The following is a 230,686-nucleotide window of genomic DNA, read 5'->3' as shown; positions in this document are numbered from 1 at the left end:
GTATTCACCAACAACTGTGCATCGATGGAGCGTCCGCCGCGAACTTGCGTCTGTACCCGGGGAGCATACAACGTACATGAATCTTTCAACCAGCGGTTCAAATAAGGAGTCACCTCCTTTCCCTCTACATTCCGTTCCAGCATCCACCCCTCGAACGACTCGGCGAGAATCACCACGCAATGCTTCCTGTGTTCCACCCCGGAAACCGGATACGATCTCGATGTGGCCGAGAGCCACCGTTCTATCTCACTGTGAATCTCCGGCGTAATAGACATGCTCTCCTTGACGAACTCATAGCACAAAGTCCCGAACACCGTGAACGTCGGTGTGGCACAAGTATTCCGTTTCTCATACGATCGTTGGAATCCTCCTCGGGCAAACGTCAATCCCACCGTCGCTACGACACAAATCAAGAAGCCCGCTGCAAACCATACGGCCCGACGTTTCGTTTCCGACCGACTCGACCGCAAATCCCCGTATCGGGAAGTATAAAACAACAATCCCAAAGTCATCGCAAAGAACAACCCGTCGCACCATCGAACCGATGCATACACGCTACCCATGAAATCAGCCAAATTACCCGCAAGGAAATAACTGTTCCACGGTATCGCCGTATAATATGTCCGCCAATACATCAAATTGGCAACCAACAAAATATCCAATAAAAAACACACGATACCGGCATACCACCTCGATCGAAAAAACACCGTGGGGAAAGCGAGCAACAAGGCGATAGCACCCTTAATCAGATAAGACTCCGGCTGGCTGAACGACTGAAAAGTCGTGTCCGAACTCCATATAACATCAAACAAAATAAATTTCAAGAAAATACAAACGGCCAGTGCGACCGGCAAACTCCACCTTTTCATAAATATTCTTTACATTTTGGTCGATACATCGGCATCCCTTTTTGAATGGGATGCCGACTAAAAATATAAATTCGCAATACATTTCATCTCCTACGGATACACATAACCCGCATTTCCTTCATATACATAATCTCCCTTTTTATTTCCTTGCCACACGATCGTTACATAATGATCGCATCGGCGCCCATTATAATACATATACAAGGGAACGGTTCCCGGCTCCTGTTTCTCATAAATATATGCCGTGATGCCTTCGAGCACATAGTCGCCCTTCTTCTCCCCTTGGTAAACCGGAGTACAATAATGATTTACACACTTTTTATTATAATACAGATATAATGGTATCGTTCCCGGTTCCGGGCCTAAATATACATAACCGATTACACCTTGGTATTCCCAAAGACCATTTGCTAAACCTTGCCATACCGAAGTCGCATAATGATCCATTTTGTTAGCACGAAAATACTCATACAACGGGAACAGCTGTTTGAGTCGTTTGGACTCGATATAATTCGCTACCGCTTCTTTAAGTGCAGCTTTCACAGTCGGGTCTGCCGCCAATTCATAAATGGGAATTAATCGGGGCAATTCCACGTCGATAAGCCCGGCATTATCGGCATTGACCGTTCTCTGCCAGTCCGCAACAGAGCCAAATCGAGGTTGCTCCTTTATAGGGTCGAAAGTTTCCAGCAGCGCATCTGTGCCACCGGTGACATTGATCGTAGCGAGCTGCCGGGAATTATTCACCGCCAAACTGGTATTGACTTGATATTCGTTCCCGATGGAAAACAAATTGAGAACATCGACCTTGAATCCCGCTTTCGTAATCGCCTCGACATTCTCCTTGCCGGCATACGTCTTATACAAGAAACTCACGCGTCCGCCCATACGAATATCGGCCAGCACATGAGTGCCGTAAAAATCTACAATATCTTCGGCAGGCAGTTCGGCGAGATCTTCTCGGAACGTATCGCTCAGATAGTTTTGTAGCCGCTCGACCGCCGCCCTTATATAACATCTTTTCAAAGAATAATAATGGTCGCATCCGGCAAAAGAATATTCCGACGAATACGATGTATTTTTTTGATAATTACCGGTTATTGTCAAACTGAATAAAGCCTTTTTCGCATCGACTCCGGTGTCCACATTGTCTCCCACACGTTTCAAATACTCCTCGGCAGTAGTGCCATAATAATATTCTGTCTCTTGCGATGTCGAAGAATCGAGAACTATGCGGTCGAAATTTTCCGCCTCGAACCGGTCTATATCAATAACAGGCAGGGTAACCCCTTTCCCATGACTCATATAATTGCCGGTAACATCATATCCCCACCCCAACACACCATATTTAGGATGAGCCGCCACACGTGTGACAAGAGGCGCAGTCCCTTCTGTATTAAACTCTTCCGGCAAAGTTTCCAGTTCAGAATTACAGGAAAAAAGAAGTGAGCACACTCCGATTGCGTAAATAAAATTTCTCATAGTTTATGATATTTTGGTTAATTAATACTACAAAGATATAATTACATCGGATAGAAATACAAATTTTTCTATAAATATTTTACAACCCAATAAAAAAAATACCTGTTAAAGAAAAACAGGTATTTTACTTGCCCACAAAAATTATATTTATTTAAAACTCGACCTCTTCAAATGGAATATTATTTAATTTCGCCGCTCTTTTGGCAAAACCACTTTTGTACATTTTACCGGTTATCAACAAATATATTTTCTTGGCGTGAGAAAGAACGAAAAAATCGAGAAAAGTCTTCATATGTACTTGAATATCTTGTTGAGAAGTACTATCCATGTGACCGACTTTTCCCGGTAACAAATATACAAAATCCAATTTTGATACTTCTTTTAAAAAACTGCCACTATCGGCAGTAACGAGAATCTTTTTCGAATCGGGATTAGTTTTTCTTAAAAGTTCTATCTGACAAATACAGCTATTTATCAGTTCTCGTTGTTCTTCTGGCGAATAAACAATCTTACCATCAACAGAGTCTCCGAGAAGGTTTTGAAATCGAAAACTTAATGCAATAAAATTCTGACCTAAAATCTGTAAATTTTCATCAATCCAAGACTGTAATATAGGGGCAGGCTTAAACAACTTATTAAACAACAAGCCAAAACGATCGTCGGCATAATACATATTGGTATATATATGAATCTGCCGAAAATCTCGACCTAAATATTTCTCTGCCATTTTACGTTGAAATCGACAATCAGCCTCTGGATAACGGCTGTTGGAATCAATATAAACCGGAGTAGAAAATGTTGGATTATACGAAATTTCACCAGCTCCTATCCTCCAATCGTATTCATTAGGAAGTAATAAATCTTCTAGATTGAATGGGCTTGTAAAATGAATACGAAAATCGACTCTATGATTTAAGCAATATTCATACGTCGAAACGATTCCCCGTAGCCTATCGGCCAATCCTCCATGACTTTTCCTTCCATCGGCCATAAAAACAATCATTTTATTCGTATTTTTCCCGACAGGAAACGCCTCCTTGTAATATGGCAATAAATGTCTGCGTACTTTACGACGAAGACGATATTCTCTATAAAATAAATTATTCAAATTACATTTGACAAAATCTTTTATTCTCATGCGGTTCCAAAAATTACATGTCCTGACAAATAAATCTTAACAAAAACTCATTAAGACTGTAAAAATATAAATAGTTTCTCGGAATCCAACACAAAAGCAACATTTAATAAAACACAATAAATCAATCTGAAAAGAAAATTTTATGGATTTCAAGAAGATACAACAGATATTCACAGCGCATTCACAGTAATGAATACAGAGTTGAGCTTAACCCTCCTCCCTGCCGTGTCCCGTAGCATTGCGGGGTGTTTCCACAAAGAAATATAGTGAGGAGAAAGACAAACACGATACATCGTAAGGTATTAACCTCCTCCCTGCCGTGTCCCGTAGTATTACGGGGTGTTTTGCATAGCAAAATATAGGGGAGGTGTCACAAGTGACGGAGGGGTTAAAAAATACCCGCAGCAAAGGAAACAGATTAAGGCATTACCCTCTCTCCCCGCCATGTCCCGTAGCATTGCGGGGTGTTTCCACAAGGAAATATAGTGGGGAGAAAGACAAACACGATACATCGTAAGGTATTAACCTCCTCCCTGCCGTGTCCCGTAGTATTACGGGGTGTTTTGCATAGCAAAATATAGGGGAGGTGTCACAAGTGACGGAGGGGTTAAAAAATATCCGCAGTAAAGAAAACGGATTAAGGCATTACCCTCTCCCCCTGCCGTGCCCCGTAGCATTACGGGGTGTGGCCGTAAGGAAATATAGTGGGGAGAAAGACAAACACGATACATCGTAAGGTATTAACCTCCTCCTCTGTGTTTTGCATAGCAAAATATAGGGGAGGTGTCACAAGTGACGGAGGGGTTAAAAAATATCCGCAGTAAAGAAAACGGATTAAGGCATTACCCTCTCCCCCTGCCGTGCCCCGTAGCATTACGGGGTGTGGCCGTAAGGAAATATAGTGGGGAGAAAGACAAACACGATACATCGTAAGGTATTAACCTCCTCCTCTGTGTTTTGCATAGCAAAATATAGGGGAGGTGTCCGCAAGTGACGGAGGGGTTAAAAAATATCCGCAGTAAAGAAAACGGATTAAGGCATTACCCTCTCCCCCTGCCCTGTCCCGTAGCATTGCGGGGTGTTGCCGTAAGGGAATATAGGAGGAGTGTCCGCAGGACGAGGGGGTTGAATATACGAAAAGGAAATACAAAGACTTTTTCATAAAATAATATTAAAATATTTATCTTTGTCTCCAACACACATAAGAAATACAATGGATAACATTTTTTATAGCATACGCAACGGCAAGAATCCCAAATACAGCTATTATTTGAAATCCTATTTTCTCAGGCTACTACCTTTGAAAGCGATTTGTCGAAAAAGGCTGAATAAGATTCTCGCACAAGTCGATACCCGATCCGATAAAAATTACATAAACGACCGGGTGAACTATTACAATCGGCTCATTGAACCGGTAAAACTACCCGAAGGCTCTCCCCACCTGAACGAACTCAAATTGCAAAAGAAAGGGAAAGTCTATTACTTCGATTCATTCGAATACCTCCGGTACTTCCCCGAAAACCTGCAATGGAACTACTGTTTCGGCGATATCAATTTCATGCCCGATACCCCTTCCATTGTTAAGAGCAGGCCCATTCACAATCAATCGGCAAATGCCATACTATTGAATTTGAACAAAGTGAGACATTTCATCTTCGTCAAGGACAAAATACCGTTCGAAAAGAAAATGGACAAAGTCATTTTCCGAGGAAAAGTCAACGAAGGGAAAACCAAACGCATTGCCTTTTTTAATAAATACTTCGGCAATCCCCTCTACGACTTGGGCGACACCAGTCGCAACGGCAATCCCGCTTGGCGTACCGGTAAGAAAACCATCGCCGAACATCTGCGGTACAAATTTATCCTCGCCCTCGAAGGGAACGATGTCGCCAGCAACCTCAAATGGGTCATGTCCTCCAACTCCGTAGCCGTCATGCCCCGACCCGAATTCGAAACTTGGTTCATGGAGGGACGACTTATTCCCAACTACCACTATATCGAAATCAAACCCGATTTCTCGGACCTCGAAGAGCGTATCGCCTACTATACCGCCCACCCCGACGAAGCCATCGAAATATCCCGCCACGCCAACGAATACGTCAGCCAATTCTTCGACAAGAAACGAGAAAAACTCATTTCGCTTCTCGTCCTGCAAAAATACTTCCGCAAGACCGGACAGTTGGAACAATGAAAGCCATGATTCACAAATGATAATCGGCACTTTTTGTATCTTTACATTCGATAGTTTATAAACGACAATTACCCAAAAAATGGAAATAGAAAAATTACAATCCTTATCAGACGAAATTTTAGACGAACTGTTGATCGTATGGGAAAAGTCGGTACGCAGTTCCCATCATTTTTTAAAAGAAGAAGATATAGAATACTTCAAACCTTTAATAAGAAACCAATATTTCCCGGCTGTCAAACTGTTTGTAATACGCAATGAGAACGGGCGGATTGCCGCATTTATGGGATTAAGCGACGACATGCTGGAAATGTTGTTCGTACTGCCCGAAGAACAAGGACACGGTTACGGCAAAGCATTCGTGGATTATGCCATCGACAAATGCAATATCTACAAAGTAGATGTAAACGAAGATAACGAACAGGCTTACAAATTTTATTTGCACATGGGTTACGAGGTTATAGGACGAGATGAATTGGATCCTTCTGGCAAACCGTTCCCTATCCTGCATTTACAACAACCGTCAAGTCATTGAAAATAAATCCTCCACAGGGCTAAAATTCATGATTCTGTGGCTTTGAGGAATCAAAGTATACCACAAGCCTTTAAAAACCTCACGCTTAAAAATCTACACTCAATAATTGTTGTTTGCAGAAACGAATCTTTTCAAGCCGAACTAAAAAAGCCCCGATACTTCGTTCGGTATCGGGGCCACAATTTTTATCAAGATTCCAAGTTATTTCACTTCCGAACCGGGAGCGATTTCATCGGTCGCCGGGGAGATGACAATCAAACGCCCGTCGGCATCCTCGGCCGAAAGAATCATACCCTGCGACTCGATACCCTTCAATTTGCGAGGTTCGAGATTAGCCACGAAGCACACATTCTTACCCACCAAATCTTCGGGAGCATAATGCTTGGCGATACCCGATACGATCGTACGTCCGCCCAAACCATCGTCGATACGGAATTGCAGCAACTTGTCGGCTTTGGGCACTTTCTGACATTCCAGCACTTTACCCACCCGAATATCCAATTTCATGAAATCGTCGAAAGCGATATTCTCCCGTATCGGCGCAGCCTTGTGATTCTTCAATTCATTGGCTTTCTTCGTCTCCAACAACTTGTTCACCTGCGCCTCGATCACGCTGTCTTCTATCTTCTCGAACAGCAACTCGGCCTTACCCAACTCGGCTCCGGCAGGCAAAATATCGGTACGTCCCAGCATATTCCAGTCACAATGTCCCAAATGCAACATTCCCCGCAGCTTCTCGGCAGAGAAAGGTAGGAATGGTTCGAAAGCGATAGCCAGATTGGCCGTAATCTGCAACGAAAGGTTCAATATCGTCGCCACCCTGTCCATATCGGTTTTCGCCAGCTTCCACGGTTCGGTATCGGCAAGATACTTGTTCCCGATACGAGCCAGATTCATCGCCTCCTTCAAGGCATCGCGAAAACGGTAATGGTCGAGGTAATTCTCCACCTCGGCTTTCACATCGGCAAACTCCTTCAATGTTTCCCGGTCATAGTCGGTCAATTCACCCGCAGCCGGTACTTTCCCGTCGAAATATTTATGAGTCAGCACCAAAGCTCGATTCACGAAATTGCCGAGAATAGCCACCAATTCATTATTATTACGCGCTTGGAAATCTTTCCAAGTGAAATCGTTGTCCTTCGTCTCGGGAGCGTTGGCCGTGAGCACATAACGCAGCACGTCCTGTTTGCCGGGGAACTCTTCGAGATACTCGTGTAACCACACCGCCCAGTTTCTCGAAGTGGAAATCTTATCACCCTCCAAATTCAAGAACTCGTTGGCCGGCACATTATCCGGCAAAATATAACTCCCCTCGGCTTTCAGCATCGCAGGGAAAACAATGCAGTGGAATACGATGTTGTCCTTGCCGATAAAGTGGACCATTTTCGTATCCTTGTCTTTCCAATACAGTTCCCATTTGTCGGGAAGCAACTCTTTGGTATTCGAGATATACCCGATAGGAGCATCGAACCACACATACAACACCTTACCTTCGGCGCCTTCCACCGGTACGGGAACCCCCCAATCGAGGTCACGGCTCACCGCGCGAGGTTGTAACCCCATGTCGAGCCACGATTTGCATTGTCCATACACATTCGGTTTCCATTCCTTATGCTCTTCCAAAATCCATTGGCGCAAGAACGGCTCCCACTTGTCGAGAGGCAGATACCAGTGCTTTGTCTCCCGCAAAACAGGCTGATTTCCCGTAATGGCCGATTTGGGATTAATCAAATCGGTCGCATTCAACGATGTGCCGCAAGCCTCGCATTGGTCGCCATAGGCATGTTCGTTGCCACAGTGCGGACAAGTCCCGGTAATATACCGGTCTGCGAGGAACTGGTTAGCCTCCTCGTCGTAATATTGCATCGAGGTTTTCTCGATAAATTCGCCTTTATCGTACAACTTCCGAAAGAAATCGGAAGCCATTTCACTATGAATCTTGGAAGTCGTGCGAGAGTAAATATCGAAAGAGATTCCGAACTCCTCGAACGACTTTTTAATAATATGGTGATAACGGTCCACGATATCCTGCGGGGTCACTCCTTCGACCTTCGCCTTAATCGTGATAGGCACGCCATGCTCGTCGCTACCGCCGATCATGATCACATCTTCGCCTTTCAACCGCAGATACCGGGTATAAATATCTGCCGGGACATATACTCCCGCCAAATGGCCTATATGCACAGGGCCGTTGGCATAAGGCAAAGCGGTGGTAACCAATGTACGTTTGAAATTCTTCTCCATATATCGTATTATTTTCTATCGAATCATTTGAATTAAAGAGGCTCTGCATCGATCGAGACCGGTCTACCGTAACCTCTGGAATACAACTCATTTTTTTGCAGAGTGCAAAGATAGTGCAAGCCGAGAGTAGAAACAAATTTACTTGGTTATACCGAGGTGCAATCTATATTCGCATACTGCAAAGATACAAATTTCCCACCGAACGAAATACCTCGAATTATACTTTTTACGGCATAGACTCATGAAACCTGCCCACAAGACAACTTCTTAGGATAGTTTAAAGACCCATTCATTCAACCCCTCCGCCACTACGTGCCACCTCCCCTATGGCTGCGCCACACCCCGCAATGCCACTGGACACGGCAGGGGAGAAGTTTAAATATGTTCGAAATGCATTTTAGCCCTCTCCCCCTGTGTTGCCGTAAGAGAATATAGGGGGAGTGTCCGCAGGACGAGGGGGTTAAATGTAGGCAAAGAAGATTACAGATTTTAAACATACCGTCTACTCCCGTCCCGAAAAACGAGCGAAAGCGAACCGCACGGCAAACCACAAATGACGCAAGAACGTCGGTAAAGTCCCGTAATATCGGCACATAATCTCGTATCTCTCCCGCAACGAAGCCTTTCGGTTGGCGGTAGTGACCCCCTCGTTCAAATAATCGATAAGCACCTCGTGTGTATGAGTTATCGTTTTCGCCATTTGCATGCACCGGATACACCAATCGAAGTCGGCGGAAAAACGATACCGCAAATCATATTCCGGCGCAATCTCCCGGCGAACGATAAACGCCTGATGGCACACCAGCATCCCCATGCGAAAACTCTTCACCGATAACCTTTCGGGAGCCTGTAACCTTCGCATAGATATAAAACGTCTTTCCGAATCGACCAACGCCGTCTCTCCATAGACAATATCGGGGTCGGTTTTTTCGATGGAATCGGCGATTTTCTGCAACGTATCGGGTTCGTGAAACGCATCGCCGGCATTCAGAAAAACGAGATAACACCCTCGTGCTTTACGCAAGCCCTTGTTCATCGCATCGTATAAACCCTTGTCCGGTTCGCTCGTCACCGACGAGACCGCTGCCGAGTGCTGCGCAATCGCAATCGTACCGTCGGTCGACGCACCGTCCACGATCAAATACTCATAGTCGGTAAACGTCTGTCGTTCCACGCTTCTCAACGTAGCCGGCAAAGTCCCAGCAGCGTTAAACGTAATCGTAATAATCGAAAAAAGCGGCCGTCCCATTACAATCCGTTTTTCATGAACAATCCGATATCCGAGAAACTGTCCGCCTCTTTCCGAAGTTCATCGAACGGACGTTCCCACCATCGCGAAGCCAACAGATAAGCAATCTGCTCATCATCGAACCGTTTCCTGATTTCCCGGGCAGGTACACCACCCACAATCGCATAAGGCGCCACATCGCTCACCACCACGGCTCCGGTAGCGATCACCGCCCCCGTACCGATTCGGGTCCCCGACATCAACGACACGTTGTTCCCAATCCACACATCGGCTCCCACCTCTACGCTCACTCGTCGTTCCCGATCGAGATACCGACAGTCCTCATACCGTTTTTCCCGGACAAACGAAAACCCCGGTTGCCCGTTGGGAGAGAAAAAAGCCGGGTGAGTAGATACGAAGGTGCGGGTCGGATGCTGTCCGTTGACGATACGGACATTCCGACCGATCGAACAAAACGCACCGACCTCTGCATCGGTGAAATTGCTCCCTCGGCAAATATAAGTGCCCCGGCCGATACGGGCGCCGGCCAACAAAACATTGTCCTGTATGGTATTATATCCGGCCAATCGGGTACGACCGTCGATATAAGCCTTGTACGAAACCCTCGAATGACGAGCCAGTCGATAATAAAACTGCATGAAAAACATAACGATACGACTGGCTAAACGAGTCAAATCCCTCATAATATCATCTCTTTTTACGATTGAATACACGAATCCACAGATTCCCGATGAATACTTTCAATTTATGCCTGTACGAATAATTATAACGATAGGTTCGAGAATATACTTTTCGGGCGAGTAAGTTCTCTTTTACCGGAGAAATGGGAACTACCGCTATCGGATTCATCGACAAAGTCTGCGTGCAAAGCTGCATAGTATTGCAATGCGTTCCACTTCCGTCGAATCCCGCATTATCGACCAACGAACGGCCCGTGCCCAACATCAACTTGTCACGCAGAAACAGCGATGCATACCACCGTATGAACCACGAGTTATTCCGACCCTCGATTTGGTCGCGCAACATCTGGGTAAAGTGGAAACCTCCGTCCAAATCGAATTGCCTACACAAATCCCGTCGTTCGATTTCCCGCAACGATTTTCTACCGTCCGACTCGAAATATTGCCATGCACGGCTCCAAGTTCCCCACCCCCAACTGTTACACCAGCGTATCAAAAACGTATCGGGCAACTCTCCTTTATGGTCGAGCATGTGGCAAGTCACATGGCAAACCTCCTCCGTATCTTTATAAACTTCAAGTGCCTCGTTCATAAAACGCAGAAAATAAGGAGAAACAATCAAATCATCTTCCAAGACGATCACCCGGTCGTGCGTCTCCAAAACCGAAGTCACCCCCGCAATCACATTGGCTGCCAGCCCCTTGTTCTCCGGTCGCTCCACGACATTCAACCGTTTGAATTTCCACGGTTCAGCAATCACCCGACGCACGGCGGCCACCGCCTCCTCGCTGCCCGACTTCGCGCCGTCGGCGAAAACATACAATTCGCTTTCCGCCGCCAGCTCGTTCCGCTCCAAATATTCCAGACAAGCGCGCGTATGTTCAGGACGATTATAAACGAATAAAACAATCGGGGCTAACTCCATATCGGTTTAATTTTTGAATGAACATTTTCCAAAAACACAGGCCTTCCATGTTTGCAAAATCGCTTGATTTCTGCAATAGAAGGGTATCGACACAAAAGCCGGACACTTGTGCCTGTATAAAAACAAAATTCTTTGAATCTTCCCCGCAATAAAGCGAGCACGCCCGGTTTCAAAGGAGCTAATACACCACCCCACAGACACTTAGCCATTCCCGAATTTAAATCCGAAACAACCGACAAATAATAAACCCTGTCCAATTTCATTTGTGTCTGGCGGGTAATCGGTCGATTCTGCCGGTCATGACACCCCGAAGTCAACGGAGTGTATCCCACCCGATAACCATAGAATCGCATTCGGTGAATATAGTCCACATCTTCGCCGTAATGAAAAAACAACGGCGAAAAACCTCCCACCTTTTTCAACGCCGACACCGGGATAAACCAGAAAGCCGCATTAACGAAAGCTGCTTCGACGATATCCGATTTTTTCGATGAAACCGCCGATGCTCCCCCCACATACTTGGCGAACGAACCGTCGAGGTGCTCCCCCTTCCCATCAAGATGCACCGGCGAAAACACTCCGTAATCGGGATATTTTTCTGCCAACCCCACCAAAGTCCCCACCGTATTCGCCTCTATCCACGCATCCTGATTCACGAGAAACACATAATCGTAATCCTCCTCCAACGCCATTCTCATGCCGATGTTATTCGCTTGTCCGAATCCGAGATTTTTCCTACTCCGCACAAGACGAATCCATCGATACCTCTCGGCGATGATCGACACCGTCCGGTCGGTCGAAGCATTATCGATTACCACAAGGTCCGAGGGGTAATCCGAATCCCGAATACTACTCAGACATCGTTCGATCCACGGCTCGAAATTATACGAAACGATCACCGTCAAGACCCTCGGTCGAGCAACTGCTACCTCGTTCACGCTTCACCTCCTCTCTTCACACGACTCTTCAACATCGACAGCATCTCCTGCAACATCTCCAATTTCAACATGTATGCTCCGCCCAAATACAAAACGACATAAACGACCGAGACAAGACACAACCGCCACAAATCGCTCGGCAAAAGCAGATAAACACCGCACGAAAGTATCGCCGACGCCAACGCCAAGATAAAATACGGAAAAATATCTTTCACATACTCCCCGAAACCATATCCAAGAAAGCGACGGGCAAAAAAGATCGAAGCCGCCAGAGACAACACCGAATAAGAAATCCACCACCCTATCAGCCACAAAATGCCCGAAGAATAAAACAAAGCGATACCCGCAAACAAATAAATCTTTTTCCCGATTTCCAGTTGTAAATTCAGCCGGGAATAGCCCAGACTATTGAACAAATCGAAAAACAAAATAATAAACGGAGAGCATATTCCCGAAAAACAAAGCAAGCGGAAATACGGCACGGACGGAACCCATTGCTCTTTCAACATGATCGATATGAGCGGATATGAAACGACGACCATCAACAGCATGATAGGAAAAATGAAAAACGCAATGGCCCGCACATTCTTCCGGCAAATCCGTTTCAACCGTTGCAAATCGTCTTGCACCTTTGAGAAAACAGGGAAAGCGACCGAACGGAATATATTGCTGATAAGCGAAGAAGCTATATCCTGATACTTGTCGGCCTGAGTATAGTAGCCGGTCTGCGTCATGCCATAAAACTTACCGATGATAATGGGATATATCTTGTTAAACACATTGTTGATAATACCCGAAACGACCAAGTTGGAACTATATCCGAAAAACTCACGCAACGAAGCCATGCGAAATATCCATCGGGGACGCCAGTCGTTAAACACCCAGAAAAAAACAGCCCTGAAAAACGAGAGACCGAGCGTCTGAGCCACCAACGACCAGACTCCCATACCGCCGTAAGCCATCGCAATGGCGACGACCGAAGCGATACCCAACGACCACAAATTGACACGAGCGCTCACAGAGAGCTTGAAATGCTTCAACAACAAAGTCTGCTGTATGAGGGAAAGCGCATTCAACGGAATCACGAGAAACAAAATCCGGCAGATATATATCAAATCAGGGACCTTAAAAAACACCGCTATATAAGGTGCTGCTGCATACAACAATCCATACAGCACGCAACTGATCGCCACATTCACATAAAACACCGTGCTGTAATCGGCCTGAGTAGCCTCCTTTTTCCGAATCAAAGCCGAAGAGAAACCGCTGTCGATCAATATCCCCGACAAGGCGATAAATATCGTGAGAACCCCCACCTTGCCATAATCCTCAGGAGAAAGTTGACGAGCGAGAATAATACCGGTGACAAGATAGAACAACTGCTGTCCCAACTTGTCGGCCGTGCTCCACACGAGCGCCTTCGTCGTCTTTCTCTTCAAATTCTCCTCCATCAGCTAAGTGAAAGTCGATAACCTTCTGCTCCACAAAGATAGCGAAAGGTGAGTGTAGTGGCAAATGAAAACGTAGTTTTCAATTTGACAATACCGAACCGCAGCCTATCTTATCCAAAGATAATGAAAGTCGAAAGCAAAAAACTCGATCGAGCTTATCTTTTTGTGAACAAGATAAGCTCTGCGGGACGGGTCTCGCATTTTTCGGAGCGAAAAAGCACTCATATATTTTCTCTTTTCGTAATTTCGCATCCGAAAACAGTTGTGTCAAACAATTTTAAAGGCTATTTTCAGTTATTATAAATATCCGGACTTCGGTGTGTACCCCCGAAAAGTCTGGAAAAGAGAGTATGCAGATTGTAAGAATCGTTATTCTAACCCTGTGTTGTTTGGTCTTTGCCACAGCAAAGGCTCAGATTGATACGCAGTTCAGCCAATACTGGGCTCTGCCCGGCTATTACAATCCGGCAGCTGCGGGAAGTTCCGACAAGCTCAACATACTCACCTCCACCCGGCAACAATGGATAGGTATGCCGGGAGCCCCTCAAACCTATTTCGTGACAGGCGACATGCCTTTCAAATTCTTGAAACAGAACCACGGAGTAGGACTGGTCGTCACTTCCGAAACCGAAGGGCTATACTCCCATCTGATTTTAGGAGCGCAATATGCCTTCAAAATCAAATTATGGAAAGGAGTACTCAGCCTCGGCATACAACTGGGAATGCTCGACGAACGTTTCGACGGCACACAAGTCAGCATACCCACGAGCGATTACCATCAAGCCACCGACGACGGAATCCCCACTACCGAGTTGCAAGGCATGTCGTTCGATATGTCTTTCGGGGCATGGTACACCCACCCGTGGTTCTATGCGGGAATTTCGGTCTCACACCTCAACGAGCCATCGATCACCTTTGAAGACAAATACGAAACATACATCGGCAGATCCTATTATTTTATCGCCGGGAGCAATATTCCCATTAAAAACACGTTATATGAAGTGCAGCCCTCCATGATGGTGAAAAGCAACCTCAACATCACGCAGTACGAGTTATCCTGCCGTGTAAAATACAACAAACTGTTCTGGGGAGGCCTTTCATATCGCTGGAAAGACGCATGTATATTTATGATAGGTGCGGAATATAAAAACTTTATAGCGGGATATGCCTACGACTACCCGGTATCGGCCATTGTAAAAGCCAGTAGCGGAAGCCACGAAGTATTTCTCGGATACAGTTTGAAACTCGACCTGTCCGATAAAAATAAAAATAAACACAAAAGCATACGCATAATGTAGCCTATGAAAAAGATAATCGTGTATATCACCCTTGCCATTCTCGTCGCAGCATGCGCACCTTCGTCGCGCCATAGCGGTGAAGTTACAGGTGTCGGAGGTACGGCATGGAATGAGCCTACACCCTACGGTATGGTTCTCATTTCTCGTGGATCCTATAAAATGGGACCGGCCGAGAAGGACAGTATTTGGGGAACACAACAAGAACCGAGGGCTGTCTCTATCGATGCCTTCTGGATGGACGAAACAGAAATCACCAACTCAAAATACAAACAATTTGTATTCTGGGTACGCGACTCTATCATTCGGGAACGCCTCGCCGATCCCGCCTATGGAGGCAACGAAGTGTTCAAAATCGAAGAAGACCGGGAGGGAAACCCCATCAAGCCTCGGTTGAATTGGGATAAAGCCATTCCGTGGAGAAATCCCAATGAAGACGAAGCGCGAGCCATCGAAAGCGTGTACAGAATTAACCCCATTACGGGAGAACGCCAACTCGATGCCACCCAAATGAACTACCGCTACGAGATCTTCGACCACACCGAGGCATCCAAACGGAAGAATCGTCTCGACCCGGCACGCCGTGACCTCAACACCGACCATACCCCCGACTACGATGAAATCGTAATGATATCCAAAGATACCGCATATATCGACGAAGACGGGCGTATCATTCGCGAGACCATCACACGGCCGTTAGGCAGCGAGTTTGACTTCCTCAATACCTACATCGTCAATATCTACCCCGATACCACCGTGTGGGTAAACGACTTCGAGAATGCCTACAACGAGCCATACGTGAGACTTTATTTCTCCCATGCCGGCTATAACGACTATCCGGTCGTAGGGGTTTCGTGGGAACAAGCAAACGCATTCTGCGCTTGGCGCACCGCGCTCTTGAAAGGTTCGGTGGGACGTAACGCCGTTGTTATCGAACCTTACAGACTTCCCACCGAAGCCGAATGGGAATATGCGGCAAGAGCCGGGAAAAATGAGAACAAATTCCCGTGGACAGGTAACCTGCCTATGGCCGAAAAAGGGTGTTTCTATGCCAACTTCAAGCCCGATGACGGGAATTACGTGAAAGACGGAAACCTCATCACTTCGCCGGTAGGCTCCTATTCCCCGAACGAGTTCGGATTATACGACATGGCCGGTAACGTATCGGAATGGACTTCGACAGCCTATACCGAAGCCGTATCGCAAAACACCAGCGACCTTAACCCCGAATACAAATATAATGCGGCCAAAGAAGACCCCTACCGCATGAAACGCAAAGTAGTCCGGGGCGGTTCGTGGAAAGACGTTTCCAACTTCATTCGTTCCGATATCCGCATGTGGGAATACCAAAACGAACAACGATCCTATATCGGATTCCGTTGCGTTCGCTCTCAAATCGGATTCGCAAAAGCAAAAAGATAATATCAAAACCCGATAAAACCAAGCCAAGGATCATGGGAAAATACAAAAGATATAAAAACAGTATTGAAAAGTTCTTATCCAGCGATAAAGGACAACGATTTTTCAATTTCGCATACAGTATAGGCGCTGCGATTGTAATCTGGGGTGCTCTGTTCAAAATCCTGCACCTCCCCGGAGGCAGTCTCTTGCTTTCTATCGGTATGGGAACAGAAGTGCTCATGTTCATTCTATCCGCCTTCGACACTCCCCCGAAAACATATCATTGGGAAGAAGTTTTTCCCGTACTAAATAGTAAAAACCCCGAAGACCGGCCCGAATTTTCAGGAGGGAAAGGAACCGTCATTATCGGTGGAAACGGCAAAGGCGGAGGTAGTAACGGAGGGAACTACTCCGATGTCACCCCGTCCGATGCCAAAAGAGCTGTGGGAATACCCGAAGGCCTCAATTTAAGCGATGCCGACACGCAAAGCCTCACCGATAGTATTCAAAAAATGTCGGCTGCCGCCGATCAACTTTCGCGTATGGCAGAACTGACAGATGCAACCCAACAATACCTCACCCAACTCTCCGGTATAGCCGAACAGATGGAACAATTAAGGAGTGCGACCGAGAGCCTCACCGCCGTATCGAACACCCTCTTGCAATCTTACCGCAACATCACGGAAAACTCCGAAGGAATATCCGACACCTCGCAAGGATATGTTTCGGGTATGGAAACGCTCAACCGTAACATCAGTGGGTTGAATACCATCTATGAGATACAGTTGAAGAGCATCAGTTCGCAACTCGATAATATAGACCGTGTAAACAACGGGCTGAAAAACATTCGCGACATGTACGAACGCTCCGCTTCCGATAGCTCCCGTTATTGCGAAGCAACCGAAAAAATGACACAATATATACAGCAACTCAATTCGGTTTACGAAAAGATGATCACGGCAATGACCATCAACATGTACAGACCTATGGGAGGAGCTCCCGTGGAAATGCCCGAAAAACCGAAAGACGACACCGAACAAAAATAACACATGGCATCGAATAACAACAGACTTACACCCCGGCAGAAGATGATAAACCTCATGTATATCGTCCTCACTGCCATGCTGGCCCTCAACGTGTCGTCCGATGTACTCAACGGATTCAAGCAAGTTGAAGACGGATTGGAAAGGTCTACCTCGAATGCTTCGCTGCAAAACGATGTCCTCTACCAAAAACTGGCCGACTTCAATAGTCAGAATCCCGAAAAAGGAGGACCGTGGTACAAAAAATCGCTGGAAGTAAAAAAACAGACCGCCCTCTTATACGACTACATCGACTCCCTGAAAAACGTAATCGTCAAGAAAGCCGACGGTAAAGACGGCGATGTAAATAATATCGAACATCAGGACGACCTCGAAGCAGCGTCATACATCATGTTGTCCCCCGCCCAAAAGCAAGGAATGAAATTGAGAAAGGAGATAGACGACTACCGCAATCTCATCGGCAGTCTCATGACCGACTCCATCAAAAGAGCAGCGATCGAAAACTACCTTTCGACCACCATTCACTCGGGCAACAGAACCCAAGCCCCCTCCATGTGGGAAACGACGCTGTTCGAAAATATGCCGGTAATCGCCGCCGTAACCATTCTGACAAAAATACAGAGCGACGTGCGGTATGCCGAAAGCGAAGCGCTGCACACCCTCATCAATAACATCGACGAAGGAGACGTACGTGTCAACCAGTTGAACGCGTTCGTTATTCCCAATTCGAAAAACATTATGAGAGGCGGGAAATATAGTGCCAACATCGTTCTGGCAGCCATCGATACGACCCAGCGACCGGCCATATACATCAACGGGAAACAACTCCCTCCCGAAAACAACGGCCTATATGAATTCGTCTGTGGAAGCACCGGAATATTCGATTTTCAAGGCTATCTCGAAGTTCCGCGCGGTGACGGTTCCATGACCCGTCACGAATTCTCTTCGTCCTACACCGTGGTAGAGCCGAGTGCGACCATATCGGCAACCTTGATGAACGTTCTGTATGCAGGTATCGGTAACCCTATCAGCATATCGGTTCCCGGCATCCCCAATCACGCCATTCAAGCTACGATGACGAACGGCACTCTCACCCGTCAAGGAGACAACTGGATAGCCAAACCGGCGAAAGTAGGACAAGACGCGGTAATAACCGTAACCGCCACAATGGACGGGCGGGCGCAAACAGTCGCCAACACTCAGTTCCGGGTACGGCAACTCCCCGACCCTATGCCATTCATCGCCTATAAAGATGCAAACGGTTACGAACAAAAATACAAAGGAGGGAAACCTTTCCCCAAAACACGACTGCTTTCTGCGCCCGGTATTCAAGCCGCAATCGACGACGACCTGTTAAACGTCACCTATCGGGTACTGCGATTTGAAACGGTCTTTTTCGACTCTATGGGAAATGCGATTCCCGAGGTTTCCGACGGAGCCAATTTCTCTCAACGACAGAAAGATTCGTTCCGCAGACTATCGAGAGGAAAACGGTTCTATATATCGAGAGTCCGCGCCGTCGGCCCCGATGGTATAGAACGCGATCTGTCACCTATCGAAGTAATTGTAAACTAAGGCCAATATGAAATATAATTCAGCAAATATGAATACCCTGATAAAAAGCTGTTTGACCCTCTGCCTGCTATGGTCGGCAATAGGGAGTCATGCACAAGTAATCAAAAAAAGCGATACCGATGACTCGAAAAAGACAAGCAACCAACTCAGCGTCCGGGCTCAATCGCTTTATGACACTCAGGATGCATCGGATGCCGACATTCCGTGGATGAGGGTAATCTATCGGCAAATCGACTTGAACAAAGAAAAAAACATGCCGCTCTATTATCCCGAAGAGTCCACCGAAAATCAGGAGAATCTTTTCAGAATTGTCATGAAACTTTTGGCGAACAACCAGATACCGGCATACGAATACCTCGACGGACGAGAAATATTCACCGACGAATATCGCATCAAAGTAAAAGAAATGTTCGACCGCTTCCATATTCTGTATGCCCCGGCAAAAGGATACTCCGAGAAGAATCCCCGCTTCACGGTAGAAGAAAGCGATATACCCTCCAACGAGGTACTCTCCTACTATATCTTGGAAAAATGGATATTCGACCGCCGCACCTCGCAGGTAAAACCGTCCATCGAGGCCATCTGCCCGGTACTTCACCGTACGGGCGACTTCGGAGGCGAAGCAGTCAAATACCCCATGTTCTGGGTTAAATACAACGACATACGCCCCTACATCGCACGCCAATACATCTTGGCGAGCAACGAAAACAACGTACAGCAATACAACTACGACGATTACTTCCAAATGCGAATGTACGAAGGGGAAATCTACAAAACCCAAAACCTGCGGAACCAGTCGCTCATGCAAATGTATCCCAATGACTCCATTCGGAAACAAGCACAAGACAGCATAGAAAAACAACTGAAAAACTTTAATGAAAATCTATGGGTTCCCTCCCCCGAAGAAATAGCGAAAGCCAAAGAAGAGCAAGCGGCCAAAGAAGCAAAAGAAAACGGAGAAACGCTCGACAATGACAAACAAAAGAAAGAGAAAAGCCGCACCGCTCGTTCTTCACGGGCAAAAAAACAAAAAGAGGCAAAAGTAAAAAAGCAAAAACAGCCGAAACAGCAAAAATCATCTGCTGCCCCCGTACGCTCCGTTCGCCGAACCCGTTAAACGACACTAAACTATAACCGAATTGAGTTGCTGTATATAAAGAAAGAGTTTCCTGAAATTCAGGAAACTCTTTCTTTTATGTCTCTCAAATTCTTAATATTAATTTAAGCGAATCGCCCATATCGGGTTGTCCGATTCAGATAAAATTTTTATCTTTGTCCGTATTGACTTTATGAAGGATACCATATGCAAATGCCTCCAAAATCTACGGATACGAATCTAAATCCGCAAACGCAGGAACATTTTCTACTTTCTTTTGAAAGGCCCGCTTCCTCTTCCGAGGATAATACATTACTCACATCTTCCGACAAACTTACGATCGTATTATGTACCCGAGGTTGTAAAACCGTGCAACTGAACTTTACAGAATATGTACTCGAACCCGGTAGTATCGCGTTCCTCTACCCCAACACGATTTGGAAACCGATAAAAACGAGCAGCGACTTTCAGGCACGTTATCTCTCGATGAGAGAACATTCGCCCAAAGAAAGAAATGCTTTTTTGGACTTGGAAACCATTTTCTCGTTAAGTACCTATATCGCCAGACACCCGCATACGTCCCTTTCAGCGAATGAGTCGATAGTGGTCGAAGGCTATTTTCGTCTGATACAAAACAGATACGAGGCCCACGTAAACTATGCGATCATACGTTCTCTTATTTCTGCTTTCATCTTGGAGTTAAACCAAATGTTTGCCATACGGGTAGAACGCAAGAAATTGAAAATATCCCGTAAAGAAGATATTCTATGGAGGTTTCTCTCCTTGCTTACCCAGCATTATAAAGAAAATCGCAGCGTCGATTTTTATGCCGATAAACTCTGTATATCGCCCAAGCATTTATCCTCGGTCATCAAGCAATTAAGTCACAAGACCGCTCACGAGATCATTTCCGACGTCGTTATTATGGCCGCCAAGCAACTCCTAAAAACCACGACGCTAAGTATCCAAGAAATTTCGGAAGAACTGAACTTTGCCAATCAATCTTTCTTCGGCAAATTTTTTAAACAAAATACCGGACAATCTCCGTCCTCATATCGAGGTGAATGACCGTCTATAATAAATAACACACTATTCACAAATAAAAACGATAAACGACATGAAGAACATTGTGCTATTTCTATCGGCCGCTTGCCTGTTATCCGCACCTATCTTCGGACAACAGCAAGAAAATCGATTTGCCGAAATTACCGACCCGCAATTACTCAATATCAACAAGCTGCCGCCTCACGCCAGTTTCACCTCTTACATCGACGAGACATCGGCTTTGAACAAGGACAAGGCGAACGGAAGTTTCTACCTACCTTTGAACGGGACATGGAAATTCCATTATACCGAAAAATTCAAAGAAAGACCCATGAATTTCATGGAGCCCGATTTTAACACCGCCGATTGGAAAGAGATAAAAGTCCCCGGAAACTGGGAGCTGCAAGGATTCGGCGACCCTATCTATGTAAATGTAGGGTATGAATTCGTATCTCCGGGATTCGACAAATATCTCCAAGAGCCCAATCCTCCTATGGTTCCCGAAGCGTGGAACCCGACCGGTACATACCGCCGGGATTTCGCCCTCCCCGCAAACTGGAAAGGAAAAAGAATCTTTCTAAGCGCCGATGCGGTAAAAGGTGCTGCTTACTTCTATCTGAACGGTGAATTCATAGGTATGTCGAAAGCAGGGAAAGTTCCGGTACAATTCGATATAACTCCTGTCGTAAAACCCGGGGAAAATACCTTAGCCGTACAAATGCACAGATTCTCCGATGCCAATTATTTCGAGGGACAGGACTTTTGGAGGCTAACCGGATTTGAAAGAGACGTATATCTCTATGCCCAGCCGCAAACCCGAATCGCTGATTTCGAAGCACAAACACCTCTCGACTCATCATTCAAGAACGGGGTATTCAAACTCGATGTAAAAGTACAAAACGACGAGGTTAAGGCGCGTTCCATTTCCGTTTCGTATCGACTCATCGACCACGCCGAACAAACCGTAGCCCACGGGGAAAAAGCGATAAAACTCGACAAGAACAGTTCACAATCCGTCTCTTTTGCAGAAACGATAAACGACGTAAAAGCATGGACCGCCGAGACTCCGAATCTATACACACTACTTATTTCGACTGCCGATGAAACAGGGAAAATCGAAGAATGCATTCCTTCCCGTATAGGGTTCCGCACCGTCGAAATCAAGAACAAACAACTGTTAGTCAACGGGCAACCTATCCTTGTAAAGGGGGTTAACGTACACGAGCACGACCCGCTTACCGGTCATTACATAACCGAAGAAACCATGCTCAAAGATTTCGAGCTTTGGAAAAAATACAATGTAAATACGGTTCGTACTTGTCACTATCCTCAACAAAAAAGATTTTATGAACTATGCGACGAATACGGATTCTATGTCATCGACGAAGCCAACATAGAGTCTCATGGTATGGGATATAGCTTACAAACCGGAGGAAGTCTCGGTAACAATCCTCTCTATTTACCAGCTCATTTAGACCGTCTTAAAGACATGGTAGAACGGGATAAAAACCACCCGTCTATCATCACATGGTCTCTGGGGAACGAGGCGGGGAACGGTTACTGTTTTTATGAAACTTATTTGTGGCTGAAACAACGGGATCCGTCTCGTCCGGTTCAATACGAACGTGCCGAACATGAATGGAATACGGATATCGTTTGCCCCATGTATATTTCCCCGAAAGGAATCGAAGCATATGCTCTTAACCCCAAATCGCATCGGCCTCTTATCCTCTGTGAATATGCCCACGCTATGGGGAACAGTTTGGGAAACTTCCAAGATTATTGGGATATCATCGAAAAATACGATCTTCTTCAAGGCGGCTGTATATGGGACTGGGTAGATCAAGGACTCGAAAAGACAAATGAAAAAGGCGAAAAATTCTGGGCTTACGGCGGTGATTACGGAGATACCGGAACTCCCTCCGATGGAGATTTCTGCATCAATGGTATCGTATATCCCGACCGGAAAATAAAACCACAGACCATTGAAATGGGCAAGGTTTATCAAAATATCAAATTCAAAAACTTCGACCGAACGAAAGGAACGATCGAAGTTCAAAACGAATTTTTCTTCACAGACCTCGACAAATACGATTTCGCTTATGCGGTAAAAGGGAATGGGAAAGTATTGAAAACCGGGAAATTCACCGTCTCGTTGCGTCCGCGTCAGAAATGTACGGTTACATTGAACGGGCTGCCGAATATGGATAAAGAAACCGTAGACTATCAAATCGAATTCGAGGCCAGACAGAAAAAAGCGGAACCTTTCCTTCCGCAAGGTTATGTCGTAGCACGCGAACAAATCTCGGTCAAACCGGCCGTCAAGCCAGTTGCAAAACCCAATCAAGGAGTCGTCTCACAAACCGATAATGGTGACGAGACGATTTTCTCCGGCAAGAATTTCAGCGTTACATTCGACAAAAACAGCGGCTTGATCACCTCGTACCGGTATAAAGGAACCGAATATATCCTCGACGGATTCGGACTCCGCCCCGCTTTTTGGAGAGCTCCGTTAGACAACGACTACGGCTATAACTCACCCAAGCTATTGGGTAAATGGAAAGAAGCCTCCCAACAGCCCCCTGTCGCCCGTTCATTCTCCATCGATAAAAAAGAGAACGATAACGTTCGTGTCGTTTGCCGATACCTTTACCCGCAAACCCGGTCGGAATGGGAAATCTCCTATACGATATTCGGTAACGGGGTTATCAAAGTAGACAACACGTTCGAGGTATCCGATCCCCAAGCGCCCATGATTCCCCGCGTAGGATTGCGTATGCAGTTACCCGACTCATTCACCCGGTTGGAATACTATGGCCGAGGACCGTGGGAAAACTACATAGACCGCCGTACCAGTTGTTTTATCGGGCGATACGAAGCCAACATAGCCGACCTTTACGAGCCGTATGTACGTCCGCAAGAAAATAACCATCGCACCGATGTGAGCTGGTTTGCTCTTACAGGCAAAAAGAACGCTTTGCTAATCGTCGCCGACAGCTTGTTGGAATTCAATGTTTCGAACTATCCCCTCGAATCGTTCGATAGCGGAGACCATCGTGACGACGGTCGTCAGCGTCCCGAAAATCCCGGGCAACGTCACAACTGCGATCCCAAGCCGGCCGAACTGGTCGACCTGTTCATCGATTACCGTATGATGGGACTCGGCGGAGACGATTCTTGGGGCGCTCAGCCTCATGAGGAATACCAAATCAATTTAGCTCCCGGAAAAATTTCTTACGGATTCAGCTTAATTCCTTTGGATAAAAACGCTAACTTTGAGAAAGCCATCAAACAATACTAAAATTGCCGAATATATCCCGGAATGACTTCCGGGATATATTTATAAATAAACATTTTATGAGTCGATTACCCAAACTGTCTTTACTCGTTTCGCTCCTGTTTCTCTCCTCTTGCAGTTTATTCAAAGAACTATCTTCCGACGATGTTACCCGAATTACATCGGAATATTTCGACGAAAACCACGACATGGTATTTTATTCGACCTTATCGCTTCTACAAGCCGAGCAGTTCACTATCGTGCAAGCCGACAAAGAGAGCGGAATCATACGAGGTACACGACACACCGAGCGGGACGATGTAGAAAGGAATTTAAAAACCTTCGGTACAGCTACCGAAAGGGAATCGACCGAAGCCGTATTCCTCATTCTACCGCTTTCCGACAAACGTACGGAAGTAAAGCTCTCTCTTTACCGGAACGAACTGACCGTTACCCGCAAAAACGAAGTCAATCAAAAGCAAACCTCCCATACCATGCTCTTGAAGGAATCGACCTACGACAAATGGCTGAACAAATTAAAAGCCGAAGTGAAAAGAAGAAAAAAGCTCGTTTAATCGCCACCGAGAGTCTCTTGTTTTTCAAACGGCATTCTATATGCCTATCGATGTCTTTGGTGGCTATCTCTTTCGACGAACTTTTTTAGAAGATTGTTTTTTCAGCTTGACAATGGGATCGACCGCCCGATGCGAAACATGATTTATCGTCGAAAGGTCTGGACGCTCCTGATTGTTTCGCAAAAGAGAAGCAGGTGCGACAAGCGGGACTTGCGACTGCTCACAGCTTTCTATATCCGGCAATTCGCACCCCTCCTTGTCCATACCGATGTCCGTCACCCGATTCGCCTCTTTCGGAGAGTCCGACTCCGATACAACAGCTTCGGTCATAGCCTCTTTTTGATTCGCGAACAACTCCTCGAATTTCTTTTCATATTTGCGGGCATAGCGTTCGAGTGTGTTGATACAAGTCATGATACTCTTCACTTCGTCACGATCGTTTATCACATCTAAACCGAGCAACCGTTCGTAGTACCGGGACAATACTTCACACCTCAACATCTCTATCTCCATACGGCGCATCGACAGCCGTTCCACCATTTTTTGTTCTTGTGTTTCCATTGTTTTTTTCGACAAAGTAAAAACAAGTCACACACTCATTTATGGCATGATGATACAAAAACAAGATAGAAAAACCGGTTAAAATATTGCAAAATTTATTTTTTTATTTATCTTGCAAACGTTAATCTATAAATCATAAAACCATGAAAACAAACAGCCGAAATCATTCAATATATTATAAGAAGCTGTTTTAAATTTATTCCGAGACAGATTGAGACCTATGTTGAAGCAGATTGGAGTCCGAGATATGCAGTCAATAGCGGGCTATTGACAAAAATCAAGGGATTCAAGATGCGAGACAGGGGCTCAATATGGCCGGAACATACCTGCTTGAAATGATAATATTATTTCTCAATAAATTTAAAACAACTTCTAAGATATATCGGAGGATATTTATCCTTAGCATGGGCTGTTTAGGATTAACCAAATAGACACTAAGGCCATTCATAAGCTATCGACTAAAATTACTATTAACAAGAGTTCATATCAGCAACATATGTTCGAATTAAATAAATACGAAAAACAAGTGGAAACTAATATCTCTATTTGTTTCATCTTGATGCTCATGAGCGATTTGGGTACAGCAGTAGCGTGGATAGGACTGACAGCCTGTGCGATACTGTTCGGCCAATTGGTCTATTATCCCTTTCGGTGCAAGAAAAAAGACGAATATTTATTTGTGCCGTGGTGGATTCTTTATCTGCTTTATTGGTGTATATTTACTTATTGGACTGTTCATAATTTAGTTGCCGCATCATGAAAAAGAAAAGCAAATCGGTTATCCGCTTGAAATACATCGAGCTAATCGCGTTCGTGGAAACATGGCTTGCGGGGCTTTGTTTCGTCGTAGGCATCAAGAGGCTCATCGGGCTGTCGATAGCCTTGTTTGCCATACCGCTGTGGGGGCTAATCTCCCATCGACGTTGGTGCAGAGCCCACAACGAACCGTATGCCAACTGGGAGTTGTTCTACACCGTTATCGCTTGGATCGTATATATATTTATAACGCTTGTCATCTATTTCCATTTCTTTACGTGAAGTTACACAGAGTACCCCGTAATGCTACGGTACACGATAGGGGGAGAAAAGATATGTCCGATATAAACAGACTGATGTGATGGAGTTTTCAACCCCTCCGTCACTTCGTGACACCTCCCCTATATTTTGCATGGCAAAACACCCCGCAATGCTACGGGACACGGCAAGGGAGTAAGGGAATAGTTCTGGCTTGCTGCATAACCGGTACTTTAATCGACAGAAAAGAAATAAAAAAGAGAGGGTACATCGAAGCGATGTACCCTCTCTTTATAGAGCGGAAGACGAGGCTCAAACTCGCGACCCTCAGCTTGGAAGGCTGATGCTCTATCAACTGAGCTACTTCCGCAATTTTTTTTGTGGGCAAAGATGGATTCGAACCACCGAAGGCGTAAGCCAGCAGATTTACAGTCTGCCCCATTTGGCCACTCTGGTATTTGCCCTTAAAGCGAGTGCAAAGATAGCACTCTTATTTTAATTTACAAACGAAATCGTGCATTTTTATTGCCGTCACTGCCGCTTCGTCGCCTTTATTGCCCAATTTTCCTCCGGCCCGATCCTTTGCCTGTTGCATGGTATCGGTCGTCAACACCCCGAAGATGAAGGGTATCCCGAACAGGGTATTGAGATGTGTAATACCTTGTGTGACACTTTGACAAACATAGTCGAAATGAGGCGTATCTCCCCGCACGACACAACCGATGGCAATCACGGCATCGGGCTGGTAAAACTCGGCCATCTGCTGCGAGGCAAAAGTCAGCTCGACAGTTCCCGGCACACGGGCCACATAGATATTCTCCTCCTTCACCCCGTTACGGAGCAGGGTATCGACAGCTCCTTTCAATAGAGCATCGGTAATCTCGGCATTCCATTCGGCGGCGGCGATAGCCACTTTCATGCCCGAAGCATCGGGCATAGTATCGGCGTCATAAGACGATAAATTGTGATAAGCAGTTGCCATATATTCGGTTTCTCTTTTTGAAATAAGGCCGCCTTTCGAAATGAGAGACGGCCTTACCGATATGATTGAATTTCTTAATTACTTGTTTTGGGCACGCTCGATGTAACGTTCTATTCCACGAGCATCGTTGGAGGTAGGATATTTGTCCTTAATCTCCTGATAGAGTTTCACGGCAGCTTCGTTGTTACCCACTTTCTCATAAGCCGCGGCAGCCTTTTTCAAATAGATGGGACTGAAAACCGCATTGTCGGATACCTTAGCGGCTTTCTCGAAATACTTGGCACTCTCGGCATATTTTTCCATATCTACCAGACAGTTCCCGATAGCGGCAGTCACGGCAGGAGACAACACGGTCTCGTCCGCACTGAATGCAGAAAGATATTTCTGTGCCGTTTCGTATTCCCCTTTTTCATAATAAGCCAATCCCAAATAGGCATTCGCCAAATTACCGGCAGCCGTCGAACCGTATTGGTCGACAATCGTCAACAAACCGTCGAATTTTTCATTACCGTTAATCGCCAAATCGATAGAATCGTTTTCAAAAGCCATAACAGCCTGATACATCGCAGCCTGAGCTTTATCCTCACGGGGCAACAGATAGAAATGACGTACCCCCAATATAGCTCCGACAATCACCACTACGACCAGCAATCCGAGCAAGAGGGGTTTCTGATACTTTTCAACAAACTGTTCCGACATAGAGAGAGCTTCATTCATTTTTTCAAGCTCGTCTTTTTCTTTTTCTGCCATATTTTTCTTGTCTTTTAATTATTTTTTATCCTCTACACAATTCCTATTATACAGAATCGAGTGACAAAAGTAATTTATTTCTTTTTATAAATAAAATTTCATCTTCATTTTTTTGTACGAGAAGCTCTAATAGACCCAATTATGCGCATGATTTCCCCCACTCCCACGACTTTTTCATTCCATTTCCATCGAACATTATTCGCAAAAAATAAAAAAGTTTGCGTATGTTTGTAGAAATAAAAGATAACCCGACATGATTCTTTCCCGGCTATCCATAGTCAATTTCAAAAACATTGCCCAAGCGGATCTGAGTTTTTCGCCCAACATCAATTGTTTTTTAGGCAATAACGGCATGGGGAAAAGCAATCTGTTGGATGCTATCTATTACCTTTCGTTTTGTAAGAGTTATACCCGCAATCCCGATTCGCAGAACATCAGGCACGGAGAAGACTTTTTCGTCGTACAAGGTTATTACGAGCGTAACGGAAACGAAGAAGAACTGTATTGCGGTATCAAACGCCGACAGAAAAAAGCGTTCAAACGGAACAAAAAAGAATATGACCGGTTGTCGGATCATATCGGGTTTGCCCCCTTAGTCATGGCCGCTCCGTCGGACAACGAATTGATTTTAGGCGGAAGCGAAGAGCGAAGAAAGTTCATAGACTTGGTTATCAGCCAATTCGACAAACAATATTTAAGTACGCTCATACGGTACAACAAAGCGTTGGAACAACGCAATGCTCTGTTGAGACAGGAGTGTTCCGAAGAGATGCTATATGACATTTGGGAAGAGCAAATGGACTCGACAGCTGCACAAATTCACAACAGCCGCGACCGTTTTCTGCAATCGTTTATTCCCGTATTCCGGCGGTTTTACAACGAAATTTCATCGCAAAACGAATCGGCCGATCTCATTTACAAATCCCATCTTTCCGAGGGCGCACTGCTGCCGCAACTGAAAGCCAACCGCCACAGAGACCTGATACTGGGATATACCTCCCGAGGCATACATCGGGACGACATGGACATGATGCTGGGTGAGTATCCCATGAAACGCATAGGCTCGCAAGGACAATGCAAGACTTATCTGATCGCCTTGAAACTGGCTCAATACGATTTTTTGCGGGAACAAGGCGATACCGCGCCTATCTTGTTGCTCGACGATATTTTCGACAAGCTCGATGCCGAGCGCGTAAAACAAATCGTGAAATTGGTTTCGTCAGATCATTTCGGGCAAATATTCATTACCGACACAAACCGGAAGTATTTGGACGAAATCATACATTTCATCGGGTCGCAATACAACATTTTCTCCGTCGATCGGGGAGAAGTTAAAATCTTGGAGGGAAAAACGCCATGAAAAAACAAGATGCACTTCCTATCGGCGACATTATCTCCCAATTCATCTCGGAAAAAAATTTCGGGCAGAAACTCGACGAAACGCAAGTCATGCGCTTGTGGCCCCGAATTGCCGGAGAGACGGTAAACTCTTATACGCAATCGATGTATGTACACAACCGAACGCTCTATGTGCGTCTATCATCTGCTGTTCTTCGCAACGAGCTGACGATGTTGCGAAACGAACTTCTAACCCGTATCAACGCAGAATTCGAACATCGGGTTATCGACAACATTATTTTCAGATAAAGATAAAAAAACAGACAATGGAAACAACATCTCCTGCATTTCGACACACGCTTCCGCTTCAACTCCGCTTCAACGACATAGACCTGCTGGGGCATGTAAACAACTCGGTATATTTCTCTTTCTACGACTTGGGGAAAGCCCGTTATTTCGAGACCGTGAAAGCCCAGAATATCGACTGGAAGAAAGCCGATGTCGTTGTCGCCAACGTCAATGCCGATTTCCTATCGCCCATCTACCCGGGTGAACCCATCGCTGTGCAAACCTGCACGGTCGAAATAGGGAACCGCAGTTTCAAATTGTTACAGCAAATTGTCAATACCGAAACCGGGCAAATAAAGGGTGTTTGCCATACAGTCATGGTGGGATTCGATATAACGGCCGGTCGTGCCGCCCCTATCAGCGACGAATGGAAAGAGGCGCTTTGCCGGTTCGAAGGAAAAGAACTTCGGAAAAAGTAACGAAATATAGCACGTAGTCCGAGCTTTTTCATCGCGTTTTATTACTTTTGTACAAGATAAAGCCTAAAACAAATATGAATTTTACCGAAAAAATAGAGGAAATCCTACGAAAAGAGGCTCAGGCCATTCTGGATATACCGGTCACAGACCAGTTTGAAAAAGCCGTCGAACTTATCGTCGAGCAGGTACATCGAAGGGGAGGGAAACTCGTTACCAGCGGAATGGGAAAAGCCGGGCAAATAGCCATGAATATCGCTACCACATTTTGCTCGACCGGGACTCCTGCCGTATTTCTTCACCCCAGCGAAGCTCAACACGGAGACTTGGGCATATTGCAAAAAAACGATTTGATGCTGGTCATCTCCAACTCGGGGAAAACTCGCGAAATACTCGAACTTCTTCAACTGGCTTCGAACCTAATGCCCGAATTGAAATTCATCGTCATTACCGGGAACAACCGAAGCGAACTCGCCCAACGTGCCGACGTATGCCTTTTTACCGGAGCCCCGGGAGAAGTATGCCCACTTGGGCTAACACCGACGACCTCGACCACGCTTATGACGGTTATCGGCGATATTCTGGTCGTAGGCGCTATGGAGGCGACTCATTTCGACGCCCATCAATATGCCTTGCGCCACCACGGAGGATACTTGGGAACCCGTTCCAGAGAACAAAGTCAGAATAAATAAACCACGAGGACATGCGTAAAATCATAGGCATAGGAGAAACTATTCTCGACATTATTTTCAGGAACAACCAACCCTCTCACGCCGTTCCAGGAGGTTCCACGTTCAATACGCTCATTTCGCTAGGGAGATTAGGTGTACCGGCCACATTCATCAGCGAAATCGGGAAAGACACGGTCGGTGACATCATCATCGACTTCATGAAAAAAAATGGCGTTTGTACCGAGAATCTGGATATTTTTTGCGAAGGGAAAACACCCATCTCGCTGGCTTTCCTCGACGAGAATAACGAAGCCCGATACATGTTCTACAACCAGTTTCCCGAAGAAAGACTCAACTTCGTGTGGCCGCGCATTGAAAAAGACGACATTATCATATTCGGGTCTTATTTCGCCTTGAATCCGGCACTTCGGAAAAAGGTATGCGAGCTGGTGGAATTTGCCAAAGAGAGAAAAGCAATCATCTATTACGATCCTAACTTTCGCGATGCCCATGCCCATGAAGCTGTGAAACTCATGCCATCGGTACTCGAAAACCTCGAATATGCCGACTTGGTGAAAGGTTCGGCAGATGACTTCAACAATCTGTTCCACGTCACAGATCCTCAAAAAATATATACGGATCATATCAAATTCTACTGCCCGAACTTTATCTGTACGTTAGGTAGTAAAGGAGTGAAGCTATTTTGTGAAAAAGGCGACAAACATTTTGCGACAACCCCTGTAACACCTGTCAGTACGATCGGCGCAGGCGATTCTTTTAATGCAGGAGTTCTGTTCGGACTGCTCAAACACGACATTACGCTCGATAAGCTATACAGTCTTACTCCCGAAGAATGGGAACCGATCGTACGATACGGAATGGAGTTCGCCGCAACCGTCTGTTGCAGTATGGACAACTACATAACACCGGAGTTCGCTGCGAATTATATTACCCCGGAGTAATCCAAACGCCCTATAAATATTCTAAAATAAAACAAACCTCGGTACGGCTAACTATCGCATTGTCTTATATTTGCAATAAAATTTCATCACCGAACGATATGCGTTACCTACAACTTTGTTCTTTGCTCCTCGCATTGAGCGCTTGCTCTACGCACAGCCCAGACATTGATGTGGCGTGTGAAATCGACTTGCAAAACAACTACTTGTTAAAATGGGAAACCACGCCGAGGATCGAAGGAGAAGTTCAAGTTTACCGATCGACCGACCCCGAGCATTTCGATACAGCAAAAGAACCTGTCGCAACAGCAAGCATTCAGACAGGTTACACCGTTGTCCCGGATAGTCTGCAAACATATCGTTATTACTTTCTTCTTCGGTTTAACGACCGATACGACCGTATCGTAGGGCCACGTGCCGAACGATTGAAATATATCGAAAACTTCCGGGACTTAGGCGGATATGAAACCAAAAACGGCAAACAAATACGATGGGGGAAAATTTTCCGGTCGGGCGAATTTAACTCTTTGACGGCAAACAGCATCAACCGGATAAAAAACATGGGGATAAAAACATTAATCGATTTTCGGGATAGCGAAGACATCATCAAAACGAGTCCCGAACTAGGCTTCGATAATGTAATCAATCTGCCGGGCTCCCTTCATTACAGACAAAATTTATTACCCCGACTCGAAAAAGAGGAACTGAGACGAGGAGATGCCAACCTGTTCATGCAAGATCTATACGTCGCGATGGTTTCCGGTTCGAAAAGAGCCTTCAAATCAATGTTCAACCAGTTGCTGGTAGAAGATAATTACCCCATCGTTCTCAGCTGTATAAACGGAAAAGACTATACCGGATTCGCCGTATCGCTTTTACTCAGCGCTTTGGATATACCCGAAGACGTTATCATGAACGACTATCTGCTCTCCAACCGTTATTTCGACAAACGAAGAACCTCGTTCGATCCTAAAAACTGTTGCGACGAAACACAAGAAGCTCTATCGTTGATACAATCGGCCGACAGCCGATTCCTATCCTATGCCCGCGATTATATCCGTCAACAGCACGGGTCTATCAATAACTACTTGGAAGAAGAATTAGGACTTACACCCGAAAAGAAAAGGCAATTAAAACATCTGCTGCTACACTGATCTTCGAACGGTCTTTAAGAACAATTCCAAGAAACATATGAATATAAGTCACAATATGAAACCGGGCCGATTCGAAAAATCGCCCCGGTTTGTGTTATACTCTTTCATCAAAGAACTATCAGAAAGCATGGTTCCGTAGAAAATCAGGGGTATTAAACCTGAATGTTAGCGATGAATCTCTTGTTGATAAATACATTTCTGTCTTCTTGGTGAATGATTAAAGCCACCGAATAGATTCTTGAAAAATTTAATTTCTCCGTCACTGCGTGCCCCGTAGCTTTACGGGGTATTTCAATTTTCTCTATCGAAGATATTTTAAAACTCCTCCTCTGTGTTTTGCTATGCAAAACATAGGGGAGGTGGCACGAAGTGACGGAGGGGTTAAGGTATTAGTTAGGTGATTCCAAAAGACGATATTATACATTTAACCTCTTCTCCCCTGCCATACCCTAGTATTACGGGGAATTGTGTAAATAGTATAGAGGAGAGGAGTTAGAGGTATGAAAGGAGAAAAATTACTAAATATCGACCAATCCGAAATTATTCTGTTTTTTCAAGCAGTATATTGTACTCAAATCGAATATATTCCGATTTTTATCGTACCTTTGCCGGCACAAACAAAACTTTAACGTACGACAAGTTTTTATTCACCCTCTCCCCTTAGCCCCATTGAGGACGAAAAAAGGCCTTGTGCCCATGCGATAAAGCAAAAAATTACGACATTATAAATGAAAACATTTCAAGAATTAGGTATCTGCGACGAGATACTGAAAGCGATCACCGAGTTGGGATACGAGAATCCTATGCCCGTGCAGGAGCAGGTAATCCCTCATCTACTTAACGAAGAAACCGACTTAGTAGCACTGGCCCAAACCGGCACAGGAAAAACTGCCGCGTTCGGGCTGCCCGTTATCCAGCGCATCGATTTATCTCTGTGTAAACCGCAAGCGCTCATCTTATCGCCCACACGGGAACTTTGTTTGCAAATAGCCAGTGACCTGACCGATTATTCGCAATATGTCAGCGGATTGCGTATATTGCCCGTATATGGAGGTTCGAGTATCGAGAGTCAAATAAAAACACTGAAAAAAGGCGTACACATCATAGTCGCCACACCGGGACGACTCGTCGACCTGATCGAACGGCGCACGGTACAACTCGACCATGTTTCGACCGTAATCATGGACGAAGCCGACGAAATGCTCAACATGGGTTTCCTCGACAGCATCAACGCAATTCTTTCCAAAGTACCCCAAGAGCGTAAAATGCTGCTCTTTTCGGCCACCATGCCCAAAGAAATCGAGCAGATCGCGCGTACCTATATGCACGAACCGAAAGAGGTAGTCGTGGGAAGCCGAAACGAAGGAGCCGAAAACGTACGACACGTGTACTACATGGTACATGCCAAAGACAAATATCCGGCACTCAAAAGAATCGCCGACTATTACCCAAATATATACGGAATCATATTCTGCCGTACCCGTCGGGAAACACAAGAAATCGCCGACCAACTTATCGCCGACGGATACAATGCCGACTCCCTCCACGGAGAGTTGTCACAAGCCCAGAGGGATGCGGTCATGCAAAAATTCAGATTGAGAAACCTGCAATTGCTCGTCGCCACCGACGTTGCCGCCCGCGGACTCGACGTTACCGACTTGACCCACGTCATCAACTACGGATTGCCCGATGACATAGAGACTTACACGCACCGCAGCGGACGTACCGGCAGAGCTGGGAAATCGGGTGTTTCGGTCGCCATCGTGCACAGTCGTGAAAAAGGGAAAATGCGTGCCATTGAAAAGATTATCGGCAAAAAATTCGAGCGGGGAATGGTTCCCACCGGAGAACAAATCTGCGAGAAACAGCTCTTCAACCTCGCCGACCGTATCGAAAAAGTAAAGGTAAACGAAGAAGAGATCGCCAAATACCTGCCGAACATCTCCCGAAAACTGGGGTGGCTCACCGAACAAGACCTCATCAAGCGAATCGTATCGCTCGAATTTAACCGGCTCATAGATTATTACCGCGATACCCCCGATTTGGATATCCCCGACGAAAACACTCGCAAACCCAAAGAGGGTAATTTTGCGAAGGAAGGACGTAACGGACGTAAAAAAGACATTCGCACGGCCGAAGCCGGATTCGAACGTATATATATCAACTTGGGAAAGGCTCACGGATTTTTCCCGCCCAACCTCATCGAAATGGTCAACTCCCTCGTACCGGGGCGTGTAAACATAGGACGTATAGACCTGCTGTCTTCCTACTCGCTTTTCGATGTGGAAAAAAGCAGCGCTCAAAAAGTCGTCGGAGCACTGAAAGGCAACGAATTCTACGGACATCGCATATATGCCGAGTTGGCGACCGATAAAGATTACAGCGCACCGAAAGGAAAAAGAAAAGGCAAAGAAGAAGGAGGACGCAGAACGAACGAAAAACGTTACGGGAATTCCCGAAGGGACCATTCGGAAAGCCGGTCCAGACGAGACCGTTCTTCCTCCAAGACAAAGAGAAGCTCATACTCGTCCAAGAAGAGAAAAGGATAAATGCGCTGTGACGCAAACTTCCGACTACTTGAATATTCAGATGTAGACTCTATCACCATACGAAAAGCCGGCCAATCGTTGGTCGGCTTTTCTTTTATATTGCAGAAACGAAATTTTCATCTGGGTTCGATTCAGTAAAAATCCGTGAGGGATAAACCTGAATTTAGCGATGAACTTCTTATCGGTAACCACATTCCAAATCTCTTCGGAGAGGTTGAAAAGATTTCATAAGATTCTTAACTGTAAGGGTTAACGCTTTCACCCAAATGGCACTTTCTCTCTATTCCCTTGTGTCTTCACCACCCGATAAAGATAGGGTATTTGGGAATGATGTTTTTGTTTGGATTAACTCTCTCGCCCTGTGGGCACTCCCCCTATATTCCCTTACGGGAACACCCAGTAATGCTACGGGGAGCTGCGTTAGCTATATAGAGAAGAGGGGTAAAATAGCCCCTCCCTCTGCTCATCGCAAATGAATAGAGTGTTACTTTAAACTCCTCCTCTGTGTGGCGAAGCCATATAGGGGAGGTGGCACGCAGTGACGGAGGGGTTAAACAATACAATCGAACAACCTTTCTAACCCCTCTCCTCAGAAACTACCGTTCCTTCGGTCTCTCCCCTATATTTTGCGGAGCAAAACACAGGGGAGAAAGAGCAATACCAACAGCAGGAACAAAATTGAGTACTCCCCTCTCTCCCTGCCGCTTCCCGTAGCATTACGGGGTATCGCACTGTAATAGGGAAAGTGCCCACAGGGCGAGGGGATTGAAAAGATTATATAATTTTTGATGGAGGGGGTAAAGGCATAAAAGGACAATCCCCACTAATTATCGACTGAGTCTTGTTTTCTCCTCTCGATCCTACTATATTTGCATAAAATATAGATATATTATGAATATCATTCAAAAAATCAAGTTGAATAATCCAGAAAAAGAAAACCTGCAAAAAACTCTATATGAAATAGATACTCTATCAAAAAGATGGACGGGGATTCAAAAATCGGGAGAATCGGACTCCGAAGCGATACAAAAGAATATCGAAACGACTATTTCGGCTTCGCTCTCCCTCGAAAACATACCTTACACGGCTTTGCAAATCCAAAAGATAATAGCGAGACAAAAAGCTACCAATGACAAAAAACAGAGCCTTATTATAGGATACGATACCGTACTGAGGGCACTTTATACCCACCCTCACAACTATCCGCTTCTCGAAGACACTATCGTCACGATACATGCGGCCCTGTTTCCCAACGGGAAAATACATTCGAACGATGAACCGGCCGGTAAACCCAGCGTCGTCAATTTCCTCGACTACAAAGCGCCTACCCTATTCAGCCGTAACCAAGCGGTATCGGTCAATAACGAAATACGGGATTTGGTCGAATGGACCAACGACGAATTAAGTAAACACGAACATCACGCACTCGTTGTCATCGCAGCTTTTGCCTACGAATTCATTTCCATACACCCGTTCCGGGAAGGCAAAGGAGAACTATCGCGCATTCTTTCCACCTTGCTGTTGCTGCAAAACGGATACGAATGGGCCAAATTCGAATCTATCGATAATCTCATCGAGAAACGTCGGACAGAATATTATGGAACCTTGAAAGAGGGTCAGCAAAATCGCTACTCATCTCGCGAGGATATCTCGGCATGGATTCTATTCTTGTGCGATATATGGCTTCAATCCATACGAAACCTCGTCCCCACCCCATTAACCGAGACGACCCCCACACTCGATTCGACGGATATTCCCCTACGAAACAAGAATATAACGTCACACTCTGCCGAACCGGGCAACCCGCCTGTCTATCTGAACGCCCGGCAAAAACGGATATTGTCTTTCATGGAAGACGAAGGCCCGGTAAAAGTAGGCGACATCGCACAAGCCCTCAAACCCGTGTCCATCAACACGATAAAAAAAGATTTGCTCTATCTGCGGCAACAGAATTTCGTCGAAATTCACGGAGTACTGAAAGGTTCCATATATACGTTGAAAAAATAGAACTTTAAAAAGGTGAAAAATTAAACCGTTTCTCCATAACAATCGGGGCAAAAAATATATATATTTGCACAGTATGTGAAGGGGCGGTCGTAGTAGAGCTCAATCGCAAGATTTTGTTCACTATATATAGCTTTCCCCGAAACAAAAACAACCTTAACGATCCATTAACACACATCAACCCGATTATCTAAAAAGGAAACAAAAAGACAATGAAAAAAATTCTTGTAATCGGAGCGACCGGGCAAATCGGTTCGGCATTAATGACAAAACTCCGCAAAGAGTATGGCAACGACAACGTCGTAGCGGGATATATCGAGGGCGTGCCTCTAAGCGATGAGTTGAAAAACGGCGGCCCTTTGGAAATTGCCGATGTAACCAATGCCCAACAAATCGCAGCCATCATCGACAAATATAAAATCGACTCGATATACAACTTAGCAGCCATATTGTCGGCACAAGCCGAAAAGCGTCCATTATTGGCATGGAATATCCAGATAGGAGGAGTACTCAACCTTCTCGAAATATCGAGAGAAAAAGGTTGCTCGCTCTTTACCCCCAGTTCCATAGGCGCATTCGGCGACTCGTCGCCCAAAATGAAGACTCCGCAAGAAACCATACAACGGCCGCGTACCATCTACGGAGTGAGCAAGGTATCGTGCGAATTGCTGAGTGATTATTATTTCTATCGCTACGGGGTAGATACCCGGTCGGTAAGGTTTCCGGGACTCATTTCGTACGAGACATTGCCGGGAGGCGGTACGACCGACTATGCCGTAGAAATATACTACGCCGCCGTCAAGGGCGAGAAGTTCGAGATTCCGGTCAAGGCGGGGACATTCATGGATATGATGTACATGCCCGATGCCCTGAAAGCGATGGTGATGCTGATGGAAGCCGACCCGTCCAGACTGAAACACCGCAACTCGTTCAACATCGCATCGATGAGCTTCGATCCCGAAATTATCTACAACGAAATCAAGAAATTCTATCCCGATTTCGTAGCCGAATACCGTATCGACCCCGTGCGGCAACAAATAGCCGATTCGTGGCCCGATATGCTCGATGATTCGTGCGCCCGTGCCGAATGGGACTGGAAACCCGACTACGACCTCGAATCGATGTCGATAGACATGATCGACCACTTGAAAAAGAAACTCCTTAAATAAACGCCTATGTTCACACAAATGAAAGATCATCTGGCAAAGCAGCTTGCCGAGATAAAAGCAAACGGACTGTATAAAGTAGAGCGTACGATTATCACGCCGCAAAGTTCTGCCATACGAATTACCGAACATAGCGGAAAAGTGTTGAATTTCTGTGCCAACAATTACCTGGGACTATCCGACAATCCCCGGCTCATCTCCGCCGCGAAAAAGGCGATGGATTCCCACGGATTCGGCATGTCGTCGGTACGGTTCATTTGCGGGGCGCAAGACCTGCACCGCGAACTCGAAAAAGCGATTGCCCGCTATTTCCATACCGAGGACACGATTCTCTATGCAGCTTGTTTCGATGCCAACGGAGGCGTATTCGAACCCTTGTTCACCGAAGAGGATGCCATCATCTCGGATGCGCTCAACCATGCATCGATCATAGACGGCGTGCGCCTTTGCAAAGCCAAACGCTATCGCTATGCCAATGCCGACATGGAAGAACTCGAACGGTGCTTGCAGGAAGCACAGGCTCAACGATTCCGTATCATCGTCACCGACGGAGTATTCTCGATGGACGGTAATGTGGCTCCAATGGACAAGATTTGCGACTTGGCCGAAAAATACAATGCTTTGGTCATGGTCGACGAATGTCACTCGGCAGGAGTCGTAGGCTCCAAAGGAAGAGGAGTAAGCGAACTGTACAACCTGTACGGGCGTATCGACATTCACACCGGGACATTGGGAAAGGCTTTCGGAGGCGCTATCGGCGGATTCACCACCGGACGCAAAGAGATTATCGACATGCTGCGTCAGCGGTCGAGACCCTACCTTTTCTCCAACTCGCTCCCTCCCGCCGTAGTAGGAGCAGGAATAGAAGTATTCAAAATGCTCGACGAAAGCGACGAACTCCATACCCGCTTAATGGAGAACGTCACCTATTTCCGAGACAAGATGCTCGCAGCAGGCTTCGACATCAAGCCTACCCAATCGGCCATTTGTGCAGTCATGCTGTATGATGCCAAGCTATCGCAATCGTTCGCCGCACAAATGCTCGACGAAGGCATTTATGTAACGGGGTTCTATTATCCTGTCGTTCCGCAGGGCCAAGCCCGCATACGGGTACAACTTTCGGCCGCTCACAAGAAGGAAGAACTCGACGCTTGTATCAAGGCATTCATTAAAGTCGGAAAAAATCTGGGAGTCCTCAAATAAAATTACGATTCCTCATACAGAGACAAAGGTCGTTTCCAACATTGGAAACGACCTTTGTCATTCGTAAATCGAGCCGACGGTCAATCTAATGATTCTGTAGAAAATTCATGGGGTGGAAATGAATTTCAGCGATGTATTTCTTGTCGACAAACACATTCCTATCTCCTCGGTGAACGGTAAAAAAGTAGCTGAATAGCTTTTGATAAAAATCAACCCCTCCGCCACTTCGTGTCACTTCCCCTATATTCCCTCGGGAACACCCCGCAATGCTACGGGACACGGCAAGGAAAGAGGTTAAAAAATACACCGATAGTGTCATACCAATCCCCCGCTGTTCTAAGTTAAAATACAAGGGAAGAGTGTAAAATATCTCACAATGTCGCAGAGCACGACAGGGAGAGGATTAAAAGTGCTGCTCCGAACCTTATTCCCTCCGGCGCTTTGTGGGTATCTCCCTTCTCTCCTATTGCTTCGCAACATAGGAGAGACACAGAAGAAACAATCGTTTCTGAGAAAAGGGATTAGAGGTATGAAAAGACAGTCCCCTCCGATTTCTTATTGATCCGATATCCTCACTAATTATCGACTGAGCAAATTAATCGCATAACGCCTTGTTTTTTAATAAAATTCAGCTACATTTGTAAATACGAACTACATACGGGACTGAACATACACAAGCGATCGAACGCTTATCGACTGTATCAAGATAAATCGAACCATGAAAACAAACCGAGTCATCAAAATTTTTCTCGCCTCCTCCGAGGAGTTAGAGGCCGATCGTTATCGTTTCGGGAACCTCATTAGAAAACTGGACAATATTTATGAGAAACGAGGCATACGCATCGAATTATTCGAATGGGAAGACTATGATGCCGCCTACAACGGCATGCGCAAGCAAGACGAATACAACGAACGAGTGAGAGCGAGCGACATGTTTCTGGCACTATTTCATAAAAAAGCGGGAAAATTTACCATCGAGGAGTTCAACATCGCCCGAAAAGCGTTCGACGAGCAGGCTTCTCCCAAGATATACACCTATATAAAAGACCTCGAAGCAGGCGAAAGCGAAAGTAGGGAACTGGCAGAGTTCAAACGACTCATGCTCGAAGAGCTGGGGCACTATTGGTGTCGATACAGCAACTTCGACACCATGCAGCTGCATTTTGTCCTACAATTGCAAATGGTAGAGGCCACCACCCCGATAAAGGTGGAGGTAAAAGAGTCGCAGGTGAAAATAGGAGACAGTACGATCGCCGACTTGAACAATGTGCCTTTTACCTCGGAGAATGCCACGCACAGAGAACTGCAATCACGGAAGGAACAACTCGATCGGGAAATCGGTAATGCCGAGTCAGGCGGCCGGAGAGGATTCTTCGGGCAACGTTCCCGTATGACCGACGAGGAACTCGCTAATCTGAGGGAAGAACGCGAGAGTGTAACCGAACAGATAGAGCGACAAGAAAAGGCACTCGTAGACACAGCAATGTCTATCGCCCGCATGCAGGGCGGTGAATGCAGCCCCCGTATGAGAACAGCCGCCGAACTGTTTGAAAAAGGAGAGATCGACAAAGCGGAAGCCGTTCTCAAAGAAGACGATATGGAAGCCGATGCCACGAACGCAAAATTGAAATTCGATACAGCAGCGCAGCCAACCGCCGAACTCACCCGAAACATAGAACGATGTGCGGGAGAATACATGCTTAAAGCTCGTATCGTCGTCAGTGGAATAGCCGACGAATCGAGATACCGACAAGCGGTAAAACTCATGTCAACGGCGATAGACCTTGTTTCGGGACGACTGCCCGAAGAAACATTGGCAGAATACCTGTTCGACTATGCCGTACTGCTTACAGATACAGGTCAACAAACAAAAGCCCTCGAAACGTGGGAACGACTATCGGGCATATACGAACGTTTATATCGCAAAGCTCCTCAGAAGTATGCCTACGGTTACGCCGGCGTATTAAACAATATGGCCGTACTTTACAGCGATAAGGGCGATTTCGACCACTGCCTATCCAAATACTTGAAAGCCATAGACATTTATGATTGGCTCGACCGGGAAGAACCGGGCATATATGACGACGATATAGCCCGTCTCAAAAATAACCTCGGAACACTTTACTCCGACCGGGACGAATATAACAAAGCCTTATCGGAGTTCAACGAGGCTGCACGCATACGATTTGAGCTCCTCGCCAAAGACAACGACCCCGATTCCCGATCGGCTTTGGCCGACATTTATTGTAATATGGCTACGGCATTGCAATTTTCGGACCACCCCCAAGAAGCTCTGCGATACATAGCCCAAGCGCACGCCATACTCGACGAGCTGGACAAGGAGTTTCCGAGAATATACGAGTACAAACTGTACTCGATTTTAAATCGGGAAGGCTCGATTTATACACGGCTCGACCAACTCGACAAGGCGGAAGAATCCTTGCAAAAATCCCTACAATTGGCTACGAATCTCGCCTCCCGCATGCCATTGGCTCATAGTGCCGACTTGGCCACGGCAAAAATGGAAATGAGCGGGCTGAACTATGTGCTCGGCAAAAACGAAGAGGCAAGGAAAGGTTTCTGCCAAGCATTGGATATATTCAGACGGTTGCAAACGAAAGAACCGGTTTACGACCACCCAATCGCCACCGTTCTCCAAAATTTGGGTGTCATCTGCCGCCACGAGGAGAAATACGAAGACGCGGAAAAGTTCCTCAAAGAGGCACTGGATATTCGCGAAAGACAGCACGCCCAAGTCCCATACTCCTTCACCGCCGACCATGCCAAAGTCTGCCGGGACTTCGGAGATTTGCTGGTCGATATGGGAGAAAACGACCGGGCCGGCGAGATGTTCGAGAAAGCGGTAACGCTATATACAAATGCCGCCGAAAAAAGCGGACATCTAAAAGTATCCATCGCCGATTCGATTTATGCATGGGCAGATACTCGCCTCGACTCCGAGGAATACGACCGGGCCGAATCCCTGTTCAAACAAGCATTGAGCATATACAGCAGGCTCACCGACGACAAAACGAGCTACGACATGGCACGAACATGGAGCCGCATGGGCGATCTCTATATGCTTTGGGAAAAGCCCCAAGCCGTGCCTTCTTATGAAAAAGCACTATCGATGTTCAAGGAACTGCACGCCCCAGACTCCGACTATCGAGAAGAGACGGCTCACATAACCAACTGTATGGCACTAATTTCCAGCGCAAACGAAGAATATGACCGAGCGAGTGAGCTATACGAAGAGTGTATATCGATTTACGAATCTCTCTGTAACGACGGGCACGACAATCGAGCCGACTTAGCGGAAGCCTATTGCAGTCTGGGCGAAACCCATTGCAATCTGGAAGCAGCCGAACCTGCCCGCGAATGTTTCGAAAAATCGTTGAAACTTTATCGAGAAATAAATGCCTGCCCGGTTCCCCTGCATATCGACAAAATGGCAGTCGTATTGAAGAAACTCGGTATCGTACTTTATGTATGCGAAGAATACGACACAGCCATTACGCTCTATCTCGAAGCCTACGAATTACTAAACGCCATCTACCGGAAAACAGGAGAATGCGGCGAAGAATTAGGTTCGGTAGCGCTATGCCTTTCGGAAACATTCGCAGATACCGGAAAAGCCCGAAAGGCGAGAAAGTACTACGACATCGCTTTGAAATTCGGAGCTATCGAAGAAGATGATGAGGAGGATTACAACGATGACAAAGATGAGGAAGACGAAATCGATGAGGACATGGAGGAAGATGACGAAGACGGCGAGTGTAAAGAAGGCAATGAGACAGACGAAGCTCGAACGATAGAAGACATAAGAATCGCCAAGAAAAACGCCCATCGCTTTAAAACGGCATCGGACTATCTGGAAGCCGCAAAATGCTATACTGACAAGGGAGACTTGCAGAAAGCGAAAGAGTTATATATCGATGCAATAGACATCTGCGAAAAATACCTCGTCGGAGGATTTACCGAAGACACCTATCGGGTAAAAGCAGAATGTTGCAGGAATTTCGCCGATATAATCAAGGAAGAAGGACACCTTGAAAATGCTATGGCTTTCTATCAAGAAGCTCTGCGTATCTATAAAATACTGAAATTCTATTCACCGGACTATGAACAAGCCCTATCCGAAGTAGAAAGGCGCATAAAAATTTTCACATAAAAGAGACTACCTATCATATAAAAAGTTAAAAAATGATATATATTTCAACCTTGACTATCCTTTTAACAAACCTTTCTGTCTCTTTATCATAAACTTTTAACACATTAAAATTTATGATGAATACCATGAAAAAAGGATTGGGGTTACTCATGCCTCTTTTCCTAATGGCTTGCAGCCAACAAGCTACGATCAGCAAAGACACTCTGAAAGACAAAATCGCCGGTGGGTGGGCAGGTAAAATGATAGGGGTATCTTACGGACTCCCTACCGAATTCAAAGCATTGGGCAAGATGTATGAAGATTCTATCCATTGGACTCCCGTCCGAGTAAAAGATGCTTTGTGGGAAGACGACTTGTATGTACAGCTAACCTTGATGGACGTAATGGACAAACACGGTATGCAAGCCGAACAAAAAAAATACCAAGAGGCTTTGGCAATAGCCGAGTTCAGACTATGGCACGCCAATGTACAGACCCGCAAAAATTATTTCGACAGCATATTTCCGCCCCAATCGGGACAGCCCGAATTCAACCTCCATGCCGATGACATAGACTTTCAAATTGAAGCCGACTATATCGGGTTCATGTGTCCCGGTATGCCGCAGACAGCCAACAAAATGGCCGATTATATGGGTCATATCATGAACTACGGCGACGGTGTGTATGGCGGTGCATTCGTAGCCTCGCTGTATAGCGAAGCCTATTTGCAGAACGATATCCGGTCTGTCATCGAAAAAGCATTGCTCTCTTTACCGGCCGAAAGCGGCTATCGCAGAATCATTGAAGATGTCATCGCTTTTCACCAAGAAAATCCCGATGACTGGACTAAGTGCTGGCAAATGTTAGAAAACAAGTGGGCTCGCGCGAACATTTGCAACCCCGGTACGAAATACAATATCGATGCCAAACTGAACGGAGCCTACATCGTTATAGGATTGCTCTATGGAGAAGGAGATATAAACAAGACATTGGAAATATCCACCCGCTGTGGACAAGACTCCGACTGCAACCCGTCCAACGCTTTGGCTGTTTTGGGTATCATCAAAGGATTCAGCGCATTCCCCCAAGAGTATAGAGAAGCTATCGAAAAAATCGGAGACAAACCGTTCGTTCACACCAACTACTCTTTCAACAAAGCGGTGGAACGCACTGCGGATTATGCCGAAAAACTCATTGTGGAAAATGGCGGTAAAGTAACCGAAGACAGTTACTCCATCGTACTGCAAGAACCGGTTGCCCTTCCTATGGAAGATGCGTTCCCCAACTTGGTATACAGCAAACGCGCAGCCATCGTCGATGCCGACAAAGACAGTTGCTGGACTTTGAAAGGGAATTGGCAGGATGCCGAAAACGGTTATGTGAAATATAGCGAACAAGCCGGCGATGAAATAATGTTCACTTTCGAAGGAACAGGAGCTTCTATCGAAGGCTGGTGGGTTAAAAACGGAGGCAAAGCCGACGTATATGTCGATGGTATATTCAAACGCACGATAGACTGCTTTTACTACTATGCCAAACAAGAACACCGCAACATAAACATCTTCCACATCTTGAACTTGGAAGAAGGGAAACACACCATTAACATAGTAGTCAAAGGAGAAAAGAGAGAGGAATCGGAAGGCTGTGCAATAGGTGTTCGTGGCGCCATCGTTTTCAAAAACGGCACAAAGTCATACGATGCCATATAGAAAGCCCTACATTCATTCTTATCGGCAGTAAATCTCAATAAATGTATTCCCCTATATTTTGCTGTGCAAAGCACCCGTAATACTACGGGGCACAGCAAAGGAGGAGGGTAAAATATTCAAAGTAACATTTCACGACACCTTTCGAAGCCCCTGTATTACATGGGGCAATGAAATAGAGAGTGATGCCCCGAAGGACAAAACGGGCGGGACATCGTGAAAAAATGACAAAGGTCGGCGGGGAGTTTCCCCGCCGACCTTTGTTTATGAGGGCATCGTTCCCTGTGTCTTATTTCTTAATGAATTTCACGGTTTTCTCGGCTTCTGCGGTCGTTATCTTGACGAGATAGCAACCTTTTGCCAAGTCGGCCACGTCGACCACCGTCTCTGTCGCCGTTCTCACCGGTTTTCCCGTGAGGTTGTATATGCAGAGTTCAAACTCGCCTTCCGTCACGCCCTCCACATGGAGAACACCGTTCGCATAGCGGGCAGATATAGCCTCTCGGTCGTTCTCTGCTATGCCGGTTCCCGGATCGTACGTGAAATAGGCCTCGAACGTGTAGTCGCCCACGAACTGTTCGACCGGCATCGTGTAACTGTTGTTTTCGTCCAAAGTCAACTCCATGATCGCACCAAAACTTGTGGGACCATACATCACCTTTTCCACAATGTAGTCTTCGGCAGGTGAGAAGGTGATCTTGAATGACTTGTCCGCTCTCAGAGATGCTCCGCTCTGGTAAGTTTCGGTTCCTTCGAGGTTGGATAAGGTGATAGTTCCTTCGCCTTGCTTAACCGAATAGGTGATGATATGCGTCACAACGGGAATCTCGGCAAATGAAACGGCTATCTCCGTATTTCCCGTCACCGTATAGGTATCTCCGCTCGTGAAGGCGCTGCCGTTGACGGTGAGCGATTCCAGCCGGTATCCTTGGGCCGGTTCGGCGGTGATGGTCAATTCCGAATTTTCTTCCACCGTGTTTGCTCCGGGCACAAGGGCCACACTGCCGTTCATCACGGTCAGCGTACCGTTCTCTACCGTCTCCGGCAAGGTCACCGTATAGGTGGCCGGCCGCTCCACGATCCGCAAAGTGAAATCGACGATGTTGCCGCCGTTGCCGGTAAGGGTATTGGGGATTTCGTCGGGATGCCCACAAGGATCCAAGTGACACCAGTCTATTTTCAAACGCACGCGGTATTCGCCGGGAGCAAGACTCTCGGGCAATGTGAAGGAGGGAACATCGTCCAGTCTGCTGTTATTCTCCGTAGTTTCGCCCTTGCTGTTCTTACCCCACTGAGAGTCACTCGGGCTATAAAACGTATAGGAGACCAGCTCGCCGTCGGCCGTGGGATAGTCGTCACTCCCCAAAGTATAAGAGAACGTGTAGTCCTTGTCGTAGTCGATGTATAGGTAGCCGTGCATCCATTCTCCTGCCCAATTAACGACAGGCTGTATCTCCTCTCCGGCATATGCTTCGAACACATGGTCGGTCTTGTCTACATAAACCGCTTGTCTTGTCGTGGAATATACCGATACCGAGAAAGGAGAAGTTCCTCCGTTCATAGTGATACTGCGGACATACCGCTGGTCATGTGACGAGTTCCCTTCGTACGTGCAGTATTCCGGTACGGCCTCTTCGAATTCGGCGGTAACCGTGGTCTCTTGCGTCAGCGTAAAAATGTTCACGTTTCTTTCCAATGCCACATCGTTCACCCGAATTTCTTTCAGCTGGTATCCGTCGGCAGGTTCTGCCACGACAGTCAACCTCGTATTTTCGGGTATTCCGGTTCCGCTAACCACTTCGGTGGAACCATTCATCACTTTCAATGTCCCTTGTTCGGGGTCGGGAGCAGCGATTGTCACGGTATAAAGCGTACTGTAATTGGGGAAATTCACCAATGTACCCGTATGTCCGTGACCTGAGATATCGGGAACTTCTACCCCCGAAATATCGGTAAAGTCATAAGCAGCCACCAAACCATCGGTCGTTCCGTCTACGGTAGCGTCCATATCGGCTTTAATTTCGTCCAAAGTCAACGCTTTATTATAGAAACGCAGGTCGTCCATCTCGCCATTCATAAAAAAGGAGGGAACAGATGCCGAACCGTCGCTGTTCGAATATCCGGCTCCGACCAAAACATCGAAGTTATTTTCCAGAGACTTAGATTGAAAATCGGCGTGTAGAGATTTCGATTCACCCAATACACCATCTACATAAATATTCGTCGTATTTTCGTTCCAGTCGAAAACCCAAGTCAAGTGCACCCATTGATTTTCAGTGAACGTGACACCTGTACCGTTACCTTTACCGCCCCACGGCGAACCGGCAGGGGAAAGGTTGGTAGAGAATCGTGTACTGGCATTCATATCGCCCCACATTTCCCAACCGACAGTACCGCTATTGGCCGTTCCCGTATAAGAACGTTTCGACACAAAACGGCAAGAACTACCCGAGAAAGGCATTTTCACCTTGCAAGTAACCGTGTAGGATTCACCGATAGCAATATTGAAATCATCGGCAGAGGGAATACGCATATAGCGATCCGTACCGTTCAGTTGCAATGTACCTTCCGAAACCACAGGAGGCTCGGTAACATCGGAAGTGAGCCAATCCATCGTGAATCGATAGAACACGAGTTGGAACCCGTCTTCACCCGGAAGATTACTATCCCATTTACCCTCTTCGACCAAAGCGCCTATTGTCCCATCGGGCAAAACCGTTAAAGAAGAATAGGCAGAATAACCGTCTACCAAACGTTTCTTTATCGGCCAAGTCTCGCCATCGTCTTCGCTCAGATAAACTGTGACATTCTCACGGGTTGTCGTACTTTCCGGAAGAGAGTGCAACAAACGGCTCTTTCCTTCCGATCCTTCGTCGGTAGAATAGGAGTAACGAATGATATCGCCGTTACAAGCCGGGTCTTTCAATTCCGTCTCGAAATAGGCTTTGCCCCAAGTCTGCCCCCGGTCGGTGGATTTACAAAAAATGCGGTTGCCCTTACTTGGATTGCGGATGCTCATTAAAATATCCCCGTCTTCAAGTTCCACCACTTTGGCCTCGTCTCCCACAGTCGTAGCTGCATTGGTCGATAAAGTCCAATTATCGCCTCCGTCATCGGAATAGATAGCATAATTATGAAGAGGGACTCCGGTAGCAGAAGTGGCACGAATCGCCAAAACAAACATCAAACGGCCATCTTTCAAGCATAAACCGTGACCCGATCCGGCAAAACCGGCATACCAACCGCTGTGGTTAGCATACACCTGATCGGTAATAGCTACCGGCTCGCTCCAAGAAACACCGTTATCGGTACTCTTAGAGACATAGATTCCTTGTCGGTTATATGGCGTTGCATTCCATAGACCTTGATCCCCCACGAACATACAAATCAAATTTCCCGTCTTTTTATCGAGTACCACAGCCGGATCGCCATATGTTTTACCGTTACCGCCCTGAGCAACGACAACCGGCTCCGACCAATTTTTACCGTTATCGGTACTTCTTCTCGACATAATGGAAATCGTATTGGGCAGGTCTCCCAAACTGCTGCCTCGTTTGTCCACCACAGCGACCAACGAATTGTCGGCAGCAGTCACCAAAGCCGGAATACGCCAATATTGGGAATCATAGTCTCCCATATTAAACAAGACGGTCCGCTCGGGAGCGTCCGACGCCCACGTCCAAGAAGCGCTTATGCACATCAAGAACAGCAACAAAAACTGTACACTTTTTTTCATGATAATTTTTAATTGTTTTGTTAATTATTGACTCACCGGCAAAATCCATTCGATATCGACACGATTCTACCGGAGAACCTTTTATTTTTAATCATTCAGTTTCACCGAATAAAGAAGAGATAATAACTCACGAAATTCTCAGAGACCCCAGAAGACACCATACAATACAAAAATTTATAGAAACGAACCCCTTACTTTCATACATACTGTGCCTCTCGCGGTATTTGAATTTTTCAGAAATCAATAGCCCCTTCTTAATAATATTAAGAAACAGTCAAATTTATATCCATAGGCTACACATATTTTTAATATTAAAAAATCAAAATGATTTCGGGAAATAAAAAGAATAACGTTTCGCGCCTCAGGTACACCCATCTCCTAAGCAACGCTCTCCCCTTCAATAGTTTAATAAGAATTATAATTTGTGATCGATCTTCTTCGTTGAAACAGGTTCTTCATAGTTTCCATTTCGTTTTTCATGATATAAAAATGCATTTTTATATAACTCCTTTTATATAAAACCCCAAATAGCACTTTATCCCTAGTGAAAAAATCTATTTTTTTCACTTAAAAAAAAGAAAGAAGAAGACATGAACCAAGCTCATCTATCCCAAGCCGTTATCAAACCTCTGTAACATAAAATCTTACACATAAAAAGCCGGACACATTATCACAATGTGCCCGGCTCGTCATCGCTTATCTATCTTTTGAAAACTCAATTTGCACCTTAAAATTCACATATCACATTTTTTTAACGGTCCGTTACTCATGCCTACATATCGATTCTCTTTTTCAGCACCCGGCTCTTTTCGGCCAAGAAGCCCATCACATGACTTTCAATGGAAAGGTCGATGGTACTGGTCAAATAGGAAGTATCTCTATGAGCGACGGCCAGCACAAAGTCTTTCACGATTCCAAAATCGCCGCCGGCATGACCTTCATATCCCGGCAAAGAAGATATATCTTTATTCCAAACCAATTTCTTATTTGTCAGAAAATCGGTTACGGTAAATTTTTTCATATCTCCCTCGATCCAGCCTTTCGTTCCCATAACACGGGTAAGACGGCCACCGGTAGCCGTAAAGGCTTCCATCGAGAAGGCTCCGGTAATATTGTTATCGAATTCGAGCGATGCCACGAAATGGTCGCATTGATCGTTATCGCATCGATAAACACATCGGCCATAATCGGAGGTTCTGAGCTTATCGAGAATCAAACTGTCGTACTTGTGGTTTTTACAATCGTTATCGGGAATATCGAACACATACAGGAATTGCCTCCTCTGCAAATATATCTTCTTGGCAGAATAAGGACACTGCGATTCTACCGGACAATCGAGACAACGCTCGGTAGAGCCGTCGGGCGCATTCTCCCTCTTGAACAGTTTCAAACCTCCATAAGCCGATACCGATTTGCAGGGTTTGTTCACAAGCCACCGCATCATATCCATATCGTGGCACGATTTCGCGATAATGATGGGAGTCGTGTCCTTCGAGCTTTTCCAGTTTCCTCGTACATAGGAATGGGCCATGTGGTGATAACGAATACATTCCATATGTTGTATGCTGACCAACTCGCCGATTTTACCCGAATCCAATACCTTTTTAAGCGCAATGAAATAAGGGGCATACCGCAAGACGTGGCAAATGCCCACAATACGGTCATAGCGCTTGGCGTATTTCAAAATATCCGTACACTCTTTTATCGACTGGGCGACAGGTTTCTCCAACAACAAATCGTATCCGGCAGCCATAGCCTTTAAAGCCGGCGCATAATGCAAGTTATCGGGTGTGGCGATGATAACTGCATCGGCAAATTTAGGGACATTGAATACTTCTTTCCAATCGCTGAAACAGTGCTCATCGGGGATACGATACAGATTTTTCATATACTCCTTACGCTCTGTATTGATGTCGGCTACACCTACAATTTTCAAAGAGTTAGGATAATGTTCCGAGTAACTGGCATACGTTCTTCCACGGGCTCCGGCTCCAATCACAATCGCTGTAACCGGTTTATCAACCACAGCCTCTTGACTTTCCAGATCGGACGAGAGTTCGTCGGCTAAATTGTCTGCCCCGACCGTTCCCCCCTTCAACGTTCCGACGGTCTGCGATATCGCCTGAAAATCGGAAAGAGCGGCTGCAACCGTAGTGGCTCCCATCAACCTTAAAAATTCACTTCTTTTCATTTCTATCAATTATATGAATACAAGATAACTCCGGCCCCCGGTTCAAAGGAACCGGAGTCATCTCGAAAAAAGTCTTCGATTACTTATCTCTTTACAATAAAAGGCTTGGTCGATTTACCCTCTTCCGTCGACAATACCAGATAATAAACTCCCGGTTGCATATCGGCAGTAGAAATTACCTCATCGAGTTGTACACCGTAATATGTTTTTTCCCATACACAAGTTCCGAGTGGAGTCACGACAGCTACCCGAGCCTTCATATCCTTACCGAAGTCGGCTTTCAACGTAATTTCTCCATAAGAAACCGTAGGATAGACTTGGAACGAATCGAGACTTACACGGTTTATTCCACTGGGAGTTTCGTCGGAAAGTATCATCGACAATTCCAATTCATCGTCACAACCCGATGCTCCGGTAGCTTTCACCGTAAAGCTGTAAATTCCCGGTTCGTTGGATTCTGCCGGGGTCCCTGAAATCAATCCTTCGGGCGTCAAAGAAAGGCCGACCGGCAACGAGCCTCCGGTAAGAGCGCAGGTAATACCTTCACCTTCTATTTCGAGTTGGAGCGAATAGGGATAACCTATGTATGCATCGGGACACTGATCGGTAACGATGAATACATCGCAACCTTCTCCCGATTTAATAACCAACGTGTATTCTTTTTGAATAGAAGAAACGTCATCGGAAATTTTGACGGTGAACGTATAAGAACCGTTCTTCGTCGGTGTACCGGCAAAAGCACCGTCTTTACTTAACGTAATACCGTCGGGAAGCGCGCCAGAAACGATTTCGAACTTCACTGCACCCTCTACATTATCCACAACGATATTGCTGTAATAAGGCTCATTGGCTACACCCGGCTCCAACGTTTTGGTCTTTACCATTAAGGTATAGGAATATAGAACCGTATAAATATCATAATCCCGTACAAACGGAAGAGTGAGCGAAGCCCCGTCAAAAACGGTGGCGCCATTATTAAAATATCCGGTTACATACACCTTATTGTAATCGGGAGACATCGTTACACACCAAGCGACTTCGTGCTGATTGGCATTATCGGGCGTAACCGTTTTTTCCAGTTGCATAAGTTCCCATGTAGAACCGTTATATTTAGCGACATAACCGTCATGACCTTTGAACGTATAATCTTTGGATTCTCCCCGAGGATTCATATTCACGGCAGTTCCTCCTTTCGAGCCGTCGCCGTTCACATTACCGGCGACATAAATATTGTCGTCTGCATCGACAAATAGAGATTTAGCTTCATCACGACCGCTCCCACCGAGATTCATACCGTCCAAATAGGCTCCGGCAGACGAGTATTTAATCAAAAACGAATCGAAATTCCCGTTAAATCCAAGAGGAGACTGTCCTTCGGGAGTAACCGCCGACTGACAATGTCCCCAAATATAAACATTTCCTTGTGAGTCGGAGTCTATCGAACGGGTATCGATACGATTGGAATTCGTTACATACGTAATCCATTGTCCCACACCTTCGTGAGACAATTTAGCCACATAGGTGTCTTGCGAAGATTCCGAGCCCACGGCAGTCGTCAGCGCTTCCCCGTCGGTCCCGGTGATTGTGAACGTCGTTCCGAAACGTCCGGTAAGCAGTATATTCTCTTCTTTATCGAAATTCACGGCCCAGCCATAGGATTGAACGGGGCTTGAACCGGCAATAGCCCACTGGCAGACCAAAGAATTATTATAGCAAGCCAAGAATGTTCCCGGATTACTTCCCTCGATTGTCACGGTTTTTTCATTTCCGAAATCGGTCGCTCCGACAGTCGATCCCGTCACAAAAATATTGTCGCTCTTGTCCACAGCCACCGAATAGCACAAAGATGCTCCCGCCGCTTTTATCTGAGCCGACGATTTATAATTACCGTCCTTATCATAAACGACGATACACCCGTCGGTAGATTGCGTACCGCTCAACGTCTGGTCCGTACCGTCGATAGTAACATCACCCGATATTTTACCGACAGCGACAATATCGCCCGCAGAGGTAACTGCAATGCGTTCGAAGGTATCGTCTTTACTGCCACCCACGGCTCTTGCCCACAAAAAATTAAGTTCGGCATCATATTTCACGATAACGGCATCCATACCGCCACGACCTTTAATCGTAGCTCCACCGGCAAATTCCACATCTCCACGGCACATACCCGAAATATAATAATTTCCGTCTTTATCCGTCAGAGAGCTGTAAGGCTCATCGGCTCCTGTACTACCGAAAGAAACACCTGTTTCAAACTTAGCATCTTTCGCTACCGCATCTCCAATACAAAATAAAGAGAGCAGCAAGATTCCTGCACTTGTGTAAATTTTTCTTAGTTTCATAGCTTAATGTTTTTAATAGAAATTAATTAGACGACGATTAAAATTAATTTTTGAATATTATAACATGATACACTTTTATCTACATCGTTATTTGACAAATTCGAGGATAACCATAATGGGATAATGGTCGGACAACTGGTTATCGGAAAAGACTTTCGTTTCTTTTACCACCCACCCATTGGCCGGATAGTAACCGATATGATCGAACTCCCGACTGAGAGCCAACGTCCATACGCTGGACAATTCGTTAATCTCGGCAGTTCCTACCCGACGATTCATGTCCCCGGCTACAATATAATGTTTCCCCAACTGCGGAATACGGTTAACTTCTTTAATTTGCGACATGCCGTTGTCCAATTTAGACATATCGATGTGAGTGTCGACAATCGAAAACTCGGTCCCGTCGGGGAGCTTTATATCGGCAATGGCAGCATTACGTTGCTCTGTACCGGCCGCACATGGCAACATAATTCTACGAGTCTCGTCAAAACTGTGTTTACTCAAAATAGCGTTACCGAATTTACCGCCGTAGCATTTTTCGAGAGTTACATAAAACATTCCATGCATGCCTGTTAAATAGGCCAACTCATTCAACATATTGATATTGTTATTGATCGGCCTCGGCGTATTCGCCCCTGTTCGATTCGTATAGTATTCTACTTCCTGCAAAGCCACGATATCGGGATCTTGTTCCTTAATGAAAGCAGCGATGTCGGCGATAGGGGCATCATAACCTGCATGGATATTAAACGAGATTATTTTCAGTTGAGTCTGGGCAAACACGCCTCCACACAAACATATTCCTAATAGTATCGATATAATTTTTTTCATGATTCATTCTATTTGTTATTTATTCAAAGAATATTCTTTTGCCAACACATCGTAAATGATGGTCGCTATTACTCTGTTTCCTTCCAATCCGGGGTGGACTCCATCAAGAAACAAATCTCCATACCCCCGCAAAGCCGTATGCAAATCTATGACCGTGAGATTCTGAGCTGCGGCAACCCGCTGAATAGCCGGAATAATTTCGCTCGTTATGATACCGTCGTCTATTCCGAACGAGTTGCTATACGCTATGGCCGGCGTACACAAAAAGACCCTCGGACGAGTTGACAGACTCCGTAAGGAAAGAACCAAATCCGTGAGATCGGACTCAAACTCGGAGCCATGACTAGACCAATTGCCCGACTTTGAATCATTCGAGCCCAATTTTACAATGACAATATTGGGTAAGAATGCTTTGGCATTGGTATATTCTTTGGTATTCCAATATGGAGAATTGCCATTCTTCAAAAGGGTTGTGCCACTACACCCGAAGTTGGCGACCTCGAAACCCTCTCCCAACATATTACCCAACAAAGCCGGGTAGCACTCTTTTTCCCTATCGTTTAAAAACTGTCTCGCCCCATAGGTTATACTGTTCCCTATGCAAGCTACCTTTCTAACCGACTCAATGCCAGCAGGTCTTTGTCCCTTCGGATAGACCTCTTCGTTTTCGGAACAACCGGCAAAGAGCCCTGTGAGGAGAAATAACATACATATTCCCCAGCCGGATACTCTGCTGAAATAATTATACTTTTTCATCTGTTCTTTATTTTAATCCTATACGCAAAAATAGAGCCTTATGATCCGAAACGGTTTGATCTCCCTTAACCTGAACCGCCTGTGTTCCCCAATTCTGGGACAAAGGAGTCAACACATAATCGAATCTCGATTCGGGTTGAACGGCAGGATATGTATTTTCCGAAGAGAACTTGCAGGAACGGCGATACTTCTTCTTCAAAATATTGAATACATTCCCCGATTCATTTTCATAGACAGAAGCACAAATAACGATGTTTTGCTTTACTTGGTCGGCATAAGCGGCAAGAGCTTCGGCCTGACGCACCCGTTTATTGGCATCCTCCTTATCGAACTGGCATGTAGCGATAAGAACCGTCTCGCCCGAACCCAATTCATAAGGAGCAGTAAGCAATACCAATTCATCGTTCAAATTCACTTTATTCGTACCATAAAAACATTCCCGGACAAACAAAGCCACTCCTGTTTCTCCGCCATCTTCCCGACCGGTAGAGGCGAATATCCCCTGCCGGCGTTGACCGTCCTTGCTGCAACGGTTAGCGACCTCGCCAACCAGATTCTTTTTTCCCGTGCGGGCAGTCCCGAAATCCACATCTTGCAATGCTACGACATCGGTATTATTTTCCTGAATAAATGCCGCTAACGGCTGGATATTATACGTCCCAGAGGCTAACCCTTTACCGGCACTCAACGACAGAAGAGAAAACGAACGGTCGCCAGCCAACGTGACCAGAGTTTCATCGTCACCGCCGGTCCCGCCCGAACCCGGCAAATCCGGGTCGGACGAACCGCAAGCAGTTATCGATAAAATTCCAACGAAGCACAAAATGAATTTAAAATGAGTTTTCATATATAGATAACATTAATTGTGTAAGCTATCCTTATTCCCAACCGGGATTATTAGGGAGCAAATTGGGATTACGTTGCGTTTGTGTGAACGGAATCGGCCATAAATAATTTTTCATATCAGAGAAAGTACGCCCCGTCATCAAAATCAAATTCCCTTTATCATCGGTAGGAATATCTTCGACATAAACATATTCACTGGGCGGAACAGTACTCTTACGCATACCGGTCACATCTTTCGCCAACAAATCTCCTTGTTTCCAACGTAACAAATCGAAATAGCGCTCCCCTTCGAGAGCCAGTTCGACCCGGCGTTCCCGACGAATCTCGTCTCTCAGATTCAGCCCGTAAGCATTCAATTTGGTCAATACCATCTTGTCTGCTCCAACCCGGTCTCTAAGAAGGTTTATCGACTTATCTATATCCGGTTGAGTAATTGCATCGCCCCTCATCTCCTTTGCTTCGATCCAGTTCAATAAGACCTCGGCATAACGCATCAACGGAATGGCGTTCTGGTCTTTGTTATAACGAGAGATTGCGGAGAGTTCGACAAATTTCGTAAAATACCAACCTGTCGTCGTGCGGCAACTGGTAGCCGAATTCGAGAACTTAGGCTGTTCATAGGTAGTCTTACCGGGATATCCGCCCCACTTCGCTCCGGGTTTCAAAATCGTCTGCGCCATACGTGGATCCCGATTATTGAAGATAGCTTCGTGGGTATTCTCGCGGTAACGGCTCGCCGGCAAAGTTATGGGAAGCCCATTACACAAATAGGCATCCATGAGCGAACGAGTGGGCGCAGAACGAGCCTCCTCGTTGGGAACTTGCAATTCCCGGCTGAGGTTATGAGTTTGATTGGCTTCCTCACTATACAGACGAGTAACGATAAACTCCCGGTTGTTCTTATTAGTCACCGGATTGGCAGCCAAAGTAAACAACTCGTTATAAGTCGTTTCGGGATTCCCGTTATCGTACAATTTATGAAAACCGGCAGTCATCACCTCTTCTGCCGAAGAAACAGCCTTGTCCCAACGCTCGTGGTACAACGCAAACCGAGAACTAAACGCCCAAGCAGCCTCTTTTGTGGGACGACCGAGTTCGCTATCTTTCAAATCCTTAGCATAAGGCAATACCGCAGCTGCCCGGTCAAACTCATCAAGAATCCACTCGATCATGGTTTCCTTATCGGTACGGGAGCCATAAAGCTCGTCGTCTCCCACATCTATCGTATTGGTTACACGGGGTACATCGCCAAAGCAATTCACCAGATAACTGTACAAATAGGCTCTTATGAAAATGGCTTCTCCGGCATATCTTTCTCTTACAGATGCAGAAACCTTTTGAGCACGTTCGTAATTTTCAAGAAAGTGATTACAACGTCTGATACCGTCATAATCGGTCGTCCACTCCGAATTGATAACCGACAAATCACTCGTAAAATTTCCACTCCCGAGAGTCTTGTATTCCGACGAACGTTCACGAAAAACATTATCTCCCAAAAATTCCATATCGACACTCCTGCTTTTTCCTCTCAAATAATTGATGCAGGCATTAGATGCCAATATCAAATGTTCCTCGGTTTCCCAATATGTTTCATCGGTAAGTTCGTCCAACGGGATTCTGTCAAGGAACGAATCGTTGCAGCCGGGTAAAACAAACGCCGCACACAGCAGAATTGCTAAATATTTTGTTTTCATATATTCTGACATTTATATCGATAATTATTTGAATGTAATGCTCAAACCCAAAGAATACGAGGCCGTGATAGGATAGTAACCTCCACTGCTTACAGGAATCTCAGGGTCATACGACGAGAAGAAGTCGGTGAACGTCCACAAATTTTCGCCCGAAAAATATATTCTCAAATTCTCAATATGCATCTTGGAAATGATCCCTTTACGGGGAACCGTGTAACCCACTTGCAAATTTTTTACCCGCAGGTATGAAGCGTCTTCGAGCCAGAAAGAAGAAAATTCGTCCCGATTGTATGTTTCATCATACGTAAAACGCGGATAGGATGCATGAGGATTTTGGTTTTCCCAAGTCCAACGATCGAGATGTGCCTTCTGCGGATAGTTGGCAAGCTCGGTAAACGCATGTCGTCCCATGCCTCCGATATATCCGTCACATTTACCCACACCTTGTAAAAAGAGGCTGAAATCGATTCCTCGCCAAGCGGCGTTGAGTCCGATCGTATAATTATATCGAGGAATAGCACTGCCTATATAGCAACGATCCTCGGTAGGCGTAATCTTCCCGTCGCCATCTATATCCACATATTTTATATCTCCCGGTTGTACCTTCGTGCGATATTCCTCGATAATAGGGGTCGTCGCTTTCGGCGTATAAGTGTTCGTGGCAATGTCATAATCAAAATCATCGACCGTATAAAGCCCGTCGGATTTGTATCCCCAAAATGCATCAATAGGATAGCCCACCGCACGAATGCGATCGCCGCTGAAATCGTCGGCCGTATTTCCCACGCTAACCACTTTATTTTTCACATCGGAAAAAGTGACATTCACCCCGTAGGTAAAATCTTTCCCTATTTTATCTTGCCAAGCCAAAGCGATTTCCCAACCTTTGTTTTGAACCTTACCGGCATTCTGGTAGGGTTCACTCACACCCAGCACATCGGGAAGTTTCACTTTCAGCAAAATATCGTCGGTATTCTTAATGAAGTAATCGGCCGTCAACGACAAACGATTATTCAACAAATTAACGTCCAATCCGATATTAGTCATCTTTATGGACTCCCAAGAGAGAATATTGTTCGATGCCTCGCTTTGCTGCATGGAAGAGGTTATCTCTCCGCCGATAGGCATGTTGGAGGTAGAAGGTTGAATCAAAGCCATATAAGGATATAACGAAGAGGTATATTGGTTACCCAGAGTACCGTATGAGGCCCTAATTTTCAAATTATCCAACCAGCTGCGGGTCGATTCCATAAACGACTCTTCGGTCAAACGCCAAGCCACCGATGCCGAAGGGAAATAGCCTCCCCGGTGATCTTTATGAAAACGCGACGACAAGTCGTAACGCAAATTGGCCTCTACCAAATAGCGATCGTTGAAATTATAATTGACCCGCCCGAACCCGGAACGAATCGCCCAATGATTGTCATAGCCGCTATTGGTTTGCAAATCGGTTCCGGCATTCAGCACATGGAGATCGTTGGAGACCAAATCCTGACGACTGGCATCCATTTGTTGGTACAACTGCCACTCCTGAGAAAAGCCGGCAAGAATATGGAAAGAATGTTTCCCTATCGTCTTATCATAATCGACCTGTGCCATCACATTCTGGTATCGTTGGGCAATATCGCGTTGACTGAACTTACTCGTATTCGACGTATAAGCCAATGGCGTTTCGGTATCGGGATAAAAGTGCTGTATGATGTTCTGTTGTTGTTTCCGCAACACATCGACCAACCGGGTAGCATATTGAACCTTTGCCGTCAACCCGTCGATAATTCTCAATCCGGCACTGAAATTCAACGAGGTCTCACGTTTATGGTAATTGATAAAACCACCGTCGTAGGCTTGTGCTATCGGGTTTGCCGAGCTACCGCCATATCCCCATTGCCCGTCGGTGAATTTCACGGGAGTCAAAGGAGAAGAACGGAGAGCTTGATAGAAAAGTCCCGAATTTTCGCTATCGCTCGATGCAGGAGTCCAATTATCCACATCGGTATAACTCACATTTCCCTCGATGGTCAATCGATCGAAAAGCTCGGTGTTTAATTTCATTCTCACATTATTACGGGTAGCATGATAACCGTTGCCTACCATAAGTCCCGAAGTGGTTAAGTTTCCATAGGACAAATAATACCCCATGTTCTTATTCCCACCGTTGATATTTACATTGTGACCGTGTTGAGGAGCATAATCTCTCGTGATTTCTTTTATCCAGTTCGTATTCGCCCGGAAATTCGGATCGGTTCCGTTAATGACGGCATCGATATCCTCCTGTGTATACCCCCAACTTTTATTTACATTCGAAGTCGCTTCTTTCAGTAAAGTAAGATATTCGACGGCATCGAGCATTTCGGGAAGGGCCGTCGGTTTTTGCATGGCAAAATATCCGGTATAAGTGACCGTAGGTTTTACCTCGCGGTCGGCCTTACGCGTCGTAATAAGAATAACTCCGTTGGCCGCTCTCGAACCATAGATAGAAGAGGAAGCGGCATCCTTCAATACCGATACAGACTCTATATCGTCGGGGTTCAACGTGTTCATGTCGCCTTCCACGCCGTCGATAAGAATCAAAGGGTCGGAGTTATTCAATGTCCCGATACCCCTCACCCGTATAGAAGAGTTATTATCACCGGGACGGCTCGTCGTATTAACGATAGAGACACCCGGCAACATGCCTTGCAAACCGGTCGTCACATTAGCGATAGGACGATTGGCTAAAACATCATGGTCTACCGAAACGACCGATCCCGTTAAATTTATTTTCTTTTGAACACCGTAGCCTACCACCACTACCTCGTCCATCAAATTGGAATCTTCGTTCAATCGAATTTCAATGGGATTTTCATTCGTGACAGGAACCTCTGTCTTTTTATAGCCGATAGAAGACACGACCAGCAGAGCGTTATCCGAAATATTATTGATAGTAAAATTTCCATCTACATCGGTCGAAGTTCCTATCGAAGAACCTTTTACGATAATACTGGCCCCGATAATGGCCTCGCCTTTTTCATCGACTACCTTACCGGAAACAGAACGGGACCGTTTAGCCGCTTGCTGCTGTTTGGAAAGCAAAACAACTACATTATCGACTTTCCTTTGGAATGTGATATTCGTTCCCTTCAATAACTGTTTCATGGTCTCTTCCAAAGATGCATTGTCGGTTTTCACCGTCACGAGTTTATCAAGCCCCTCTAACTCCACATTATAAAAGAAGCTATAATTGCTCGACCGTTCGATTGTTTTTATGGCTTCTTTCAACGGCTTATTTTTAATATCTACCGTAATCTGCGCCTGAATATTGAGCGTAAAAAGCGCAAACAACAAGCATAGCCACCTCATCTTAAAATGGTTTGATTTCATACGTTTTTCATTTTTATTTCTTTGATTAAAAAGATATTAGTATAAAAGGTATCTGCAATAATGTGTTACTTTTAATTTCCATCGTCTATTGGGTATACAAGTAGCGACCCAGATTTATCCAAGCCTATTTTACAATTAACATTTATTAAATTATCTAATTCTTAAATGATTCGACATGTGCCATTTTCATAAGCAAAAAGGGGAGCCGGCTCGACGCAAACACCAAGCATTCTTATCCCCATAGGGAAATATTCAAAAGAGGAGCTGTTATATTATTTTTTATGAAGCATGATGACAGAATCGCGCACTTCATAATGTAATGACGATGTCATCGACAAGATATCGAGAGCATTTGTAATGCCTCCGCTTCCTATCGAACCGGTGAAAAAATATTGTCCTTCGGGAAACGCCGAGTCGAAAACGATTTTTACGTTATATACACGAGATAAAACCTTAACGATGTTTTCCAGCGATTCATTTTCGAAACGTAAATTTCCATCGGTCCATTCGACATATTCCTTCGAATAAACCTTACCGACCTGCATGGTTCCCGTGTTTCTGTCATACACCAGTTTCTCGTCGGGCTGCATGACATAGCGATCGCTCTCCGACGCCACATCGACTTTCCCTGTCAACAAAACGACCGACACCTCGCTATCGTCTTTATAAGCACACACGTCGAAAGCCGTACCCAATACTGTAATTTCAAGACCGGCAGCCTTTACGACAAACGGGCGCTCCTTATCGGGAGTCACCTCGAAATAGGCTTCCCCATCGAGCTCGACGATTCTTCTTTCCCCATTAAAATCATGCGGATAACTAATTTGAGAGGCTGAATTTATATTTACTTTCGTACCATCGGGCAATTGGACTTTGGCTCGTTCCCCACTCTCGGCAGTTACTACCAACGGGAGAGTATCCACCTTTGAATCGAGTCCCAACTCATATACGGCCAACGCAGCGATAATCGGTAAACAGACAACGGCGGCCCACCGCAACATCGGAACAAAGGAGAATCGTCTATGCGACTTTTTCTCCCGGGATTCTATGTCCTCTTTAATGCGGGTATACAGACGTTCATAGACTTCCTCATCGAGATGAGAATCGCTTCTTTCAATAGCTTGCATAATCCATCGGTCGAGCGAATCGTTATTTTTTATCCACTCGCACAATTCCTTGACTTCTGCCGTCGAAGCGTTTCCGTCGAGGTACTTCTCGATGAGTATTTTGAAATATTCCTTATCCATTTGTTCCTTTACCTAGTATAAAAGCAAATCGGCTCGCACGTCTAATCGTTTATAGTTAAACTATCTTAATTAAAGCGGCATAAATCACTAAGGGTAACAACTCATCGTAATGGGCCATCAATTTATCCCTCATAAATTTAAGCGCCAACGACAATTGCGTCGCGACGGTACTCTCCGAAATATTCAGCTCGACCGCTATTTCTTTATTCGTAAAATGCTTACGTTTACTCAAAACAAATATTTTCTTACGCGACGGCGGCAGTTCCTCGGCAAGTCGGTCGATATATTCTTCCAGCAACTTACCGTCCAGCTCTCCATCGGCATTATCGCTATATTCTTCCGAAGATTCAAGAACATATTCCGCATAAATATATTCGACAGTCTGCCGCTGATACACGTTCATCAACAGATTCTTAGCTATGGTACAAAGATAAGAAATCAACGATTTATCGGGACTCACCTGATCGTGTATCTCCCACAACCGGACAAACGTACGTTGTACGATTTCCTCCGCCCAATAACTGTCTCCGCCAGATATTCTCATGACAAAGTTGTATAATTTACCACTATACAACTTGTATACCTTTTCAAAGGCATCGAAAGAACCCGATTTGAGGCCTACGATAATATTGTCACATTCACTTTTCAACTCTGGCAATAATAATATAATATGCAAATGTAAACCATCTGCCTAAAAATATTATTATTTACATGTTATTTTTCCAATAAATATCTATTTCGCCAATGGAAATAATAATATTATTCTTTATTTAATCTGAAATTAATAGCCCCAAAGACGCCTAAGCGCATTTTCCGCCTCATACGACGCCTTAAAATTGGGTTGAATGACTATTCTGTTGTTTCTATCGATCGCGCCCCAGCGGTTTCTCCCGACCTCCACAACGGCAAAGCCCTCGTCGTTGAATCCTCGTGCATTGTAATATTGCGGTTTAATGAACCAATTCCCATAATAATCAAGATAACCGTACAATCCACTCTTGGAATCGCGGGTCTCCCATAAATCGATTCCGCGCAATCTCCCCTTCTCCATCGAAGTAATAGCGTTATCCACATCGTAGCTGTGCTCGAACACCGGATTTATCACCACTTTCCCAGCCATATTTATGGCTCCGTACCGCACACCAATTTGCACTCGCGCCAGTCCGTTGTTACGGAAACGTTGTGCAGATCTGAATTTAGGCTGTATTACCCACATACCCAAGTCATTGACATAGCCATATAATCCGGTAGCCGGATTTTCGACCGGAGTCAAACGACTAGCCGCCTGCGAACCATAACTTCCCGAATACAGAGGAAACCCTCCTAAACCGGCACAAGAACAAACAAAAAACATGAAAATAAACAAGAATATCGAGATCGGGTATTTCATGAGATTTGAATTTTAAGGTTTTATCATACAAACTCTTTTCTAACATAAAAGCGTATATCTTCGCCCCTTTTTTACAACATCACAAATATAAACAAATTTTTAAAAACCAAACCTTTGGAACAGAGAGAAAGGGATAAAACAAGATTCCTATTCAAAAAAGAAAGGCGGAATTAACATTCCGCCCAACGTCTTATCCATTATTCTTTCACAATAGACAGTTTCCCACCGGGAGCACCCAGCACATCGCCTATAATCTTATTATCCTTGATTTTCGCACGGCGGCATTTTACCAATGTTACGGCGGCCTTTCGTTTGTGGAACGGTTTATAGGTTGTATTCCTTTGAATCACATTCCCTGTAAACGAAATACCGTCTACGCTTTTTGCATACAAAATAGGATAGTCGAACGGATTGAATGTATTGTTCTCAATCCTGATATTGCTATGGAACGGATACTTCGTATCGGGCTGGGGAATTTCCGGCTCGATAGATATGATGGCTTCACAAAACTGATACATGGAAGACATACAGGGATAACGGAAGTCGTTTCCTTTAATAAGCACATCTTTTACCGCACCCGATTCGTACCAATAATTCGCATCGCCCGCAATCAATATAGCCGACCCGCTCGACTCGAACACATTGTTTTCAATCACTACTTTTCCCGGTGTGGAAACCAGTAATCCCCGCGCCCGGCAAGAACCGAAAAACGAGTTGCGAATATCGACATCGGGAGTCCACGTGAGATTCTCCAATGCAGCGCCTACCCCGATTTCTTCCGGCAAATCCGATGTCAATTCCAATTCGAACTCATACTCGTCTATCGCCTTGAACGAGCGTATATTTGCAGTAGCAACCGTGCGCATGGTGTTGTTTTCGATCATACCGACTTTATCTCCCGGAAATCCCCACTCCATACCTTTGCTCATGTCGTGCATAAACCGGCAGACAACCTTATCGGAAGAAAGGACTTTCACCACCCGGACACAGGTTCCATGTACGTTTATGGGATCGTCCATCAAACCAGCCCAACGACAACTGTCGACCGTAATTTTACCTTTACACCCCATCAAATGGAAACCGTCGTCGTGACCGCTCAATATGCGTCCCTTCGCCGCATTGGGCTCTACACTCACTTTTTTGAACGCAATATCAGAAGAATATTGTGCCAAGATACCCAAGCCGGCGGTATGATATACCTGCACATCGGACAACCGCACATCGTGGCTGCCACAGATAAAAATTCCGGCATGGTCTCTCGTGCTATGCCTCAGCACCAACCAGTTACCCTCGGCCGGGTATCGTTCGAATCCTCCCTTCCGACTCAACCGCACAATACCATACCGAGGTGAAACGGCCGTATAGTCTCTCCAATTCCTCCCCAGCACCAAATCACCCGTACCGGGAACCACGAAATGCGTATCAGACTCAAATTCTATCATACTGCCTAATGCACTTTTCCAGCCTTCACCCACGAATACCAGCTTGCCGTCTTCAATGATATAGGGAGATTCGAGGACATTGATTTCGATCTCGAAAAAATCGCTACCCACCTTTGTCACACGAGCCTGAGCCGTAAGCGGTATATCCCAATCGATAGAGAAATTTTTCAAGGTAACGCCATCGCAATTCTCAACGGTTATCGGTTGTATTCGATCGTGCATGACGAACTGCGAGCCGTTCCCGTCGACAGTGATATTGTGAAGCCCCTCGAAAAGCATTGCCAATCGCTTCGGAAAAACATCGTAGGTATTGGTCTCATAATAATTTTTCTCATGAGCATATTGAGGCCAAAAATCATAACGTCCTTCGGGAAAGACAAGGGTTACCGGCTCTTTTCCCCTACAAGCCTCTATCGCTTTTTGAACATATGCTACGGCATTCTCCCTCGTATCGGGTTTCAACCCAAAGTCGGCTACCGAAATCACAGTATCCGCATATCCTTTACTGCCCAAAAAAATCGATGCTATGCCGACTACACTTACCCATACGCGTGTCGAAAATTTCGTTCCCATTCTTAATCTTGTTAAATATTTCAATGTTGCAAATTTATAACTATTTTGCAAACTCCAAACTTTTTAATTTCTCCCATGCTCCTCGTGTGAAATCGGGAATACGTACAGGAACAGATCCATTTCTTACTGAATATTCAGTCAATTCGACCAAGCAAGACCATTCGGCAGCATCATAAACATCTTGATCCAAAGGCAATCCATTCCTTAAACAATAAATCAAGCGATAGTCCATAATAAAGTCCATACCTCCATGCCCACCTACTTTTCGAGCTAAATTTCCAATTTCTTTCACAAACTGATGTTCATAAGCCTTCAAGAGAGAATCCAATTTCTCTTCCGGTAAGAAACAATGTGCATTCGGTTCTAAGGCAATCCCTTCCACCGGATATTTCTGTGCAAAACCCTTTGTTCCGCCGATTACATGATGCCGGTCATAAGGTCGAGGACTTGTCACATCGTGTTGAATCAAAATCGTTTTCCCTTTTTCAGTCTTAATAAGAGTAGTGTTCATATCTCCTAAATCATATTTTTTAGAAGCAAACGCATGTTCTTCCCCCAAACGACTCCGAGAATATTCCGTCAATCCGAACTGGTCACTCGACATCGACACCAAATAATTCATTTTATCTCCCCGATGAATGTTCATTATTTGACAAATCGGGCCTAAGCCATGCGTCGGATATGGATTCCCCGTATGATCCGTATTATATTTCAATCTCCACATATCCCAATATCCCGATACCGATGCAGTGTCAAAATTATATTCTCTTAAATCGTGAATATAAGCCCCTTCTCCATGAACAATTTCTCCGAAAACGCCCTGTTGAGCCATATTCAAAGTAGCCAACTCAAAAAAATCGTAGCAACAGTTTTCCAGCATCATACAATGTTTCCGAGTTTTTTCGGCGGTATTCACCAATTGCCAACACTCATCAACCGTAAGGGCAGCCGGAACTTCCACCGCGACATGTTTCCCCTGCTCCATAGCATAGACCGCAATAGGAGTATGCAACTGCCAATGGGTACAATTATAAATCAAATCTACATCGCTTCGTTCACAAACCTTCTTCCAACTATCGGGGCCACAATATTCCACGGCCGGTCCTCGTCCCTTCGCAGCCAGAATCCTCTGCGCTTTGGCAACCTTGAAAGAATCTACATCGCACAACGCAACCACCCTCACACCTTCTATATTCATAAAACGTTTCACGGCTGCCATGCCCCGAGCACCTACCCCTATAAAAGCAACCCGTACTGTATCCAAAGGTTCAGCTCTTAATGCAAGGACATCGGTTTGTCCCGATTCTCTTTCCGGTTCGGGAAACGGGTCGGCTTTATAAACAGACTTGCAAGCAAACAAAAGCAACAATGCTCCTGTTATAATAATTCTTAGAATCAGATTCATAACTAATACTTTATTTAATCAAAGATTTTGAATATTTACGGTCGTCGAAAACATATCCCCAAACCGGGAAGTCACCCTTATTTTAAGTTGATTATACGGAATAGAAGGCCTACAATAGAACATATGATCAGATTCAGAGGCTTGTATCCAAGTACGCCCGACAGGGAAAGTATTATCTCCCTTCGCCCCGAAAGCATTGTATGCAGTAATATCATACATATTCAGACTACGGAACATCGAACGATAGTTTTGTCCGTTATCTTCGGAATATTCGACTTTCCACGAAGGATCCCAATCCCAAACATTCAGAACGACATTTTTCGGACGTAATATGTTGATTCTTTCTCCCAAAGGATATACTCTCATCTGGTATTGTTCGGGTTGTCCCACACATTTATATTTCCATTTAAATGAGGTTCCGTCCACATCAAATATTTTATACCCGATAGGTGTACCCTCACTACAAATCAGTTCGGGTTGCCACCAATTACCGCACATTGCCGCTACAATGTGTTCTGTCATACCACTACCATCATCTGTCACAACAGAGTTCCAATGCGTATGACCGCTAAGAATCTGAACATCGGCATATCCACGGAGAAGAGCATACAACTGTTCTCTGTTGCCGAAAGACCGAGTCTCGGTTCTGCGCTTAGTAGGTGCATGTAAACAAAGGACAATCGCCTTATCTTTATCAACATACATCAAATCTTTTTGCAACCAAGCAATTTGTTCATCGGAAACGGCATCGACATACTTAGGCCCCGATCCGCCCCAATATTCCACATCATCAAGGACTACGTAATGGACCTTACCCCGATTATATGAATAATAAGTAGGCCCGTAATGTCGTTTATATACCGTATCGGCCTTCAAATCATTGGACTTCACAGCAAGTTCATTTTTGTCGAACACATGATCATGATTGCCGATAACATTATACACAGGAGCATTCAACATCGAAAAAATCTCTTTACTCGATTCATGATACTCTGGTTTGTCAAACACCAAATCTCCCAACACAATATAATGTACACATTCTCCTTTACGGCTCTGCGTTACCCAGCTGTTAAGGTCATTTACAGCTTCTTTCAAATAACTCAACTCAAAATCACGATATAACTGTGGATCACCGATTGCAATAAATGTATGTTTCGTATCATCTTTTTCAAGACGAACAAGCTCAAAATCTTTATGGACAATATCTGTTCGCTGATTGATTTCGGCATAAAACTGGGGTACGCTATTTTTCACGCATACGGTATAACCGCTCGGTGAAGATATATATACATGAGAAGCCGTCGTATTTCGTTTCATTCTATATATACCTTTCTCATCGGTAACAGTGACGTTAGTTCCATCGGTCACTACAACCCCCGGCATTCCTACCCGATTGCAATGCACCCAACCTTTAAGCGTAATACCCGGCATATCCAAGATAATTCCATTTTCAGGATCGTCCTTCTGCTCTACAATAGTATCGGGCTCTTCGGGATCGACGATATCCGTGGAATCGGCAGGTTCTTCCTCTCTTGGTTTTTCGGGTTCGGGCATATCGTTTTTTTCACAACCCAACAAGAAAATACCGGCAAAAGCCAGACATACGAAATAGATAAGATTCTTCATGCTAATTTCTCCTCTTTTGTTTCAAAACTATGGGGCTATCCAGATCAATTGGATAGCCCCATAGAAACTTTATTGAACCATAAATCTCTGCGAATAGGATACACCCATTCCCCGAACGGTAACTACATACCATTGAGAAGGCATATTATTTACAGAAATACTTTTTACCATGTTTTCTTCTACCCTAACTTCCTCTTTATAGACTTGTTTTCCTGATAGGTCTGCAATTTCTATCACATAATTTCCCGAAACAAGGTCTTTCAAAGAAACTTTAAGCATTCCATCGGTTACCGGATTGGGATATACGACAAAGCCTTCGGAAACAAGGGTTTCTACCCCGCTTTCGCCTGTAACATTGAGATATACCAATTGAGTGACACGACAGCCCGCTTCGTCCTCGGCGACAATCGTAAACGAATATTCCTTCGCCGGAGCATTAGGAGTTCCACTAATTAATCCGACACCATCTTCCAACGAGCTTATAGACAAGCCATAAGGGAGAGAACTACCTTCTTCAATAGACCATGTTACTGCTCCGGTAGCATTATCGGCATATATTCTCGCAGAAAAAGGTTTTCCATTTTCTGCATCTTCCGAAATAATCGCCTCTACTGTCATCTGACAATCTGCTCCGGTAACAGAAATGCTGAACTCTTTACTAGCATTGACAAAACCGTCGGTAGCCAAGACTGTAAATTTAAATATTCCAGCTTCATTCAATACTCCACTAATTTCTCCCGTATTCGTATCCAAAGACAATCCATCGGGGAGGTTATCTCCAACTTTAAGACTATAAGCAACTTGTAAGGGCTTTTGGAAACCAGAAATATTTAATTGAGCCGAATAGCTCTCCCCTTTTATTCCCTGAGGAAAAATGCCGAACAAAGCAGCATCTTGGCTATAACGTGCCAACATAAAACGTCCGCCTCCAAAAGCATTGGAACTACCGCTAACACCATAGGGATATATCGTTCCGTAAGTAGGCCCGGTCAATATAATGTCGTTCGTAGTCTTATCTATCGAAATGGCCAAACCAGTCGGTTTCACGGCATCGGTAATAATAGCTCCTGTCGAGAAAGCATATAAATACTCTCCTTCATCGGAATATTTGGCGACAAAGGCCGTTCGATTATTTCCATTGCGCTGTAATTTTATACTCTCATATACAGGCAACTCTGCCTCATAATATCCCACGGCATAGACATTATTACTTTCATCAACCGCAAGAGAGGTCACTCCGTCATCGGCAACCGATGCAAACATGCGATGCCATACATATTGTCCATCGGAATTAAATTTAATAATTGCTCCATCGGTTTTCGAAGCATCGGCCTCAATCGTTTCCGTTGTTCCCGATATGGAAGAAGACCCTTTACAAATTGCAGCAAAATACAAATTTCCATTTTTATCTCGAACAAGAGATGTTCCCCGTCCATTGATAAGCGAACCATTGCTTCCCAACGAAGTTACCCATTGGCAAACTCCGGCCTCGTCATACTTGGCAATAAACGAAGTAATTCCGGTAGCTGTCACCACCTTACCATTACCAAAAGGTACTGTACCGTTATTCACCATACCCGATACATATACATTGCAAGCGTCATCGGTCACAAGGCCATATATTTCCTCACCTTTATTTACCGTACCTAAACGCTTCGCCCAAAGGCCTTCTCCATCTCCATTCAGTTTAATAATCACCACATCTACCGAGGTTCCCGCTAATGTTTCGGAAGAGCCATCGGCCATAGGTATCACTATATCTCCATCGTTGGTATAACCGATCACATAAATATTTCCTTTCTTATCAAAAGTCGTATTGATTCCGGCTTCCCAATCTTTGGCCGAGCCAAATACTTTATGCCAAATTTTGTTACCATCTTTATCAAAACGAATAACTCCTATATCCCGTCCCCCATTTGTAGGAAAGCTATCTGTTTCATTTAGGGTTCCTATACGAGCATCGGGCGTAATTATTCCGGTAAATACTCCATCGCCTGTCACTACATCTGTTACAATCGCCTGTCCTTGCTCATTTCTGCCGGATACAGGAGAGCCCCCGATCGTACGAGCCCACATGAAACTACCATCGATTCCATTATATTTAGCGACCAATGCATCGGTATTCCCAATGTTCGGGAATGAAACTTCATCGGAGAAAGTTGCCGAAAAATAACTTGCTGCTACCCAAACATTTCCATCTTTATCGATAGAATTCACTTTGGCATGGTCAAACGCTTCACTTCCATAAATTTGATTAATCCATTTCAGATTCGGAGCCAAAGAATAATTAAATTCTTCGGCATTAATCGTATAGCTTCGGGAAGTCTCACAACCACTCTCTTCTCTCGCTTTAATCGTGAACGAAAGTTCCCCTGTTTGTTGTAAAATACCGTTCAATAATCCTTTATCAGGATCCAAAGACAGACCTTTGGGCAAATTTTCGGCAGTCCAAACAATTTTTCCCTCTCCATTTTCCAACGTGAATTGTTGATAGAAAGCTCCGGTCACAGCCCGTGAAGGTAGACTCTCGGGTTGTATAGACAAGATATCGCAGGGTTTAGGTACAATAGAATAGGTATAGGTTTTCTCTACACTTTCACCGTCTGTGGCATTAGAAATCATCACACTGAATGAACCGCTCGCTTCTTCGGTAGCTTTTCCCGAAATAATACCCGTAGCAGGATCCAATATCCAGCCAGAGGGTAAATTGCCAGCCAAAGAGTATTCAAACACTGCCGGCATTTCGAAGAAAGCCGGAACAATTTGATACGAGAAAGGAACGAATCTCTTTCCGTTCAACGTCGAGATTCCCGAAACAGAAGGTTTCATCGTATAGGATGCCGCAAACCATTTATAATTACGATCTCCGACAGTATATCGAGCGACGCCAGTTTCAGAGTCGCCATAAGGCAACGTGACATCTGTCGTTCTATCCCCGGCAACAGCCAGCTTATCTCCGTTTACCGCTATAAGATTGATACTCTCCGCACCTGTTCCTTTGACCGTTTCGGCATACAGACATTTACCGGAACCATTTAATTTAGCGAAGAAGCCCTCTTTTTCATTAGACCCGGTCTTTTGAAGAACGATATTGTCACCCCAATTTAACGAACCGTTGAAATATCCGCTTACATAAATATTCCCCAAATCATCACTCGAAATCTCTTTACCTTCGCTCGATGTATCTCCCGAAGCCGATTTGCTCCACAGGAGCTTTCCATCAACGTCAAAAGAGATAACAAATAAATGATCTGCTCCCGATACATGCGTGACGGTTTCGGTAGACAATCCGGCAGATCCTTCCACGATTATCTGATTATTCGCTTTCCCCGTTACGGCCACAGCATTCGAGCCCGAAACGGCCTGTACCTTCAACACTTCTTGATTTCCAGTACCGGTAAAATAACGGGACCACATCACAGAACCATCGGTCGAATTGAGTTTTACCAATGCCGACTCTTTGGACTGCTCGGGATAAAGCAGATATTTCTGTTCTCCAATATAAAACTCTCGTTTTTCCTCCGACTCATTCATTAGATTTCCATTCGCAGCATTGAAAACACCACAAATGACAGGATTCCCATCTTCTCCTACGGTTACATCAGGAGTTCCATTTTCACGAAATTTAGAACCGATACTGGTCGCCCATAAAATTTCACCGTCTTTATTGAACTTCACAAGTAGATAATCTTCGCCCCAATTGTTTGTAACGGCCAAAGAAGTAGAAGAACCGTCTTTGAGAGGCATTTCCAAAGGTGCACTCGATACATTGCCAAAAGTAGCCACGGCATACAAGTTCCCGGCCTCATCGGCAACCACCGAATTGAACATCTCCCAATTACGAACGCCACCGAATGTCTTTGCCCACACAGCCTCACCGGTAGCAGCATTCAGTTTAGCGATATAATAATCCATTTCCCCCTGTGAGACCAATGGAATTCCAAACACGGATACCGGGTGTTCCCCCTTTACATTGGTTCTGACACCTCCGACTACATAGAGATAATCACCGACTTCACAAACCGATGTCACCTGACTATTATTGGCAGACTCCTGCACACACACCATATTGCTCCAAAGGAGTTTTCCATCAGCCGATATTTTCGTCAAAATACCAGCACGGGTAGTAGACTCTTGATAGGGATTTTTAATTTCATCGAAAGTTCCGTCATCTTTCATTATCTGAAAAGAATTGGCATTGATCGATATATACATATCCCCATTCTTCGTTACGGCCAAAGCCTTTTGTTCATCGGCCGTATGATCGGCTCCCAAACTTTTTCCAACAATAAGTTGTCCAAATACAGCCATAGGGGACAACAATAATGCACAGCAGACCCCAAAAAGCTGTTTCTTACTAAAAATAGCATTTGTTTTCATAGTTTATCATTTTTATTTTTTACTGAAAAAAGAAAGTGTTTCGCATAATTAACATTCAATGAATCAAGCCTCTTCGATTGAATAGTCAAACGGTAGATAAAATCTGTAAAATCTTTTTGTTCTTGCCGACTCCACCCAACTTCGGCCAACGCTATGGCCCTCGGATAAGCCATATATTCGGCATGCTCGGGAGTAGCAATGTATTCCGTCCAAAGATTTCCCTGAATGCCTAAAATATATCGACCCTGTTCCGATGTTAATTTTTCGGTAGGATTATAGGAATAAACCGAATCTAACGGTAGGTAACCATAAATAGCCAAAGGCTCATTATCCCGGTCTTCCGATTGATAATAATCGAGATAGCAAAAATCCCGAGGAGTCATGATAACAGAATGGTTCATTTTTGCCGCTTTTATACCTCCTGCTTCTCCCCTCCAAGACATGACAACGGCATTAGGCGCGATGCCACCTTCTAAAATTTCGTCCCAGCCAATAATTTGCCGGTCATGTGCATTGACAAACTCCTCCATTCGTTTTATAAAATAGCTTTGGAGTTCATGCTCATCTTTCAATCCCAATCGTTTTATATTTCGTTGACAAACCGGACATTCGGACCAACGGTCTTTCGGACATTCATCTCCTCCTATATGTATATATTTCGAAGGAAAAATTTCAAAAACTTCGGATAGCACATCTTCCAGAAGTTTAAAACTGCCTTCCTTTGTACATAGGACTTCTTTATGAACGCCCCAATCGCACGAGACTTCGTAGTTTTTATGGAAACAGGCCAACTGAGGATATGCGGCCAAAATCGATTGAGTATGTCCCGGCATTTCGATTTCAGGAATAACCTCAATAAATCTCTCGTGGGCATATTCGACAATTTCCCGCAATTCATCTTGGGTATAATATCCGCCATGAGGTTTTCCATCGTATTTACGAGGTACATCATTTTTATGTCCGGCAATACTTTGTTTGCGCCAAGCCCCCACAGAAGTAAGCCGCGGATGCGATTTTATCTCGATGCGCCACCCCTGATCATCGGTTAAATGCAGATGCAATACATTCAATTTATACAATGTCATTATATCGATGTTTTTCTTGATAAAATCCAACGGGAAATAATGACGTGCCACATCAAGCATAAACCCTCGATGTTTGAAACGAGGTTCATCGTAGATATTCACGCAGGGCACTTGCAGTATCACATTTTCGTCACATATTTTTTTCTCGCATTCGGCCGGAAGCAATTGACGCAATGTTTGCACTGCATAAAAAGCACCAGCACCACCCTTCGAGGCGATAGTTACCGTACGAGGGGACACATCGAGTCTATAAGCCTCATCATGAGCGATCGTATCGCAAACGGTAAAAACGATTTTGTTCCGGGCTTCTTCACCGGTTCCTATCTGAGCTTTGCAACTTCCTGTCTGTTCCACAAAGGTTTTAAGAAAGTTTGCCGCTCTTTTTATTTCTTCATCATCTGTTTTCAATTCAATTACCACACTGTCTCCAAACGTAAATTCGCCCGGTTGCATGTCTACCGATAATGGTTTGGGTATAAGGGGGCAATTATCATTTAATTTATCGGTTTGGCCTTTACAAGAGACTAAAACGGATAAAAACAAGATAAAACAATATCGTATTGTTCGTATATTTTGCATAATTCCTATCGTTATTTACTGAATTCTTTCTCTAATAATACTTTTCCATCAATTTGCTTAACTTGAACTTTCAGCAGATCTTTCGAACCAAACATTGTCAACACAGAGTTATTGGAGTTCACTATTATAGGGAAAGCTGTAACTTTCCCCTTATCCATAAATCCGAATGCGTGATTATGCCCACTTAACATCAAATCGATACGAACACTCTCCAATAGGGGGAGCAACTGTTTGCGTAGTCGTTCAGAGCCATACCAACTGCCTTTCCCAAAAGGAATATGAGACAAGACTACCCGAAAAGAGGCAGCTCTAAACTCCGGACTTTCCAATTCACGGGCCAACCACTCCTTTTGTTCAAGTATATAATTATCAAAATCTACCAAACCCGAATATTCCACATCTGTATCGGGTTTATCTTCACCGCTATCTAACACGATGAACCGAATGGGGCCATAGGTGAAAGCGTAATAGAACTTCCCTTCGGGACCGGCAAGGTATCGGAAGAAATTACGGGCATATGCTCCACGAGTTTCATGATTACCCCTTACATATACAAATGGTTTTCTAGATGCGAACAGGCCGACCGATGTATCTAAAAAACCGGTGAAAATATCACTTTGCTTGTTAATATAGTTACACATATCCCCACAAAACACTACCATATCGACATTTTGCGGTGGAGCCATTTCCAACAATTTTTTCTGCAAATCGTTCTTCCCATGTATATCGTTTATCATAACTATCGACAATGTTTCCTGTCTGCCATCGAGTGTTGTAAAAGTCAACGGTTTTTCCCAGATATCGGTAGAAACGATGTTACCCAAAACAGGACGATAGGGCAGCAACTCTTTTACCTCTTGTGACAATACTCGGTAAAAATAGGTCGTGTTTTTTTCAAGCCCCGTAATCGTTACGCGATGCAATGTGTCGACACAACACAACCCGTCTTGTGAGGCATAGGCTTTTCGCGGCAGTTGGGAGTAGAAGTTCTTACCGTCTTCCTTTTTGCTGAATTCCACCCACGATTTACAAGGCTTATCGGTTGTCCACACGACTGTCACTTCGTTCTCCGACAAGTTTTGTAAATAGGGACCGTGGGTAATTTTTACCGAAGGTTGCCCGGCTATGGCATAGAGCGGGAATACTATTCCTACAATCCAAACTCTTATTAGTTTCCTGAGCATATTTATTTGTTTAATGCATGAATTCTACTTATAAGGCCCGATCTCTCGGTCTCTCAACACATCGAGACCGGGCCTTTCCAAATCTATCTAAAAAGTGTGTCTGTATATTCGACCGCCTACCACCCCGGATTTTGGACTAAATTCGGATTGATATTTATATCTCTGGAATCCAGCGGATAGAGATAGTGTTGTGGCACATTAAAAGTTTTCGTCGGCTCATTACTGTTTCGCAATGTCAGATAATTTTCTGCTGACTGCGGAGATTGAGTCGTAAATCCTGCCGGAAAACAATTCCATCTTTTCTGAACCTTATTGAAAGTCAGATGCGCAATTTTCCAACGACGAGCATCGAAGAATCGATGGCCTTCATACATGAGTTCAATCGTTCTTTCTTGTCGTATAATCTCGCGATAGTCTTTCCCTGCAATTCCCTGCCAAGAAGTCTCGACATTGGGGATACCGGCATGGGAACGAATATCATTCAAATAAATGAGAGCCTGCCCATCAAGTCTTCCATAATATTCATAATAAGCCTCCACATAATTGAGATAGAGCTCTGTCAAACGAACCAACGGAAAAGCCGTAGCCCTCACTGCCACCTGATTATTAGCGAAACTCGTATTCGGATGTAAATATTTTTTCCACAAATAACCATTAGGAGTGATATTATCTTTCAAGGGATCATTCCCGTTCGTCTGATTGGTTTCAGGATTAATTTCGCCCATTCTCAAATACAACGTATAACCTTTTCCTCCTTTTATTCCATCTCTGCCGTCCAATTCGAAATTGGTTGCCCGGTCGTATGCAATATCGGCATAGAAACGAGGTTCCCGATTCAAATGTAATCTCACGGTCTTTTCTCCCGTCTCAGGATCGGTCGTTACTCCAAATCTTCTATCATATTGGAAAGACGGGTCTTTATCAATGGGCAATCCATTCTTTGTTAAATAGGTTTCCACCATTTGCATTGAAGGAGCCAAGCCCCCATAAGGAACAGTGGTAGATCCTTGTGACAATCCGCGAGGTGCTATCATTTGTTGAATATTCATTCGGGATCCTGTGTAAGCCCAAATAATATCTGTATTTCCCGCACTCGGCATAGTCACCAACGACCAACGATGATTAAAATATCCTTTTTCAGCATCGCTTATTCCAACCGGAGCCTGCAAATGGGTATACAAATCATGTCCAGCTGCATGCGCTTCATTGATAGCGTCCTCGGCTGCATCTAAGGCTTTTTTCCATTTTTCCTTATCATACTGCAAACTGATTAATTGTTCTCCATCTTTATTCTTAAAGTCGCTGTAATATTCACTATTCCCATTAAACAAAGGACTTGCGGCATACAATAACATACGCGATTTTATTCCTTTTGCCGCAGCCCGCGTGGGAGCTCCATATTTATCGGAAGTTTGGATAGGCGGCAGTAAAGGAGCCACTTCGTCTAAACGATCGGCGATCCATTCTACACACTCATCGTAAGGACGACGTTTCGGGAAGGCCAACTCACCGGTAGCATCCAATGGAATTTCCCTGTCTATCAACACAATCGGACCATACAATCTTAACAACAGATAATGATAATAAGCTATCAGAAATTTGGCTTGCGATGAAAAATCGGTTATTTCTGCTGCGGATATTCCCGGTACACTTTCTACTCGATTCAAAAATGTATAGCATTGACGAATAGCGCCATAAAGATTGTACGCTTTACAACGGCTCGATTGTGTAGGACTTTTGAAATAAGACCAATAATTATATATGGGATCGGCTGCCGTTTGAGACCCAATATTCGCGACTTTGGAGTAATGCCATGTCGTAGCCCACTGAGAAGTTATGCACACTTCATCACTGGCTCCATTAAATTGCGGCTCCCCGTTATGATCACTCGACTCGGGCATAAAAGAATAACAAGCGTACAAAAAATTCCTTGCCGAATTTACGCTGGCAAAAGCCTCTTCCAAAGTTCCTTTCTTCTCAGGTTCAGAATCCAGATAATCACAACCGGAAACAGTAACGAGTATCCCTAATACTAAGAATATATTTTTAATTGCTTTCATAATCGTTTTAGAAATTAAATTGAACACCCAGATTGAAAACTCTCTGTAAAGGATATACCAATCCATTGCCACTGTTAGATCCGCCTCCGATCTCAGGATCCCAATACTTAAAGCCCGTAAATGTCAATAAATTACTACCGGCAATATAGGCTCTCATAAATTTGTAGGAATATCCTATCTCGGCATTTTTCAATCTCAGGAAAGAACCATCTCTCAACCAGAACGTCGACTTCTGGTATGTATTCGTATTATCTACATTGTGCGCCAATCTCGGATACTTCGCATTAGGATTGGGATTAGATGCCGACCAATAGTCATCTGCCACAAATTTCAAAACATTCTTATGATAGATATCGAACGGATGTATATCGTCCAAATAAATAGAGACTTTTCCCGCACCCTGGAAGAATACAGAGAAGTCCCAATTCTTATATTGGAAAGAGGCTCCGAAACCATATACAATCTGTGGGATATAAGGATTTCCGATATAGGTACGGTCATATTCGTTAACCACCCCATCTTCATTCAAATCTTGATATTTTATATCCCCCGGTTTTATATTAGGCATGATAGCCTCTTGACTGGGACTATTTTTAATATCTTCCTCATCTTTAAATAACCCCAGCGCTATATAAGCCGGACCGACACGATTCAAGGCTCCGCCTCTCTCGTATTGATAACTAAACGGATAATGGGGTTCATCTTTCTCCAATATTTTATTTACAGCATAAGTAAAGTTCCCTTTAACCGAAAGAACAATATCTTTGGAAAACGCATGATTATATTCCAAAGACATATCAACTCCTCTATTCGTCACTTTTCCCACATTGGCTACCGGATTAGCATCACCAATTCCTATCGTAGGCGAAATAGTTTGCCGAGTCATTAAAATTTTGTCCCTATTTTCATGAAAGTAATCGGCAATCAACAAGAATTTTTGATCGAACAAACCCAATTCTATACCCACATTTGCTTTTTTAGCAACCTCCCAAGTTGCATTTTCATTACCATATGTCGTTATGATAGCTCCGGCCTCGGTAGCTTTGAAATCCTCACCGAAAGCATATCCGGCTCCATTCATATTGACATTGGTATATCCGGGAAAACGAACAGAAGAATTAGAATTTCCAACCGTTCCATACGATCCTCTTAATTTCAGCAGACTAATCGTCTTATTCAAAGGGGCAAAAAAGTCCTCGTTCGAAATAATATAACCGAGTGCATAGGAAGGGAAGAACCCGAACCGCTTACCTTTGGCGAAATTGTCACTCCCATTATATCCGAAATTAAACTCAAAGAAATAACGTTTATCAAAGTCATACGTAAATCTTCCGGCCATACCTTGATTCAACTCTCCGAGAGAAGAGTTATAATTGGCCGGATTACTACTATAAACCCCTCGTTGCAAATAAATCAGTTGCGCTGAAATATCATGAAGATCGGCAAACTTTCTTTGATAATCTAACGAAACATTAAAATTGAATAACCTATCACCCGAATAGGCTTTGGTAAAAGAAAACGCATCGGTTCCATCGTTATTGACATTTCTCAACTTCCAAGATTGATTTCCCGTAATAGGATCGGTAACAATCGTGTTCGGGTCGATTTCGAAATAATAGGGAGTATAAGTACGATTCAAAGTCGTAGAAGAGAAATGCTTCATAGAGAATAAACCTTTAACAGACAACCCCTTAGTAATAAACTTCAAATCTTGGTCTATATTAAACGTCGCCATCGTCGTAATGCGGAACATTTCCTTTATACCGGAAGCCAGTTCGGCATACGGATTCGGATAACGGTTGAGTTGGGCGCCACCCGATTTATTACCCCATGCGATATAATTCGTACCCTCGATTTGAGGAAATTTCACCGGGAAATAGGTAGGCTGTGCCCACATTACCCGATTAAAGATCGTATTGATACTATTATAAGGGCCCTTGTAATCTTGTATTTGAACATTTAATTTCACCCCCATTTTGGTAGTGGACGAAATATGAGTATTTACATTGGCTTGAAACGAATACCGCAAATTCTGAATATTATTCTTTAACGGATTTTCTTTTGCTTCTTGTACCAACCCCATATCGTTATTAAATGTCGCACTGACAAAATAATCCATGTTTTTCGACCCACCGGAAACGTTTATGTTCGCAGCCTGATTAAACGTGACATCTTTAAAAATAATATCATACCAATCGTTATTTGGATAAAGGTAAGGATTGCGGTTCTCAATAGTTCCTTGAATCTGATCGTCGGTAAACTGAGGATTCGCTCCGGGAGTACGAGCTTCGATCGCTTCATTAAACATTTTCATATAAGTGACACCATCGGCCAGTTCAGGAATCTGTGTAGGCATGGACATTCGCCCTTCGACACGAACATTTATCGTAGGTTTTTGATTCATTCGACCCGACTTGGTCGTAACCAAAAGAACGCCGTTCGCCCCACGCGAACCATAAAGAGCCGTTGCCGTAGCATCTTTCAAGACAGAAAAACTCTCGATTGTTTCCGGTGCTAAGGCATTCAAATCATACGTGCTGGATTCTGTTCCATCAATTAATATCAAGGCATTCTGAGCTGAACCCGAAGCGAATGTACTGACTCCTCGTATCCAAAAATTCGCACCGTCGGCTCCCGGCTCCCCGGTTTTCTGAACCGATATTACGCCGGCAATACGACCGGCAAACGTGTTAGTAAGGTTGGTAGTGGGCACACGAAGTTCACTGGCTTTTACCGATTGAATAGCACCGATCACACTCTCTTTTTTCTGTTTACCGAAACCCACGACAACGACTTCGTCAAGAGATGTATTATTTTCCTGTAAAACCACAGTCACATTTTTTTTCGTGCCATAACTCACCTCCTGCGGTTGAAACCCAATATAAGACACCAACAGAACACCTTTGTCGGGGACTTCGATGGAAAAATTTCCTTCTATATCGGTCGCCTTTCCCGATTTCTCGCCTTTTACAATCACATTAGCTCCGATAACGGCTTCTCCCTTACTATCGATAACCGTACCCGTAAGCAGGCGCTTATCGACCTTCGAAGAAGCATTTGACCGGCTTTTACTGAGAACTATCTGCTTTCCGTTTATAGAATACGTAATATCGCTCCCTTTAAACAAAATATCCAGAATTACGGAGATAGGTTGATCTTTCTGCGATATATCGATCCTCTGACCGACATCTACTTGCTGTTTATTGTACAAAAAAGAGTAACTGGTTGTTTCCTCTATATAATTCAAAACGCTTTCGAGAGTAGCATTTTTCATATTGACGCTTACTAATGGATCGCGTGTATGATTATCTGCACCGAAAGCCATAACATTACAGCAAACCAACAAAAGCGAGCAAATTTTTATAATTAGAAGATTCTTAGGCAGAAATTGTTGCTTCCTACCTTTCAAAATAGAAATAAAGTTCATACATTTGTGTTAGTTTAGTTGGTATTTAAGGATAATAAACTCTAAGTGTTATCTTTCCGCTAACTTATGAAGGGTGGATATGGAGGAAGGTTCCACCCTTCTTTATATGGCGGATAATTCTTTCTATTCTATCTAATCCGTCTTTCTCTTCATAATATAAAATTTTTAAGGTTATTCATAATTATTTTCTATAATCTCACTACTTCGATATATCTCTTGGAATAAACGCCATTAGGCATAGCTTTCTCGGAAGTTTTTTCTATGTATTTCATGGGAACAGTCAATTTCATTAACCGTAGAATCTCATCGAGCGTTTCTCCCTGAAAGGTCGCACGATACATATGTTTCGCCAAATCTTTGTCCATCACCACAATATCGGCATTGTAAACTTGTCCTATCTTTCGGAATACATCGTCCAAAGGTTCATCTCTAAAAATTAATTTGCCATCTTTCCATGCACACCATTTATAAGTATCGACCTCTTCTACACGATAATTTTGCCGTTTCGTATTATAATTTATTCTTTGTCCCGGTTTCAAATTCAACCGTTCTTTACTCCTATCCAACTCAACCTCTACAACGCCATTAACCATGGTCACAGCATTTATCGTATCATTGCTATAACCTTCTACATTAAAAGCCGTACCTGTGGCTTTAACTTCCATGTCCTCGGTATATACAATGAAAGGATTTTTCTTATCGGAACGGACTTCGAAAAAGGCTTCTCCATTCAAGTAAACGCTACGCTCTCCGGCCTTAAATTTCGTAGGATATTTCAATTCACCACCAGAATTCAACCATACGATAGAACCATCAGGCAAATTCATTTGTATACGGGTTCCATAAGGAGCCGATATTTTCTGATAACTTATTTTAGAATAATCTTGTTCTACAAACCTATCGGCAACCATATATATCAACGCAAACAAAATAGGAATAATTAAAACTGCGGCAACTCTACTCCAATAACGATATATGCGTATCACACGTTTTTCTCGTAAACCCATCTTCAACTTTATCCGACTTAAAGCCTTAGTCGTCGAAATAGACCGTACATCAAAAGCAGGATGCGTCACCTCCCACAAATTTTTCATTTTTAAGAAGTAATCATAATTATCTTGGTTATTCGAAATCCACGTTTCAAGCACACGCTTATCCTGTAATTCCAAATTTCCAGATAGATATCTTACAATAAGACGGTCAATATTCTCGTTCGATAATTCCATTTTTATCCCTTTCTATTAATAAGACGTTTATCCCCAAAAAATCCACAATGAAAACAGAATTTTTTTTATCTATCGTACAAATAAAACAGCAATCAATAAGAAAAAATCTTTCAAAAGAGTCCGCAATGTTTTTAATGACTGGCTTATACGAACTTCAACCGTACGTTCCGAGACATTCAGTTTTTTAGCGATTTCTTTATATTTTATACCTTTTATCCGGCTCAATACGAAAACCTCTTTTTGAGCTTTCGGCAATTTATTTATCGCTTTTTTTATATGATCTTGTAATTCGGAATATAAAATATATTCCTCGGTATTGGAGCTCGATAATACCGAGTTTTCATTTACGTAATCAAAATAATCGTTCCTGACATTTTGATGCCTCATGTAATCGAAACAACGATTCCGAACGGAAATTAACAGATAAGATTTTAACGATCTCCCCACAGACAGTGTTTTCCGGTCATACCATAAATGCATGAATAAGGATTGAACTATATCCTCACAAACTTGTCTTTCGCGAAGATAGCTCCCCGCATAAAGAAGAAGGTCCTTATAATACAATTTAAAAATAGAATCAAAAGATCTTTCATCGTCCAAAGCTAATCTCCGCATCAAATCATCGTCACATGCTTGTTGAAAAGTTTCGTCATTCGAGATCAATGATTCCGATAAAATATTTAAATCATATATTTCTTTGTGATTCATAGTCTTATAACTTAACTTCTAAAAATGAATATTCAAAACCGATAATACCAAAAGTTATTCAGATACAACTTTTTATTTTAAATTAGGTGATGAATTTCTTTCCTCAAAGATATAATAATATTATAAAACTAATCACCAATTAAAAAAATCTTAATGAAAAATTCTTATAAAAAATTACAGTTATCCCCACAATTACAGTTAATTATAATAAATTAAATTGGAGAAATATCACAATTATTTAATATTATAATTAGACCATTTAAGAATATAAGGGTTCAGTAGAAAATTCATGGGGATAGCCCTGAATGTTAGCGAATGAGAGGGGATTGTATCTACTCTTCTCCTCTGCCGTGTACCGTAGCCTTACAGGACGTTGTGACGCAATATAGAGAAGAGATACCGAAGAAACAATAGTTTCTGAGGAGAAGGGTTGAAAAGATTTCATAAGATTTTTAGCTGTAAGGGTTAATCCCCTCGTCTCATAGGCATTCTCCCTATATTCCCTTATGAAAACGGAAACACCTCGTAATGCTACGGAGCACGGCAGAGGAGGAGGAGAAACTTGATTATTTTCACTGCGGGTATTTTCTAACCCCTCCGTCACTTCGTGACACCTCCCCTATATTTTGCATTGCAAAACACAGAGGAGGAGGTTTAATGCCCTTCTATCACACTATTTATCAATGAGATGGATCGTGTTTGGCCTCCTCCTCTGCCGTGCTCCGTAGTGTGGCGTTAGCCATATAGGGGAGGTGTCACGAAGTGACGGAGGAGTTGAGAAGATATTATATAATCTTTGATTGAGGAGTTAGAAGTATAAAACGGGCAATCCCCATTAATTATCGACAGAGCCTAAAAATCTACTGGCTCAATATAAGATTTTTTCTATCGAGACAAACAAAAAAGCAGATTGCGATTTTCTCGCAACCTGCTTTATGTGGTCCCACTTGGGCTTGAACCAAGGACCCCCTGATTATGAGTCAGATGCTCTAACCAACTGAGCTATAGGACCGGCACGGATATTTCCGTAAGCGTGTGCAAAGATAGATGTTTTCAAAGAAACCCCAAAATATTTTTTTATTTTTCTTCAAAGGGAATATAAAAGACGGTTGAAATCACCCCTTCTCTATCGTACCCCAATATACCTCGCCTTTCCATGAAACAGCATAAACAAAAATTGTACAAGCATTTCTCCTCTGCTCAATACGGTTGTACCATCGACCGTCATGCTTCCGTCAACTAAGAAGCTGTTTTAAATTTATTGAGAAATAATATTATCATTGCAGGCAGGTATGTTCCGGCCCTATTGAGCCCCTGTCTCGCATCTTGAATCCCTTGATTTTTGTCAATAGCCCGCTATTGACTGCGTATCTCGGACTCCAATCTGCTTCAACATAGGTCTTAATCTGTCTCGGAATAAATTTAAAACAGCTTCTAAAAATTTTTCTATGCAGCCAGAATACCGCACAAAATTCACTACTTTTGCATAAAATGCGAGAATAGGTAACACCCGAATGTAATCAAGCAAATTTATTTTACCCTCGGTTCGCCCTATTTTCGCTGCACTTAAAACTGTATTTATGAATACGTCTTTGGCGGGTATCCGGAATTTATTATTCGATTTAGGTGGAGTTATTATAAATCTCGACCGGCAACGTTGCGTCGATGCTTTAACGGCATTAGGCGATGAAAAAGCCGATGAAATGCTGGACCTATCCGTCCAACGGGGAACACTCATGGATTTGGAAGAGGGAAAAATATCCCCAAGCGACTTTTTCAAGTGCATGCGCCAAAAGATAGGGAAAGCCGTTTCGGACGAGGAAATCGTCCATGCCCTTAACGAACTTTTAATCGGGATTCCCCTCGACCGTTTGACTCTATTACGGAAATTGAGACAGCGATTCAACGTTATGATGTTGAGCAACACGAATCCTATCATGTTCGATACCAAAATAGCCGAGTGCTTTGCACAAGAGGGATTATCGATAACCGATTATTTCGATGACGTTTATTTATCCTACCGATTAAAATCTTGTAAACCAGACATCGCTATTTTCAAAAAAGTGATCGAACTATCCCGTATTGTTCCGCAAGAGACTTTATTTTTCGATGATTCTCAAAAGAATTTAGATGCTGCGGCCAGCCTCGGATTCAAGACTTTTCTCGTAACACCCGACAGGGATATAGTAACATTTTTCAATACCCAATCGATAGATGACTTCTGAATATAAAGGTATCACAAACGATCAAGCCGCTTTTGCAGCACTCGGTGTATTCGACGGTGTACATACGGGGCATCGAGCCGTTATCGAAAAAGTAAAAGAAGAAGCGGCTATGAGAAACTTATCGTCGGCAGTCATCTCATTTCGCACACACCCGCAGCAGGTACTTCACCCCGAAATACCTTTTCGCATGTTGACATCGCCCGAAGAACGAGCCGAGCTGTTGCGAAAAACCGGGATAGATCGAACTATTTTTCTTGACTTCACACCCGAAATGTCCTTATTATCGGCATACGATTTCTTGAAAATCCTGTCAAACCGATACTGTATAAAAGGGCTTATCATCGGCTATGACCATCGTTTCGGGCATAACCGGGCCGAGGGTTTCGAAGAGTACGTCAAATATGGCAAGGACTTAGGGATAGAAATAATCCATGCCCCTGAATTTGTGACCGACCTCGGGCCGGTAAGCTCTTCGATTATCCGAAAATATCTTTTGCAGGACGATGTTTGCACCGCCAACCGATTACTTTCATATCCTTATACGTTGCACGGGAATGTGGTAAAGGGTTTTCAGGTCGGAAGGAAAATAGGATTTCCCACGGCTAATTTAAATATCGACTACCCGGACAAACTGATTCCTGCAAATGGAGTTTATGCCGTACGAATCGGGATACCAGACGGCAAACATTACGGAGGCATGCTTAATATAGGACATCGGCCGACTCTAAACCGACCGAACGATTATAGCATAGAGGTGAATATTTTTGATTTCTCGGAAGATTTATACGGCAAGACCTTATCTGTCGAACTTATCGAATATGTACGCACGGAGAAAACATTCGCCGATATAAAGGCCTTACAGTCACAATTAGTTAAAGATAAAGAAACTATCCGCAAAATCTTATCCGAGTAATTTCCTCACTCACTTCCAGCGATTCGCGACGCAGAGAATAAATTCAAATTTATTCCAACTTCTATCTATTTTATCTTGAAACCCGAAATCGCTATAACGAGACTTGATAATCTTGTTTATTCAGTTTAGGATCACAACACACTAAACCGACATTCTTCATATCGACAGTTACCCTCACACGCTCGTCTTTAACGAGCTTTTCCCACCACGATTTCACTTCGCTATTACTGCGGATACCATCTATTATCAACAACGCATGCATATCCAAAACAGGGGCAAGCAAATCGGGCAATGCCCGATAATACGGCTTGGGCAAACGATTCACGACAATATACAGACGCTCGGGTGTTTGTCGAAAATAGTCCAAGAGAAACGTAGCATATTCTTCCCGAACGAAATCGGCCTTCTCTCCAACCTCGGCAAAAAGGCTCTCGGCAAAATCATGAATCTCGGGCAACGGTTCTACAACCGTAATCTCAGATTGTCTTCCCGCCAATCTCAAATAGAGAGTCGAAATTCCCCATGAAGTTCCTATTTCGAGAATGTTATCCGGACGAAAGAAGTTGGTCAATCGAAAAAAAAGCCTTCCTCGGCTTGTCGAAATCCGCTTCCGCAAATGTTTCTGTCGATGCGAAAGACTATCGTCCACATGCTCGTGACAAATCGCCTCTATGTCATCATAGGCATAGTACCTCGCTTTCTCCCGTATGACCTTCGTAATAAGTCTAAACGCAAAAGGAGAATGGATACCGAATCCCCATGCTTGACGCATGCGACTCATCGGCGACGTATAATCCTTCCAGAACTTTTTTTGCATGACGGTATTCCTAATCTTCCACAGACAAATCGTTACGCCTTTTCCACGCTCCAAGCCCCACCACTACAAATGCTCCCAAGATAAGGAACAAAGAAACATAGGCAACCGCTTCGGTCGTATGAACCGATTGTGGGTCGAAACGGAAAATGACTTCGTGGTCTCCGGCGGGAAGATTTACCGCCCGCAGCACATAATTCACCCTCGCCATATCGACCGGTTTCCCATCGACTGTCACTTGCCAGCCCCACGGGAAATATATCTCTGAGAAAACAGCCAATCCACCATTTCGGGATTGGTAACGATAAGTCAACTCGTCTGGTTTGTATGCCGTCTCATAAATCGTGTCACCGGCAACCGGAGGAATGATTTTCTCACCGATTTCATTCTTGAATTTACGATCGGCCACCGCCGTAAACGACGGATCGAAATCGGTAATCGCCTCCATCTCGGCATCGGCATTATCAACCCATTTCACTTCCGAGACGAACCATGCGTTCCCCAAAGCTCCGGGATTGCGTACCACCGTCTCTTTTCCGTTTTCGAGAGGTTGGATAATATAACGGGTGTTCAACATATTCAATACCGCAGGATTGGCATTCTCCAACTGATGCTTTATCAAGTCTTGATAACGACGCAACTTGGCGGCATGGTATCCTCCCACCGATTTATGATAATACGAAGTACGAGGCTCGTTGAAACTTGCCTCCAAAGTTGGTCCCGCAGCAGCATTCAATACTCTGTAATTCATATCTTTGTCTTGCAAGATATAACGATCGGCCTCGGTCATGGGGAAAGGATTGGTTTTCCGGGCAGCAGTCACGAAGTTACCGCTATTGAGATAACGTTTATTGACCGGATACATATCGCCGATAAGAATTACAACCAACGCAACCATTACCACAGTCGAACCTAACTTCTTCTCCCTCAAAAGCCACAAAGCGACAAAGCCCAATGCAACAATAACGAACGAACGCCATGCATCGGCCGTGAATATAGCTCGTCGAGCCTCGGCTATCCCGGCGAATAACTCTCCATAACCGGGTTGCTGTATAGCCTCCAATTCATAATCTTTCAAGAAATCATCGAACAAACCGGGGAACAAGGCCGCCAATAAGGCAATCCCCCCCACTATACCGCCGCTCAAATAGAACGACCATTTTTCTCTTTTAAGAATCGAGGGATCGTCGAATATCTTTTTCAATGCCAACACAGCGAGCAGAGGCATACAAAACTCGGCAACGACCAAAATACTCGAAACGGTACGGAACCGGTTATACATGGGGAAATAATCGATAAACCAGTCGGTAAACCACATCATATTCTTCCCCCATGACAGCATAACGGTCAATATAGTTACTACAAGCAATGCCCATTTCAATGGAGTACGAACGATAAAACACCCCAATACGAACAAAAAGAAAATCAACGCACCCACGTAAACGGGCCCAGACGTGAAAGGCTGGTCACCCCAGTATCGATCGACCTGAGACAAATAAGGACGGATTTGAGGATCGGCAGCCTTCGTCGCATGCTCGTTCTCGGAGAGCAGTCCACTGGCTCCTCCCTTACTGTCGGGAATAAGCAGGGTAAGCGTCTCCATCTTGCCATAACTCCATTTAGTAATATAATCCTTATCCAATCCGCTGCCCGTATTTTCTTGGGAATTGTCTTGCGATGTCAGCTCGGTATGTCCACCTCGCATGGATTCCTTCGAATACTTATAGGTATGATACAGATTCGAGGCATTCGCTCCGACAGCCAATAAAGCGGCGACAACCAATACTCCGGTGGCTTTGAAAAAGCGAGGCAACGTATGCGAACGATAATGTTCTACCGCATAGGCAATTACTACGGCAAAGATAACAAACAAAAAATAATAGGACATTTGCACATGGTTCGACATGATTTGCAATGCCCCGAACAGAGCAGCCAATGCTCCACCCAACAGATATTTACCCCGATAGGCCAACACGATACCGGCGATCGTCGGCGGGATATAAGCCAAAGTAATAAACTTCCAAATGTGCCCCGCCGCGATAATAATGAAAAAATAGGAAGAAAACGCATAAGCTATCGCCCCAAAGGCTGCCAGATACCAACGGACATTCAGCGACAACATAAGGATATAAAAGCCCAACATCATGATAAACAGCAAAGACACCGGCGAAACCAGCCACAAGTTGTAGATCTTTTGCAATCCTTTCAACGGTTCATTGCTCGCATAGCTCGGAGCGATTTGGAACGTGGGCATACCAGAAAATACCGTACCCGTCCAACGAGGCATTTCTCCGGTCTCTTCGGCATACGTTTTCGCCTCATGCCCGATAGCTAAACCTTGTTGGGTGTCATGTTGAAACAATATTTTCCCTTCGATTACATCGGGACAAAAATAAACGAACGATAATAATACAAACACCAATACCGGCAACAATGCCCAAAAATTCCTATGGTTTTTCATTTCTCCAAATCTGTATATTCTGTGCAAATGTACGAGTTTAACCGAAATAATCCCACTTCAAGAAGAACAATCTGAAACAAAAACGTTTATCTTCTATTCCTTTATACAAAAAAGCCGGAGCTGCACTGGGCAACTCCGGCTCTATTAATAAAGACTTATCTTCTATCTTATTTCACAAGCGAAGCGATATCGAATTTTGCAAATTCAAGATCGGTAGCAGCTTGTTGAGCTTTCGAAGAATCCATGCTGATAGATTTCTTCAAGTTGGAAACAACCATTTGTTCGTTGTTGGTACGAGCACCCAAAACAGCCATCAAATAGTATGTATTGGCATTAGGAGCTTCAACACCGGCCAAAGTAGCTTTTGCTTTGCTGTAATCTTTCGTCAAGATTTGAGCCAAAGCAGCATTGTTGGATTTAACATCGCCGAATGCTTTAACAGCTGCGTTATAGTCGCCTTTCTTCATGTAGAATACACCCAATGCTTCGTTCAATTCTTCTACACCAGCAGATTTACCAAATGCTTGTTCTGCCTTAGCATAGTCGTTATTAGCCAAGCTGATCAAGCCTTGATTCATAGCAACTTCGGGAGTATTGGGAGCAATGCGGGCAGCTTTTGCAAAGTTGTTTTGAGCAGCAGCCAAATCACCTTCTTCGTATTGAACCATACCCAAGTTGTTGTATCCACGATAATCGTTAGGATAGATTTCAACGACTTTTGCATAAATAGCGGCTTTTTCTTTATTGGTCTTTACCAAAGTAGCAGCATAAAGTAATTCGTCAACAGAAAGAGCTTTGGCATCTTCCTTAGCCAATTTCGAAATTTCTTCGTCAGATTTACCGATAACGTTTACAGAAGCTGTGATTCTCGAATAACGCAATTGGGGAAGAATTTCTTCGGCCAATACTTTGAACACAGAAGACATGTTCTTGATTTCACGTTCGCGTTGTTCAGGATCGGAATACATTGAAAGAACATTCAAAATAAGTTCTTTGTCTTGGATATTCGATTTCGAAACCAATTCTTTGAAACCTTCCCAGTCTTGAGCTGTAAATTCGGCAGTCATATCGGCATCGATTTTACCTTTCTTCAAGCTCTTCTTCATATAGTTAACCGTATTTTTCTCACGGTTTTCGGCCAAAGTCGTATTCAACTTAACACCACCATCGGGAGAAGCGAAAGAAGCGACATTGATATTGGTCAATTCCTTATTAGGAGCTTCGGTAGCAGCTTTGATTTCATTGTGCAAAGCGTTCATTTGTTCCGATTTCAATTGCTCAGAACGCAAGTTGGCTTGTTGAATAAGGAACATAATGTCGGCAGAATATTTTTCTTCTATGATACGTTGGAACTTATCGGGCGTAATAGCAGGATTCAACTCTTGTGCGTTAGCGATCTCGGCCGTAGAAATAACGCCTTCTGCAACAGTTACACGAGGAAGGTCATACGTTTTTTTGCCTCTTTGTACCTTAAATGCCAATTGCAATTCCGATTTCCGCATAGCAGGAATGTATTTGAAATTAACCGGCATTGAAACAACGCCACCCATTTTATAAGAAATGGCTTGGTCGTTACCTTCTACTTTTTCACCTTGATAAACAAACGGAGTTCCGGCAGTTTCACCATCGGCATAAACCAAATACGGAGTTACGGTTACAACCGATTTCTTATCGAAATATTTTTCAGGGAAAGTTCCAGTAACCGTTGCAGGAACTTGACCGCCCACTACTTCAAGAGGAGAAGGGGTTACCGTAAAATAATCGGCCGATAACGGCTTCATGTCTTTGTTACACCCTACAAATGCTAGTGTCATGAGAAGCATTAGAGGAAGATAGATTTTCTTAATCATAATAATAATTGTTTGGTTACACTTATTTTTTGAAATATTACTTTTATAGTCAACTGTTTAAAAACAAAATACTCCTATTGCGGTTAATATTTAAGGCAAAAATAAACAAAAATAGAACACTCCCACTATTTTTATACAAATTTTTTTATCTAACCTTCATAATTTATAAGGTTTTCTTATTTCTGGGGTGGTGTTGCAATATCTCTTGTCGTAAAAACTGCCGGTCGAGATGAGTATATATTTCTGTCGTAGTGATACTTTCATGGCCCAACATCTGTTGTATTGCCCGTAAATTGGCTCCTCCTTCCAACAGATGGGTAGCAAATGTATGCCGCAACGTGTGCGGACTGACTTTTTTACGAATACCACATCTTTCACAAGCTCTCTTGATAATATAGAAGATCATTACTCTGGTGAGTTGTGTCCCCCGGCGATTCAGAAACAAAATATTCTCGTTGCCCCGCTTTATATCAAGGGATAGCCGATCATCTATATAAGGACGAATTTCTTTAATCGCTTTCTCTGAAATAGGAACCAACCTCTGCTTTTTACCCTTACCTTCCACGATGATATAACCGTCGTTAAAATAGAGGTTGGACATACGAAGCCCCACCAATTCGGAAACACGAAGGCCACAACTATACAATGTTTCTACAATCGCTCGATTGCGGCGTTCTTCCGGTTTCGACAGGTCGAACGAATTGACTAGCTCGTCCACCTCCTCTACTGTCAACACGTCGGGCAATTTCATACCCAATTTAGGAGTCTCTATCAATTCCGAAGGATTCGTATCGATGCATTTCTCCATTCTCAAAAAATTGAAAAAAGATTTTATCCCCGAAATAATACGAGCCTGCGACCGTGCACCGATACCCAAATCTTGTAATGTAGCGACAAACTGATGCAAATCGGCTCCTGTAACGGTTCTCCAATCCAAATTTTCCGAGTCGATAAAGTCAACCAGCTTTTCTACATCGGACATATAACCGGCTATCGTATTCTCCGAAAGCCCTCGTTCCAGTCTCAAATAACGACTAAAACGTTTTAACAAATTATCCGTATCAACTAATGCCATTTTCTTTTTATCCGATATCTCATTTTTTTTCTGTAATTTTGCACTAAATTCAGGAGTAGTTTTTTGAGCTTTTATACAAAACAAAGCTACGCTAATGGCAGACTATTCCGTATCTTGATGAAAATAGGCAAAATCGAAGAGAATACGAAACATGTATTTCTCCTTACAAAGATAGTGATTTATGGATATTCTTATTATTAACGGGCCGAATCTTAACCTTTTGGGGAAGAGAGAAAAAAGCATTTACGGAGAAAAAAGTTTCGAAGATTATCTCTGTGAATTGCAGCAACGTTATGCCCAACACCACATCGCATACTATCAATCCAACATAGAGGGCGAACTCATCGGAAAAATTCAAGAAGCCGGTTTTTCCTGCGACGGCATTGTCCTTAACGCTGGTGCATACACACACACGTCTATTGCAATCGGCGATGCCATACGAGCAGTGCCCGCCCCCGTTATAGAGGTGCACATTTCCAATATACATGCCCGGGAAGAGTATCGACACACATCAATGATAGCCGCCGCAGCGAAGGGGTCGATCATCGGATTCGGACTCGACTCATACCGGCTCGCCATAGAAGCTCTAACTGAAAACGAACGATAAATTAATCATATATGTCCAAATATACCAAAATAGTAGCCACCATTTCCGACGCTCGTTGCGACGTCGATTTTATCAAACAGCTATACGAAAGCGGCATGAATGTGGTGCGTATGAATTCGGCCCATTTGCAAGAAGAAGGATTTCAAAAAATCATCGACAACGTGCGTGCCGTTTCGAACAAAATAGCCATTTTAATGGATACAAAAGGACCCGAAGTGCGTACTACCGCATTGTCGGGGGATTCAAACATTTTGTTTTCGACGGGCGACATCGTTCGCATCACGGGAAAAGAAGGAACATTGACCGGCAACGGATATATCGGGGTGAGTTATCCCCGTTTTGCAGAGGACCTTTCCATAGGCAGCCACATACTTATCGATGACGGAGAGCTCGAATTTGTCGTGCGAAAAAAAGAGAACGACGATTTGCTGTGCGAATCGCTCAACAACGGAGAGCTGGGTGCACGCAAAAGCGTAAACGTCCCGGGAGTACGGATTAACCTACCGTCTCTCACAGAAAAAGACATTCGCAATATCCGCTATGCCATTAAACAAAATATCGACTTCATCGCTCACTCGTTCGTACGCAGCAAACAAGATGTTCTCGATATACAGGCTATACTCGACGAGTACAAAAGCCCCATCAAGATTATCGCCAAAATAGAGAATCAAGAGGGTGTGGATAATATCGACGAGATACTCGAAGCCGCCTATGGGGTAATGGTCGCGCGAGGCGATTTGGGAATAGAAGTTCCCCAAGAAAAAATCCCCGGCATACAGGCTCGACTGATTAAAAAATGCATACAGGCCAAGAAACCGGTAATCGTAGCGACACAAATGTTGCACTCGATGATAAAAAATCCCCGGCCTACCCGTGCCGAAGTTACCGACATCGCCAATGCCATTTATCAACATACCGATGCGCTTATGCTCAGCGGTGAAACGGCTTATGGGAAATATCCTGTCGAAGCGGTGGCGACTATGGCCCGTGTAGCCGAAGAGGCCGAAAACAACAAACTCACGGAAAACAACATTCGGGTAGTCTCGACCGACGACCCCGATGTCACTTCGTTCCTTGCCAAACAAGCCGTAAAAACGTTTAACAAATTGGGCACGAAAGCTATCGTTACCGACAGTTACACAGGACGAACCGCTCGTTATGTCGCTGCCTTTCGCGGCAGATACCCGGTATTGGCGATTTGCTATTACGAGCGGACAATACGGTTACTGGCCCTCTCATACGGTGTCTTTCCGTTATATCAGGAACGAACCCGCACTTCCCGCGAATATTTGTTCAACGGGCTAAACCATCTCATGGAACAACACCTGATAAACCGCGACGATTTAATCGCCTATCTAGGCGGCGGATTCGGTGAAGGAAAAGGAACGACGTTCTTAGAAATCAATCGAGTAGGAGAAGTACTCGATAACTTCGACCACTATACGTTACCCAACATGGAAGATACCGAAGCATGACGCCCGAACTGGAAGAATACATATTGACCCACATCGACAAGGAAGACGAGCTGCTCGCTTCTCTCGACAGAAACACCCATCTCTACCACTTGCGTCCGCGCATGGTATCGGGTCATCTGCAAGGGAGGATTCTCAAAATGTTCTGCCGCATGATCCGGCCGCACAGAATATTGGAACTGGGAACCTTCACTGGATATTCGGCCTTGTGCTTGGCCGAAGGACTGACCGAGGGCGGCGAAGTACACACCATAGAGATCGACGACGAGATAGAAGATTTCACCCGCAGTTATTTCGATAAATCTCCGTTACGCGACCGGATAAAATTGATTATAGGCGATGCTTCGGACATCATTCCGGCATTAACCGACACGTACGACATCGTGTTTATCGATGCCAACAAAAGGGATTACTTGAAATATTACGAGCTCGTATTGCCGAAGGTGCGACCGGAAGGGTTCATTCTTGCCGACAATACCCTATGGGACGGTAAAGTCGTGACCGACCCGAACAGCCGCGATGCCCAAACCATAGGAATAGAACGGTTCAACGACTTCGTCGCGACCGACAATCGGGTAGAAAAAATTATACTTCCCTTACGAGACGGACTCACGATCTTATGGAAAAAACCATAATTTCGCCGGATATACGGGGTAAAACTTTGTTATTTATTAAAACCACCTATTATGGAAACAACCAGACAAAACAAAATAAGTCGACTGCTCCAAAAAGAATTGAGCGACATATTCTTGGCAGAAACCCGTAAAACACATGGGATAATCATATCGGTAAGCGTAGTGCGGGTAAGTCCCGACCTGAGTACGGCAAAAGCCTACCTGAGTATTTTCCCGCCGGAAAAGAGCGCAGAAATGATAGAAAACATCAATGCCAATACGAAAACCATTCGATACGAGCTTTCACAGCGGGTACGTTACCAGTTGAGAAAAACTCCCGAACTATCGTTTTTCCTCGACGATTCGCTCGACTACATCGAAAACATAGATTCTCTACTGAAAAAGTAAACGCTCCCTATGAACCGCCTCGCCCGGAAAATAGCATGGCGTTACTTGTTTTCAAAAAAATCGCATAGCGCCATCAATGCCATATCGATTGTCTCGGTATGCGGGGTGGCTATCACTACGTTGGCTCTCGTCTGCACGCTATCGGTCTACAACGGATTTACGGAGCTGATAGGATCGCTCTACTCCCAAATAGACCCGCAGATAAAAATAACTCCGTTGCAAGGCAAAACTCTTGACACCGAAGAAGAGGCTATCGAGCAAATCGCCGAATGGAACGAGGTGAAAACATTCACACCCGTCATCGAAGAAAACGCCCTCTGCATATACAAAGACCGGCAACGGCCTGTTTTAGTGAAAGGCGTACCCGACAATTATACAGAGCTTTCCCACATACAAGACATTGTCACGAGCGGAACGTTCCAACTCAACGACGGCAGAATCGACTACGTATCATTAGGTATCGGCGTAGCTGGACAACTCGGCGTTGTCGCCAACTCTCCTTATCCGGTAGAATTGTACGCTCCCAATCGGTTGGGAAAAGTCAATCTGGCCAATCCGTCACAGTCGTTTAACGGGAGACGTATTTTCGTCTCATCGACATTCTGCGCCAACCAAGCCATCTATGACGACCAGCTCGCCATCATACCCTTGTCGACCGCTCGCGAGATGTTCAGTTATACTACCGAAGCGACCGCTATCGAATTGCATCTCACTCCAACGACAGATGAAAACGAATTTGCGAAAAAATTGAGAGAACACCTCGGTGACGCTTATCGGGTGGCGACCCACATACAGCAAAACGACTGGTACAAATGGGTGCAAATAGAGAAATGGATCACATTTCTTATTTTATCGTTCATTCTGATGATTGCCACATTCAACGTAATCGGAGCCTTGTCGATGCTTATTATCGACAAAAAACGGGATATAGATACACTACAAAACCTCGGAGCCGACGACAGACTCATTTCTAAAATCTTCCTCGTCGAAGGGTGGCTCATTTCGGCTATCGGGGCTGGTTCGGGACTCATCTTGGGAGTCATACTCTGCTATCTGCAACAAGAATACGGAATACTGAAATTGGGCAGTTCCGAAGGCGTGTTTATTACCGACGCTTATCCGGTGAAGCTGGAACTCCTCGACACGCTGGCAGTCACAGCCATCGTCCTCATTTTGGGATTCGTGACCGCTTGGTATCCGGCCAAATTTCTGAGAAAAAGACTTCTGACAGCCAAACAAAACGAACAATAACCTACCACACTCCGTCACTGCATGTCACCCGCCCTATCTCATCTTATGATGACCGACGAAAGATTCATTAAAACCAACGCCTACGCTTTTTAAGGGCACTGAGAATCATTCCATTTCCCGAGCGATAGCCTCGGCAATAGCTTGCATCTCGGTAGATTCAAGAGAAAGTTTGTCCCGGAAAAAATTCATATCCGCTTCCTTGTTAATAGGAACGAGGTGAATATGAGTGTGCGGGACTTCGAGTCCCATAACAGCGACTCCCACTCGCTTACAAGGAATCGCTTTCTCGATAGCTTTTGCCACCCGTTTGGCAAATCGGGTAAGACCCACATAAGTCTCATCGTCCAAATCGAAAATATAATCGACCTCTTGTTTGGGAATAACCAAAGTATGACCTTTGGCAACGGGACTGATGTCTAAAAAAGCAAAGTAGTTTTCATCTTCGGCTACTTTATAGCACGGTATTTCACCGGCAACGATACGACTGAAAATAGATGCCATAATTTCGTGATTTTAGGTCTACAAATATAGTGAAAGTTGAGTGCAAAGACAAATGGAAATCATATTTCCGATTCGGCTATGCCGAACCGTATCCCATAAATATAGCGAAAATCAAACACAAAAAAGCTAAGCTCGCTGAGACTTTTCGACAAGACACTCTATATTAATGTGAAAAGAAACAGGGTGACAAAAAATATTCCCCCTTTCTGCGAACTATAGGAGAGAAAGGGGGAATATCTATAATAAAAAAGCCGGTGTGCATAACTCGCACATCGGCTTATGCCTAAATAGAAATATCTACGATCTCGAACGACATCAATCCAGAAGGCACTTGAATCTCTGCGATGTCTCCGACTTTCTTGCCCAACAGTCCTTTGGCGATAGGCGTCGTGGCCGAGATTTTTCCTTCTCTCAAATTGGCTTCGGACTCAGATACGATAGTGTAGGTCATTACCGCCCCGTTCTTCACATTTTTAATTTTTACTGTATTCAAAATCTGAACCGTATGGGTGTTCAATTTACTCTCGTCGATAAAGCGTGCATTCGCCACTAAATCTTTCAACTGAGAAATTTTCATTTCGAGCATTCCTTGCGCCTCTTTGGCGGCATCGTACTCGGCATTTTCCGAGAGATCTCCTTTATCACGTGCCTCACCGATAGCCCGTGAGATTTCGGGACGCTTCACATTTTCGAGATAAGCGATCTCTTCCATCAATTTTTTGTAACCTTCTTCGGTCATGTACGTAATAGCCATAATCTAACTCCTATAGTTTATATTAAATAATTTTCTCATCGAGATGTCGTTTCAATTTTTCGAAGGTTCCAATATCACTTGGAAATTTCAAAACGGCTCCTAAACAAAAAAGAAATCCCGCCGTTTGTCGGGACTCCTTTTTGTGCTTTCAATGTGACAAAGATACTCTCTTTTTTTTATCTTCCAAAAAAAAACAACGATATTCGTCCAAAAGTTCATTTTCCGAACCTCGTATCGAACCTTAAAGCCGAGACTGTACCGCGTTTTCTATTTCATCGACTTTTTCTATCCGTTTTACAATACCGTCATTCCTATCGATAACAAAGCATGTAGGCAGTGTCTTCACATTATACATGGCGGCATTATGCGAATAAACGCTTTGAGGATCTCGCACACAAATCCACGGGAGATTATCGGCCGCAACTTTCCAAGCCTGCTCGTCGGCATCCAAAGAAACTTGATATATTTCCAACCCTTTCGACTTGTATTTTTTATAGAGCTCGGCCAACTTCATATTATACACCGGAGAATAATCGGCCTGATAGGCGGTAAAACTCAGAAGAACGACTTTACCAGCATCGACAAAATTGGACAAGACCTTTTTCCGTCCTCGCAAATCGTATAATTCCATATCCAGAAAATTGGCTGTGCTCGCTTCAATTTCGGACTTTTCCTTTTGCGCAGCACGCTCAGCGGCAATAGCAGCCAGTGTCATGTTCTTCAATTGTTTGGATCGAGGCGAATCGGGATAAAGCGAATCGAATCCCGTAGCGACGGCAGCTATCAATTTTCGGTCATCGGCATCATAAGGATCAAATATTTTATCTCCGTTTATTTCTTGAAAAACAATATAATATGCAGTTGCCGAGGCCGGATTTTCCAATACCAAATCGAACATTTTCTTTTTATAGACGGCCAAATCTTCGATTGCCAGCTTCCGCAAATCGTCGACACGGTCGCTATTGGAAGACATAGCTCGGGACAGTTCATCGATTCGTTTTTTTAACTTGGCGCTTTCCTGAGCGACAATGCGCATCTTCACACATTCGTCCGACCCTGTAAGTTCATAGTCATTGGCAAAATCGGCCGCATTCGCCGAGAGGTTCAATGTTTCGGTCGAATCTATGGCCAAATGTATGATGGACTTGTCTAATCTCAATTGATAAAACTCAGGATACTGCGGAGCATGATACTTGAATTTAAACCGACCGTCCTTATCCAATTCGACAGAATCGAGAAGCTCTGTACCATTCACAGCCAACGACTCTAAATACAGTACTTGTCCATCGGCATCGGCCACGCGTCCCTGAATGGAAAATTTCTTATTGTCGCACGAGGTTATCACCAACGCCATTGCACACCCAAATACCCACTTTTTCATTTCCGTATATGTTATAAATTATGTTCCTTTCTTCAATTGCAAAGATAGTATACGCCGAGAGTAGAAGCAAATTCACTTGATTATACCGGGGCATAACCTATTTCGCACTATGCAAAGATAATGCAAATGAAGACAGAAGCAAAACACATTTCAATTACATTGATTTTCACTATCAATGGCAAAAATAGTGCAAATCGAAAGTAGAAACAAGTTTACTCGACATATACCGAGGTACAGGTTACTCCCGCATTCGCCGTAAACGGTCACATAATCGAGAAGCTCGCGCAAGCAAAATGTCAGGAGAAAGTATAAAAAAACGAAATTAAACCGACTCAGACTCCTCTCTACGTATTCTATTTTCGCATTTTTATTTCATAATCATAGTTTTACTTTCAAACTTTCATTATCTTTGCACGATTTTGAGAAGGAAAAAATAAAGAAAAATCGATTTTATGATTAAACAAGTTATTAAGAAGACCATCGATTTGGGTGATGGAAGGACCATCACCATCGAAACCGGCAAGCTAGCCAAGCAAGCCGATGGAGCCGTCGAGGTTCGCATGGGCAACACCATGCTGCTGGCTACCGTATGTTCGGCCCAAGAAGCCGGTGAAGGCGTGGATTTCATGCCTCTGCAAGTAGAATATAAAGAACGTTTCTCTGCTTTCGGCCGTTTCCCCGGAGGTTTCACCAAAAGAGAAGGCCGTGCTTCGGATTACGAAATACTTACTTCCCGTTTAGTGGATCGTGTATTGCGCCCTTTGTTCCCCGAAAATTATCATGCCGACACATTCGTGAACATCATGTTATTTTCGAGCGACGGCGTAGATATGCCCGACGCTTTGGCCGGTCTTGCCGCTTCGGCAGCTTTGGCCGTTTCGGACATTCCTTTCAATGGCCCTATCTCGGAAGTACGAGTTGCCCGTATCGATGGTAAATTCAAAATAAATCCCACTTTCGCCGAATTGGAGAAAGCCGATATGGACTTAATGGTGGGAGCCACTTATGAAAATATTATGATGGTAGAAGGCGAAATGGACGAAGTTTCGGAGGCCGATTTGCTCGAAGCATTGAAAGCCGCCCACGAAGCTATCAAGGTTCATTGCCTTGTACAAAAAGAATTGGCAGAAGCCGTAGGCTCTACCGCGAAAAGAGAATATTGCCACGAGACCAACGATGAAGAGTTGAGAAAAGACGTTTGGGCAAAATGCTACGACAAAGCATACGCTATCGCACGTTCGGGAAATGCCGACAAGCATGCCCGCCAAAACGCTTTCGACGCGATTGTCGACGAATACTTAGCCGGCATGAGCGAAGAAGATGCCGCCGAAAAAGGAGCTCTTGTAAAACGCTACTACCACGATGTAGAAAAAGAAGCTGTTCGCCGTTGTATTCTCGATGAGGGTATTCGTTTGGACGGACGTACTACCACACAAATTCGTCCTATCTGGTGCGAAGTCGATTATATACCCGGACCTCATGGATCGGCAGTCTTCACTCGCGGTGAAACGCAATCTTTATCGACCGTAACTCTCGGAACCAAACTCGACGAGAAAATTCTCGACGACGTATTGAATCAAGGTCGCGACCGTTTCTTGTTGCACTATAACTTCCCCCCCTTCTCCACCGGCGAAGCCAAAGCTCAACGTGGCGTAGGTCGTCGTGAAATAGGACACGGAAACTTGGCGAACCGTGCGCTTAAACGTATGATTCCTGCCGATTATCCTTACGTGGTACGTGTAGTTTCGGATATTCTCGAATCAAACGGTTCCTCCTCGATGGCAACGGTTTGTGCCGGGACATTGGCTCTTATGGATGCCGGTGTGAAAATCAAGAAACCGGTATCAGGTATAGCTATGGGATTGATTACCGATAAAGACAATGTGAAATATGCCATTCTCTCGGATATTCTCGGTGACGAAGACCACCTCGGGGATATGGACTTCAAAGTGACCGGAACTCGCGACGGTATCACAGCGACCCAAATGGATATCAAGTGCGACGGACTTTCTTACGAAGTTTTGGAAAAAGCCTTGAACCAAGCCCGCGAAGGTCGTCTGCACATTCTTAATATTATCACCGACACTATCGCCGAACCTCGCGCCGACTTGAAACCGCACGCGCCTCGTATCGAAACGATGATTATCCCGAAAGACATGATCGGAGCCGTAATAGGCCCGGGCGGAAAAATTATCCAAAGCATACAGGAAGCCAGCGGAGCTGTGGTTACTATCGATGAAATCAACAACGAGGGACACATAGAAATATCTGCCGCTAATCTCGATTCTATCAAAGATGCTATACGTCGTATCAAATCTATCACGGCTCAACCCGAAGAGGGAGAAACTTATACCGGAGTCGTTAAATCGATTTTACCCTTCGGCGCTTTCGTAGAAATTCTTCCGGGAAAAGACGGATTACTCCACATCTCGGAAATCAGCTGGGATCGCCTCGAATCGATGGAGACATCGGGCATCCACGAAGGAGACGAAGTAACGGTAAAACTCATCGAAATAGACAAAAAAACCGGTAAATACCGCTTGTCTATAAAGGCGCTGTTGCCCCGCCCCGAAAGAGCTCCCCGCAGCGACCGTCATTCTCGTAACAACAACAACCAATAAGAATCACTTATTTGCCGCATAAAAGCCGTGTATTTCCCATACACGGCTTTTTTTATTCGCAATAAGAACAAGCTCTTCCCCCTCATGTTTCGCAAAAGATATAGCGAAGAAGCATTGAATCCCCCTTAATACTATGGAAAGCAAGGCTCAGGAGGAAATTAGTGAAGATTGTCTTTTAAATTCTCTCTTGTATTTGCGAGTAGGAGTGAAAAGAATATTCGCAGTGACATCTTAGTTCCCCACCCTCAGCTCATCGCAGATGAGATAGGGAGAACGCTCGTAAGGCGAGAGGATTAAATATCCGATACAAACAGCCTAATGTGATGTTGTTTTCAACCCCTCCGTCACTTCGTGCCACCTCCCCTATATTTTGTTTGACAACCAAACACAGGGGAGGAGGTTTTAATTAAGCAAGAATCAACCTTTCCCCGAAAAGTCCGGAATGTGGTTATCTACAAAAATTTCATCGCTAAAATTCATGTCTATCCCACGAGGTTTTACTGAACCGAAAGCAGCAGAGAGTCTCACCATATAGTTTCAAAAACACCGGCAGCAATCATTCCGAAAGAATGTAGCTCCAACTTATTCATATTTCTTTCATTTGTAAAATACCCTTGAAAAACAGCTCTCGAATACAGGCTGAAAAAATAAAAACAGCTTCTAAAAATTCTCATTTTTTTACTTATTTAGAGCAAAAATAGCTATCTTCGTTTGCAAATCACTCACAGCTTATGGCAGCACTGAAACAGCAGTTGCAACAAAAATTGCAACAGAAACTATCGCCCCAGCAGATACAGTTGATTCGACTCCTCGAACTTACCGAAATCGAATTTGAAGAACGCGTACAACAAGAACTGGTCGATAATCCCGCCTTAGAAGAAGGACGGGAAGAAATCCCGGACAGTATAAACGAATTTGATGCCAACGCCGATGAAGACGGAAATCCGGGAGAATCGGCAGAGGAACTTACATTGGGTGATTATCGCAACGAAGAAGATATACCGGACTACCGACTCGAAGCCGACAACTACTCGAAAGATGACAAAAAAGAAGACATTCCATTCGTATCGGCCTCTTCATTTCACGATTACCTCGAAAGCCAGTTGGGAGAGCTTTCTCTCGACGAAACCTCCTATCAAATTGCTCAATACATTATTGGGAATATAGATGACAACGGTTATTTACAGAGACCGATACAAGCTATTTCGGACGATCTTATTTTTCAAGTAGGTTTAGACGTTCCGGTGAGCCAAGTAGAAGATATTTTACAAATGATTCAGGAGTTCGAACCGGCCGGTGTCGGGGCTTCGAATTTACGGGAATGCCTGTTACTCCAATTAGAACGCCACGAAGGGACTCCTGCCAACTTATTGGCTTACAAGATTATCGACAAAATGTTCGAAGAATTCTCTAAAAAGCATTACGACAAAATCATGCGCCAATGTAATGTTTGCGAAGAAGAACTGAAACAAGCCATACGAGAAATCACGCTACTTAATCCCAAGCCCGGAAGCGCATGGAACAACAGCTATTCGGGCAGCTCGGAACATCACATTATTCCCGACTTTTTTGTCGAAGCGCAAGATGGGGAGTTAACCATCGGGCTAAATAACGGGAATATACCCGAACTACACGTAAGCCGGGATTATCAGGATATGTTCGACGATTATTCCTCGAACAAACAAAACCAGACTCGGGAAAAACGGGATGCCCTGTTATTCGTCAAACAAAAACTCGATGCGGCGCAATGGTTTGTCAATGCTGTAAAACAACGACAGGAAACACTGCTGAGCACAATTAAAGTCATCGTAGATTTACAAAAAGATTTTTTCCTCACCGGCGACGAACGCAACTTGAAACCCATGATTCTGAAAGATGTCGCCGAACGTGCGGGATATGACATTTCTACCATCTCCCGAGCCAGCAACAGCAAATACGTGCAAACAAATTTCGGCATTTATCCGTTAAAATATTTCTTTTCCGAATCTATGCAAAACGATGCCGGAGAAGAGGTTTCTACCCGGGAAATCAAAAGATTGTTAGAAGAACTGGTAGACCACGAAGACAAACATAAACCCCTCTCGGACGATAAGCTGTGCGAGCTGCTGCAACAAAAAGGCTATCCGATAGCCCGGCGTACGATCGCTAAATACAGGGAACAACTATCGATACCGGTAGCCCGATTGCGAAAAGAAATTTGAATGAATCAAACCGAACGACACATGAAACTATTAGCCACGATTCTATCGACTATATTCCACCCGTTATTGATGCCAACTTACGGAATCGCCATCGCACTTTATACGTCCTATATGAGAGTCTTCGGCGACAGACTGTTAGGAATCATCGTCATAGGCGTATTGCTCACCACTTGCATACTTCCGTCCTTAGGCATATTTATCCTCTACAAAACAGGTCATATCAGCGATTTCAGACTTCACAACCGCACCGAGCGTACCGTTCCGTATATCATCAACTTTGTTTGTTATATCGCATGTTATCTCTACTTATACCGTTTCGGGATACCGAATTGGATACTCTCTTTCATAGCGGGTGCGATCGTCTCGCTTATCATTTCTTTATTTATCAACCGATATTGGAAAATAAGCGCACACATGGTAGCGGCCGGAGCGATGGCTGTATTGGTATTCCTAATGAGCATTTATAGATTAATGCTTACGCCCTATATATTCCCCTTGCAAATAACCATCATTTTGCTTGCAGGACTCATCGGCTCTTCTCGTATTTTACTGAATCGACACACGATCGGCCAAGTAGGTGCGGGATTTGCATTAGGAGCCATGTGCTGCGGATTTTTATTTTTCCTATTCATATAAAACCAATCACAGACAATTTATATTTATTATGAAACCAATCGTAAGTATAATTATGGGCAGTACGTCCGACCTTCCTATTATGGAAAAAGCCGCCAAGCTGCTCGACGAGTGCGAAATCCCATTCGAAATGTTGGCCTTATCGGCACATCGTACCCCTGCGGAAGTTGAGGAATTCGCCAAAAATGCTCGTTCCAGAGGAATAAAAGTTATCATTGCCGCCGCAGGTATGGCCGCACACCTGCCCGGTGTTATCGCTTCGATGACTACACTGCCCGTGATAGGAGTTCCCATCAAATCGGGTATGGAAGGACTCGATGCCTTGCTCGCCATCGTGCAAATGCCTCCCGGAATTCCCGTAGCGACGGTAGGAGTCAACGCAGCCCTCAACGCAGCTATTCTCGCCACTCAGATCTTGGCGCTCGGCGACGAAACCGTCGCTTCGAAAGTAGAAAAATACAAAACCGGACTTACGAAAAAAATCGTTGATGCCAACCAAGAACTCGCATCGATAAAATATAAATTCAAGACCAATTGATTCCATAGTTTCCCTTGTCATGGACTACTATAATTACCACCGCAGGAAAAGCAGTATCGTACAGATAGGAAACACACCTCTCGGAGGTGAATATCCCGTACGCATACAATCGATGACCAATACCTCCACGCTGGATACCGCGGCCAGTGTGGACCAATGTATACGCATCATTCAAGCGGGAGCCGACTATGTGAGGCTCACGGCACAAGGAGTGAGGGAAGCAGAAAATTTAGGCGAAATCAAAAGAGAGTTAATTGCCAGAGGCTATACGACACCTTTGGTCGCCGATATCCACTTCAACCCGAAAGCTGCCGATGCCGCCGCCTACACCGTAGATAAAGTGCGTATAAATCCGGGGAATTTCGTCGATAGTGCCCGCACTTTCAAACAACTGTCCTATACAGACGAAGAATATACCGCCGAACTGCAAAAACTCAAAGAGAGGTTCATTCCATTTCTGAATATTTGCAAAGAACAACACACGGCAATACGTTTAGGAGTGAATCACGGTTCTCTGTCGGACCGTATCATGAGCCGTTATGGAGATACCCCCGAAGGTATGGTGGAGTCGTGTATGGAGTTTTTAAGAATCTGCCGCTCGGAAAATTTCGACAACGTGGTAATCTCCATCAAAGCATCAAATACGGTAGTTATGGTACGAACCGTTCGGCTACTTATCGAAACGATGGAATCGGAAGGTATGAATTATCCGCTTCATTTGGGAGTCACCGAGGCCGGAGACGGTGAGGACGGAAGAATAAAATCGGCGGTAGGTATAGGAACACTGCTGGCCGACGGGATAGGCGATACCATAAGAGTGTCGTTAAGCGAGGCTCCCGAAGCCGAAATCCCGGTAGCTTGCAAGCTGGTGAATTATATTACGGCAAGAACCGGCCACAAACCGATAACAACCCCCGACGTATCGCTGGAACAAATGGCAGCCCGAGAGAGAGAGAGTTGTAATTGTATCGGCGGCAACCAACAGCCCGTAGTTATCGCCGAAGGAGTGCCTCAAACAGGGACACGCGCCGATTTCTACTACACACACGACCGAACAGTCGGCGGCGATATTCGATCTATCGTAGATTTTGCACACTATCACGGGGAAAACAACTCCTATCCGTTATTTCAAATGCACGAATTATCTGCATTGAAATCGACTCCGGCGACTGTCCGCTTCCTACAAGCCGATACAGCTGACCTGTCGCAAGAAATTATCGGCGAGCTGTCGCAGGAATCGGGAATAGTTCTTATTCTCTCCTCTCGGCATACCAACCCGGTAGGAGACCTGCGGGCGGCATTGGCACGGCTCACCGCAGCAAACTGCAAACTTCCGGTCGTGTTCATGGCCGAATACGAAGAAAAAGAGAGCGAAGACCTGCAAGTGAAAGCAGGGGCCGATTTCGGGCCGTTTCTGCTCGATAATCTTATCGATGGCATATTCCTTCGCAATAATGGAAATATTTCGTCCCAGCGACTCACAGACTATATGTTCACGATTTTACAGGCCGCACGCAAGCGATTCAGTAAAACAGAATATATTTCTTGTCCGAGTTGCGGCAGAACCATGTTCGATTTACAAACTACAATCGCCCGTGTCAAAGCGGCGACCTCACACCTTACCGGACTAAAAATCGGTATCATGGGATGCATTGTAAACGGGCCGGGAGAGATGGCCGATGCCGACTACGGATACGTAGGAGCCGGGCGCGACAAAGTGAGTTTGTACAAAGGTAAAGAGTGTATCGAAAAGAACATACCCGAAGAGATGGCTATCGAAAAACTGATAGCTCTCATCAAAGCCCACGGCGATTGGAGCGATCCTTCCTAAGTGCCGACTACTCCAAACATGGAAAACCAAAACGATATTCACAGAGAACTGACTTCACTTCCGGTAGGGAAACTGCTTTGGAAGTACTCTGTTCCGGCGATTGTCGGTACAATGGTTATGTCTCTGTATAATGTTATCGACCGCATTTTTATCGGTCAGGGCGTAGGAGCCGATGCCATTTCGGGCTTAGCTCTGACCTTTCCTATCATGTCGTTGGCAGGGGCTATCGGTATGTTGGTAGGGCTGGGAGCATCGGCTCGCATTTCAATCGTTTTGGGACAGAACGACAAAGTCAAAGCCGAAAAAATTTTGGCAAACAGTCTTGTACTTTCGCTCTCGTTTGCCGTTTGTTACCTCACCTTCTTCTCGGTTTACATGGACGATATACTGCGCAGTTTCGGCGGCAGCGACCGCACCATTCCATATGCTAGAGAGTTTCTCATCTACATCATGCCGGGTATGCTCTGCACCAATCTTTGTTACAGTTTCAACAATATGATGCGAGCTTCGGGGTATCCGGGGAAAGCCATGTACACCATGCTCATAGGTGCTTTCTCCAATCTTATCCTCGCACCGATTTTCATTTTCTGGTTAGATTGGGGAATAAAAGGCGCAGCCATAGCGACAGATATAGCTATGGCCATTTCGGCAGCATTTGTCATGATACATTTCTTCAACCCTAAAAGCCAGTTGCGATTCCATCGTCGATACTTCAAACTCGAATGGGGAATCCTGTTCAACATCGTTTCCATCGGGTTAGCTCCGTTTTTGGTCAATGTAGCCAGCAGCGTTATCAATGCAATCATCAACACATCGCTCTATCGGTATGGAGGAGACGAGGCGATAGGTGCATTCGGTATTTTCAACAGTTACGCCACATTGGTCGTTATGCTCATTATCGGGTTGTGTCAAGGCATGCAACCCATCGTAGGGTACAATTACGGTGCAGGTAATTACACCAGAATGAAAAAAGCATTCGTTTTAACCGGCATCGTAGCGACCATTTGTTGCACGGTCGGGTGGATAGGTTCAACCTTTTTCCCGTATTACATTATACGGGCCTTCACTACCGATACGAACCTCATCGATGTAGCCATACACGGGATGCGCATCGTTATGGGTGTATTCCCGATTGTCGGATTCCAAATCGTCACCACCAACCTGTTCCAATCCTTAGGTATGGCTTCTAAGTCCATTTTCCTCAGCTTGACCCGACAAGTCATATTCCTGATTCCGTTACTACTTATTTTTCCCCGAATATATGCCTTGAACGGTATATGGATAGCCATGCCGGTTTCCGATACAATCGCTACCGCCATCACTCTGTTATTACTTTGGAGAACCGATAAAAAACTACAAAATAAAAATTCGGTTATTACCCGGTGATTTAAAACGAGAAGAGCCTGCCCCAAGACAGACTCTCCCTATTTTACTCTACGAAGAATAATCACTTCTTCATGACCGGAATTTCGCGATTCATGCTTTGTTCCAACGAAATAAGAGTTTCCGTCGAAACCACCCCGTGAATATTCTGTATTTTGTCATTAAGCAACTCCATCAAATGCTCGTTATCGCGAGCGTATAATTTACAAAGCATTGTGTAAGGACCCGTCGTAAAATGGCATTCTACTACTTCGGGAATCTTTTCGAGCTCGGGAACGACATCGCGATACATCGAACCTTTCTCCAATTTCACCCCGATATAAGTACACGTCCTGAAACCCAAAGATTTAGGATTTACATGGTATCCCGATCCGGTAATAACATGCATGTCGATCATACGCTGAATACGTTGATGGATAGCAGCGCGGGAAACACCGCATTCGGCAGCCACATCTTTCGACGGAATGCGGGCATTGCGCATTATAATTTCGAGAATCTGACGATCAAGGTTATCAATCTTTTCCATAAAATTTTAATATATAAATCATTTTGCGACAAAAATATCATTTCTTTTTTAATAAACAGCTATATTTTATCTATTTTTTGACAAAAAGACAAACAAAAGTTTATTCTTAATCTATTATTAGCATTTTATCTGACATTTTTTCACAAAAAAGTGCCACTCAAACAAGAGCGGCACTTCAAAATATTTATAGAAAATCTATCTATTTGACAATATCCAAAACCTCTACTTCAAATATGAGAGTCGAATTGGTCGGGATTTTATCACCTCCGCCACGAACTCCGTAACCCAGTTCGGCAGGAATATACAAGATATATTTACCGCCTTTTTGCATCAACTGCAAACCTTCTCCAAAGCCTTTAACGACTTGCGTAGGAGAGAAAGTAGCGCTTGCATTGGAATCGAATTGGGTTCCGTCGATCAAAGTTCCTTTGTAAGATACTTTCGCACGTTGATTGGATTGTACTTTATCGCCTTTTCCTTCTTTAACGACCTTATAAAGAAGTCCCGATTCAGTTTTTACCACACCTTCTTCTTTGGCTTTTTCAGCAAGGAAAGCCTCGCCTTTCGCCAAATTTTCTTTGGCTTCGGGAGTCTCGGCCAAACGAGCGAGTTCTTCTTTTTCCTTAGCTTCGGCGGCTGCTCTGAAAATAGCATCGAGAACCGAATTGGATTGCATAGCCGAAATCAACAAAGTCGTATCGCCGTCCATAGCTTGTTTATAAGCCTGAACGAATGTCGGGATATCGATCTCTACGCCGGTTCCTTGTTTGATATTATTCAACATCTCCTTAATATAAAGACCCTGACTCAATCCCATTTCATAAGAACGCTGCGTAGAATCGGTTTTCAAGGCAGCGGCCAAACCTTTCATAAAATCATTGGGATCGATGTTTTTAAGCTGTTCGTACATACCCGATTTCAGGGCTTCTCCAAAACGGGCGCCATTAGAAACACCCAGAGCATAGCTTGCGCTATCTGCTGCATTTTCCAACTTAGTAGCGGCCTTGTTTCCGCAAGAAGACATTGCCGTCAAACCGGCGAGTGCCACACAAAATAAAATAGTCTTTTTCATTGTTTATTGGGTAAATAATTATAATATTTTTATTAGTTCCACTTCAAAAATCAGAGTAGCGTTTGCCGGAATACTTCCGCCGGCTCCTTGCTCTCCATACGCCAAATCAGAAGGTATATATAATTTCCAACGAGAACCCTCGGGCATTAACTGCAAGGCTTCCACCCAACCGGGTATCACTTGGTTGACCCCGAATACTGCCGGAGTACCCCGCTGTATCGAACTGTCGAACACTTGTCCGTCAATCAAAGTTCCATGATAATGACATTGAACTTTATCGGTAACTTTCGGCTTACGACCTTTTCCCTCGGCAAGCACTTCATATTGCAAACCGCTGGGAAGTACCACCACACCGGAACGCTTGGCATTCTCTGCCAAAAATTCTTTTCCGGCCTGTTTATTCGTCTCGGCGATTTCATCTTGCAAATTGGAAAAAAACTCGTTGATGATTTTTTTTGCCTCATCGAAACTAATTTCCGGTTTTTCCTGTTTATATACAGCCTCTACACCTTTGGCAAAATCCTCGACGTTCAACGATTTGATACCCGAGCCTAAAAAATTGTGCCCCATGCTGAGACCTAATGCATAACTTAATTTGTCCATTTTCTATTTTTATTGTATTTAAGCAAACATAATAACAATATTTGCGAAGCGAAGATAGGGCTTTTATACTTAATTCAATAAATTCTCCTTAAAAAAAAACATAATTCCCGATGGAATAGTGTCACCCATTCCAAAATCTCAACACATTTTATTAAAAAACATTTGCAGCCGCCGAAGTTTTACTCTAACTTTATCTTAATTATTTAAGATGAAATCCATCTTGTTGAAACAAAAGATATGAAAAAGAAACTGGTTGTATTGACAGGCGCAGGAATGAGTGTAGAAAGCGGGCTTTCTACATTCCGAGACAGTGGAGGGTTATGGGACCGTTACCCCGTAGAAGATGTCGCAACCCCGGAAGGCTGGGAAAGAAATCCGGCTTTGGTACAAGAGTTTTATAACAAAAGGCGCAAAGAACTCCTCACCGTCGAACCCAATAAAGGACACTTCGGATTGGCGACTCTCGAAAAGGATTACGATGTAACAGTCATCACTCAAAATGTAGACAATCTACACGAACGCGCCGGGAGTACTCACGTAATTCATCTGCACGGAGAACTCACCAAAGTACGCTCGACAAAAAATGAAAATCGCATTTATGAATTGTCTCCCGACCATTATGAAATAAAAGCCGACGAAACCGACCGATACGGAGACCAGCTGAGACCCCACATCGTATGGTTCGGCGAAGCCGTACCCATGATAGAGCCGGCTATCGAAATCACCGAAGAAGCCGATATATTCGTCGTCATCGGAACATCGCTGAACGTTTATCCCGCCGCAGGATTGCTCCGTTATGTACGTCCGCAAGTACCGATATACCTCATCGATCCCAAAGAGGTAAAAGTTCCTGTCGATCGTTCCGTTCGGGTTATCCAAAAGGGAGCCTCGGAGGGTGTGGCAGAGCTTATCGCATTATTACGACGATAATCTCTCTTACCAACGATAAAAGCCGTCCCGAAAATTCGGGACGGCTTTTATCGTATCGTCTCATTTCAAGCATGTTTTACCTGCTGCTGTTTAATGGCATCGACCACATTGATAACATAATCGCCCAACCGTTCACACTCCGAAATCATATCCATATAGTATATTCCCGATTGGTATTCGTAATGTTTATTATTGATGTTTTCGACATTAGCCCCGCGCAGTTGATTCCTATAATTATTAATCTCACACTCTTTATTATACGAAATCATTATCTCGCTCATAAGCGGTTCGTTACTCGACAGGAGCGCCACCATATTGGACAACGCTTCGGAATCGAGTTTAAACATTGCATCGATATTACTTACAATCTCGTCGTTAAAATCGATATGAGAGTCTTGCTTCCGTTGCAAAGTACGAGCGAGGTTATAACAACAATCTCCTATACTCTCAATCTCGGTCACGATAGTAAGCATACTGTTTACCATCATTTTTCCTTCATAGCTCAACCGACCGCCGACAACCAGGTTCAAGAATCCGGCAATTTCCAATTCCATACGGTCGCAAATCTGCTCGTATTTCTCGATACGATTGTATAATTTCAAATAGGCTTCGCTTCCTTCCTTTTCATGTAATAAATCGGCGACCATACCGAACATACGTTGTACCCGCTCGGCATACACGGCAATCTCCTGATGGGCTTGCGGTAGGTTTAATTCCGAAGCCGACAACATACCCCGCGAAATAAATTTCAATTGGAACTCCTCTTCGTTCTTATCTTTTACCCTCACCAAGCGGGTCACTATCCTCTCATATAAACCTGTAAACCAAATCATAATGGTTACATTGATTACATTGAATACCGTATGGAACATCGATAACCCGAACGATACAGAAAACTGCATGGCTGCAAAATGAGCTTTTTGCTGTTCGAAATCGGCAGAACCCAAATTCTGTCCGCTATTCAGCGCGGCAACCAATGCAGGATCGGATTGCTCCCAAGTGGAAATAAACGACATCAAGTCATTCGGGTTCCCTACCCCCAACGAAGTACAAATCCACACGATAAAACGAATGAAAGGATAATACAAAACAAGCGCCCACATGGAACCGAGCACATTGAACAGCAAATGCCCCATCGCTGCCCTTTTCGCCGACACATTCGCACCGATAGAAGCCAACAGAGGAGTTATCGTCGTACCGATATTACTACCCAAAATCAAAGCGGCAGCTATGTCGAATGAAATCCAACCTTTGCTACACATGATTAAAAATATCGCCATCGACGCACTCGATGACTGCACAATCATCGTGAGAATCGCCCCCACAGCACAAAATCCCAAAATAGAAATGAACCCATGCTGCGTGTAAGAAGACAAAAACTCAAACACCTCGGGATTACTCCTCAAATCGGGAACCGAGTTGTTTATATAACTAAGCCCCATGAACAAGAATGAGAATCCGATTATAAACTCGCCCCACGATTTACGAGAACTTTTATTCGAAAACAACAAAGGAACTCCCAAACCTATCAACGGCAAAGCAAAAATTGTGATATCGACCTTGAATCCAAAAAGAGAGATGAGCCACGCCGTAGCTGTCGTACCGACATTCGCCCCCATAATGACTGCCATCGATTGCCCCAACGTCATTAACCCGGCATTCACAAAGCTGACGACCATTACCGTCGAAGCCGACGAGCTTTGAATCAATGCTGTTATCAATATTCCGGTCAACATTCCTGAAAACCGATTTTTCGTCATCACGGCAAGGATATTACGCAGTCTGTCTCCTGCTACCTTCTGTAACCCTTCGCTCATGACCTTCATTCCATATAGGAACAAACCGACCGACCCGATCAAAGTCAAGAAGTCCAGAAATGTGTATTCCATGAAAGTTTCTTAAATAGTTGTTTTATTATCCTCTTTGTAGTATATTTAACTCACAATCTGCATCTGGAAATGATTCCTTTGCAAAATTATACAAATAAAAAGATTTACATCAGGTAGAAATTGCCGTTTTTATTTTTATTAACAATTAAGAATACCATCGAAATTATATCCCATCAACATTATGGAAAAAGAACAATTTGACGTTTATTGTGTAAACACAGGAAAAACGATACATGTAAACGGAGGTGAAAGCCTCCTCGAAATCTATAAACTGGCAAATCCTCGACTGGCTCACCGCCCGATTTGCGCTTACGTAAATAACAAAACCGAAGAATTGAAATACCGGGTATTCGGGCCCAAAGACATCGAATTTCTCGATATCTCTCACCCGGCAGGTATGCGCACATACGTGCGTTCCCTCTGTTTTGTCATGTACAAAGCAATCAACGACATTATCCCGGGAACAAGATTGCGTATAGAACATTCCCTATCTCATGGATACTATTGCCTGCTCGATAATGAAAACGCCCTCGAACCCGAATCCATCGATAAAATAAAGCATCGCATGGCCGAAATCATAGCCGCCGACATTCCGTTCAAAAAAATAGAATGTCACACAGCCGATGCCATAGAAGTTTTTCGGGAACAAGGTATGTTCGATAAAATAGAATTGCTGAAAACCACACACGAGTTATATACTCAATACCATACTCTCGACGGTCTCGCCGACTCGTATTACAGTTGGCTGACTCCGTCGACAGGATATTTACAGGGATTCGACTTAGTAAAATATAACGGAGGGGTGTTGTTAGTTCCTCCCATGCCCGATGCACCGACCGAACCGGCTCCGATAGAACCGCAAGAAAAAATGTTGAATGCGTTCAAAGAATACCTCACGTTCAACCAAATTATCGGATTGAGCAATATAGGAGACCTCAACAAAGCCGTGGAAACAAGACAGGCAACCGACTTAATCAAAGTTGCCGAAGCCCTTCATGAAAAGAAAATAGGTAAAATCGCCGACGATATAACCCGACGCTATCACGAAAACGGCACTCGTATCGTACTTATCTCAGGGCCCTCCTCCTCGGGGAAAACCACATTCTCCAAAAGATTATCGATTCAACTCATGACCAATCTGTTGAAACCGGTAGCCATATCTCTCGACAACTATTTTGTCAATAGAACAGACACCCCTCTCGACGAAACCGGCGACTACGATTACGAATCGCTCTACGCTTTGGATTTAGATTTATTCAATAAAGACCTCAACAGATTATTGCAAGGCGAAACAATCGAGATGCCTACCTATAATTTCGAAACCGGCGAAAGAGAATACAGAGGGAATACTCTGAAATTGGAACAAGGGTCTGTTCTCATCTTGGAAGGCATACATGGATTAAACCCGGATTTGACACCTCAAATCGAAACTCATTTGAAATATCGCATTTATGTTTCCGCCTTGACGACCATCTCCATCGACGACCACAACTGGATACCTACTGCCGATAACCGTCTGTTACGCCGCATTATCCGCGACCATAAGTATCGCGGAGCATCGGCACAGAGCACCATAGCCCGTTGGGGAAGCGTGAGACGAGGAGAAGAAAAATGGATATTCCCCTATCAGGAAAACGCCGATGCCATGTTCAACTCTTCACTCCTTTTCGAACTGGCGGTAATGAAAGATTATGCACAACCCATACTCAGTGCCGTACCCCATGATTGTCCCGAATATGCCGAAGCTCATCGTTTGCTCCGTTTCTTAGGATATTTTCAATCCATCAATCAACGCGAAATACCTCCTACTTCTCTTCTCAGAGAGTTTCTCGGCGGCAGCAGCTTCAAATATTGACGACATGAAGGGCAAATCGAAAACGAAAACGACCACTTTTGAAAGTGGTCGTTTTCGATAATTAGTAAGAAATCAACAGAGATTGTCTTTTCATACCTCTAACCCCTCTCCCTTTGCCGTGTCTCGTAGTATTGCAGGGTGTTCCTGCAAAGAGTATAGAGGGAGTGCCATAGGGCGAGGGGGTCAAATATCCGATGAGATGTTGTTTTCAACCCCTCCGTCACTACGTGCCACCTCCCCTATATTTTGTTTAACAACCAAACACAGGGGAGGAGTTAAAAAATGTTCGAAACGGATTTTAGCCCTCTCTCCTTGCCGTATCCCATAAGTATTACGGGAAGTCGCGCAGTGATATGAAGGAAGCGCCCACAAGGGTCGACACAACCCCACTATCCTAAAAATTCTATTTTTCCCGCTCTATCGTGTAGTCCAAGATAGCAATCAAAGAATCGATCGTTCCGGAAGGAGGAAAAACGGACAATAGGTCCACAGCCTCGTTACGAATACGTCCCATAGTTTCATAGGCATACTCGATACCGCCTTGTGTTTTGGCATACTCGATGAGTGTATGCACGCTGTCGGACGACAAACATTCCTCACTCAACAACAAATCTCTCATTCGTTCGTTTTCAGAGCCTTCGCCATGAGTAATCGCATAAATAAGCGGCAGTGTTATTTTCCCTTCCCGCAAATCGTTTCCCGTGGGTTTACCGATAACTTTATCCTCGTAATAATCGAAAATATCGTCCTTAATCTGGAAACAAAGCCCTAACTTTTCTCCAAACATTCCCAATCTTGCGACATCTTCGGCAGAAGCGCCGGCAGACAGTGCACCCACCTGCATACAAGCATAGAACAGAGATGCAGTCTTTCGCCGAATCACTTCGAAATATGCATTCTCGTCAAGCAAGTGATTGCGGGCATTGGAAAGCTGGTCTATCTCTCCCCGAGCCAAATCCCGTCCCAAGACACCCAAACAAGAAACAATCGGCATCTTGTTCGTTTTTATCGAACAAGCCAAAGCACACGACACGAAATAATCGCCAACCAAAACCGCTATACGGTTATCATATAAATGATTGATCGTCGGTAGCCCTCTGCGTTTCTGCGATTCATCGACTACATCGTCATGAATCAGACTGGCATTATGCAACATTTCCAACGAAGCTGCTGCGTCAATGGCTTCACGAGGAACTTCACCGAACAACTTCGCACACAGTAACACCAATATGGGCCGAATCTGTTTCCCCTTGCTTTCGAGATAAGCCTGAATCACCTCATTCATCAGAGGACTGGTCGTATGCAAAGATTCAGTAAGGGTTTTATTCAGTAGAGCAAGCTCCTCGGTTATCGGCTGCCGTATGCTAAAAAGTTTATCCATATCAATTTATTCTGGTGCAAAAATAGTAATAAAACAAAAGAATCCGTATTTTTATCGTAATTTTACCGCATTACAAAGATGCTTTTTTAATTCTTATCTACAAACAGCATACCCTTATGCAAGAGAAACGACTATTTTTATTAGACGCTTACGCACTGATTTACCGTTCTTACTATGCGTTCATCAAGAATCCGAGAATCAACTCCAAAGGGATAAACACCTCTGCCATTCTGGGGTTCGTCAACACGCTCGAAGAATTGTTGAGAAAAGAAAATCCCTCGCATATTGCCGTCGGATTCGATCCGCAAGGTCCCACATTTCGCCACGAGGCTTATGAACAATACAAGGCTCAACGGGAAGAAACTCCCGAAGTAATACGCTATTCGGTCCCGATCATCAAAGAGATTATCCAAGCCTACAACATTCCCATTATAGAAGTTCCCGGCTTCGAAGCCGACGATGTCATAGGCTCGCTGGCAAAACTTGCCGAAAAAGAGGGCTTCGACACCTACATGATGACACCCGATAAAGATTACGGGCAATTGGTATCGTCACACATTTTCATGTATCGGCCCAAGTTCGGCGGCGATTTCGAAATTTTAGGACCGGAAGAGATAAAAACGAAATACGGCATACAATCACCCGAACAGGTTATCGACATATTAGGATTGATGGGTGACAGTTCCGACAACATACCCGGCTGTCCCGGAGTGGGAGAAAAAACGGCGGTCAAACTGATTGCCGATTTCGGAGGTATAGAAAACCTGCTTGCAAACACCGATCGGTTAAAAGGAGCCTTGAAAACCAAAGTGGAAGAAAACCGCTCGCAAATAGAGTTTTCCAAGTTCTTGGCAACCATCAAGACCGACGTACCCTTGACTTTCGACGAAAAATCACTTCGACGGGAACCTGTAAACAGTGAAAAACTGAGACCCATCTTCGAAGAATTGGAATTCAGAAACCTTACCGAAAGAGTATTGGGAAACCAACCGACAACGCCGACACCTAAAAAAACGGTACAACCCTCCCTGTTCGACAATGTCCCCGAAACTGAACAAACAGACGACTCCGCGCCCCAGTCGAATTTGGCTAATATCGCATCGATTCCGCACACCTATCATTTAACCGACACCCCTGAAAAGATGTGGGACTTGGCGGCATTGCTATCCTGCGCATCGGCATTCGCATTCGACACGGAGACAACCGGTGTAGACCCGATGAATGTAGAGTTGGTGGGACTTTCTTTCGCCCTAAAAGAGCACGAAGCCTATTATATTCCCATTCCAGAGGACCAAGAAAAAGCTCGGGAAATCGTAAACATCTTCAAATCGGCTCTGGAAAATCCCAAATCCTTGAAAATAGGACAAAATATCAAGTACGACTATATCGTCCTGCATAACTACGGGATACATGTCAAAGGCGATTTCTTCGATACAATGGTGGCTCATTACCTGTTACAACCCGAACAGTACCACAATATGGACTATCTGGCGAATGTATATCTCAACTACGAGCCTGTGTCCATCGAAAAACTCATCGGTCCGAAAGGGAAAAAACAACTTTCCATGCGACAAGTCCCGGTAGAACAAGTTTGCGAATATGCCGCCGAAGACGCCGATGTTACCTTGCAACTGAAAAACCGGCTCGAAAAAGAGTTGAAGACCGAAAAAATGGAAAAGCTCTTTTACGACATCGAAATGCCATTGACAAAAGTTCTCGCCGACATGGAAATAACCGGAGTCAATGTAGATATAACCGAATTAAAAAGCTCCTCGGATATTCTCACTCGGCGCATGAACGAGTTGGAACAAGAGATTTTCCAATTAGCAGGCGTTACATTCAACGTAAGTTCGGCACGACAAGTAGGCGAAGTCCTTTTCGAACGATTGAAAATCGATGAAAAAGCCAAAAAGACAAAGACGGGCCAATATTCCACGACCGAGGAGATATTGGAAAAACTTCGGTCCCGCCACCCCATCGTAGGTAAAATACTCGATCAAAGAGGCATTCGCAAACTATTGAGTACCTATATCAATGCCCTGCCCGAATTGATCAATCCCAAAACGGGAAAGATACACACCTCGTTCAACCAAACGATTACCTCCACCGGACGACTCAGTTCCAGCAACCCGAACTTGCAGAACATACCTATCCGCGACAACGAAGGGCGGGAAATACGCCGTGCATTCGTACCGGATAAAGACTGCGTTTTCTTCTCGGCCGACTACTCGCAAATAGAATTGCGTATCATGGCACACCTGAGCGGAGACCGGCACATGATAGAAGCATTCCGGGAGGGATCGGATATCCACGCAGCCACAGCCGCAAAAATTTACAAAGTTCCTATCGATGCCGTAACTGCCGATATGAGAAGAAAGGCCAAGACAGCGAACTTCGGTATCATTTACGGCATATCGGTATTCGGCCTCGCCGAACGACTGAATATACCACGGAGCGAAGCGAAAATATTGATCGACGGATACTTCGAAAGTTATCCGCAAATCAAAGAGTATATGAATAAAAGTATCGAAGTTGCTCGGGAAAAAGGCTATGTGGAAACGATTTGCGGCCGGAAACGAATGTTGCCCGACATACATTCCCATAACAGCGTCGTGCGGGGATATGCCGAACGAAACGCTATTAACGCCCCGATACAAGGGAGTGCAGCCGATATCATCAAAATCGCTATGATACGTATCGCCAAACGATTGGAAAACGAGCATCTACGAAGCCGAATGATTTTGCAAGTACACGACGAACTCAATTTCAATGTACCCGTCGAGGAAATCGAGAGAGTAAAAGCTATCGTCTGCGAAGAGATGGAAAACGCCTATCCGTTGCAAGTGCCGTTATTGGCCGACTCCGGTGTGGGCCACAACTGGCTGGAAGCCCACTGACCATAGAGAAAACACAGGAACAAATATTGCGACCGATAAGAAGCTGTTTTAAATTTATTCCGAGACAGATTGAGACCTATGTTGAAGCAGATTGGAGTCCGAGATATGCAGTCAATAGCGGGCTATTGACAAAAATCAAGGGATTCAAGATGCAAGACAGGGGTTCAATATGGCCGGAACATACCTGCTTGCAATGATAATATTATTTCTCAATAAATTTAAAACAGCTTCTAAATTAATGTGTAATTTTGTCGACGGTTAAGACGGTTTATAGGAATGGATATTCAGAACTTTTCTGCGCTTTTTAACACTCCGGCGAGACGTGAAGCGTTTTTGAAACTCATTAAAGACAACAAGACAAAGCACATTTTTATACAGGGACTCGAAGGTTCCTCGATAGCGCTTTTCTTTTCCAATCTTCTAGAACATAAACAGGCACACATCATCATTGCAAACGATTTGGACGAAGCCGGTTATCTGTACAACGACTTGGTGCAAATAAACGGTAACGACCACATTCTTTTATTTCCATCTGGATACAAGCGGGACATCAAATACGGGCAACCCGACCCCCCTTCCGAAATACTGAGAACCGAAGTTCTGAACCGCCTGTGTCAAAAAGGAGAGTCCCTGTTGATAGTCACTTATCCCGAAGCTATCGCCGAAAAGGTTGTCCCGGTCAATATGCTTTCCGAACAGACCCTTCACATCGACAAAAATTCGAAGTGCGACATCATCACACTATCCGACAAACTGAGAGAACGAGGGTTCGAAGAAGTGGACTACGTGTACGAACCCGGTCAGTTTGCTGTACGGGGTAGTATTCTCGACGTCTTTTCGTATACCAACGAATTGCCCTATCGTATCGATTTTTTCGGTAAAGAGGTAGAAAGCATTCGTACTTTCGAAGTGGAAACACAACTTTCCACCGGAAAATTGGAAGAAGTTTATATCGTTGCCAACGTATGCGGACAGGAAGCCTCCGGCATCTCCATACTCGATTTCATCGATAAAAACACGATTTTAATCTGTCACAATCTGTCATGGGTGATCGACAGAATTTCAACCATAGCTTCCGAATCGCTCTCCGAGCAAACCCTTATCGCCGAAGAGGGCGACCGCTATGCTATGCAAAAAATTATCGATGTAACAGCTTTTCAAAAAAAGATAACTACATTTCAAAGGATAGATTATGGAGCAAGCAGTGAAGCGAATGCGCCGGCGGCCATTCGTTTCAACTGCGCACCACAAGGTGTTTATCACAAAAATTTCGATTTAGTCAGCCAATCGTTCTCCCAATTCATCGAAAAAGGCTACACTCTTTACATACTCAGCGACAGTGAAAAACAGATAGAACGATTGCAAGCTATTTTCGAAGAACGAGGCGATTCCATCTCGTTTACACCAGTATTGAAAACCTTGCATGAGGGATTCGTCGACAACGATTTGAAAATAGGTTGTTTCACCGACCACCAGATATTCGATCGGTTTCACAAATACACTTTGAAAAGCGAGCATGCGCGTTCAGGGAAACTGGCTCTTTCCTTGAAAGAGCTCAACCAGATAGAAGTCGGCGACTACATCGTACATGTGGATCACGGTATAGGTCGTTTCGGGGGATTGATACATACCGAGATCAACGGAAAAATACAAGAGGTCATTAAACTGACTTACCAAAACGACGATATTATTTTTGTCAGCATTCACGCCTTGCACAAATTGGCGAAATACCGGGCAAAAGAGGGAGAAGCTCCTCGTATCAACAAACTGGGAAGCGGTGCTTGGGAACGCATGAAAGAGAAGACAAAAGGCAAGATGAAAGAGATTGCCCGCGACTTGATAAAACTCTATGCCGCCCGTAAAGAGGAAAAAGGATTCGCTTTCTCGCCCGACTCGTTCCTGCAACAAGAACTCGAAGCATCGTTCATTTACGAAGATACTCCCGACCAGATAAAATCCACAGCCGAAGTGAAAGCCGACATGGAACGCGAACGCCCTATGGACAGGCTCATCTGCGGCGACGTGGGTTTCGGGAAAACCGAAATTGCCATACGTGCGGCATTCAAAGCCACCTGCGACAACAAACAGGTCGCAGTACTCGTGCCTACCACCGTATTGGCCTTCCAGCATTACCAAACCTTCAAAGAGCGATTGAAGGAGTTCCCGGTACGTATCGAATACCTCAGCCGAGCCCGGAAAGCATCAGAAGTAAAATCCATTTTGAAAGACCTCGCCGACCGCAAAATAGATATCATCATAGGAACCCACAAACTCATCGGGAAAGACGTGAAATTCAACGACCTCGGGCTTTTAATTGTCGACGAAGAACAAAAATTCGGAGTGGCCGTAAAAGAGAAACTCAAACAGATGAAAGTGAATGTCGATACCCTTACGATGTCGGCAACTCCCATACCTCGCACCTTACAATTCTCTTTAATGGGAGCACGCGACCTTTCGGTTATCTCTACCCCTCCGGCCAATCGTTACCCTATCCAAACCGAAATACACGCTTTCAACGACGACATTATCAAAGAAGCGATTAACTTCGAGATGAGCCGAGGCGGGCAGATTTTTTTCGTCAACAACCGTATTCCCCAACTGTACGAACTCGAAAACACGATTCACCGGTTGGTTCCCGACGCACGTGTCGTGATCGGGCACGGACAAATGCCACCCGAAAAATTGGAACAGGCAATTATCGACTTCGTCAACTATGATTATGATATTTTACTGGCTACTACCATTATCGAGTCGGGAATAGATATGCCAAACACCAATACGATAATCATCAACGATGCGCAAAACTTCGGATTAAGCGAACTGCATCAACTGCGGGGACGTGTAGGCCGCAGCAACCGAAAGGCATTCTGTTACCTGCTCACTCCACCACGCCACACATTCTCGGTAGATGCCCGCCGACGGTTACAAGCCATCGAAAGTTTCTCGGAATTGGGAAGCGGCATACACATCGCCATGCAGGACCTCGACATACGAGGAGCCGGTAACCTCTTAGGAGCGGAACAAAGCGGTTTCATCGCGGATTTAGGCTATGAAACTTACCAAAAAATTTTAAAGGAAGCTGTCGAAGAATTGAAAAACGATGAATTCAGCGACCTCTATTACGGAGCCGATTCGGATACGAAACCCGAAGAGTTCGTCTCGGAATGTACCATTGAGTCCGACTTGGAAATCTTATTCCCGGCAAACTACGTACCGCAGGAATCCGAGCGTATCTCCCTATATCAAGAGCTCGACAACATGGAGCGTGAAACCGATATACGACAATTTTGCGAGCGCTTGGAAGACCGTTTCGGACGCATACCCCACGAAGCTATGGAATTGATTCGGGTAGTCCGGTTAAGACGGCTGGCTAAACAATTAGGAATCGAGAAAGTAGGGTTGAAACAGGGATACATGTATCTTTACTTCGTTTCGGACGAGCATGTCGCCTATTATCAATCCGCTGCATTCGGTCGCATCTTAGGATTCTTGCAAAAAAATCCCAAACTTTGTAAATTGCGGGAAATAAACGGTCGCCGCTCGTTAGCTATAAAGGACATCACTTCGGTGGAATCGGCGGTATCGGTTTTGGAGGAGGTGTTGCAGACACCTCCGGTTTAGCAGAAGACGGCACTTCCGTATTTTTCTCTTTCATGGTTCCCCACGGAATACCCCACAACTCATCGGGATTATGGCCGGCCGTCAATAGAGCCGAATTAATATAATCCCGCCCCGACGGATTTTGGAACGGATACAGGCCGAACCGGGGCATGATAGCAGCATAATGTTCGAAAATTTCGGCTTGTATAGATTCATAGCTTACCCAATTTTTATTAGCCGAAAAGCAATATAACTGCAAAGGCAACCCGTTATCGTTAGGATCTAACGTTCTGACCATAAGAGTCAATTGATCGTTAATAAACTTATGTTGTTGTAAATAAAGAGTCATGTAAGCTCTGAAAAGCCCTAAATTCGTCTCGATCGTTCCGTTCACCAGCCCCGCGCTATTTTCGGTATTTTCTACAATTCCTTTTTGTTGTTGAGACTCTTTTTTCTCGATGAAATCGCGCAGAATATCGATTTGTTTCAAATTTTGCAATAATTCGGGGGTACAAAATTTTACCGTGTTCAGGTCGATGGTAAACGAGCGCATAATACGACGGCCACCCGAATCGGACATTCCGCGCCAGTTTTGTACCTCCCCTGAAATAAGCGAATAAGGAGGAATCGTCACTATGGTATTATCGAAATTCTGAACCTTCACCGTATTCAACGAAACATCGATAACGACTCCGTTCACGGCGCCACCCGGCACGACAATCCAATCGCCATTCCTTATCATATCGTTTTGCGAGAGTTGTACACCGGCGACAAAGCCCAATATGCTGTCTTTAAATATCAACATCAGCACTGCGGCAAATGCGCCCAGTCCGGTAATCAAAGCCATCGGCGAACGTTCTATCAAAATAGATACCGCAATAATCACCCATATCCCTATCAAAAGTCCTTTGATAATTTGTATCATTCCCTTCATCGGCCGATCCCGAAATGCGGTACGACGAGAATAGATACGCCAAAAGACCGAAATTTGCGTATTGATCGAGAAAACGAGGACTCCGAGCAGATAAATCCAGCAAACTTTTTCGATAATCCGTAATAATTCGGGAGTTCCGTGAAAAGCAAATGGCAACAGAGATAAAATCACCAACGGCGGGATAACATGCGTTATATGGGTAAAGACTTTGGCTTCGACCAACCCTTTCAACAGATCCCCTCCTTTATATTTTATAATCCGATGAATCACATAAATAACAATCATTCTCAAAATCCTTGCGACCACAATAGCGATCACAAAAACAAGAATACCATACACGATTCTATCCCAAACCGGCGAAGACTCTCCCGTTATTCTATGCAATAAAGAAGATACCCATTCCATGAGCCGGTCGGCTACTTCATAAGCTTTATTCATCAAATATCTTTTTTGTTAAAACGTTTTCATACCCCAGAGAGTTCACTACCGATCAGAGATCGGGTAACCCGCTTAAATAAGTCTCAAACAAAAAAAGAAATTCCTTTCAGAAGGAATTTCTTTTTTCCACAATAAACGAAAACTAATATATGCAACTATTGAACCGCCACTTTCGTTCCATTAACAATATACATTCCTGCTGGAACCGTTATTTCTGAATTTCCACCCGAAACTCTGACCATACGAATCAACTGCCCGGTAAACGAATATATATAAATATCCATATCCTTTGGAACAGAAACATAGATAGCTCCCGATCCTCCATAAACGACAAGGCTGTCGACAATTCCCGACTGAACACCCGATGGAGTTTTAATATAAGGTTGTGACTCGTTTCCATAAGGATCGATAGCCGTTATAGCATACACATATCCCGATTGAGTATAAGAAGAAACATCTATACTTTTTTCCCATGTAACTCGCTTCAAATAGGCCGATGTTTCATAGGCTTGAGGATTATTAGCCACGCGACTGGGTACGAAATACACGGCATAACGTATCGTTTCATCTGCATCAGCCGACCAGCTCAACATATTTCCCGACACCGAAATATCGGTAATATCGGGCAAATCACAGGGCGTTTTCCAGCTCATAACGGGCGTTAACGCCGGTTCGGTAAATTTATTCTCGGCGACATAAGTATCCAACCCGTAACTGAAAAACTGCGTCGTATTGAAAAAGACGTGTCCGGGAGCCCCCATCAGATCGGTCGATCGGTTCATATCCACTTCAAACCCGCACTCTTCCGTACCTTTGGCTGCTGTCGCGGCGATAGAACGTTCCACCATCGACAAACCGTTATATTCGTTCTCGCTCATGCCGAGCCGACGCAATACACTTTTCATACGCTGCGGACTATTTTGGGGCATCGTAGAAATTCGCATACTCGAATAAAAGTGTCTGTCCATCGTCTTGGCCACCTTCGCCCACCACGGAACCAATGTCTTATACCCCCAAACATGAGTGTTGAAACTCGGCCAGTAACATTGTGGCGAAATATAGTCTATCGTTTTCGCTTTCAACCAAGCCACTCCATCGCAATATAGTTGGGAATAGGCACTCGTTCCTCCGCTTGTATTCAAATACTCTATACCATACGAAGCGGCGACACTACTGCTACCGCCCCATATCCCGAAAGGCCCTATACCGAATTTCACGGTCGGTTTCGTCTCCTGTATCATAGCGTAAATATCGGCGATAAGTTTGTTGCAATTCTCACGGCGCCAATCCCCCACATTTTTCCCTTCGGGTTTATATAGACTCTGAGAATAGGCATCTTCATTTTTAGTGCCTTCGTAGGGGTAAAAGTAATCGTCGAACACAATACCGTCGACATTGTACTTGGTGACTATATCTTTGATAACCTTCACCAAATACTCGATTACCTCGGGATTCCCCGGGTCGAGAATAAAACTCGACGAATACTCCAACAGCCACTCCGGGTGATTCTTACGTATGGAATCATCGGCTCCGTTCATATTTTTTTCACTCTCATAGCGATATGGATTGATCCATGCATGAAGTTCCATTCCCCGCTTATGCGCCTCCTCTATGGCAAACGCCAGCGGATCATATCCCGGATCGACCCCACGTGTTCCCGTCAAAAACTTCGACCATGGCTCGTAGGCCGAATTGTACAAGGCATCCGACATAGGACGCACCTGCAACCAAACCGCATTCATACGGGCCGCCTGCATACCATCGAATATCTTAATCAGAGCGGCCTTTTGCTCTTCCGAAGTCTGGGTCGATTTGGGCCAATCGATGTTACTCACCGAGGCCAACCATGTTGCACGAAATTCACGTTTTGGAGATTCGGCCCAACACCCCCAAATAATACCGATAGTTAAAAAAAGGAAGGATAATTTTTTCATGTTATTCACAAAACATTAGTGTATTTTGCAAATATATCCCTTTAAATCAATTCTTCAAGGCTATTTTATTTAAATAAATAAAACGACACATAAAATATATAATTATTATACAAAATCGCTAATTGAACATAATACACAGAAGTAAGAAAAGAATCGCTATCTTTGCAAGGAATATGAAAACAGATTACGTTTCGTCGTAATCAAACGACTTTGCGTCTGTTTTCGTGCAGTATTTTGCAACAAATTATTTCGATTATAACCGAAACAATATTATATAATGAGTTTACAATGTGGCATAGTCGGCTTACCTAACGTGGGTAAATCGACTCTTTTCAATTGTCTGTCCAACGCAAAAGCGCAATCGGCAAATTTCCCGTTCTGTACCATAGAACCTAATGTAGGTGTCATTACAGTACCCGACGAACGATTAAACAAACTGGCAGAACTGGTGCATCCGCAACGAATAGTCCCCACCACTGTGGAGATTGTCGACATCGCCGGATTGGTCAAAGGAGCCAGCAAAGGCGAAGGTCTGGGAAATAAATTCTTGGCGAACATCAGGGAAACCGATGCAATCCTGCATGTATTGCGTTGCTTCGACGATGACAACATTACCCACGTGGACGGAACGGTCAATCCGGTACGCGACAAGGAAATCATCGATTTCGAACTCCAACTGAAAGACTTGGAAACCATAGAATCGCGCATTTCCAAAGTCCAAAAACAGGCTCAGACAGGAGGAGACAAAGCAGCAAAGGTTACATACGAGGTTTTAAGCCGATACAAAGAAGCCCTCGAACAAGGGAAGGCTGCTCGTACCGTCACTTTCGAGACCAAAGACGAACAGAAAATAGCTCATGACCTTTTCCTGCTTACCAACAAACCAGTAATGTATGTCTGCAACGTAGACGACAACAGCGCCGTATCGGGTAACAAATACGTGGATATGGTGCGCGAAGCCGTTAAAGACGAGAATGCCGAAATCCTTATCTTGGCAGCTAAAACAGAATCGGAAATCGCCGAGTTCGAAACTTACGAGGAACGACAAATGTTCCTTCAAGAAATAGGCTTGGAAGAATCTGGCGTTTCCCGTCTGATCCGAGCGGCTTACAGCTTGCTCAATCTCGAAACCTACTTCACCGCTGGACCTCAGGAAGTACGAGCATGGACCTATTTGAAAGGCAGTAAGGCTCCTCAATGTGCAGGTATTATCCATACCGATTTCGAAAAAGGTTTTATCCGAGCCGAAGTAATCAAATACGACGACTATATCGCTCTCGGTTCCGAAAACGCTTGTAAAGAGGCCGGTAAAATGTACATCGAAGGAAAAGAATATGTCGTACAAGACGGCGACATCATGCACTTCCGATTCAACGTATAATTTACACAGTCATTACCATACAAAAAAATGCGATGAAAATTCATCGCATTTTTTATATCCTCCTTCAAGAACCGTCAATGCTTTCCCGATAGATTCAAAATCTCGTCATAGCGGGATTTATTGCCCAAAATACGACAAGCCTCCTTTAAATCTTTATCGTTTTTGATCGACTCTATAATTTCGCCTTTCTGATAATAATACCGTTTCACAATCTCTATCGAAAGCAATTCAGCGATTTCATCGTGAAAAGTCTCCAAATCCCTATCCAAATCGTGATTCAAACAAGCTTCAAGCGCTTCGAACTGCTTCTGCGTGTTTTCATCGAAATATCCTTCGAATTTAGCGACCTCCTTTAAGTCGGACAATATCCGTTCACTCTGTTTGTCGTATTTGAAATCCTTCGATTTCACAAAAGCTTTGAATCCCTCGTATTCTTCGTCGGACAATTTAAAATCTTTCGGAGCCGGAATCGTATCGTGCTCGGCTGCATACCGAGTCGCATAATCGAAGAAATAGAAATCTTTCATCAAATAATAACTGATATTCCCCCGCCTTTCCATCGAAGTTTCCACATCGGGTTTTATACCGCCTCCGTCACGGACAATCCTACCGTGAGCGGTCTTGAACTCGTGGGTAAGGCTATCGGGAATACGGGCGACGCTCCCGTCGGGATTGCGATGCGAATAATCGATAGCTTGTATCAAACGTCCGCTGGGTATATAATAACGAGCGATCGTTACCTTCAACATACCGTTATAAGGCAAAGGCCGTGTGGATTGCACTAATCCTTTGCCATAAGAACGCGAACCGATAATCACAGCCCTGTCGAGGTCTTGTAAAGCTCCGGCCACGATTTCCGAAGAAGATGCGGTTCCTCCGTCGATCAGCACGGCCAAAGGCATTTTCACATCGACTGGCTCCTGAGTGGTTTTATAAATCTTATCCATCTTCTTATTTCTTCCCCGGGTAGAAAGCACCTCTACCCCCTTCGGAACAAATAAATTGACAATCTGCACGGCCTGCTCCAAAATACCACCGCCATTACTGCGCAAATCGAGAACCAACGAAGTTATCCCCCGTTTTTTCAAGTCTTGTAAAGCCCGTTTCACTTCTCCGGCCGAAGTATCGGTAAAACTACTCAAATAAATATACCCCACGCTATCGCATACCACATCGTAATAAGGTACGGCAGGCATTTGTATCTTCTTACGAGTTAACTCGAAAGAGAGCAGGTCTTTCACACCGGGACGTTCGACCGTAACTTTCAACTGCGTATTCGCAGGTCCTTTCAACCGCTCGCTCACCTTCGCACTCTTCCACCCCAACACAGTATCGTTATCGATCATCACGATTTTATCTCCGGGACGCAAACCCGCTAATTGAGCCGGCATACCCTCATACGGCTCCGAAATGTAAACGGCATTATCCCGCTCCATAATGAAAGAACCGATACCCGCATATTCTCCGGTAGTCGAAAAGAAAAAATCGTCTTTCTCTTTCTCAGGTATATATTCGGTGTAAGGATCCAGACGCGCCAACATCGCATTTACACCGTCGCTAATAGCCTTCTCGGCATTAATCGTATCGACATAAAACATATTCAATTCCTTAAAAAGAGAATTGAATATATCGAGGTTACGTGATATTTCGAAATTTTTCTCGTCAGATTTGCCTGCCCATATCGGATTTATAAATCCCGAACAAAAAGATAATACCGTTACTGTCGCAAAAGTCAACCTTATATTTTTCATTTCACTTCTTTTAATCACACGAAGATAACTAATGCCGAATATCTTCGGCAACCATAGAAGATACTTTTAACTTTATTTCAGTCCAAATCTCATCGCTCATCTTAGTACCGATTACTTTAATCACACGACCCGCCAATAAAGAACCGATAGCACCGCAAACTCCCAACGAGCAATTTTGAGAAAGACCGTAAAGAAATCCCGAAGCATATAAATCCCCGGCTCCCGTAGAATCTACCCGAACCTCTGGTGTCGCAGGGACCTCGGTAATTATACCTTCACACCCTACGAAAGAACCTTGTGCTCCACATTTTACGACAGCGATCCTACAATATCGCGACAATATCTCTGTCGCTTTACGGGGCTCTTCGCCTGTATAGGCCAATGCCTCTTCCTCGTTCGCAAATAGAATATCCACATAATTCTCAACCAAATCACGGATAATCGCATAATTATCTTTTACTACATTATAACTCGCCATATCGAAAGAAACAGACAAGCCGGCCTCTTTTGCCAATTGTACGGCTCGTAAAATCAACGAAGTGTCTTGTACCAAATACCCTTCGATATGCAATATATCATATCCTTCGAACATTTCGGCAGAGATCTCCTCGGCGCACAAAGTAGCCGCTGCACCCAAGAATGTACCGAAAGTCCGCTCTCCATCGGGAGTTATCATCGTCATGGCACAACCCGAAGCCTGTTCTCCTTCGATCAACAAAGTCTGCACGCCATTGCGCTCCATATCCTCCCGGAAGAAGCGGCCATAAGCATCCCGACCTATTTTCCCGATGAATCCGCTCTCTATTCCCATACGGGCTACTCCCGAAACAGCATTAGCGGCCGACCCGCCTGATGCTAAGGTGGTTTCCAGCCCTTCGAAAACCGACATGATTCTCAAAAGCTTCTCTTCGTCTATAAGTTGCATACCGCCTTTCAACAGCCCCATCTCATCGAAACACTCGTCGGAATGTAACCGTGCAAGTACATCTGTAAGAGCATTTCCCAATCCTACTATCCTCATTCTGGAAATTTTTTTTGCAAATATATTGCATAATTGGAAATAAGCCATTACTTTTGCAACGCATTTTTAACGAATGCGATCTTCTTCAGTAGCTCAGTCGGTTAGAGCATCTGACTGTTAATCAGAGGGTCGTTGGTTCAAGTCCAACCTGAAGAGCCGATTTTGATATTTTTATTCTTCAGTAGCTCAGTCGGTTAGAGCATCTGACTGTTAATCAGAGGGTCGTTGGTTCAAGTCCAACCTGAAGAGCTTAGGGAGTTCGTTCGTAAGACGGACTCTTTTTGTTCAATCAAACCAATAAATCATGGACGATTCAAACTCACGAACGTACACAAGTAGTATTAACATCTCCCGTGGGAGTAAGTGAGATTTGATGTCGAATCTTGCGGGCTCCCTTCGGGATACAAAAAAGAAAGGAGCAACGCAATGAGAAAGTATCTCTTTTGTGAAGCAGGTTTTATCGAAAAACCCAATTGGCTTCCCAACTGCTGGGTAAATGTCGAATGCCCTACACCCGATGATTTCGATTTCCTCGAAAAAGAATTGAATGTACCGGCTGCATTTTTACACGATATTGCCGACACCGACGAACGTCCCCGTATCGATTCGGAAGGAAATTGGTTGTTGACTATTTTACGTATCCCCATCTTCGTAAAAGACAACAACATTACCTATACGACCGTACCTATCGGGATTATTACCAATAACGAAATCATCATTTCGGTCTGCTATCATTCGACAGCCATGATCCCCGATTTCATCGAATATACCCGACGTAAAGGAATAAATGTCCCCAACCGATATGAACTGATTCTCCGTCTGATATACTCTTCTTCCGTATGGTTTCTCAAATACCTGAAACAAATCAACAACGAAGTCAGCACAGCCGAAAAAGAGTTACAACAAAGCATACGTAATGAAGACCTTCTCCGTTTGATGAACTTGCAAAAATGTCTGGTCTACTTCAACACGTCTATCCGAGGAAATGAGGTAATGATAAGAAAATTACCCAAAATATTCAATGAGAAGGATTACCAAAACCCCGAACTTTTGGAAGACGTGATGATAGAATTAAAACAGGCTCAAAATATGGTGAACATTTACAGCGACATTTTAACCGGAACGATGGATGCTTTTGCCTCCATCATCTCGAACAACGTCAACACCATCATGAAACGCATGACCAGTCTTTCCATCGTTCTGATGGTTCCCACTTTGATAGCCAGTTTTTATGGCATGAACGTAGACATACACATCGAAGAACTTCCGCACGCATTCTCTTTAATCGTTTGTTTCTCCGTGCTGTTGTCTGCTTTGGCCTTCATTGTGTTCAGAAAAATCAAATGGTTCTAAGATATTTTCTCGGATAACGGTGGAGTACCATCGTTATCCGAGAGCTTGATTCCGAAAATTATAAAAACACCCCGAAATAGTACCCGATTATGAAAACCAGAACACTTTATATTTCCGATTTAGACGGGACTCTACTCGACAGTAATTCGATCGTAACCTCCCATTCTATCGAGAATATCAACCATTTACTACAAAAAGGTATGCTCTTTACGATAGCTACGGCTCGAACACCAGCTACGGTCGTTCCCCTACTGAAACAATTACAGCTCGACCTTCCGGTAGTACTCATGAATGGAGCCGTACTCTACGACATACGAAACAAACATTACATACAAACGAATGGATTTACCGATGACTCGGCCCTCCGTTACATCTCAGTGCTCGAAAATAGAGACTTGATCCCCTTTGTTTACCGAATCGAGAACAATAAACTCCAAGTGTTTCACAAACCACTCGTAAACGATATACAACGGGATTTTAAATACAAGCGGGAAAACACTCCTTATAAAGATTTTATACCCACCGACAACTATACGGCCGAACTGACCGATAATCCTCCCCTATTCATGCTGGTCATCGACCGTTTCGACAAACTCGAAACAGCAGCAGCCGAAATAACCCGTGCCGGAAATTGTAGTGTGTTCTGTTATCGCGACATCGCTGTTCCCGACTATGGAAATCTGGAAATATATCCCAAAGGAGTTTCCAAAGCGGCGACAGCCCAGCTTATAATCGACCGAATAAATCCGTGGGAAGTCGTAGCTTTTGGCGATAACCTCAACGATTTACCCCTCTTTAACTTGGCAGACCGCCGATATGCACCGGCCAATGCTACCGAAGAAATCAAAAGACAAGCGACGGCTATCATTCCCGACAACGACCACGACGGAGTAGCCCGATTCCTTTGCGAAGATTTTCTATAAATCTCCCTTTATTTATAAATAAAATATAGATATATTATAAATAATACAGAACAACTACAAACTAATAGTCAACTACTTATCGACAGCATTATTTTGTCTAGCCATTTCCGCCTCTACTTGTGCTCTCGATTTACTGGTTGTCACCACATAAACACCCAAGAAAACAAGAAGAATGGCAAAACCCTTTTTCAAATCAAAGCTATCCATTCCCCACCAAACAGCCAACAAAGAAGCGACTATCGGCTGGGTATAATTATACATGCTTAAAATAGTCGGTCTCAAACGTTTTTGTCCGATAGAAACCAACATATAAGACAAAAACGTAGCACCGAATACGACAAAAAACAAATCGAGATAAATCGTGCCGCTAAGATCGGAATATGGGATGCTCAACAAATCGTTTCCCCCGAGCGGCAAACAGCAAATCGCAGAAAACAAGAACATCCACTTCATCAAAGTCACAGGTGTATACCGGCTTATCAAACCCTTGAAAGCCACATAATAAATAGCAAAACTGATTTCAGCGACCAAACAAAACAAGTCTCCCATAACCCGGCCACCCGAAAGCCCTTCCGAAACAGTGCCCGCTCCGTTCAAAATAAGCATTAAAGCCCCCGAAAGCCCCATAAATACACCCACAACCTTCTTGCCGGTCATAGGCTCTTTCTGGATAAATGCAGCCAATATCATGGTAATAATAGGAGCCAAAGAAGCGACGACCGAAGCATCTATCGGCGTCGTATAAGACAATCCCAACACAAAGAAACCCTGATTCAATGTTATCCCAAACAAAGATGCTACGAAAAGCAAAAGCAAATCTCGTTTAGTAACCGGCTCCCGAGGCATAAACAAAGAAGCAATCCAAAAAAGAATCGCCGCCCCGGCCATACGCATGTTGGTTAGCGAAAACGCCGAAATCGTTCCGGTCAAAAAGATTGCTTTGGAAATAGGCGACATAATTCCCCATAAGAAATTTGCCGTGAACATAGCCGAATGGCCTTTTAATTTTTCTTTCATTCCCTTGCTGTTATTTCGGGCGCAAAAGTACAAATTGTTTCCACAATAAAGATTTTTCATACGACTTTTATTTCTCCGTCTTTTTCCGTTCACACAATAAAGAATTATCTTTGCAATAAACCGAGGAAACAGGCAAGCCACGGCTCAGCCCCGATAAACCGCCACAGTTCCCTCATGCACGACATTCAGCAAAATATTCACCTAAAAACAATACACATGAAATTCAAAAGTCTTATTTTTATAGTTCTTGCAGCTTCTATGACTTGTACCGACATTTACGCAGAAAACAACCGCCCCATCGACATAGCTTTATGGGAAAACGGGCCGTTAGAAAAGAACGACGATGAAGGAAAAGCATACGACGAAAACGTCAGAATCTATCGACCCTCGATCAAAGTCTTTCTACCCGAAGGGAAAAATACAGGACGAGCCGTCATCATGTGCCCGGGAGGAGGATATGCCCTTCTGGCCTACGACCACGAAGGATATGCCTATGCCGACTACTTCAAACATCAAGGCATCGCCCTCATTGTCCTCAAATACCGCATGCCGCACGGAAACCACAAAGTCCCCATGTCCGATGTTTGCGAGGCCATGCGGGTCGTAAAATCCCATGCTGCCGAATGGAAGATAAACCCCGACGACATAGGAATTATGGGCTTTTCCGCCGGCGGACACTTGGCTTCTACTTTCGCGACCCACTATCCGGCAGAATTACGGCCAGCTTTCCAAATTCTCGTTTATCCGGTAATCTCTATGGACGAAACGATAACTCACAGCGGGTCGAGAGAAAATCTCATCGGGAAGAATCCGAGCAAAGCACTCATCGATTACTATTCCAATGAGAAACACGTCAACGCAGAGTCACCACGGGCTTTTATCGCCCTCTCCGATGACGACCGAGCTGTCCCTGTCGAAAACAGCCTCCGTTATTACAAAGCCCTGCATCGATATCAAATACCGGTCTCATTGCATATTTATCCCACAGGAGGTCACGGCTGGGGATATAATGAGTCGTTCCGATTCAAAAAAGCCGTTCATGATGAACTTTCCGATTGGTTGCGTTCATTTTGAATAAACTCCAAACATGAAAACAAAAGCATATTTTAATTGGAGCAGCGGTAAGGACTCGGCTTTGGCCCTATACAGAGCGTTAAACAGATTCGACATCAAAGCGTTGCTTACGGTTATCGACTCTACGAACAACCGCATTCCCATGCACGGAACCAACCTCGACCTATTGAAAGCACAATCTCAAAGCATAGGAATTCCGCTCGTTACCTGTGATATAAATACCGAATATTCAGAAGATAAATACAAAATATCTTTACAAGAAATCATAGACAAATTCAAAAGTCAGGAAATTTCCACTGCCCTATTCGGCGATATTCATTTGCTGGAATTAAAAATCGGCAGAGAAGAAAAATGCAGACAAGCAGGATTAAAAACAGATTTTCCTTTATGGAACAATTCACCCCAAGAGCTATTACATGAATTTATAGACTCCGGTTTCAAAGCCATAATCACCTGTATCGACGGCTGTGTACTCGACAAAACTTTCGTCGGCAGAATGATAGACTATGATTTTATAAACGATTTACCCGACGGCGTCGATATCTGCGGCGAAAACGGAGAGTATCATTCATTCGTTTTTGATGGCCCTATCTTTAAAGAACCCGTTCCCTGTCACTTGGACCCTGTATCGTATAAAGAATATCCTTGTCAAGATCTGAAACAGAACACCGGGTTCTGGTATATCGACATCTACAATGCTCCCTAACAAAAAAAAATCTACAAGAGGATAACGACTGCATTGTCGTATCCCCTTGTAGAATAGCATTACAAGAAAATCGGCTTAGAGAGATTTCTCAATCCTCGGCCCGTATTTCTCCAACAAACGACGAGAAGTATCGAGCAATGTACCATTCCGCTCGATACAGACAGGTGTCGTACTCTCTACCCACTCTTGTTCAAAAGTCGCAAGCCGGCTCTTCAATTCATCTTTATCCAACTCTATTCCTTTCTCCGCCGCACCGATCACAGCATCAAAATAAATTTCCCATCGTCTGGCATAATAATCGTTCAGAAGACCGGCCCATGTACGACTCGCATAATCGTTCAAACTACCACCCCATGTAGTTATTAAATTACGAGCATTTTTCTCATAATAATTTTTCAATTCGTCGGTATCGCCCAAACTGCGGGCATCTTCAATCCATTTATCCAACGATGCCCGGTTGTGGAAAGAATTCAACAATTCCAAATCGGACAGTATCTCTCTCATTTCAGAAGCCTTTTCTTTCAACCCGGGAACATTCCGTTTCTTATAAAAACCGTCAAATTCTTTTTTCACGTCCAAAAAATAATTGCCCAAGAGTTGACGACCTGTCATAATCACATCTATCTCGAATGCATCTCTGTCGCAAGACGGAACTTCCAATAAAAGCTCCCACACCCGCAGCAATGTAGCGTTATCATACTCGTTACTGGTCCGTTTATTATAGTTATCCCCCAATTTCGGCCGATATCCGGGCAAAATACCTAATGTACGGGGCACTTGTACAAAAACATCGTCAAACAATATCTGCCAAGCCTCGCGTGCCGATTCCGAAACGGCTCCTACGTGCCTATCCGCCAAACGCTCCACCCAATCCTGTCCATTCACATCTATCGTCCACGCTTTCTCAAAGATATATTCATAAGGGAACTGATTGATATCCAGTCCTTCCAATGTAGAACCTATACCTTTTAAGTTGTCTCCTCCGTTTATCAAAGCGTTATCGAGCCTGTCACCGCTCTCCTTTACATTTCCGGTCAACGTGGTATTACCTCCGAAATTTCCTAAATAACACCAGATATAAGGCTGTCCATGAAATTTCTCCGTACTTTTCCACAGCTCTACATTTTCACAATGATAATCCAACAAAACCAATTTATCGGACGGAACCCCGGTCAACAGAGCTTTCACCCGAGGTGCTGTCCACAATTTTCGATCATGATAAAACATCCATGTCATTTGCAACCACACGGCATCGGGGTCGGCAGCAGCCAACGATTTATACATATCCGAAGATACCTGTGCCAGATATTCGGGCTCCCAGCTCGGCGGATCCACCTCGTTAAAAGGATCCACACCATAAATATGGTCTGTCCCGAACATCTTTTCCTGTTCTTCCAAGAAACTCTTTTGAATTTCTGCAAAAAGCGGTTCTTCGGGATTCAAGAAATGACAGCGATACGAATCGCCGAAACCCGCCCATTTCCCCAAATATTGAATATTGGCATCGGGGTGAATCCGTTTCAAGGCAGCCGGCACATGACCTGCAAAAGCGGGCAATACCGGCGTCATGTTCAATTCACGCTCACGAGCCAAAATCTTTTTCTGCAACTCGGCCTGAGATTCCAGCCATTGCATGGGTAACGGCCCGTTCCAGCCATCGATATTCGCCATGCGATGCCACGGCAAATAAACCGGGCCCGTAAAATAAGAACGAATCTCTTCATCGGTCAGCCCTATTTTTTTCCACACTTTATACCACACCATCTCTTGGCCGGTTATAGCCAATGGCATATTCACTCCGTTCAACGCCATCCAATCGATAAAACGCTCCCAATCCTTCCATTTCCAAAAAGGCATGGAATACCCGTAAGTACAATAATTCAAGAAAAAGCGATTATCCACTTTCGCTTCTACGACTACCGGTTTTTCCACCATAGGTAACACATCGGGCATTTCGACCGGAATATCGGCATACCACGATACAGTCGTCAGACAATAATATTTCAAATAATAATTTAATCCGGCAGCCATCGAATTAGCGTTATTCCCGCTAATGTGGATTTTTCCGTCCTTACTTTCCAACGAATAGTAATCCCTATCCTCATCAGGAACTATCTCGAACACGAATCGATCGGCATATTGGGGGATTAAACGGTGAGTAAGTTGTTCCACGGCCAACACATCGCGATCCTTCGAGGAACAAGCCGTCATTCCCAATAGCATAAAAAACGAAGCAATAAAAAATAGTTTTTTCATCTTTCTATAATTTGATATAAATATGCTTTTTGTACAAGAAAAAGGCAATGAGCCAATTAAACATAAGAAAGGCGAGCGCATAGGCCAAACTGCCTCCGCAATTCCCGAAAAGAGGCTGCCATATTCCTTCGAACGATATTGTCGTCCATTGGAGTTTACGGAATAACCCTCCGGCAATTTCGCTGAATATATAAATCGACAACGGATTTACGCCTACTACCAAGAACGGAAACGACCAGCGCGTCCTCTTCGAATCGTCGATAATATAAATGAGTGTCGCAAAAATCAGAGAGGTGATACCGCAAGTTACCAAAACGAAACTCGGAGACCACAGCCGTTTGTTCAAAGGAGCGGCATAGCTCCACAAATACCCGATAACGAACATCGATGTACCCCAAACCGCCAACTTCACGATTTGTGAACGTATCTCTTTTTCCCCGACGATAACTTTTCCGCAAAGAAATCCTATCATCACCTGAGCTATTGCCGGAATCGTACTCAATACCCCTTCGGGGTCGACGAATTGAGCTCCGCCCAAATACATATGAGATTTTCCCAACACGGCATAATCGACCATAGAGACAATATTCCCGGCACATTTCTCAAATCCGTTCCCGAAAAGTTGCAACAAATAATACCCGACAAGCAAAACGGCGATAATCGTCGGGAACAAACGATGACGAACAGTCACGGCCAAAAGAGCTACAATCCCGTAACAGATTCCCAGTCGCTGCAATACACCCATAATCCGTAAATTTTCAAGCGTATTGTATTCCCCGGTAGCAATAAACGCCAAAATCCATTTGAGGGCGACACCCGACATGAAAATCAATACCGTGCGCCGCAGGATTCGGGCAATCGAAATCCGCCAATCGAAATTCGATTTATTGAGCGACAAATAAATAGAGACTCCCATGATAAACATGAAGGCAGGAAAAACAAGATCGGCCGGTGTAAATCCGTCCCATTTCGCATGTTTCAAAGGAGCATATGCATATCCGCACGCCCCTGCATTGTTGACGAGAATCATGCCGCAAACGGTAATTCCCCTCAACACGTCCAATGAAACCAACCGTTTAGAAGTTCTCGTCAACGACATATCCAATACATTATAATCGAGAATAGAGTTAACACGGCTCCGATAAGTGTTTCATAAGGAATCAGTTTCAACCGGTCTCTAAACGTCAAATCGCAAACCCCTCCCGTAGCATGGAAAAACGACCCGTGAGGCAAATGATCCAGTACGGTAGACCCGGCATTAACCATCGCCGCACCCCATATCGACGAAACGCCCACTGCTAAAATCGTATCGGCAAAAGAGGCAGAAGCCAACGTAGCTCCCGCCGTAGTCGAAGCCGTAGCGGCAGACATTAAAATACCGGAAATAGGAGCAATCATATCCTTTCCCATACTCACATGATCCAACATGGCCAAGATATAATCTTTCAAAGTCGAATCTTTAATCACGCCGGCAATAGTCCCTGTACCGATCAACAACACGGCTATCACCGACATTTTCTGTAAACCGAATTCGATACTCGGCAATGCATTTTTCCATTGCCGCATACATATCAATCCGCACAATCCACCTGCCGGAAGAGCTACCAAAGGGTCTACGGTGATACCACACAAAGGTCGTAAAGCCAACAGGAAAATAGTCACGACGGGAGCCACCAAACTACTCCATAACGAAGGTAATCCATCGTCGTTTCCCATCTCCTCCTCATCGGTATGGACCTTACAAGGTTTCACCGGGAAAAAACGAGCTATCACGAACACGGTAAACAACAAACCTATTATGGCCGGTATAATATTGGCAAACATAACCGAGGGCAAATCGGCTCCAAAATTCTCGGCCGCAATAATCGTGTTGGGATTGGGCGAAATAATATTTCCGCTTTTCCCTCCGCCTATCATCACAAGCAGCAGTTGCGGAGTAGGAATCCCCAACCTCCGACCGATAGACAATGCAACCGGAGCTACCGTTATCACCGCTACATCGATAAAAACGCCTACCGCACACAACAACATCGTGGCAAACGCCAAAGCCAAATAGACACGTTTCTCACCCCAAAACCTGATTATCGCATTTGAAATAGTCATTGCAGCCCCTGTTTTTATCAGAACACCCGACAATACCCCCGCCGTCAGGATACGCAACACAGCCGAAGAGACATCTTTCACGCCCTCGGTCATCGACACAACGACTTCTTCCAAGGAGAAGCCTCCGGCCAAACCACCGATCAAAGCGCCCAAAATAAGGCTATAAGCCGGTGAAACTTTCTTGATTATCAAGAATATCGACACCAGCAATCCGATTAATGCACCTACCGTACTATCCATGTGTCCCTATTTGAATGGTTCGCATAATCTGTGTGACAACCTGCCTTATATTCTTCAAAGCAAAATCCCGATCCATTGCCTCCTGCAAAGAAACCGGAGCCGTCTGTATGGAAAAAATACTGGCAAATCCCATCTCGTTCAATATTTCGCACGCCTCCACACAGCCGCCTATGGCAATTACCGGGACAGCCTCCTCTTTCGCATAATGCAAAATTCCGCCCAATGCTTTGCCCATACCGGTCTGTTTGTCCAATTTCCCTTCACCGGTAAAAATCAAATCGGCTCCCTGTATCGTCTCCCTGAAACGGAGCATATCCAAAACAATATCAATCCCCGATTGTAACTCGGCATTCAAGAATGGCAACACGCCGCCACCCAAACCTCCGGCCGCACCGGCTCCCGGAATTTCCGAAATATCCATCTGCCTCGTCTCCTTTATCACTTGCGCATAATGAATCATTCCCTTTTCCAAAAAATCGACTTCATCGGGAGAAGCACCCTTTTGGGGAGCGTAAACAGCGGCAGCTCCGCGACTACCGTAAAAAGGATTATTTACATCGCAAGCTATCGTAAAAGAAGTTTCACATAACAATTTGTTAGCCGAAGAACCGTCCACCCGGGCAATCTTTCCCAAACTTTCGCCAACAGGAGGAAGCTCCTCGCCCCGCTCGTCCAAAAAACGATAACCCAACGCCGCCAACAAACCGATACCTGCGTCGTTAGTGGCGCTGCCACCGATACCCATGACAATGCGACGACACCCCCGCTGCAACGCATCGGCAATCATCTCACCGGTTCCCCATGTAGTCGTGAGCAAAGGATTTCGTTTTTCTTGCGGAATCAAAGGCAAACCGCTTGCAGCTGCCATTTCCAATATAGCGGTCGATCCATTAGAAGTAATTCCGTATGCCGCTTCCATCGGATTCATAAGAGGATCGTGGACACGGCACGATACCCGCTCGACGGACATATTCGAGCAAATCGCCTCGACCGTACCTTCACCCCCATCGGCCACAGGCACTACCACCACCGCACATTCGGGAAACACGTCGGTAATCCCCTGCCGCGCAGAGGCTGCGATCTCCTGCGAACTCGCACATCCTTTGAAAGAATCAAAAGCCAAAATTACCCTTTTCATCACTCTCGCTCCAAAACATTCCAAAGTTAATAAAAATAAGACCTATTCCCCTTTATATCGTTCGACCAATTTAATCGCGCTTTGTAACGGATCTTCGAACGACGTAGAGGTATTGTGCCACGGAGCTTTTATCCAATTTTCCTCCCAACGGTCCAAATCGGCCCGCTGTTCCGAAAAATACAACTTCATACGGGGAATATAATAATCCTTTATCAACCCGCTCCAAAACCGGGCGGCATAATCTTCTTGGAAACCACCCCATGTCGTAATCAACCGCTTGGCATTAGCCTCATAGGCATCTTTCTCCAAATCCGTTTTCCCCCAATCGCGAGCCATATCCACCCACTCTTCCAGTCGATACAACGGATGCGAGGCCAACAACTTATCCACATCTAAAAGAATCTCGACCGAACGATCCAACTGCTGCATGGCCGCCACCCGGTTCCCCAAAGAATCTTCTTTCAAAGCCCGTTTATAACAATCATCAGCTTTGGCAGCCAAATAATAAGAAGCATATTCAATGGCATCATTCACATACAGCGGCGACGATTCCAAACTATCGGCACACGACAAAAACAGTTCGACACCTTGCAAGAACGAATCGCTCACGTCCAACTTACTGATTCGGCGGGTATCCGGGACAACCGTTTGCCAAGTAAACCGGGGGTAAGAATACAACGAGCTATAAGCTGTTTCCTTGAACCGCTGCCAAGCACTATCCATAGCCGCCGGGCAACCGCCGTAACGAGCCTTACAATAAACGGGCAGCCAAGAATCCAAATCTATCGAATCGGCCGTCCAACCCATATCGGCCAACAATTCATAAACGACCTCGTTATTTTCAAGCCCTTCGGGAGCAGAACCGAACCCGACCAAATTACCGGCATTCGCACTATGCAAAGCTTCGGCCGAAGAGGTCGCATACATCTGCAAATCGCCCGTCATCGGAGTCTTTCCCCCAAAGTTCGGCACATAACTGAATATCCATTTTTTCCCATAAAAACCATCATGATTTTTCCATGTTTGTTCAGTACCCCAAACCCATTTCGGATAATCGTTTCCCAAATCGATAATAATCATTTTATCATCGGGAACCCTACTCAGCAAAGCCTGCAAGCTAGCCTTGTCCCAAAAATCGTGTTGATATCCGAAAGTCCAGCCTTGCGTTACCCAAACAGCATCGGGATTGCCGGCCGCAATCGAATGATATATAGATTCGCCGTATTGTGCCAATAACTTGTGTTTCCCGTCATCGTCACCCTCGGCGACAGGCAATTTCATCTCATTGAAACTATCCGACAGATAGTAAGTATTCTTTCCAAACTCTTTTTCCCACTCTTCGATAAAAAGTTTTCCTATCTCCTTAAAGTAGGGAGTCTCGGGAGGCAATACATAAGCGTTGTATTTTTCATCGAATCCGCCCCATTCCAAATGTTTGAATTGTATTTCGGGGTGTCGTTCGGCAAACGCAGTAGGTACAAAGCCGGCAAATGCAGGAGCAATAGGATCCATACCCAGTTCTCGCATTCGATTCAATATCTTGTGTTGCAGTTTTATCTGCTCCTTCTGCCAACCGTTCGTAAGCGGGCCGTCCCAACCATTCAGATTCCCCATACGATGCCATGGCAAATGTGCCGGGCCGGTAAAAAAAGCCCGTATATCCTCTTCTTTCAATCCCATTTTCAGCCACACTCGCTCGGCAATCGCCTCGCTCGCTACGGTAGCCAACGGCATATTGACTCCCCGCAGAGCCATCCAGTCGATTTCCTTTTCCCAGCGTTCCCAATCCCAATACGGAGTTGTATAACCAAAGGTACACACATTCAAGAAATATCGGTACTCATACGGCGTAGTCTGCTCTTTCAAAACAAAATCGGGCCAAGTCTCAGGCAACTCCATATGTTCCCCGCTCCATGTTTTCATCGCCGAGCAAGCCTCTCGTAAATAAGTATGGAACGCATAACAAATAGCCACCGAGCTGCTGCCTCTCAACGTGAGAATACCATTTTTAGCCTCTACCTCGAAAGTCTCTTTTCCATTCTCAGGAGCTATCTCCTCCAACTGTATACCGGCCGCTCTCTCCCCGATTTGCCGCTCGATTAAATCAAAAGCGGGTTGTATTATGCCGTCTTTCTCGACCGAAGACGAGTTACAAGCACACAGTACGATACAAAAAAGCACAAACAAACTACTTGATATGTGGTATTTCATGGAATTATTTTTTTTAATTAAACCTATTACCGAATAAAAATCGTGTCATGAACCACTTACAGACCCGATATTCCATAATATCTCTTGTAAGAACAGAAGCAACTCACGACACGATTTTCATGAACCTATACTCTATCTATCACTTTATGATAAGTTTCTGTATCGCTTTATCAACAACGATCAAATAAACACCTTCTTCTATCGGCAATTCCAAAGCCGAATGATTGGCTATGATTCCTTCATAAACCAATCCGCCGGTCATACTGTACACCTTAGCGGTAGCAGTTTTATCCAACCCCGTTGCATAAACGATATTCCCACTATTCCAAATGCGAACAACATCTTTTACATTTCCTGTGATACCACTCAAAGAAGAGTACTCTACGGCTCCCACCGAAGGAGTAGCAGGACGCGCATTACCCAATTGATCGACCGTGGGAATCTCCACGCCATCTACCACGGCGATACCTGCACCCGAAGCAATACTGTTTTCTGCAATCATCGCAACCTTCATATCGCCCGAAAGAACACTCGTCTGGTGATTATAGCTCTCATCTCCCTCGTCCCACGGATTTTGTTCGGTAGCGGCGAAAATGACATCGCTATCGAAATTAACGGCTTTATTCGAACCGTCGGCAAAAAATCCGTCAGAAGCAGCTACGTATAAATTGTTCTTGCAAACCGGTAATACAGTTTGGGGCAAAGGTTGGTTATTAGCATCGACTTGTCCTGCCATATAAAAGGCAACTATATCGAATCTCGATTCGTCATCCATCCACGTATTGCTATAATTTTCAGCAAACAAATTATTCACGAAAGTAGGCTTCATAGTAGTGGCTGATCTTGACCATACGCAAAGAGCACCACCATTGCTTCCCAAATTACCGACAAATGTACAATTTACAATAACCGGAGAAAAAACATCAACAGTGGTCGCTGTCTGCATATAAATAGCGCCACCACGATCGTCTGCTGTATTGTTGGCAAATGTAGAATTAGCAATATAAACACGGGGAGACGGGTTCTTTGCCGTCGCATTTACTCCTATGGCACCACCCGCAGCCCCTTCATTTTCCACAAAAGAACAATTTTCAACACGCAATTCCGAATCTCCATAAGCACAAACAGCACCGCCTCCATAAGAAGCACCGCATCTGTTTTTGAGGAATAAGGAATTTTTCAAAAAAGCATTGGAACCACTCACCCTTATCACGCCGCCATTATTGACTTTACTGCTAAGAGGTTCGTAATTATTCGAAAACTGACAGTTATTAGCATTCAGTGTCGAATTGCCACTCAATCGGATAGCAATATTCTTAAAACCGTCGATGATAAGATCGTTTAATGAAATCTCAGATGCTTCACCGACCGTAAACAACGATTCCAACCCTTTTATGGTTACTCGTTTTCCATTCTTTTTATTGATACCGTTAAAAGTTAGCTTCTTTCCTTTGATGGCAATACCGGTTCCTTCACCGTAATCCAACACTTCTCCATCGAAATTAAACTCGATGACACTGCCCGATTCGGCATGATCAATCACATACACCAACCCACCGGCTGCTACCGGGTCCATGTCGGCCGTCGTTACTTCCAAAGTTTGTGCAAACATCGTACTTGTACACAATGCAAGTACACACGTTAAAAATGTAACCTTCTTCATAATAATTTAAAAATTTAATGGTTAATATAGATATTTAAAACTGCTATTCTGATAAGCATTAGAAACTCGAATAACATAAAGTCCATTTCGAGAACCTTCCGGTAAAACTATATTCGTTGCATTATCTACATTTTGTGTCTTTACCAATTTTCCCGATATGTCATAAATATTCACCTGAGACGTTGTTTTGAGATTACTAAGCGAAAAACCGTCGGCACTCCTGATAAGGTTTATTTCCTGCAAAGAAGTAGCGTCATACACTGCACTCCCCTCAGCTTCGATAGTAACGAATACAGGTAAATGATCCGATACATCTGAAAGTGTCAGACCCGGTTCTTCGGTAACGACACCCGTCTCCGTGGTTGTATATTTAAGAGAATCATCGGGTCGATAAGAGATAATCATATCTATGCACGACGTAGGGTCCTTAGCCGGGTAGGTATATAGAGCCGTATTGTTCAGTATCGAAAATCCATACTCTTTGAAAGTCACCATTGCCCGATAAGTAGGCTGAGCATTGAAGTCGCCAGCGATAAAGACAGTCTTATCACTTTGCCGTGCAAAGCGGATAGCCCATTCTGTCGCAGTATCTCGGTCATCGGCATTAAGAGAATAATGCGTACAAAGGAAATAGAAGTTGTCAAATTCGGCAATGAGAAAACCGCGGGACTCCTTGTCTTTCGAAGTATCCGATGGGGCAAAAGACTGGGTTTTCACCGATATAGGTTCTGTCTTCGATAAAATACCTATGCCATAATAAGTCCCCACCAAAGCAAAAAACTGCGAATGCATGCCAGTAGATTCGGCCAGTTCGCTTAAATAATCATGATTAAAGATACCTAACGAACGGTTATCGACTTCTTGCAAAGCCACGATATCGGGATTTTGCGTATTGATAATGGTAGCAATATCGGCCAACCTCGATGAGGTCATACTATGACCTTTAATGTTATAAGAAAGTAACTTCGTCGTTCCAGCCGATATAGAACCAGTACATAAACTTATAAACAAAATCAATATCGATAATATAAATACCCTTTTCATAACAAGAAATTAATATTTTACATACTCCAATTCTGTCACAATAGGCAAGTGGTCGGATAAAACAGACTGAACGGTTTGAGTTCTCACAATTTTCCACCCCTGTTTAGGTCTGGCGAAAATATAATCTATCTTTCTCTTGGGGTTCCAAGCGGGAACAGTAAAATCGTAATCGGTTGCCAAAAACCAATTTTCCAACATATTATACTTAATTTCCTTTGACGAAGGAGCTGTATTAAAATCTCCTCCTAAAACCACAGGGTATCGATAATCATTGAAATACTCGGTAATAAAAGCGGTCTGTGCTTCTCTCGTCTTTGGCAACTGATAATCCAAATGTGTCGATGCAAAACAAATCGTATCTTCGCCTATTTCAAACAGACCCTCTAACAGAGCTCTACGTTCATGCGCTTTATTGGGCCACGGCAAAAAAGTTTTCTTCGTATCGATATAAGGGTATCGGGAAAGGATTCCTATACCATAATATCCACCCTTATAATCGATTGTTTTCCCATACACGCCAAACATCTTTGTAAAATATGCCAATTCCGAAATATAGTCACGCCCGATTTGATGCGGAGCTCTCTCTCCTCTATCGGTTTTACAATCTATTTCCTGCAACGCAACGAAATCGAGATTGAAAGACTTTATATGCGAAGCCAGTTCCTCCAACGATGCCAATTCTCCAAAACGAATATTATAGGTCATTACCTTTATTCTCAAAGTGTCTTGTGCATATACGTTTCCAAACTGGTATAAAAACACGACAATCAAAAGATATTTAAATGCTTTCATTTTCTACGGTTTTGAAATTTTCAACACAGAAATAATAGGGAGATGATCGGATGCATTTACCCCCGTAACGACAGTATGAGAAACAACATTAAAATATTCCAAAGGCCTGTAAGCGATATAGTCTATTTCCCGATTGGGCGCATTAGAAGGAATTGTAAAATTTTTCGGATCTGTATTCGTCCTGACAAATCCGGCAGCTTCCAACTTGCCGATAATCGAATTATCCGGTTTCGAATTAAAGTCCCCTCCTAAAATAATAGGAAAGTCGCTTTTAGAAGAAAGTTCTTCCATCATAACGGGGAATTGTCTATCCCTTTCCGCCTGAGTAACGGATAAATGGATTACCGCCAAATAAACATCGATTCCATTGAACTTTATCTTGGCTGTCCCCAAAACGTTACTTCCCGTAATAGTCAGTCCATCTATCTCTTTCGGGAGATCATGATTTACGATTTCGCTCATTTGAAAAGAAGAAAGGATAGCTGCACCATAAGCCCCGCCCTGAAAATCTTTTTGTTTGAAAAAATAATAATACGGATAACCGGCCAATTCTGCCAATTCTTTAGCCTGATCCACACCCAAACTTCTTGTCGTTTTATAATCTACCTCTTGCAACAAAACTACATCTGGCTTTTTGCTTTTTATCACATTCGCAACGTTATTCACATCTGCGGTTGTTGTTTCACCCGATACACCATAATAGGGTGCACAGTGTTTTATGTTATAACTCATCACGACCAGGTTTTCTTTGGGTTCAGTGTTACCACCCCAACCGGCATCTCCTTGCGGTTCATTGGCTTTACTACAACCCATAAAAACCGCACTGATACTCATCATCAATATAAACACACGTTTCATCGTAATCATATTTTATAGTTCATTAATATCCACACTATTAGGATTCTAATAGTGTGGATTAGAAATTCAACTTATTCCGGCCAACCGGGATTTTGACCCAACAGAGGATTTTTCATTCTTTCCTCATAAGGCACAGGCCACAAATAATGCATAGCCGGATCGAAATAACGGGGACCTCCTTCTGCTCTCGATTTTTCGTAAATCACATCGCCGAATTCATCGACTCCGGTATCGGGATAAGGATTAGCGCCCAAATCGTTCATACAAACGGTTAGACTAGGCCCTGTAATAGCCCGACCAAAACGCAATTCACCTTCTCTCCAACGCATTATATCTGCATATCGCATACCGTCGAACGAAAGCTCGATACGTCGCTCTCTCTTTATTTCGGTCCACAAATCGAGATTCCACTGTTGCAGCTCCTTCAAATCCATTCGATGCATACCCACTCGATCTCTCAAACGATTAATAGTCTCATCGATTTCAGTTTGGGTCAATGTCCCGTTCATCTTATAAAGAGCTTCTGCATAAATCAAAAGAACCTCTGGATAACGAATTACGTTCAAATTGGTGTGAGACCTGTTGGCATTTCCGGCAATACTTATCTCATTGTATTTTTTGAAATAAAAGCCGGTTATCCCGTTAGCTCCGTTCCGGCCGGGTTGTAACGACGAGAAGCGTGGTAACTGAAATATATCGTTCGGACGGCGATATTCGGCATCTCCATCGTCACCGCCACCCCATTGATCACCGGGAGTAAACAACGTCATTCTCATTCTCGGATCCCTGTTTTGGAAATAATCGGCATAATGTTCCTCAGGATACTTATACAGAGGTGACGTTTTTATATCTGTACGTTTATAATACTCCAATCCCGGCTTAGCTGGCATACCATCGATACATAAATAAGCATCGACCAACGTTTTGGTAGGATTAAATCGAATAAAATCCACCGGCGAACAAGTCTCGTTCGACATGTTATTATTGCGAATATCATTCACATAGATACTGGAAATAATTGCTTCGTTATTATCTGGATTATTCTCTATATCTCCTTCGAGATGATACAATTTTTCATAATCATAAAGATCGTAGGGGCCATTGTCTATAATCTCTTTGGCAGCTTTGGCAGCAATATCATAACGTTCGTTTTGAAGGGCGATACGTGCTTTCATCGCCAAAGCTCCCCAGCGGTCTATACGACCTACATTATCTCCCGTTTGCCTTTCATGAGGTAATTTCGAAGCAGCCCAATCCAAATCGGTCATTAAGCTATCGATAACTTCACTTCGTGGAGTACGAGGTCCATAAGCTCCTTCGGACGTAATAACATGGTTAATCCAGGGAACATCTCCAAAAAAAGTCGTCAACATAAAATATACCCACGACCTTATGACCTTCACCTCGGCGGCATAGACATCTTTAACATCTTGGTCGATTTCGGCCCGATTGTAATTATCTAGGAAATTATTGCAAGTGTGAATATGTCCGTAAGAATATCTCCAATACGAAGTAAAGGGGAACCCATCGGTATAAGCATGTTTCCCTCCCGATACTTTTGAAAGTCCGCTGTTTTTATCACCCCATATTACAGTTTCGGCCGTAGACTCTGCCCATTTAATCAACAACTCATATTCAAATGTTTCATAACAAGGATACAATGCCGCGCGCAACTGCTCCTCCGTCTTCCAATAAGTTTCATTAGTCACGGAATCCTGAGGATATCTGTCTAAAAAATCATCGTTACATGAAACCAACAATGATGCCAACGGCAAAAAAGCCGCAATATATTTAATCGTTTTCATATGCAATGGTATTTATTAAAATGAAAGAACTAAACCGAATACGTATGTCTTTACTTGGGGGTAAACATCGCCCGAAGATTCCCGTACTTCCGGATCATAAGCACCGAAATATTTAGTGAATGTCAGTAAATTATCTGCCGACGCATACAATCGCAACCCCTCTATTTTCCATCGATTAAGAAGTTTTTTGGGAATAGAATAACCCAATTGTACATTTTTCAAACGCAAATACGAAGCATCTTCTTTCCAATAATCACTGAATAATAAATTATGAGATTGAGCTTGATACAGTCTAGGATATGTGGCATCGGGGTTGTTAGGAGTCCAGCGATCCAAATGTTCTACCTTAGGAATAGAATAATCGTTGATAAAACAGTGACGGGCTTCATCTGACAGATAACCATTTACTTTCCCCACTCCTTGGAAATAAAAACTAAAATCCCAATCTCTCCATTGCAACTGACCTCTCAATGAATAGGAATAATGCGGATACGGATCGCCAAATACAACCTTATCATATTCATCTATTTCTCCATCTGGAATTCCACCGGGTCCAGAAATATCTCGATATTTAATATCTCCCGGTTGTGTTATAGCTTCTGCCGCTTTTGGAATAGCGAACTTAGGATTAATATACTTTCCATTACTATCGACACCGCCAAAGTCATCAATCTGTGCCAAACCATCGGTCAAATAACCATAATAAGCGTCGATAGGATCTCCTTCTCTACGAATGTTATTGGTTAATCGAGGTTCACTCGTTCCTAAATCGACAATTTTATTCTTGGCATCAGAAAGATTGAATAGCAAATTATATTTCACTTCTCCAATCTGGTCTCGCCAACCGATTTCAAGCTCCCAACCTTTATTTTCGATTTTACCCATGTTTTCATAAGGCAAATTAGCCGTTCCGGTGATTCCTACGACCGTAGGATAAACAGGTTTCACCAATGCATCGATATTATCTTTCTTAAACCAATCGAAAGAAGCGGTCAACCTATTATTAAAGAAAGTCAAATCTACACCGACATTCAACATTCTTATCGTTTCCCACTTGATATTGGCATTTCCCAATTTACTTTGTTGAAAACCGATATTCTGTTTTCCTCCGATCGGATAACTTTCTCCCGAATCAATAGGAGTCAAATATGGATAATAATCGCTACCCACATTCTGGTTTCCTAATTCACCCCAAGAAGCCCTCAGTTTACCGGAACTCAACACAGGTTCTGCAAACTGCATAAATTCTTCTCTGGAAAAATTCCAACCAGCCGAGAAAGATGGAAAATATCCCCAACGATTATCCCTAGCGAAGCGAGAAGTACCATCGATACGCATATTCGCTTCTACCAAATACTTTCCATCAAACGCATAATTCACACGGCCGAAATAAGAGCGTAAAGCCCAAGAACTCTTCGTACCGCTATTCGTAATATCCTCGGTCCCTGCATCGATCACATAAATGCCATCAAATGGTATTTTCTTACGACTCGCGCTTAAACTACTGAAATTATACCACTCTTGCGAATATCCCAACAAAGCCCCGATCTCATGTTTATTGATCTGCTTCTGAAAATTCAATGTTAACTGTAAGGTTTGAGTCAAAGCATCTTGATGTGCTTGGCTCACCGAATTTCTCATATTTTTATTAGCAGGATCGGGAGTCCCGTCTGAAAAATATTCCGGTAACGTAGGAGTAAACTTATCGGTTTCTCTGAAATAATAGTTCGCAGCATATTGCCCTCCTAAATTCAAACCGTCGATTATTCGCAAATCCGCACTCACGATAGTATTCAATGTACGAGATTTTCTCTTTTCCTCTCCACCTTCTTTGGCTACATAAACAGGATTATTTATACTCCCGCTGGACCAATATTCGGTGTCTTCCCATAATCCCATCTCATTTTGTTGTTGCCATTTCACCGGTAACAGCGGAGACATACGTTGGGCTAAACGAAATACACCTCCAGTACCCGAAAATCCGGACGCATTACGGTAATAATCGACAAAACTGACATTCCCGTTTATTTTCAATCGATCGAAAACCTCTGTATTCACATTGATTCTCGCATTGTGCCGTTTTGTTTTAAATGCATCACCCACGACCAATCCATCTTGATCTAAATAACCGTAAGACATAAAATAGCTGCTTTTCTCGCTTCCACCTCTTACACTTACCGAGTGACTCGTTTGCAACGCATGTTTCTTAAAAATTTCATTCACCCAATCTGTGTTCGAATATTCATTGGGATACATTCCCGAATCATATTTTTCAAAAGCATCCACATCATAAGGTCTGGAAAAACCGGCGGCAGACATTGCCTCGTTAGACAACTCCATATACTGCCGGCCTGTTACCAATTCCGGCAAAGCGGTAGGTGTTTGCATACCCACATATCCCGAATAGGTCAATGTAGCCTTCTCCTTTCGTTTGCCCTGCTTGGTTGTAATCAAAATAACCCCGTTAGCCGCACGAGCTCCGTAAATAGCGGCAGATGCAGCATCCTTCAAAACCGACACACTCTCTACATCGTTGGGATTCAATAAATTCAAATCTCCACCCGAAACTCCGTCAATCAATATAAGAGGTGCGGTACTACTATTTATGGTACTGACACCACGAATCGTTATCGAAGGCACGGCTCCGGGCTGCCCCGATGAAGACGTAATGCTCACACCCGGCAATAAGCCTTGTAACCCCGCACTGACATTAGCGACGGGACGGTTTTCCAATTCATCTCCTTTTACCATAGATACGGCCCCGGTTACGTTCACCTTCTTCTGTACGCCATAACCGACGACCACCACATCGTCCAAAGAAACAGAACTCTCCATGAGAGAAACATCTAACACCCCGGCCTGCAATACCTCTTTTTTCGTTTCCTTATATCCGACATAAGAAAATTTCAAAGTACTACCCACGGGTGCGTTTAACGAATATTTACCGTCCAAATCGGTACTGGTTCCTTTCGATGATCCCTCTACGGCAACAGACGCTCCGATAATAGGCTCGCCGGTCACTTGATCTACGACAGTACCTTTGACCGATACGATTTGTTGCTCTTTCGATGTAGCTCCCGAACTGTCTTGTTCCTTTTGATTGTATAAAAGAACACTATTATCCAAGAAACGGAATCCGACATCTGTACCCTTAAATAGTTGGGTCAGCGCCGTCTGCAAACTCACATTTTCGACCTTCAAGGAAACGGTCTTGTTCGGGTCTACAAATTCCTTACTATATGCCACATTTACAACAGCTTGCTCCTTTATCTGTTCCATCGCTTGTTTCAATGTAACATTCTGAATGTTTAACGAGATTTTCTGTTGCTGAGCATAAGCAACCCACGGAAAAGCAAGACAAAGCCCTCCTACCACACACCACTTTCTGATGTATGGAAAAACGTATTTTTCCAGCATAAATTTTGAGTGTTTGTTAAGTTATTAGACTAATTATTTTTCTTTCACAGCATATACATTCTCCGATATTTCATTAAACTTAATTGGGGTAATGGCAGACATCATTTCAAAAATACCTGACAAATTGTTTAGCTTGCAGGTGAAATTATATGTGAACGCAGCTATCTTTTCACTGCGGATATCAAAAGAAACATCAAATTGCCGAGACAATGTAGTCAAGACCTCTTCCAAAGGAGCATTTCTGAATATTAATTTATTTTCCTTCCAAACAGAAGCATCTTTATAATACTCGTTCTTCATGACTTTACAAAGCCTACTTCCTTTTTCATAAATTGCAGTCTGGCCGGGAGCCATCTGATACGTTCCCGATTTTTCTGCATACGGATAACTTATCACTATACCCCCTTCGTCCAACGTGGTCGTAACCACCGAATCCGTAGGATATCCCGATACGTTAAAACTCGTTCCCGTTACACGGATATTCATTTCGTCTGCCTGTACCATGAACGGTTTAGATATATCCTTCTTTACTTCAAAATAAGCCTCGCCTACTAACGATACTTCTCTTTTATCCTTCGCAAATTGCTCTGGATAAACCAACTTCGAGTCTGCATTCAACCACACTCGCGTTCCATCTTCGAGCAATACGACCAATCGTTCTCCCTTCAAAGAACAAACCTCTTTATAGACAGGCTTCGATAAATCGATATTCTGATAAGCCAAATATCCGACATTCAACAATACCAATGCAATGGCACAAGCCCATTTACAAACCGTCCAGACATTTCGTCTTTCGCTTCGACCTATTCTCTGCGCCAAACTTTCATATACGCCGAATTTATCGAAATCCGGCACATCGCATCCTCCCATTGGCAAAGATTCGGCATTTAACAGCCGGTTTATATCTTTGTCGATATGCCCGGATACATATTTCAATATCTCAGAATCGGTCTGATGTCGTTTTCTAAAATGCATGTTTCATTGGCTTTCATTATATAATACTATATAAATTTCAAAAAGTATTATATACAGATCTTACATTAACTTATTTTAAGCATTACATCAAAAGGGAAATAGCACACTTACGAACAATCTCCTTTATCTGTTTCAGAGACTGGCTATACTGGAATTTTATTGTATTGACAGAAAGATTTAGCTTATCTGCAATTTCTTGGTTAGAATACTTTCCCGAAATTTTCAAAGAAAAAATCTTCCTCCTTTGAGGAGACAACTGTTCGATAGCATGGCGCACCAAGTCCAATTGCTCTTTATCCATATCCTCATCATCTTGGTTGCCCCCGTCTATACGCTCCAATAACTCCAAACAATCGTCCAAAACAAAAATATTATTCTTGGGATCGCGAAGGATAGTAAGTAAATCGTTTTTTAAAACGGTAAATAAAAAATGATTCAATGGGCGACTCTCATCGAGAGAGGTTCGTTTAATCCAAACTTTCATGAAAAGATTCTGCACAGCATCTTCTGCCAGTTCTTTATTACACAAATATTTAAACGCAAGTCTATACACCTGTTCTGAATAAGTGTCATAAAGAATGGTAAAAGCTAACTGGTTACCCTGTTTTAACTGATGGGTTAAAGCGCTATCGTCCATTTCCTATTAATAGAATTCTAAGAGCATTGCAAGATTGAAAAAAATATTGAAATAGCAAAAGAATTTCGATTAAAATAAGTTTGATATAATATTACATCTATATGAAAAATTATTATATAAATCCATTGTCCATATGGCTTTCGATCCAATATTCACGTTATATTTGTAGGACAAATTATACCCAAATGAATTACTTAGAAACAGAGAGATTAATATTACGACCATTTGCAGAACAAGACACAGAATCTCTGTTCATCATTCTTAGCGACGTAGAGGTAAACGCTTTTCTCCCCATGTTTCCATTAAAGGACATCGAAGAAGCAAAAACATATCTTCACGAGAAACATACGGCAATTAATTCGGGGAAAACCCTGTTTTACTACGCTATTTGTTTGAAAGGTAACAATATACCTATCGGATATATCCATGTAAGCGGCGGTGATAGCTACGATCTAGGTTATGGACTAAGAAAAGAATTTTGGCACAAAGGTATATGTTCGGAAGCCTGCCGAGTAGTCATTGAAAAACTAAAACATATCGAAATACCCTATATCACGGCCACACACGACGTAAACAATCCAAGAAGCGGAAGGGTGATGCAAGCCATCGGTATGAAATACCGATATTCCTATAACGAATTGTGGCAACCTAAAAACAAATGGGTTACATTTCGAATGTATCAACTCAACTTAGACGGTCAAGAAAATAGAATTTATAAAAAATACTGGAACAAATATCCTATCCATTTTGTAGAAACAATTCCTAATAATACGCCAATAATCCAATGATTCAAAGTGCAATGGGAGAAATTACAGCAAAGTCTGCTCAATTCCATACAGATAGAGAAGAAAAATAGGGTATTCAGAATGTAATCTGATAGTATTTGACTGGATTTCAACTAAACCGCATATCTTTGTGAGTGGATTGAGGGAACTCTCTCCAAGACACTTTAAAAAAGAAGAAACGTTATGTTTATCTTATAGGTGAAAATGTAGGAAGTTTTCAAACCGATGCAAGAGATAGCATAGTGGTTCTTACGCATATAGCGTGGACTGCTATTGTTACATCTGCATCAAAGATTTCCTACGGCCTTCACTTAGACGTGACATAGTTGGCTCACGTTTTTCAATCTGTAAATTTAATAACCCGACAGAGCCAATAGGGAATTGTGCGGATATGAATAAACTTATCAATTCGGTTCTTTTAATTACGTGCCTGTTTATTGTAGCTTGCAGTGATGATAATATTGAAAATACACCAACACCATTCATTCTCGAAAAAGACTACTATGAAATACGACTAGAACGAAGTTCCACTTCTATTTCAATCACAAATGGCAGCGGAGACATCAGCTTGGACATAGAAAATGAAGACGTATTACAAGCCATTTATTCGAAATACAACGATGATTGGGAGGAAGATAACCTAAAAGGGCATATCAATCTGTATGGTATGCAGAAAGGAGTCACAACCTTGACTATTATTGACAATGTAACAAATGATGTGGAAAAAGTAGAGGTTAAAGTAACGGACTGCTATTTGGCATATACTATATCCGAGAGCAATTATCCGGCACTGGAAGCCAATACAACGCTCTTTTTCGTAAATAACCAAGAAAAAGAGTGCTATATTTTCGCCATAGACAAAATTCACGGACGGTTATCTGAACAACCGATAGCAAAAGGCAGCTATGAGTTTTTTGTCACACCCGACGATGCCCTACCTCAATTTAGTGGCATTCCCGGTTTACATCTAAATATTACAGACAATGACGCCATGACAAAATCTTATGACTTTCAAATCAATGCAAACTCCTCACAAGTATTAAGTGTTATTCAAGCCTATTTGGGCGTAGAGTGGGGCAAACTCTTCGATAGTGTACATACAAAAAGTCCTGCGCCGATAGACATGACTATGAAACTGACTATTCCTAATACAGATTATCAAATTACAGGAATGTTAAGCACTACATCTATACCAGAACATATATTGGATTGATGCATCGCTATGGTTAAGCAGTTAAACTTACATATTCTATAAAGCAAACGAGAGAAAATGAACAGATTGTTCTTTTCGTTTGCTTTGTTTTTATCAATTCTCTTTACAAGCAAAGATAATTGGTCTTAAATACTGCTACGCGTGGGGAAAATATGGGGCCTAATATGGGAAAATTTTAGGCAAAATAAAAAGCTAAATGATGATTGCTCAACACTTAGCTTTTATCTTTGTACCCAGAGCCGGGATCGAACCGGCATGGAGGTTAATCCACTGGTGTTTGAGACCAGCGCGTCTACCGATTCCGCCATCTGGGCTTAAATGCGGTGCAAAGATAAAAACAGATTTTGAATAAGACAAATAATCTCTGTTTTTTTTCAAAAAAAGTTATTCGAGCTATCTTTCTAATAAAAAATAGCTATTTTAGCAGAAGAATTAACATTAAAAAAACGACACGACTATGGAAAATAGATATTGTGTAATCATGGGAGGTGGTATCGGAAGTCGCTTTTGGCCTTTTAGCCGAAACAACAGACCCAAGCAATTCCTCGATTTTTTCGGGATAGGACGTTCGCTCCTCCAAATGAGTTATGACAGATTTATAAAAATAATCCCCAAAGACCATATATTCATCGTCACAAACGAAATATATGTCGATTTGGTAAAAGAACAGTTACCCGATATCGCCGAAGAAAATATTTTGCTGGAACCGACCCGAAGAAATACAGCTCCCTGTATCGCTTGGGCCTCTTATCATATTCAGGCACTCAACCCGAATGCCAATATCGTCGTAGCCCCCTCGGATCATCTCATTCTTAAAGAAGACGAATTTGCTCAATGCGTCAATCGCGGGCTCGATTTCGTATCAAAATATCCGGCATTGCTCACCTTAGGCATAAAGCCCAATCGTCCTGAAACGGGATACGGATATATTCAGATAGGCGAAGATGCCGAAGATAATATAAAGACCGTAAAAACATTTACCGAAAAACCCAATCTCGAATTTGCCAAAATGTTTGTGGAGAGCGGCGAATTTTTCTGGAACTCCGGTATTTTCATTTGGAATGTACAGACAATTATCAAAGCGTTCCAACGGTTTTTACCCGATATTTCGAACCGATTCGAAGAAAACATCAAAGTATTCAACACGCCCGAAGAAAAACATTTTATCGACGAAAATTTCGCAGCCTGCCCCAGTATATCGATAGATTTCGGTATCATGGAAAAAGCCTCGAACGTATTTGTGCTTTGCGCAGAATTCGGGTGGAGCGATTTAGGTTCTTGGAGTGCGCTGTACGACCACTCACCCAAAAATAAAGACGAAAACGTAACCCAAAACTGCAAAGCGTTACTTTACAACACAACGGGCAGTGTCATAGCCGTTAAGGGGGAAAAATTGGTCGTTGTCGAAGGACTTCACGATTACATCATAGCCGAAGCCGATAATGTGCTGCTCATCTGCCCCAAAAGCGAAGAACAGAAAATAAAACAATTCGTGACCGACGCAAAAATGGCTTATGACGATTCGTTCATTTAGCATGCTGGCAAATCATAAAAATAAAGAAGCCCGGATTGTACCGGGCTTCTTTATTTTCGTCAAACGACTTTATTTAGAAGAACTTCGTGGGATTTCCCCAAATATCCGATAGTAAATTGTTGGCCAAACGGCTGGCCCCGATTCTGAAATATTCGTTAGTCAACCATTTCTCACCGAGCACTTCTTTCACCACACAATAATACTTCACAGCATCGGCTGTCGTAGAAATTCCACCGGCAGGCTTAAACCCGATCATCGTCCCGGTCTGCTCATAATATTCCTTAATGGCCTGACACATCACATAAGCGGCTTCGAGAGTCGCAGCCGGCTCGCTCTTACCCGTAGAAGTCTTTATGAAATCGGCTCCCGAGTATATAGACAACAAAGAAGCCTTCTTAATATTAGAAGCCGTTTTTAAGGCTCCTGTTTCGAGGATCACTTTCAAATGAGCATCTCTACAAGTTTGTTTGAGTTCTTCGATTTCTTGGCACATTTCCTCGTAATTTCCGCCTAAAAAATTACCCACATTGATGACGATATCTATTTCATCGGCTCCATCGCCGAGAGCCAAAGCCGTCTCGGCTACTTTCACCTCGGTAAAAGTCTGCGAAGTGGGAAAACCGCCGGACACGGCAGCAATATTCACAGAAGACACATCGAGATTGGCGCGAACCGTACCCGCGAAATTAGGATACACGCAAATCGCGGCCACGCTGGGCATCTCCGGATGCTCTTCTTCGAAATCGTTCACTCGTTTGGTGAACTTAGTAATCGAATCGGTATTATCCTCTGCATGCAACGAAGTCAGATCGATACAGCTGAACAAAAACTTATATACATCGGGAGTACTGTTCGTTGCCAAATTATCCCGCACGATCTTTTCTACGGCCGCTGCCACTTGTGCATCGTCTAAATCGGTTTTATACCGACTCAACATTTCTTCGTATCTATCCATTTTTTGTTAATTTAGGATTGTTGATATGTCTTGTTTTATCTCTATTTGTCTTCTTCTCCATATTCTTTTCAAAAGCAGAGGTCAAATCTACCCCTGTCTGGTTGGCAAGGCACAACAATACCCAGAAAACATCGCACAATTCGTCCGATAAATCGCTGTTCTCCTCCCCCGATTTAAACGACTGATCGCCGTACCGACGGGAAATGATGCGCGCCACCTCTCCCACTTCTTCGGTCAATATAGCCATATTCGTCAATTCGCTGAAATATCTCACACCAACGCTTTTAATCCATTTATCGACCTGTTCCTGCGCTTCTTTTATCGTCATAAGATCACTCCTTGTTTTTCGTATCCATACAAATCGTTACCGGTCCGTCGTTCACGAGCTCTACCTGCATGTCGGCACCGAAGACACCCGTAGCCACCGTTTTGGAAATTTCCTCCGAAAAACGACGGCAAAAAGCCTCGTACATAGGGACAGCGTGCTCATGTCCGGCCGCCCGGATATAAGAGGGCCTGTTTCCCTTCTTGGTCGATGCCATTAACGTGAACTGACTAACAATCATCACTTCTCCGTTCATATCGATTAAAGATCGGTTCATAACCCCGTTCCCATCGTCAAAGATACGCAAATTGGCACATTTCTTCACCAACCATTCGATATCCGACGATTCGTCGCTATCTTCCACTCCCAACAATATCAAAAGACCGGCTTCTATGGAGGAATGTAATTCTCCGCCTATCCGCACCGAAGCCCTCTTCACTCTTTGAACGACTACTCTCATAGGAAATTCATTTCTTATCATGCAAAGATAGAGAAAGGAGTGTACAAGATAAAACGAATACACTCGTTTTTCATTCCGAATCGCATCCTATTTTCGCATTAGACAAAGATAATGTAAATCCAAAACAGAAGCAAACTTACTTGATCATACGTAGTATAACGACTTTCAAAGCCATTCATAAAGGGACAGCAAATTAAAAACTTGAAAGTCAAATAATTATAGTTTAAATCAAATATTTTTTTATGATTTTAGCTTTCGCCGTCCCCACGACTGCCATCAAATCAGATTCCGAAGCCTCCTTAATCCGTTTCACACTCTTGAAATGAGACAGCAACAAATCCCGACTCTTGGGGCCGATACCGGGAATGGAATCTAACGCCGACTTCACCTGCCCTTTACTCCGTTTATTTCGATGAAATGTAATACCGAACCGGTGAGCCTCGTCTCGCATGTGCTGAATAACTCGCAAAGACTCCGAATTCTTGTCTATATAAAGAGGCAAGGAATCTCCGGGAAAATAAATTTCCTCTAAACGCTTGGCAATACCCACGATCGAAACTTTACCCCTCAATCCAAGAGCGTTGATCGACTCCAAAGCCGCACTCAATTGCCCTTTCCCGCCATCGACAATAATCAACTGCGGTAACTCCTCTCCTTCATCGAACAAACGACGATACCGGCGATAAATAATCTCACGCATGGAAGCAAAATCGTCAGGCCCCACGACAGTCTTAATATCGAAATGGCGATAGTCTTTTTTCGATGGTTTCGCCTTCTTGAACACCACACATGAGGCGACCGGATTCGTACCCTGTATATTCGAATTGTCGAAACACTCCATGTGCCACGGCAATTCGGGCAACCTGAAATCCTGTTGTATCCGGGTCAATATCCGCATGACTCTCTGTTCTGGATTCAGCTTCTCGCTTTGTTTCAATCGATCTACCTTATATTGCTTCACATTCTGCTCCGATACCGCGAGTAATTTTTTCTTATCCCCCCTTTGCGGAACGACAAATTCAAGGTCAACAAAATCAGACTCCGGCAAAAACGGTACAAGAGCCTCCTTAGCCCGACTTCCGAATCGGGAACGTAATTCGGCAATACCCAATGACAAAATTTCAGAAGCAGATTCATCGAGCTTTTTCTTATACTCGATAGTAATACTTTGTACGATCGAGCCGCCTCGCACGTGCATATAATTCACAAAAGCTACCCCCTCGTCCTCATCGTAAGAAAAGACATCGATTTCGTGCAAAGCCGGATTCACGATAACCGATTTAGCTTTATACTTCTCGATTAAATCGTATTTTTCCTTAACAACCTGAGCTTCCTCGAAGCGCAACTCAGTAGACAGAGCCGACATCTCTTCCAACAAATGGTTACTCAATTGGTGTATGTCTCCGTTGAGAATCTGACGCACCTGTTCGATATATCCGTTATATTCTTGTTCCGATATTTTGCCTACACAACACCCTTTGCAATTTTTAATGTGATATTGCAGACAAACCCGAAAACGATTTTTTTCGATATTTTCAGGTGTCAATGCATAATTACATGTGCGAATAGGATATAATTCTCGAATTAACCCCAACACGGTTTTCGCCAAGTGTACATTGGCATACGGGCCATAATATTTCGAACCGTCTTTATAAACTTTGCGAGTCAGAAACACCCGGGGAAAATGTTCGTTACGCAAACAAATCCACGGATAAGTCTTGTCGTCTTTCAACAAAACGTTATACCGGGGCTTGTATGCTTTGATAAGGCTGTTTTCAAGATGCAAAGCATCTTCCTCGGTCTTGACGACGATATATTGAAGATCATAAATATTTTTGACGAGAATATTAGTCTTAGGCGAATCATGCACCTTATTGAAATAAGAAGACACACGACGTTTCAGATTCTTCGCCTTACCTACATAAATAATCTTTCCCGTTTTATCGAAATATTGGTATACGCCCGGGGTATCCGGTAAAAGGGCGAGCTTATTCTTAATATTTTCGTTTTTATCGATCAATCCGTATCAATATTTTATCAGAGACTCGATTTCTACATCGTTCGGAAATAAATCTCTTCCTTTCAAAAACTCCAATTCAACGAGAAAATTGACATAGACTTTCTTCGGGTTGAATCGTTTTACCAAATTATAAGCGGCCAACATAGTCCCACCTGTCGCCAACAAATCATCGTGCAATAAAACAACATCGTTTTCACAAAGGGCATCCTTGTGAATCTCTATGACATCTACGCCATACTCTTTGGTATAACTTTCCTGCCAAGTTTCAGCAGGAAGTTTTCCCGGTTTGCGCATAGGCACGAATCCGGCTCCGATACGCGTCGCTAATATAGGTCCCATAATAAAACCGCGAGACTCTATACCCACTACTTTCGTAATACCCTTTTCGGCATATATGGCAGTAAGCATATCCGACAATTCCCTCAAACAATCCGCATCTTTGAAAACTGTTGTCAAATCTCTAAAAACAATTCCCTTTTGAGGAAAGTCAACAACATCGCGAATCTTACTTTTAATAATCTCTACACCCATTTTATTTTTATTGTTTTATTCGTTCTATCCCTTTATTTAAAGGCTTTCTAGCGATTTGTTTCACGTGAAACATTAACGTCCCACCAACAGCAGCAATATGTTTATATCGCTCGGCGAAATACCCGGTATGCGCGAAGCCTGCGCTATGGTCTCGGGATCTATTCTTTCCAATTTCTGACGAGCTTCGGTCGATAATGCATGTATCTGGCTATAATCGAATTTCCCTCGTATGCGAATATGTTCCAAACGAGAAATTTTATCGGCAATCATTTTCTCCCTATCGATATAACCTTGATACTTCATCTTAATCTCGGCAGCCTCTACAATTTCTTCTCTGCGATTCTTTATAACAGAAATTTCTTGTTTCAACGCAGGAACCAATGTCGAAAGTTTGGCCATATCCAACTGGGGACGTAATATCAAATCGATCAATCGCACCCCCTGTTTCAAGGGAGCTGTTCCCAGAGCTTCCAAACCTTCGTTTATATAGGCCGGTTTTATAGAATAGTTTTGCGCAAACCGAATCAACCGGTCCACGCTATCCCGTTTCGCTGTCAACAAATCATATCGCTCCCGTTTCGCCAACCCTAACCGATAAGCTCGCTCGGTAAGGCGCATATCGGCATCGTCCTGACGCAACAAAATACGATATTCGGCTCTCGAAGTGAACATACGATAAGGTTCATCGACACCTTTTGTCACCAAATCGTCGATCAAAACCCCTATATAGGCTTCGTCCCGCCCCAATGTAAACGGAGCACCTCCGTGACAATTGATATGAGCGTTTATTCCGGCGATAAGCCCCTGTCCTCCGGCCTCTTCATACCCCGTCGTGCCATTGATTTGTCCCGCAAAGAAAAGATTGGAAATCTGTTTAGTTTCCAAATTATGATTTAATTGTGTAGGGTCGAAATAATCATATTCGATCGCATAACCGGGACGATATATACGCACATCTCGCAATGCCGGAATTTCTTGCAAAGCCTTTACCTGAATATCCAAAGGCAACGACGAAGAAAAACCGTTCAAATAATATTCCTGCGTAGTCTCCCCTTCTGGTTCGAGAAACAACTGGTGTTCCGTTTTATCGGGAAATGTCACTATTTTTGTCTCTATACTGGGACAATAGCGAGGTCCGATACTTTGTATCTGACCGTTATACAAAGGCGAATCGGGCAGACCTGCACGCAATATATCGTGTACTTGTTCATTCGTATAAATAGTCCAACAGCTACGTTGTTTCAACGGACGAGGCTGGAAATCGAGGAAAGAAAACTTGTGAAAATCGTCCTCTCCCCTCTGCTCGGTCGCCTCCTCGAAATGAATACTCCGGCCATCGATTCGAACCGGTGTTCCCGTTTTCATGCGTCCGGCGGTAAAACCCAGCTCCACGAGCTGTTCGGTAATACCGTGTGATGCCGGCTCCGAGATACGCCCCCCTTGCAGTCGGGTACGACCGATATGCATCAAACCGTTCATAAAAGTACCGGTCGTCAACACCACGCATTTCGCCGTAAACGTCACGTTCATATCCGTCACCACGCCCGTCACGCGACCTTCTTTCACAAGAATCTGATTAACAGAGTCTTGCCACATATATAGATTCTCTGTATTTTCCAAAATAGAACGCCATGTAGCAATAAACTTGGTTCGGTCGCTCTGCGAACGAGGACTCCACATGGCCGGACCTTTCGAGCGGTTCAGCATTCTGAATTGTATCGCCGTCTCATCGGTCACAATCCCCATGAATCCGCCCAACGCATCAATCTCACGAACAATCTGCCCTTTGGCGATACCACCGACCGCAGGATTACAGCTCATCTGAGCTATCTTATTCATATCCATAGTAATAAGCAGGGTTTTCGAACCAAGATTGGCCGAAGCACACGCCGCTTCACACCCGGCATGCCCTGCACCCACCACTATCACATCGTAATTAAAATCCATCGTATCTTATTTCTCCATGACTTTTATCGGGAAAGAACCCTCCCCCGCTACATAGAAATCAGAAATATATTCAATCACCTCAGCTTCAAAGCCTCGTTCTCATGACGAGTCATCATCTCACGCTCACCCGGGCCTTTATCGTTGATACCGCACAAATGCAAAACACCGTGTATGATAATCCGATGAAGCTCTTCGTCATAATCGGTTCCGAACTGTTCCGCATTGGAACGGACAGTATCCACGCTGATAAATATATCACCGCTTATTTTATCGCCCTCGGTATAGTCAAACGTAATCACATCGGTATAATAGTCATGCTGCAAATAAGCCTTATTCACTTCGAGAATCTTCTCATCGGAACAAAAGATATAGGCTATATCGCCGCATTTCTTCCCATACTCCGAAGCGACACGACGTATCCAATCGGTCGTTTCTCTCTTTTTTATCGCCGGCATCTTGACGTCTTCGGCAAAATAACTCACAGCCATGACTTTATCTCTTTTATCTTATAAAACACTCGCAACGCACAGCTACGGAGGCCGAATCCTCGGTTATACGAGGTACGAACCCATTTCCGCATACACTGCAAAGATAGTGCAATTCTGCGAATAAGAATTACTTGAAGAAGAAATAAGAAACCGTAATAGCCGAAATAGCCCCTATCACATCGGCCAGCAAAGCGTAGCCGACCGCATAGCGGGTCTTACGCACCCCTACGCTACCGAAATAGACCGCCAAGATATAAAATGTCGTGTCGGTCGATCCTTGCACGGTACAAGCGACCCTACCCACAAAGGAGTCTACACCATAAGCCGACATCGCATCGACCATCATACCTCGCGAACCGCTACCGCTCAATGACTTCATCAAAGCCGTAGGCAATGCCCCCACAAATTCGGTATCTATTCCCAACCAACCGAAAACCGTAGCAAAACCCTCGACGATATAATCCATCGCTCCCGATGCCCGAAATATCCCGATAGCCACGAGAATAGCCACTAAATAGGGTATGATCATAACCGCCGTCTTAAAACCCTCTTTCGCGCCCTCTATAAAAGCATCATAAACATTGATTCGCTTGACAAACCCCGCCACGATAAAAATTACGATAATCGTAAACAGAATACTGTTGGCTGCAAAAGCCGAATAAGACGAAATCTTCTCTTCCGGCAAAGAGGAGAAATAATAAAACATCCCGCCCACAAAAGCGGTAAGCCCCAATCCCCATAGCAGAATTACCCGGTCGAATATATTGATTCGCTGTTTGATACACAATGCCAAAAGACCCACGAACGTCGCCATGAACGTGGCGATTAAAATGGGCAAGAAAACGTCCGAAGGATTGGCTGCCCCCATCTGTGCCCGATAAGTCATCACCCCGATAGGAATCAAGGTCAACCCCGAAGCGTTCAAAACCAAGAACATCAGCATGGCATCGGTCGCCGTGTCCTTCTTGGGATTCAACTCTTGCAACTCTCTCATTGCCTTCAATCCCAATGGAGTAGCAGCATTGTCCAACCCCAACATATTGGCAGAAACATTCATGAACATCGACCCCAAAGCCGGATGCCCTTTGGGAACTCCCGGGAAAAGTCGGGAAAACAACGGACTGATCCAACGCGACAAAACAGCGACTACCCCACCCCGCTCCCCTATTTTCATAAGTCCGAGCCACAACGTAAGAACACCTGTCAAACCCAAAGAAATATTGAACGCACTCCGAGCCGAGGAAAACGAAGCATTCATAATATCGGTCCAGATTCCCGTGTTTCCATATACGAAAGTCTGTACCACCGCCACCACAAAGGCAATAACGAAAAATGCGATCCAAATGTAATTGAGAACCATGCCGAGACTGTTTTCAAATTATCTTTCTAAAAAACGAACATAGCACAAACCCTGAGTAAAAACAAATTTACTTGACGATGACAACACGTAATCTATGTTTCGTAGCTTCACTACAAAAATAGTCATTTTAAGCAAATCCACTCTTTTTCTTTCCCCAAAAAAGGATTTACACCCAACCCAAAGAACCGACAATTCTATTTCTTCTTGATTCCCGCATTCCAATTTTTATCATATACAACTATATATCAATCATTTATTCAAATTTTATCTTCCTGAGAATCGAATATTTTCCATCACCTTGCCGCCTATCCGCAAATTTTTCAACAGAGTCCTTTAAAATTAACATCTAAAAACATTGTCAAAAACAACTATTATCATAAAACCGAAAGAGAAAATTTCAGCCAATAATTTACACATTATTTTTAACTTTATTTCAACAAATTAAAATCCACACCCGCAACCTTATATTAAAAATTAAATTTGAACAAAAGAAAAATTTGATTCCGCTACATGCAATTTTTATCTTTGTAAAAAATCAAGCATCTTCAATCATGCACACAGCACAAGACATAGAGCAAGCGATTCGGGCGGCAGCCAACCCCGACAAAGCAAAAACTCTCTCTGGATTCTTTAAAACCGGAAAAGGAGAATACGGCGAGCAAGACATATTCATAGGCATCCCCGTTCCCATGACGCGCAGTATCGTCAAACAATACTTAGATACCCCGCTCGACCAACTCGAAATCCTGTTACACAACCCGGTTCACGAGTTGCGCATGGCCGCCTTGTTATGTATGGTCGAACAATTCAAAAAAGCCGATGCCAACCGTCGAGAAGCGATATACCACACCTATTTATCCAATACCGCATATATCAACAACTGGGATTTGGTCGATTTATCCGCAGCACAAATCGTCGGAGGCTATCTCGAAGAACAAGACCACACCCCACTCTATCGGCTGGCCCAAAGCAGCCTCATCTGGGAACAGCGCATTTCGATTGTCTCCACTTGGCAATGGATCCGCAAAGGCCGCTTCGACGATACGCTCGCTATTGCCGATATTCTCTTGTACAACAAACATGACCTAATCCGCAAAGCCGTAGGCTGGATGCTGCGAGAGGTCGGGAAAAAAGATAAAATCCGGCTCTGTACTTTCCTCGACACCCGTTATCGCGATATGCCTCGAACCATGCTTCGCTACGCCATTGAAAAATTCTCGCCCGAAGAACGACGACATTATATGCAAAAATAACATAAACAACGCACGGCCATATACAGGCCTTGAATGAGATTCCAAAAATCTATCGACTACAATCCCGCCACCCCCAATGAAGGAATTTAAAATACATCTGTCCTTTATCTGCCTCGACGACAACGTTACCTCATAACTCGGTTCAGCCTATAATTAGTGAGAATATCGACTCAATAGAAATCAAAGGGAATCGTCTTTCAAATTCTCTCTTGTGTTCGCGGGTAGAGATAAAAGAATATTCGAAGCAGCATCTTAGTCCTCTCCTCTTGCCGTGGTGGCTCGTGATATTACGAAGGAATCGCACGTAAATCGAAGCAGGAGCGAAGACGAAAATACATCTCAGCTTCTCTCCCTACCGTGCCCCATAGTATTGCGGGGCACTATATTAGCCATATAGAGGAGACTCCAAAGAAACTATCGTTTCTTTGGAGAGGGGTTGAAAAAGATCATTTGATTGTAGAGTTCAACCCCCTCGCCCTGTGGGCACTCCTCCTATATTCCTTACAGGAACACCCCGTAATGCTACGGGGCACGGCAAAGGGAAGAGGGAGATACACTACCCTATTCCTGTTATCGAAAGCATTCACACTTCTCCCTTGTGTTTTGAGCAAAATATAGGGGAGAAGGAGTAATACACTCTGTATAGAAATTTAAACAAGAATCAAACTCTCCCCAAAAGTTCGGTACGCGGTTATCTACAAAAATTCCATAGCTAAAATACATGTCTACCCCTCGGATTCTCTACTGAACTCATAACTCAGGTACACCGGCTTACCCTCTACTCTTTTCACAAAAAAAACGGGAACTTCGCGAAGCTCCCGTTTTTAAACACATGATGAATTCTATTATTTAATAACCAAGCGATGGTTGTGTTCGTTGCCGTTTAGAGTGATACGAATCAGATAGATTCCGGGATTCAAACCTTCCACAGAAACAGATTGTGCAGGCATAGCGACCTCTTTTACCAAGCTGCCTTGCAAATCATAAATAGCGATATTCGAAACACCTTCCGTCAAGTTGATATTGCCTTGCGCAGGATTAGGCCAAAACAATTTCTCAACAGCTACACGCTCTATCGACGTGGCTTTCTCCACTTCATAGGAGCCGATGGCCGGATTAGTCGCCGAACGAGATTTGCCGCGTTGGTCCACTGTGGGAACACCTTCTACCACAATACCGGCTCCGGCTGCGATACCGTCGGCTGCAATAGCGATATTTTTGGTCGTACCCTCATTGAAAGCCGGAATAGGTTCATCTTCCGCAAACAGTTTCTGATCGGTATAAACTACATTATCCACAAATTCGTCGGTAGTTACAGGTGTACCTTCGGCTATCGTACCGTAAATATTATGGCTACCTACAAGCGTACAATTGTTATGCGTATACACATCAGCAATACCGCTTACACCACCGACAACAATATTATTATACAAGTTGAAACCACCATTCGATGCAGAGTGGATACCTGTGCCATACGATTCATTCTTCAACTCGTTCCCCACAAATGTACTGTTGTAGACATTAATGGTAGCGGCTTGACAAGCCAACGCTCCACCACCACCGGTACCACCTACATTTTTGTAGAAAGTACAATTCGTGAAAACTCCATCGGGCACTTTCGCAAGAATAGCACCACCATGAGCCGTACAAGTATTTTCCCCGAAATAGGTATTCGACACCTTACAGCTGTTAATATCTGCCGCCTTCATTGATGCATACCAAGCTCCACCAGAGCCACCACTACCTTCTACTGCATTACCTTCAAAAGAGCAATTCTCAACAGTAACATCACCCATCCAAGTAAGCAATGCCCCACCGCCACCTTTTGCTGCCGTAGACTTATTTTGGGTAAAGGTAGAATTTTTAATAGTCAGAACTCCATTTGTCGCAATATCATCTTTTTGACCTATTGCACCCCCATAACGAGTCGTTGAATTTTGAGTAAACGTACAATTCACTATTTCCGCCGAAGCTCCTGCTTTTTGCAAGAATATGGCACCTCCGTCACTCTTAGCACCGGTAACCGTATTACCCGTGAAAACACAATCGGTAAAATAGTTAGTGCTACCCGAACAAGCAACGGCGCCACCGTGAGTCGTATTGGTATTATTCTCAAACGTACAACCCGTAAAACGACCCGTCACACCGCTGTTGGTATATAACGCACCACCGGCACTCGTACCCGAAAGGCCTTTAAAAATACAGTTCGTAAGCGTAATATCGCCGCATGCCATAATACCGGCAGCATAACCGTTTTTCGCCTTTTCGAAAATCAGGTTCTCGCCGGTGAGCGTACCGTTCTTACCGACCAAAATAGTAGCCGACCAAGTAGCCATAGTCGTTTCCGTATCGACCAAAGCCGTACCGTCACCACCGTAGAGCGTACAGTTTTTCAACGTAAGCGATATTAATTCCGCCCCATCTTCGGGTTCGTAAAGCCCGATTTTAAAAATACGATAATTAGAAACTCCCGGCTCGGCCACGGAAATCGTTTTTCCTTTACCGTCGATAGTCAGGTTTTTGTCTATCAAAATCGTTTCGGGAATCGTAACGGTGGTCTCATCACCGATAGACAGCTCGATGACCGACCCGCCCGGTGCATTAGCCACGACATAAGGGAGAGTTCCTTCTTCGTCTGCACCTCCCGATGTTTTGGTCACTAATAAATTTTCGGCAAAAGCCGTACCCGAAAACAAAAATAGAGCACAGCTCACTAAAAGTAATTTGTTTTTCATAATAACACTTTTTAGAATTGACAAGAAATGAAATAATTATTTTTGTGCAAGTATAATATTTTTTTATTTATATACAAAGTATTTCGTTTACTTTCTTTCTAAATTCTATAATTTTCTATTTGAATCAAAAATGAAACATAAAAGAAAAAGAAATGAAACACAAACACACAAAAAAAGGAGTGGCAATCGCCACTCCTTTAACCCTTACGATAGGAAATCTATTATTTCTTCATAACTTCTGCCACCTTTTCCTTCATTGCCTCTTCGCGCAAATCGCGAGCGACAATCGTACCGTCGGGAGCAAACAAAATGATGTGAGGGATTCCTTGAATACCGTATAATTCGGTAGGAATCTGCTGTGCATTAATAATCTGAGGCCAAACGATTCCCAGTTCCTTTATAGCTTTTTGAGTATCTTCTACTTTATCCCAAACGGCTACGCCCAAGACATCGAGTCCTTTACTATGATATTTATCGTACAACTCCTTGATATTAGGAATTTCGGCTCGACAAGGACCACACCAAGATGCCCAGAAGTCTACCAAAACATATTTTCCTTTTCCTACATAATCAGAAAGCGAAACCTTGCTGCCGTCCGGTTGCTCGATCGTGAAATCGGTAAACATAGCGCCTTCGGCCGTCTTTTTCAATATCTCCTGTTGCTGAATCATCATTTTTATAAGCGGATTGGCCTTCAAAGTTTCGCCGGCGAGATTGAGCACGGAATCGAATTGAGCCGGTTCCAAATTCCAGTTGGCAATAGCCCATGCACCTACGGCATTATCTTTATTTCTATCGAAATTCTCGGACATTACTCGGTTAAATTCGGGCATAATAGTATTCGTTTGGAAGTCTTGCCAAGCCTCGCGAAGCTCTTCTTCTGACAATCCTTTCTGCATAATTTCCTGTTGTTTGGCGATAATCGTATTCTGCAAAGAATCCATATCGGACATAAACAAAGCGAAACTATCGTTCAGAGGAGTACCCAAACGTTTATCGGTCTCTCCCATTTCAACAGCGATATCGCCGTTTTCAAGAACCAACTCCATACGATACGGACGTGATTGTATCTGGCAAATCAATGCGGTATCCGCTTTACCGGTAAATGTAAACTTACCATTGGCAATCACCGCGCTATCCAATACATTACGGGATGCCATATCGGTCAAATAAACTTTATTTCCGTTCAACGTTGTATCGGAAACCGTTCCGTTAATCGTGTAAGAAGACGGATGCGTACCACAAGACACAACCGTTGCAGCCGTAACGGCCAATAAGAAAAAATTACTGTTCTTCATATTTATTTTTATTGATAATTGTAAAAAAACGACGCAAAACGAAAACAACGGCGAGTTTGTCCGATCAAGCCGAGTGTAGCCTATTTTCGCGCTTATTGCAAAGATAGATATATTTTAAGAAAAAACACACGATTTACTTTCTTTAAGCATTCGGGAACTTCCCCGGCAACAGACTATACATTAAAGAAATATTTCCTTATTAGCTTGTTTATTCCGCATACTTCATTTAATTTTGCATGGTGTAAATTTGCATAAATTTCATTTACAACAAATAATAACTTAAATTCAAATCCTATGTGGTTAAGTAACTCGTCCATAGGACGAAAAGTAGTCATGAGTATTACCGGACTCTTTCTCGTCCTATTTCTAACGTTTCACATGTGTATGAACTTAGTGGCGTTAATCAGCCCTGCCGGCTACAATGCCGTTTGCCAATTTTTGGGAGCCAACTGGTATGCTTTGGCAGGAACTGTCATTCTCGCTGCCGGAGCCGTTCTTCACATTGTCTACGCATTTTGGTTGACCTTGCAAAACCGGAAGGCGCGCGGTAACGACCGTTATTTGGTGAACACTCGCCCGCAAACCGTAGAATGGGCATCTCAAAACATGCTCGTTTTGGGTATCATCGTTTTGTTGGGATTGGTTTTGCACCTCTTCAACTTTTGGTACAAAATGCAGCTCAACGAAATCGTCGGTCATTTGCCCGAAGTAAATCCTCACGACGGAATCGCCTTGATCCGCGAAACATTCGGTTGCCCGATCTATGTAGTTATTTATCTCATTTGGTTCGTTGCTTTGTGGTTCCATCTCACTCATGGATTTTGGAGTGCCATGCAAACCATCGGTATCAACAACCACGTATGGTTCAATCGTTGGAAATGTATCTCCAACATTTTCGCAACAATCATCTGCTTGGGCTTTGCCGCCGTTGCCATCTCTTTCTATGTGATGAGCCTGACCGGTTGCGGAACTTGCACCCTTTAATAAACCAAACTATTTATTCACAGAAAAACAATTGTTATGTCTACCATAGATTCTAAAATACCCGAAGGCCCATTGGCCGAAAAGTGGACCAATTATAAAGCTCACCAAAAATTGGTGAACCCGGCCAACAAACGCCGTCTTGACATTATCGTCGTAGGTACGGGGCTTGCCGGTGGCTCTGCTGCCGCCACTCTCGGCGAGTTGGGTTTCAATGTATTGAACTTCTGCATTCAAGATTCACCTCGTCGCGCCCACTCTATCGCCGCTCAGGGAGGTATCAATGCCGCCAAAAACTATCAAAACGACGGAGACTCGGTATATCGTTTATTCTACGACACCATCAAAGGTGGCGACTATCGTGCCCGCGAAGCCAACGTTTACCGTCTGGCCGAAGTATCGAACAACATCATAGACCAATGCGTGGCACAAGGCGTTCCCTTTGCCCGCGAATATGGGGGTCAATTGGCTAACCGTTCTTTCGGTGGTGCTCAGGTATCTCGTACATTCTATGCCAAAGGCCAGACCGGACAACAGCTGTTGTTAGGTGCATATGCATCGCTCAACCGTCAGGTGAAAAAAGGTACGGTAAAACAATTTACACGTTACGAGATGCTCGACCTCGTGATTATCGACGGTCGTGCGCGCGGTATCATCGCCCGTAATCTGGTTACCGGAGAGATTGAAAGATTCGCGGCACACGCTGTCGTTATCGCTACCGGCGGATACGGAAACGTTTATTTCCTTTCGACCAACGCTATGGCATCGAATGGCTCGGTAGCCGTTCAATGTTATCATAAAGGCGCTTATTTCGCCAACCCGGCTTACGCTCAGATTCACCCCACTTGTATTCCTGCACACGGCGAGTTCCAATCGAAACTGACTTTGATGTCGGAGTCGCTGCGTAACGACGGCCGTATCTGGGTTCCGAAGAAAAAAGAAGATGCCGAAGCTATCCGTGCCGGCAAATTGAAACCGACCGATATCAAAGAAGAAGATCGCGACTACTACTTGGAACGTCGTTATCCGGCCTTCGGTAACCTTGTTCCTCGCGACGTAGCTTCTCGCGCAGCCAAAGAACGTTGCGATGCCGGTTATGGCGTAGGAGCTACGGGTTATGCCGTTTACCTCGATTTCAAGGAAAGTATCGAACGCTTGGGTAAACAAGCTATACAAGGTCTCGACCACCACGTGATCGAAAGTTTGGGCGGAGAACAAGCCGCTATCCAAATAAAAGGAAAAGAAGCCGTAGCCAGCCGTTACGGAAACCTCTTCCAGATGTATGAAAAAATCGTCGATGATAATCCGTATGAGACTCCTATGATGATTTATCCCGCATCGCACTACACGATGGGTGGTATCTGGGTGGACTACGAATTGATGACTTCCATTCCCGGTCTGTTCGCTATCGGCGAAGCCAACTTCTCGGACCACGGAGCCAACCGTTTGGGTGCTTCGGCTTTGATGCAAGGTCTTGCCGACGGTTATTTCGTACTTCCCTATACGATTCAAAACTATTTGTCCGACCAAATCCAAGTTCCCCGTTTCTCGACCGATCTGCCCGAATTTGTAGAAGCCGAAAAAGCGGTAAAAGCTCGTATCGCCCGTTTGATGAATATCAAGGGGAAACGTTCGGTAGACTCCATACACAAAGAGTTGGGACGTATCATGGTAGACTATGTGGGCATGGGACGTAACAAAGCCGGATTGGAAACTGCCCTCGAAAAAATCGAAGAGGTGAAGAAAGAATTCTACACCAACGTGCGTATTCCCGGCGAAGCCAATACACTGAACGTAGAGCTCGAAAAGGCTTTGCGCGTGGAAGACTTCCTCGAAATAGGCAAATTGATGGCCCTCGATGCTCTCAACCGCGAAGAATCTTGCGGCGGACACTTCCGTGAAGAATATCAAACAGAAGAAGGAGAAGCAAAACGTGACGATGAACACTTTATGTATGTAAGCTGCTGGAAATATCAAGGCGAAGACAAAAAGCCCGAATTATTGAAAGAAGAACTGAAATACGAAGCTATCAAAGTTCAACAACGTAACTACAAGAAATAATTTGTTTAATCGCCGTTTTAATTCCGGTATAACACGATAAAGTTATGGAAAAAACAATAAATATAACACTCAAAGTTTGGCGCCAGAAAGGTCCCAAAGAAAAAGGTAGATTTGAGGAATATAAACTTAATGGTGTATCTACCGACAGCTCTTTCCTCGAAATGCTCGACTTGCTCAACGAGCAACTGATTAACGAAGGCAAAGAGCCTGTAGTATTCGACCACGATTGCCGCGAAGGTATTTGCGGTATGTGTTCGCTCTATATCAACGGACACCCCCACGGGCCCGACACCAGCGTTACCACTTGCCAATTGCACATGCGTAAATTCAACGACGGAGACGTAATCACCGTAGAACCGTGGCGTTCGGCCGGGTTCCCCGTTATTCGCGACTTGATGGTAGACCGTCGTGCATTCGACAAAATACAGCAAGCCGGAGGATATATCTCGGTAAACACGGGCGGTGCACAAGATGCCAACGCAATTCCTATCTCTAAAATCGATGCCGACGAGGCTATGGACTCGGCTACTTGTATCGGTTGCGGAGCTTGCGTAGCAGCTTGTAAAAACGGTTCGGCCATGTTGTTCGTTTCGGCTAAGGTAAGCCAATTCGCTCTGCTGCCGCAAGGCCGCGTAGAGGCTGCCGAACGCGCTCGTGCTATGGTTGCCAAGATGGACGAATTGGGATTCGGTAACTGTACCAACACCGGTGCTTGTGCCGCCGAATGTCCTAAAAACATTTCGTTGACGAATATCGCCCGTTTGAACCGCGAGTTCATTTGCGCTAAACTGAAAGACTAAAAATACTAAGTTCATATCTTGAAAACTATCCCGGGTTTCCGGGATAGTTTTTTTATGCCCCTACCCGGAAGCTGCGGCATGTCGTCATCAAGATGACTGAAAGATTGTATTTCCCAAATAGCGAATTATTTCTATCTTTGTCACTACGAAGATAAGATGCGGTTCGGCGTAGCCAAACCGGAAACAGGTTTTCCGTTTGTCTCTGCTCTCACCTTTTCGTATCTTTGGGAGCTATTCTATTTTCTATCGGTCATGAAATGGGGTTTTATATACACTATATTATTATTATCGATATTACTCGGCTCATGTAACCATCGTGACACCGAAAAAGCTGAAATCCTCTATCAAAACGGTGTGGAGATGGAAAAGCGTTACATGCCCGACTCAGCCGTCATTTTCTATCATAAAGCATTAAAACGACTCGACGAATCGAACGACAACGAGTTAAAGAGTAAAATATACAATCAACTCGGGGACCTTCTTCTGGAACACAACATTTACGAAACCGCTCGAAGCGCCTACCAACAAGCTCTATATGTTTCGAAAGAATTGGAGGACAAGAGCAATCTTTCCCACGCCTATCGGGGCATAGGGAAATACCATTTTCTCTATAAAGACCGTGACAGCGCCCTTTACTATTTCGAAAAACCGCTCGGATTTTTCCCTGAAATAAAAAATCGGGAAGAACGTTCCTCGGTCTATAATAATCTGACAAGCGCCTATAAATTGAAAAACGATATAAAATCGGCATTGGAATGTAATGCGAAAGCGTTGTCGTTGACCAACGACGAAGTAAAACGATTGCGCAACTATGCCGTACGGGGACAATTATTCGCCATGCAAATGCAATACGATTCGGCTTTGTTTTATCTCGAACAAGCCAGCCACAGCGAAGAAAAATCGGTAAAGGCCTCGGCCTATTTCAAGCTGGCCGATCTACCCGAAAAGTCGGGTATAACAGACTCCATGAAATATCGTTATTTACAGGAGGCTTATCGCCTGTCCGATTCGATCGAAAACATGGCCGTTTCTCACCAGATAGATCGACAAGAGCAAATACGGATAACTTCCGACCTGAAAGAGCAAAGTCATATACGGCTCATTGTATCGATAACCGTTAGCATAATCGTCGTTCTGCTGTTATCGATCGTGGTATTCTTCATTTATCGGAAACATCTGAAACTCCGCAACGAACGAATCTTCGCCCACAAATGGGAAAGACAAGAAGCCCGCGCCCAAGAAAACGAAAACCGGGAATTACAAATTATAGATATTATCAGAAAAGCAGGAGAAACATGTAGCAAACATTTCAAAGAAAGCAATATCTATACCGATTTATACAAAAAGATAAACTCCGATAAAGAATCGTTGAGTTATAACGAGCAGAAATCGTTTCAGACGGCTATATTGAAAGAGTTCGATACCTATTTGCAACAAGTTTCGAGCATAGTACCGCTAACCGACAACGACGCTTTTCTATGTGCATTGTTGCAACTCGGTTTTTCGACGAAAGAGTGTGCAGCTTGTCGGGGTATCAGCAGCGAAACCATACGTTCCCAACGGACACGCATCCGAAAAAAAATTCCTCAAAACTTTCTCTCTCAGGGATTGGGTATCGTCATTTTAGGAGAAGAAAATCTTTCAAAACGTTAAATTGCAACGTTTCAATAAATAACTCGCTGATAATCAAAGTGTATTTATTTTTAAATAGCAACGCTTTCTATGCTGCTATGTACATATATTTTTTTCATTTTTGTAATATTAATCTTCGATCTGAAAGAAATATACAACACAAAACATAAAAACAAAACAAAGCGTATGAAAAAAATTACAAGTTTTCTAATTTCTCTATGTATCGTACTCGGGTTCTCGGAAGTACAAAGCGAAATAAAACTTACTACATCGCTGGAACTCGGTAGTGATTTTACTTTTTACCCCAAGCCGGTAGCATCCGACGGTAAAGTAATCGTCGATTGGGGAGACGGAACCAAAAAAGAATATACCGTAGATGGAATGTGGAACAAAAGCGTGAACGGAACCCAAGTGGGCGACACAATCCGAATATTTTCTCCCATGCAGACATTCGATTGTTCCGATGCCCATGTAACTTCGGTCACCATTATCGATGAACCTGATTTGACTTTACTGGATTGCTATAAAAACGAAATAGAGCGTACCAACCTCGATATTTCAGGGGCTTTGAATTTGGAAACTCTAAACTGTTACAACAATCCCAAGCTGCTATTCCTCAATCTATCGGCTCATAAAAAATTAACAACACTCGACTGCCGACACGACAAAAGCAACACATCGGATCCAGACGATAAAGGAGGTATTACAACCATCATCTTGCCCAGCGAAGGAAGTGAATTGGAAAATATAACTGCCTATAATAATGACATAAGCAGTATCGATTTTTCGGGTTGTCCCAATTTGCGTTACATCAACTTGGAAGGAAATGCTCTGATGGACATAAATGTATCGAATTTAACGAAATTGAGCAAACTCGATATTCGTAAAAACCATATTTCGAACTTAGACGTATCGAAAAATACTGCTTTGGAAAAACTCTACTGCGACGATAACGCCCTGACCGAATTGAATGTATTCGCCAATACCGAATTGATGGACTTGGTATGTTCCAACAACCAAATAAGCAATCTGGATTTAACGGCAAACATCAATATCACTAACCTGTCTTGCGATGGCAACCTATTGAAAAAAATTACAGTCTCCAACATGCCACGTCTGAAATCGTTGAAATGCAGTGATAATCAGTTGGAAGAGATAGACCTTAGCAAAAATCTCCACCTTCAAAAATTCTGGGGGCAAAACAATTTATTCTCATTCCTTGATTTCTATTATAATCAGGGATTAAATACGATCGATATTCGCAATAACCCAAGAATGACCCCTTGCAGCCTCAATTTTATGTACCAGACTCTTTCCGGTCTCGAAAGTGCAAGTCCGTATGTGAATTTATTCCTAGAAGGAAGCAATGCCGAAACTTCTTCTACAAGTATTGCTACCGAATCAAAATGGACAGTAGACGTAACAGGCGACGGCAGTGCCGTATGTAAAGATGTAACGGCAACGATCGAAACTTCGGAATTCGGAACCATTTCATTATTTCAACCGGATCTTGTTTCCCACGAATTGCATCCGATAGAAAACAATACTTTGGAAGCCGGCGTACCGGTATACATAACTGCGACTCCCATTGAAAATTATCAGGTGCGTTACTACCAAATAAATGGAGAACGCATAAACGGTTCCATATTCGCAACTACCGAAAATGTCACCGTATCGGCTGTATTCGTTCCTACCGCCTCTAACAATTACATAGAAATGGGAGTAGAAAGCAATGCTTCGCTTTCATTCGGCATAAGCGGCATAGACCCCGAAACAGAAGTAGAAATAGATTGGGGTAACGGAGAATGGCAGACTATGACTATCGACAACGAATCTATTACCCGTATCGACGGTAATTCAAAAGGTACGACCGTTCGTATCAACGGACTGATCGACTATTTCGATTGTTCGGAAAATGATTTGAAATCTCTCGATGTATCTCATAACGCCATTCTCGCTACACTCGATTGTTATTGGACCGGTATCACCGCTCTCGATCTATCGAAGAATACTGCATTGGGCAAACTCAACTGTTCCTACAACAGTATCGGAACTCTCGATTTGTCCAACAACAAAGCATTGTTCTCACTCTCTTGCTATAACTGCGAACTCGGTTCCCTCGATTTGTCTAACAATACCGAATTGGAAGAGGCTGTTGTTAAAAATAACGAACTGACATCGCTGACTGTTTCCTCGAATACAAAACTACTATTACTAGACGTGCAGAACAACGAGCAACTAAAATCTATCGATGCCAGTATGTTAACCGATCTGGAAGAACTTCAATGTTCCTACACCGGTCTTACAGCCCTCGATGTCACCCATAATACGAAGTTGGTAAAACTCATCTGTTCGAACAATAAACTTACCACTCTCGATCTATCGAAAAATACATTGCTCGAACGCCTGTTCTGCGACGGAAATCAATTGACTTCTCTCGACCTGAGTAATAACACGAAACTCAACTATCTCGAATGTTCCGGTAACGGAATGTCCGCCTGCGCTTTGAACGACTTGTATTACAATCTACCCAAATGTTCAACGACACCCACCAATGTAAATATGTTTATCGCAGGAATCAACAACCCCAACGAAGCGGAAGGTAGCGAAACCTCTATGGCTACCAAAAAAGGTTGGAAAGTTTCTGTCGATGGAGATGGCAGCGGTTGTAACGAAGCTTATATAACTATCGAGCCTACCGAAAACGGAACTTTGGAATTGCGGAACAGCGACAACGAAATCGTTAATTCGGGTAGTAAAGTAATAAAAAATACGACAGTTACCGTAAAAGGTAATCCCGATGAAGGTTTCTATCTGAAAAATGTTTGGGTAAATGGCGTAAGCGTCACCAATGGAGAATTTGTAGTCAAAATGGCCTCGGTCGTAACGGCTGCTTTCGACGAAGGTTCAAGCATAACCGAGATAGAAAATTCGGGAATGAAGATATGGAGCACTCCGGGAATTATAAGAGTAAATGCCGAAAATGCCCATGTCCAAGTCTATTCGACGAGCGGTGCATTAGTTTGGGAAGGTAATATTTATCAAGAAAAAACCATCGATGCAACCCGAGGAATTTATATAGTGAAAGTTCGTAATGCACAATCCACACAAAGTAAAAAAATAGTTGTGGAATAAGCCGATCTTCATTTTAGAAAAAATCCCGTTGTAAAGAATCTACAACGGGATTTTTCATATTACATGGTACAACCCTATTTCCATCAAGCCGACACGGAAACTTCGAAGCCCAACGCTCTCGCTCTGTCGGCTATCTGTTCCAACTCCTCACGAGACACTTTTTCGAGCGATTCCTCCGGCGTTTTCCTATCGATGGTATAAACCATTACCGAACGAGGAGAAATGCGCTGTAAAGTCTCCAACCACGGTTTCAGCTCCTCCTCGACCGTATTGTCAATACGCTTGCCGTCGTGCCACCCTCGCAAAAACATTGTTTGGATAATGACATTACCCGAAAAACGTTTTAAATTATCCACTACCTTATTCACATCGAAATGCGGATCGTTCGGATTATCTATCAACACGACTGTTTCGGGACGAAGCGAATCGAGTTTAAGTATATTATTATCTACCCTATTCAATGCCCTGAACACCGATTCGTCGTGAATGCGGGTAGCGTTGGATAGTACACTTATCTTGGCTTCGGGATAATAGTGATCCCGAAGATAAAGCGTAGTATCTATGATTTTCTCGAATTCAGGGTGTAGAGTAGGTTCTCCGTTCCCGGCAAAAGTTATCACATCGAGCTTTTCCCCTGCCTCGTGCATGGATTGTAAACGAGATTTTAACTCCTCCTCTACTCTATCGGACGAAGGCAATCCGCTCTTCCCCACTCCTTGCGCATTATAACCGCATTCGCAATACACACAATCGAATGAACACAACTTACCGTCCACCGGGAGCAGGTTGACACCCAGCGATATTCCCAACCGACGACTGTGTATGGGACCGAATATGATTTCGTGAAACAATACTGTCTGCATAATTTTACCTTTTTACAGTTACAAATATAATGAAAGCCGGGAGCAGAGGCAAACGTAAATCTCATTTCTGAATCTACCTATGTCGAATTATATTCCTTATTCCATAAAAACAAAGTTTACAAATTATTGCTCCATATTCAATGGAAATCTTACTCAATTCTTCATATCATTATCTATTATAAACATTGTGTTTATAACTATAATTAATTTATTTTCAGAATAATAACTATTCTATCCACATTCATATAAACAGATTATCAACTCAAAAACGATATAAGAACGAACAGTTAGCTATTTATAGACTATAAACAAGTTATCAACGAGATTTCAACTGATAAGGTCTTATAGTTATAAACAAATTATAATATACTATTAACCAATTATTTATAATATTATACACTTATAAATAAACAGTATATCGACAATTTATCCACAATAGATATAAACACATGTGAATAATATAATTATTGCAAAAACGTAGCGCTTATGAATATCGAAAGATTTACATTTGTACCCTATGAAGAGAACCATATTCATATTGTTTCTTTTTCTTTTCCTGTTTATTCCCCGTACAAAATCCCAAATTGTACAGGAATCACACCCGGCATATAAACATTTTTATCATGCTGTCATAGACAACGATACCGTATTGGTAATAGAATTACGTACGTTTCATGTATTTCCTCCCGAAAAATTCAAAGACAAAAAACAGGAAAAATTTTACTGGAAGACCGTGCGCGATGTGAAAAAGACCCTACCCTATGCCAAACTCATCTACTCCATACTCATTGAAACCTATGAATATATGGAAACTCTTCCCGACGACAAAGCTCGAGAAGAACACATGAAGAAAATGGAAAAAGAAGTTTTTCAACAATATAAACCGGTATTGAAAAAGTTTACCTTGTCGCAGGGTAAAATGCTCATCAAACTTATTAACCGGGAATGTAACCAATCTTCGTACGAACTAATCAAAGCATTCTTGGGCAGTTTCAGAGCCAACTTCTGGCAATTTTTCGGAAAAATATTCGGAGCTTCCCTTAAAACCGATTGGGATCCGGAAGGCGAAGATAAAATAATAGAAAGAATCTGTATATTAGTGGAACAAGGTTCTTTATAGTATATCGATTCTAAAACATATTTTTTATTTATAAAGCACTTAATTTTAATAAGTTATTTTTTTTACAAAGTTATATTCCTAACTGTTTAAAGAAATCCCAAATTACCAGTCCCGCCGTTACCGACACATTCAATGAATGTTTAGTACCGAATTGAGGTATTTCTATACTTCCCGTACATTTATCGACCACCGACTGCTGTACACCTTTCACTTCATTACCCAACACGACGGCATATTTTTTATTCTTATCCAATTTTATGTCTGTCAGACTTATACTGCCTTCTACTTGTTCTATGGCATATACCTCATATCCGGCTGCCAACAAGTTATCAACAGCCTCGTAAGTGTCTTGAAAATAAACCCAGTCGACGCTGTCCTCGGCTCCCAAAGCTGTCTTATGAATATCGGTATGAGGCGGTGTAGCCGTTATTCCACACAAATAAATACACTCCACTCTGAAAGCATCGGCCGTGCGAAATACAGAACCTATATTATTGAGACTCCTCACATTATCCAAAATAACGGTCAGCGATATTTTTTCAACCCGTTTGAACTCTTCTTGTGAAATTCTTTTCAAATCCAATACACTCTTTTTCTTCATAAACGATAATCTTTATAAGAGTCTAATTTCCATTTTGTACAAAGATAGTATAAGCCGAGCGCAAAAACAATCATATAGAGCCATGTCGAAGTACAGACGATTCTCACATTTTCGGTAAATATAAAATTACACCCGTCTATATACAACAACCTCCTATCTACCCCACGGACACAACGCTATGTGCATAAGTTGTTATTAAATGTGTATAAATCGTTATAAAATACTTGCACAAAAAAGTGATAAAAATATTGCTTTTAAAAATCATATATCTATACAGCACTGCATGTCAATAAAGCAAATAATAACTCATCGAGTTTTTAGTTCATATATCCACCTAAAATATCTATTTATCAATCATGCAAATAGAATAAAGTTATTAACTTTGCATATTGTAAACAGATAGTTGATAAAGAAGATAAAGAGCTCATATAGAAAAGATAAAAACGTTGATAAAGTAAGAATATATTTTCATAGTCAGTTGAAACTTTAAATAACAAGTATTTTAACAAGAAGTTATCATTACTATCAACAGTCTATTATCATCAACAATAAAGATTTTAAAATTAAAAAATAAAAAGAATATATTATATGTTCGATGTAGATATCTCCAAAGGTTATGTGGATATGCCTGTTCCCGAAGGGATAGACTTAGTGTCCGAGATAGAGAGAATGAAGCGGGAGAAAAATGCTGTCGTTCTCGCTCATTACTACCAATCGGGAGATTTACAGGATATAGCCGATTATGTGGGAGATTCTTTGGCATTGGCTCAATGGGCTGCGAAAACAGATGCTTCCATATTGGTGCTTTGCGGTGTTCATTTTATGGGCGAGACCGCCAAAATTATTTGTCCCGACAAGAAAGTACTGATACCCGACATGAATGCCGGGTGTTCTTTGGCAGACAGTTGTCCGGCCGATACTTTTGCCGAATTCGTAAAAGCTCACCCCGGCTATAAAGTCATATCTTATGTAAATACATCTGCGGCGGTAAAGGCTTATACCGATGTGGTAGTCACTTCGTCGAATGCCCGTCAAATCGTAGAGAGTTTCCCTGCCGACGAGAAGATCATATTCGGACCCGATAAAAATTTGGGTAACTATATAAACAGTATCACAGGACGTGATATGCTATTATGGGACGGAGCTTGCCACGTGCATTCCCAATTTTCATTGGAAAAAATAGTAGATTTGAAAAAACAGTATCCCGATGCGTTGATACTGGCTCACCCGGAATGTAAAAGAGATATATTGTTAGTAGCTGACAAGGTAGGTTCCACGGCTGCTCTTTTGCGCTTTGCGACACAATCGGACTGCAAGCGTTTCATAGTAGCTACCGAGTCGGGTATATTGCATGAAATGAAGAAAAACAATCCCGACAAAGAGTTTATACCTGCGCCTCCCAACGATAGTACATGTGCTTGTAACGAGTGTAATTTCATGCGATTGAATACGATGAAAAAATTGTATAACACGCTTAAATACGAGTTGCCCGAGATGATAGTGGATAAAGAGATAGCCGAAAAAGCTATCGAACCTATACAGCGTATGCTCGACATATCGGCTTCATTGGGAATTTAAAAAAGAGAATAATAATTTCATTCATAATTGTTTATCATGGAATATAATTTCAAAGAGATAGAAAAGAAGTGGCAAAAGTATTGGAAAGATCATCATATTTATCAAGTAAAAGAAGATGAGAGTAAACCCAAATATTACGTACTGGATATGTTTCCCTATCCTTCGGGAGCAGGTCTGCATGTAGGTCACCCGTTGGGATATATAGCTTCCGATATTTATTCCAGATATAAAAGATTGAAGGGGTTTAACGTTCTTCACCCTATGGGGTATGATGCATACGGTCTTCCTGCCGAGCAGTATGCCATACAGACGGGACAACACCCGGCCATAACGACCGAAAAGAACATAAATCGTTATCGCGAGCAATTGGACAAGATAGGCTTTTGTTATGATTGGAGCCGCGAAATACGTACTTGCGATCCCGAATATTATAAATGGACTCAGTGGGCGTTCATACAAATGTTCAATAGTTATTATTGCAACGACAAACAACAAGCTCGTCCCATAGAAGAGCTTGTAAAGACTTTCGAAACGACAGGTACGGAAGGTGTGAATGCAGCTTGTAGCGAAGAACTTTCTTTTACGTCCGAAGAATGGAATGGTAAATCGGAGAAAGAACAACAGGAAATATTGATGAATTACCGCATTGCCTATTTGGGCGATACGATGGTAAACTGGTGTCCGCAATTGGGAACCGTGCTTGCCAACGACGAGGTGAGCGAGGGCGTTTCCATACGAGGGGGATATCCGGTGGAACAGAAAGTGATGCGTCAGTGGTGTCTACGGGTATCGGCATACGCTCAGCGTTTGTTGGAAGGTCTGGATAAAATAGATTGGACAGATTCTCTTAAAGAGACCCAAAAGAACTGGATAGGTCGTTCCGAGGGAGCCGAAATGCAGTTTAAGGTGGTGGATTCCGATGTGGAGTTTACCATATTTACGACGCGTGCCGATACGGTTTTCGGGGTTACTTTTATGGTATTGGCTCCCGAAAGCGATTATGTAAAACAAGTAGTCACCCCCGATCAACAGGAAGCTGTAAACAAATATTTGGACAGCATAAAACATCGTACCGAGCGTGAGCGACTTATGGACAAGAGCGTTACCGGTGTGTTTACTGGTGCATACGCTGTCAATCCGTTGAACAATAAACATATACCTATCTATATAAGCGATTATGTCTTGGCCGGATACGGGACAGGAGCTATCATGGCCGTACCTGCACACGATAGTCGGGACTACGCTTTCGCCAAACATTTCGACTTGCCCATCATACCGCTGATAGAAGGGTGCGATGTTTCGGAGGAAAGTTTCGATGCCAAAGAAGGTAAAATGATAAATTCTTGTGGTAATGGATTGGATTTGAACGGTATGGAGGTGAAGGAAGCCATTGCCGCCACGAAAAAGTTTATTAAGGAAAAGGGTATAGGCAGGGTAAAAGTAAACTATCGTTTGCGCGATGCTATATTCAGTCGTCAGCGTTATTGGGGTGAACCCTTTCCTGTTTACTATAAAGAGGGTATGCCTTATATGCTTGACGAAAGTAAACTACCTTTGGAACTTCCCGAAGTGGATAAATTCCTACCGACCGAAACAGGTGAGCCTCCATTAGGTCGTGCTAAGAACTGGGAAACAGAAGAGCATTATCCGTTGGAGTTGTGTACCATGCCGGGATTCGCAGGTTCTTCGGCTTATTATTTGCGATATATGGACCCGCACAACGACAAAGCTCTGGTATCGAAGAAAAGCGATGAGTATTGGCGTAATGTAGACCTCTATATAGGGGGAACCGAACATGCTACCGGTCATCTTATTTATAGTCGTTTCTGGAATAAGTTCCTTTTCGATAAAGGAGTGGTTTGTGAAGACGAACCTTTCAAGAAACTGATAAATCAAGGTATGATACAGGGGCGTTCTAATTTTGTATATCGTATTAAAGATACGAATACTTTCGTATCTTTGAATAAAAAGAAAGATTACGATACTACTCCCATTCATGTCGATGTGAATATCGTAAGTAATGATGTACTCGATATAGAAGCATTTAAAAACTGGCGCCCTGAGTTTAGTTCGGCCGAGTTTATTTTGGAAGATGACGGCAGATATGTATGCGGTTGGGCGGTAGAGAAAATGTCCAAATCGATGTTCAATGTGGTAAATCCCGACGATATCGTAGAAAAATACGGAGCCGATACTTTACGTTTGTACGAAATGTTCCTCGGTCCCATCGAACAAAGCAAACCGTGGGATACGAACGGAATAGACGGCGTACATCGTTTTCTGAAAAAGTTGTGGAATCTGTTTTATCAAGGTGATAATTGGATTGTAACAGATCAAGAGCCTACAAAAGAGGAATTGAAGTCTTTGCATAAACTGATAAAAAAAATATCGTGGGACGTAGAGAATTTCTCGTATAATACTTCTATAAGCGCTTTTATGATATGCGTGAATGAGTTGACTTCTCTTAAATCGCACAACAAACAAATACTTGAAAAGGTAATTATATTGTTGGCTCCTTTCGCTCCTCATATCAGTGAAGAGTTGTGGCACGAATTGGGCTACGATTCTACTGTATGCGATGCCCGGTGGCCCGAATGGAAAGAGGAATATTTGAAAGAAGATGTAGTGACTTATGCTATTTCTTTTAATGGAAAAGCACGTTACAATTTGGAAATTCCGGCAGATACTCCCCGTGAAGAAATAGAGAAAATGGTACTTAATCATGAATCTTCGGTGCGGTGGCTCGAAGGAAAAACACCTAAGAAGATAATCGTAGTACCTAATAAAATAGTCAATATAGTTATTTAATAAACTTTATCCATGTTCGTAAATTCATAGCGAACATGGATTTTATATTTTACATATTATGCGTTTGCCTTTTAATAGTGTCTGGTATTCGATAAAAGACTATTTGATTATCATATTCGGGTTACTGTTGTATGCTTTGGGTTGGGTAGGTTTTCTGATACCGAACGAAATAACGACAGGAGGTGTAACAGGTATATCGGCCTTGATATACTACGGTACGGGTATACCTATATCGGTATCCTATTTTGTTATCAATGTATTATTGTTGTTGGCTGCCATCAAGGTGTTGGGTCTTCAATTCTGCATACGAACTATTTTCAGCGTAATCGTATGTTCTTCATTCTTGTCTATTCTTCCTTTGTTCATAAAAGATGCTTTGGTAGACGAACAACCTTTTATGTCGGCTATAATAGGCGGTATTCTGTGCGGTTCGGGTATTGGATTGGTATTCGTGTCTAATGGAAGTACGGGAGGAACCGATATTATAGCGGCTATCGTAAACAAATACAAGAATATTTCGTTTGCCAAAATGATGATGTACATCGATTTTTTAATTATTGCCTGCTCTTACGTTCTGTTCCATAGTGTGGAAAAAATGATTTTCGGATATGTAGTGATGGGGGTAATGAGTTATACGATGGACATGCTTATCAATGGCAAACGTCAGTCGGTACAAATTTTGGTTCTGTCGGATAAATACGAAGAGATAGCTACTCATGTCAATAACGATATACGTCGCGGCGTGACAGTTATCGACGGCATGGGCTGGTATTCCAAACAACCCAAAAAAGTATTGATGATATTGACTAAAAGAAATGAGTCGGTTAAAATATTTCGCTTGATAAAGTCCATAGACCCGAAAGCTTTTATTTCCCAATCCAATGTTGTGGGAGTTTATGGAGAAGGTTTCGACAAAATAAAAGCATAAATCTACCCTTCGGGACTTCTTTTTTTCCCTATTATAAAGGGGAAATGTTTGTTAATGATATAGGCGATAGGTAGGCACGAAAAAAGACTCACCAAAGCGAAAACTATATTAGGAACTATTTTGCCGTATAAGGTTTCTACCGGTATGTGAAAGATAAATACCATGATTCCTTTTAAGAAAGAGAACGTAAGCAAATGAAAACTGTTGATAATGAGTGTATTTTTGGATATATAGATTATGATATTTTGAAAAACAGGTTTTAAGGATAGAAAATTGCTCGACAGATTTATCATACATATACCGGCGAAACTTCCTATGAAAAACAGTATATAGTTGTTATAATTATTTGTGGCCATTATTATATATCCGTTTTCATGAGCTATGAAAATAACAATTCCCATTGTCAGGAAAACGAGTATTATATGGAGTAATTTTATTTTTATTATTTGTATGTTGTGTACGATTAAATTGCCTATTCCGTAGAGAACCATTCCTACTATGGCGGTTCCCAAGCAAAAGGGTAATGTGTATGGATTGTAAGCATAATTTATGTATCCTATGACGGCGATAACGATCAATACCGAAATCTTTATCGATTTGCTTTTCTTTTGTAACGGTTTGAATAGGAGGTAGTAAAATATTTCCAAGAAATAGAGACAAATGAAAAACCACATGGGTGTATTGTGTATCATCTGTTTACTATATCCTAAAAGAATGCCTATTATGGGGGAATACCAAGTAGTGGATATTGTCGCATCTTCGCCGAAATTACGACCTGCAAATAACCAGAACAGATAGGTGATGAGGTTTATCCAAAGATAGGGAACCATGAGCCCTTTGAATCGTTTTATGGCAAACTCTTTAAAGTTGGGGTGTTTCTCGAATGAAAAAAGACAACCGGACAGAAAGAAGAAAAGAGGCATGTGAAAAGTATAGATAAAGTCGGTGACAGGTTGGGAAGCATGAGCATGCCCCAACAGAACCAAATAAATACATATCGATTTGGCATAGTCTATCCACAATATCCTTTTTCCCGTATTCATGTTTGCGGATTCATAAGTCTTTTATAATCTGTATCGGCGAGTATTTGCAACAAATAGGGTATGCAGAAAATGTAATAAGATATATCTGCTTTCGATTGGAATAGAGCTTGTGTAAAACTGTATTGGCAAACCGCTTCTATAAAATGGATTGTCACGATACCGAATAACAGCAGAACGCTGAAAAATCTAACGTCGTTGTAGTTTCTGCAAAAGAAACTTCCTGCGATCGCTATCAGTACGAAGAGCACTATGAAGTGAAAAGATACCAAAGATGATTGTGTGGAGAACGGATTGATCTCCCAAAACTCATCGGGATATAGCCAGATGAAAGGAACGAAAGTAATCGCGAAGGACAATAGGAAAACAAAGCCCCACAGGAATATTTTCTTCGGAGATGTTTTTTCTTGAAAGAGTTGATACAATCCCCATACGATGAGCGGCAGCACGAACACGTTGCGAATAGAGAACAGCAACCCTCCTATGACAGCGCTCCATATCAGTTGTCGGGTGGAAAATGTGCGGAATCGTTCGAGATAAAGGAGAAAGAGGGTGAACAGTACGGCGTTGATGAGTATGGTACTTCTTGAAAAAATTTCCCAGTAGATACATAAAGAAGAAATCGAAAGTATAAAAAATAAACTATAACTTTGAACAGATTTACGTTTGAAATGGAATGCCAGCAAAGCAATGGAAATAACGGTTATGAATCCTATTTCTCGTATGCAATAAAATGGATAGCAGAGAAGAAAATAGAACGGCATTGCCCCCGGATAGTTGCCGATAGAAGTTTTTTCGGCATAAGGGTACAGACCGTTTGAAACGGAGTCCCAAAAAAGATCGATAATAATCCATCTGTCGGCCGTGAATATTTCTTTGGGAATAAAGAAAAGAAGTGATGAAGTAGCTATTATAAAAGTGATTATACCGACATTGACAAGTTTGCGACCGAAAGTCGGTTTGTATTTGAACAAGAAAATGATGAAAAGTATATATAATACGCTCGTAATAGCTCCGCATGCGATAGATATCTTCGATAAGTATTTAAAATAAAACAAGATATTTATCGTTATAAACATGAGTAGAGAAAGGTAATTTTGAAATTTTGAATAAGATTTCATTTTGTTTGTTCGGATTTTTTACAAAAATAATTATTTAATATTATGAAACTGGTTTTTGCCACGAATAATAGACATAAATTGGAAGAGATATCGGCGATTATCGGTGACAAGATAGAGATACTCGGTTTGAATGATATCGGTTGTCATGACGATATACCCGAAACGGCCGATACTTTCGAAGGTAATGCTTTGTTGAAAGCCCGGTATGTTAAGAATAAATACGAATACGATTGCTTTGCCGACGACACGGGACTGCAAGTGGAGGCGTTGAACGGGGAACCGGGTGTATATTCAGCCCGTTATGCGGGTGAACCTTCCGATTCTGAGAAGAATATAGATAAATTATTGGCTAATCTTCGAGATGCAGAAAACAGAAAAGCGAGTTTTGTTACATGTATAGCTTTGGTAACAGGTAGCGAGGAGCATGTTTTTTACGGAGAAATATCCGGAAAGATAATCCGTGAACGCCGAGGTTCGTCGGGATTCGGTTATGATTCGGTTTTTGTGCCGGAAGGATATGAAGAAACATTTGCCGAGATGGGAGAAGAGGAAAAAAACAAGATAAGCCATAGGGCACGAGCGGTAAAAAAGTTATCGGATTTTTTTAATACACTATAATCGTTTGATATGTTGAAAAGAATATCGGGTTTAATAGGTTTCGTTATATTGTCGTTTACGGTTGCGACCTATGCTCAATTGGCCGTGGGCGATTGGCAGATTTATACTTCGACAGGAACTCCTGTAAAGGTCATAGATACGCCTCAAAGGGTTTACTATGTGTCGGGTAGAAGTCTTTTTGGTTTCGATAAGGAGACGGAAGAGATGGAATCTTACAGTAAGAACAATATATTGAACGATATAGATATAGCTAATATTTATTATAATTACGATAAAAAGTATCTGGTTATCGTATATGCCAACTCCAACGTAGATATTTTGCACGATAATGGAAAAGTGTTTAATATACCGGATATTAAGAATGCCATATTGACTACGGCAAAAGGTATCAACGATGTAAAATTTTACGGTGATAGAATTTATTTGGCTACCGACTTTGGTATCGTTGTTTTGAACGATAAGAAAAATGAAGTGAGCGAATCTTATAATTACGGAAAAAAAATCAGTCTGATAGGGGTTTGCGACAAGTATTGGTTTTTTGTTGCCGATGATGGTCTTTATTATATAAATAGCGATGCCATCAAGTACGATATCGCCAAGTGGGTTTTATTGGACGATGTACCGGGAACGACTATTTATGCGCTTATGCCTTTCAACGATAAATATTTGTTTTATTCTAAGGGCGGCAATCTTCATTTCCTCGATATAAATAACGGGTTGTCTCTATTGGGAACCTTGAATATGGGAGTGATGAATGTAGATAAATATTATGACGGGTTTGTTTTGAGAGGATATGTTTATGTCGCTTTCTGTAAACCGGATATAGTGAATGGAGCTATACAGTTCGATGGTATTTTCAATTTTCAAAATCAATCGGATTATTTGGTGAATGTGTTGACTTCTTCATACGAAAAAGATATGTCTATATGGGCTTTGGGAGAAAGCGGTTTGTGTCATTTCAGTATGGGGAATAATCAATTCGTTATGTTGAAGGAACCGTTTTTGCCCAATGTATCGAATGTGGCAGACCCGTGGAATCTCGTTATTAACGATCATAAACTTTATGTAAGTAATTCGGGTCCCCGTAGAGGAACCGAAGATCAGTACGTGCAAACAAAAATAAGCGTATTGGATCAGGGAAACTGGTCTGTAATCGATGTGGGAGAAGTGCCGTTGGAAAATGGTAAAACAGGGAATAGAATATATTCGAGTTATAATATGGCATTCGATCCCGATGATTCCAACACCTTTTATATAGGAACTTGGTTCGAAGGCATATATAAGATTTCGGGGACAGAATGTGTAGGACATTATACGTCGTTGAATTCGCCGCTCTCTAAGGGTTGGGCTATGGCTGTGCCTAATATTGTTTTTGATAGAGATGGTAATCTTTGGATAGCACATGCGGGCGATGTGGGCGTAAGTATGTTGCCTAAGGCCAAGCAATCTATCGATACAGATGAATTGAAAGCGAGCGATTGGTATCGATTCGGTTATTCGGAAATAAAGAATAATAAATATGCCAAACTGCTTATACCGAATCATTCTACGGCAAAATGGGTCGTTTATGGGGATTGGCCCGGTTCTATATTCGCTTTTGACGATAAGGGCACATATAATACGATAGCCGATGACAGGACGAAAAATATAGTTTCGTTTATGGATCAGGATAATAAAACGTTTACTCCGAATTATTACACCTGCATAGAAGAGGATAACAACGGTCAGATATGGATAGGAACTTCGTCCGGGCCTATCGTGATTACGAATCCAGACCATGTTTTTAGCGACAGTTTCCGTTGTACTCGAATAAAAATAGCCCGTAACGACGGGACGGATAATGCCGATTATTTATTACAGAATATCAATATTACCGACATATTCGTAGATGGCGCCAATCGTAAGTGGATAGGAACCCGAGAATCGGGATTGTATTTGGTAAGTGCCGACGGGTCGGAGATTTTGAACCACTTTACGGCAGAGAACAGTAAACTGCCTTCGAATCATGTAACCGAAGTAATCGTCGATCCGGTAACGGGTGTGGCTTATATAGGAACGACCAGCGGCTTGGCTGCTTATCGGTCCGATGCTGTACAATCGTCCGACGATTATAGTAATGTATACGCTTTTCCCAATCCGGTGAGACCCGATTATGAAGGTTGGATATCGGTGACAGGATTGATGGAGAATAGTTTGGTGAAGATTACCGATACGGCGGGTAACTTGTTTTTTCAAGGCTATTCCAATGGCGGACAAATATCGTGGGACGGCAGGGATCGTAGCGGTAATCGGGTGAAAACCGGCGTGTATCTTGTTTTCGCGTCTTCCGGTGGTTCGTCGAAACAATCGGGAGTAGTTACTAAAATTTTAGTTGTCAATTAATTAAAGTATATGCATCCTCTTCGATTATTCGAATATTGCCCTCGTTGCGGTTCTCGTCGTTTCCAAGAGAACGATGCTTCTTCCAAACGTTGCGAGGATTGTGGCTTTGTGTATTATCTTAATCCAAAAGCATCGGTAGCGGCATTCGTTATGGATAGGCAATCGAGAATTTTAGTTTGTCGCAGGGCGTTCGATCCGTCCAAAGGCATGCTGGATTTACCGGGTGGGTTTACAGAATGTGGAGAAACGGTAGAGGAGGCTGTCGTTCGGGAATTGTCGGAAGAGATAGGTTGGAAACCGAAGCAGATGAAGTATTTGTGTTCTTTCCCGAATGTCTATCGTTATTCGGGTTTTGACGTACACACGATGGATTTGTTTTTTCTCTGCCGAAGCGATGAAGATATGAGCGATTTGAAAGCGCATGACGATGTTGCCGAATGTTTCTGGTTGCGGCGAGAAGAAATCGAACCCGAAAAATTTGCTTTTCGATCTATTCGCAAGGCTGTCGATAGATTATTGAAAGACGATAAATACTGGGTTAAGGATTAAAAAAGATTGGGAAACCACTCTTTCAGATAGTTGATACCGATTACCACCAAGTAGTACCGGGAGAATTTTCCTACCATCATGGAGAGTAACGTGCCGAGAGGATTGGCTCTGAGTAGTCCGAGAGCCACGATCATGATGTCGCCGATAACCGGAATAAAGACGAAGAATCCGAAAAGAGAGCCTTTCCCTTTCAGAAAGCGTTGCATTTTCGAGAGTTTTTCTTCCGGTATTTTCAGATAGGTGTGTATCCACTCTGTTTTTCCCAAGTAGCCTATATAGTAACAAGTGACACCTCCCAACCAGTTTCCCAAAGTGGCAGAGAATACACAGCCCCAAGAATCGTATCCGGCTATTAAAAGAAGTCCCAGCACGGCTTCGGAACTGAACGGAATTATGCTTCCGGCCAGAAACGCCGCTATGAAAAGACCGAAGTATCCCCACTCGCTCAGACCGGCAATAAATTCCATACGAACAATCCTGTGTAAAGGGTTAATATGAGATAGAACAACACTACTCCGTATTTTTTCGTATTGTTCGTGAAGAAAAATGCGGCTTGCATGGCAACTGCCATATTTAGGACAGGCAGATAGAGGGTATAGTTTCTATAATCTATAATCAGAAGTATGGCGGAGTAGACCGACAATAGGTTTATAAAGCCGTTATAAGCTCTTGTTTGGCGTTTCTCGTTGAATGTGGTATATAGTGTCGTCGTACCGGAGAAAAGTCCTAAAAGCGCAGTTAAAACGATTGTCCAGAATTGCGGGTCGTTAAAGGGGAGTGTTTCGGGTATATGAAACGTAAAATCGGGAATCAATGCAGACAATCCTGAGAAAGGCATGATTCCTATTCCGATCAATATCCAGAACGGGGTGGCGAATCCGATGAATGCTCCTAACAGGGATTTCAGCGTGAAATACCTTATTTGCGCGAATCCGATGATGAACAGGGGTATGTAATAAGCAAATTCGGGACAGAACAGGGTACATAGGGAGATGATTCCCATCATTAGAAATGCCGGTTGTGCCCTTTCTTGCTGATAAGCCGAGAAAAAAGAAAACAAAATCGTCGTTAGAACCACAGCCATTATGTTTCCGTTGCATAAGAGCGAAAGGGACGGGGAACAGACTTCCAACAACAGAAAAAATAGGAATGGAAGCAATGTGTGTTTCTGAATAAGAGAGAAAAGGTTGTTGATACGCAACAGCAGAATACCCCCGGATAGAATGAGGATGCTGTTGACCGAATGGTTCGATAGGGAGGAGGAAAGCCATCTTTCGGCACTCGGAAACAAGATTCCGGGACTCCCTTCGCAAGGGAGATATGTTGCGAACCGACTCGTGAGATATACACCGGTCAGATAGAAAACAATCGATCCAACCAGTGTATATTTATTGTTTATGAATGATTTCAGATTCATTGTTTTACAAGTCGGCTCCTATGTCGGAACGAAAATATTTACCTTCGAAAGAGACGGCTTTGGCGCTTTTGAAAGAGTTTGCCAAAGCCTCTTCTTTGGTCGCACCGTATGAGCTGAGGGCGATGACGCGTCCGCCGGAGGTTACGATTTTTCCGTTTTTGAATGTCGTTCCGGCATGGAACGGAATGCTGTCCGTCACTAAATCCAGTCCTGTGATTTCCTTGCCTTTTTCATAGGAACCGGGATAGCCACCCGATACCAGCATAACGGTTACGGCAGCCCGTGGGTCTTCTGTCAACTCTTTTTCCCGGAGCGTTCCTTGTGCCACACCTTCGAGCTGGTCGACCAAGTCGGATTGAATACGCAACATGACGACTTCGGTTTCGGGGTCTCCCATACGAACGTTGTATTCGATCACCATCGGTTCTCCTTGTACGTTGATCAATCCCAAGAATATGAAACCCTTGTACGTGATATTTTCTTTTTTCAAACCTTCGATGGTGGGTTTTACGATGCGCTCTTCCACTTTTTTCATGAACGTGGCATCGGCGAACGGTACGGGTGAAACGGCTCCCATGCCGCCGGTATTGAGTCCGGTATCGCCTTCTCCTATTCGTTTGTAATCTTTGGCAACGGGGAGTATGCGGTAATCTTTGCCGTCGGTGAGAACAAAGACAGAACATTCGATGCCCGATAGAAATTCCTCGATAACCACGGTTTTACTGGCATTCCCGAACATGCCGTTCAACATTTGTTTCAATTCGTCTTTCGCCTCTTGCAGGTCGTTTATGATAAGTACGCCCTTGCCCGCCGCCAATCCGTCGGCTTTAAGCACGTAAGGGGCTTTCAACGTTTCGAGAAAGGTATATCCCGCTTCCAGATTTTCCTGCGTGAAACTTTCATACCGGGCCGTGGGTATATTGTGACGCATCATGAATCCTTTGGCAAACTCCTTGCTGCCTTCCAAGCGGGCGCCTTCCTTCGACGGACCTATAACAGGTATGTTTTTCAACTCCTCGCAAGATACGAAGTAGTCGTATATTCCTTTTACCAATGGGTCTTCGGGGCCCACAACGACCATGTCGATATGTTTTTCCACTGCAAATTTTCCGATGGCATCGAAGTCGGTCGCCGGTATTGCCACATTCGTACCTATGGCTGCGGTTCCGGCATTTCCCGGTGCGATATAAAGTTTGTCGGTTTTTGGACTTTGCTTTATCTTCCAAGCTAAGGCGCATTCGCGACCTCCCGATCCTAATAATAGAATATTCATTGTATGGAGTTTTTAGGTTTATTCTGGTTTGTCGGAGTCTTTTTTACGATTATCGTCCGACGGTTTTATGGAGGGCTGCTTGAAGGTTACGAATTTCCGAAAAGCCGCTTCTCCGTGCAAGCGTTCCGATTTTTCGCCGTCGGGTTTGAACCGTTCCGGACGATCGAATGTTTTTTTCCCTATGGGTTTTCCCGGTTTGGAATCCCGACGGAACGAAGGTTTTCCCGATCGGTCGAAACGCTCTGTTTTGTCGCTTCGTCGGTCGCTGTCGTATGTCCTTTTTCTATCGAAAGGAGCTTTGCCTCGCAGATTGGTTCGACGAGTCTGTCCCTCCCGTTTATCCAAGTTTTTGCCTTCTTCTTTGAATTCTTTGTATCGGCCGTCGAAAATCTCGTATTTCCGGTATTCGCACTCCAAAGCTCCGTTCATCAGGTCTATTTTTACCGAGGGTTTCAGCCCTATTTTATCGAAGCATTCTTTATGGTAACTGATGATCCATGCATCGTACCCTTTGAAAACATGCTTTAAACGGTTGCCTATCGATTCGTACAGTCCGAACAAATCGCTCGATGAGATACGTTCTCCGTAAGGGGGATTGGTGATGAGAATGCCTTGTTCGGACGGAGCGGTCTCGTATCGTTGTATAGGCATGATTTTGAGATCGATGTATTTGGCTACTCCGGCGCTTTTTATGTTTTTTGTCGCGATGTCGATCGCTCGCGGGGAAATGTCGGAGCCATATATGCGATGGGTAAACTCCTGTTCGTGACTATCGTCGTTGTAGAGCGTTTCGAACAGCTCTTCGTCGAAATCTTTCCATCTTTCGAAAGCGAAACTTTTCCTGAAAATACCGGGATATGTATGGGTGGCGATCAAAGCGGCTTCGATGAGAATGGTTCCCGACCCGCACATAGGGTCTATAAAGTCGGTTTCTCCGTGCCACCCCGTTTTCAATATCATTCCGGCGGCCAATACTTCGTTGATGGGGGCTTCGGTTTGTCCCACGCGGTATCCTCGCTTGTGCAGAGACTCTCCCGAACTGTCGAGCGACAGCGTGCAGCTCATGTGCGATATATGGAGATTCAATACGAGTTCCGCTCCGTTCAACCGCACCGAAGGTCGTTTGCCTGTCTTCTCCATGAAATAGTCGGCAATGGCATCTTTCGCTCGGTAGGTCACGAATTTGGAATGTTTGAAACAGTCGGAATAGGTGACGGAGTCGATCGAGAATGTCGTTTCGGGAGAAAGCAGGGTATCCCATTCGAACGCTTTCATTTTTTCATAGACTTCGTCGGGGTTCGATGCTTCGAATTTATAAATAGGTTTCAGTATTCTCAGAGCTGTTCGACAGGCCAAATTGGTTTTGTAAAGAAGAGTCTTGTCTCCGTGGAAGGATACCATTCTTCGACCTATTTCTATATCCTCGGCTCCCAGATTTTTTAATTCTTCTGCCAGAACATCTTCGAGTCCTTGAAAAGTTTTCGCTACGATTTCAAATTTTTCGGTATTCACGATAGTGTGTATTGTATTTATTTCTTATGGTTTTGCTTTGGCTTGTACAAGGCGTTCCCCGGGAGCTACGTTTTCGGTAACCCAGATGTTTCCGCCGATTACAGCACCTTTTCCGATGGTTATTCTTCCCAATATGGTGGCATTGGAATAGATAATGACATCGTCTTCTATGATGGGATGCCGGGCGATACCCTTAATGGGATTGTTGTTTTCGTCCAGTGGAAAACTGCGAGCCCCCAACGTTACTCCCTGATATAGCTTCACTCTGTTTCCGATAACGGAGGTCGCTCCGATTACGACTCCGGTTCCGTGGTCTATGGCGAAATATTCCCCGATAACGGCTCCCGGGTGTATATCTATTCCGGTTTCGGAGTGAGCCATTTCGGTAATGATACGGGGAATCAAGGGGACGTCCAATTCTAACAGTTTATGGGCGATGCGATAGTTGCAAATCGCCCGGATAGCGGGATAGCACAGAATAACTTCGGCTTTGTTTTGTGCTGCCGGATCCCCGTTGTACATGGCCGTGACATCGGTGGATAGGATGCGGCGCATTTCGGGTAGGAAAGTGATAAAGTCGATCGCTTTCTGTTCGGCCGATTCCTGTAACCGTTTTAAATCGCTGTCTGTATGATCGGTATTTTTTTGGAATAATAATCCTGCTGAGATTTGTTTGACCAATACTTCGAAAAGTTTTTCGGTATTGATACCCGTGTGGTAGAGCAAATTTTCTTTGCTTACGTCGGGGAGTCCGTAGAATCCCGGAAAAATGAGCGACCGGCAGAGCGATATGAGTTCTTGTAGTTGTTTTTCGGAGGGAAGTACTTCTCCTCTGCATCGCTGGTGATGCAACTCTTCGAGAGAAAGAAAATCGGATAGTTTTTTTACAGTCTCTTTCAGTCTGTCTGCGTATTCGTAGCTACTCATGTGCAAAGATGGGTATTCGCATTTTGTGCAAAGATAACAAAGATAGCCGATAATAGTGCTTTTACGGAATTATTTCTTAGGTGTTTTGGAGAATAAGAATCGATTCCGGGCCCATATTCATCAGAAGGTCGATGATACTCAGGTCGGGTTGGAAACCATATTTTTCGGAGAATACTTGATAGTAGGGTTTCAGTTGTACGGGTAAGATGGTTTCGGCTTTTCTTCTCTTGGGGTGTATGACATCTCTTAGGTCTGTTTCCCCGGGAGCAGGTTCGGAGTAAGACGAACTGTATTCTATATGCGGTTCAATACCTATGAGGTTGCATACGGTGCGGCGTATTTCTTCATTGAAATCCAACAGAAATTCGTACCGCTTCTCGAAGAACGGGCGTATATCGTCTTGGTAGTATTCGAAAAAAGGGGAGGACCCGTAAGCCGAAGCGATAGCATTCCAATGCAAATGCCTCCACTCTCCGTGGTCGGAGATACGAATGTCTTTCGTGGGGCATTTAATCGTATCGGGTTTGACGATAGGGACGGACAATGCCAATAGTCCGTTCGCTCCGGCTATGTGGCAGCGGTTCCGATAAGTTTGTTTCGTATAGTTGCACCACTGTTCGATGACTATCCGATCGTATCGGAGGAATGATGCGTAATAGGATATCGGAGCGAAATAGGCGGTCGATAGATATACTGTACTCATAATTCGGTTTTGAAGAAACGATCGGTGCGTAGCGATTGCCAAAACGGTTTTTCGGGATTTCTCGAATAACCGATGCATACGCCTTTACCGATGAGGTGGGAGTGGGGAAGAACTCCGAAAGAACGGGAGTCGGACATGCCGGCTCTGTTGTCTCCTATTACCCAATAATAGCTTTGAGTGAGCCGACATGAGGTTAATTCCTTCCCGTTTTCATAGATTTTCCCGTTGTCGTACTCTACTTTGCGGTTTTCATATCGGGTAAGTATGCGGTAGAGAAACTCTGCATTTTGGGGAGTGATGTGTATTTGTTCATTTTTTCGGGGAAGGGCGACTTCATAAAAATCTCTTTTCAGAAATACCGGGTAGAGTAGGGAGTCGGCCGATAGTTGTCTCCTTACTTTTTCGTAGTCATACCGGGAGAGAAACAGTAGGCGGCTGTCTTTCAATTTACCTTGCTCGACAAAGAAAGAATTGTTTTGTCTCATCATTCGATTTACCCGATGTTCGAGGGAATCGGGCGAAAGATAGGCTTCGAGGATAAGAGGAGGCTGGGCGACGGGCTTGTGATTAACGAACAGTTTGTTCCCCGTACTTTTAATCGTGTCGCCGGGCAAACCTATGCAACGGGCGATGGCAATTTCGGTTACACCCGATTGGGTTTGAGCGATTTCGGGTAATTCGAACACTAAGACATCTCGGTATTTCGGGTTTCGGTTTCCCCACCGAAACGACCACTTATCGACCCATAGCCGGTCTCCTGGCAACAAGCTGTTTTCCATCTGGCCGGGAGTAATGCGATAGGGTTCTATGATGAAAAAACGAATGAACCATACACTCCCGATAATGATGATTACCGTGAAGAAAATCGTACGTATGGTTTCTTTTTTCATGCTTATGGCATAAAATATCTATTTGTAAAAATTGAAACGGTATCTTAGTTCACGAGGCTATCTACCGACCGGAACATTCGGTTGAAACGGATTTTCCCGTCGAAAAGTCCTTTATCTTTGTCGAGCGATAAGAATACAAACATAGGTTTGCCCACAATGTGGTCTTCGGGAACGAATCCCCAGTAGCGGGAATCGGCCGATTTATCCCGATTGTCGCCCAACATCATGTAATAATCCATTTTGAAAGTATAAGAGTCGGTTTCTTTTCCATTGATATATATTTTGCCGTCTCTGACTTGCAGGTCGTTATGTTCGTAGTTCCTTATGGGGCGTTCGTAAATGGGCAGGTTTTCGAGGGTCAGTTTCAAAGTGGCTCCTTTTTTAGGAATCCATACCGGCCCGTAATCGGAGCGGGTCCATGTGTTCGAGCGAACTAATGGGTAGGTCTGACCTCCGAAGAATCCGGGTTCTCCTACAATCTGTTCTATCGAAGGATCTTTTTTCATCATGTCGATCATCGCCTGTGTCAAAGGCAGTTCGTAAACGGGATTCATGCTTCCGTCGGGGTTGGGGAGAAGCCCCCAGCTTTCGAGGTTCATACGGGCGTTGAGGCTCGATACGTCGATAGGTACACGGTCTTCGACACTGATACCCCATTTTTCAAAGTCATTGTTACCGAGATAGCGTCCGTTGGTTCTAACCAAATAGTTTAACTGCATGTTTTTGGGACGGGGTTGTTTCACTCCGTCGATGTAGATGTCGTTATTGACAATGCTGAACGTGTCGCCCGGTAAGCCCACACATCGTTTCACATAGTTTTCCCGACGATCGACCGGACGGTAAATAATATCGCCGTACAGAGCTTTGTTGCGGTTTACGGCTTCCCGGCCTTCGAGGAAGCACAGGGTGTAATAATCCGGGTTGGGTTGTTTCACGGCTACCGTATCGCCTGCCGGAAAGTTGAAGACGACGATGTCGTTGCGTTTCACCGGACCGAATCCTTTGAGACGGTGGTAGTCCCATTGGGGCCATTCGATGTAAGATTTCGTGTTGAGAAGGGGTATGGTATGCTGGGCGAGCGGGAAGTGTAACGGTGTGTTGGGGACACGAGGGCCGTAACTCATCTTGCTGACCAATAGGAAATCGCCTACCAATAGCGATTTTTCGAGAGAAGAAGAGGGTATCTGATAGTTCTGAAAGACGAATATAAAGATGAAATAAACCAACACTAAGGCATAGACGATGGCATCGACCCATTCCATCACCGTTCGAACGACCGGATTTTTACTGGTTTTCCACCACCCCCACGGAATATATTGAGTGAGATAGATGTCGATAAGTAGCAACAGGCCGAACAATACATAGTAATTGTTTAGCCAAATAGTCCACCCTATATATAACAAAGCTACGATGGAGAAACGTATCCAGCGAGTTTTTTTCACACGTTTCAATCGTTCTGCCAGACTGTATTTGTCGTTGGTTGTCGTTTGATTCATAACGGTTATGTGTTATTTGAGGAATGAGAATAAATCTTGCATGGTGAGAAATCCTTTTTTCCCGACGGTAAATTCGGCGGCGACGACGGCTCCGAGGGCAAACCCTTTTCTGTTTTTTGCCTCATGGGTGATACGTATCGTATCCACTGCACTGTCGTAGACGATGGTGTGTGTACCGGGTATTTCCCCTTCGCGTCGGGCGGTGATATGAATACTGTCATCGGTGACCGGCATATTTTCGCTCCACGAATGTTTCGCATCGAGTTGGCCGATAATATCTTCGGCCAAAGTAATAGCGGTCCCGCTGGGGTGATCGAGTTTATGAATGTGGTGTATCTCTTCTATTTCTACCGAATATTGGGGGAAATGGTTCATGATACCTGCCAGATATTTGTTAACGGCAAAGAAGATATTAACTCCCAAACTGAAATTCGAGGCATAGAAAAAAGTCTGGCCTTTCTCGCAGGCTTCGTGTATTTCCGGTAAATGTTCCAGCCACCCCGTAGTGCCCGATACTACGGGGATACCGGCCGCGAAAGCCCGCCGATAATTGTCGACGGCGACCGACGGAGCCGTGAACTCGATAGCGACATCGGCGCTTTTGAATGAAACTGAATCGAAATCTTCCTGATTGTCTTTGTCGATGCGACAAACAATCTCATGCCCACGGGACAGAGCCGCTTCTTCGATGGCATGTCCCATTTTTCCATATCCTATGAGTGCTATTTTCATATCGAACTTCTGTTACAAAACATCTCGGTTTGTACCGATTAATTCAACAAGGTTTGTTTAATTTGCAGATAATGCAAAGATAATAAAAGATGAAAGCAGAGGCAAACGGAAATCTTGTTTCCGGCTTGGCTATGCCGAATCGTATCTTATCTTCGTAGTGACAAAGATAGCGAAAGGTGGGAGCAGGACAAAACAAACTTGTTTGTTTTTCATTTATACACTTAAAGATAGTGAAAGGTGAGCGCAAAGGCAAATGGAAATCACATTTCCGACTTGACTATGCCGAACCGTATCCTATATTCTACAAAGATAGTGAAAGTCAAAAAATTTTCGTCTTAAAACGTTTTTATGGAAAAGCTCATGCAATATATCTGGCAACATCGGTTGTTCGACCATACGAAGTTGGTCACGACGGACGGTCGTAAATTGAGGATAATCGATAACGGACAATTAAATACCGATTCGGGTCCCGACTTTTTCAATGCGAAAATTTCTATCGACGGTTGCGTATGGGCAGGTAATGTGGAGATGCATCGACGTGCATCGGACTGGCGGCGGCACAATCACCATCTCGACCCGGCTTACGATTCGGTAGTTCTGCATGTGGTCGAGGTAGCCGATACGCCGGTTTATCGCATGAACGGAGAGGAGATTCCCACGTTGGTGTTGTCGTGCTCTCCGTCGTTTCGTTCCGATTATGAAACTTTGGTTTCTCATTCTTCCTCGCAATCTTGCGCCCCCCATATTGCGGAGTTGGGGCCGATTGTCTTGTCCGACTGGATTTCTTCTCTCGCTATCGAGCGGTTACAGTCGAAGTCGCAGCGGCTGCACGATTGGTTGGAATTGTATAAAGGAAATTGGGAGGAGGTCTGTTATATTGTCGTCTCCCGCAGTATGGGATTCGGTATCAACAGCGATGCTTTCGAGCGGTTGGCACGTAGTCTTCCGTTGCGATTTATGCAAAAACATGCCGATTCTCTGTCGCAAGTCGAGGCTTTCCTGTTCGGGCAGGCGGGGCTGTTGGCCGAGGGCGAGTGTCCCGGAGACGACTATTATGCGAGATTAGTCAATGAATATGCTTTTTTGAAAAATAAATTCGGGCTGACACCGATTAACCGGGACAGTTGGAAATTCTTCCGGCTGCGTCCGGCCAATTTCCCTCACAGACGATTGGCGATGCTGGCTCAATATATTCATCGGGGTTTTAATCTGTTTTCCCGGATTTGCGAGGCGGGTAACGAAGAAGAATTGCGCCGAATTTTCAAGGTGGAACTTTCGGGGTATTGGACCACGCATTATCTGTTCGGACATGTGTCGCCCGAATCCCCGGTCGTTTTGGGTGAGTCGGCTATCGATATTGTGCTTATCAATGCGGTAGCACCCTTATTGTATGCCTACGGTATGTCTGTCGGCAATGAAGATATGACCGACCGGGCTCTCTCGTTACTCGAATCGCTACGTCCCGAAAAGAATTCGATCGTGCGTCGTTTTTCCGATATAGGAATACGGGTGACGAATGCTATGGAAAGCCAAGCTGTCATACAATTGAACAACGAGTATTGCCAAACCCATAAATGCCTTTATTGCCGGATAGGTCATAAATTACTTTCTCGTTCGGCGATGAAGTTGGGGTAGTGATGGTGACAAAGATAGTTTATCGAATATAGAAATACCCGTAGCAGACAAAGGCGTCCGCCACGAGTATGGTCGTATGAAAAGATAGATAGTTTTGTCTAATAGTTGTCTCTTGCCGGTTCGAAAAACGCACGGGGTTCGAGGCAAGCCGGGCATCGTGCCGGAGCTACGCTGCCTTCGTAGATGTATCCGCAGTTACGGCATTGCCAGCGGATAGGCGCTTCGCGCTTGAATATCGATCCGTTTTCGAGACGTTCCAGAAGTTTGCGATAACGCCATTCGTGGAAGGCTTCTACTTCGGAAATCATTTTGAATGCAGTCGCTACGTCTTTGAACCCTTCGTCTATGGCGACCGATTCGAAATCGTTATATAGAGCCGACCATTCGAGTTTTTCTCCTTCGGCGGCTTCGAGCAGATTTTCAGCCGTATTGCCTATACGTCCGGCCGGATATTCGGCCGTAATGGAGACCATTCCGCCTTGCATGAATTTGAAGAATCGGGTGGCATGTGCCAACTCCTGTTCTGCTGTTTCGGCGAATATGCCCATGATTTGTTCATATCCTTCTTCTTTCGCTTTTTGGGCGAATAATGTGTAGCGGTTGCGGGCTTGTGATTCTCCGGCGAAGGCTTTCAGCAGGTTTTGTTCGGTTTTTGTTCCTTGAATAGATTTCATAATCGCATGTTGTTTTTGTACAGTAAAAACAGTATGCGATGAAAAAGGTTCAAAAAAAGAGCCGCATTTTGTCGTGCGGCTCTTCTATTGTCGTGTAGACAATCTTTATTTCATTTGCGGGGTATTATCGGTGTGGGGATAATCTATCGTGTAGTGAAGTCCCCGGCTTTCTTTTCGGTCCATAGCTTGTCGCATGACAAGATATCCGGTGTTGATCATGTTCCTCAATTCGCATATCTCTTTGGAGGCTTTACTGCGTTTGAAGAGGCTTTCGGTTTCTTCATACAGAATATCGAGCCTATCCCATGCCCGTTTAAGCCGCAGGTCGGAGCGAACGATACCTACATAGGTACTCATGATTTGTCCGACTTCTTTGACGCTTTGAGTGATAAGTACCATTTCTTCGGGCGATTGTGTCCCCTCGTCGTTCCATTCGGGAATGTTCTCCTGATAGGAGAAGTTATCGATTACTTTAAGACTATGTTTGGCTGCGGCATCGGCATAAACGACAGCTTCGATCAATGAATTGGATGCCAGCCGGTTTCCTCCGTGAAGTCCTGTGCAGGCACATTCGCCTACGGCATAGAGCCGGTTGATGGACGAGCGGGCATCCAAATCGACTTTGATACCTCCGCACAAATAGTGAGCCGCAGGTGCTACGGGAATGTAATCGCGTGTGATGTCTATGCCTAAACCGAGGCATTTTTCATAGATGTTGGGGAAGTGTTTTTTTGTCTCTTCCGGGTCTTTGTGAGTGACATCGAGATAAACATGGTCATCGCCCCTGTTTTTCATTTCGTTATCGATTGCCCGCGCGACGATGTCGCGTGGAGCCAAAGAAAGGCGAGGATCGTATTTTTGCATGAACTCTTCGCCGTCGAGTGTTCGCAATACGGCTCCGTATCCCCGCATGGCCTCGGTGATGAGGAACGACGGGCGATCGCCGGGGTGATATAAAGCGGTCGGGTGGAACTGGATAAATTCCATGTCTTTTACGGTTCCCTTAGCCCTGTATACCATCGCTATGCCGTCGCCGGTAGCGACGAGCGGATTGGTCGTGGTCTGATAAATAGCGCCCACGCCGCCGGTCGCCATGAGGGTGACTTTGGAGAGGAATGTATCTACCTTACCGGTTTTCAAATCGAGCACATAAGCGCCGTAACATTCGATGTCGGGAGTCTGCCGCGTAACAGTTACTCCGAGGTGGTGTTGCGTAAGAATCTCGATGGCGAAATGCTTTTCGAAAATAGTGATGTTGGGGTGTTGTTTGACAGCCCGTATCAGGCTGTCTTGAATTTCCGCACCCGTGTTGTCCTTGTGGTGCAGGATGCGAAATTCGGAATGTCCGCCTTCCCGATGAAGGTCGAATTCTCCTTTTTCGTTTTTATCGAAATCGACCCCCCAGCTGATGAGTTCTTTGATTTGCGAAGGAGCTTCTTTTACGACTTTCTCGACTGCGGCGCGGTCGCTGAGCCAGTCGCCGGCGATCATCGTGTCTTCGATATGTTTCTCGAAGTTGTCTACCAACGTGTTGGTTACCGAGGCTACGCCACCCTGTGCGAAATAGGTATTTGCCTCCTCCAATTCTGTTTTGCATATGAGCGCCACTTTTCCTTTGTGTGCTACTTTCAGGGCAAAACTCATTCCGGCTATCCCGGAACCGATGATTAAAAAGTCGAATTTTTGTATCATCTTTTTCTCCAATTTTTAGAAAATGCAGAATCCATTCTTCATTTTTCCAGTGCACAAAGATAAAAATAATTGCTACAAGATGTACCTTTGCACTCGGAATCTGTTTCGAATAGTTAGAATCTGTTACATTTTTCGTTAGGGAAGATGAAAATTACAGGTGTATTCAAGTCTTTTCTTTGGGGCTGCTTGACGGAATTTAGGACGGTATTTCTCGTTATAGGGAGTTTATGACATTTGTAATGTATAGTGACATCTTAAAAAATAGAAAAAATAATAGTTTTGTAATAATTTAGTAATCAGTTTGTTGTTGTTTATTTCAGAAGTCTTCATACAAAATGATGGAAAAAATTACAGGGGGCATGCAGCAAAATAAACGACATATACATCTATTTTAATGTAACCATTAAAGTTGTATTTTAGGGAATGATTATAGGGTTCGATGCAAAGAGGGCGAATGCCAATTTTACCGGATTGGGGAATTATAGCCGATTCATGGTAGATACGATGGCTACATACGGCGATGAACATAAGTACCGTATGTACATTCCCAAGCAGTGTAAAAATGCTTCGTACGACTCGCTTTTAAAACATAAAAATGTCTCTTCCATATTGCCTCGTTCTTCCGTTATGAAACGTTTCAGGGCTTTGTGGAGAACCTTTTTTATTAAGCGAGGGCTGTTGCAAGACGGTGTACAACTTTATCATGGATTGAGTAACGAGTTGCCCGTGGGGATTCATCGCACGGGAATTCGTAGCGTAGTGACGATTCACGATTTGATATTTCTTCGTTATCCTCAATATTATCACCGTTTGGATAGAATCATTTATAACCGAAAATTCAATTATGCCTGTCGTAAGGCCGATCGTATTGTAGCGGTGAGTGAATGTACCAAGCGGGATATAGTTAAGTTTTACGGTATTTCTCCCGAAAAGATCGATGTCGTTTATCAAGGATGCGACCCTGTTTTCGCCCGCCCTGTTTCTAAAAAAGAAAAAGATCGTGTTCGCGCGGCTTACGGGTTGCCCGAACGTTTCATTTTGAGCGTGGGAACGATTGAAGAGAGGAAAAATCTGCTATTGGCGGTAAAGGCTGTCGAAAAGTTGGACGACGTTCATTTGGTAGCCATAGGGAAAAGTACCGATTATGCTAAAAAGGTGCAGGATTATGTAGAGGCTCATGGATTGGAAAATAGAGTGCATATTATCCATAATTTGAAATTCGGCGATTTGCCGATATTGTATCATCTGGCCTCGCTGTTTGTATATCCTTCTCGTTTCGAGGGGTTCGGAATTCCCATTGTCGAAGCTCTTTCGGCAGGGGTTCCGGTTATCGCTTCCACCGGTTCCTGTTTGGAAGAAGCCGGCGGCGAACACTCGATTTACGTCGATCCCGACGATGTGGAAGGTATGGCGAATGCCATGAAAAAAGTACTTGCCGACGAGCATTTGCGTCGGGAGATGATAGAAAAAGGGAAAGAATATGTGGTTCGTTTCGATCCGAAAACGTTGGCTGACGAGATGAATGCCGTATATCTGAAATGTTTTGACGATAAGACCTTTACCGAAGATAGATTTGTGCAGACTTCGTCGAACAAACGGACAAAAATTTCTCACTATCTTCCTTTTTTCTAAACAAGTTCGAGGAGAATTTTTACGTTAAATCGAGCGGGAATTAGCTTTTTTGTTCTTAGCGGCCTATTTGGGCTACCTCTCCTTATGTGAAATTCTTTTTTAAAGGAAGAATAACTCTCTGTGTACATAGTATAGTGCGAAAAAGGAAGTGCTATGAACCTTCTCCCCTGTGTTTTGCATTGCAAAATATAGGGGAGAGACCGAAGAAACGATAGTTTCTGAGGAGAGGGGTTAGATAATAACTATGATGTAAAACGCTCCCTGTTGGATTGAACTTGTTCAATTTTTGGAGGAGGTGTCACGCAGTGACGGAGGAGTTGAAAAACACCATCTCGTCAGGCTGTTTATATCAGAAATTTAACCCCCTCGTCCTATGGGCATTCCCCCTATATTCCTTACCGGAACACAAGGGGAGAGGTTGAGATATATTCCTCTTTCGCCTCTACTTCGATTTTGTGTGCAATACCCCGCAATACTACTGAACACGGCAGGGCGAGAGGATTAAAAGGGGTATTTCCTGTTTCAGCATAAGGGTAGATTTTACCCTTCTCCACTACAATATAAGAGAGGGAGCAAATAAATTGTCGGATAATACTTTGTCTAAATGTTCGATATATGTTGTTTCCAAAAGGGCAACATCTTTTTTTTACTCCAACCGTGGCAGCCGAAGGGTAGTTTTCGGTCATTCAGGGCGTAACATTCCGAAGGATTTTTATCGAACGAAAATCGGAGCGCTTCTTTCCAGTCGGGAATTTTCAGTCGCTCTTTTTTTCGATTGACTTCGAGGCTCCAAAAGATATCTTCGTTGTAGAAATCGGTTCCGGGGTGGGAAAGGTAGCAATCTATTTCGGAAATCATTTCCCGAGCGATTTGAGCGAAGAGTTGCGTGCGGCGCAGCGACAGCCCTCCGTTTCCGACCCGGTAATAGATGCGGCTGTAATCGGACGAACCGGAGATGTAACAAAAAACTCTTTTTAGGAAATTGAATATACGGTAGTATAGTTTTCTATATTTAGGCTTGGGTATCCATGGAGCCCCTATGTAGTCGTATCCTTTGGAACACCATTCGGATAGACGATCGGAAAATACCCATGCGTCGGTTTGATAGATGAGTATATATTCCCATTGGGCGAAGGTTTCGTAAAACTCGGGCGACATCATGAGTCGGTTATAACCGGCTATTCCTTTGAAATAAGTATCTGGGAAGGGTACGATATGGTTTGCCGGATAGTCGCGAACAAGCGATGTTATGTCGAGCGATTCGGGTTTGACAAAACATTTGGGATAGGACGACAATATGTCGAAACATTGGCGCAGGGCGGCATGTTCCGATACGGTTAGTTGTGTCGTGTAAACCGGTATGACGATGATCGCTTGTTTTTCGCTCATGCTTTTTTCGAATTGATGATAGAGATAAATTCCTCGGCGAATGTTGGTATGGAGAAGCGGTTTTCGACCGATTTCAGAGCGTTTTGTTTCATCTCCGGCAAATGCCCTGTTTGTCGCAGTAAAATGATTTTTTGGGCTAAATCCCCACTGCTTTCCCGGTTATACAGAAATCCGTTGTATCCTTCTTTTATCAGTTCTTGCCCGAATGGTTTGTCGGGAACGATGACCGGCAGACCGCATTTCAATCCCTCGACGATAACTCGTCCGAAGCATTCGAACCCGGAGCATACCAAAGCCGCATCCGCTTGTATGAGGTAGTCGTGCGGGTGAACGGTGTGTGCGACAATCGATACGTTTTGTCGCAGATTGTATTCGGTGATTCGTTTTTCGAGTTCTTGTGCATAACGGCTGTTATTTCCGCCGATGAGTAAAAGACGGGTGTCGGGATATTTTTTTACGACTTCGCGCAAAGCCTCGATAGCGATGTGTTGCCCTTTATTAGGTTCGAAGTTTCCTAACATACCTATGGTGAAGCTCTGGTCGGGTTCGGTACGTTTGGGCGGATTGACTTCGACCGATTGATAAACGACATCGATTTTTTCGGGAGAGGATAGTTTGTTCGTATAGTATTTCCCTGCAAAGTCAGAAGGTACTAATATTCTTTGCGAAAGGGAGCTTATCTTTTCTAAGCAACTACCTTCGCAGAATAGATAGGTCAGGTTTCGGGCTAATTCCGGAATTTCGTGAATGAACCAATCGTGCGGAATATTTTCTGCTTGGGAAGCTATGGCTCCGATGGGGGTAGCTAATGTATTCGTTATGGTTATATCGGGCTTGATTTCCCGGATATAGTCGCGTGTTTTGCGGATTGCTGGGCTCTTTTTCAGATTGAAAAGCAAGCGTTTCCGCCAGTTACGTTTTTTCGGACGCACGAGCCACCACGGCTGGCGAATGAAAGCATATCCCGACAAGTAGGGTCGGGTCATTTCCCACAGTTCGTCTTTTGCCGGGAAGACCACATAGATTTCCCACGATTCGCGAGCTTGTTTCAATCCTTTGACCAAGTCCAGCAAACATCGTTCCGCACCGCCGTTCGCCCGTTTTCCGTGAGAAAAGAAGAGAATCTTCATGTCCGTTTTCATTTTATTTTTCGGGTTAGGAGATAATATCGAGCCACCAATTTTCCCCAGAACTCACTACGGGCATAGGCCTTTAACAGCTTGCGGTAACGTCGTGCAGGCCGTCGGTGTAACAGGTCGGGAAATTGTTTTTCTATTTCCATAGCCCTTCGGGCGAGTCGGGGTGCTTCTTGGAACCACCGTTTGCTCAATAACAGAACGATCGCACCTAATTCGACATTTGCCAGAGCTTCTTCCACTTGGGGATAAGTGGGTTTGTCTTGGTAGAACCGGCGTTGCAGTTGCGGATATAATTCGATGTCGCGGGCTTTCTTTTCGGAAAAAGATCCGAAAGAAATGGAATCATTACGAATAACATAGTGTAGCAACGGGTGGGATTCCAGAACGACTATTTTGTTTGCGAAATAGGTTAGTTGGGAAGCTAAATAGGCATCTTCGCCATAATTCAAGCCTTTTTCGAAGTGTACTTCTGCATAAAGAGATCGTTTATGCAGATAAGAGCAAACCGACCAATAATTGCGACAGAATGCCATCGATTGAAAAAAGGAGACCGAATCGTAAACTCCCGGAGCGGGGCGGGACGATCTTTTTTTCTTTTCATCTACATAGTCGAACCAAAATGGAAAGACCACCATGTCGGCGGCATCTTCTATGGCCTTATTGTAAAGCAGTTCTATGGCGTCGGGTTCGAGGAAATCGTCACCGTCGAGGTGTTGTATATATTCGCCTTGTGCGGCTTCTATTCCCGATTTACGGGCGTAGGCAAGTCCCTCGTTGGATTTGTCGATGACGACGATGCGAGAGTCTTTGTCGGCATATCGGGCGATGATTTCCGGCGAGTTGTCGGTACTGCCGTCGTTGACGACAATGATTTCTATGTCGGGGAATGTCTGGGCGACGACCGAGTCGAGACATTTTTCGAGTTGTTTACTGACGTTGTAGACGGGTATGACGACAGATACTTTGGGTGGCATTATTTGATTTTCTTTTTGCAAATATAATATTGGGCGTACAATCTTCCTAATAAACCGCTGCGAGCATAAAGCGTAAACAGTTTATGAAAGGCCTTGATTTGGGGAATACGTTTGAGATCGGGATACTGTTTCAGGATAGCATGAGATTCCCGGCTCAGAGTACGGGCATCCTTAAACCAACGTTTACTCAATAGGGTATTGTTTGCCTGTATGCGAATGGCTCCGAGTGCTTTTTGTAAAGAACCGTATTCGGGTTTGTCTTTGAGAAAATCGTTTACCAATGAAGGGTAGAGAAGAATATCTCTTGCTTTCTTTTCATTGAAACGACTGTTGGTAATGGAGCTTTCCCGTATGATATAATGAAGAAGTGGTTTACTCTTCAATACGGAGATTCGGGAGGAAAAATAAACCAGTTGCGTGGTGAGAAAAACATCTTCGCCGTAGTTCAGTCCCTTGTGGAATGTAACACCGTTTGCGTAGAGACTTCGTTTGTGCAGATAGCTCCATACTCCCCAATGGGCTTTGGAAAAAGCGATTGCCGAAAAAAACTCCGTGTTGGTAAAATGCTCGTCGGCTATCTCTATGGAACACTCGGATTTCCCGGATTCGATATAGTCGAGGGAGAATGGGAAGACTACCATATCGGCATCTTCTTCTTTGGCTTTACGGTAGAGCAGTTCTATGGCATCGAATTCTAAATAATCGTCGCCGTCGAGGTGATAGATGTACGTTCCCCGTGCTGCCTCGATGCCCGATTTACGGGCGTAGGCAAGTCCCTCGTTGGATTTGTCGATGACGACGATACGAGAGTCTTTGTCGGCATATCGGGCGATGATTTCCGGCGAGTTGTCGGTACTGCCGTCGTTGACGACGATGATTTCTATGTCGGGGAATGTCTGAGCGACGACCGAGTCGAGACATTTTTCAAGGTATTTCCCGATGTTATAAACCGGTATGACGATAGAGACGGCAGGCATAGTTCCGTTAGGCTTTGATTTTTCCTTTGTGTACATAGTAGTTGGTATAGAGTTTTCCCAACCACGGACAGCGTGCATACAGGCGAATGAGTTTAGTGAATCTTCGGACTTCTTCCAGTTGTTCCAGAGCCGGATATTTGGCGAGACTCTCTGCCATAAATCGACAGCGCTCCGTCATTCCTTCCCGCCAGTTTTTAAGTAACAGCAGGAAGTAAGCTCTGAACCGTATGTAAACGATGTCCTCTGTGAACTGCCTATTTTCGGGCGTACCTTCGAGAAAGGTTTCGATGAGGTTGGGGAATAGCAAGACGTTTTCGGTCTTTTTTCGGGTCATTCCTGTTTGTGTGACAGAACTTTCCCGAATCACATAGTGGTACAGAGGCTTGTCCCTGAGAGTTACGATTTTTTTTGACCGGTAGGCGATTTGTATGCTTTGGTAAGCGTCCTCTCCATAAGTGAGATTTTGCAAGTAGTCGATGGGAACAGCATGTAGATCGCGACGTTGGAAAAGGAATACTAAATTCCAACGGTAGTCTTCGTGTGCCATCGTATGGATAGCCGAGATATTATTGTATTCGTCTTGTGTCCAAAATGGCGGTTCTTTTTGTCCGCGAGGTGAATCTATGAGAAACCGCATGATGACTATATCGGCATCGGTTTCTTCTGCTCGTTTGAAAAGCAGTTCGCAAGCATCGGGTTCGAGGAAATCGTCCCCGTCGAGATGTTGTACATATTTTCCGTGTGCTGCTTCGATACCCGATTTACGAGCATAAGCAAGACCCTCGTTCGGTTTGTCGACAATAACGATACGGGAATCTTTCCGGGCATACTGCGTAATGATATCCAAAGAGTTATCGGTACTGCCGTCGTTGACGACAATGATTTCGATATCTTTCAAGGTTTGACCGATAACCGAATCGAGGCACTTTTCGAGATGTTTCTCTATATTGTAAACCGGTATGATGACAGATACACTGGGTTGCATAGGACCATGCGTTTTTATATTCGTATTTTTCCTTTGCGAATATAATATTTCATATACAATTTTCCTAAAATAGAGGAGAAACTATATAGATGAATGAGCTTGGTGAACCGTTTTACTTCGGATATCTCTTTCAATCGGGGATATTTTTTCAAGCTGTGAGACATAAATCGGCATCGAGCTTTCATACCGGTTTCCCAATTTTTTAACAACAAAATAAGATATGCCTGAAATTTAATGTAAACGATGTCTTCCCGAAACATTTCGCTATCAGGAGTCTGTTGTAAGAACCGTTCGATGAATTGCGGGTATAATTCTATACTCTCGGCTTTTTGCTGCGTCATGGCATGTTGCGATACGGAACTGTCCCGGACGGTGTAGTGGTACAGGATTTTGTCCCGTAATGTCACTATCTTTTGGGCTCGGTAGGTCAATTGGGTAATTTGATAGGCATCTTCTCCGAAAATAAGCTGTGGAGGGCAGTCCACCGGACGATCGAACAACTCTTTCCTCATGAGGCGAGACCAAAGACTCCATCGGAACTCCTCGTGCGCCATCGTGTGAATGGCTGTAACCGGGTCGTATTCGTCTTGTGACCAGAACCGGGGTTCTTCTTTATGCTGAGGATACTCGATGTCGAACCGCATGATGACCATGTCGGCGCTGGTCGCTTGCGCTTTTCTCAGAAGCCGTTCGCAGGCGTCGGGGGCTAAGTGGTCGTCCCCGTCGACAAACAGAATGTACAGCCCCGTTGCCTGCGCTATTCCGCAATTTCGTGCCGATACGACCCCTCCGTTTGTTTTGTGAATGGCGACGATACGGGAATCGGTTCGGGCATATCGGTCTATAATTCGGGACGAGTCGTCTGTACTGCCGTCGTCGACAACGATGATTTCGATCTCTTTCAAGGTTTGACCTACAATCGAGTCGAGGCATTTACCGATATACCGTTCTATATTATAAACGGGTATGATGACAGATATGAAGGGCTGCATGTTTAGTGCGATTTAATGCCGAATATTTTTTTGAACCTGCGGACGATTTTGTATTTCGATCTTTTGAGCCGATAGCTCCAAATATCGTTTTTATAGGGAGTCTTTTTCAGATAGTCGAAATACAGGCGGCTTTGCGGATTGGGACACTTCCAAACAGACCAGGGTTTCGCTCTTCCCGTGTAGTGAACGATGACGGCTTTGTCTCTTTCTTGGGGATGCTTGATAGCGTTCTCGGTCGTGAAGTTATACCTTTCGGGCAACTCTTTGACTCGGCCGCGGCACACGATATTGATAATATCTTGGTCTTGGAATTGTATCTGTTTTCCCAGCGAGATAGTTGTTTCGCATAGTTTTTCGTATATCTTTTCTTCCCGCATTTTGGGTATGTTCAGGAGTAATACTCCGGCATTGATATACAGCTCGTCGGACGAGAAGCCTATCTGAGGTTTATAGTTGATATTTTCTATCCACAGGTCGTGAACGCCGGCACATAGATAGTCGGTGATGTCTGTGTCCCATAACTTTTCTAATGAGCCGTTTACCACTAAATCGCCGTCGAGGTACAGCGCTTTGTCGAGTTGGGGGGATAGTTCGGGAATGATATATCGGTAGTAGCTTACAGGAGATACCAAATAATCTATATTACGGTGAAAAGAATCGAATATTTTTTCTGTAATGAGTTGATAATGAATGGAGCAGTTGGCGTATTGTTTTTCTACTCGACTAAAACGCCCCTTGTTCTTTTCCGAAATATAGTCTGTCAATAAATAAAAATGGCAATGACGGTTCGGGGTATTTGTCAAGACAGATACCATTGTCACGCAATAGTGCGATGTGTAACTGTCGTTCAGGGCGAAAAATATATGGAGGTTGTCCATCGAGGTGTTCGGTTTTAATTAGAATCGATATATGAATCGAAAGTTTTCCAATTTCTATTATGACAAAGATAATATTTATAAATAGATAAGAGAAAGCTATCGGTTGAAATTTCCGGTTCGGTAGAAAATCCGTGGGGTTGGCAATGAAATTCTTGTCGATAACCACATACCGGACTTTTGGGAGGGGCTGATTCTTGCTTAATTAAAACCTCCTTCCTGGCCGTGCCCCACAATACTACGGGACACGGCCAGGGGAGAGGTTGAGATGTATTTCTCTTTCGCCTCTGCTTCGATTTTATGTGCAGTACCCCGTAATGCTACCGGATACGGTAGAGGGAGAAAGGGATACCCAATGTTGGTATTACACCTTCTCCCCTGTGTTTTGCAATGCAAAATATAGGGGAGAGACCGAAGAAACGTTAGTTTCTGAGGAGAGGGGTTGAGAAATATTACAAGGAATTTTTTTGACAGTGTTTTTTTAACCCCCTCGTCCTGCGGACACTCCCCCTATATTCCCTAACGGAAACACAGGGGGAGAGGATTGAAAGTGGTGTTTCAGTTTCGGTATAAGGATACATTGTGCACTTCTCCCCTGTGTTTTGTAGCGCAAAATATAGGGGAGAAACAGAGGAGCGATAGCGACGAAGAGGGGGATTGGAAAGATAGTATACCGAGAATTGTTTAAACAGAAAAAGAGCAGTGGATTCCACTGCTCTTTTTCTGTTGGCTTACCAGGATTCGAACCTAGACAAACAGAACCAAAACCTGTTGTGCTGCCATTACACCATAAGCCAAACTCTATGCTTTGAGGGCTTATCCTCAAAAGCGAGGCAAAGATAATCGGTTTTTATTTCTTTGCCAAATTTTGAGCGAATTATTTTGCAATGAGCAGATAATAATTCTTTTTCCCGCGTTGTACAATGATATATTTATTGTTCAATAGGTAAGTTGTATCGATCTTCGTGTCGGGAGCGGCGAGTTTCTCTTTGTTGATGGATACGCCGCCGCCTTGTGTCAGCTTCCGCATTTCGCCTTTCGACGGGAATATGGCAGCTACTTCGGTCGTCAGCTCTACGGCCGGAATGCCTCCAAGAACGGTATCGCGAGATATTTCGAATTGGGGTACGCCTTCAAACACGGCGAGCAAGGTATCTTCGTCGAGTTTATGGAGTTGCTCCGATGTCGAGTTACCGAATAGTATATTAGAGGCTTCGACAGCGGCTTCGTAATCGGCTTCGGAGTGTACCATTACGGTAACCTCTTTGGCCAGACGTTTTTGCAATACGCGCAAGTGCGGAGCTTCGTCGTGCTCGGCACTCAGAGCCTCTATTTCTTCTTTGGAGATCGATGTGAAGATTTTGATGTAGCGTTTGGCATCCTCGTCGCTTACGTTCAGCCAGAACTGATAAAATTTGTAAGGGGAGGTGTAACGAGCATCCAACCATACGTTGCCCGATTCGGTTTTCCCGAATTTCGTTCCGTCGGCTTTGGTCACGAGCGGGCAGGTGAGGGCGAATACTTCCCCGCCGTTCGTGCGGCGTATAAGTTCCGCTCCGGTAGTGATATTACCCCATTGATCGGATCCCCCTAATTGCAACTTGCAATTCTTGGTCTCGTAGAGGTGCAGGAAATCATAACCTTGTAGAAGCTGATAAGTAAATTCGGTGAAGGAGAGCCCGTCTCTGGCTTCGCCGTTCAGACGTTTTTGAACCGAATCTTTTGCCATCATGTAATTCACGGTGATGTGTTTACCTACGGTACGGGCAAAATCGAGGAATGAAAAGTCTTTCATCCAATCGTAGTTATTCACCAGTTCGGCATGATTGGGAGCATCCGAGTCGAAGTCGAGAAATTTGCTCAGTTGTTTTTTGATACATTCCTGATTGTGGCGCAAGGTGTTTTCGTCCAAAAGGTTACGTTCTTGCGATTTTCCCGACGGGTCGCCTATCATGCCGGTTGCACCGCCCAACAACGCTATGGGTTTGTGGCCGCACCGTTGAAAATGTCGCAACATCATAACGCCGCATAAGTGGCCGATGTGAAGCGAATCGGCTGTGGGGTCGATACCTAAATAGGCTGTGACTATTCCTTTTTCAAAAAGTTCTTCGGTTCCCGGCATCATGGTGTGTACCATTCCGCGCCATTTTAATTCTTCTACAAAATTCATCGAATGAAAACTTAATTTAATGTTGATTGTTTCGATGCAAAAGTACGACTCTTTATCGAAAGAAACAATCTTTTGAAATAAACAGGCCATAAAAATGCCGATTATTTGTTTTTTCGATTATTCGGTTTATTTTAAATTATAATTGAACGATTTGATTAACTTTGCGCAAACCTATTTTCAGTATTCGTTATGGGGAAAAATGAACCGGAGGCCAAGCAATGGTTTGCCATTCGGGTGACATACAGCCGAGAGATGGCATTGAAGGAATATTTAGACCGCTGCCGCATGGAATCTTTTATACCTATGTCGTATAAGGAGGTAATAAAAGGCGAGCGAAAGGTGAGAAAGTTGGTCCCGGTTATTCATAATCTTGTTTTTGTCCGGTCCACTCGGGAAAAGTTAGATGAGATAAAGCGGGATATCTCTTTGAAAGTCCCCATACGCTATATCATGGACCGGGAAACTCGCAGGCCGTTAGTCGTTCCCGACAGACAGATGCACAGCTTTATAGCGGTGGCGGGTGCTTATGACGAACAGATTGTTTATTTAGACCCGACGATTGTCTCTCTGCGGGAGGGCGATCGGGTGCGTATCGTCGGGGGAGTCTTTTCGGGGGTCGAGGGTATTTTCATTCGTATTAAGGGAGATCGCCGTGTCGTCGTATCGATAGAAGGGGTCATGGCTGTGGCAACGGCATTTGTACATCCGTCGTTGATCGAACCGGTATTGCAAAAGTAAAATATTAATAAAATAATATTATGCTTGACCAATGGTGTGAAATATTTATATATTTGCATTTATTTAATAAAAAATAATGATATGAAACTATTGATGAAAAGAGCTTTTACAGTGGTTTTAGCTGCGGTTTTATTATTCGGTTGCGGGGAAGACAACAACAAAACAGGTGGTAACGAGTTGACTCCTCAAGAGAACAAAGCTAAATTGGAACAGTGTGCGATGGAGGTTCTGGGAAAAATTAATCCTCAGGACCATAAAACGTTGGTAGAGACTATCGATGCGTTTGCCTATAAAGCCGATTATGGCTTGTTTGAAGATGAAATCGGGCCGACTCCGGGTGAAGGTATCGAACCTAATCCGATGGGAATGATGAGTGTAATTCGTAAAGCTGTAACGACTTACAATCCCGTTGTGTTGAGTGTATTGGCTACCGAAGTGGATTATATAGCTATTCCAACGGGTATTTACACATTCGATGAAGTTGCCCGTGAATGGGTGGAGACTCCGTCGGCCGAGGTCCTCGAATTTGTGTTTGAAGTCGAAGGTGTCGAGTCGTCCATCTCGATACGAAAAAGCGGAAAAGAAACACAAATACAAACCGACGAAAATACTATCGTCTTTGTTCCTGAACATGTGACGATGACAGTCAATAAGGGAGCTGATAAATTGGCCGAATTGTCGGTAAATAATACTACATTGGATATCAATTCCTTGAAATTCGATAGCGAGATAGCGTTGAAAACAAATGCCGATTATACGTGGGCAGTCCATGTTGATATATCACCTTCCGAAGCTGTGGCTTCTGCTTCGATGGAGATCGCTTCTGCCAATATCGTGAGTGTTGTTGCTGGACTCCAATTAGATGCTTCCAAAGTCAATCCTCAAATGACAGAAGATGATCTTATTGCTTCCATCTTGTCGGCTACGACTACATCGGTTGTGAATTCTCAGTTGATGGTAGCTGGTACAGCTCCTAAAATTCAAGAGATGATTTATGCCTTGAATAATATCAATGCTTCTACCGATAAGGAATATGCTATTGCCGAAGCTGCTGTATACAATCAATATATGGACGTGAACATGCAATACACAGGAGACGGGGTTCCGTTCGCCTCAGTCGAGGCACAGCCTTATTTGGAATATGAATATAGTTATGGAGACACTCACTATGAATATTATGAAGTGGAGCCGGTCATTGTATTTGCATCCGATAATTCGAGATACAGTTTCGAAGAGTATTTCAATGAAGCCGATTTCGGTAATGTACTTCAAAGTGTAATGACATTGTGCGATCAATTTGTTTCGTTCGTGAAATATTGCAAATAAGAAATTAATAATTTCAGATAAAAAGAGGCGCTTTTTTAAGCGCCTCTTTTTTTACTCTTGACAATCCCGACGGACAATCAGATCGTACATTTTTACACCATATCCACACCAAATCCCCAATCCTCCCTGTACATTGGATTTTAGGTTTGTATTGCTGGGGAATAACGGATTTTGGCCATTGGTTATTTCATTTTCATAACTGTTCCAAAAGTCGAAACCATGCTGAGGTATTTGGGTAAATTTTACTTGTACGGTATCGTCTATGCTATAAAATGGGATAAATTTAGTCGTGTAGGTAAAATGTACTCCTTTATAAACCGGAATGGCTGTTTGACTGTCTTTAACGATAGCATCGTCTATGGTACCGAGAAAAGAAGAATAGAACCGGCCCTCCTTATTGGTTACCCGTGTGAAAAATTTGTAATAGTTCTTTTCCGAGGAGTCGTCGTTTATATAGGCACTGATTTGAAATAGGGTGTCATTGTCGGCGCTGCGGGTTACTTTTATATCAGATAAAGGAACGGGACGAGGTATCGTAGTAACGGCAGTGACCGTTTGCCCCGAATATTCTACTGTGAGCGTGTAGGTTTTTCCGGGTTCGCCCGTCATCATGCTTCCCCGATAGATAAACGGCGGGGTATAATCGGTATCTATACGTCCGGTAAGTACCTCTGTTGTTTGCCCGTCGCTCACGGTGACTTTTGCCCAGCGGATAGGAATTTCTGAGAAAGCCAGACTATCTACTACCGAGTTAAGCGGGCGGGTTTGGGAAAGGCACACGTAGGCGACATTTCCCGATTCTATCCAACCGTCTACTACAATTTTCGGTTCGAAGTCCTCGACCTCGAAGTCCCATTTCACTTTACAACTGCCGAGGGTGACTATTGATATCAGGAGTATGTAGGCATACTTGCTCATGAAAGTTTAAAATTTAAATGAATAACTGATAGAGGGTATGATTCCGTAAATGGATTTTCCCCTCTTACGGATAATCAGTTGGTCTTTTTTACCATTTTTATCTTTGTCTTGTATGATGTCGACAGCCAAATATGCAGGATTATTTCGGTTGTAAGCATTATATAAGGAGATATTTATGACTTGCTCGGTGTTCTTCTTTTTGGAAATCCAGTAATTCGCCGATAGATCGAGTCTGTGATAAGCCGGCATGCGCCCGCCGTTATGCGGTCCATATTCGCAAACGGCATTTTCTCCGACAAGATACATGCTTTCGGGCATGGTGAGGGCATTTCCCGTTGCATAGACAAAGACGGCGGAGCAATCCCAACGGCGGTTTATTCTGTAATTGGCTACGATCGATAGGTCGTGTCGCCGGTCTTGTTTGGCCGGATAAGGTTTTCCGTCGTTTATTTGTGCTGTGTGGCGATATGCCCAGCCGAGAGCATACCCTATCCAGCCGGTCAATCGACCTCGGTTTTTTCGAAGCATGAGTTCCATACCGTAGTTATATCCCCCGCCGATATAGATTTTGTCTTCGATAATATATTGTTGACTGATCATGTCGATGAGGGCTCCGGCCGATTCCATTTGGTTGTGCAGCCGTTTGTAGTAAAGCTCCGATGAAAATTCGTAGTTGTCTTGGTCGAGAGCTATGCTGTACCCGGCAGAAAAAGAATGCGCTCGTTGGGGCGGAATGTTGCGAGATGCCGGCATCCAGAAATCGGTAGGAAATCCGATACTCGAAGAAGATACTTGCCCGATATATTGTCGGGTGAGGTTATAGCTTAATGAGATCCGTTGGTTGCTTCCCGGTAGGAAATAAAGGGCAATTCTCGGTTCGAAACCTCCGTAGAACTTGATGAGTTCTCCTTTTCCATAAGTTTGAGTGTTGATAATTTCTCCTTGTCGGTAGGTATGGTAATTGAACTTTCCGAATTGAGCCGTTCCGCTATATCTTAATCCAGCTTCTGCCGATAGACGGGGGGAGAAAAAGTATTTGCCATTTATGAATAGAGCGCCTTCGTGTATGCGATATAACCGACTGTCCGGGTCGGTGTGTATGGTATAAGCGCCTTGTGTTTCCACAATTTGAGGATACATGTGATGATATACATATTCCAGCCCGTATGTACCGAGAAATTTTTCTTCCCGAAAGGAGAAGATATTTTTATATCCGTAATCGGTAATTTCGGAAGGAAGCCAAGCTGTAAATTGATTTTGAGAAATGCTCAGTCTGTTTTTATACCGAGTGATGTAGAATGTATGAGTCATCTCTCCGATTCTCCCTAATGGCCTGTTCCACAGTATCGAAGCTGCTATATTGCTCCATTTGATACGTCCTTCTGTTTGGTATATGCCGGTTTCGATATCGAGGTAATCGCTTCCGTAATAAAAATTAGCGGTTACTTTATCTTTTTCCGAAGGTTGGAATACGAAAGTGGCATTATAATCTTCGAAATCATAATCGACCGGAGTGTCGGTCATTTTGGTTGTAAGAGGTTTTACCAAAAGTCCCAGATAGGTTTTTCTCCCCGACAGATATACCGAAACTTTCTTTCCGAGGGGTAAAGCTACCGTAGCTTGCGAGGCGATTATTCCGATGTTACCGGAAACAGTCGGTTTGGAGACGAGTGTGTCTCGTGTTTGCATATCGAGAGTTGCGGATAGCCTACCGCCTTTGGAGGCGTCGAGGTGAGATTTATAAAGTGTAAAGGTATTCATGTGCCCACTATTGAATACCGAGAAAAAACCCAGCATGTGCATAGCATTGTATATGGGAGCTCCGTTCAGAAGTATCTGGTTGTGAGATGATTCGCTTCCTCGCACATAAAATCCCGAGTTTAGTTCTCCGGTAGTCAATACACCCGGCATTAGCTTCATGGTTCTTAAAGCATCGGTTTCACCCAAAAAACGAGGCAAGGTGTTTAGTTCGGCGACATTCAATTTTATTTTCCCGGAAAGAAGGCCCGACAAGATTTTCCGTTGTTGCCAAGCTGTTATTTCTACTTCTTTCAGCGTATGGCGAGTATCTGTCGTGTCCTTTTTTTCGACAGATTGGGAAAAGCTGGAGAAGCAGTTCAATGCGACTAATAGGAATATCGTGATTTTTTGATACACAGTTTTTTCTTAAAAAATAATGTGAGCGAAGACAGACGCAATTTAGGTATTTCTGTCGTAGAACAATCCGTTATTCATTTTATGCAAAGATAGCGAAAGGTGAGTGCTGAGGCAAACGGAAATCCTATTTCCGACTTGACTATGCCGAACCGCACCTATCTTCATAGTTACAAAGATAGTGAAAGATGAGTATCGGAAAAAGAGAACTCGCCTGTTTTTCATTCCGGATTGCATCCTATTTTCGTGTTCTCGACAAAGGTATGTGGGCTCAGTAGATAATTAGTGAGGACTGTCTTTTTATATTTCTACCCCTATATAATCTTTTTAACCCCCCTCGCCCTACGGGCACTCCCCCTATATTTCTTCGGAAACACAGGGGGAGAGGATTGAAAAGTAGCCTTTTCTCCCTATGTTGTTTTGCAACTCCCTGTAATACTACGGGGCATGGCAGGGAGAGAGGGGGGACTTAATTTTGTTACTGCTGTTGGTATTGCTCTTTCTCCCCTGTGTTTTGCAGTGCAAAATATAGGGGAGAGACCGAAGGAACGGTAGTTTCTGAGGAGAGGGGTTAGAAAGATTGTTCGATTGTTGTATTGTTTAACCCCTCCGTCACTATGTGCCACTTCCCCTATATGGCTAACGCCACACCAGAGGAGGAGATATATAATCCATCTCATTCGCTAAAATTCAGGGCTATCCCCACGGATTTTCTACTGAATCGTGATGTGAGTCGAGTCGGTAATACAAGCGAATGATAAGCAGGAGGGAATAGTAGTTTAGTCTTATTGTCGGGATTGCGGGGAAAACGTAAAGATTCGCGAGATGTTTTCCTTTATCGATTTGCGTAATCGGTGAGTCGAGAGATTACGTATGCGTGCCGCTTTCCTATATAGTTTATCGATAGGCATGTTGCCCTCGTCTGTTTCTAAAAACAGGCGGTCGAGTGGTACGGATTTCAAAGATTCGTGGTTGTAATATTCTCCGAAGGAGAGATATAGCCCTTCTCGAATCAGCTGCCCTGCGGTTTCGGGTTTCCCTCTGAATCCGTGTATAATCCACGGTTGTTTAGGTTTTTCTGCTTTATGGATGCGGATTATGTCGTCGTATGCTTTGACGGCGTGTATGACGAGTGGCTTGTGCCACTTTTCAGAGAGATATATGTGATGTTTGAAGTATTCCGATTGTTCTTCATAGCCGACTCCGCTTTTGAGTCTGTCGAGTCCCGTCTCGCCGATCGCCACGACTTGCTCGTTTCGTACGATCGTTTCCAGCAGAGGGAATGTTTCTTTGGAGCGGGAGGTCAGGCTCCACGGGTGCATCCCGACGGAGTAGAACTTTCCCGGTTCGGGGTGGAACTCTTCGGGGGTCGTGCTAATGATGGCTCCGTAGTGGTCGTGGTGCGTGTGAATATCGGTCGGCGTTTTAATCGGGACGGGATCGTAACCGCTACCACCCCACGGGTGACAGCTCAGGATACGTTTGACGGTCAGCCACAAACCTTTTAACGGGCCATGTATCTGTATGGCATCGATAGCATATTGCGAACAGGTGGGTACATATCGGCACGATGGAGGTAGCATGGGGGAAATACATGCCTTGTAAAAACGGATAGGAAGCAGGAGTATGGCCGATAGCAGTTTTTTCATGACGTCAGGACGGGGTTTGTTGCGATTCTATTTTCCGGGCCAGACGTTCCAGAATTTCAACGACTTTCTTCTCTATAAAATGAAAATCGTTCAAGTTTTTATCGAGGTAAAGAAAGGCTAAATGTGCGGTTCGGCTTTGCCGCGATAGCGGTTCTGTCAGAATCTGCTTGTTAAGCCGATAGGCTTCTCTTATCCGGCGACGCAAATATACCCGTTTGACGGCGCGTTTAAAGTTCCGTTTGGGGATATTGATAAAGAAACGTGGCGGAGCGCTTTCGCTGTCGTCTATGCGATAAACGACACGAATCGGATAGACGATAAAAGAACTCCCTTCGGCAAACAGTCGGTCGATTGCCGTTCGGCTACACAACTTTTCGTTTTTGGGGAGTTTGTGGTCGTTCATCGGTTTTGAAAATAAAACCTCATAAGCGCCTCCTTCCGGTAAAAGACGATTATGAGGTTCGGGTTTGAGGTAAAAAAGGGTTTATTTCTTTTTACTTTGTTCTTTTAAGAAGAGGTCTAAGGCTGCGGTCATCGACGGAGCTCCGGGTGACGGAGCCTCGATGTCGAGTCTCAAGCCGGCATCCCGTACGGCTTGTGCCGTAGTGGGGCCGAATGTCCCGATTTTTATGTCGTCTTGTTTGAAATCGGGGAAATTCTTGGTCAGCGATTTGATACCCGATGGGCTGAAAAACAGAAGCATATCGTAATCGAACGGTTCATCGGGCCCGAAGTCGTTGCTTACGGTACGATACATAATGGCCTTCGTATAGTTGATTTTATGCTTCTCTAATACAGAAGTTTGCTCTTTATGTACATCGGAAACCGGGAAGAGGAATTTTTCGCCGGAGTGTTTGAGCAACGAAGGCACTAAGTCGTCCAGCTTTCCAGAGTTCCCGAAAAATATTTTGCGTTTGCGATAGATGATGTATTTCTGTAAATAAAGGGCGATGGCCTCTGTCGTACAGAAGTATTTCATCGTTTCCGGTATGGTAACACGCAGTTCTTCGCACAGACGGAAGAAATGGTCAATAGCGGTGCGTGCCGTGAAAATAACGGCAGTGTACTCGGGTATGGATATTTTCTGCTGTCTGAATTCTTTGGAGGTCAGACCTTCTACTTTGATAAAAGGACGAAAAACGATATTTACACCATATTTTTCTGCAATATCGTAGTAGGGAGATTTTTCGGAACTCGGCTTGGGCTGAGAAACAAGAATTTTCTTAATTTTCAAAGCTGCTGTATTTTTAGTTCGACAAAATTATATATCAATATACTTGATCTATATACCCAAAATAGGGGGGTGATTTCGAGGGCACAAAGGTACACAATAAAATAGAATAAATCTAATATATTGCGGTAAAAAATCTTAAACCCTTTATAAATAAACAAGATACGAGAGATTAGATAGATAAGTGCCGCTGTGACGAACATGATTTTTTCCAAAGGAGGAATGAAGGTCATCGCGAGTATCGACAAGGCGAGAGGAATGCCTATCAAGGAATTGATCGATACGAAGCTGTCTATCCACTTACGGGTATGTGTGGCATCGGTAAATAACCGCCCGATTCCGGTATAAATCCATTTTTGAAGGTAATAATAACAAAATGCGATGACTCCTCCGCAACAAATCCCTATTCCGATCATTTCGGATAGGGAAGGTATATGCCGACTTACAAGTTCGAATAGGCAGAAGCCTTCGGAGATGAAAGTCATGATCAACAATACGGCCCGGAGTTGGGTTTCTCTCACGGTAGTATCGTCGAACAGGTTTTGTCTCTCCTTTACGTTGAGCGAATTGCGGAGCACTTCACCCAAATATTTGATTCCTTTTTTGAACGTGAAAGCGAACAGTAAGAAAACAATGAGAACGAGGCCGACGATTACGGGATCGTTCATGGGTGTTTCGGGTATTTTTTCAGACGGGAATCCTTCGGGTATGGCGATTATGGTTTCTTGCAGGTCTTTCAGCGGATCGGTCTCTTTCAAGGGAGTACTTCGCTCGAATCCATGTATGTATCGCGGCACGAAAACCTCGGGAGTACCGGCGGGCGACTGGGCTTGCGCGGTATCGGCGGGAATGGCGGTATGTGCGGCGGGGACAGGCATGATTATATGGCTGCGATTTTGCGAATGTTTTTATCCCATACGGGCATGTTTTGAATAGCGTCGACAGCTTCTTGGGGGGTCTGTGCGACTTGCCACATGCGGGCGTGCTCCTGCCTCATGAAGTTTTCGCCGATGGCGTTATGAAGCATTTCTATCAACGGGTTATAGTATCCGTCTATGTTCAATATGACGATGGGGTTGAGAAACAGTCCGAGTTGTTTCCATGTGATTATCTCGAAGAGCTCTTCCATCGTTCCGCAACCGCCCGGTAAAGCGATGACGGCATCGGCTTCTTGTGCCATGCGTTCTTTCCGTTCATGCATGTCGGCGGTTACGATGGTCTCGGTCAAACCCTTATGACACCAACCTTCGTCGATCATAAACCGGGGTATTACACCCAATACTTCGCCTCCGTTTTCGAGAACACTGTCGGCCAGAGTACCCATCAGACCTTGATTGCCGGCGCCGCAAACGCATCGCATTCCGTTTTGTGCGAGAAGTCTGCCTGTTTCGCGGGCGGCTTCGAAATAGCGAGGATTTATTTTTGAGCTGGATGCGCAATAAACGCAAACCGATTTTATCTTTTTCATTGTCACGTATTTGAATCGGTTGCAAAGTTAACGCTTTTTCCCGAAAGAGAACCCTTCGGCACAAGCGACGTTATAACCATTTGTTTTCGCGATACCATTTCACGCATTCGTTCACGCCTCGTTCCAAGCTGTATTGCGGAGAAAAACCGAGCTCGTTTTGAGCGTCCGAAATATCGCAAATCCAGTTGCGTTGTTTCATGATACGGAATTTATCCCGATTTAATGTGCTGGTTTTTCCCAGCACGATAGCTCCTTTTTCGGCAATGACCGATACGACCCAAAGCAACCACACCGGAATTTTGACAGGGACAACCCTGCGCTTTCCCAAAGCGGTCGCTACATATCGGCGAAACTGGGACGAAGTGTATGCTTTTCCTTCCGAGAGGAAGTACCCCCGCCGAACGACTCCCCGGTCTATGGCTTTGAAGATAGCTTGTACCAAATCTTTCACGTAAATGAAGGTGATGAGTTGAGGTTTGAACCCGACGATGAAATCGAATCCGTATTTGATACTTTTCATCATCAGGTAGTAATCTCGCTCATAGGGGCCATATACTCCGGTGGGACGCATGACCACGTAGGGGAATCCTTCCAACGATTCTAAATGTCGCTCGGCTTTCAGCTTGCTTTTTCCGTATCGGGTATTGGGGTGAGGGGTGTCGGTGGGGCGTATGGGGGTGAAGTTTTTTTCGTCGCCGACTCCCCATGCTCCGAGGCTGCTCGTCATGATGAATTGTTTAGGAACCATTTCTGTTTCGACGAGGGCTTCGGTGAAATTTTTCACAAAGCCGTAGTTGATTCGATCGAAGTCATCGGGATTTTTACATTTTGTAACTCCCAGATTATAAACGATATAGTCCCATGCTCCGTATTCCCCTTTATGCGATAGTAGTTGGTCGGTAAGAATTTTTTTGTTACCGTAATTGAAGTCGATAAAGCGGATTGCGGGGTCGGAAAGATGCTCGCGAGAAGTCGTTTTGCGCACACCCGCCCAAGTTTCGTACCCTCGCGACAGCGCCTCTTCGACGATAAATCCGCCGATGAATCCGCCGGCTCCGGTAATCAAAATTTTCATGCTCATAAACGCTGTTTGTTTGTGCGTGTAAAAGTAATAAGAAACCTTGTAAATGGGATTAGCGATACTGTTATTTTGTGAAATATAGCCGATAAACTATTATAAAAAGTTTATAAAGAGGGGAGATTGACAATCTTTGTTATCTTTGCAATATTTTTGTGGCCGGAATGTGAAAATGAACCGGATTTCGATGATTGACGAAATGGATTTGTTTTTGCCGTCGGGTGTGTTGTCTTTGTTGCGGATTACAAGGACCCGATGTTTTCGGTCGAGATGAAAGGAAAAAATTATAAATATAACAAATGAAACGGTACAAATTACTGAACAATGTTTTGGGGTGGGTAGTCTTTGTTATCGCAGCGGTTACCTATATCCTTACTTTGGAATCCACGGCCAGTTTTTGGGACTGTGGTGAGTTTATAGCATCGGGTTATAAGTTGGAAGTGGGTCACCCGCCGGGTAATCCCATATTTATGTTGACGGCGCGATTCTTTGCCAATTTTGCTTCTTCTCCCTCCGAGGTCGCCTATATGGTAAACCTTATGTCGGGGTTGTTAAGCGCTGCCACCATACTGTTGTTGTTCTGGACGATCACCCGTTTGGCGCAGAAGATCGTTTTGCGTGAGGGAGAGACAGAAGAGACGATGTCGCTCGGGCAGATGATTGCAATTCTCGGTTGCGGGTTGGTAGGAGCTTTGGCCTATGCGTGGTCCGATACATTTTGGTTCTCGGCGGTGGAAGGCGAAGTTTATGCCTATTCGTCGTTCTGTACCGCATTGGTGTTTTGGCTTATCCTCAAATGGGAAAGCGTGGCCGACCTGCCGCATGCCAACCGTTACATTATTTTGATAGCCTATATCATAGGAGTTTCGATTGCGGTTCACCTGTTGAATCTTTT

The 230,686-nt window shown here is 43.9% G+C and carries 171 protein-coding genes, 7 tRNA genes and 1 pseudogene (2 of these 179 only partly in view); 69 read left to right on the top strand and 110 right to left on the bottom strand.

Going from position 1 to position 230,686, the window contains the following annotated elements:
• From HMPREF9448_RS13555 to HMPREF9448_RS13545, 3 genes are all read right to left on the bottom strand, one after another.
• Nucleotides 1-869 carry the start of an LTA synthase family protein gene (locus HMPREF9448_RS13555; RefSeq protein WP_008863146.1) on the bottom strand. 892 nt of this gene lie to the left of the window's left edge, so the window shows 869 of its 1,761 coding nt (coding positions 1-869); the start codon lies at nt 867-869; the stop codon falls past the left edge of the window.
• A gap of 90 nt (nt 870-959) precedes the next feature.
• The gene (locus HMPREF9448_RS13550; RefSeq protein ID WP_008863145.1) at nt 960-2,351 is read right to left on the bottom strand and encodes an MAC/perforin domain-containing protein; all 1,392 of its coding nucleotides are present in this window, start codon (nt 2,349-2,351) and stop codon (nt 960-962) included.
• 151 nt (nt 2,352-2,502) lie between these two features.
• The gene (locus HMPREF9448_RS13545) at nt 2,503-3,489 is read right to left on the bottom strand and encodes an O-fucosyltransferase family protein (RefSeq protein WP_008863144.1); all 987 of its coding nucleotides are present in this window, start codon (nt 3,487-3,489) and stop codon (nt 2,503-2,505) included.
• A gap of 1,213 nt (nt 3,490-4,702) precedes the next feature.
• On the opposite strand from HMPREF9448_RS13545, the gene HMPREF9448_RS13540 reads away from it, so the two are divergent.
• Nucleotides 4,703-5,680, top strand: coding sequence for a glycosyl transferase family 90 (locus HMPREF9448_RS13540; protein WP_008863143.1), 978 nt, complete (start codon nt 4,703-4,705; stop codon nt 5,678-5,680).
• A gap of 79 nt (nt 5,681-5,759) precedes the next feature.
• On the top strand, nt 5,760-6,212 hold the full coding sequence (locus HMPREF9448_RS13535; protein ID WP_008863142.1) for a GNAT family N-acetyltransferase: 453 nt from the start codon (nt 5,760-5,762) through the stop codon (nt 6,210-6,212).
• 201 nt (nt 6,213-6,413) lie between these two features.
• On the opposite strand, the gene metG is transcribed toward HMPREF9448_RS13535, so the two are convergent.
• From metG to HMPREF9448_RS13505, 6 genes are all read right to left on the bottom strand, one after another.
• Nucleotides 6,414-8,456, bottom strand: coding sequence for a methionine--tRNA ligase (gene metG / locus HMPREF9448_RS13530; RefSeq protein WP_008863141.1), 2,043 nt, complete (start codon nt 8,454-8,456; stop codon nt 6,414-6,416).
• A gap of 502 nt (nt 8,457-8,958) precedes the next feature.
• Nucleotides 8,959-9,705 carry a glycosyltransferase family 2 protein gene (locus HMPREF9448_RS13525; RefSeq protein ID WP_008863140.1) on the bottom strand — a complete coding sequence of 249 codons (747 nt, stop codon included), beginning with the start codon at nt 9,703-9,705 and terminating at the stop codon, nt 8,959-8,961.
• Nucleotides 9,705-10,388 carry a CatB-related O-acetyltransferase gene (locus tag HMPREF9448_RS13520; RefSeq protein ID WP_008863139.1) on the bottom strand — a complete coding sequence of 228 codons (684 nt, stop codon included), beginning with the start codon at nt 10,386-10,388 and terminating at the stop codon, nt 9,705-9,707. Before HMPREF9448_RS13520 ends, HMPREF9448_RS13525 begins: the two co-directional genes overlap by 1 nt.
• A gap of 4 nt (nt 10,389-10,392) precedes the next feature.
• Entirely contained in the window at nt 10,393-11,310 is a 918-nt protein-coding gene (locus HMPREF9448_RS13515) for a glycosyltransferase family 2 protein (protein ID WP_008863138.1), read from the bottom strand.
• Entirely contained in the window at nt 11,301-12,248 is a 948-nt protein-coding gene (locus HMPREF9448_RS13510) for a glycosyltransferase family 2 protein (protein WP_008863137.1), read from the bottom strand. The genes HMPREF9448_RS13515 and HMPREF9448_RS13510 overlap by 10 nt, the downstream gene beginning before the upstream one ends.
• Nucleotides 12,245-13,687 carry a lipopolysaccharide biosynthesis protein gene (locus HMPREF9448_RS13505; RefSeq protein ID WP_157260390.1) on the bottom strand — a complete coding sequence of 481 codons (1,443 nt, stop codon included), beginning with the start codon at nt 13,685-13,687 and terminating at the stop codon, nt 12,245-12,247. Before HMPREF9448_RS13505 ends, HMPREF9448_RS13510 begins: the two co-directional genes overlap by 4 nt.
• A 362-nt stretch (nt 13,688-14,049) precedes the next feature.
• On the opposite strand from HMPREF9448_RS13505, the gene HMPREF9448_RS14565 reads away from it, so the two are divergent.
• The 8 genes from HMPREF9448_RS14565 (at nt 14,050) to HMPREF9448_RS13460 (ending at nt 25,005) form a co-directional block, all read left to right on the top strand.
• Nucleotides 14,050-14,997: a PorP/SprF family type IX secretion system membrane protein gene (locus HMPREF9448_RS14565; protein WP_021890881.1), complete on the top strand. Its 948-nt coding sequence runs from the start codon at nt 14,050-14,052 to the stop codon at nt 14,995-14,997.
• A gap of 3 nt (nt 14,998-15,000) precedes the next feature.
• Entirely contained in the window at nt 15,001-16,416 is a 1,416-nt protein-coding gene (gene porK / locus HMPREF9448_RS14560; protein WP_008863134.1) for a T9SS ring complex lipoprotein PorK/GldK, read from the top strand.
• Between the two features lie 32 nt (nt 16,417-16,448).
• Nucleotides 16,449-17,441, top strand: a complete 993-nt coding sequence (gene porL / locus HMPREF9448_RS13485) for a type IX secretion system motor protein PorL/GldL (RefSeq protein WP_008863133.1) — start codon at nt 16,449-16,451, stop codon at nt 17,439-17,441.
• Between the two features lie 3 nt (nt 17,442-17,444).
• The gene (gene porM / locus HMPREF9448_RS13480) at nt 17,445-19,013 is read left to right on the top strand and encodes a type IX secretion system motor protein PorM/GldM (protein ID WP_008863132.1); all 1,569 of its coding nucleotides are present in this window, start codon (nt 17,445-17,447) and stop codon (nt 19,011-19,013) included.
• 7 nt (nt 19,014-19,020) lie between these two features.
• Entirely contained in the window at nt 19,021-20,130 is a 1,110-nt protein-coding gene (porN, locus tag HMPREF9448_RS13475; protein WP_008863131.1) for a type IX secretion system ring subunit PorN/GldN, read from the top strand.
• A 192-nt stretch (nt 20,131-20,322) separates the two neighbouring features.
• Nucleotides 20,323-21,177, top strand: coding sequence for a helix-turn-helix domain-containing protein (locus tag HMPREF9448_RS14300; protein ID WP_157260388.1), 855 nt, complete (start codon nt 20,323-20,325; stop codon nt 21,175-21,177).
• Nucleotides 21,178-21,226: 49 nt separating this feature from the next.
• Complete coding sequence (gene lacZ, locus HMPREF9448_RS13465) at nt 21,227-24,454, top strand: beta-galactosidase, LacZ type (protein ID WP_008863129.1); 3,228 nt, start codon at nt 21,227-21,229, stop codon at nt 24,452-24,454.
• A gap of 56 nt (nt 24,455-24,510) precedes the next feature.
• Nucleotides 24,511-25,005: a hypothetical protein gene (locus tag HMPREF9448_RS13460; protein ID WP_008863128.1), complete on the top strand. Its 495-nt coding sequence runs from the start codon at nt 24,511-24,513 to the stop codon at nt 25,003-25,005.
• A 63-nt stretch (nt 25,006-25,068) separates the two neighbouring features.
• Here the strand turns inward: HMPREF9448_RS13460 and HMPREF9448_RS13455 are convergent, their stop codons facing one another.
• Entirely contained in the window at nt 25,069-25,566 is a 498-nt protein-coding gene (locus HMPREF9448_RS13455; RefSeq protein WP_008863127.1) for a hypothetical protein, read from the bottom strand.
• Nucleotides 25,567-26,062: 496 nt separating this feature from the next.
• On the opposite strand from HMPREF9448_RS13455, the gene HMPREF9448_RS13450 reads away from it, so the two are divergent.
• Both HMPREF9448_RS13450 and HMPREF9448_RS13445 read left to right on the top strand, forming a co-directional pair.
• Nucleotides 26,063-26,326 (top strand): hypothetical protein, encoded by a 264-nt coding sequence (locus HMPREF9448_RS13450; RefSeq protein ID WP_008863126.1) that lies wholly within the window; start codon nt 26,063-26,065, stop codon nt 26,324-26,326.
• Entirely contained in the window at nt 26,323-26,604 is a 282-nt protein-coding gene (locus HMPREF9448_RS13445) for a hypothetical protein (protein ID WP_008863125.1), read from the top strand. The genes HMPREF9448_RS13450 and HMPREF9448_RS13445 overlap by 4 nt, the downstream gene beginning before the upstream one ends.
• Nucleotides 26,605-26,877: 273 nt before the next feature.
• On the opposite strand, the gene HMPREF9448_RS13440 is transcribed toward HMPREF9448_RS13445, so the two are convergent.
• The 4 genes from HMPREF9448_RS13440 to HMPREF9448_RS13425 form a co-directional block, all read right to left on the bottom strand.
• Nucleotides 26,878-26,950 (bottom strand) — tRNA-Gly (locus tag HMPREF9448_RS13440).
• An 11-nt stretch (nt 26,951-26,961) separates the two neighbouring features.
• A tRNA-Tyr gene (locus HMPREF9448_RS13435) sits at nt 26,962-27,044 on the bottom strand.
• A gap of 26 nt (nt 27,045-27,070) precedes the next feature.
• The gene (gene ribH, locus HMPREF9448_RS13430) at nt 27,071-27,562 is read right to left on the bottom strand and encodes a 6,7-dimethyl-8-ribityllumazine synthase (protein ID WP_008863124.1); all 492 of its coding nucleotides are present in this window, start codon (nt 27,560-27,562) and stop codon (nt 27,071-27,073) included.
• 78 nt (nt 27,563-27,640) lie between these two features.
• Nucleotides 27,641-28,312 carry a tetratricopeptide repeat protein gene (locus tag HMPREF9448_RS13425; RefSeq protein WP_008863123.1) on the bottom strand — a complete coding sequence of 224 codons (672 nt, stop codon included), beginning with the start codon at nt 28,310-28,312 and terminating at the stop codon, nt 27,641-27,643.
• Nucleotides 28,313-28,565: 253 nt separating this feature from the next.
• Between HMPREF9448_RS13425 and recF the strand changes: the two genes are divergently transcribed.
• From recF to HMPREF9448_RS13365, 12 genes are all read left to right on the top strand, one after another.
• Entirely contained in the window at nt 28,566-29,672 is a 1,107-nt protein-coding gene (gene recF, locus HMPREF9448_RS13420) for a DNA replication/repair protein RecF (RefSeq protein ID WP_008863122.1), read from the top strand.
• Nucleotides 29,669-29,959: a DciA family protein gene (locus HMPREF9448_RS13415; protein ID WP_008863121.1), complete on the top strand. Its 291-nt coding sequence runs from the start codon at nt 29,669-29,671 to the stop codon at nt 29,957-29,959. The genes recF and HMPREF9448_RS13415 overlap by 4 nt, the downstream gene beginning before the upstream one ends.
• A gap of 17 nt (nt 29,960-29,976) precedes the next feature.
• Nucleotides 29,977-30,417: an acyl-CoA thioesterase gene (locus HMPREF9448_RS13410; protein WP_008863120.1), complete on the top strand. Its 441-nt coding sequence runs from the start codon at nt 29,977-29,979 to the stop codon at nt 30,415-30,417.
• Between the two features lie 74 nt (nt 30,418-30,491).
• The gene (locus tag HMPREF9448_RS13405) at nt 30,492-31,106 is read left to right on the top strand and encodes an SIS domain-containing protein (RefSeq protein ID WP_008863119.1); all 615 of its coding nucleotides are present in this window, start codon (nt 30,492-30,494) and stop codon (nt 31,104-31,106) included.
• A gap of 11 nt (nt 31,107-31,117) precedes the next feature.
• Entirely contained in the window at nt 31,118-32,047 is a 930-nt protein-coding gene (locus tag HMPREF9448_RS13400) for a carbohydrate kinase family protein (RefSeq protein WP_008863118.1), read from the top strand.
• Nucleotides 31,939-33,198 carry a tyrosine-protein phosphatase gene (locus HMPREF9448_RS13395; RefSeq protein ID WP_083855880.1) on the top strand — a complete coding sequence of 420 codons (1,260 nt, stop codon included), beginning with the start codon at nt 31,939-31,941 and terminating at the stop codon, nt 33,196-33,198. The genes HMPREF9448_RS13400 and HMPREF9448_RS13395 overlap by 109 nt, the downstream gene beginning before the upstream one ends.
• Before the next feature lie 728 nt (nt 33,199-33,926).
• Nucleotides 33,927-35,747, top strand: a complete 1,821-nt coding sequence (locus HMPREF9448_RS13390; protein WP_008863116.1) for a DEAD/DEAH box helicase — start codon at nt 33,927-33,929, stop codon at nt 35,745-35,747.
• 891 nt (nt 35,748-36,638) lie between these two features.
• Nucleotides 36,639-37,754, top strand: a complete 1,116-nt coding sequence (locus tag HMPREF9448_RS13385; RefSeq protein ID WP_008863115.1) for a Fic family protein — start codon at nt 36,639-36,641, stop codon at nt 37,752-37,754.
• 209 nt (nt 37,755-37,963) lie between these two features.
• Nucleotides 37,964-38,920, top strand: a complete 957-nt coding sequence (locus HMPREF9448_RS13380; protein ID WP_008863114.1) for an NAD-dependent epimerase/dehydratase family protein — start codon at nt 37,964-37,966, stop codon at nt 38,918-38,920.
• A 6-nt stretch (nt 38,921-38,926) separates the two neighbouring features.
• Nucleotides 38,927-40,120, top strand: a complete 1,194-nt coding sequence (kbl, locus tag HMPREF9448_RS13375) for a glycine C-acetyltransferase (RefSeq protein WP_008863113.1) — start codon at nt 38,927-38,929, stop codon at nt 40,118-40,120.
• A gap of 718 nt (nt 40,121-40,838) precedes the next feature.
• Nucleotides 40,839-44,291 carry a tetratricopeptide repeat protein gene (locus tag HMPREF9448_RS13370; protein WP_008863111.1) on the top strand — a complete coding sequence of 1,151 codons (3,453 nt, stop codon included), beginning with the start codon at nt 40,839-40,841 and terminating at the stop codon, nt 44,289-44,291.
• 113 nt (nt 44,292-44,404) lie between these two features.
• Nucleotides 44,405-45,979 (top strand): ADP-ribosylglycohydrolase family protein, encoded by a 1,575-nt coding sequence (locus HMPREF9448_RS13365; RefSeq protein ID WP_083855879.1) that lies wholly within the window; start codon nt 44,405-44,407, stop codon nt 45,977-45,979.
• 286 nt (nt 45,980-46,265) lie between these two features.
• Here the strand turns inward: HMPREF9448_RS13365 and HMPREF9448_RS14505 are convergent, their stop codons facing one another.
• The 22 genes from HMPREF9448_RS14505 to HMPREF9448_RS13255 form a co-directional block, all read right to left on the bottom strand.
• Entirely contained in the window at nt 46,266-49,712 is a 3,447-nt protein-coding gene (locus HMPREF9448_RS14505; RefSeq protein ID WP_008863109.1) for an exo-alpha-sialidase, read from the bottom strand.
• 772 nt (nt 49,713-50,484) lie between these two features.
• Complete coding sequence (locus HMPREF9448_RS13355; RefSeq protein WP_157260386.1) at nt 50,485-51,903, bottom strand: Gfo/Idh/MocA family protein; 1,419 nt, start codon at nt 51,901-51,903, stop codon at nt 50,485-50,487.
• An 83-nt stretch (nt 51,904-51,986) separates the two neighbouring features.
• Nucleotides 51,987-54,248, bottom strand: a complete 2,262-nt coding sequence (locus tag HMPREF9448_RS13350; protein WP_008863106.1) for a putative Ig domain-containing protein — start codon at nt 54,246-54,248, stop codon at nt 51,987-51,989.
• Nucleotides 54,249-54,335: 87 nt separating this feature from the next.
• A complete protein-coding gene (locus tag HMPREF9448_RS13345) occupies nt 54,336-55,079 on the bottom strand; it encodes an endonuclease/exonuclease/phosphatase family protein (RefSeq protein ID WP_008863105.1) in 744 nt (247 codons plus the stop codon).
• A gap of 15 nt (nt 55,080-55,094) precedes the next feature.
• Nucleotides 55,095-55,835, bottom strand: coding sequence for a GDSL-type esterase/lipase family protein (locus tag HMPREF9448_RS13340; protein WP_008863104.1), 741 nt, complete (start codon nt 55,833-55,835; stop codon nt 55,095-55,097).
• A gap of 7 nt (nt 55,836-55,842) precedes the next feature.
• A complete protein-coding gene (locus tag HMPREF9448_RS13335; RefSeq protein ID WP_008863103.1) occupies nt 55,843-56,682 on the bottom strand; it encodes an endonuclease/exonuclease/phosphatase family protein in 840 nt (279 codons plus the stop codon).
• Between the two features lie 31 nt (nt 56,683-56,713).
• On the bottom strand, nt 56,714-58,375 hold the full coding sequence (locus tag HMPREF9448_RS13330; protein WP_008863102.1) for a RagB/SusD family nutrient uptake outer membrane protein: 1,662 nt from the start codon (nt 58,373-58,375) through the stop codon (nt 56,714-56,716).
• A 24-nt stretch (nt 58,376-58,399) separates the two neighbouring features.
• Complete coding sequence (locus HMPREF9448_RS13325) at nt 58,400-61,735, bottom strand: SusC/RagA family TonB-linked outer membrane protein (RefSeq protein WP_008863101.1); 3,336 nt, start codon at nt 61,733-61,735, stop codon at nt 58,400-58,402.
• 272 nt (nt 61,736-62,007) lie between these two features.
• Nucleotides 62,008-62,982 carry a FecR family protein gene (locus tag HMPREF9448_RS13320; RefSeq protein WP_008863100.1) on the bottom strand — a complete coding sequence of 325 codons (975 nt, stop codon included), beginning with the start codon at nt 62,980-62,982 and terminating at the stop codon, nt 62,008-62,010.
• A 55-nt stretch (nt 62,983-63,037) separates the two neighbouring features.
• Nucleotides 63,038-63,631, bottom strand: coding sequence for an RNA polymerase sigma-70 factor (locus HMPREF9448_RS13315; protein ID WP_040296332.1), 594 nt, complete (start codon nt 63,629-63,631; stop codon nt 63,038-63,040).
• A 132-nt stretch (nt 63,632-63,763) separates the two neighbouring features.
• A complete protein-coding gene (locus tag HMPREF9448_RS13310) occupies nt 63,764-64,372 on the bottom strand; it encodes a WG repeat-containing protein (RefSeq protein WP_008863098.1) in 609 nt (202 codons plus the stop codon).
• A gap of 197 nt (nt 64,373-64,569) precedes the next feature.
• The gene (locus HMPREF9448_RS13305; protein ID WP_008863097.1) at nt 64,570-66,387 is read right to left on the bottom strand and encodes an alpha-1,3-galactosidase-related protein; all 1,818 of its coding nucleotides are present in this window, start codon (nt 66,385-66,387) and stop codon (nt 64,570-64,572) included.
• 40 nt (nt 66,388-66,427) lie between these two features.
• Entirely contained in the window at nt 66,428-67,792 is a 1,365-nt protein-coding gene (locus HMPREF9448_RS13300; RefSeq protein WP_008863096.1) for a Gfo/Idh/MocA family protein, read from the bottom strand.
• An 18-nt stretch (nt 67,793-67,810) separates the two neighbouring features.
• Nucleotides 67,811-69,418, bottom strand: a complete 1,608-nt coding sequence (locus tag HMPREF9448_RS13295) for a calcineurin-like phosphoesterase C-terminal domain-containing protein (protein ID WP_008863095.1) — start codon at nt 69,416-69,418, stop codon at nt 67,811-67,813.
• A 69-nt stretch (nt 69,419-69,487) separates the two neighbouring features.
• Nucleotides 69,488-73,798, bottom strand: coding sequence for a putative Ig domain-containing protein (locus tag HMPREF9448_RS13290; protein ID WP_008863094.1), 4,311 nt, complete (start codon nt 73,796-73,798; stop codon nt 69,488-69,490).
• Nucleotides 73,795-75,462: a beta-N-acetylhexosaminidase gene (locus tag HMPREF9448_RS13285; protein WP_008863093.1), complete on the bottom strand. Its 1,668-nt coding sequence runs from the start codon at nt 75,460-75,462 to the stop codon at nt 73,795-73,797. The genes HMPREF9448_RS13290 and HMPREF9448_RS13285 overlap by 4 nt, the downstream gene beginning before the upstream one ends.
• Nucleotides 75,463-75,473: 11 nt before the next feature.
• Nucleotides 75,474-76,646 (bottom strand): purple acid phosphatase family protein, encoded by a 1,173-nt coding sequence (locus HMPREF9448_RS13280; RefSeq protein WP_008863092.1) that lies wholly within the window; start codon nt 76,644-76,646, stop codon nt 75,474-75,476.
• A 116-nt stretch (nt 76,647-76,762) separates the two neighbouring features.
• Entirely contained in the window at nt 76,763-78,706 is a 1,944-nt protein-coding gene (locus HMPREF9448_RS13275) for a RagB/SusD family nutrient uptake outer membrane protein (protein ID WP_008863091.1), read from the bottom strand.
• Nucleotides 78,707-78,713: 7 nt separating this feature from the next.
• Nucleotides 78,714-81,980: a TonB-dependent receptor gene (locus HMPREF9448_RS13270; protein ID WP_195330120.1), complete on the bottom strand. Its 3,267-nt coding sequence runs from the start codon at nt 81,978-81,980 to the stop codon at nt 78,714-78,716.
• A gap of 341 nt (nt 81,981-82,321) precedes the next feature.
• Nucleotides 82,322-83,359 (bottom strand): FecR family protein, encoded by a 1,038-nt coding sequence (locus HMPREF9448_RS13265; protein WP_008863089.1) that lies wholly within the window; start codon nt 83,357-83,359, stop codon nt 82,322-82,324.
• A 69-nt stretch (nt 83,360-83,428) separates the two neighbouring features.
• Nucleotides 83,429-84,067, bottom strand: coding sequence for an RNA polymerase sigma-70 factor (locus HMPREF9448_RS13260; RefSeq protein WP_008863088.1), 639 nt, complete (start codon nt 84,065-84,067; stop codon nt 83,429-83,431).
• Nucleotides 84,068-85,005: 938 nt separating this feature from the next.
• Nucleotides 85,006-85,079, bottom strand: a tRNA-Ile gene (locus HMPREF9448_RS13255).
• A gap of 568 nt (nt 85,080-85,647) precedes the next feature.
• Here HMPREF9448_RS13255 and HMPREF9448_RS13250 point away from each other — a divergent pair.
• Nucleotides 85,648-86,292, top strand: a complete 645-nt coding sequence (locus HMPREF9448_RS13250) for an HAD family hydrolase (RefSeq protein ID WP_008863087.1) — start codon at nt 85,648-85,650, stop codon at nt 86,290-86,292.
• Nucleotides 86,282-87,205, top strand: a complete 924-nt coding sequence (locus tag HMPREF9448_RS13245; protein ID WP_008863086.1) for a bifunctional riboflavin kinase/FAD synthetase — start codon at nt 86,282-86,284, stop codon at nt 87,203-87,205. Before HMPREF9448_RS13250 ends, HMPREF9448_RS13245 begins: the two co-directional genes overlap by 11 nt.
• 91 nt (nt 87,206-87,296) lie before the next feature.
• On the opposite strand, the gene HMPREF9448_RS14295 is transcribed toward HMPREF9448_RS13245, so the two are convergent.
• The 4 genes from HMPREF9448_RS14295 to xerD form a co-directional block, all read right to left on the bottom strand.
• On the bottom strand, nt 87,297-88,022 hold the full coding sequence (locus tag HMPREF9448_RS14295; RefSeq protein WP_008863085.1) for an O-methyltransferase: 726 nt from the start codon (nt 88,020-88,022) through the stop codon (nt 87,297-87,299).
• A gap of 10 nt (nt 88,023-88,032) precedes the next feature.
• Nucleotides 88,033-90,480 carry a YfhO family protein gene (locus HMPREF9448_RS13235; protein ID WP_008863084.1) on the bottom strand — a complete coding sequence of 816 codons (2,448 nt, stop codon included), beginning with the start codon at nt 90,478-90,480 and terminating at the stop codon, nt 88,033-88,035.
• Nucleotides 90,481-90,647: 167 nt separating this feature from the next.
• Nucleotides 90,648-92,330 carry a hypothetical protein gene (locus tag HMPREF9448_RS13230; protein ID WP_008863083.1) on the bottom strand — a complete coding sequence of 561 codons (1,683 nt, stop codon included), beginning with the start codon at nt 92,328-92,330 and terminating at the stop codon, nt 90,648-90,650.
• Nucleotides 92,331-92,493: 163 nt separating this feature from the next.
• On the bottom strand, nt 92,494-93,405 hold the full coding sequence (xerD, locus tag HMPREF9448_RS13225; RefSeq protein ID WP_008863082.1) for a site-specific tyrosine recombinase XerD: 912 nt from the start codon (nt 93,403-93,405) through the stop codon (nt 92,494-92,496).
• 181 nt (nt 93,406-93,586) lie between these two features.
• Between xerD and aroQ the strand changes: the two genes are divergently transcribed.
• Genes aroQ through HMPREF9448_RS13200 form a run of 5 tightly spaced genes read left to right on the top strand, consistent with a single transcriptional unit; the run spans nt 93,587 to nt 97,757 of the window.
• On the top strand, nt 93,587-94,012 hold the full coding sequence (aroQ, locus tag HMPREF9448_RS13220; RefSeq protein WP_008863081.1) for a type II 3-dehydroquinate dehydratase: 426 nt from the start codon (nt 93,587-93,589) through the stop codon (nt 94,010-94,012).
• 11 nt (nt 94,013-94,023) lie between these two features.
• Nucleotides 94,024-95,487: a pyruvate kinase gene (gene pyk, locus HMPREF9448_RS13215; RefSeq protein ID WP_008863080.1), complete on the top strand. Its 1,464-nt coding sequence runs from the start codon at nt 94,024-94,026 to the stop codon at nt 95,485-95,487.
• On the top strand, nt 95,484-96,119 hold the full coding sequence (locus HMPREF9448_RS13210; RefSeq protein WP_008863079.1) for an O-methyltransferase: 636 nt from the start codon (nt 95,484-95,486) through the stop codon (nt 96,117-96,119). The genes pyk and HMPREF9448_RS13210 overlap by 4 nt, the downstream gene beginning before the upstream one ends.
• A 51-nt stretch (nt 96,120-96,170) precedes the next feature.
• A complete protein-coding gene (rbfA, locus tag HMPREF9448_RS13205) occupies nt 96,171-96,506 on the top strand; it encodes a 30S ribosome-binding factor RbfA (RefSeq protein ID WP_008863078.1) in 336 nt (111 codons plus the stop codon).
• A gap of 9 nt (nt 96,507-96,515) precedes the next feature.
• Complete coding sequence (locus HMPREF9448_RS13200) at nt 96,516-97,757, top strand: FtsX-like permease family protein (protein ID WP_008863077.1); 1,242 nt, start codon at nt 96,516-96,518, stop codon at nt 97,755-97,757.
• A 105-nt stretch (nt 97,758-97,862) separates the two neighbouring features.
• On the opposite strand, the gene HMPREF9448_RS13195 is transcribed toward HMPREF9448_RS13200, so the two are convergent.
• The 3 genes from HMPREF9448_RS13195 to HMPREF9448_RS13185 all read right to left on the bottom strand — a co-directional run bounded on the left by HMPREF9448_RS13195 (nt 97,863) and on the right by HMPREF9448_RS13185 (nt 100,393).
• Entirely contained in the window at nt 97,863-98,258 is a 396-nt protein-coding gene (locus HMPREF9448_RS13195) for an HIT family protein (protein ID WP_008863076.1), read from the bottom strand.
• A gap of 283 nt (nt 98,259-98,541) precedes the next feature.
• Nucleotides 98,542-99,012: a transcription elongation factor GreA gene (gene greA / locus HMPREF9448_RS13190; RefSeq protein ID WP_008863075.1), complete on the bottom strand. Its 471-nt coding sequence runs from the start codon at nt 99,010-99,012 to the stop codon at nt 98,542-98,544.
• 241 nt (nt 99,013-99,253) lie between these two features.
• Nucleotides 99,254-100,393, bottom strand: a complete 1,140-nt coding sequence (locus tag HMPREF9448_RS13185; protein WP_008863074.1) for a TlpA disulfide reductase family protein — start codon at nt 100,391-100,393, stop codon at nt 99,254-99,256.
• A 452-nt stretch (nt 100,394-100,845) separates the two neighbouring features.
• On the opposite strand from HMPREF9448_RS13185, the gene pnp reads away from it, so the two are divergent.
• The 6 genes from pnp (at nt 100,846) to HMPREF9448_RS13155 (ending at nt 109,603) form a co-directional block, all read left to right on the top strand.
• The gene (gene pnp / locus HMPREF9448_RS13180; RefSeq protein WP_008863073.1) at nt 100,846-103,014 is read left to right on the top strand and encodes a polyribonucleotide nucleotidyltransferase; all 2,169 of its coding nucleotides are present in this window, start codon (nt 100,846-100,848) and stop codon (nt 103,012-103,014) included.
• Between the two features lie 731 nt (nt 103,015-103,745).
• Nucleotides 103,746-105,215 carry an RNA polymerase factor sigma-54 gene (rpoN, locus tag HMPREF9448_RS13175; RefSeq protein WP_008863071.1) on the top strand — a complete coding sequence of 490 codons (1,470 nt, stop codon included), beginning with the start codon at nt 103,746-103,748 and terminating at the stop codon, nt 105,213-105,215.
• A complete protein-coding gene (locus HMPREF9448_RS13170) occupies nt 105,216-105,851 on the top strand; it encodes a phosphatase PAP2 family protein (RefSeq protein WP_051008929.1) in 636 nt (211 codons plus the stop codon).
• A 28-nt stretch (nt 105,852-105,879) separates the two neighbouring features.
• Nucleotides 105,880-106,386: a 5-(carboxyamino)imidazole ribonucleotide mutase gene (purE, locus tag HMPREF9448_RS13165; RefSeq protein ID WP_040296287.1), complete on the top strand. Its 507-nt coding sequence runs from the start codon at nt 105,880-105,882 to the stop codon at nt 106,384-106,386.
• 19 nt (nt 106,387-106,405) lie between these two features.
• The gene (locus HMPREF9448_RS13160; RefSeq protein WP_008863068.1) at nt 106,406-108,217 is read left to right on the top strand and encodes a 4-hydroxy-3-methylbut-2-en-1-yl diphosphate synthase; all 1,812 of its coding nucleotides are present in this window, start codon (nt 106,406-106,408) and stop codon (nt 108,215-108,217) included.
• A gap of 18 nt (nt 108,218-108,235) precedes the next feature.
• Nucleotides 108,236-109,603, top strand: a complete 1,368-nt coding sequence (locus tag HMPREF9448_RS13155; RefSeq protein ID WP_008863067.1) for an MATE family efflux transporter — start codon at nt 108,236-108,238, stop codon at nt 109,601-109,603.
• A 61-nt stretch (nt 109,604-109,664) separates the two neighbouring features.
• Here the strand turns inward: HMPREF9448_RS13155 and HMPREF9448_RS13150 are convergent, their stop codons facing one another.
• The 3 genes from HMPREF9448_RS13150 to HMPREF9448_RS13140 all read right to left on the bottom strand — a co-directional run bounded on the left by HMPREF9448_RS13150 (nt 109,665) and on the right by HMPREF9448_RS13140 (nt 111,801).
• Nucleotides 109,665-110,126 (bottom strand): Lrp/AsnC family transcriptional regulator, encoded by a 462-nt coding sequence (locus HMPREF9448_RS13150; RefSeq protein WP_008863066.1) that lies wholly within the window; start codon nt 110,124-110,126, stop codon nt 109,665-109,667.
• A 199-nt stretch (nt 110,127-110,325) separates the two neighbouring features.
• Nucleotides 110,326-111,198, bottom strand: a complete 873-nt coding sequence (locus HMPREF9448_RS13145; RefSeq protein WP_008863065.1) for an FKBP-type peptidyl-prolyl cis-trans isomerase N-terminal domain-containing protein — start codon at nt 111,196-111,198, stop codon at nt 110,326-110,328.
• Between the two features lie 18 nt (nt 111,199-111,216).
• A complete protein-coding gene (locus HMPREF9448_RS13140; protein WP_008863064.1) occupies nt 111,217-111,801 on the bottom strand; it encodes an FKBP-type peptidyl-prolyl cis-trans isomerase in 585 nt (194 codons plus the stop codon).
• Nucleotides 111,802-112,038: 237 nt separating this feature from the next.
• Here HMPREF9448_RS13140 and HMPREF9448_RS13135 point away from each other — a divergent pair, with 237 nt between their 5' ends.
• Nucleotides 112,039-112,731 carry an SIR2 family NAD-dependent protein deacylase gene (locus tag HMPREF9448_RS13135; RefSeq protein ID WP_008863063.1) on the top strand — a complete coding sequence of 231 codons (693 nt, stop codon included), beginning with the start codon at nt 112,039-112,041 and terminating at the stop codon, nt 112,729-112,731.
• A gap of 65 nt (nt 112,732-112,796) precedes the next feature.
• Here the strand turns inward: HMPREF9448_RS13135 and HMPREF9448_RS13130 are convergent, their stop codons facing one another.
• Nucleotides 112,797-114,620 (bottom strand): Na/Pi cotransporter family protein, encoded by a 1,824-nt coding sequence (locus tag HMPREF9448_RS13130; RefSeq protein ID WP_008863062.1) that lies wholly within the window; start codon nt 114,618-114,620, stop codon nt 112,797-112,799.
• Nucleotides 114,621-114,801: 181 nt separating this feature from the next.
• On the opposite strand from HMPREF9448_RS13130, the gene HMPREF9448_RS13125 reads away from it, so the two are divergent.
• On the top strand, nt 114,802-116,475 hold the full coding sequence (locus HMPREF9448_RS13125; protein ID WP_008863061.1) for a nucleoside kinase: 1,674 nt from the start codon (nt 114,802-114,804) through the stop codon (nt 116,473-116,475).
• Between the two features lie 403 nt (nt 116,476-116,878).
• Here the strand turns inward: HMPREF9448_RS13125 and HMPREF9448_RS13120 are convergent, their stop codons facing one another.
• Complete coding sequence (locus HMPREF9448_RS13120; RefSeq protein ID WP_008863060.1) at nt 116,879-117,856, bottom strand: polyprenyl synthetase family protein; 978 nt, start codon at nt 117,854-117,856, stop codon at nt 116,879-116,881.
• A gap of 116 nt (nt 117,857-117,972) precedes the next feature.
• Here HMPREF9448_RS13120 and polA point away from each other — a divergent pair, with 116 nt between their 5' ends.
• Complete coding sequence (polA, locus tag HMPREF9448_RS13115; RefSeq protein ID WP_008863059.1) at nt 117,973-120,753, top strand: DNA polymerase I; 2,781 nt, start codon at nt 117,973-117,975, stop codon at nt 120,751-120,753.
• A 276-nt stretch (nt 120,754-121,029) separates the two neighbouring features.
• Nucleotides 121,030-124,374 (top strand): transcription-repair coupling factor, encoded by a 3,345-nt coding sequence (gene mfd, locus HMPREF9448_RS13110; RefSeq protein ID WP_008863058.1) that lies wholly within the window; start codon nt 121,030-121,032, stop codon nt 124,372-124,374.
• On the opposite strand, the gene HMPREF9448_RS13105 is transcribed toward mfd, so the two are convergent.
• Both HMPREF9448_RS13105 and HMPREF9448_RS13100 read right to left on the bottom strand, forming a co-directional pair.
• Nucleotides 124,313-125,725, bottom strand: coding sequence for a mechanosensitive ion channel family protein (locus tag HMPREF9448_RS13105; protein ID WP_008863057.1), 1,413 nt, complete (start codon nt 125,723-125,725; stop codon nt 124,313-124,315). The two genes, mfd and HMPREF9448_RS13105, sit on opposite strands and share 62 nt — an antisense overlap.
• A gap of 155 nt (nt 125,726-125,880) precedes the next feature.
• Entirely contained in the window at nt 125,881-127,659 is a 1,779-nt protein-coding gene (locus tag HMPREF9448_RS13100) for a glycoside hydrolase family 10 protein (protein WP_008863056.1), read from the bottom strand.
• A gap of 277 nt (nt 127,660-127,936) precedes the next feature.
• Here HMPREF9448_RS13100 and ychF point away from each other — a divergent pair, with 277 nt between their 5' ends.
• The gene (gene ychF / locus HMPREF9448_RS13095; protein ID WP_008863055.1) at nt 127,937-129,040 is read left to right on the top strand and encodes a redox-regulated ATPase YchF; all 1,104 of its coding nucleotides are present in this window, start codon (nt 127,937-127,939) and stop codon (nt 129,038-129,040) included.
• A gap of 74 nt (nt 129,041-129,114) precedes the next feature.
• Here the strand turns inward: ychF and HMPREF9448_RS13090 are convergent, their stop codons facing one another.
• A complete protein-coding gene (locus HMPREF9448_RS13090) occupies nt 129,115-130,791 on the bottom strand; it encodes a S41 family peptidase (protein ID WP_051008928.1) in 1,677 nt (558 codons plus the stop codon).
• 28 nt (nt 130,792-130,819) lie between these two features.
• Nucleotides 130,820-131,812 (bottom strand): adenosine kinase, encoded by a 993-nt coding sequence (locus HMPREF9448_RS13085; protein WP_040296322.1) that lies wholly within the window; start codon nt 131,810-131,812, stop codon nt 130,820-130,822.
• A gap of 82 nt (nt 131,813-131,894) precedes the next feature.
• Here HMPREF9448_RS13085 and HMPREF9448_RS13080 point away from each other — a divergent pair.
• From HMPREF9448_RS13080 to HMPREF9448_RS13065, 4 genes are all read left to right on the top strand, one after another.
• Nucleotides 131,895-131,968, top strand: a tRNA-Asn gene (locus HMPREF9448_RS13080).
• Between the two features lie 19 nt (nt 131,969-131,987).
• Nucleotides 131,988-132,061 (top strand) — tRNA-Asn (locus HMPREF9448_RS13075).
• A 177-nt stretch (nt 132,062-132,238) separates the two neighbouring features.
• The gene (locus HMPREF9448_RS13070) at nt 132,239-133,165 is read left to right on the top strand and encodes a magnesium transporter CorA family protein (RefSeq protein ID WP_008863052.1); all 927 of its coding nucleotides are present in this window, start codon (nt 132,239-132,241) and stop codon (nt 133,163-133,165) included.
• 89 nt (nt 133,166-133,254) lie between these two features.
• A complete protein-coding gene (locus tag HMPREF9448_RS13065) occupies nt 133,255-134,088 on the top strand; it encodes an HAD family hydrolase (protein ID WP_008863051.1) in 834 nt (277 codons plus the stop codon).
• A gap of 72 nt (nt 134,089-134,160) precedes the next feature.
• On the opposite strand, the gene HMPREF9448_RS13060 is transcribed toward HMPREF9448_RS13065, so the two are convergent.
• On the bottom strand, nt 134,161-135,105 hold the full coding sequence (locus HMPREF9448_RS13060) for a DMT family transporter (RefSeq protein WP_040296321.1): 945 nt from the start codon (nt 135,103-135,105) through the stop codon (nt 134,161-134,163).
• A gap of 216 nt (nt 135,106-135,321) precedes the next feature.
• On the opposite strand from HMPREF9448_RS13060, the gene HMPREF9448_RS13055 reads away from it, so the two are divergent.
• Both HMPREF9448_RS13055 and HMPREF9448_RS13050 read left to right on the top strand, forming a co-directional pair.
• Complete coding sequence (locus HMPREF9448_RS13055; RefSeq protein WP_008863049.1) at nt 135,322-136,179, top strand: alpha/beta hydrolase; 858 nt, start codon at nt 135,322-135,324, stop codon at nt 136,177-136,179.
• 13 nt (nt 136,180-136,192) lie between these two features.
• Complete coding sequence (locus HMPREF9448_RS13050; protein ID WP_008863048.1) at nt 136,193-136,885, top strand: Dph6-related ATP pyrophosphatase; 693 nt, start codon at nt 136,193-136,195, stop codon at nt 136,883-136,885.
• Nucleotides 136,886-136,960: 75 nt separating this feature from the next.
• On the opposite strand, the gene HMPREF9448_RS13045 is transcribed toward HMPREF9448_RS13050, so the two are convergent.
• The 13 genes from HMPREF9448_RS13045 to HMPREF9448_RS12985 all read right to left on the bottom strand — a co-directional run bounded on the left by HMPREF9448_RS13045 (nt 136,961) and on the right by HMPREF9448_RS12985 (nt 156,024).
• Entirely contained in the window at nt 136,961-139,141 is a 2,181-nt protein-coding gene (locus tag HMPREF9448_RS13045; RefSeq protein WP_008863047.1) for an alpha-N-acetylglucosaminidase, read from the bottom strand.
• A gap of 4 nt (nt 139,142-139,145) precedes the next feature.
• Nucleotides 139,146-140,240, bottom strand: coding sequence for an acyltransferase family protein (locus HMPREF9448_RS13040; RefSeq protein WP_008863046.1), 1,095 nt, complete (start codon nt 140,238-140,240; stop codon nt 139,146-139,148).
• Nucleotides 140,231-141,484 carry a GntP family permease gene (locus HMPREF9448_RS13035; RefSeq protein ID WP_008863045.1) on the bottom strand — a complete coding sequence of 418 codons (1,254 nt, stop codon included), beginning with the start codon at nt 141,482-141,484 and terminating at the stop codon, nt 140,231-140,233. Before HMPREF9448_RS13035 ends, HMPREF9448_RS13040 begins: the two co-directional genes overlap by 10 nt.
• Nucleotides 141,477-142,622: a glycerate kinase family protein gene (locus tag HMPREF9448_RS13030; protein ID WP_008863044.1), complete on the bottom strand. Its 1,146-nt coding sequence runs from the start codon at nt 142,620-142,622 to the stop codon at nt 141,477-141,479. Before HMPREF9448_RS13030 ends, HMPREF9448_RS13035 begins: the two co-directional genes overlap by 8 nt.
• 42 nt (nt 142,623-142,664) lie before the next feature.
• Complete coding sequence (locus HMPREF9448_RS13025) at nt 142,665-144,833, bottom strand: alpha-N-acetylglucosaminidase (RefSeq protein ID WP_008863043.1); 2,169 nt, start codon at nt 144,831-144,833, stop codon at nt 142,665-142,667.
• 139 nt (nt 144,834-144,972) lie between these two features.
• Nucleotides 144,973-146,496: a right-handed parallel beta-helix repeat-containing protein gene (locus HMPREF9448_RS13020; RefSeq protein ID WP_008863042.1), complete on the bottom strand. Its 1,524-nt coding sequence runs from the start codon at nt 146,494-146,496 to the stop codon at nt 144,973-144,975.
• 21 nt (nt 146,497-146,517) lie between these two features.
• Entirely contained in the window at nt 146,518-147,540 is a 1,023-nt protein-coding gene (locus HMPREF9448_RS13015; protein WP_008863041.1) for an endonuclease/exonuclease/phosphatase family protein, read from the bottom strand.
• Between the two features lie 9 nt (nt 147,541-147,549).
• On the bottom strand, nt 147,550-148,332 hold the full coding sequence (locus tag HMPREF9448_RS13010) for an endonuclease/exonuclease/phosphatase family protein (protein ID WP_008863040.1): 783 nt from the start codon (nt 148,330-148,332) through the stop codon (nt 147,550-147,552).
• Between the two features lie 3 nt (nt 148,333-148,335).
• Nucleotides 148,336-149,190: an endonuclease/exonuclease/phosphatase family protein gene (locus HMPREF9448_RS13005; protein ID WP_008863039.1), complete on the bottom strand. Its 855-nt coding sequence runs from the start codon at nt 149,188-149,190 to the stop codon at nt 148,336-148,338.
• 71 nt (nt 149,191-149,261) lie between these two features.
• Entirely contained in the window at nt 149,262-150,995 is a 1,734-nt protein-coding gene (locus HMPREF9448_RS13000) for a RagB/SusD family nutrient uptake outer membrane protein (protein ID WP_008863038.1), read from the bottom strand.
• A 15-nt stretch (nt 150,996-151,010) separates the two neighbouring features.
• Nucleotides 151,011-154,412 (bottom strand): TonB-dependent receptor, encoded by a 3,402-nt coding sequence (locus HMPREF9448_RS12995; RefSeq protein WP_008863037.1) that lies wholly within the window; start codon nt 154,410-154,412, stop codon nt 151,011-151,013.
• 33 nt (nt 154,413-154,445) lie between these two features.
• Nucleotides 154,446-155,387 (bottom strand): FecR family protein, encoded by a 942-nt coding sequence (locus HMPREF9448_RS12990; RefSeq protein ID WP_008863036.1) that lies wholly within the window; start codon nt 155,385-155,387, stop codon nt 154,446-154,448.
• Nucleotides 155,388-155,469: 82 nt separating this feature from the next.
• Nucleotides 155,470-156,024 (bottom strand): RNA polymerase sigma factor, encoded by a 555-nt coding sequence (locus HMPREF9448_RS12985; RefSeq protein ID WP_008863035.1) that lies wholly within the window; start codon nt 156,022-156,024, stop codon nt 155,470-155,472.
• 185 nt (nt 156,025-156,209) lie between these two features.
• Here HMPREF9448_RS12985 and HMPREF9448_RS12980 point away from each other — a divergent pair, with 185 nt between their 5' ends.
• Together HMPREF9448_RS12980 and HMPREF9448_RS12975 are read left to right on the top strand one after the other, a co-directional pair.
• Nucleotides 156,210-156,812: a GNAT family N-acetyltransferase gene (locus tag HMPREF9448_RS12980; RefSeq protein WP_040296319.1), complete on the top strand. Its 603-nt coding sequence runs from the start codon at nt 156,210-156,212 to the stop codon at nt 156,810-156,812.
• Between the two features lie 388 nt (nt 156,813-157,200).
• Nucleotides 157,201-158,022 carry a hypothetical protein gene (locus HMPREF9448_RS12975; RefSeq protein WP_008863033.1) on the top strand — a complete coding sequence of 274 codons (822 nt, stop codon included), beginning with the start codon at nt 157,201-157,203 and terminating at the stop codon, nt 158,020-158,022.
• A 230-nt stretch (nt 158,023-158,252) separates the two neighbouring features.
• Here HMPREF9448_RS12975 and HMPREF9448_RS12970 read toward each other — a convergent pair.
• Nucleotides 158,253-158,336: transfer RNA gene (locus HMPREF9448_RS12970), tRNA-Leu, on the bottom strand.
• Between the two features lie 143 nt (nt 158,337-158,479).
• On the opposite strand from HMPREF9448_RS12970, the gene HMPREF9448_RS12965 reads away from it, so the two are divergent.
• Nucleotides 158,480-159,556 (top strand): mannose-1-phosphate guanylyltransferase, encoded by a 1,077-nt coding sequence (locus tag HMPREF9448_RS12965; RefSeq protein WP_008863032.1) that lies wholly within the window; start codon nt 158,480-158,482, stop codon nt 159,554-159,556.
• A 73-nt stretch (nt 159,557-159,629) separates the two neighbouring features.
• Here the strand turns inward: HMPREF9448_RS12965 and deoC are convergent, their stop codons facing one another.
• From deoC to HMPREF9448_RS12925, 8 genes are all read right to left on the bottom strand, one after another.
• On the bottom strand, nt 159,630-160,511 hold the full coding sequence (gene deoC / locus HMPREF9448_RS12960) for a deoxyribose-phosphate aldolase (protein ID WP_008863031.1): 882 nt from the start codon (nt 160,509-160,511) through the stop codon (nt 159,630-159,632).
• Nucleotides 160,504-160,839: a nucleotide pyrophosphohydrolase gene (locus HMPREF9448_RS12955; protein ID WP_008863030.1), complete on the bottom strand. Its 336-nt coding sequence runs from the start codon at nt 160,837-160,839 to the stop codon at nt 160,504-160,506. The genes deoC and HMPREF9448_RS12955 overlap by 8 nt, the downstream gene beginning before the upstream one ends.
• A gap of 4 nt (nt 160,840-160,843) precedes the next feature.
• Entirely contained in the window at nt 160,844-161,296 is a 453-nt protein-coding gene (gene dtd, locus HMPREF9448_RS12950) for a D-aminoacyl-tRNA deacylase (protein WP_008863029.1), read from the bottom strand.
• A gap of 223 nt (nt 161,297-161,519) precedes the next feature.
• Complete coding sequence (gene uvrC / locus HMPREF9448_RS12945) at nt 161,520-163,316, bottom strand: excinuclease ABC subunit UvrC (RefSeq protein ID WP_008863028.1); 1,797 nt, start codon at nt 163,314-163,316, stop codon at nt 161,520-161,522.
• Between the two features lie 6 nt (nt 163,317-163,322).
• Entirely contained in the window at nt 163,323-163,847 is a 525-nt protein-coding gene (locus tag HMPREF9448_RS12940; RefSeq protein WP_008863027.1) for an adenine phosphoribosyltransferase, read from the bottom strand.
• Between the two features lie 72 nt (nt 163,848-163,919).
• A complete protein-coding gene (mnmG, locus tag HMPREF9448_RS12935; protein WP_008863026.1) occupies nt 163,920-165,794 on the bottom strand; it encodes a tRNA uridine-5-carboxymethylaminomethyl(34) synthesis enzyme MnmG in 1,875 nt (624 codons plus the stop codon).
• Between the two features lie 74 nt (nt 165,795-165,868).
• A complete protein-coding gene (gene ybeY, locus HMPREF9448_RS12930) occupies nt 165,869-166,282 on the bottom strand; it encodes an rRNA maturation RNase YbeY (RefSeq protein ID WP_008863025.1) in 414 nt (137 codons plus the stop codon).
• A gap of 127 nt (nt 166,283-166,409) precedes the next feature.
• Nucleotides 166,410-167,642, bottom strand: coding sequence for a nucleoside recognition domain-containing protein (locus tag HMPREF9448_RS12925; protein ID WP_008863024.1), 1,233 nt, complete (start codon nt 167,640-167,642; stop codon nt 166,410-166,412).
• 551 nt (nt 167,643-168,193) lie between these two features.
• On the opposite strand from HMPREF9448_RS12925, the gene HMPREF9448_RS12920 reads away from it, so the two are divergent.
• On the top strand, nt 168,194-168,895 hold the full coding sequence (locus HMPREF9448_RS12920) for a DNA alkylation repair protein (protein WP_008863023.1): 702 nt from the start codon (nt 168,194-168,196) through the stop codon (nt 168,893-168,895).
• Between the two features lie 845 nt (nt 168,896-169,740).
• Here the strand turns inward: HMPREF9448_RS12920 and HMPREF9448_RS12915 are convergent.
• Both HMPREF9448_RS12915 and HMPREF9448_RS12910 read right to left on the bottom strand, forming a co-directional pair.
• Nucleotides 169,741-171,630: a T9SS type A sorting domain-containing protein gene (locus HMPREF9448_RS12915; RefSeq protein WP_008863022.1), complete on the bottom strand. Its 1,890-nt coding sequence runs from the start codon at nt 171,628-171,630 to the stop codon at nt 169,741-169,743.
• A 221-nt stretch (nt 171,631-171,851) separates the two neighbouring features.
• Nucleotides 171,852-172,928, bottom strand: coding sequence for a TlpA disulfide reductase family protein (locus HMPREF9448_RS12910; RefSeq protein WP_008863021.1), 1,077 nt, complete (start codon nt 172,926-172,928; stop codon nt 171,852-171,854).
• Between the two features lie 294 nt (nt 172,929-173,222).
• On the opposite strand from HMPREF9448_RS12910, the gene HMPREF9448_RS12905 reads away from it, so the two are divergent.
• From HMPREF9448_RS12905 to HMPREF9448_RS12885, 5 genes are all read left to right on the top strand, one after another.
• The gene (locus HMPREF9448_RS12905; RefSeq protein WP_008863020.1) at nt 173,223-173,912 is read left to right on the top strand and encodes a succinate dehydrogenase/fumarate reductase cytochrome b subunit; all 690 of its coding nucleotides are present in this window, start codon (nt 173,223-173,225) and stop codon (nt 173,910-173,912) included.
• Between the two features lie 36 nt (nt 173,913-173,948).
• A complete protein-coding gene (locus HMPREF9448_RS12900) occupies nt 173,949-175,970 on the top strand; it encodes a fumarate reductase/succinate dehydrogenase flavoprotein subunit (protein WP_008863019.1) in 2,022 nt (673 codons plus the stop codon).
• Between the two features lie 44 nt (nt 175,971-176,014).
• Nucleotides 176,015-176,770: a succinate dehydrogenase/fumarate reductase iron-sulfur subunit gene (locus HMPREF9448_RS12895; protein WP_008863018.1), complete on the top strand. Its 756-nt coding sequence runs from the start codon at nt 176,015-176,017 to the stop codon at nt 176,768-176,770.
• A 360-nt stretch (nt 176,771-177,130) separates the two neighbouring features.
• On the top strand, nt 177,131-178,423 hold the full coding sequence (locus HMPREF9448_RS12890) for a tetratricopeptide repeat protein (protein WP_157260385.1): 1,293 nt from the start codon (nt 177,131-177,133) through the stop codon (nt 178,421-178,423).
• Between the two features lie 165 nt (nt 178,424-178,588).
• Nucleotides 178,589-181,537 (top strand): T9SS type A sorting domain-containing protein, encoded by a 2,949-nt coding sequence (locus HMPREF9448_RS12885; RefSeq protein ID WP_157260384.1) that lies wholly within the window; start codon nt 178,589-178,591, stop codon nt 181,535-181,537.
• Nucleotides 181,538-181,620: 83 nt separating this feature from the next.
• Here the strand turns inward: HMPREF9448_RS12885 and HMPREF9448_RS12880 are convergent, their stop codons facing one another.
• Nucleotides 181,621-182,400: a radical SAM protein gene (locus HMPREF9448_RS12880; RefSeq protein WP_008863015.1), complete on the bottom strand. Its 780-nt coding sequence runs from the start codon at nt 182,398-182,400 to the stop codon at nt 181,621-181,623.
• Nucleotides 182,401-182,917: 517 nt separating this feature from the next.
• Here HMPREF9448_RS12880 and HMPREF9448_RS12875 point away from each other — a divergent pair.
• Nucleotides 182,918-183,520 carry a DUF4294 domain-containing protein gene (locus HMPREF9448_RS12875; protein WP_008863014.1) on the top strand — a complete coding sequence of 201 codons (603 nt, stop codon included), beginning with the start codon at nt 182,918-182,920 and terminating at the stop codon, nt 183,518-183,520.
• 70 nt (nt 183,521-183,590) lie between these two features.
• On the opposite strand, the gene HMPREF9448_RS12870 is transcribed toward HMPREF9448_RS12875, so the two are convergent.
• The gene (locus HMPREF9448_RS12870; protein WP_008863013.1) at nt 183,591-184,121 is read right to left on the bottom strand and encodes an RNA methyltransferase; all 531 of its coding nucleotides are present in this window, start codon (nt 184,119-184,121) and stop codon (nt 183,591-183,593) included.
• A gap of 588 nt (nt 184,122-184,709) precedes the next feature.
• Between HMPREF9448_RS12870 and nadA the strand changes: the two genes are divergently transcribed.
• The 3 genes from nadA to HMPREF9448_RS12855 are packed head-to-tail and all read left to right on the top strand — an operon-like array spanning nt 184,710 to nt 189,435.
• Nucleotides 184,710-185,699: a quinolinate synthase NadA gene (gene nadA / locus HMPREF9448_RS12865; protein ID WP_008863012.1), complete on the top strand. Its 990-nt coding sequence runs from the start codon at nt 184,710-184,712 to the stop codon at nt 185,697-185,699.
• A 36-nt stretch (nt 185,700-185,735) separates the two neighbouring features.
• Nucleotides 185,736-188,507, top strand: a complete 2,772-nt coding sequence (leuS, locus tag HMPREF9448_RS12860) for a leucine--tRNA ligase (RefSeq protein WP_008863011.1) — start codon at nt 185,736-185,738, stop codon at nt 188,505-188,507.
• Between the two features lie 58 nt (nt 188,508-188,565).
• Complete coding sequence (locus HMPREF9448_RS12855) at nt 188,566-189,435, top strand: YitT family protein (RefSeq protein WP_008863010.1); 870 nt, start codon at nt 188,566-188,568, stop codon at nt 189,433-189,435.
• Nucleotides 189,436-189,437: 2 nt separating this feature from the next.
• Here the strand turns inward: HMPREF9448_RS12855 and HMPREF9448_RS12850 are convergent, their stop codons facing one another.
• Entirely contained in the window at nt 189,438-190,478 is a 1,041-nt protein-coding gene (locus HMPREF9448_RS12850) for an acyltransferase family protein (protein ID WP_008863009.1), read from the bottom strand.
• The gene (locus HMPREF9448_RS12845) at nt 190,475-191,596 is read right to left on the bottom strand and encodes a hypothetical protein (RefSeq protein WP_008863008.1); all 1,122 of its coding nucleotides are present in this window, start codon (nt 191,594-191,596) and stop codon (nt 190,475-190,477) included. Before HMPREF9448_RS12845 ends, HMPREF9448_RS12850 begins: the two co-directional genes overlap by 4 nt.
• Nucleotides 191,597-191,638: 42 nt before the next feature.
• Between HMPREF9448_RS12845 and HMPREF9448_RS12840 the strand changes: the two genes are divergently transcribed.
• The 3 genes from HMPREF9448_RS12840 to HMPREF9448_RS12830 are packed head-to-tail and all read left to right on the top strand — an operon-like array spanning nt 191,639 to nt 195,145.
• Nucleotides 191,639-192,214 carry a non-canonical purine NTP diphosphatase gene (locus HMPREF9448_RS12840; protein WP_008863007.1) on the top strand — a complete coding sequence of 192 codons (576 nt, stop codon included), beginning with the start codon at nt 191,639-191,641 and terminating at the stop codon, nt 192,212-192,214.
• Between the two features lie 9 nt (nt 192,215-192,223).
• Nucleotides 192,224-194,596, top strand: coding sequence for a type IX secretion system anionic LPS delivery protein PorZ (porZ, locus tag HMPREF9448_RS12835; protein ID WP_008863006.1), 2,373 nt, complete (start codon nt 192,224-192,226; stop codon nt 194,594-194,596).
• A 9-nt stretch (nt 194,597-194,605) separates the two neighbouring features.
• Nucleotides 194,606-195,145, top strand: a complete 540-nt coding sequence (locus HMPREF9448_RS12830; RefSeq protein WP_008863005.1) for an NUDIX hydrolase — start codon at nt 194,606-194,608, stop codon at nt 195,143-195,145.
• Here the strand turns inward: HMPREF9448_RS12830 and HMPREF9448_RS12825 are convergent.
• From HMPREF9448_RS12825 to dapB, 9 genes are all read right to left on the bottom strand, one after another.
• On the bottom strand, nt 195,142-195,612 hold the full coding sequence (locus tag HMPREF9448_RS12825; RefSeq protein WP_008863004.1) for a YqaA family protein: 471 nt from the start codon (nt 195,610-195,612) through the stop codon (nt 195,142-195,144). The two genes, HMPREF9448_RS12830 and HMPREF9448_RS12825, sit on opposite strands and share 4 nt — an antisense overlap.
• Nucleotides 195,591-196,562, bottom strand: a complete 972-nt coding sequence (locus HMPREF9448_RS12820; protein ID WP_008863003.1) for a hypothetical protein — start codon at nt 196,560-196,562, stop codon at nt 195,591-195,593. The genes HMPREF9448_RS12825 and HMPREF9448_RS12820 overlap by 22 nt, the downstream gene beginning before the upstream one ends.
• A 4-nt stretch (nt 196,563-196,566) precedes the next feature.
• The gene (gene purD, locus HMPREF9448_RS12815) at nt 196,567-197,835 is read right to left on the bottom strand and encodes a phosphoribosylamine--glycine ligase (protein ID WP_008863002.1); all 1,269 of its coding nucleotides are present in this window, start codon (nt 197,833-197,835) and stop codon (nt 196,567-196,569) included.
• 18 nt (nt 197,836-197,853) lie between these two features.
• Nucleotides 197,854-199,347: a THUMP domain-containing class I SAM-dependent RNA methyltransferase gene (locus tag HMPREF9448_RS12810; RefSeq protein WP_008863001.1), complete on the bottom strand. Its 1,494-nt coding sequence runs from the start codon at nt 199,345-199,347 to the stop codon at nt 197,854-197,856.
• A gap of 24 nt (nt 199,348-199,371) precedes the next feature.
• Entirely contained in the window at nt 199,372-200,274 is a 903-nt protein-coding gene (gene epsC, locus HMPREF9448_RS12805; RefSeq protein WP_008863000.1) for a serine O-acetyltransferase EpsC, read from the bottom strand.
• Nucleotides 200,275-200,350: 76 nt separating this feature from the next.
• Complete coding sequence (locus HMPREF9448_RS12800; protein ID WP_008862999.1) at nt 200,351-200,977, bottom strand: WbqC family protein; 627 nt, start codon at nt 200,975-200,977, stop codon at nt 200,351-200,353.
• On the bottom strand, nt 200,974-201,867 hold the full coding sequence (gene lepB, locus HMPREF9448_RS12795; RefSeq protein WP_008862998.1) for a signal peptidase I: 894 nt from the start codon (nt 201,865-201,867) through the stop codon (nt 200,974-200,976). Before lepB ends, HMPREF9448_RS12800 begins: the two co-directional genes overlap by 4 nt.
• Before the next feature lie 44 nt (nt 201,868-201,911).
• Nucleotides 201,912-203,318, bottom strand: a complete 1,407-nt coding sequence (locus tag HMPREF9448_RS12790) for a S26 family signal peptidase (protein ID WP_040296316.1) — start codon at nt 203,316-203,318, stop codon at nt 201,912-201,914.
• A gap of 57 nt (nt 203,319-203,375) precedes the next feature.
• A complete protein-coding gene (dapB, locus tag HMPREF9448_RS12785) occupies nt 203,376-204,095 on the bottom strand; it encodes a 4-hydroxy-tetrahydrodipicolinate reductase (RefSeq protein WP_008862996.1) in 720 nt (239 codons plus the stop codon).
• Nucleotides 204,096-204,443: 348 nt separating this feature from the next.
• Between dapB and HMPREF9448_RS12780 the strand changes: the two genes are divergently transcribed.
• Nucleotides 204,444-205,730: a DUF2851 family protein gene (locus tag HMPREF9448_RS12780; protein WP_008862995.1), complete on the top strand. Its 1,287-nt coding sequence runs from the start codon at nt 204,444-204,446 to the stop codon at nt 205,728-205,730.
• 98 nt (nt 205,731-205,828) lie between these two features.
• On the opposite strand, the gene rbr is transcribed toward HMPREF9448_RS12780, so the two are convergent.
• Nucleotides 205,829-206,407 carry a rubrerythrin gene (gene rbr / locus HMPREF9448_RS12775; protein WP_040296285.1) on the bottom strand — a complete coding sequence of 193 codons (579 nt, stop codon included), beginning with the start codon at nt 206,405-206,407 and terminating at the stop codon, nt 205,829-205,831.
• Between the two features lie 102 nt (nt 206,408-206,509).
• Nucleotides 206,510-208,096, bottom strand: a complete 1,587-nt coding sequence (nadB, locus tag HMPREF9448_RS12770) for an L-aspartate oxidase (RefSeq protein ID WP_008862993.1) — start codon at nt 208,094-208,096, stop codon at nt 206,510-206,512.
• A 423-nt stretch (nt 208,097-208,519) separates the two neighbouring features.
• Between nadB and HMPREF9448_RS12765 the strand changes: the two genes are divergently transcribed.
• Complete coding sequence (locus HMPREF9448_RS12765) at nt 208,520-209,728, top strand: glycosyltransferase family 4 protein (protein WP_008862992.1); 1,209 nt, start codon at nt 208,520-208,522, stop codon at nt 209,726-209,728.
• Between the two features lie 600 nt (nt 209,729-210,328).
• Here the strand turns inward: HMPREF9448_RS12765 and HMPREF9448_RS12760 are convergent.
• The 9 genes from HMPREF9448_RS12760 to tyrS all read right to left on the bottom strand — a co-directional run bounded on the left by HMPREF9448_RS12760 (nt 210,329) and on the right by tyrS (nt 219,229).
• Nucleotides 210,329-211,117 (bottom strand): DUF5672 family protein, encoded by a 789-nt coding sequence (locus HMPREF9448_RS12760; RefSeq protein ID WP_008862991.1) that lies wholly within the window; start codon nt 211,115-211,117, stop codon nt 210,329-210,331.
• Nucleotides 211,114-212,247, bottom strand: coding sequence for a glycosyltransferase family 4 protein (locus tag HMPREF9448_RS12755; RefSeq protein ID WP_008862990.1), 1,134 nt, complete (start codon nt 212,245-212,247; stop codon nt 211,114-211,116). The genes HMPREF9448_RS12760 and HMPREF9448_RS12755 overlap by 4 nt, the downstream gene beginning before the upstream one ends.
• 8 nt (nt 212,248-212,255) lie before the next feature.
• A complete protein-coding gene (locus HMPREF9448_RS12750) occupies nt 212,256-213,230 on the bottom strand; it encodes a glycosyltransferase family 2 protein (protein ID WP_008862989.1) in 975 nt (324 codons plus the stop codon).
• Complete coding sequence (locus HMPREF9448_RS12745) at nt 213,230-214,243, bottom strand: glycosyltransferase family 2 protein (protein ID WP_229042419.1); 1,014 nt, start codon at nt 214,241-214,243, stop codon at nt 213,230-213,232. Before HMPREF9448_RS12745 ends, HMPREF9448_RS12750 begins: the two co-directional genes overlap by 1 nt.
• Entirely contained in the window at nt 214,215-215,192 is a 978-nt protein-coding gene (locus HMPREF9448_RS12740; protein ID WP_008862987.1) for a glycosyltransferase family 2 protein, read from the bottom strand. Before HMPREF9448_RS12740 ends, HMPREF9448_RS12745 begins: the two co-directional genes overlap by 29 nt.
• A gap of 14 nt (nt 215,193-215,206) precedes the next feature.
• A complete protein-coding gene (locus tag HMPREF9448_RS12735; RefSeq protein ID WP_008862986.1) occupies nt 215,207-216,184 on the bottom strand; it encodes a glycosyltransferase family 2 protein in 978 nt (325 codons plus the stop codon).
• A 2-nt stretch (nt 216,185-216,186) separates the two neighbouring features.
• Entirely contained in the window at nt 216,187-217,062 is an 876-nt protein-coding gene (locus tag HMPREF9448_RS12730; protein WP_008862985.1) for a glycosyltransferase family 8 protein, read from the bottom strand.
• A gap of 723 nt (nt 217,063-217,785) precedes the next feature.
• Nucleotides 217,786-217,856: transfer RNA gene (locus tag HMPREF9448_RS12725), tRNA-Gln, on the bottom strand.
• A gap of 80 nt (nt 217,857-217,936) precedes the next feature.
• The gene (gene tyrS, locus HMPREF9448_RS12720) at nt 217,937-219,229 is read right to left on the bottom strand and encodes a tyrosine--tRNA ligase (RefSeq protein WP_040296310.1); all 1,293 of its coding nucleotides are present in this window, start codon (nt 219,227-219,229) and stop codon (nt 217,937-217,939) included.
• A 189-nt stretch (nt 219,230-219,418) separates the two neighbouring features.
• On the opposite strand from tyrS, the gene HMPREF9448_RS12715 reads away from it, so the two are divergent.
• Nucleotides 219,419-219,967 carry a UpxY family transcription antiterminator gene (locus HMPREF9448_RS12715; protein ID WP_008862983.1) on the top strand — a complete coding sequence of 183 codons (549 nt, stop codon included), beginning with the start codon at nt 219,419-219,421 and terminating at the stop codon, nt 219,965-219,967.
• A gap of 81 nt (nt 219,968-220,048) precedes the next feature.
• The gene (locus HMPREF9448_RS12710) at nt 220,049-221,293 is read left to right on the top strand and encodes a hypothetical protein (protein WP_008862982.1); all 1,245 of its coding nucleotides are present in this window, start codon (nt 220,049-220,051) and stop codon (nt 221,291-221,293) included.
• 51 nt (nt 221,294-221,344) lie between these two features.
• Here the strand turns inward: HMPREF9448_RS12710 and HMPREF9448_RS12705 are convergent, their stop codons facing one another.
• From HMPREF9448_RS12705 to HMPREF9448_RS12670, 9 genes and pseudogenes are all read right to left on the bottom strand, one after another.
• Nucleotides 221,345-222,211 (bottom strand): DUF4249 domain-containing protein, encoded by an 867-nt coding sequence (locus tag HMPREF9448_RS12705; protein WP_008862981.1) that lies wholly within the window; start codon nt 222,209-222,211, stop codon nt 221,345-221,347.
• Between the two features lie 6 nt (nt 222,212-222,217).
• Nucleotides 222,218-224,368 carry a TonB-dependent receptor plug domain-containing protein gene (locus HMPREF9448_RS12700; RefSeq protein WP_008862980.1) on the bottom strand — a complete coding sequence of 717 codons (2,151 nt, stop codon included), beginning with the start codon at nt 224,366-224,368 and terminating at the stop codon, nt 222,218-222,220.
• A 782-nt stretch (nt 224,369-225,150) separates the two neighbouring features.
• Entirely contained in the window at nt 225,151-225,744 is a 594-nt protein-coding gene (locus HMPREF9448_RS14880) for a TatD family hydrolase (protein ID WP_262483674.1), read from the bottom strand.
• 51 nt (nt 225,745-225,795) lie between these two features.
• Nucleotides 225,796-226,014, bottom strand: a pseudogene (gene yidD, locus HMPREF9448_RS14875) (membrane protein insertion efficiency factor YidD); the annotation flags it as partial.
• A gap of 4 nt (nt 226,015-226,018) precedes the next feature.
• Entirely contained in the window at nt 226,019-226,417 is a 399-nt protein-coding gene (locus tag HMPREF9448_RS12690; protein ID WP_008862978.1) for a ribonuclease P protein component, read from the bottom strand.
• Nucleotides 226,418-226,498: 81 nt separating this feature from the next.
• Complete coding sequence (locus tag HMPREF9448_RS12685) at nt 226,499-227,248, bottom strand: uroporphyrinogen-III synthase (RefSeq protein ID WP_008862977.1); 750 nt, start codon at nt 227,246-227,248, stop codon at nt 226,499-226,501.
• Complete coding sequence (locus HMPREF9448_RS12680) at nt 227,245-228,123, bottom strand: DUF4271 domain-containing protein (RefSeq protein ID WP_008862976.1); 879 nt, start codon at nt 228,121-228,123, stop codon at nt 227,245-227,247. The genes HMPREF9448_RS12685 and HMPREF9448_RS12680 overlap by 4 nt, the downstream gene beginning before the upstream one ends.
• 2 nt (nt 228,124-228,125) lie before the next feature.
• On the bottom strand, nt 228,126-228,713 hold the full coding sequence (locus HMPREF9448_RS12675) for an LOG family protein (protein ID WP_008862975.1): 588 nt from the start codon (nt 228,711-228,713) through the stop codon (nt 228,126-228,128).
• Nucleotides 228,714-228,783: 70 nt separating this feature from the next.
• Nucleotides 228,784-229,794, bottom strand: a complete 1,011-nt coding sequence (locus tag HMPREF9448_RS12670) for an NAD-dependent epimerase/dehydratase family protein (RefSeq protein WP_008862974.1) — start codon at nt 229,792-229,794, stop codon at nt 228,784-228,786.
• Nucleotides 229,795-230,090: 296 nt separating this feature from the next.
• On the opposite strand from HMPREF9448_RS12670, the gene HMPREF9448_RS12665 reads away from it, so the two are divergent.
• On the top strand, nt 230,091-230,686 hold the beginning of the coding sequence (locus HMPREF9448_RS12665; protein ID WP_008862973.1) for a protein O-mannosyl-transferase family. It continues 2,659 nt past the right edge of the window; 596 of the gene's 3,255 nt are visible here — the first part of the coding sequence; it begins with the start codon at nt 230,091-230,093; its stop codon lies beyond the right edge, outside the window.

Source organism: Barnesiella intestinihominis YIT 11860 (assembly GCF_000296465.1).
GTDB lineage: Bacteria > Bacteroidota > Bacteroidia > Bacteroidales > Barnesiellaceae > Barnesiella > Barnesiella intestinihominis.
The sequence above is the reverse complement of the archived record's forward strand: the minus strand, read 5'-3'. Positions and strand labels throughout refer to the sequence as shown.

Bases quoted from the DNA above. Each gene is read 5' to 3' on its own strand.
- HMPREF9448_RS13550 (WP_008863145.1), bottom strand. From the start codon at position 2,351: ATGAGAAATTTTATTTACGCAATCGGAGTGTGCTCACTTCTTTTTTCC.
- HMPREF9448_RS13545 (WP_008863144.1), bottom strand. From the start codon at position 3,489: ATGAGAATAAAAGATTTTGTCAAATGTAATTTGAATAATTTATTTTAT.
- HMPREF9448_RS13540 (WP_008863143.1), top strand. From the start codon at position 4,703: ATGGATAACATTTTTTATAGCATACGCAACGGCAAGAATCCCAAATAC.
- HMPREF9448_RS13535 (WP_008863142.1), top strand. From the start codon at position 5,760: ATGGAAATAGAAAAATTACAATCCTTATCAGACGAAATTTTAGACGAA.
- metG (WP_008863141.1), bottom strand. From the start codon at position 8,456: ATGGAGAAGAATTTCAAACGTACATTGGTTACCACCGCTTTGCCTTAT.
- HMPREF9448_RS13525 (WP_008863140.1), bottom strand. From the start codon at position 9,705: ATGGGACGGCCGCTTTTTTCGATTATTACGATTACGTTTAACGCTGCT.
- HMPREF9448_RS13520 (WP_008863139.1), bottom strand. From the start codon at position 10,388: ATGAGGGATTTGACTCGTTTAGCCAGTCGTATCGTTATGTTTTTCATG.
- HMPREF9448_RS13515 (WP_008863138.1), bottom strand. From the start codon at position 11,310: ATGGAGTTAGCCCCGATTGTTTTATTCGTTTATAATCGTCCTGAACAT.
- HMPREF9448_RS14565 (WP_021890881.1), top strand. From the start codon at position 14,050: ATGCAGATTGTAAGAATCGTTATTCTAACCCTGTGTTGTTTGGTCTTT.
- porK (WP_008863134.1), top strand. From the start codon at position 15,001: ATGAAAAAGATAATCGTGTATATCACCCTTGCCATTCTCGTCGCAGCA.
- porL (WP_008863133.1), top strand. From the start codon at position 16,449: ATGGGAAAATACAAAAGATATAAAAACAGTATTGAAAAGTTCTTATCC.
- porM (WP_008863132.1), top strand. From the start codon at position 17,445: ATGGCATCGAATAACAACAGACTTACACCCCGGCAGAAGATGATAAAC.
- porN (WP_008863131.1), top strand. From the start codon at position 19,021: ATGAAATATAATTCAGCAAATATGAATACCCTGATAAAAAGCTGTTTG.
- HMPREF9448_RS14300 (WP_157260388.1), top strand. From the start codon at position 20,323: ATGCCTCCAAAATCTACGGATACGAATCTAAATCCGCAAACGCAGGAA.
- lacZ (WP_008863129.1), top strand. From the start codon at position 21,227: ATGAAGAACATTGTGCTATTTCTATCGGCCGCTTGCCTGTTATCCGCA.
- HMPREF9448_RS13460 (WP_008863128.1), top strand. From the start codon at position 24,511: ATGAGTCGATTACCCAAACTGTCTTTACTCGTTTCGCTCCTGTTTCTC.
- HMPREF9448_RS13455 (WP_008863127.1), bottom strand. From the start codon at position 25,566: ATGGAAACACAAGAACAAAAAATGGTGGAACGGCTGTCGATGCGCCGT.
- HMPREF9448_RS13450 (WP_008863126.1), top strand. From the start codon at position 26,063: ATGTTCGAATTAAATAAATACGAAAAACAAGTGGAAACTAATATCTCT.
- HMPREF9448_RS13445 (WP_008863125.1), top strand. From the start codon at position 26,323: ATGAAAAAGAAAAGCAAATCGGTTATCCGCTTGAAATACATCGAGCTA.
- ribH (WP_008863124.1), bottom strand. From the start codon at position 27,562: ATGGCAACTGCTTATCACAATTTATCGTCTTATGACGCCGATACTATG.
- HMPREF9448_RS13425 (WP_008863123.1), bottom strand. From the start codon at position 28,312: ATGGCAGAAAAAGAAAAAGACGAGCTTGAAAAAATGAATGAAGCTCTC.
- recF (WP_008863122.1), top strand. From the start codon at position 28,566: ATGATTCTTTCCCGGCTATCCATAGTCAATTTCAAAAACATTGCCCAA.
- HMPREF9448_RS13415 (WP_008863121.1), top strand. From the start codon at position 29,669: ATGAAAAAACAAGATGCACTTCCTATCGGCGACATTATCTCCCAATTC.
- HMPREF9448_RS13410 (WP_008863120.1), top strand. From the start codon at position 29,977: ATGGAAACAACATCTCCTGCATTTCGACACACGCTTCCGCTTCAACTC.
- HMPREF9448_RS13405 (WP_008863119.1), top strand. From the start codon at position 30,492: ATGAATTTTACCGAAAAAATAGAGGAAATCCTACGAAAAGAGGCTCAG.
- HMPREF9448_RS13400 (WP_008863118.1), top strand. From the start codon at position 31,118: ATGCGTAAAATCATAGGCATAGGAGAAACTATTCTCGACATTATTTTC.
- HMPREF9448_RS13395 (WP_083855880.1), top strand. From the start codon at position 31,939: ATGGGAACCGATCGTACGATACGGAATGGAGTTCGCCGCAACCGTCTG.
- HMPREF9448_RS13390 (WP_008863116.1), top strand. From the start codon at position 33,927: ATGAAAACATTTCAAGAATTAGGTATCTGCGACGAGATACTGAAAGCG.
- HMPREF9448_RS13385 (WP_008863115.1), top strand. From the start codon at position 36,639: ATGAATATCATTCAAAAAATCAAGTTGAATAATCCAGAAAAAGAAAAC.
- HMPREF9448_RS13380 (WP_008863114.1), top strand. From the start codon at position 37,964: ATGAAAAAAATTCTTGTAATCGGAGCGACCGGGCAAATCGGTTCGGCA.
- kbl (WP_008863113.1), top strand. From the start codon at position 38,927: ATGTTCACACAAATGAAAGATCATCTGGCAAAGCAGCTTGCCGAGATA.
- HMPREF9448_RS13370 (WP_008863111.1), top strand. From the start codon at position 40,839: ATGAAAACAAACCGAGTCATCAAAATTTTTCTCGCCTCCTCCGAGGAG.
- HMPREF9448_RS13365 (WP_083855879.1), top strand. From the start codon at position 44,405: ATGATGAATACCATGAAAAAAGGATTGGGGTTACTCATGCCTCTTTTC.
- HMPREF9448_RS14505 (WP_008863109.1), bottom strand. From the start codon at position 49,712: ATGAAAAAAAGTGTACAGTTTTTGTTGCTGTTCTTGATGTGCATAAGC.
- HMPREF9448_RS13355 (WP_157260386.1), bottom strand. From the start codon at position 51,903: ATGAAAAGAAGTGAATTTTTAAGGTTGATGGGAGCCACTACGGTTGCA.
- HMPREF9448_RS13350 (WP_008863106.1), bottom strand. From the start codon at position 54,248: ATGAAACTAAGAAAAATTTACACAAGTGCAGGAATCTTGCTGCTCTCT.
- HMPREF9448_RS13345 (WP_008863105.1), bottom strand. From the start codon at position 55,079: ATGAAAAAAATTATATCGATACTATTAGGAATATGTTTGTGTGGAGGC.
- HMPREF9448_RS13340 (WP_008863104.1), bottom strand. From the start codon at position 55,835: ATGAAAAAGTATAATTATTTCAGCAGAGTATCCGGCTGGGGAATATGT.
- HMPREF9448_RS13335 (WP_008863103.1), bottom strand. From the start codon at position 56,682: ATGAAAACTCATTTTAAATTCATTTTGTGCTTCGTTGGAATTTTATCG.
- HMPREF9448_RS13330 (WP_008863102.1), bottom strand. From the start codon at position 58,375: ATGAAAACAAAATATTTAGCAATTCTGCTGTGTGCGGCGTTTGTTTTA.
- HMPREF9448_RS13325 (WP_008863101.1), bottom strand. From the start codon at position 61,735: ATGAAATCAAACCATTTTAAGATGAGGTGGCTATGCTTGTTGTTTGCG.
- HMPREF9448_RS13320 (WP_008863100.1), bottom strand. From the start codon at position 62,982: ATGGATAAGGAATATTTCAAAATACTCATCGAGAAGTACCTCGACGGA.
- HMPREF9448_RS13310 (WP_008863098.1), bottom strand. From the start codon at position 64,372: ATGAAATACCCGATCTCGATATTCTTGTTTATTTTCATGTTTTTTGTT.
- HMPREF9448_RS13305 (WP_008863097.1), bottom strand. From the start codon at position 66,387: ATGGGAACGAAATTTTCGACACGCGTATGGGTAAGTGTAGTCGGCATA.
- HMPREF9448_RS13300 (WP_008863096.1), bottom strand. From the start codon at position 67,792: ATGAATCTGATTCTAAGAATTATTATAACAGGAGCATTGTTGCTTTTG.
- HMPREF9448_RS13295 (WP_008863095.1), bottom strand. From the start codon at position 69,418: ATGAAGAATCTTATCTATTTCGTATGTCTGGCTTTTGCCGGTATTTTC.
- HMPREF9448_RS13290 (WP_008863094.1), bottom strand. From the start codon at position 73,798: ATGAAAACAAATGCTATTTTTAGTAAGAAACAGCTTTTTGGGGTCTGC.
- HMPREF9448_RS13285 (WP_008863093.1), bottom strand. From the start codon at position 75,462: ATGCAAAATATACGAACAATACGATATTGTTTTATCTTGTTTTTATCC.
- HMPREF9448_RS13280 (WP_008863092.1), bottom strand. From the start codon at position 76,646: ATGCTCAGGAAACTAATAAGAGTTTGGATTGTAGGAATAGTATTCCCG.
- HMPREF9448_RS13275 (WP_008863091.1), bottom strand. From the start codon at position 78,706: ATGAAAGCAATTAAAAATATATTCTTAGTATTAGGGATACTCGTTACT.
- HMPREF9448_RS13270 (WP_195330120.1), bottom strand. From the start codon at position 81,980: ATGAAAAATGCTACTCTCGAAAGCGTTTTGAATTATATAGAGGAAACA.
- HMPREF9448_RS13265 (WP_008863089.1), bottom strand. From the start codon at position 83,359: ATGGAATTATCGAACGAGAATATTGACCGTCTTATTGTAAGATATCTA.
- HMPREF9448_RS13260 (WP_008863088.1), bottom strand. From the start codon at position 84,067: ATGAATCACAAAGAAATATATGATTTAAATATTTTATCGGAATCATTG.
- HMPREF9448_RS13250 (WP_008863087.1), top strand. From the start codon at position 85,648: ATGAATACGTCTTTGGCGGGTATCCGGAATTTATTATTCGATTTAGGT.
- HMPREF9448_RS13245 (WP_008863086.1), top strand. From the start codon at position 86,282: ATGACTTCTGAATATAAAGGTATCACAAACGATCAAGCCGCTTTTGCA.
- HMPREF9448_RS14295 (WP_008863085.1), bottom strand. From the start codon at position 88,022: ATGCAAAAAAAGTTCTGGAAGGATTATACGTCGCCGATGAGTCGCATG.
- HMPREF9448_RS13235 (WP_008863084.1), bottom strand. From the start codon at position 90,480: ATGAAAAACCATAGGAATTTTTGGGCATTGTTGCCGGTATTGGTGTTT.
- HMPREF9448_RS13230 (WP_008863083.1), bottom strand. From the start codon at position 92,330: ATGATTAAGAAAATCTATCTTCCTCTAATGCTTCTCATGACACTAGCA.
- xerD (WP_008863082.1), bottom strand. From the start codon at position 93,405: ATGGCATTAGTTGATACGGATAATTTGTTAAAACGTTTTAGTCGTTAT.
- aroQ (WP_008863081.1), top strand. From the start codon at position 93,587: ATGGATATTCTTATTATTAACGGGCCGAATCTTAACCTTTTGGGGAAG.
- pyk (WP_008863080.1), top strand. From the start codon at position 94,024: ATGTCCAAATATACCAAAATAGTAGCCACCATTTCCGACGCTCGTTGC.
- HMPREF9448_RS13210 (WP_008863079.1), top strand. From the start codon at position 95,484: ATGACGCCCGAACTGGAAGAATACATATTGACCCACATCGACAAGGAA.
- rbfA (WP_008863078.1), top strand. From the start codon at position 96,171: ATGGAAACAACCAGACAAAACAAAATAAGTCGACTGCTCCAAAAAGAA.
- HMPREF9448_RS13200 (WP_008863077.1), top strand. From the start codon at position 96,516: ATGAACCGCCTCGCCCGGAAAATAGCATGGCGTTACTTGTTTTCAAAA.
- HMPREF9448_RS13195 (WP_008863076.1), bottom strand. From the start codon at position 98,258: ATGGCATCTATTTTCAGTCGTATCGTTGCCGGTGAAATACCGTGCTAT.
- greA (WP_008863075.1), bottom strand. From the start codon at position 99,012: ATGGCTATTACGTACATGACCGAAGAAGGTTACAAAAAATTGATGGAA.
- HMPREF9448_RS13185 (WP_008863074.1), bottom strand. From the start codon at position 100,393: ATGAAAAAGTGGGTATTTGGGTGTGCAATGGCGTTGGTGATAACCTCG.
- pnp (WP_008863073.1), top strand. From the start codon at position 100,846: ATGATTAAACAAGTTATTAAGAAGACCATCGATTTGGGTGATGGAAGG.
- rpoN (WP_008863071.1), top strand. From the start codon at position 103,746: ATGGCAGCACTGAAACAGCAGTTGCAACAAAAATTGCAACAGAAACTA.
- HMPREF9448_RS13170 (WP_051008929.1), top strand. From the start codon at position 105,216: ATGAATCAAACCGAACGACACATGAAACTATTAGCCACGATTCTATCG.
- purE (WP_040296287.1), top strand. From the start codon at position 105,880: ATGAAACCAATCGTAAGTATAATTATGGGCAGTACGTCCGACCTTCCT.
- HMPREF9448_RS13160 (WP_008863068.1), top strand. From the start codon at position 106,406: ATGGACTACTATAATTACCACCGCAGGAAAAGCAGTATCGTACAGATA.
- HMPREF9448_RS13155 (WP_008863067.1), top strand. From the start codon at position 108,236: ATGGAAAACCAAAACGATATTCACAGAGAACTGACTTCACTTCCGGTA.
- HMPREF9448_RS13150 (WP_008863066.1), bottom strand. From the start codon at position 110,126: ATGGAAAAGATTGATAACCTTGATCGTCAGATTCTCGAAATTATAATG.
- HMPREF9448_RS13145 (WP_008863065.1), bottom strand. From the start codon at position 111,198: ATGAAAAAGACTATTTTATTTTGTGTGGCACTCGCCGGTTTGACGGCA.
- HMPREF9448_RS13140 (WP_008863064.1), bottom strand. From the start codon at position 111,801: ATGGACAAATTAAGTTATGCATTAGGTCTCAGCATGGGGCACAATTTT.
- HMPREF9448_RS13135 (WP_008863063.1), top strand. From the start codon at position 112,039: ATGAAAAAGAAACTGGTTGTATTGACAGGCGCAGGAATGAGTGTAGAA.
- HMPREF9448_RS13130 (WP_008863062.1), bottom strand. From the start codon at position 114,620: ATGGAATACACATTTCTGGACTTCTTGACTTTGATCGGGTCGGTCGGT.
- HMPREF9448_RS13125 (WP_008863061.1), top strand. From the start codon at position 114,802: ATGGAAAAAGAACAATTTGACGTTTATTGTGTAAACACAGGAAAAACG.
- HMPREF9448_RS13120 (WP_008863060.1), bottom strand. From the start codon at position 117,856: ATGGATAAACTTTTTAGCATACGGCAGCCGATAACCGAGGAGCTTGCT.
- polA (WP_008863059.1), top strand. From the start codon at position 117,973: ATGCAAGAGAAACGACTATTTTTATTAGACGCTTACGCACTGATTTAC.
- mfd (WP_008863058.1), top strand. From the start codon at position 121,030: ATGGATATTCAGAACTTTTCTGCGCTTTTTAACACTCCGGCGAGACGT.
- HMPREF9448_RS13105 (WP_008863057.1), bottom strand. From the start codon at position 125,725: ATGAATAAAGCTTATGAAGTAGCCGACCGGCTCATGGAATGGGTATCT.
- HMPREF9448_RS13100 (WP_008863056.1), bottom strand. From the start codon at position 127,659: ATGAAAAAATTATCCTTCCTTTTTTTAACTATCGGTATTATTTGGGGG.
- ychF (WP_008863055.1), top strand. From the start codon at position 127,937: ATGAGTTTACAATGTGGCATAGTCGGCTTACCTAACGTGGGTAAATCG.
- HMPREF9448_RS13090 (WP_051008928.1), bottom strand. From the start codon at position 130,791: ATGAAAAATATAAGGTTGACTTTTGCGACAGTAACGGTATTATCTTTT.
- HMPREF9448_RS13085 (WP_040296322.1), bottom strand. From the start codon at position 131,812: ATGAGGATAGTAGGATTGGGAAATGCTCTTACAGATGTACTTGCACGG.
- HMPREF9448_RS13070 (WP_008863052.1), top strand. From the start codon at position 132,239: ATGAGAAAGTATCTCTTTTGTGAAGCAGGTTTTATCGAAAAACCCAAT.
- HMPREF9448_RS13065 (WP_008863051.1), top strand. From the start codon at position 133,255: ATGAAAACCAGAACACTTTATATTTCCGATTTAGACGGGACTCTACTC.
- HMPREF9448_RS13060 (WP_040296321.1), bottom strand. From the start codon at position 135,105: ATGAAAGAAAAATTAAAAGGCCATTCGGCTATGTTCACGGCAAATTTC.
- HMPREF9448_RS13055 (WP_008863049.1), top strand. From the start codon at position 135,322: ATGAAATTCAAAAGTCTTATTTTTATAGTTCTTGCAGCTTCTATGACT.
- HMPREF9448_RS13050 (WP_008863048.1), top strand. From the start codon at position 136,193: ATGAAAACAAAAGCATATTTTAATTGGAGCAGCGGTAAGGACTCGGCT.
- HMPREF9448_RS13045 (WP_008863047.1), bottom strand. From the start codon at position 139,141: ATGAAAAAACTATTTTTTATTGCTTCGTTTTTTATGCTATTGGGAATG.
- HMPREF9448_RS13040 (WP_008863046.1), bottom strand. From the start codon at position 140,240: ATGTCGTTGACGAGAACTTCTAAACGGTTGGTTTCATTGGACGTGTTG.
- HMPREF9448_RS13035 (WP_008863045.1), bottom strand. From the start codon at position 141,484: ATGGATAGTACGGTAGGTGCATTAATCGGATTGCTGGTGTCGATATTC.
- HMPREF9448_RS13030 (WP_008863044.1), bottom strand. From the start codon at position 142,622: ATGAAAAGGGTAATTTTGGCTTTTGATTCTTTCAAAGGATGTGCGAGT.
- HMPREF9448_RS13025 (WP_008863043.1), bottom strand. From the start codon at position 144,833: ATGAAATACCACATATCAAGTAGTTTGTTTGTGCTTTTTTGTATCGTA.
- HMPREF9448_RS13020 (WP_008863042.1), bottom strand. From the start codon at position 146,496: ATGAAGAAGGTTACATTTTTAACGTGTGTACTTGCATTGTGTACAAGT.
- HMPREF9448_RS13015 (WP_008863041.1), bottom strand. From the start codon at position 147,540: ATGAAAAGGGTATTTATATTATCGATATTGATTTTGTTTATAAGTTTA.
- HMPREF9448_RS13010 (WP_008863040.1), bottom strand. From the start codon at position 148,332: ATGAAAGCATTTAAATATCTTTTGATTGTCGTGTTTTTATACCAGTTT.
- HMPREF9448_RS13005 (WP_008863039.1), bottom strand. From the start codon at position 149,190: ATGAAACGTGTGTTTATATTGATGATGAGTATCAGTGCGGTTTTTATG.
- HMPREF9448_RS13000 (WP_008863038.1), bottom strand. From the start codon at position 150,995: ATGAAAACGATTAAATATATTGCGGCTTTTTTGCCGTTGGCATCATTG.
- HMPREF9448_RS12995 (WP_008863037.1), bottom strand. From the start codon at position 154,412: ATGCTGGAAAAATACGTTTTTCCATACATCAGAAAGTGGTGTGTGGTA.
- HMPREF9448_RS12990 (WP_008863036.1), bottom strand. From the start codon at position 155,387: ATGCATTTTAGAAAACGACATCAGACCGATTCTGAGATATTGAAATAT.
- HMPREF9448_RS12985 (WP_008863035.1), bottom strand. From the start codon at position 156,024: ATGGACGATAGCGCTTTAACCCATCAGTTAAAACAGGGTAACCAGTTA.
- HMPREF9448_RS12980 (WP_040296319.1), top strand. From the start codon at position 156,210: ATGAATTACTTAGAAACAGAGAGATTAATATTACGACCATTTGCAGAA.
- HMPREF9448_RS12975 (WP_008863033.1), top strand. From the start codon at position 157,201: ATGAATAAACTTATCAATTCGGTTCTTTTAATTACGTGCCTGTTTATT.
- HMPREF9448_RS12965 (WP_008863032.1), top strand. From the start codon at position 158,480: ATGGAAAATAGATATTGTGTAATCATGGGAGGTGGTATCGGAAGTCGC.
- deoC (WP_008863031.1), bottom strand. From the start codon at position 160,511: ATGGATAGATACGAAGAAATGTTGAGTCGGTATAAAACCGATTTAGAC.
- HMPREF9448_RS12955 (WP_008863030.1), bottom strand. From the start codon at position 160,839: ATGACGATAAAAGAAGCGCAGGAACAGGTCGATAAATGGATTAAAAGC.
- dtd (WP_008863029.1), bottom strand. From the start codon at position 161,296: ATGAGAGTAGTCGTTCAAAGAGTGAAGAGGGCTTCGGTGCGGATAGGC.
- HMPREF9448_RS12940 (WP_008863027.1), bottom strand. From the start codon at position 163,847: ATGGGTGTAGAGATTATTAAAAGTAAGATTCGCGATGTTGTTGACTTT.
- mnmG (WP_008863026.1), bottom strand. From the start codon at position 165,794: ATGGATTTTAATTACGATGTGATAGTGGTGGGTGCAGGGCATGCCGGG.
- ybeY (WP_008863025.1), bottom strand. From the start codon at position 166,282: ATGGCTGTGAGTTATTTTGCCGAAGACGTCAAGATGCCGGCGATAAAA.
- HMPREF9448_RS12925 (WP_008863024.1), bottom strand. From the start codon at position 167,642: ATGGTTCTCAATTACATTTGGATCGCATTTTTCGTTATTGCCTTTGTG.
- HMPREF9448_RS12920 (WP_008863023.1), top strand. From the start codon at position 168,194: ATGCACACAGCACAAGACATAGAGCAAGCGATTCGGGCGGCAGCCAAC.
- HMPREF9448_RS12915 (WP_008863022.1), bottom strand. From the start codon at position 171,630: ATGAAAAACAAATTACTTTTAGTGAGCTGTGCTCTATTTTTGTTTTCG.
- HMPREF9448_RS12910 (WP_008863021.1), bottom strand. From the start codon at position 172,928: ATGAAGAACAGTAATTTTTTCTTATTGGCCGTTACGGCTGCAACGGTT.
- HMPREF9448_RS12905 (WP_008863020.1), top strand. From the start codon at position 173,223: ATGTGGTTAAGTAACTCGTCCATAGGACGAAAAGTAGTCATGAGTATT.
- HMPREF9448_RS12900 (WP_008863019.1), top strand. From the start codon at position 173,949: ATGTCTACCATAGATTCTAAAATACCCGAAGGCCCATTGGCCGAAAAG.
- HMPREF9448_RS12895 (WP_008863018.1), top strand. From the start codon at position 176,015: ATGGAAAAAACAATAAATATAACACTCAAAGTTTGGCGCCAGAAAGGT.
- HMPREF9448_RS12890 (WP_157260385.1), top strand. From the start codon at position 177,131: ATGGAAAAGCGTTACATGCCCGACTCAGCCGTCATTTTCTATCATAAA.
- HMPREF9448_RS12885 (WP_157260384.1), top strand. From the start codon at position 178,589: ATGAAAAAAATTACAAGTTTTCTAATTTCTCTATGTATCGTACTCGGG.
- HMPREF9448_RS12880 (WP_008863015.1), bottom strand. From the start codon at position 182,400: ATGCAGACAGTATTGTTTCACGAAATCATATTCGGTCCCATACACAGT.
- HMPREF9448_RS12875 (WP_008863014.1), top strand. From the start codon at position 182,918: ATGAAGAGAACCATATTCATATTGTTTCTTTTTCTTTTCCTGTTTATT.
- HMPREF9448_RS12870 (WP_008863013.1), bottom strand. From the start codon at position 184,121: ATGAAGAAAAAGAGTGTATTGGATTTGAAAAGAATTTCACAAGAAGAG.
- nadA (WP_008863012.1), top strand. From the start codon at position 184,710: ATGTTCGATGTAGATATCTCCAAAGGTTATGTGGATATGCCTGTTCCC.
- leuS (WP_008863011.1), top strand. From the start codon at position 185,736: ATGGAATATAATTTCAAAGAGATAGAAAAGAAGTGGCAAAAGTATTGG.
- HMPREF9448_RS12855 (WP_008863010.1), top strand. From the start codon at position 188,566: ATGCGTTTGCCTTTTAATAGTGTCTGGTATTCGATAAAAGACTATTTG.
- HMPREF9448_RS12850 (WP_008863009.1), bottom strand. From the start codon at position 190,478: ATGAATACGGGAAAAAGGATATTGTGGATAGACTATGCCAAATCGATA.
- HMPREF9448_RS12845 (WP_008863008.1), bottom strand. From the start codon at position 191,596: ATGAAATCTTATTCAAAATTTCAAAATTACCTTTCTCTACTCATGTTT.
- HMPREF9448_RS12840 (WP_008863007.1), top strand. From the start codon at position 191,639: ATGAAACTGGTTTTTGCCACGAATAATAGACATAAATTGGAAGAGATA.
- porZ (WP_008863006.1), top strand. From the start codon at position 192,224: ATGTTGAAAAGAATATCGGGTTTAATAGGTTTCGTTATATTGTCGTTT.
- HMPREF9448_RS12830 (WP_008863005.1), top strand. From the start codon at position 194,606: ATGCATCCTCTTCGATTATTCGAATATTGCCCTCGTTGCGGTTCTCGT.
- HMPREF9448_RS12825 (WP_008863004.1), bottom strand. From the start codon at position 195,612: ATGGAATTTATTGCCGGTCTGAGCGAGTGGGGATACTTCGGTCTTTTC.
- HMPREF9448_RS12820 (WP_008863003.1), bottom strand. From the start codon at position 196,562: ATGAATCTGAAATCATTCATAAACAATAAATATACACTGGTTGGATCG.
- purD (WP_008863002.1), bottom strand. From the start codon at position 197,835: ATGAATATTCTATTATTAGGATCGGGAGGTCGCGAATGCGCCTTAGCT.
- epsC (WP_008863000.1), bottom strand. From the start codon at position 200,274: ATGAGTAGCTACGAATACGCAGACAGACTGAAAGAGACTGTAAAAAAA.
- HMPREF9448_RS12800 (WP_008862999.1), bottom strand. From the start codon at position 200,977: ATGAGTACAGTATATCTATCGACCGCCTATTTCGCTCCGATATCCTAT.
- lepB (WP_008862998.1), bottom strand. From the start codon at position 201,867: ATGAAAAAAGAAACCATACGTACGATTTTCTTCACGGTAATCATCATT.
- dapB (WP_008862996.1), bottom strand. From the start codon at position 204,095: ATGAAAATAGCACTCATAGGATATGGAAAAATGGGACATGCCATCGAA.
- HMPREF9448_RS12780 (WP_008862995.1), top strand. From the start codon at position 204,444: ATGGAAAAGCTCATGCAATATATCTGGCAACATCGGTTGTTCGACCAT.
- nadB (WP_008862993.1), bottom strand. From the start codon at position 208,096: ATGATACAAAAATTCGACTTTTTAATCATCGGTTCCGGGATAGCCGGA.
- HMPREF9448_RS12765 (WP_008862992.1), top strand. From the start codon at position 208,520: ATGATTATAGGGTTCGATGCAAAGAGGGCGAATGCCAATTTTACCGGA.
- HMPREF9448_RS12760 (WP_008862991.1), bottom strand. From the start codon at position 211,117: ATGAGCGAAAAACAAGCGATCATCGTCATACCGGTTTACACGACACAA.
- HMPREF9448_RS12755 (WP_008862990.1), bottom strand. From the start codon at position 212,247: ATGAAGATTCTCTTCTTTTCTCACGGAAAACGGGCGAACGGCGGTGCG.
- HMPREF9448_RS12750 (WP_008862989.1), bottom strand. From the start codon at position 213,230: ATGCCACCCAAAGTATCTGTCGTCATACCCGTCTACAACGTCAGTAAA.
- HMPREF9448_RS12745 (WP_229042419.1), bottom strand. From the start codon at position 214,243: ATGTACACAAAGGAAAAATCAAAGCCTAACGGAACTATGCCTGCCGTC.
- HMPREF9448_RS12740 (WP_008862987.1), bottom strand. From the start codon at position 215,192: ATGCAACCCAGTGTATCTGTCATCATACCGGTTTACAATATAGAGAAA.
- HMPREF9448_RS12735 (WP_008862986.1), bottom strand. From the start codon at position 216,184: ATGCAGCCCTTCATATCTGTCATCATACCCGTTTATAATATAGAACGG.
- HMPREF9448_RS12730 (WP_008862985.1), bottom strand. From the start codon at position 217,062: ATGGACAACCTCCATATATTTTTCGCCCTGAACGACAGTTACACATCG.
- tyrS (WP_040296310.1), bottom strand. From the start codon at position 219,229: ATGAATTTTGTAGAAGAATTAAAATGGCGCGGAATGGTACACACCATG.
- HMPREF9448_RS12715 (WP_008862983.1), top strand. From the start codon at position 219,419: ATGGGGAAAAATGAACCGGAGGCCAAGCAATGGTTTGCCATTCGGGTG.
- HMPREF9448_RS12710 (WP_008862982.1), top strand. From the start codon at position 220,049: ATGAAACTATTGATGAAAAGAGCTTTTACAGTGGTTTTAGCTGCGGTT.
- HMPREF9448_RS12705 (WP_008862981.1), bottom strand. From the start codon at position 222,211: ATGAGCAAGTATGCCTACATACTCCTGATATCAATAGTCACCCTCGGC.
- HMPREF9448_RS12690 (WP_008862978.1), bottom strand. From the start codon at position 226,417: ATGAACGACCACAAACTCCCCAAAAACGAAAAGTTGTGTAGCCGAACG.
- HMPREF9448_RS12680 (WP_008862976.1), bottom strand. From the start codon at position 228,123: ATGCCTGTCCCCGCCGCACATACCGCCATTCCCGCCGATACCGCGCAA.
- HMPREF9448_RS12675 (WP_008862975.1), bottom strand. From the start codon at position 228,713: ATGAAAAAGATAAAATCGGTTTGCGTTTATTGCGCATCCAGCTCAAAA.
- HMPREF9448_RS12670 (WP_008862974.1), bottom strand. From the start codon at position 229,794: ATGAGCATGAAAATTTTGATTACCGGAGCCGGCGGATTCATCGGCGGA.